We start from the raw sequence: 230,686 nt of genomic DNA, 5'->3' as shown, positions 1-230,686 counted from the left end.
CGGCGTGGCGAATTCGATGTTTCGGGCCCGCTTAACGAATCGGGCAGCGTGCGCGGGCGCGCCATCGCAGTGGGTCAGGAAGGCAACTCCTATCTGGACCGCTACTCGACGAGTAAGAACGTATTCGCCGGCGTGCTGGAGGCTGATCTGACCGACAGCAGCACCGCAACCATCGGTTATTCAGAACAGCGCAACCGCCCTGATGGCATCATGTGGAGTGCGCTGACGCTCTATAACACCGACGGTTCAAAAGTGGACTACAGCCGTTCCCATAACACCGCACCGAGCTGGAGCTACTGGGACACCAATGACAAGCAGACCTTCGCCGACCTGACCACCGATTGGGGCGGCGGCTGGCAGTCCAAAGCCACGGTCAACTACCGCGAGACTACATCTGACGCGGCAATGCTCATGGCCGGTGGCGTGCCCGACGCGCAGACCGGTTTGGGCCTGACAACCTATGCCTCGAAGTTTGACCGCAGTGAACGTCAGATACTTGGCGATGCCTACCTGAAAGGTCCGTTCGACCTGTTTGGTCGTACCCATGAAGTGGTGGTGGGTGCAAATTGGTCGAAGGACACGACCCACTGGACTTCGCGCGATGACGCAGCAGGGATCCCGTTGCCACCCGTCTGGGAGTACGACGGCGATTTCCCTAAGCCAGCATTTGCCAATGTCACCAGTTTCAGTGACTACACCACCTACCGCCGGGGCTATTATGGTGCTGCTCACCTCAACGTGACCGACAAGCTAAAACTCATCACCGGGGCCAACTTCACCAAACTCGAAAGCAGTGGCGAGCGCGTGGGTGAAGCCAATGATTACAGCGAGTCAAAAGTGACGCCTTACTACGGTGCCATTTACGACTTCACCCCGAATTATTCCGGCTACCTGAGTTACACCGAAATATTCAGTCCGCAAAATCAGATCGATGCGTCATCAGCCGTTCTCGACCCTATCGAGGGCAATAGCATTGAAGGCGGCATCAAGGGCGAATGGTTCAACAAACGCCTGAATGCAAGCGCATCGCTGTTTCGTACCAAACAGGACAACACAGCCGAATACGGCGGTTTTGATACCAGCAAAGGTGTGTCTTTCTACAATTCAGTCGACACAATTTCTGAGGGCTATGAGCTGACGGTGTCCGGTGAGGTTCTGCCCGGCTGGGAAATAAACTCGGGTCTGACGCATATCTTCTCGCTGAAGGACGACGACGGTAATGCTACACGCACCTACATTCCCAAAAACTTCGTTTACCTGAGCACGTCCTACAAAGTCCCTCAAGTTAGAGGTTTGAAAGTGGGTGGTAGCATGAATTGGCAAAGCGACATTTTCCGCGAACAGGGTACGTCAACAACCGGCGATACCATTGTCAGCCGTCAGGGGTCCTATGCCGTGTTCAATACCATGACCAGTTACGACATCGACGAAAATTGGAATGTGGCCCTCAACGTCAACAACCTGCTTGATCGCAAATACCTGACCAGCTTGTATTGGGCGCAGTCTTACTATGCGCCATCACGCAACGCCATGCTGACCCTGAGTGTTAAGTACTGATAGCAACTTCCCTGGGCAGCACAACGGCTGCCCAGGGATTTTTAATGCAAGCCTACAGACTATTTTGCTGGCAGCGTCAGCAAGGCATCGGTGAAGGCTGCAGCCAGGTTTTCTACGCAAAATATCCCGCCATGGGTCCATGTCGAGCGCATTTCAGCAACATGACCTTTACGTACAAAAGGCATGCCTTGCCACAGCTGTGTTTCGAACAACCTGTGCTTCTGGGCGAATGGCAGATACAACACCACCCCATCATCAATGGCAGCCAACTCGGTAATGCCCAGCTGAACATTGCCCCAACGGCTAGTCGGTACCTGATACGCGGGTTCTACCCCAAGCAGTTGCATCGCATGTTCTGGCATCGAGTTGGGGCCCATGATTTTGACGACAGCGGTGGACGTAAAAAGCACCATCGAAACCTTGGGTAATACCGCGCCGAAGTGCTGATGAAGTCGCTGGCGCATGTCCGCCAGATGTTCATCCATGGCATTGAGTTGAGCATTTGCCAGTGGCGCTTTACCAAGGCGCTTGGCCAGGTCAAGAAAGTTTCGGCGCTGCAAAATCTGGTTGTCCTGGGTTTGGGTAAAGTCTCCGTAGGACACCACCGGAGCGATAAGCTCCAATAGTGGACGAATGTCCTCAAGCAATGGGGTAATCAGAATCAGGTCTGGCTTCAATTGCGCCAACAACTCCAGATTAGGCTCAGTGCGCGTACCCGCGTTGGGTACGGAATCAGGTAACCGGGGATGCACCACCCAAGTCCGATAGTCCTTGGCATCGGCCACCGCAACCGGGGTGATGTTTAGCTTAAGCAAGTGCTCGACCATCTCCCAGCTCAACGCGACCACCCGTGGTGTGTCACTCGCTCTGGTCGGCAGAGAAACCAGCAACAGCGCTAAGCAGAGCGTTCGCAGCAGTAACTTGGTAACCATCATCACAACCGTTGCCTCACCAATAGTGCGACGAAGGCAACGCCACAGACCACCGATGCAACTATCCCTAATGGCAATTGCAGCGGGAAAATTAATACACGTCCCATCCAATCGGCTGCCAGCATCAGTTGTGCACCCAGTAACGCAGACAACAGCACTTGTGGCGTTACACGCCGCGCGCCGAGCATGGCGGCCATGTGGGGGGCTAGCAAACCGACAAATGCCACAGGCCCTACTAGGCTGGTGACCAAAGCGCACAGCAGCGCGGCCAGAATCAGCAATGCCTTACGCGCCATCGGCACATCCAGCCCCCGGCTCAACCCCACCTTGTCACCAATTGAGATCAATGTCAGGGCCCGGCAAAACACCAGGCTCACACAGATGAGCAGCAGAACGCCAACGCTTAGCACAACCGCTTGAACACCCGAAACTCGGTAGGTTGAGCCCGCCAACCAGCCCAAAAGCGCCAGGGAATCTGCAGAGCCTTTGGACAAGCCTAATTGCAACGCCGTAGTGAGAAGCGCGCTCAAAGAAATGCCGACCAGCACTAACACGGACGGTGAATATTGATGACGTCTACCCATCACCAATAACATCCCTAATACCGAAAGGCTGCCAACAAACGCGGCCAGCGGTGCCTTTATCCAAAAATATGAACTGCCAAAGATCATCAATGTGGCCATTACCGCCAGCGCAGCGCCTGCGCTGATCCCCAGAATATCAGGGCTTGCCAGCGGGTTGCGCAGCAGGCGTTGTAGCAGCACGCCGGCAACTGCCAACCCGCTCCCTGCGGTGATAGCGGTTAATGTGCGCGGCCAGCGTAGCGACCAAATCAATGATGAAGGCCAGTCGAATGTCCAACCACTCAGGTTGCGATTGATACCGATGCTGAGCACGACCAACGCGCAAATCGTGACCGGCAGCAACCAGCAGGTAATACGCGAGATTCGCAGCGCGCCCTCTGGCAGTACCAGTGCCTGTTGATCCTTGCCAGCCAGTTGGCGTCGGGTCAGCCATAGCAACGCGGGCGCACCGATCAGGGCGGCGGTGGCACCACTAGGAATCAAGTCAAATAGCCATTGATTAAGCAGCAGCGCCAACCCATCGCTCAGTAACAACAAGAGCATCCCCAGCAGCGTGCTGTAGATCAGTTCATCTAACGCGGTGCGAGCGCCGCAAAGTCTGGCAACGTTGGGGGCGATCAGGCCGATAAAACCGATTAAACCCACCGCCGTGATTGATACCGATGTCAGCCAGATGGACGCAGCAAACAGAGCAAGCATCATTGGCCATAAGCTCAACCCCCGGGCCTGAGCACCCTGGCTGCCCAGTTGCATAAGGGTTAAAACCCGCGGCGCTAGAGCAAGGATCAACAGGCCAACCAGCAGCCGCGGCCATAGCCAGTTGACCCAGAGCCAGTCAATTTGGCCAAGATCCCCTGCTCCCCACACAAACAGGCCGCGGGTTTGCTGAAAGTCGATCAGCAAAATCCCCGCTGCCAATGCGCCCAGTAGTATGTTCAGTGCCATACCAGCCAGAACCACCGGCAACCCGGCGATACCGTTTCGCCCTGCAATCAATACAACCAGCCCAACCGCCCCCAGCGCGCCACCTAATGCTGCCCACTCGCCATGCTCAGCCGCGAAAGCCGGGCTAAGTGACGTCGCACAAATCAAACCGAGCCAGGCACCCGAAGACGTACCCAAGGTCATTGGCGATACCAGACGGTTTTGCGTCAGTTGCTGCAATACGCTGCCGGAAAGCCCCATCGCAGCCCCCACCAGCAACGCCATGGCCATGCGCGGTAAAACCGAAAGTTGGAATTGTATCGAGTCAAAATCAACGCTGGAGTACTCCAACAGCAATTGCCCTTGCTGTTGGAACGTAAGGGGCGTGGTCAGACTTGGGTACAGAACAATAGTCGCCAGCAAGACCAACAGTGTCAGCAGATAACGCCGAGCCGTGTTGTCCGCAGGACGAGCTAAGCTGGCCAATGTGCTGCTTACGTCCATATCAACGTACAACAGCGATGGGGTGTGCCTTGCCTGGCTGGTTGATCAAGTCGATGTCGATATCGTAAAGCTCACTGAGCAGCGAACTATTCAATAACTGCGCCGCAGTGCCGTCGAAAAATACCTTGCCCTTCTTTAACGCAATAACGCGGTCGGCGTAGCGCGTGGTGAGGTTGACATCATGCAGAATGGCAACAATCCCCAGGTTTGTATCGCGCTTCAATGATCCTAGCAACGCCATCAGCTCATACTGATGCGCGAGGTCCAAAGCGGAAGTCGGCTCGTCCAGTAACACCAGTGGCGACTGTTGAGCGAGCAGCATGGCTATCCATGCCCGCTGGCGCTCCCCACCGGATAAGCTGTCGACTAAGTGATCCGCATACTGGGCGATGTCAGTCTGCTCCAGAGCACGATCAACGATACTGTGATCCTCAGCCTGTAAGCGTCCCAAAAGTCCGCGCCAAGGGAAGCGCCCGAGCCGAACCAGTTCACGTACTGTAAGCCCGGCGACTGTCGGCAGGCTCTGCGGTAAGAACGCAATTCGCTGTGCAAACTCACGTTGTCGATAACGCGCCAAAGGCTTGCCCAGCAACGCTATATGCCCAGTATCTGGTGTGATTTGACGGGCAATAAGGTTGAGCAACGTGGATTTCCCAGAGCCATTGTGCCCCAGAATAATGGTGAACTGGTCCGGGGCGATGTGAAGCTGGTCGAGCTCCAGAATCACGCGATTCTCACGCGTTACCTCAATGTTTTGCAAACTCAGCATTCAAGACTGAACGCTTCACGCAGTCGACAAAGACGCTCCTCCTTTTTCAGTTTTGGACAAGTGTTGCAATATTCGCCTTCAGTTCGACGAAAATACTGGCAGCAAACCTTGCGCTCCAAGGCCAGACGCTCACGCCCGTCATCAAGCCTGACAGGAATCAAAGAGCTGCCGGCAGAGAATTCAAGCGCTTCCATCCACTGCCCTTCGAGCTCATAAAGCTGGTCGTTTGCCAATGATTGATGACGCTGGGCCATCAACAACGCAGCACGTGTACAGTCAGCGGCCAAGAGACGGCCCTGTTTGGGATGAATGGCCGATACGCTGTTGAACTCGCCTAACTGCTGCTCGATGAGCAGCAGCAATTCATCGCTGGCATAGCGGATTAGGTCTTTGGCTGCACCTTTACGCGGGCAGTGTTCAGGCAGACAAAAACCCCCTACAACACCTTCGCTGACTGATTGCCCCATCTTTGCCAAACAAGGCGCACTGCGCGCAAGTTGCACTGCCAGAATGCTTAGGTAAATAGGCTGCCAGATCAGCAACGACCAACTGTGTGAGTTCCAGTAATGATGACCGGCCCCAGGTTGGGCCTGTTCCCAGTAAGTACACAGTGCAGCAATACGCACTGTGTTCTCGGCACTGCCACAACTGAGCTGGTCACGCTTTGCATGGCCTATGCGGCCCTGCAAGTTCGGAAGCGCCTGTGTGGCGGTATGGATAAGTGAAGCAAGATTATTGCTTTCATAGCGCATTTTGATCGAACCCGGTAACCCACGGAACACGAGAGCTTTCTTTCAAAGTGGGTTTGGATTTAATCAAACAAATGAGAATTGTTCAAATTAGCATTTGCATCTATTTCTTACTGTCTCGACTTGTTGCATTAAGGCCAGCCAGCAGTCATGCGGGATAAGTTGCCTGACTGCGGCGTTTCGACGCCCTCTTCAACTTCTCAGGTTCTCAACGCGCTATCGCGCCGAATAGCTCACCAACTCTTCACTGCAATCAAGTGATCTGTCCGCTCGCACGCAGCCACTCTTCGGAACGGCGCAACCCTTCTGTCAGTGACACCTTCGGCTGATAGCCGAGCATGCGTTGCGCCTTGGCAATGGAGATGTCGCCAGTACGTGAAAACATGTACATGGTATCTGGTGTGATTTCGCTGTTTATCTTCAAGAGTTGATTAACTCTCCAAACAAACTGGGTCAACGCGACTGCCAAAAACAATGGCAATCTGAGCGGAGCACCGCTTCGCCCTCCCCAGCGCCAGTGATTGGAGAAAAACGTCATGCAAGTCGTAGGGCTGGCGCTGCTCAGGTGGAAAATATGTCCACGTGCTTGATCCAACCCCGCCGCCAGCATGATGCCGTCAAGCAGATCATCAATGTAAACGGGGGTGAAAATGCCAGTGCCGCCCTTGGGTAACATCAAGATGCCCGCCTTGGCCATTTTCAGGGGCTCGATTAACCAGGCGCGCGAACCAGGGCCGTAGACATCACCGGGTCGTACAATGGTGCAATCAATTTCCCCCGCCGCATGGCTCGCCAGCACCACATGTTCGCTAGCCCCTTTGGCCACGCCGTAACGGTACTGCTCGCCGATAACCACATCGCATGTTTCATCGGCCAGTTCTGGATACTGCCAGCCCAAGGCAGCAATTGAGGAGATCTGCACGAAGCGCTCTGCTCCGCCTGCAATCGCAACATCCAGACAGTGGCGCACACCCTGAACTGAAACTTCGCGATAGCGCTGCCACCGCGCAGCCAGTGACACAACGGCAGCAGTATTGATAAACAACTCACAGCCTTTGGCATGCTCTGCCCAGTGTTGCGGCTGGGTCAGATCACCGGCAACGATGTCATGTTCTCGATCGGCACACAGATCCATCCCCCGGACTTGTGCGCCTAGCGCTTTGTAGCGGTTGAATAATGCCCTGCCAATAAAACCGTTAGCGCCTGTAATAAAAACCGACTTGGGTATCCGCGGGGTCTGGCCATCAGTGCCTAGGGGCATCTTTACATCTGTCATGAGAAATCCCTGCAATCTGCTCAAGGCAGTCGCTCAACGTGCATTTTTTAAATTGAGCAGCAGGCTAAATTGATTATGCGCGATGATGGGTTACGCCAAGGATCTACAAAGCCGTGCCAGCTTGGTCCAGCGTAACGGCCAGGGTGCATACCTGGCCTCATATCGAAAGTTTATTAAACCCACTTAAGTGAGAGTGGATTTTGCGTAGGCAGCCATACTGCTTAGGGCTGACTTAGACCTTCATACCAAATAACGCTGGAACCATTTCAAGGTGCGACCCCAAGCCAGTTCCGCAGCCGCTTCGTCGTACCGGGGTGTAGAGTCGTTGTGAAAGCCGTGGTTGGCACCTGGGTAGATGTAGGCTTCGTAGGTCTTGCCAGCTTTTTTCAGCGCCTGCTCGTAGGCGGGCCAACCTTCGTTGATGCGGGTATCCAGTTCACCGTAATGCAGCAACAGCGGTGCCTTGATTTTCGGCACATCGTCGATATCGGCCTGACGCCCGTAAAATGGAACCGCAGCAGCCAGTTCTGGATAAGCCACCGCAGCGGCATTGGCAACGCCTCCGCCGTAGCAGAAGCCAGTGATGCCAACCTTACCGGTAGTCAGTGGATTATCCATCAGCCATTCAATGGCAGCGAAAAAGTCATTCATCAGCTTCTTAGGGTCGACCTTTTCTTGCAGTGCCCTGCCCTTGTCGTCATTGCCGGGGTATCCACCGACTGAGGTTAAGCCGTCCGGTGCCAGCGCAATAAATCCTGCTTTGGCAACGCGCCGGGCTACGTCTTCGATATAGGGGTTGAGCCCGCGGTTTTCATGGACCACCACCACGGCCGCAAGCTTGCCAGACGCCTTAGCCGGACGCACGAGGTAGCCGCGAACACTGCCATGACCATTGGGTGATGGGTAGGTAATGTACTCCGGGATTATGTCCGGATCGGTGAACTCAACTTGCTGCGCCAAGGCATAGTTGGGGCTCAACGCGGCCAGAATTCCGCTGGCCGACAGGCCGCAAACAGCAGTGAACGCGCCTGCACGCTCCAGAAAATCCCGACGGCTTATCTTGCCGTGGGCATAGTAGTCATAGAGCTCCAGTAGTTGCGGGGAAAAGTCGTTAGCAGTGAGTCGGGTCATTGCTGCTGTCCTCTATTGGGGGCGCTGCGAGCGGTCAGTCGCTTTCTGCCTTGTTCTTTGGGTCAAGCCAGGTTGGTACAACATGAAGCACCAGAACTGCCATCAAGGTTGCCAATATGGCGGTGGCTTCAAGGCCCAGGCCGACTGTTACACCTATCGCAGCAGCACACCACAGCCCTGCTGCGGTGGTGAGGCCTTTAACGTTGGAAATACTGCTGCCCTTGAGAATAGTGCCTGCACAGAGAAATCCAATCCCCGAAGCGATGCCCTGAATGATCCGACTCAACGCATCATTATCTGCGTCGTCTTGGGCCAAGGACATAACAAATAAGGCAGAGCCTATACACACCAGCATGTGCGTGCGAACACCAGCGGCTTTGCCTGTAACCTCGCGTTCATAACCAAGGCCACCGCCTAGAATTATGGCCAGCAGCAGACGAAGAAGTGTTCTGGTCAGGTCCTCCACTTCGCCTAGATCGGAAAACTCTTCCTGGAGGGTAAGCAAAATTCGTTCAGCAACGTCCATCAACCGTCTCGCTCTTATAGGTGTTGTAAGGCTGGATTAACAGTGCAGAGCGAATGGACCCGGGCCTGCGCAGACGCTTTGATAGCAGCTATTTAGTCAGCTGTTCTGCTCAATGATGAAGCATCCGTCAGCAAGGCTATGAGGGTTCAGCCTCTGTGCTCGGCTCGGCGCTTTGAGCGCATCCACAACCCGGTTTTCTGCACGCAGCACCGTCAATATGGCCCTGAGCACAAGCAGCGCAACAGTATGCGAGGCCGTCACGTGACAAGGCGTTAGCATCAACTTCACACTCACAGTTGGGGCAAGAGCAGGTTTTAGCCGACATGCTTTATTCCTCTGGGTTGGAATCAAGAGCGCTTTTTTCAGAAGCTCCTTAATCAGTAGCAGTGCTTAAAAAGAGTATTTGGATTCAAGAATAGTTCTTCAGGTACCGCATCAAGAGTTAGTTGTTACCAAATATGAACATACGATTTCAGGATGCTGCTACGGTTTGCTCCAGCGTTCGCAGGCCCAACGCTGAAATATCCTGATGAATCCTCCCTGAATATTCGATTTTTCTGAGCCTAAGGATCATGTTTCAGCGCCCCATAGCCGAACCTTTATCTGCCTTGAACCGTCCGAGCTAGAGCATTGCGTTGATGCCTAACACTGGCCAAGAGGTTTCCGTTTGAAAGCAGCTCTGATCAAAAAGTACCGCCTGATCATCAAAACCCTCGGCTATGTAGGCTGGTCGCTATTCTGGTTGTTGATCTGGGACATCGTGGTCACTGCGGATTTCATGTTGTTTCTCGACAGCAAGGTAAAGTTGCCACTGATGCCCCTTACGCTGCTGGGTTCTGCGCTTGTGGTGCTGATCAGTTTTCGCAACAGCAGTGCCTACAATCGGTGGTGGGAGGCGCGGACTTTGTGGGGTGCGATGGTCAACAGTTCCCGCAGCTTTGCCCGGCAAGCGCTGACCTTGGTGGATGACCCCAGCGCTGATGTAAACCCCATAAAATCGACACTGCTACGCCGCCATGTGGCGTATGTAAACTGTCTGGCGGCGCAATTGCGGGGCAAACCCTGCCCTGAAGAGGTAAAAGCATTTATTCCCAGTGACGAGTTTGCCCGGTGCTCAACTACCAACAACTTTGCCAACGACATTCTTAACGGCTCGGCAGCATTGTTGGCCAAGGAATACAAGGCTGGCCGCCTGGATAGCATTCGTTTGGCACGGTTGGAATCAACCTTGGTCGACTTGTCTAACAGCCAGGGCGGCATGGAGCGCATTGCCAACACGCCACTGCCCTATCCCTACGTGTATTTCCCACGGCTATTTATTTCGCTTTTCTGCCTGATTGTGCCAGTCGGGCTTGTGGAGTCTTTGGGCTGGTTCACGCCATTAGCGTCGACAGTGGTGGGGTTTATGTTGCTGGCAATCGAACAAATCGGCACCGATTTACAAAGTCCTTTTCACAACAGTGAACACCAGATCCAGATGGAATCGATCTGCGAAACGATTGAAAAGAACCTGCACTCGATGCAACGTGATGCCTTAGGGTCTGGTCAGTGCCCTTCACTGCAGGCTTGATTAACTATAAAAGCGGTGACGTTATGGCTATTCATGGGGGTGAGCTTCGCAACGGTCATCGAACGCCTTTCAGGCATGCGTGCAGTCAGCACAACGAATAACCCCCTGTTATTAATTAACTTCGTGCACAGGAAATTCTTGCAATTGGCAACTATGCAAGCGCGTTAGATTAATAAGTGGCGATAATCGAACAGTCAGTTTGGCTAGTAGTTAAACTACAGGCGAAACGTGAAGAGCGAAACATAGGACGTTGCATCTAACATCCACAAGCAACTGATTTTGTTTAAAAAAACCGCCTAAAAAGGCGGTTAAAAAAAACACAAAGGATTGATGAAGGAGCACCGTGCAGTGCCGATGCAAGGCACTGCAGGTTCGTAAATTCATCCCCGCCAGAATACCGATAATTAGCTTCCTACTGATATTACCCGTGTTGATAGTAACTATCATGCCCATCGAATAGGCTCGCCTTTGATTAGGTGCTATTTATTTGCCGTCGCAACGAACGACGATACTTAAAAAAATGCCATTCAAGTATGACCCCTGCCTTCTACGCTTAACGATATCGACCTGACGCTGGACGATGTTGTTGGCAATACGTGTACACAACTATTAGAAAATCGCTAGGAGCAGCTATGTTCAGCAAAAAACTAATTGCAATCGCTTGTGCGTGCAGCGCGATGGGTGCTTACGCCAGTGAGCAATCCGAATCTAAAGGCTTTGTCGAAGACAGCAGCCTCAACGTTTTACTGCGTAACACCTATTTCAACCGTGATTACAAAGATGGCGTTAATGATGCCAAGACCTGGGGTCAAGGTTTCATTGGCACCTTTGAGTCGGGCTTCACTCAGGGCACCGTAGGGGTCGGCGTCGATGCCTTCGGCCTGTTGGGGATTAAACTCGACAGCGGTCGCGGCCGTAACTACAGCGCGATGTTTGACACTGACAGCGACGGTCACCCGGTGGATGATCTTTCCCAAGCGGGCGCAGCGGTTAAGGTCCGCTTCTCCAATACCGTGATCAAGTACGGCAACCAGTTCCCGTCCTTGCCTGTGCTGGCTTATGACGACAGTCGTCTGTTACCGCAGTCTTTTACAGGCACCTTGGTGACCAGTAATGAAATCGAAGGCTTGGTTCTTAATGCGGGTCGTTTTACCGCTGACAGCCCAATGGCACAACCTTCGCGCGACCCCAACCACTTGAAAAGCATAGATGTGGCAGGTGGTAGTTATGCGTTTAGTGAGAATCTGAGCGCTGCGCTTTACTACTCAGATGTTGAGGATGAGTTCGAGAAATCTTACGCTAACCTCAACTACAACATTCCGTTGTCCGCTGAGCAGGCGCTGAACTTCGACTTCAATCTTTACCACACCGATTACGATGACGGCTCGGTTGCAGCCCAAGATTTCGGCGGTGATGGTGATAACGACAGCAACAACATCTGGAGCCTGGCTGCCAAGTACAGCATCGGCGCACATGCATTTATTCTCGCTCACCAACGCAGTTCAGGCGATGCCGGTTACGCTTACGACTACGGTGATGGTGGCAGCACTATCTACCTGGCGAACTCCTACTACTCGGACTTCAACCTCAAAGACGAAAACTCATGGCAAGCCAGTTATGAGCTAGATTTCAGCGAATACGGCGTGCCCGGCCTGCGTTACAAGTTTGCTTACGTGCGGGGCGACAACATCGACAGCGGCACGGGCAGTGACGGCACCGAGCGTGAAATCTTCAACCAGGTCAGCTATGTGCTGCAGGACGGTCCGGCCAAAGATTTGTCATTCCGTCTGCGTAACTCGATCTACCGCGCCAGCAATGATGTCGGCCCTGATCTGAACGAAATCCGTGCATTTATTGAGTACCCGCTGAGCATTCTCTAAACCGCAGGTTCTGCGCCGGGCACCCTGCTCCGGCGCACTGCACTCCTCTGGCGCTGCGCGCTATGCAGCGCCTTCTCGCCATAGCAAATACGCAGTTAAACGCTACGCTTAGATTGGCTACCCCTAAGGTCAGTAGTGTCACAACCCGCGCCTGGTTTGCTATCCGACGACGAGTCGGTTTCAGGATGTGAAAAGTCGCTCCGGTGCATTCTCCTGCCACTGGCAATGGCAAGCTTGACCACAGCTACGGACCAAGTGCATTAAAGATACTTGGCCGAAAAGCAATGATGGCGAGCCTTTAGATCAAGTTTCCGTGAGCTGATCGGTTCGCTGCTGCCAATGACTCCGAACACCTGATCTTAACGGTGAGGCCGAGGTCTTTTTAATGCCTGATGAAGCGTTACATCTGCCCCTGATCCACAGCGTCCTTGAGCGTGAGAAGAACACCCCAGGCGGTCTGCTGCCGATCCTCCATGCCATTCAGCAAGACGCTGGCTACATTCCCTATGTGGCTGTGCCAGACATCGCCCATGCGCTCAATCTAAGCCTGGCTGAAGTACAGGGTGTAATCAGTTTCTATCACGACTTTCGCAGTGCACCGCCTAAGCGTCATAGCCTCAGGCTGTGCCGGGCAGAATCATGCAAGAGCATGGGGGCCGATGGGCTGGCTGCTCAACTTGCCGAGAAACTCGAACTGGATGAACACGGCATCAGTGCCGACGGCCAGGTCAGTGTGCAGCCGGTTTACTGCTTGGGGGCGTGTGCGTGCTCACCCGCACTGGAGATTGACGGACGGTTATACGCTCGGATAACGGCTGAACGCTTGGGCCAGCTCCTGACCCGCTGCCTGGAGGATGGCTCATGCTAACGCTATTTATGCCCTGCGACTCAGTCGCCTGCGCAGTGGGGGCCGATGACGTTGCGCACGCCCTGATTCAGGAGGCTGCACGGCGCGGATTAGAACTTGATTTGCAACGTACCAGCTCCCGTGGCCTGTACTGGCTGGAACCATTATTAGAGTTCGAAGGATCAGGCGGCCGTATTGGGTTTGGCCCACTGACCCCTGCAGCAGTGCCTGAACTGCTTGATGCGCTGATAGCCGGGCACTGCCAGCACCCTCAGGCTTTGGGGTTGGTTGAAGATATTGCCTACCTGAAAAGCCAACAACGTCTATTGTTCGCCCGCGCGGGTATTACCCGCCCCCTGTCACTCGACGATTACTTGGCTCACGGTGGTTTCAAGGGCCTGGCCAAAGCCATTGAACTCGGCAGCAGCGCGGTGGTGACGGCCGTACTGGATTCAGGTCTGCGCGGGCGTGGCGGTGCGGCTTTCCCAGCGGGCATCAAATGGCGAACGGTGCACGAGGCCCAAGCCGCGCAAAAATACATCGTCTGCAACGCCGACGAAGGTGACTCTGGGACCTTCGCGGACCGGATGTTGATGGAGGGCGACCCATTCTTGTTGGTTGAAGGCATGGCCATTGCCGGCTTCGCCGTTGGCGCGAGCAAAGGCTACATCTATGTGCGCTCCGAATATCCAGACGCTATCACTACGCTTAACCAGGCATTGGCAATCGCTCGCCATGCCGGCTATCTGGGCAATAATGTCTGCGCCAGCGGCCAAGCCTTCGATATAGAGGTTCGCGTCGGTGCAGGTGCCTACATTTGCGGCGAGGAAACGGCGCTGCTTGAATCACTTGAAGGCAAGCGCGGCATGGTTCGCGCCAAGCCGCCGCTGCCGGCGCTGCAAGGTCTGTTTGGCCTGCCGACCTTGGTTCACAACGTCCTGACGCTGGCATCCGTACCGGCGATCATGGCATTGGGCCCGCGGTTTTACCGCGACTTTGGCATGGGTCGATCACTGGGCACCATGCCCTTTCAACTTGCTGGCAACGTGCGTTATGGCGGCTTGGTGGAGCGAGCTTTTGGTCTGACCCTAAACGAGCTTGTTAATGGCTACGGCGGTGGTACAGCCAGTGGCCGGCCACTAAAAGCCGTGCAAATTGGCGGTCCCTTAGGGGCGTGGGTGACACCTGAACAGTTCGACACCCCATTGGACTATGAAGCATTCGCAGGTATTAGTGCCATGCTGGGCCACTGCGGCGTGGTGGTGGCTGATGACAGTCTGGATATGGCGCAGATGGCCAGGTTTGCTCTGCAATTCTGCGCCGAAGAATCCTGCGGAAAGTGTACCCCTTGCCGCATCGGCTCGACGCGAGGGGTAGAAGTTCTGGATCGGTTAATCGCCAGCACTGCACCTGCCGATCGCCAACAGCAAACCGAGTTGCTGTTGGATCTGTGCAACACCTTGCAATATGGCTCACTCTGCGCGCTCGGCGGGATGACATCTTTCCCCGTGGCCAGCGCCATCAAGCACTTCCCGGCTGACTTCGGCCTAACCACGGAGGCCGCCCAATGATCACTCAATTCGACCCTAAAAGTGATATCGATTTCGGCACTGCTGCCCGTGCAGACGGACTGCAGGTGAGCCTGACCATCGACGGCCGTGAGATCAGCGTGCCTTCCGGCACTTCGGTCATGCGGGCGGCGGTCTTGCTTGGTACTCATATTCCCAAACTCTGCGCCACCGACAGCTTGGAGGCTTTCGGTTCATGTCGCATGTGTCTGGTTGAAATCGACGGCATGCGTGGCTACCCCGCTTCCTGCACCACACCGGTTGTGGAAGGTATGGTGGTGCGTTCGCAAACGAACGCCCTGGCAACGTTGCGCCGCAATGTCATGGAATTGTATATCTCCGACCACCCGTTGGATTGCCTGACCTGCTCAGCCAATGGCAATTGCGAGCTGCAAACGGTGGCTGGCCAGGTGGGACTGCGCGAGGTGCGCTATGGCTATGAAGGGGCGAACCATTTAGCTGAAGAAACAGACGTTTCCAATCCCTATTTCGATTATGACCCGAGCAAATGCATCGTCTGTAGCCGGTGCGTGCGGGCCTGCGAGGAAACGCAAGGCACTTTTGCCTTGACGATCAGCGGGCGTGGCTTTGCATCCCGTGTGGCTGCTGCGGGTGGCGACAACTTTCTAACGTCTGAGTGTGTATCCTGCGGTGCCTGTGTGCAGGCCTGCCCTACCGCCACTCTGATGGAAAAAAGCGTGGTGCAATTGGGGCAACCCGAGCGCAGTGTGATCACTACTTGCGCTTACTGCGGTGTTGGCTGCTCTTTCCGTGCGGAGATGAAGGGTGACCAACTGGTGCGCATGGTTCCTGATAAAAACGGTCACGCCAACCATGGCCATTCCTGTGTAAAGGGGCGCTTCGCGTGGGGCTATGCAACCCACCCTGACCGCATCACCAAACCAATGATCCGTAAGCATATCGACGATCCCTGGCAAGAAGTCAGCTGGGATGAAGCCGTCAACTACGCCGCCACTGAGTTGCGCCGCATCCAGCTTAAATACGGGCGAGACTCAATTGGAGGTATCACTTCAAGCCGCTGCACCAACGAAGAAACCTATCTGGTACAAAAACTGGTTCGCACCGCCTTTGGCAATAACAACGTCGACACTTGCGCCCGCGTCTGTCATTCGCCGACAGGTTATGGCTTAAAACAGACGCTGGGTGAGTCCGCTGGTACGCAGAACTTCGACTCAGTGATGCAGGCCGATGTTGTATTGGTCATGGGGGCGAACCCGACTGACGCTCATCCGGTGTTTGGCTCGCAGCTTAAACGGCGTTTGCGTCAAGGTGCACGGTTAATTGTGATTGATCCACGACGCATCGACTTGGTTGACTCAGCGCATGCCCGTGCAGAGCTGCACCTGCAACTGCGCCCAGGCACCAATGTGGCAATGCTTAATGCGCTGGCCCATGTGATAGTCACCGAGCAGTTGCTCAACCAGCGCTTTGTTGATGAGCGCTGCGAGGGTGCCGACTTTAGCCGCTGGCGCGAATTTGTCAGCCAGCCTGAGCACGCACCGGAGATTTTGGGCCCAGTCTGTGGTGTGCCTGCCGAGCAGATCCGCGCAGCCGCTCGTCTCTATGCAACAGGCGGCAATGCAGCGATTTACTACGGCTTGGGCATTACCGAGCACAGTCAGGGCAGTACTGCAGTGATGGGCATTGCCAACCTGGCAATGGTCACTGGCAACATCGGCCGCGAAGGCGTTGGGGTCAATCCATTGCGCGGCCAAAACAATGTACAAGGGTCCTGCGACATGGGCTCCTTCCCCCACGAGCTGCCTGGCTATCGGCATATCTCCAACCAGGCAGTGCGTCAGCAGTTTGAGCAAGCGTGGAATGTTTCCCTGCAACCTGACCCTGGATTGCGCATCCCGAATATGTTCGAGGCGGCGTTAGACGGCACCTTCAAAGCGCTCTACTGCCAAGGTGAAGACATCGCCCAGAGCGACCCTAACACTCAGCATGTGACCGCCGCTTTGGCATCAATGGAATGCATTATTGTGCAGGACATCTTTCTCAATGAGACGGCAAAGTTCGCCCATGTGTTTCTGCCCGGCAGTTCTTTCCTCGAAAAAGATGGCACCTTCACCAATGCTGAGCGCCGTATAAACCGCGTGCGCAAGGTCATGGAGCCGCTGGCAGGCAAGGCTGACTGGCAAGCGACGATGGCCTTGGCGAACGCCTTGGGTTACCCCATGGATTACCAGCACCCGGCGCAAATCATGGATGAGATTGCCTGCCTTACCCCAACTTTTGCACGTGTCAGCTATGCCGAACTGGACCGTCAGGGCAGCCTGCAATGGCCCTGCAATGACGACGCGCCTAATGGCACGCCGACTATGCACATCGACCAGTTTGTCCGTGGCAAGGGGCGCTTTATGCTCACCGGTTACGTGCCGACAGAAGAAAAGGTCAACAATCGCTACCCGCTGTTACTCACCACAGGGCGAATCCTCAGCCAGTACAACGTGGGTGCGCAAACACGTCGTACAGACAACGTTGCCTGGCACGAAGAGGACCGTTTAGAAATTCACCCTTTTGATGCTGAAAGTCGCGGTATCAGCACTGATGATTGGGTCGGCATTGGCAGCCGTGCCGGGCAAACTGTATTGCGCGCCAAAGTCAGTGAGCGTGTTGCGCCTGGGGTGGTTTACACCACCTTCCACTTCCCTGAATCCGGCGCAAATGTGATCACTACCGACAACTCAGATTGGGCGACAAACTGCCCTGAGTATAAGGTCACCGCGGTTGAAATCGTACGTGTCAACCAACCCTCGGCTTGGCAACAGCGCTATCAGGCCTTCAGTAATGAGCAACAACGGCTGCTGAAACAGCGCCGCCTTGCTGAAAAAATCGAGGTGGGTAAATGAGTGCTGAAAGCCTGGTCAAAATGGCCAATCAAATCGCTCAATTCTTCGCCAATGAAACCGATACCGCTGAGGCTGTGCGCAGTGTCAGGCAGCACCTGCAAAGTTTCTGGACCCCGGCCATGCGTCAAGAACTGAGCGTTTGGCAGCATCAACATCAGGGCGATGTTTTGCATCCATTGGTCCAGGCCGCGCTGTCTGAATCTGCATCCAGCTAAATTGAGCCGTATCAAGCCAGCAGTGCTTGATACGGCGTTCCATCAGGCTTTGCTGCGACCGTACTCTTTAAATACAAATATCAACAATGCAATCAGCGGTAAGGCTGCACCCGCAATCACCACCCCCTGCCACCCAGCAGACTCATACAGTGGGCTGGCAATGGCGGAACCAATAGCGCCGCCGATAAAGATGGTGGTCATGTACAACGCATTAAGCCGAGCACGACTGTTTGCATCCAGCGCATAAACAGCCCGTTGGCCCAGCACCATGTTCATTTGGCAGGCGAAATCCAGCAATACGCCGGTCAAGGCCAAGCCAATCACGCTATAGGCCGGGCCACTCCAGCCGATCAAAAAAGCGCCGCCGGCGATAATCATCGCGGCCGTGGAGGCTCTGCGCGTGTGGCCCGCATCGGCCAGTCGCCCGGCAATTGGCGCGGCAAACGCTCCTATTGCGCCGACCAAAGCAAATATAGCGATTTGGCTTTGGGATAAACCGTAGTGGCGCATCAACTCGATTGGCGCAGCGGTCCAGAACAGGCTAAAGCTTGCAAACATCAACCCCTGGTACAGCGCTCGTTGGCGTAATACTGGTTGTTTCTGGAGCAGCGTCACCAAGGATGCCATCAAGCTCATATAAGACGCTTTATGGGTTGGCTGGCGCTTTGGGATGGTCAGCGCCATAAGCACAATAATGACCAGCATCACAATTGCTGCGCCGATAAATACCGTGCGCCAACCAAAGTAATCCGCTACCAAACTCGATACAGGCCTGGCCAGCAGGATGCCCAGTAACAAGCCGCCCATGATGTTGCCAACCACCCTGCCCCTGCTGGCTTCAGGCGCTAGATGCGCAGCCAGGGGGATAAGCATCTGCACTGAAACCGAGCTAAACCCGATAAGCAATGACAGCCCCAGAAACACACTGGGCTGAGTCGACAAACCCGCCGCCAACAATCCTGCACCGGCAATGAGTGCGGTCCCGATCATCAGTTTTCGATTTTCAAACAGGTCAGCCAACGGCACTAACAGCAGCAAACCCAGCGCGTAACCAATTTGAGTCAGCGACACTATGAAGCTCGCAGCATGGGCAGAAAGCCCAATATCCGGTGCGATCAGTTCGACAATGGGTTGTGCGTAATAAAGGTTGGCGACAATAGCGCCACAGCAGAACGCAAACAGCGTGACCAAACCACCGGTTAAGGTTTCTGACGCCGCCGAATGCCGTACAGCAGTTGTATCATTCATAGCAATATCTCGACAAAATGTACCTTGGATGAGCGTTAGGCGAGCTCTGAAATAATTAGCCTTCGGATACCCGATGCAGCCACCTTAGTGCCTTAACCTGATTCCTAGAATGGGACGGACTCGCAACTCAGCGTTGCGCAAATTGCAAAGGTGTGAGCTTTCAGTGAGAAGTCGCGACAAGCCCCTCAAGGAAGTCGGTAAATACGCGCACCCGTGTAGACATCCTGTGGTTGGGTAAAAAAAGTACATTGATGCTTGCATTCACTTGCCCAGGATTTATCTGGTACTCCTCGAACAAACGAATCAAACGGCCGTCACGGACATCTGTTTCAACCAGCCAGTCCGCCAGCAATGCAATGCCACCTCCCTCCACTGCAGCCTTGCGCAAAATGTCGGCGTTATTACTTTTGAGTCGGCCCTGTACTGGCACGCTTATAGGCTCCCCACTCCTGTGGAACAGCCAATTGGAACTACCGTTGGCAAAATCAAATGTCAGGCATTGATGGCTGGAGAGTTCGGCTGGAGTGGTCGGCTGACTGTGATTGGCTAAATAATCGGGGCTGACAACAGCCCAGCGCTCGAAATGGCCGATGGTGCGGCTTACCACATCGTCATTGACCAGAGCGGCACCCAGACGAACCGACAGGTCAACACCTTGGCTGAACAAATCGATGACCTCATCACTTAGCGTCAGGTTGATTTCCAGGCGCGGGTAACGCGAAAGCAGCTTCTGAATGTGCGGGGCGATAATGCGTCGGCCGAACTCAACTGGCACGCTCACGCGCAATACACCAACAGGTTCATCGCCTTGATCACTTGTCTGAGCATCGGCATCAGCCACAGCGTCCAGAATCAAGCGAGCCTTGTTGTAGTACACCGCACCGGCCTCAGTAAGGCTGATTTGCCGTGTCGAGCGGTTAAGCAATACGCTGCCCAGTTGCGCCTCAAGTGAATCAACCATTCGTGTAACCGTTGAGGTGGCCACGCCAACTTTACGTGCCGCCGCTGAAAAGCCCTTGGCCTCCACGGTCTCAACAAACATGCGCATGGCCATGAGCTTATCCATTACTGCACTTTCTCCCGGCAGACCGATCATTAGCCGTTTGGCGAATGCTGCATAATGATACTGTATAAACGAACAGCTCAGGTTAAGCTGTCTCAACCAAGCCCTGAGCTGTGCCCCAAAACCGTGGCAAAACGCTCTTCTTATTCACCGTGCATGCTTGATGGCAATGCAAACAACCGGCACGTCCATGCAGTCGCTACTCGATCCTCGATTCTACTACCTGTCGAATTTCCATCAGGCACTAAGGTGGCTGCAACAGCGCTATGGCGATCTGCTGGATGATACTGAGTTAGGATTTATCGAGCAGTTCCTTGCCATGGACACTCAGTCACAAGCGATACTGGTCCGCATGATTATGCGCAAAGGCACGCATTTTCGCTTGGAAAAGCTGAGCTATGCAGAAATCAGTTGCAGCCTTACAGCAACCCGGCCATTGATCGAGGCTGGCTGGGTAAAGCAAGACGCCGAGTTGACGCTGGATGAGTTGTTTAAGCTGTTGCGCAAGGATGAAATCTGCCAACACCTTGCGCAATCCGGCGCAAATCCGCTGCCACTGAAAAAATCCATGGGCAAGACCCAGCTGCTCGAATTGCTGACGGATGAACACGCGCAACCGCGAGAGTTTGCCGGGTGGTGTCCGACCAGTGACGAGCAAATACTGTCTCTGACCATTGATCCGCTGTGCCAACGCCTGCGCCTGATGTTCTTTGGCAACCTTCGCCAGGATTGGTCCGAGTTCGTCCTCGCTGAGTTGGGCATTTTTCGTTATGAACAGGTGCCCTTTACAGCTGACTCGCGGGCGTTTCGAAGCCGCGCTGATGTTGACTGCTACCTGAAATTGCAGGACTGTCGCGAGCAATTTGAAGCAGGAGAGCCTATTGACCAGGTCTTAGCGCACATTAGCGCTTTAATCTGTGACAGTACGTTCTTGACCGCGCGACGTAATAAATTGCTGTTTCGCATGGGGCAGCAGCTGGAGCGCGAAGCCCAGCTGGAACAGGCACTGGCCTTTTACGCGGACTGTCGTTATCTGGGCGCTCGCTTGCGGCAAATTCGTGTGCTGGAGCGTCTCGGACAACATGAGCACGCCTATGAACTGACGCGTCAAGCCGTTGAAGCGCCGGAGAGTGATGCGGAAGCACAAGCGGTGGAGCGGGCAATGACACGCCTTTCCCGTCAGCTCGGTCAGCCACAGCCGAGCAAGGCAAAGCCCAAGGCCCCCAGTCGAATTGATTTGATTCTGCCTAAACCAGAAGGCGAAAGTGTCGAGTTTGCAGTGGCCCAACACCTCAGTCACTCGGATGGCCCGGTTCACTACGTCGAAAACAGCTTGATCTGTAGTTTATTTGGACTGCTTTGCTGGCAAGCCATTTTCGCCCCAGTACCCGGGGCGTTTTTCCACCCCTTCCACACCGGGCCGGTTGACCTGTTCGGCAGCGACTTCTACCCCCAACGCCAAGCATTATTTGCCCATAGCCTGGACCAGCTGGAATCCTGCGCTTATAAAGATCTGATCAGGCAAAACTACACAGACAAATTCGGCATTCAGTCCCCCTTCGTATTTTGGGGCGCACTGGATCAAACACTGCTGGAACACGCCTTGGAATGCCTGCCCGCCGCCCATCTATTAGCCTGGTTCAAACGTCTATTGCTCGATATCAAAGCCAACCGTGCGGGCATGCCCGACCTCATCCAATTCTGGCCTGCGCAACGACGCTATCGAATGATTGAGGTCAAAGGGCCGGGCGACCGCTTACAGGACAACCAACGACGCTGGCTGGCTTTTTGCGCCGAGAACGGCATGCCGGTAGATGTCTGCTATGTGCAGTGGGCTGACGCTTGAGTTATCAGGTGGCGGTTCGCGCTTTATGTGAGTTCACCGCCAAGGTCGGTGATCTTGACCTGCGCTTCACGCCCTCACCCACTGCACAAGAAGGCATGACGGGCCACGCCATTGTGGTCGCCAGGCGCGGCCCCGGTTACTACCCGGAGCTGGCCGTAAGTGGTGAATTCCGGGGGCTGCTAGTGCGTGGCCGGGCTGATGGTTATGACCCGGACCAGAACCTGCTTGAAGAAATCAAAACTCACCGTGGCGATATCAGTCGAATTCCTGAGAATCACCGCTTACTGCATTGGGCTCAGGCAAAGGTCTATGGCTGGTTGCTGTGCGCCGAGCGCGGGCTCGCTGAAATCAATCTGGCGGTGGTGTATTTCAATGTGTTGACTCAGCATGAAACGGCATTTCACCAAACCCTCAGTGCTGAGGAGTTGCAGGCATTTTTTGAGCTGCAATGCAGCCGCTATATTGATTGGGCTGAGTACGAGCGGGCACACCGTCTACGCCGCGACCAGTCGTTGCTTGACCTGACATTTCCCCATGCCGAGTTCCGCAGCGGACAACGCCAGTTAGCCAACACCGTTTACCGCGCAGCGCGCGATGGTCATTGCCTGATGGCGCAGGCCACCACCGGTATTGGCAAAACCCTTGGCACTTTATTTCCACAGCTCAAGGCTTTCCCTGAGCAAAAGCTTGATCGCTTGTTCTTTCTGACAGCTAAAACACCCGGCAGGCGCCTAGCCCTGGATGCACTGCAGACCTTGCGTAAGCAGGAAGATGCAATGCCATTGCGCGTGCTCGAGCATGTAGCGCGGGACAAAGCCTGCGAGCATCCTGACAAAGCCTGTCATGGCGACTCATGCCCTTTAGCCAAAGGCTTTTATGACCGTTTGCCGCAAGCACGTAAAGCAGCACTTGAGGGGCAATGGCTCAACCATGAGAATGTGCGCAAGGTGGCGCTGGCACACCAGATTTGCCCCTATTACCTGAGTCAGGAATTGTGCCGTTGGGCGGATGTTGTGGTGTGCGACTACAACTACTATTTCGACATGGGCGGCCTGCTGTACGGCCTGACCCTGCTCAATGAATGGCGCGTTACCCTACTGGTAGATGAAGCCCATAACCTGATTGATCGCGCTCGCGGCATGTACACCGCAGAACTTAACCAGCAGCGCTTTGAAGCCGTGCGATTTATCGCACCAAAGGTGATGAAAGCCCCGCTAGAACGTATTAGCCGGCATTGGCGGCAGTTGGAACAGGAGCAGCAGGTTGCCTATCAGGTGTACCCCATGGCACCAGACCTGTTTGTAATGGCCTTGCAGAAAGCCGTGAGCACCCTCACCGATCACCTCAGTGAGCAACCCGCAGGCAATGCCGCCGAACTGCTGCATTTTTATCTGGACGCCATGCTGTTTTGCCGACTCGCCGAAGCATTCGGCCCGCATTCATTGTTTGATATCAGCCGCGACGAGAGTTCCGGCAAGTCAGTGTCGACCTTGTGTATTCGTAACATCGTCCCTGCCCCGTTCCTCGCGCCACGTTTTGATGACGCTCACAGCTGCACGCTTTTTTCAGCCACATTGAGCCCTGCTAATTATTATGCAGACTTGCTGGGGCTGCCTGAAGACACACCCTGGATTGACGTTGACTCGCCCTTTAGCGCCGAGCAATTACAGGTACAAGCCATCAGTAATGTCTCTACCCGCTTTGCCCATCGTGACGCCTCATTGGTGCCGATTGCGGATTTAATCGCTCACCAATATGCCGAGACGCCCGGCAACTATTTGGCCTTTTTCAGTAGCTACAGCTACCTGCAAGCCGCCATTGAGCAGTTGCGCCAGAGCCATCCAGACATTCCGGTCTGGCAGCAGTCGCGGCAAATGGATGAAACTGCGCGCCAAGCCTTTCTCGATCGTTTCACCTCGCGAAGCCGTGGTGTCGGCTTTGCGGTACTTGGCGGCGCATTTGGTGAAGGCATCGACTTACCCGGTGATCGACTGATTGGTGCCTTTATCGCGACCCTCGGGCTCCCGCAAATCAACCCGGTCAACGAGCAAATCAAACAGCGCATGGAGGCCATGTTTGGCAGCAATAACGGCCATGGTTACACCTATCTCTACCCTGGAATGCAGAAGGTTGTTCAGGCCGCTGGCCGGGTGATTCGTACCGTGCAGGATCAAGGCGTTGTGTACCTGATTGATGATCGCTTCAATCAACCTGCTATACGCAAGCTTCTGCCGACTTGGTGGAAAGTTGATCGCTGCCGACTGCCGCTTTACAGCGAGTAACACTGCAATCGCTTATGCATCCCTCGCTAGGCTAGCAATCCCTTCTGATTTACCCACGCGCGTTTATCACAGCATCACCCTGCGATTATTACATCCAGCTGGATAGTCCTTTCCGTTAGATGGCATTAAAGCAAAACGAACTTTTGCTCATTATGCGCTCCGACAGTTTTGCACAGGGAATAAGCCTACTCGCGGCACGGACGCGCACTGCTGTCTTAAATTCGAGTACTACGAAGCGCTTAGCCTGCGCAGACATGCTCTTTATCTGCCGAATTAGAAGTCTGGCCATTGCCATTTTATGGCCCAGATCCAACTGCATATGGAGCACGCAATAATGAACAAATTTCCACTCAGTGCCTTACTGCTGGCGATGTCCAGCGGTGTGGCGCAACTCGCCAACGCCGACGCTTTTGTCACCGACCAAGCCGATGCCAAAGGGCTTATTGAAGGCAGCGAATTTAACCTACTGCTGCGCAACTATTACTTTAACCGTGATGGTAAGAATAACGTCGAAGATCGCCGCGACTGGACCCAAGGGTTTCTTGCCAACTACAACTCTGGTTTTAGCCAAGGCACGGTCGGCGTTGCAGTTGAGGCATTTGGTTACTTGGGGCTCAAACTAGATGGTGGTGATGGCACCACGGGCACCGGTAACCTGCCAGTCGACAATAACGGCGAGCTTATGGACGACTACAGCAACACCGGTGGTGTGCTGAAAATGCGCGTGTCGAAGACCATGCTCAAATGGGGTGAAATGCAACCTCAAGCACCCGTGTTCGCCCTCACAGGCTCACGTCTTTTGCCGCAAACCGCAACTGGTTTTAATTTACTCAGCAGTGAAATTGACGGCCTCGATTTAGAAGCCGGTCACTTTACTTCAGGCACAGGTCCTACAACCCGCAACTCCAATGGCGAACTATTTGCAACATACGCCGATGTAACCACGCGCAGTGTCGACTTTGTAGGTGGCAACTACGCCATCAATGATGATTTTAGTGTTTCGCTGTACGGCTCTGAATTCGAGGACATTTGGCGTCAGTTCTACGCTAATGCCAATTACGAACTAACCTTGGCCGATAACCAATCACTGAATTTCGATGCCAATGTTTATCACACTGATGACTACGGCCAAGCCAGAGCAGGCAAGATCGACAACAGCGCATGGTCGTTGGCAGCAGCCTATAGTTTCTTGGACGCTCACACCCTGACCCTGGCCTTGCAAAAAGTTGAGGGAGACACGCCGCTCGACTACATCGGTGTTGGCGACAATCTTTCCGGCGAAGGTGGTGACTCCATTTACCTCGCCAACTCAGTGCAATTCTCTGACTTCAACGCCCCTGGTGAGAAATCCTGGCAGTTACGTTATGACGTGGCGATGGACAGCTACGGTGTGCCCGGCCTGAGTTTCATGGCTCGCTACGTCAATGGTAGCGGTATTGACGGCACCCACGTCGATGCAACCAGTGCTTACGCCGGGCTTTATGGTGATGACGGAAAACACCATGAGACTAATCTGGAAGCCCGTTACGTAGTGCAATCTGGCGCAGCCAAAGACCTGTCGTTGCGTATTCGTCAGGCGTGGCACAGCGCTAATGCTGACCAAGGTGAAGACGACGCCAGCGAGTTTCGTCTGATCGTCGATTATCCATTGACTATTCTTTAAGCCAGCGCACATGCGGCCAAGAAGTATGCCTGAATACCAAGGCGTTGATGCGTGACTGCTCCGACGTCCTGTTTGGCCACTTGATTCAAGTGGCCTTTTTTTACCTTTAATTTTACCCGTCAGCGGCTCGCACCAGCCCAGTAAGCTCGATTCTCTACCACTGCGCGGTTGTTATCGAAGGCCAGCGGTATTTCTTCCTTGAGAAACTCAACCCAAGTTCGCACTTTGGCATCAAGAAACCGCCGCGACGGATAGAGTGCATAAACACCCCGCTCATGCAGTTGATGCTCAACCAAAACCCGCACCAGCTTGCCCTGTTGAAAGGCTTTTGCGGCGATAAGATCAGGTAGCAAGCAAATACCCATGCCCGCTGATGCCGCTTGCGCCATCGCTTCAGCAACATTGATTTGAAAGGTCTCGCCAAGGCTGATTGCCCGCTCAACGCCATTATCATTAAAGGTCCAGCTATCGCCAAACACCGGATCGATTAAACGCAGGCACCGATGCTCTGCCAGGTCATCCGGCGTTTTGGGGATACCATGCTGCTCAAGATAAGACGGCGCGGCACAGACCACGCTGAAATTCGTGCCGAGCAACTGCGCCACCAACTCTGAGTCTGGTAATTCACGGGCCATGGTAAAGACCACGTCCTGCCCATCATCAATCAAATCTGGTTGGTGCTGGGAAAGGGTCATATCGATATTCACTTCGGGAAACAGCTCGCAATAGCGCGCTGCAAGCGGTGCCAATAACTGCGTACCGAGCCCAGTGATTGAATGCACTTTTAGCCGCCCGCGCGGCATCAGGTGTGCGCCGCTGGCCTCGGCGTTAGCGTCTTCCATCTCATTCAATATCTGCCGGCAGCGCTCAAGGTAGCGGCTGCCCACTTCAGTCAAACGCAAGCGTCGTGTTGTCCGTTGCAGCAAGCGTGCCTGCAGGTGGCTCTCTAGTTCAGACACCAACCGCGATACCTGTGCGGTAGACAAATCCAGCATTTGCGCTGCGGCTGTAAAGCTGCCTGAGTCCACGACTCGGGCAAACACGCGCATAGCCTGAAAAACATCCATCAACTATTACCTTTTTCGTAACTGTTCTTTGCATAAATTGCTTATTTTTACATGAAAGAGCCGGAAATATACTAGACCATTTGCTCGTATGGACGCCATTTGTCCGCGGCCAATCTGCCCCATGTTTTGTCTTCTTGAGGTTATTAATGAGTCCAGATCAACGGTTTGCCCGCTCGGTTCAAATCGCAATTGCGGCCCTGGCCTGCTGCTTTATTTATTTCCTGACTGCTGACCTGAGTATGCCGCTGACACCGCAAGCCCAACTGACCCGATCGGTGCTGAAAATCGCCCCTCGTGTGTCAGGGCAAGTGAGTGAGGTGGCGATAACCAATAACCAGCATGTGGTGCCTGGGCAACTCCTGTTTAGCCTTGACCCGCAACCATTTGAAGTTGAAGTTCAACAAGCTGAACTGGCAGTGGAGCAAGCCCAACAGGACAATATTGAGCTCGATGCCCAGCTAAAAGCTGCGCAGGCAGAAATCAGCGCGGCCAAGGCTAAATCAACAGATCTGGGGGCACAGAGCAAGCGAATGCACAGCCTTATTGGTCGCCAACTGGTTTCTCGTCAGGCCTTTGACACCTTGGAATCTCAGCGCCTCTCCGCATTAGCTTCGGTCAGTGCAGCTCATGCGAAAATGACAGAACTGCAGGCGCGTCGTGGCACGGACGGCAATGAAAACCTGCGGGTACGTCAGGCCCGCAATGCATTGCGTCGGGCGCGTTTAAAGCTGGAGTACACACAGGTACGCGCCCAGCGCAGCGGCGTGATTAGCAACTTGCAGCTAACCTCCGGAACCTACGTCGCAGCCGGTACTCCAGTGGCTGCGATGGTTGAAGACAGCGTGGACATAATCGCTGACTTCCGTGAAAAAGCATTGCGTTATGTCGACGAGCAAACGCCCGCTGTAGTGGTATTTGATGCGCGTCCTGGCGAGTTGTTTGATGCGAGGGTCAGTCATTTCGATGCGGGTGTTCGTGAAGGTCAGATTGAAGCCAACGGCCAATTGGCTGCGCCGGTGCAATCAGAGCGCTGGGTGCGTGATGCACAGCGCCAGCGATTGCATCTACAGCTCAATGAAGTGCTACCGTTCACGCTGCCCACTGGGGCAAAGGCTACAGTGCAGCTGATCCCGCTTGATAACGGTTTTGTCGCAGCAATCGCCGCATTGCAAATCCGACTGATCAGTTGGCTGCACTATGTCTACTAGCGCAGACGCTGCGCAGCCACTGCTTGGCCATCGGCCGCTGAGCAGTAATGACTTGCGCCAATGCCTGAGAATTGCCACGGGCGGCACTTTGGCCTTGCTTATCTGCAAGCTGCTCAACCTGCAGTACGGCTCGTTCTTCTGTGTCTACCCGATGCTATTGCTGGGTTTGGTCCCCAGGTTGAATGCCCATTTGATACGTCAGTTTTTCGCTCAGGGAATGGTTGTAAGTCTTGAAGTTGCCTTGCTCTATGGCCTGTTCGGTGGGCGTCCGCTGATTATCATTCCGCTGGTCTTTGTGCTGTTTTTCTATCGTTTTGCGCTGATGGCCAAAGGGCCGTTGTTTATGTTTGGTGCCCTCGGCGCTGTGTTTCTATCCATTCAATTGAATTTCGCCAGCTACCCGCAGACAGATGTCATCGACATGCTCTGGTATAACAGTTGGGCAATTTTGCTGGCAGCGTCGATTGCCGGGCTGATGTTCTACCTGTTTCCTGACACTGAACCACGTACACCTCGCGCACCTATCAGCAAAGACTTGCCAAGCCGTCGTCATGAAGCACTGCTGGGCGCGACGGTTGCGACGCTGTCATTTATCGTATTTCAAAGCCTTAACCTGCATGATTCCCTGTCTGCGCAAGTGGCCAGTATTCTGGTGTTATTTCCGATGCACTGGAAAGGCACCCACTTTGCGGGTCGGGTGCGTGCAATCGGCACTCTTCTGGGCTGCACGATCGCCCTGCTGATGATGCTGTTGCTCTACAACCATTACGACGTGTTGCCGCTGGTGGTTTTACTGGTCTGGATTGCTGCGATGTTCTGCGCGCGCTGGCATATGTTCGAGAATGGCGTGCCGGGCATTGGCTTTGGTGCATTGACCACCCTGGCCATTTTGTTTGGTCAGTCGCTCACACCTGATCACGACATTATGTACGCAACCCTTTACCGCCTGAGCTCAGTTTGCATTGCCGTGCTGCTGACACTGATTACCGTCTTTGTGGTGCACCGGCTGCTCAATCGGTTTACAGCGACCCGACACTTCAGCCACTGAGTCAACTAGGCTGGAGCCTTTGCCAGAAGCATTCAAGCAAAAAAAAAGCCGCTTTCTATAAGCGGCCAATAAGACGTCAACAAAGGAGCGGGAACATTACCCATCAACGTCGGGGGGAAACAAAAACTTAGCTATCAGTCGCTGTATTTGACTGTTCCTCGCCAACCTTAGAGTGCTTGGCCAGAGCTTCACGCTGGGCGGCGTCAGAAGCCTGTTGCTGGACTCGTTCGTTACGCGCAACAAAACTGGCGGACTCTTCGGCTTGACTCATTTGTGAGAAAAGCAAGGTAAATGCACACAACGTGCTGCCAAATAGTAGATACGGCTTCATTTGATCATCCTCATGCAATGGCCTGTGAACATGCAGTGATTTTAATAAGCCACTGTGGAATGAAAAATCCGCGATTTAGCAAATTACTATTACTAGAAACGCAACAATAAGATTTAACGCACCATTGCAATGCCCATGCATCGGCGACACCAGGCTGAATCCTGCGTGAACCGTAGCCTTACCGGTTATAGAAATATTCAGTTACACCCAGTTCTTTATTAACAAAATTATTGTAACGTTATACTGTTTCACTTCGTATAGAGGTGAAATGTAATGCCGCGCAAATTTGCTTCATTGGCCGGGTTAACTATTGGTTTGCTCAGCGATACCAGCTTTGCTGAAGAAAAAAATCACAGCCTGCAACTCGAGGCCATGACCATCACTTCAGAATTCGATTATGAATCGGCGACAGGCCCAGTCGATGGATACAAGGCAACGCGATCTGCCAGTGCCACCAAAACCGATACTGCCATTAAAGATATTCCTCAATCGATCAGTGTGGTTCCCAGCACAGTGCTGCAAGACTTGAACAGCACCGATGTAGAACGTGCGTTGGATTTCGCGGGAGGCGTTTCCAAGCAGAATGACTTTGGTGGCCTCACACTTTTTGAATACAGCATTCGCGGATTTGCGACATCAGAATTTTACAAGGACGGTTTCAGCGCTAACCGTGGCTACCCCGCCACACCTGACGCCGCCAATATTGAACGCATTGAAGTACTTAAAGGCCCAGCGGCAAGCCTGTATGGTCGTGGCGACCCAGGCGGTACAGTCAATATTGTCAGCAAGAAACCCCAGGCAGAGGCCTTCTCCAAACTACAGACCAGCGCGGGTAGCTGGGATCAGTACCGCACGACACTTGACCTCAACACTCCGCTCGACCCGCAAAGCCAGCTGTTATCGAGGGTCAATATTGCTGTTGAGGATAACGGCAGCTTTCGCGATCACGTCGACAGTAAGCGGGTATTCGTTGCACCGTCATTCAGTTGGCAGATTAACCCTGACACGCAGCTTTTAGTCGAAGCTGAACTGGTCCGGCACAGCTCGACGTTTGACCGCGGCATTGTTGTCCCCGCCGCTTCTCGCAGTGGCCTGTCGCGTAGGACATTTCTCGGTGAGCCAGATGATGGCGATATCGACAATGACAACAACATGATTCAAGCAGCGCTTGAGCATCACATCGACCAAACGTGGTCGCTGCGCTTGGCCAGTCACTACAAACAAGGTGAGTTGTCGGGCTTTGCCAGCGAGGCACGCCCATTAAATGCCGACGGTCACACGGTAAACCGTCGTTATCGTGAGCGTGACAATGCCTGGCATGACAGCATTAGCCAGTTGGAGCTGCGCGGTTTGTTTGATATCGGCAGTTGGCAACATGAACTGTTGGTCGGCACCGAGTATGAAAATTACCGCAAGAATGAGCGGGTAACCACGATATCCGGTTCCCCCTACGCCATTGATATATACCAGCCAATATACGGCCAGCCCAAACCTGACGGCGCACGCTTGGGCTCAGATTTCTATGAGCAGGTGAAAAGCCAAGCCCTGAACCTGCAAGACCAAATCGTCTTCACTGAAAAACTGCGTGGCCTTCTCGGCGCACGTTTCGAGCACATTGAACAACAGATAGACGACTACACAACTTACACCAAAGGGCAGCAGCGCCACGACGAGGTAACCTACAGAACAGGGTTGCTCTACCAACTGACACCTGATGTGGGTGTGTTTGCAAACGCCTCTACGTCATTTAAGCCCAACAACGGCTTGGATGCTGGCGGTAAAGCCTTCGACCCAGAAGAAGGTATTGGCTATGAAGTTGGATTCAAAACCGAGCTATTTGATGAACGCCTAATCGCCACTATCGCGGCCTTTCATATCGAGAAAGAAAACGTACTGGCCCTCGATCCGGCAACCGACTCAAACCGAGCGATTGGTAAAGCGCGTAGCCAAGGCATGGATGTCCAATTCGCCGGGCAGCTAAGTGATGCCGTGAGGGTCATTGGCGCATTCGCCTATATCGATGCTGAAGTCACCCAGGGTGATGCCAATATTCCAACCGGCAGCCGCTTGGTTGGCGTGGCAAAACACAGCGGCAGTGTTCTCGGTGTTTATGAGTTTCAAAGCGGTGCCTTGCGTGGCTCTGACTTGGGCGCTGCCTTCAGTTATGTCGGCGACCGCTCTGGTGAAGCCGGCAGCAGCTTTGAGCTAGGTGCCTATCAGACCGTTGATTTGTTAGCCCACTACAAGGCCAGCGACACCCTCACCCTCGGTATCAACCTCAACAATGTCTTCGACGAAAACTACTACGAGCGCTCGTATAGCAGTTACTGGGTGGCCCCGGGCGCTCCCCGCAACTTGAGCCTTAGTCTGGCACTTACCCTTTAAGAGTTTAAGGATTTCATATGTATCGCACGCTTTCAGCACTGTCATTTTCACTGCTCGGTCTACTGTTCGCCAGTGACGCCATTGCGCACGGTTTATGGACCGAGGAACGTCGTGGCAATATCGAAGTTATCTATGGCCATGGGGCTGAAGATAACGCTTTCAAAGCCAGCAAAATCAGCGGAGCTTGGGCCTATAGCGCCAGCGGCAAGATGATTCCGGTTACCGTTGAACGGCTCAGCGATCACGCTCGCCTGCAACCACTCAGTCAACCTGCAGTGATGGCAGTCGCACTGGATAATGGCATGTGGTCTCAAACCGCTGACAAACAGTGGATCAATCAAGGACGCTCGAAAGTGCCGGGGGCAATAGCCTCGCTTCAGACCTTCAAATACAGCCTGGCTATCTACCAGGAAGGCGCAACGCTGTCCAAGCTTGACCGTTTAAGAATGGTGATTGTGCCGCAAGTTGACCCGATGACTGTCGGCCCGTATAAGCCACTGCCTGTGATCGTCACACTGGATGGCAAGCCATTGGTCGGCATCAAACTGCTGGGGGATTACCGCAATGCTCCGAATGAGATCAGCGCTGAAACCGACGAAAAAGGTCGTGCTCAGGTGATCATCAGGAACCCAGGTTTGAACGTGATTGCCGCACAAACTGTGGTGCCTGTTGCCAACAATCCAGACATCACCGAACAAGGCTTCTTCACCTCGCTAACCTTTGTCGGCGAAGCCCACCACGAGTAATTGCCTCTGCTCAGGCGTTCGCTTGGCTTTAGAGTCAGAGGTAATGACTGACTTCGATTAAGTTGTCATCGGGGTCACGAAAGTACACTGACTCTATCGGCCCTGTCGCACCCGTACGTTTGACTGGGCCTTCACTGACCGTTACGCCCTGCTGCGCAAGATGTGCGAGCACCTTGTCGGTCGGCCAGGTTGTGATCAAGCATAAATCGATTGCCCCGGGCGTTGGCTTTTTGGCCTTGGGCTCAAATTCTTTACCCTGCTCATGCAGGTTAAATTTCTGTTGGCCAAACACCAGTGCGCTGCGCCCTTCGCCGAAGGTTTCGTGCTGCATGGCCAACACACGGGTGTAGAAATCCAGGGTTTTATCGATGTCGGCAACGGTCAAGACCAAGTGATCCAAGCGTTCAATCACGGTTAATCCCTATCGAGCAGGTGGAATTTAGGCAAAGAGAAATGCCAACGAATGGCGGCAAGGCGCGTGATCAATACCGTAAGCATGGCAATACCGGTGTCGAGCCAAGGCGGTGTGGCTAAAGCTCTAAGCCCGATGAACATCAGCGCACCGGCAATGCATGCAGTGGCGTAGATTTCTTTTTTGAAGATTAGCGGTATCTCATTGCAGATGATGTCGCGCATGACCCCACCTGCGACACCGGTAATAATCCCCATGATCACTGCTGTGCTGAGTTGAAGGTCATGCTGCAGCGCCACTTCTGTGCCGTAAACGGTGAACACCGCCAAGCCAAAGGCATCGGCTATCAGCAGGCCTTTTTCATGGATGGGTTGAGTCAGCCTGACCCAAACTACCGTGCCCACCGCCGCTATTGATGCGACCAGAATATAGGTGTCATCCCGAATCCAGCTGACCGGATGATTACCCAGGATGACGTCACGTAATGTGCCGCCACCCAAGGCCGTGATGATGGCAATAACCAACACCCCGAACAGGTCCATTGATTTGCGCCCGGCCATAAGCGCGCCGGTGATAGCAAATACGGCCACACCGAAAAGGTCAGCCGCATAAAACAATTGCGCCATGGTCATCGAAGTAATTACTCAGCGATAGGCGTGCGCATGGTGACAAACTCTTCAGCCGCAGTTGGGTGCACGCCGATGGTGTCGTCAAACACAGCTTTGGTCGCACCGGCTTTAAGCGCAACAGCCAGCCCTTGAATGATCTCCCCTGCATCCGGGCCAACCATGTGACATCCCAGAACGCGATCTGATTCAGCATCAACCACCAATTTCATCAGTGTGCGTTCAGTCGAATCGCCAAGGGATAGCTTCATGGGTTTGAAACGGCTTTCGTAGATGTTGACCTTGTGATTTTTTTCACGGGCCTGCTCTTCAGTCAGACCTACTGTGCCTATATTGGGCAAGCTGAACACGGCTGTCGGAATCATGTCGTAGTCAACGCTACGGTATTCCTCAGGTTTGAACAGCTGGCGGGCCACGGCCATGCCTTCGGCCAGCGCGACAGGCGTCAGTTGCACGCGGCCGATCACATCACCAATGGCAAAGACTGAATCTGCGCTGGTTTTGTAATGCTCATCAACATCAATATGCCCGCGCTTATCAAGCTTAACCGAGGTATTTTCCAGGCCGAGATTATCCAGCATCGGATGACGCCCAGTGGCGTAGAACACGCAGTCGGCTTCCAAGGTGCGACCATCTTTCAAGGTGGCCAGCAAGCTGCCATCCGCCTGTTTGTCTATTTGCTTGATATCAGCATTGAACTGAAGATCGATACCGCTTTTGCTCAGTTCTTCTTGCAGGTGTTTACGCACCGAACCATCGAAACCACGCAGGAATAAATCACCACGGTACAACTGGGTTGTTTTGGCCCCAAGGCCGTTAAAAATCGATGCGAACTCGACAGCAATATAGCCACCGCCAACCACAATGACGCGCTTAGGCAGTTGTTCAAGAAAGAAGGCTTCGTTTGAGCCAATGGCGTGTTCACGCCCTGGAATATCTGGAATGCTTGGCCAGCCACCGGTGGCAATCAGGATATTTTTTGCGCTATAGCGCTTGCCGTCTAACTCGACATGATGGTCGTCGAGCATACGCGCATGACCCTCAAGCAGCGTAACGCCACTGCTCTGCAACAGGTTGCGATAAACGCCGTTGAGGCGATTGATCTCAGTATTTTTGTTGCTGATCAGGGTTGTCCAATCAAACTTAGGCTTATCTAGGTTCCAGCCAAACCCTTTGGCTTGCTCAAACTCATCAGCCAGGTGGGCACCATAAACCAACAACTTCTTGGGTACGCAGCCGACGTTGACGCAGGTCCCGCCTAAATAGCGGCTTTCTGCAACCGCAACTTTAGCGCCGTATCCTGCCGAGAATCGAGCAGCACGAACGCCACCAGAACCTGCGCCGATTACAAAAAGGTCGAAGTCGTAAGTCATGATTATCCTCCTGATAAAGGCCCAATCATAACCTGATGTCAGCAAAGTCGCCTTAAACACCTACTCTTATCTGGGTTATAGGAGGATTTATGCAGCCGACACTCACCCATATCGCCTTGCATGTTCCTGATTTGGACACATGCATTGAGTTCTATAGCCAGTTTTGCGCCATGCGGGTTATCCATCAACGGGCTGGCAAAGGTTCGCGGATCGTATGGATGGCCGAACCCGGTAAAGAACACAGCTTTATCTTGGTAATGATGCCCGGTGGTGAACAACGTCAACTCGGGGCAAATGACTATTCACACTTTGGTTTTGCGGTGGAAAGCCGTGAGCAGGTCGATGCCTTGGCGAATAAAGCACGCGACGAAGGATGCCTGATTTGGGAGCCTCGCGACGAGCCCTATCCAGTCGGGTATTACTGCGGGGTTGTTGATCCGGGCGGCAACTACATTGAGTTCAGCTACGGCCAGCCATTAGGACCGGGCGCTGAAAAGATGCCAATACCTTGAGTCAATCATTAACTCAACAAATCGCCCAAATTTCAGCGCGTAGGCCGGACAAAACATTGTCCGGCCTACGGCAGAGCAAAAGGCAACGCGCATATCGAGATTGCATGCCAGTTTTGCTAGGCACGCTTGGCAACCACAATTACTTGGATTTACCAGCCTTGTAGAGATTTTCAAAGCAGAAGTTAGTGGCTTCGATATAACCTTCTGCACCGCCACAGTCAAAGCGCTGGCCCTTGAACTTATAGGCCAGTACACAACCGTTTTGTGCCTGTTTCATCAGCGCATCGGTGATCTGGATTTCACCCCCTTTGCCCGGCTCGGTTTGTTCGATCAGGTCGAAAATATCCGGGGTCAGAATGTAGCGACCGATAATCGCCATATTGGTCGGCGCGTCTTCTTTCTTCGGCTTTTCAACCATGCTGTTCACGCGGTAAATGTCATCGCGGATCATTTCACCAGCAATCACACCGTATTTGTGCACTTCGTCTTCAGGCACTTCCTGAATTGCAACGATAGAGCAACGGAACTGGTTGTACAGTTTGACCATCTGCGCAAGCACACCGTCGCCTTCAAGGTTGAGGCACAAGTCATCAGCCAGAACTACGGCGAACGGCTCATCACCAATCAGAGGGCGGCCGCTGAGGATCGCATGGCCCAGACCTTTCATCTCAACCTGACGGGTATACGAGAACGTGCATTCATCGATCAGGCGACGAATACCGACCAGGTATTTTTCTTTGTCGGTATCGCGAATCTGATGTTCTAGCTCGTAGCTGATATCAAAGTGGTCTTCGAGGGAACGCTTACCGCGCCCTGTGACCATGGCAATTTCTGACAAGCCAGCATCAAGCGCCTCTTCGACGCCATACTGGATCAGCGGCTTGTTCACGATCGGCAACATTTCCTTGGGCATAGCTTTAGTGGCCGGGAGAAAACGTGTGCCGTAACCGGCTGCAGGGAACAAGCATTTCTTAATCATGGGACTCCATATATGGAAGTTGAAAGCACCTTAGTCTATCAGGCCGCACTAACCATACAACTGCCTTGCTGCGGCCTGCCGATGCCTCGATATAAAAAACCCAGCTCTGCAAGTTGCTTGGCATCGTAGATATTTCGCCCATCGAACAATACCGGCATGCGCATGATGCCGCGTATTCGAAGGAAATCTGGTTGCCGGAATTGCTTCCATTCAGTCACCAGTACGAGCGCGTCTGCACCTTGAGCTGCTGTATAGGGTGAATCACTTAGACTTAGCTGCCCCCGTTGCAGTTCCATTGGATAGCGCATTGCCACTGCCGATGTTGCAACGGGGTCGCAGGCTTGGACAACAGCCCCTGCCGCCAACAATGCATCGATGAGAACCAAACTCGGTGCCTCACGCAGATCATCGGTGCCAGGCTTGAAAGCCAGCCCCCATATCGCCACAACCCTCCCCTGCATGTAGCCGTTGAAATGATCACGCAATGCTTGAAACAACAACGTTTTTTGTAGCGCATTACGGGCTTCCACAGCACGTAAAATACCGGGCTCGATGCCCTCTTGCTCAGCGGTTCGAATCAAGGCACGAACATCCTTCGGGAAGCACGAGCCGCCATACCCGCAGCCCGCATATATGAAGTGAGTACCAATGCGCTTGTCACTGCCAATACCGCGGCGCACTTCTTCAATATCGACACCTAAACGGGCGCAAAGCCCAGCCATTTCATTGATGAATGAAATTTTGGTCGCCAGAAAGGCATTTGCCGCATATTTGCTGAACTCAGCCGCACGCACGCCCATGCATAACAACCGCTCATGATTGCGAATAAACGGCGCGTACAAACGGCGCAGGATTTGGGTGTCTTGAGCATCATCACAGCCGATGATCACTCGGTCTGGCCGCATAAAATCATCCAGCGCTGAGCCCTCTTTAAGAAACTCTGGGTTACTGGCAACGTTTACCTGAAATTTTTTCTGACGCGCCAACAGTTGGCGATTGATGCGCTGTGCAACACGCTCAGCTGTCCCCACAGGTACGGTGGATTTATCAACCACCAGGCAGCGCGCTTGAATATGCCTGCCAAGCTCGTCTGCAACATTCAATACGTGGGTCAAATCAGCCGAACCGTCTTCACCGCTCGGTGTACCCACCGCTATAAATATCACGTCGGCTCCGCTGATACCTTCTGCGAAGTTTTGCGTAAATCTCAGCTGACCACTGCTCAGATGAGAGCCAATCATCTGCTCAAGGCCGGGTTCATAGATGGGCACCTGGCCGTGACTCAGTTGATCAAAGCGCCGGCTGTCCTGCTCTATGCAGACGACGTGATTGCCCATTTCAGCAAAACAGGCCGCTGAAACCAAGCCGACATACCCCGCGCCGATTACACAAATTCGCATCGTCTTTCTCCATAAAGAGTCACGACGATTTCAGCGAATTTGAATGGCAACCCCATGACCGAATGATGTCCAACTAATGACAGGGCGATACCCGACCAAATTAGAATTCAATAACGCAGGACTTATTTGCGCTTTTGCCTTGGCTTAAGAGGTCGATATGGCCAGCTATAAAGGCAAAAACGACTACTGTTTGATGGTTTTTTAGGCTAATGGCGTAGTAATGGCAAAAAGTTCAATTTTTATTACGTTTTTTGCCAAATTTTTCACGAAATCTTCACAGATAAGTCGTATGATCAAAACAGCTGAAGGATCAGCCCCATCAGCAAAAGGCCCGCTTCGGCGGGCCTTTTGCTAACTAATGAATCTGCAGACATCTATACCCTCGCCTAACCCCCTGTCGATCAATTGCTATAAAGCCAGACCAACAGACCTGCGCAAAGCGGCAAAAAAACGGCGGTCAGTGCGCCGAGCAAGCTCATCGACAAAGCGGCAAACGCGCCACACTCCTCACCCTCTTCCAGCGCTCTTGCTGTGCCGATCGCGTGTGCATTCATGCCGTAGCTCATACCCCGTGCAGCAGGATGATCAACCCCCGCCCAACGCAGCATTGTCGGGCCAATGGCAGTGCCGATCACGCCGGTGATCATGACAAACACTGCGGATAACGCAGCAATACCACCAATCTGATCAGCTGCCAGCATGGCAATCGGCATGGTCACCGATTTGGTCGCCAAGGTCAGCAATATGTGTAAATCCGCACCGAGCAGATGGGCAATGGTCAGTGTGAGCAACAAAGTAAACACGCCGCCAAAAGTGATGGTCAGGACAATTGGCCAGAACAACAGCTGAATTCGCTTGAGATTACGATACAGCGGTACTGCAAGGGCAACAGTGGCTGGCCCCAGTAACAGCGCAATGGGGGCTGCGCCTTGTCGGTATGTGTTGTAGTCAACGCCCAGGAGCAACAGGGTCGACACTATAATCAACATGGACACTAATACCGGCTGAAGCACCAGCCAGCCACTGCGTTTGTACAGCGCCAATGCCAACTGAAAAGCAATCAGCGTCAGGCCGATTGAAAACAGTGGATGTTGTTGAACCACCAACCAGGTGCTGGATACTGATGCACTCGTCATGCTTGATCATCCGCACGGCGCTCGACTCTGCGCGCCAAGGTTTGCATTAACCAGCCGCACAGTGGAACGGTGACAAGCAGTGATAGCACCAGAGCACCGGCAATTGGCATCAGGTTGTCGAGCAACTCATGGCTGCTGACGATAATACCGGTTGCGGGCACGACCAGGAGCAGGGGCAAATATTGCAGCAATGTATTGGCGGCCGTATTGAGAGGCTCATCGACTCGACCGCGGATAAGCAGAAATACCAACAACAGCAGCAAACCGATAATCGCTCCCGGCAACGCAGGCAATAACGCATAGTTGATCGCCACGCCAACTATCTGAAACAACACCAGCCAGGTAAGACCTCTCAATAACACAGCACGCTCCTTATTATTCATGGGCGTTGTACACCCTCAGCCCAGCAGCCAAACGCCCACTATGGCGCACCTTGGCGCAGCTAGCCAGACTCAGAAGCCAGCAAAAACTACAGATCAGTTTTATGCCGCTCACTGAGTTCTGTACCAATAATTGCTTTAGATCAAAGAAACCCGGCTAAAACCCTGATAAGCAATGATAATAAGCTCATCTTAGAATCATCTGATCCGTATTTTATTTAAAAAACTGAGTCTGTTCTAAGTACAGAATTATCATGATCATAGCGCTCGCCTGAACCATAGCCTGTGAGGCGCTAGCCATGACTGACCGCATCCCCGTCACAATAATCGACACAATCGACGCAACAACACCGATACGCATCACCCCTGCACAAGCCGGTGGCGTTATCCATACCCGAAGTTTCACCGGGATTTACCGCAATCTACGCCTCTATGGGGCGGGGCTGTTGTGCTTGCTTTATTTCGGCACCGCGTGGCTCAACTGGGGCGATCGCCAAGCGGTGCTGTGGGACCTAGCCGGGCGTAAGTTCTATATTTTTGGTGCCACATTTTGGCCCCAGGATTTTGTTCTTCTGTCGGCCATTCTGATCATTGCAGCGTTCGGGTTGTTCTTCATTACCGTATTGGCTGGACGCGTTTGGTGCGGTTATACCTGCCCACAAAGCGTGTTCACCTGGATCTTCATGCGCATTGAGAAACTCACTGAAGGTGAGCGCAATCAGCGGCTGAAACTGGATGCTGCGCCATGGTCCTTAGGTAAATTGCTTCGCCGTAGCGCTAAGCACGCTTTGTGGCTGGCCGTTGGACTTGCCACTGCACTGGCCTTCGTCGGCTACTTCACCCCCATCCGTCAATTGATTATCGACACCGTGCAGTTGAACGTTGATGGCTCAACCGCATTCTGGTTGCTGTTCTTTACCACGGCCACCTACATAAATGCCGGCTGGCTACGGGAAAAAGTCTGCTTGGATATGTGCCCTTATTCGCGCTTTCAAAGCGTCATGTTCGATGACAACACCCTCGTGGTTTCCTATGACAGTGGCCGTGGTGATAACCGCGGGCCACGGCGTAAAGACAGCGACTACAAGGCACAAGGCCTGGGTGATTGCATCGACTGTACAATCTGCGTGCAAGTTTGCCCTACCGGCATCGACATTCGTGATGGCCTGCAACTCAACTGCCTGAGCTGTGGCGCCTGTATCGATGCCTGTGACACGGTCATGGACAAGATGGGTTATGCCCGTGGATTGGTGCGCTACACCTCTGAGCGAGCACTGAACGGAGCAAAAACGCAACTGTTTCGCCCTCGCCTTTTAGCCTACGCTGCGGTGTTGATGGTGATGATTGCCAGCTTCATATGGGCATTGCAGATGCGCCCTCTGATCTCACTGGATGTAACCAAGGACCGGGCAATGTTTCGTGAAAACAGCGAGGGGCAGATCGAAAATATTTACAGCTTAAAAATCATCAACAAAACTCAGCACCCACAACGGTATTCCATAGGCATTACGCAAGATCCGGCGTTTGCCTTGCAGGGCACACGGCAAATCAATCTAGCCGCTGGGGAGATCGTCGACCTGCCAGTCAGCGTTGTGTTACTCAATCCTAACGCTGTTAAAAGTGCCGAACAGCTGGAGTTTGTTGTGAGCAATCTGGATGTCGACACGCAGCAGGTCAGTGCCAGCAGTACCTTTATTTCACCGGCCGCACGCTGAGTTATCGCATGCGCAATGCGCTGACCCTAAAATATGTTGCCTAAGGAACCTCTGAAAAAGGTAGCGAGCGAAGATAGGACAAGGCAAAAAACTGCGAAAAAGCGACCGGGGTCGCGCTCGACTTTAGTTGACCTAAATGAGCATTTTGAGCCGTTTTTTAACGCAGTAATATCTAGCGCAGTAGTTTTTCAGAGGTTCCCTAACGCTCTGGTAGCCAGGACACAATGAAACGCTACGAACAAGTTGCAGACGAAATTGCTGAGCTGATTCGCAGCGCAGTGCTCATGCCAGGTGAACGCGTACCCTCTGTGCGTCACGCCAGTCGGACCTTCGGCGTCAGCCCCTCAACCGTCTTTCAAGCTTATTATCTGCTTGAAGACCGCGGGCTGATCCAAGCACGTGCCCGCTCGGGTTACTTTGTCCGTGAGCATGCTCAACAACCGCTGCCTGAGCCTGAGGCCAACCGCCAACGCGCCAATACCACCGAGGTTGATGTCAGCGATCTAGTCTTTTCAGTACTTGGCTCACTTAAAGACCCAACTACTGTGCCCTTTGGTTCGGCATTTCCCTCGCCTGATCTATTCCCGCTAGAGCGACTGGCACGCTCCATGGCGCAATCTCTACGGATGATGGAACCCAGCGCTGTCATCGCTGACATGACTGAGGGCAACCCCAGCCTTCGCAGGCAAATTGCGTTGCGTTATATGAACAGCGGCGTGTTACTACCGGTTGAGGAACTGGTGATCACCAATGGTGCCATGGAAGCGCTGAATGTATGCCTGCAATGTATTACTCAGCCTGGGGATTTGGTCGCGATCGAAGCCCCGGCGTTCTATGCCACATTACAAGTACTCGAACGCCTGAAGCTTAAAGCTGTAGAGATCCCGGTTCATCCGCGTGAAGGCATTGATCTCGATTGCCTGGCAGAGAGTTTGTCGACTCTACCTATCAAGGCCTGTTGGTTTATGAGCAGCCTGCAGAACCCTGTGGGCGCAAGCATGAGCGATGCGAAGAAAGGTGCACTTTACGCGCTGCTTAAACGCTATCAATTACCCATGATTGAAGATGATGTTTATGCCGAGCTTAATTTCAGCGCTCGGCCACCGCGACCGGTAAAAAGCTTCGATGATGAAGGCTTAGTGATGCATTGCGGATCATTTTCTAAATGCCTTGCGCCTGGCTACCGAATTGGCTGGGTTGCCGCTGGACGCAATGCCCTGCAAGTCAGCAGGCAGCGTTTGATGACCACCATATCGCCGTCTGTGCCGGCTCAGGCGGCGCTTGCCGACTACCTTCAGCACGGAGGTTATGATCGACACCTGCGCAAGCTCAGGCACAGCCTGGAAACCCAACAAGATGCCATGCTCGCCTCAGCTGCCCGGCACTTTCCGGCTGAAACACGGGTAAGTCGCCCTGCTGGCGGGTATTTTCTGTGGTTTGAATTCCCCAAGCAGGTGGACGCCTTGCGCTTATTCAAGCTGGCCCTCGCCCAAGGCATTAGCCTGGCACCGGGTCCGATATTCTCTGCATCACGTCAATTCGGCAATTGCGCGCGCTTAAACTGCGGCCACCCTTGGACTGTAAAAAGCGAAGAAGCCATGGCCACGCTCGGCCGAATAATCGCCTCGTTTTAACCACAGATTTCAGCCGGTACAAAAAAGCCCCGTGAGCAGGTAGCTCTACGGGGCTTGCTTGTATCGAATATGGTGCCCCGAGCCGGAATCGAACCGGCAAGACCTTTCGGTCGGCAGATTTTAAGTCTGCTGTGTTTACCAATTTCACCATCGGGGCGGTGTTGGCTTGTTTCGTGGTTGAGGACTATATACAGCCGAGGCTGGCCTCGCAAGTCCCTAGTTCACAATAAAAAAGCCTCGTAAATCGTTGATCTACGAGGCTTTCTATTTGGAGGCTGAGGTCGGAATCGAACCGGCGTTCACGGATTTGCAATCCGGTGCATAACCACTCTGCTACTCAGCCTTGAAACTAAACGGGCCGCTATAAAAAACGGCCCGTTGAAAAACTGGAGCGGGAAACGAGACTCGAACTCGCGACCCCGACCTTGGCAAGGTCGTGCTCTACCAACTGAGCTATTCCCGCTTGTCGTGTTGACGGGCGCCATTCTATATGTTCCGTGCCCGACGTCAACCCCTTGATTCAAAAAAGTTTATTTCTTTTCAGCAGAGGGGCTGAGATGCGGCCATGCAGCCATTAAGTAGTGCACCATCGACCACAAAGTAAGAATGGCCGAGACGATTAACAAGGCATAGCCAAAGGCTACCCAAGTCGTCATCAGCGGAGGATTGGCCAGCAATATCACCAACGCAACCATTTGCGCAGCGGTTTTCCACTTGCCCAAGCTCGACACGGCCACATGAGCCCTTGCGCCGATCTCAGCCATCCACTCACGCAGAGCAGAAACCACAATTTCACGGCAAATAATCACCGCAGCAGAAAGGGTCAGCCACAGGTTATGGTGCTCAGCCACCAGCAGCACCAACGCCACCGCAACGATCAGCTTGTCGGCTACCGGATCAAGAAAAGCACCGAATGGCGTGCTCTGTGACCACAGGCGCGCCAGATAGCCATCCAGCCAATCTGTCACAGCAGCCACAGTGAAAACTAAGCTTGCAGCCCAATAACTCCATGAAAATGGAAGATAAAACATCAAAACAAAAACGGGAATCAGCAGTACGCGAAGTACCGTAAGCAGATTGGGGATATTCATCAGCACAACTGTTCAGGGTGAGCCAGCATTCTACTCGCTGTGCAATGCCGCATAAATGAGCTCTGCAAGCTTTTTGCTAATGCCGGGTGATTTAGCAATTTCTTCGATACTCGCACGTGACAACTCTTGCAGGCCACCAAAATGATTCAATAGCTCGCGCCGGCGCTTCGGCCCTACTCCGGCAACCCCCTCCAATGTTGAGGTACGCCGAGTTTTGCCGCGACGCGCACGGTGGCCGGTAATGGCAAAACGGTGAGATTCATCACGAATTTGCTGAATAAGATGCAATGCCGGGGAGTTACCCGGCAATGTGAAGTCATGTTCGGCATCATTGAGGTACAACGTCTCAAGCCCAGGTTTACGGGTTGTGCCTTTAGCCACTCCAAGCAGGATCAGCTCGGGCACTGCCAGTTCTTCAAGGACTTCACGGGCCATTGCCAACTGCCCTTTCCCGCCATCAACCAGCAAAATGTCAGGCAGCTTGCCCTCGCCGTCTTTGATTTTACTGAAGCGCCGAGTCAATGCCTGATGCATAGCAGCGTAGTCATCGCCACCGGTGATGCCTTCGATATTGTAGCGGCGATAATCGGATTTTAGCGGCCCTTCGGGGCCAAAAACCACGCACGAAGCCACGGTAGCCTCGCCGCTTGAGTGACTGATATCAAAGCATTCAAGGCGTTGCGGAATCTCATCAAGCTTGAGCGCTTCAGCCAAGGCCTCAAAGCGCGCCGCCACATGCTGGCGATTGGCTAGGCGGGCGCTGAGCGCTTGCTCGGCGTTTGTCACTGCCAACTGCTGCCAGCGCGCACGGGTTGCACGCACCCGGTAGCTGATTGCAAGCTCACGTCCCCGTGATTCATCAATCGCCGCAATTAGGGTCGGGTAATCTTCATTCTGAACGTTAACAATCAACTCAGTTGGCAGGTCGCGCTCATGACTGCTCAAGTAATACTGTGAAAGAAACGCCAGCATCACTGCACTTGCATCTTCTTCAATCGCGACTTGCGGGAAGAAGTTCTTGCTGCCAAGCACGCGGCCACCACGCACCGTAATCAGGTGCACACAGGCCCCGCCTGGCGTAACAATACTGGCGACCACATCAACATCGCCGCTGCCGCCTTCCATGCTTTGCTGGTCTTGTACGCGGCGTAGCAACGATATTTGATCGCGAATCTCAGCGGCTCGCTCAAAGTTCAGCTCGCTTGAAGCCTTTTGCATCGCCGATGACAGCTCATCGCTCAGAGCATTGCTGCGCCCCTCGAGAAACATCACCGAGTGACGAACATCCTCAGCGTACTCCTCAGGCTCAACCAAGCCGACACAAGGACCTTTGCAGCGCTTGATTTGATACTGCAAGCAAGGCCTTGTGCGGTTCTTGAAGTAGCTGTCCTCACACTGGCGAACCAGAAAGGTTTTTTGCAGCAGGCCCAGGCTTTCACGAATCGCTCCAGCGCTGGGATAAGGACCAAAGTATCGGCCCCTGGCCTTTTTCGCCCCACGATGAATGCTCAAGCGCGGAAACTGACCATCCGACAGAAACACATAGGGATAGGACTTATCGTCGCGCAGCAGAATATTGTAGGGCGGTCGCCATTCCTTGATTAGCGTTTGCTCAAGCAGCAAAGCTTCAGTTTCATTGGCGGTAATGGTGGTTTCGACTTGGGCAATTTTAGCAACCAGCGCCGCAGTCTTAGGCGCTAAGCCGGTTTTGCGAAAATAACTCGATAAGCGATTTTTCAGGTTTTTCGCTTTACCCACATAAAGCAATTTACCTTCAACATCGGACATCCGGTAAACCCCGGGACGTCCACTGCAGGTGGCGAGAAAAGCGCTGGAATCAAACGCTTTTGGATCGTTACTGGGATGCATCGACCATGCCGTGACGAACCGCCAGCAATGCCAGCTCAACGTCACTGGTTATGGCGAGCTTTTCGAATATGCGATAGCGGTAGGTATTCACCGTCTTCGGTGACAGGCAAAGCTTATCGGAGATGCTTTGCACTTTTTGGCAGCCGGCGATCATCAAGGCGATTTGAATTTCACGCTCGGAGAGCAAATCAAAAGGCGAGTTGCTGCTCTGCGGCTGAAACGATTTCAACGCAAGCTGCTGGGCAATCTGCGGGCTGATATAACGCTGCCCCGCAAACACCATGCGAATCGCCTGAACCATTTCATCTAGCGCTGCCCCTTTAGTCAGGTAGCCAGAAGCTCCTGCTTGCAGTAAACGCGTTGGAAATGGGTCTTCTTCACAGACGGTGACGGCAACCACCTTAACCTCAGGATTGCTGCGAATAAGCTTGCGGGTAGCTTCGAGACCACCAATACCGGGCATCTTGACGTCCATTAGAATGACGTCAGGCTTGAGTTCGCGGGTTTTAACCAGTGATTCTTCGCCGCTTTCGGCTTGACCAACTACAGCAAGGCCGTCGATATCAGCCAGCATTCTGGTGATTCCAGTCCGAACCAAGTCATGATCATCAACCACTAGCACTCGAATCAATGGAACACCTCGCTATACATGCCGCGTGATACAGCGGTCCTTTTGATTGTCTGCGGCAGCCTTGCCTATAAAGCGTGTGCGCTATCGCTAGCGGGGTGAATCGCTGTCAGATGGCAAACGCCGCTTTGGCGTTTGCCATCTCACAAAAAGATGGCGGAAGCGTAGAGATTCGAACTCTAGGACAGTTTCCCATCGACGGTTTTCAAGACCGTTGCCTTAAACCACTCGGCCACGCTTCCAGTATTGCATACGCAGTTCTGTTTAAGATCAACACATTAACTCAAGTTAATGCACTTCTCCCTGACTGCGGCGGCAATCTTACCCGAACGAAACACGCTGTCAAACTCTATGAAGCGTTTTTTTTCAACACAGTGCTAATATCGCTGTCAGTATCGCTTACGGAACAACCGTTTTTTACAGGAGTGACGCCATGCAACAACAAAATTACGCAATCGACCCCTCGCTGGTCGAACAGCAAGAAGTCAGCCGCGTATTGCGCAATACCTACGGGTTGCTGGCCATTACTCTGGCTTTCAGCGGCCTGGTTGCATTCCTCGCACAGCGCGCTAACGTCGCCTACCCCAACTTTATCGTTGTACTGGTCGGCTTCTATGGCTTGTTCTTCTTAACCGCAAAACTGCGTAACTCGCCTTGGGGCCTGGTATCCACCTTGGCGCTGACGGGCTTTATGGGTTACACCCTTGGCCCGATCCTCAACCGTTATATGGGCATGGCCAACGGCGCTGAAGTTGTCAGTTCTGCATTTGCCATGACTGCGCTGGTGTTTTTCGGCCTGTCAGCCTATGTATTGACTACCCGTAAAGACATGAGCTTCCTCAGCGGTTTTATCACTGCCGGCTTCTTTGTCTTGATCGGCGCGATGATCGCAGGCTTCTTCTTCCAGATTAGTGGCCTGCAACTGGCGATCAGCGCTGGTTTTGTACTGTTCTCATCGGTCTGCATTCTGTTCCAGACCAGCGCCATTATTCATGGTGGTGAGCGCAACTACATCATGGCTACCATCAGCCTGTATGTATCGATCTACAACCTGTTTATCAGCTTGTTGCAGATCTTCGGCATCATGGGCGGCGACGACTGATTCGTTTGCCTTAGCAATAAGCCCGCCTCGTGCGGGCTTTTTCATTGTTATGGCGAGCATATTGACGCGTCAGGCTTTATCATTCAGCTAGCATTAACTGACTGGCCCGCCATGAAATTCGCCATTGCCTTGTTTTCAGCACCGCATCAGCCCTCCTCGCGACGCGCCCTGCGCTTTGCCCAGGCCGTACTTGCCGATGGGCACGAGATTGTTCGGCTGTTTTTTTACCAAGACGGCGTTTATAGCGCTTCAAGCGCTGTGATCAGTGGCCAGGATGAAGTTGATGTGGCCCGCGAATGGCGCGACTTCGTTGAGCAGCAACAACTCGATGGCGTGGTGTGTATTGCTGCAGCACTGCGCCGCGGTGCCTTGAATGATGAGGAAGCTCAGCGCTACTCACGTTCAGCGGCAAGTATTCAAGCGCCTTGGCAGCTGTCCGGGCTCGGCCAGTTACATGAGGCGGCTCAAGTGGCGGACCGTTTAATTTGTTTTGGAGGCGCCTGAGTTGAAGTCGCTATTGATCATCAACCGCCAGGCACCTTGGTCCGGGCCAGGCGCACGCGAGGTTTTGGATATTGCCTTGGCTGGCGGTGCATTCGATTTACCCATTGCTATGCTGTTTCTGGATGACGGTGCACTTCAGCTAAAACCGCAACAACAATCTAAAGCGCTGCAACAGAAAGATTTAAGCGCTAACCTGCAGGCCCTGCCACTATTTGGCGTAGAGTCACTCTATGTTTCGGCGCGCAGCCTGCAGGAACGTGGACTGCCACAAGATTCAATCAGCCTGCCAGCCGAAGTCCTGAATGACACAGAGCTTCGCGCACTTATAGAGCGCTACGACAACGTGGTGACCATCTGATGCCGACCTTACACGTACTCTCAGACTCCCCGTTCACTGATGCAAGCCTCAGCAGCTGTTTGCGCCTACTCGGTGATGCCGACGGCCTGCTGCTCTGCGGTGATGCTGTGTATGCCCTACAAGCCGATACCGAGCAATTGCAAGCACTTGAGCTGATTCCTGACACGATCCAACTCTATGCCCTCGAAGAGGATGTCGAGGCGCGCTCGATCGATACCCCTGCCCGCGCAAAAGTCATTGGCTACCCCGAATTTGTTCGCCTGAGCATGCAGTTCGCCAAGGTCAACAGTTGGTTATGAGTGACCTGATTGTAGAAGGCCACCGCATTGCCTTGGATAAAGATGGCTTCCTGTGTGAGCTAAGCGATTGGTCTGACCCGGTTGCAACCGCGTTAGCGCAAAGCGAGGGGATCATCCTGAGTGACGAGCACAGGCAGATACTTCAACTGCTGCGCCAGTTCTATGAAGAGTTTCAACTGTCACCCGCCAATCGCCCGCTGATCAAATATGTAGCGCTCAAGCTCGGCCCTGAAGTCGGCAATAGCCTGCATCTCAACCGATTATTCAATGGCACCCCAGCCAAACTTGCCGCCAAGCTGGCGGGCCTGCCTAAGCCGACCAATTGTTTATGAATCTTCAAACCCCTGCAGAACACCCTTTTGCTCAATTCGTGCGCATTCTTGGCAAAGGCAAACGCGGTGCCCGCAACCTGACTCGCGGCGAAGCCTATGAAGCCATGGGCATGTTGCTTGATGGCAAAGTAGAGGACACCCAGCTCGGTGCTTTTTTGATGCTGCTCAGGCACAAAGAAGAAAGCGCCGAAGAAATGGCAGGCTTTGCCGAGGCCGTCCGTGAGCGTTTAGCTGCACCGCCAATAGCTGTAGATATCGACTGGCCCAGTTATGCGGGGAAAAAACGTCATCTTCCATGGTTCTTGCTAGCGGCTAAAGCACTGGCAGCCAACGGTGTGCGCATTGTGATGCACGGTGGCGGAGCCCATACCGCTGGCCGCCTATACAGCGAACAGTTGCTGAGCCAACTTGAGATCCCGCTATGCCACTCCTGGCAGGACGTCGACCAGGCACTTGCGCAGCATTCGTTGGGCTTTATCTCGCTGGGCGACTGGGCACCACAACTGCAGAAAATGATCGACCTGCGCAATACACTCGGGCTGCGCTCACCAATCCACTCACTGACGCGGATCATCAATCCTTTGCGTGCCCGTTGTGGTCTGCAAAGCATTTTTCACCCAGGCTACCAAGCCGTGCATCGTGAAGCGAGCCAGCTACTGGGCGACTGCGCCATTGTGATCAAGGGTGAAGGCGGTGAAATTGAAATCAACCCAGATGCGACAAGCCATCTCTACGGCACGGAAAACGCTGAAAACTGGGACGAAGACTGGCCTGCTCTCTCCGCTCAGCGCCACGTAAAGCCAGAAAGCTTAGAACCCGATCACCTGCTGAGCTTTTGGCGTGGCGAGGTCAGTGACAGCTATGCGCAAATGGCCGTTATCAGCACAATGGCACTGGCCTTGCGCGGGCTTGGTGCCACACGCGAGCAAGCCTTCGAGCGCGCAAACACTTACTGGTCAACACGAATCAAATCGAACTAACCGATAATTAACTCAGGATTTTTGCGCCTTTTAATCGATTTACTCGCGCTAGACTGTCCCTATCATTCATCAATACAGGCGAGGTGTAAAACCACCTCGCCTGTAAGGAAAGGCACAGAGTATGGGTTTGTTAGTCGATGGCAAGTGGCAAGACCAGTGGTATGACACCGAAGGCGACGGCCGCTTTAAGCGCGAAAGCGCCAAGCGCCGTAGCTGGGTTACTGCCGACGGCTCTGCTGGCCCAAGCGGCGATAGCGGATTCAAAGCTGAAGCGGGTCGCTACCATCTTTATGTGAGCCTTGCTTGCCCCTGGGCTCACAGAACCCTGATATTGCGCCAACTCAAGGGCCTCGAATCACTCATTGACGTCTCGGTGGTCAGCTGGTTGATGCGCGAAAATGGCTGGACTTTCGATACAGCCAAGGGCTCTAGCGGCGATAAACTCGACAACCTCGAACTTCTGCACCAACGTTATACCCGTGACGATTCACGCTACACAGGCCGCGTAACCGTACCGCTGCTGTGGGACAAACAACAGCAGCGGATTGTCAGCAATGAATCGGCGGAGATCATCCGCATGTTCAATAGCGCCTTTGACCATCTGACTGAGAATAAACTCGACCTCTACCCGCAAGCTTTACGCAGCGAGATCGACGCGCTCAACGAGCGGATTTATCCGGCCGTGAACAACGGCGTTTACCGTGCGGGCTTTGCCACAGCACAAGACGCCTACGAAGAAGCCTTCGATCAACTGTTTGCAGAACTCAGCACCCTTGAAGCCATACTTGAGAGCAAGCGATACCTGACCGGGGAATATTTGACCGAAGCTGATTGGCGTCTGTTTACCACGATAATTCGGTTCGATGCCGTGTATCACGGGCACTTCAAGTGCAACCTCAAGCGCATTGAGGACTTCCCGAATCTGTCTAATTGGTTGCGCGAATTGTATCAATGGCAAAGCATTGCGCAGACAGTGAACTTCGAGCACATCAAGCATCATTACTACGCCAGCCACAGCACCATTAACCCAACTGGCATAGTGCCCAAGGGCCCGGAACTGGATCTGCAACGCGGGCATGACCGTGCACGACTACCCGGCAAAGGTATCTACAGCGGTCAGTAAATCTGCAAACTGAGGAGGTGCTCAGACCTTCGCCTGAGCCCCTTCAAACCATGCCAGTTTCTCGCGCAACTGCACCACCTCGCCGACGATAACCAAGGTCGGCGCACGAACTTCGTGATCCGCAACCAGCTGTGGCAAGTCCGCTAAAGTGCCCGTATAAACGCGCTGATTTTGCGTGGTGCCCTGTTCAATTAGCGCTGCCGGTGTATTGGCAGCGCGACCATGTGCAATCAGTTGCTGACAAATAATCGGCAAGCCGACCAAGCCCATGTAAAACACCAGGGTTTGGCTTTTGGCCGTTAACTCATCCCAAGGTAAATCGCTGCTGCCATCTTTCAAGTGGCCAGTCACAAAGCGCACGGACTGAGCATGATCACGATGCGTTAGGGGAATCCCGGCATAAGCCGCGCAACCGCTGGCAGCGGTAATACCCGGCACGACCTGAAAAGGAATGCCATTTGCCGCGAGCTCTTCAATCTCCTCACCGCCGCGACCGAAGATAAACGGATCGCCGCCTTTGAGGCGCAGTACCCGCTTGCCTTGTTTGGCTAAATCGACCAAACGCTGATTGATCTGGTCTTGCGGCACGGTGTGATCGGCGCGCTGCTTACCGACATAAATGCGTTCGGCATCGCGACGACAGAGTTCGATAATAGCGGGGGCAACCAAGCGGTCGTAGAGCACCACATCAGCCTGTTGCATAAGGCGCAATGCACGGAATGTCAGAAGGTCCGGATCGCCCGGTCCAGCGCCAACCAAATAGACTTCGCCGAGCATCTGCGGTGCTGAACCGGCGACCTTCTCAGCCAGCAGTCGCTCACCTTCGTGCAGCTTGCCGGCAAACACGCTTTCGGCGATCTGACCCTGAAAGACGTCCTCCCAAAAGACCCGGCGCTGCTGAACATTAGGCAATAACGTCTTGACCTGCGCACGAAATTTCTTGGCTAAGCCAGCAAGCTGGCCGTAGGTCGAGGGAATCCAGGTTTCGATCTTGGCACGAATCAAGCGAGCCAAGACGGGTGCATCGCCGCCGCTGGTGATCGCCACAATCAAGGGCGAGCGATCAACAATGGCCGGAAATATCACACTGCACAGGGCAGGTGCGTCCACCACATTGACAGGAATCCCCAAAGCCTGAGCATCGGCGGAGATTTGCGCATTCAATGGCTCATCATCGCTGGCGGCAATAACCAGGGTGACACCTGCAAGGTCATTGACTTGGTAGCCGCGCAGTAACAACTCACCAGCACCCGCCTCGACCATCTCGCAGAGTTCTGGACGAATATCTGGTGCAACCACGCGCAAACGCGCGCCCGCATCGGCTAATAGGCGTGCCTTTCGCACGGCAACTTCACCACCCCCAACAACCAATACCACACGGTCTTTGAGTTTGTGGAACAAAGGCAGAAAATCCATAGCAGCCTCAACAGACAACAATGCTTCAACGGACACAACAGCATCCGTAACAGGCGTCGCTCGGCTAGCAGGATGAGCTGCTAGCTTATCGCGGATTAACCGATGACTTCGATGCCGCCCATATAAGGTTTGAGTACTTCTGGCACCTTGATGCTGCCGTCAGCTTGCTGGTAGTTCTCCAGCACGGCAACCAATGTACGGCCTACCGCTAAACCCGAACCATTAAGGGTGTGGACCAGTTCAGGCTTGCCGGTTTCCGGGTTACGGTAGCGGGCCTGCATGCGACGGGCCTGGAAGTCACCACAGTTGGAGCAAGACGAAATCTCGCGGTATTTATCCTGGCTCGGCACCCAGACTTCGAGGTCATAGGTTTTAACGGCGCTGAAGCCCATATCGCCTGTGCACAACGACAGAACGCGGTATGGCAGTTCGAGCAACTGCAGAACTTTTTCAGCGTTGGCGGTTAATCCTTCAAGGGCTTGCTCTGAAGCACTCGGCTCAACAACCTGAACCATCTCAACCTTGTCGAACTGGTGCTGGCGGATCATACCGCGCGTATCGCGACCCGAAGCGCCCGCTTCGCTGCGGAAACATGGTGTGTGAGCGACAAATTTGATCGGCAGCTGCTTAGCGTCGAGAATCTCACCAGCAACAATGTTGGTCAGTGACACTTCAGCGGTCGGGATCAGATAGAAGTCGGCTTCGCCTTCGCGACTGATCTTGAACAGGTCTTCTTCAAACTTAGGCAGCTGGCCAGTGCCTTGCAGCGCAGGTGCCTGAACCAAGTAAGGCGTATACGCCTCTTCGTAACCGTGTTCAGCGGTGTGCAGGTTAATCATAAACTGCGCCAGGGCGCGATGCAGGCGAGCGATTGGGCCACGCAGCAAGGCAAAGCGCGCACCGGACAATTTAGCCGCGGTTTCAAAATCCAGCCAACCATGCTGCTCACCTAACGCGACATGATCCTGAACGGTGAAATCGAAGGTTGTTGGGGTGCCCCAGCGGCGTACTTCTACGTTGTCATCTTCGTCTGCGCCTACAGGCACCGACTCATGTGGCAGGTTTGGCAGGTTGAGCAGAATGCCGTCCAGTTCAACCTGGATGCTGTCCAGATCACGCTTGCCTTGCTCCAGCTCGCTGCCCATGCGATCAACTTCAGCCAACAAAGGCGCAATATCTTCGCCGCGCTGCTTAGCCTGACCAATCGACTTTGAGCGAGCATTACGCTCGGCTTGCAATTGTTCGGTTCGGGTTTGCAGGGTTTTGCGCTGCGCTTCGAGCTCTTCGAAGCGCGCTACATCCAGCTGAAAACCACGAGTAGCAAGGCGCTGAGCGACTTCTTGAAGTTCGGTGCGCACCAGTTTGGCGTCGAGCATGCTGTTATCTCAATACAAAGGTGTGAATTACATGGCCTGAGCCATGAGACAGAATGGAGTGAAGTTTAAGGGTTCACGGCGCTGAGTGCTAAGGCTGGACTGAAAAAAGTCGCAATCAGCGTTCAATCACGGGCAAAAAAACAGAAAAGCACCTTTTACAGCCGCGCTAAAGACAATCCGCCCCACGCCGCTAATAAACCGCAGAGCACGCTAGCGGCCAGATAACCGAAGGCAACCGCGGCCTGACCGCCCTCAATCAAGCGAATGGTTTCCAGACTAAAGGAGGAAAAGGTGGTTAACCCGCCCAGTAAGCCAACGGTAAGCCCCGTGCGCAGCTCAAGCGGAATATCGGTACGGGTCAAAAACAACCCACTGAGCAAACCAATCAGAAAGCAACCGACAAGATTGACGCTGAACGTGGCCATGTAGAAGTGTTGCGGCCAATGCCGCTGGACCCAAACACTGGTCAGGAAACGCAGAGAACTGCCAATTGCGCCACCAGCAGCCACCGCTGCGAGCACCTTGATCATGAATCTCTCCGCTTACGTGTACTGGCAGCATCCTGCGCCGCCAAATGCCTTAATTTGTCGCCAATTTTCAACTCAAGGCCACGGGGCACCGGCTGGTAATACTGGCGCGGCTCCATCTGCTCAGGGAAGTAGTCCTCTCCCGCAGCAAAGGCATCGGGCTCGTCATGGGCATAGCGGTATTCATCGCCATAGCCAAGCTGCTTCATAAGTTTGGTCGGCGCGTTGCGTAGATGTAACGGCACTTCCATTGAGCCATGCTCGGCGACATCACGCATGGCTGCTTTAAAGGCGGTATAGACCGCATTGCTTTTAGGCGCACAAGCCAGATAGACGATTGCCTGAGCAACGGCCAACTCACCTTCCGGACTGCCCAGGCGCTCCTGCACATCCCAGGCAGACAAGCACAGACTCAGTGCGCGCGGGTCGGCATTGCCAATATCTTCACTGGCCATACGCACCACGCGGCGGGCGAGATACAGCGGGTCACAACCACCATCAATCATGCGCGCATACCAATACAGCGCACCATCCGGGCTGGAACCACGCACAGACTTATGCAGCGCAGAAATCTGGTCATAGAACGCCTCGCCGCCTTTATCAAAGCGCCGACGGCTGTCACCTAGCAAGTCTTGCAGTAAGGCCGGCGTGATCACTCCGCCGTCTTCAGCAAGATCAGCCGCATTTTCGAGGAAGTTGAGCAGCCGACGGCCATCACCATCGGCGGCAGCCATCAAAATGGCGAAGCTATCGTCGGGCAGGCTCAACTGGCGATCGGCCAAACCTTTGGGGTCATTCAAGGCGCGGTCAACCAGCTTGCGCAGCGCGGCTTCATCCAGGCTTTTAAGCACATAAACCCGCGCCCGTGAAAGCAAGGCGTTGTTGAGCTCAAACGACGGGTTTTCAGTGGTCGCACCGATAAAAATCAGTGTGCCATCTTCAACATAGGGCAAGAATGCATCTTGTTGTGATTTGTTGAAGCGGTGCACTTCATCAACAAACAGGATGGTTTGTCGGCCGTATTGGGCGGCGTGTTGCTGAGCCACTTCGACGGCCTGACGAATTTCCTTAACCCCGGAAAGTACCGCCGAAATAGTTTCAAAGTGAGCATCAGAGACTTGAGCCAGCAAGCGCGCCAGAGTGGTTTTACCAACACCCGGCGGGCCCCAAAAGATCATGGAGTGCAATGCGCCCTGCTCTAGCGCCTCTCGCAGCGGCTTGCCGCGGGCGAGCAAGTGCTCCTGACCGACATACTCATCCAGCGTAGTGGCACGCAGGCGAGCGGCCAGGGGTTGAGCGACAGGCGCCTTGCGAAACAGATCCATCGGGCCTCTTACTCTTGAATGACGTCCGCACCCTTAGGCACATCAAAGGTGAACTCGCTCTCTTTAATCGGCTGATTCATCTTCACATTAAGGAACAGAATATTGGTGCGCTGACCAATGCTGTCAATCAGCTGCATGTCATTGACCACACCGCTGCGAAACGACAAGCGCAGGTTATCGAACAGCGTGTCCTTGGATTTAGGCTTCAGGGTGAAATCAACTACGTTGCCAGCTTCTTTGTAGCTGATATCAAAACTTTCACTGATTTTTGACACATCACCGGACAACAAAAGCGCTGGCGTGTGGGTCAGACGTTGATCCATCTTCTGGATGGTCACCTGCTCCAGATCCGGGTCGTAGAGCCAGACCTTCTGCCCATTGGACACCAGCAACTGTTCTTGTGGCGCATCGGTGTGCCAGCGGAACAGACCCGGACGCTTAAGTGAAAGCTCGCCAGCAGTTTCCTGAAGCTGACTGCCGCTGCCATCCAGAGTCAGCTGGGAGAAACGCGCGGTGATGGTCTGCGCTTGGCTGAGCAACTCGGTAAGGCGCTTAACAGCAGCACTGTCATCAGCCATGGCATTGAGGCTGGCCAAACTCAGTACACCCACTAACAACATGCGAATAAGGCGCATGGGACTCCTTAAAATTCGGTTTAACAACAATTACGCAACCCCTGAGCGCTTTTGCTCAGAGGTGCCTTAGTCGCGAACAGGGCTTGGCGCGATAACTTCACGAGAACCATTGGTGCTCATGGAGGTTACGACACCGGCGTTTTCCATAGATTCGATCATCCGTGCGGCACGGTTGTAACCAATCTTGAGCTTGCGCTGCACAGCTGAAATTGAGGCGCGACGGCTTTCAGTGACAAAGCGTACGGCTTCGTCATAAAGCGGATCATCCTCGCTGTCATCACCGCCTTCGCTGCTACCTTCGAAGCCACTGCCAGACTCCTCACCACCGGCCAGAATTTCTTCGATGTAATCCGGCGTGCCGCGCAACTTCCACGCTTCAACCACGCGGTGAACTTCTTCATCGGAAACAAAGGCGCCGTGCACACGAATCGGCAAGCCCGTTCCGGGCGGCAGATACAGCATGTCACCATGGCCCAGCAACTGCTCAGCACCACCCTGATCAAGAATGGTTCGGGAGTCGATCTTGCTCGACACCTGAAAGGCCATGCGCGTCGGGATGTTGGCCTTGATCAAACCGGTGATTACGTCAACCGATGGGCGCTGGGTCGCAAGAATCAAATGAATGCCAGCAGCACGGGCTTTCTGGGCGATACGGGCGATCAGTTCTTCAACCTTCTTGCCGACGATCATCATCATGTCAGCAAATTCATCGACCACCACCACAATGGTAGGCAACGGCTTGAGCAGCGGCGCTTCATCTTCCATGCTTTCGCGGCGATAGAGCGGATCAGGCAGCGGTGTGCCGGCCTCAATTGCGTCCTTAACCTTACGGTTAAAACCTGCGAGGTTACGCACGCCCATCTTCGACATGAGTTTGTAGCGGCGCTCCATCTCAGCCACACTCCAGCGCAGCGAGTTGGCAGCCTCTTTCATGTCGGTCACTACCGGGCAGAGCAAGTGCGGAATGCCCTCATAGATCGATAATTCAAGCATTTTCGGGTCAATCATGATCAAGCGCGCCTCTTCAGGCGTCGCCTTAAACAGGATCGACAGAATCATGGCGTTTACACCCACCGACTTACCGGAGCCCGTGGTACCGGCAACCAGCAAATGGGGGAACTTGGCCAAGTCTGTAATCACCGGCTTGCCGCCAATGTCATGACCCAAGGCCAAGGTAACCGGGGACTTGGCATCGTCGTACTCAGGAGACGACAACACCTCGGAGAAACGCACCATTTGGCGATCTTCGTTAGGGATCTCAATACCCACGGTGGTCTTGCCAGGAATCACTTCAACCACCCGCACACTGATCACCGCCATTGAGCGTGCAAGGTCTTTGGCCAGGTTGGAGATACGGCTGACCTTGACCCCGGCTGCAGGCTGGATCTCGAAACGGGTAATAACCGGGCCGGGATGAACCGACTCGACAACAACCTCAACACCAAACTCCTTGAGCTTGATTTCGACTAGTCGCGACATGGCCTCAAGGGACTCTGGCGAGAATTGCTTTTGCACCTTTTCGGCAGCATCGAGCAAGGAGATCGGCGGCAAAGTGCCTTCGATGGCGCTATCAACAAACAGCGGCACCTGCTTTTCTTTCTGCACACGCTTGCTCTGCTCAGGCACAGCCGGTGCTGAAGGCGGCGTAATGATTGGCGCCGGGCGCCCCTCACGGGAGCTCATGTGTTTATTAAGCGATTCTTCACGCTCAATCAGGCGCTCTTTGACTTTGACTTGGTCGCGTCTGTCGCGCGCCATTGGTGCGGCTACTTCAGCCACGCGCTCGTCAACTTCACGCAATTGAATGCGCAACTGTTTGCGCTCAGCCCGCGCATTCCACCAGCGATTACCCAGACTTTGGATAAGTTCGAACAAATCCAAGGTTATTTTGCCGGTCAGGTCCATCACCTTGAACCAAGACAAGTCGGTAAAAATGGTCAACCCAAATAAGAATAAAGCGATCAGCAGCAGTGTACTGCCCTGCACATTCAAGGCGTTTTCAGCCAACTGACCAATGCTTTCACCCAACGCGCCGCCAGATGAGGCAGGCATGCTGTTACCGGCAGGGAAATGGATATAAGCCAGTGCCGCACCTGAGAGCACGAGAAACACCAAGCCAATCAAACGCCAGGAGAACAGCCAACCGCTCCATTGCCAGGGTTCGTGCCGCGCACGGAACACCTGCAGGGCTTTAACCCCAAGCAAGAGCGGGAACAGATAGGCGAAATAGCCAAGTGCCATGAATAAGATGTCCGCTGACCACGCCCCAGCGCGACCAGCAGCATTCTGGACCTGTGCGGCATTACTGGTGTGGGTCCAGCCGGGGTCGTTCGGGTCATAGGTGAGCAAGGCCATCCAGACGTACAGGCACAGTGCTCCGAGGGCAATAAGCGCCCCTTCCTTGAGTCGATACGGTAATTGCTGGCGCCACATGGGCATTTGAGCTGTAGGGCTAGTTTTCTTCAAAACGCATCTGTTCCTGTGCTACCAGCCTGCAATAAGGCTAATGGCGAATTATGGCTTATCAACCTATTGTACGGGTTTACCGGCGCGACGCCATGCTCCATGCAGGTTTGCGCGTGGTTTTGCCGCAGGCGATCGCCCCCGACTCCCGTTAACGCCTGCTTCGGTGTAGCATAGCCGCCAAGCTATTTCCGCGCAGTTCAATTTGAGCATGCATTCTCTTTGGTGACAAAGGCTTATGAGGTGTTTCTATGAGCGAAGTCAAGCATTCACGTCTGATAATTCTAGGTTCCGGCCCTGCCGGTTACAGTGCAGCTGTCTACGCAGCACGGGCAAATCTTAAGCCGGTCATCATCACCGGCATTCAGCCTGGCGGCCAATTGACCACCACCACCGAAGTCGACAACTGGCCAGGTGATGTTGAAGGCCTGACCGGCCCTGCACTGATGGAGCGCATGCAGAAACACGCCGAGCGTTTTGACACCGAGATTGTCTACGACCACATCAACACCGCCGAGTTGCAGCAACGCCCATTCATTCTCAAGGGCGACAGCGGCACTTACAGCTGCGACGCCTTGATTATTGCCACCGGTGCCAGCGCCCAGTATCTGGGGCTGCCGTCGGAAGATGCATTCGCCGGCAAAGGTGTGTCAGCCTGCGCCACCTGCGACGGCTTCTTCTACCGCAACCAAGTGGTTGCAGTTATCGGTGGCGGCAACACGGCTGTTGAAGAAGCGCTATACCTGTCGAATATCGCCAAAGAAGTTCACTTGGTACACCGCCGCGATAAGCTGCGCTCTGAGAAAATCCTCCAGGACAAGCTGTTCGATAAAGTCGCCAACGGCAACATGCGCATGCACTGGAATACTACTCTCGAAGAAGTCCTGGGCGATGCATCCGGTGTGACTGGCGCACGCTTAAAGAGCACCGAAACGGGTGAAACCCAGGACTTGCCTTTGGCAGGCGTATTTATCGCCATTGGTCACAAGCCGAACACCGACCTGTTCAAGGGTCAGCTTGAAATGCATGACGGCTACCTGAAGATCAAAGGCGGCAGCGAAGGTAATGCCACCGCGACTGCTATTGAAGGCGTATTCGCCGCTGGCGATGTGGCTGACCACGTTTACCGCCAGGCCATCACCTCAGCAGGTGCTGGCTGCATGGCCGCATTGGATGCCGAGAAGTTCCTAGACGATATCTGATCCGTACCTGCTCTACTGGGCGGCCGGTAATCACCGCCGCCCTACCCTCTTCCGGGCAAATTCCATGCTGACCTGGTTACAACGCGACTCCCTGCACTTTCCTCCACTCGATAAGGCTCTGCAAGAACCCAATGGGTTACTCGCGGCAGGCGGCGACTTGAGCGCTGAACGCCTGATCAAGGCTTATCGCCATGGCTGCTTTCCCTGGTTTAGTGATGGCCAGCCGGTTCTTTGGTGGTCACCCGACCCGCGCACCGTGCTATTTCCTGATGAACTGCATATCTCGCGCAGCCTGAGTAAAGTTCTGCGCCAGGGTCGCTACCGCGTCACCTTCGATCAAGATTTCGCGGCGGTTATCACCGCCTGCTCAGAGCCACGGGCTTACGCCGATGACACCTGGATTACCGGTGCAATGCGTAATGCCTACCTTGAGCTGCACAAGCGCGGCTTGGCGCACTCGGTGGAAGTTTGGCAGGATCAGCAATTGGTCGGCGGCCTGTACGGCCTTGCCATGGGCCAGCTGTTTTTTGGTGAATCAATGTTCAGTCGCGCCGATAACGCCTCAAAAGTCGGCTTTGTGACCCTGGTTGAGCACCTAAAGGCTGCTGGTTTTGTGATGATTGATTGCCAGATGCCCACAAACCACCTGCACAGCTTCGGCGCCAGAGCGATCAGCCGCCAACAGTTTGCCGACACCTTGAATAATCACCTTGATCAGCCCTGCACAATCAAATGGCACCCCTAGCTGCTGTATCAGCTAGTCGAGTCAGCTTGTCTGGCTTACACTGATCAAAGGCATTCCACGAGAGTCAACCATGACCGAGCTGGCCCGTCTGAAGTTTTATGCGACCCAGCCACACCCATGCAGTTACCTGCCCGACGAACAGGCAACAACGCTGTTTCTAGACCCTAGCCAACCAATGGATGGTCAGGTCTACGCAGAGTTATCGGAAATGGGTTTTCGGCGCAGCGGCGATCACCTATACCGTCCACACTGCCAAGGCTGTACGGCATGTGTGCCTGCGCGTATTCCGGCAGAGGCCTTCAGCCCTAACCGCCAGCAGCGGCGGATAATCAAGCGCAACAGCGACATCCAGGTCACGGGCGTGCGCCCAGCATTTACCGAAGAGTACTACGGGCTGTATTCGCGCTATATCGAACAACGCCATGCCGATGGCGACATGTACCCACCCAGTAGAGAGCAATTTTCCACATTTCTAGTGCGCGACCTGCCTTTTTGCCGTTTTTTCGAGTTTCGCCTTAATGGCCGGCTGGTTGCCCTCGCTGTTACCGACGTATTGCCCAATGGCCTCTCGGCGGTCTACACCTTTTATGAGCCAAGCGAGGAGCGCCGCAGCCTGGGCCGCTTCGCGATTCTCTGGCAAATAACCGAAACAGTCCGGCTGGGCCTGCATGCGGTGTATTTGGGTTACTGGATCAAAAGCTGCAGAAAGATGAACTACAAAACCCAGTATCGACCCATTGAGCTATTTATTAACCAGCGCTGGATGACACTTGCGTGAAGCGCTCTGCCTATTCTGCTAAGATACTGCGCCCCTAGCCAGACCGAGCATAGGGGCCAACAATGCGAATCTGACAGACACCACTCTGTGTTTTTTCGCATTTTTTTGCCTTAAACAACCGTACTTCGCCACCTTTTTCAGAGGATCACTTGGCGTAAGCACCTGTTTTCGGGCACAATGCACGCCGCTTTTGCCTGGCGCCAGTTGCACCGGGCCATTCATTGGATACCGAGGGCTTTACTGCATGTCGAAAGAAGACAGCTTCGAAATGGAAGGCACTGTCGTCGACACCCTGCCCAACACCATGTTTCGTGTGGAGTTGGAAAATGGGCACGTCGTAACTGCGCACATCTCCGGAAAGATGCGCAAAAACTACATCCGTATTTTAACTGGCGACAAGGTGCGCGTTGAGCTAACGCCATACGACCTTAGCAAAGGTCGCATCACCTACCGCGCCCGTTAATAGCACCGAAGCGCAGCACGCAAGTATTTAGCAGGCCTGTTATCTCGCTAGATAAATCCTTTTAGATTTTGCGGAGCAGCGCGCTTCAAGGGTATTTGCCTCAAGCAAATACAAAAAATGCCCGGTTATTAGCCGGGCATTTTTGTTGTCGCGATTTAAGCTATAGCACCCGACCAAGCGCACAATTGTGCGCTTGATCGGGCTGTCTCGGTTACGCCATCTCGGCCGTTGTTTCGAACTCAAAGGTTAATTCACCGCCTTCGAGGTCGATATGCACAACGCCGCCATGCTCTGACAACTCGCCAAACAGAATTTCTTCTGCCAGAGGACGCTTGATCTTGTCCTGAATCAAGCGCGCCATCGGACGAGCACCCATCGTTGCGTCATAACCCGATACTGCCAGCCATGTCCGCGCCGCCTCGCTAACCTCAAGCATGACGCGCTTGTCCTCAAGCTGTGCTTGCAGCTCGGTAAGGAACTTGTCGACGATGCTTTTGATTACCTCTGTATTCAGACGACCAAACTGGATAATGGTATCCAGGCGGTTGCGGAATTCCGGCGTGAAGCTCTTCTTGATGACCTCCATCGCATCACTTGAGTGATCCTGATGGGTGAAACCAATGGATGCACGGGCAGCAGTTTCTGCACCCGCATTGGTGGTCATAATCAGAATGACATTACGGAAATCGGCTTTGCGACCGTTGTTGTCAGTCAATGTGCCGTGATCCATCACCTGCAGCAGCAAGTTAAACACCTCAGGGTGCGCCTTCTCGATTTCATCGAGCAGCAACACGCAATGCGGTGTTTTGGTGATTGCCTCAGTCAGCAGGCCACCCTGATCAAATCCGACATAGCCCGGCGGCGCACCGATCAATCGCGAAACGGTATGGCGCTCCATGTACTCGGACATATCGAAGCGAATCAGCTCGATCCCCAGGGATTTTGACAACTGACGGGCTGCCTCGGTTTTACCCACACCCGTAGGGCCGGCAAACAGGAACGAGCCGACGGGTTTGTCTGGTGCCTTGAGACCGGCACGCGAGAGCTTGATAGCCGTCGACAACGAGTCGATAGCCGCCTCTTGACCGAATACGGTGAGTTTAAGGTCGCGCTCAAGATTACGCAGCAGTTCTTTATCGGAGCTGCTGACGTGCTTAGGCGGAATACGTGCGATTTTAGCGACGATATCTTCAACCTCAGGCACATCAATCCGCTTAGCTCGCTTGTCGATTGGCTGCAGACGCTGATACGCCCCAGCTTCGTCGATGACATCAATGGCTTTGTCCGGCATATGCCGGTCATTGATGTAGCGCGAAGCCAGCTCGGCTGCGGCACGCAACGCCTCGTCAGTGTATTCAATGTCGTGGTGCAGTTCGAAACGCGCACGCAGACCACGCAAGATGCTGATGGTGTCGTCCACTGACGGCTCAACCACATCTACTTTTTGGAAGCGTCTTGCAAGGGCGCGGTCTTTCTCAAAAATCCCGCGGAACTCCTGGAAGGTCGTTGAGCCGATGCAACGGATCTCACCCGAAGACAGCATGGGCTTGAGCAGGTTTGACGCGTCCATGACGCCGCCTGAGGCCGCACCAGCACCAATGATGGTGTGGATCTCATCAATGAACAGAATCGCGTGTGGGCGCTTGCGTAGCTCGTTGAGCAACGCTTTGAGGCGCTTTTCAAAGTCACCGCGGTATTTCGTGCCTGCCAGCAGCGCACCGAGGTCCAGAGAGTAGACAATGCTGTCAGCCAGCAAGTCGGGAACCTGGTTGTCGACAATGCGCTTGGCCAGCCCTTCAGCGATTGCGGTTTTACCCACGCCCGCCTCACCGACCAGCAAGGGATTGTTTTTACGCCGGCGCGCAAGGATCTGCGCAACACGCTCAACTTCAGCTTCACGACCCACCAACGGATCGATCCGCCCCTGGCGTGCTAGCTCATTGAGGTTACTGGCGAAGGAATCCAGCGGATTGCCAGAAACAGAAGACTCGCCGCCTTCTTCATCACCCATGTCCTGCTCGCCATCGGGCTGCCCGCCATGACCCGGCACTTTGGAAATGCCGTGGGCAATGAAGTTGACCACGTCAATGCGCGCGACGCTTTGTTGCTTAAGCAGGAATACAGCCTGGCTTTCTTGCTCGCTAAAAATTGCCACCAGCACGTTAGCGCCTGTTACTTCACGCTTGCCAGAGCTTTGCACATGAAAGACCGCGCGCTGCAAAACACGCTGAAACCCCAAGGTAGGCTGGGTTTCACGTTCTTCATCATGGACGGGGATCAGTGGTGTAGTGGAGTCGATAAATTCCAGCAAGTCATGCCGTAGTTTATCCAGGTTTGCACCGCAGGCACGCAGCACGCTTGCTGCAGCCTCGTTATCCAGTAGGGCCAGTAGCAAGTGCTCTACTGTCATGAACTCATGACGCTTTGTACGAGCCTCCTTGAATGCCAAGTTGAGGGTTACTTCGAGCTCTCGATTTAACATAGCTTCACCTCATGCCCAAGCGAACGGTACTAACCGTCCTTCTCAATCTCACAGAGTAGTGGATGCTGGCTCTCTTTTGCGTATTGGTTTACCAGCATTGCCTTAGTTTCGGCAACATCGCGGGTAAACACACCGCATACGGCCCGTCCTTCTGTATGGACGGTCAGCATAATTTTTGTCGCCAGCTCGCGATTCAGGCTGAAAAATGTCTCCAGCACCTCGACTACGAAATCCATTGGCGTGTAATCGTCATTAAACAAAATAACTTTGTACATTGGTGGAGCCTGCAGAGCGGGCTTCGATTCCTGTACGGCGATGCCCGAGGAATCGTCCTCATGTGGTGCAGGTTTATCCTGATTGAATGTTAGTCGAATCTGGCTACTTGCATGCATGGTTGTAAAAGTTCGTTGTGAGGAGGATGGGTAACCCAATCCTAAAGTATGGGAAAAGTCACTATTTCTGTACTGATTCACCTTGACTAACGGCAAATCGGTGTTACAAACAATAAATACCCGGACTGGGTGTAAGGGGTTTCGCGCCGTAGCCCTTATACGAAAATAAGGGGGATGGTGCGCGATCAAAGTGGATGATACCCCAGAGACGGGGTTCTTTGCAGAGGGATATCAGCATGCTAAGCGGTAAGGTCAAGTGGTTCAACAACGCTAAAGGTTATGGCTTTATTGTGGCCGATGGCGGCGATGAGGACCTGTTCGCCCATTATTCGGCGATCCAAATGGACGGCTACAAAACACTAAAAGCCGGTCAACCTGTGAGCTTTGATATTATTCAAGGCCCCAAAGGACTGCATGCCGTCAACATCAACAACGTCACGGCCAGTACCGGGACACCCGTTGCTGTCAACCAGCCCCAGGAAACGCCTGTTGAAGTCTAACTCTGGGTATTAGCCCACGAAAAAGCCGGTTATTTAACCGGCTTTTCTTTGCCTGCTGGCTACATGTGGGCAATCATCTGGTCGCCAAACTCCGAACACGACATCAGCTTGGAGCCTTCCATCAAGCGCTCGAAATCATAGGTCACGGTCTTGGCGTCAATTGCGCCTTCAGTGCCCTTGATCAACAAGTCAGCGGCTTCAACCCACCCCATATGGCGCAGCATCATCTCGGCAGAAAGAATCAACGAACCCGGATTGACCTTGTCCTGGCCTGCATACTTTGGCGCTGTACCGTGAGTCGCCTCGAACATGGCGATGGTGTCGGAAAGGTTGGCTCCCGGCGCAATCCCAATTCCGCCTACCTCGGCGGCCAGGGCATCGGATAGATAATCGCCGTTGAGGTTTAGCGTGGCGATCACGTCGTACTCAGCCGGACGCAATAAGATCTGCTGCAACATGGCATCGGCAATCACATCTTTGACCACAATGTTCTTGCCGGTTTTCGGGTTTTTAAACTGCATCCATGGGCCACCGTCGAGTAACTCAGCGCCGAACTCATCGCGCGCAACTTCGTAGCCCCATTCCTTGAAGGCACCTTCGGTGAACTTCATGATGTTGCCTTTGTGCACGATGGTCACCGAGCTACGATCGTTATCGACTGCGTACTGCATGGCCTTGCGCACCAGGCGCTTGGTGCCTTCAAGCGAAACCGGCTTGATCCCGATACCGCAGTTTTCGGTGAAACGGATTTTTTTCACACCCATTTCTTCAGTCAGGAACTTGATAACCTTTTCCGCTTCAGGCGAGCCCGCCTTCCACTCCACGCCGGCGTAGATGTCTTCCGAGTTCTCACGAAAGATCACCATGTCCACGTCACCCGGCTTCTTCACGGGGCTCGGCACGCCCGTGAACCAGCGCACGGGACGCTGACAGACATACAGGTCCAGCTCCTGACGCAGTGCCACGTTAAGCGAACGAATACCGCCACCGACTGGCGTCGTCAGCGGGCCCTTGATCGAGACGACATAGTCGCGCACCGCCTCCAGCGTTTCCTTAGGCAGCCAGGTGTCCTGATCGTAGACCTGGGTGGCCTTTTCGCCGGCAAACACTTCCATCCAGGAAATCTTGCGCTTGCCATCGTAAGCTTTGGCAACAGCAGCATCGACCACCTTGATCATAACGGGGCTGATATCAACGCCGATGCCATCCCCTTCGATATAGGGAATAACCGGATTATTCGGGACGTTAAGCGACATATCTGCATTAACGGTAATTTTGTCACCGACTGCCGGTATCTGGATCTTTTGGTAACCCATGCTGAACTCCTGTTTGAATGAACCCTTCGATTGCCTTTAAGCGTAGCGCAGTAAATCTAGACAACCCTTAAGATGCAGCACCACCTTACAGGTTTTGCACCAATCGCGGGCAGCGGGTGTGCGCCTAAAACCTGAATAATCAGCACACAGCAGGCTATGCCAGAAATATTGCAATTTATGACCTAGGCACCCGGCTTAGCGCTCGCGCAAAGCCTCTTGGGCTTTATTGAAGGGCTTAAGCAAATAGTCGAGAACGGTCTTTTTACCCGTACTAATGTCCACGGTGGCAATCATTCCGGGGAAGATCGGAAACGTCTGCTGCGCCCTGTTTTCCAACTGCGCAGAGTCGGTTTTAATGTAGACACGGTAATAGAACTCATCGCGCCTGACCTCATCTTGAATGGTGTCGGGCGAGATGATTGTGACTTGCCCCTTCAAGCCACCATAAATGGAATAGTCGTAGGCGGTCACTTTGACCAGCGCCGACTGCTGCGGATGAATAAACGCTATATCTCGCGGCGAGATTCGCGCCTCAACCAAAATGCTGTCATCCAAGGGCACAATCGTCATGAGCTTGCCATTGGGGGGAATCACACCGCCTGTGGTGGTGACTTCTACATCCTTGACGATGCCACGCACCGGCGCCGTCAGGGTCGAACGACTCAGCGAGTCTTGACGTCCGCGAATCACCGAGCGCAGCGATTGCACATCAGCGCTGGCCTTGGCCAACTCTTCACGGGCCTTAACCAGGTATTGGCTGCGGGTGTCGGCCAGTTTGTTTTGCAACTCACTGATCTGCCTGCGCAGGCGCAACACATCCACAGCACTGACCGCGCCTTTGGCAACGTAAGGCGCGGTCATGCGCAACTCCTTCCCAACCAGATCTAGCTCAGCCTTGAGCCCGGCAATTCGGGTTTCCAGACTGTTGCGTCGCGATTGGTAAAGCTGGGTTTCTGCACGTGTCAGTTGCGGCTGGGCATCGAGCTCAGCAGGAAAGGTCAACTCAGCGCCATCAACTTCTGCCCGCAGGCGGGCGGCGGTAGCCAGCGCCGCGATATATCGCGAGCGACTTTCCTGCACCGCCGATTCAGATTTGATGATATCCAGTTGCGCCAATGTTTGACCTTTCTCAACAATATCGCCGGTGCGCACATAGAGCTTTTGCAGAATCCCGCCCTCAAGCGATTGAATGGTCTGTTCGTGCGCAGAGGGCACAATTTTGCCAATACCGGTTGTGACTTCGGCCAACTCAAAATACCAAGCCCAAGCGAGAAAACTGCTTAACAGCTGCAGTATGAGCCATAGGGTCAGGCTTGCTCGGGGCAACTGTGGCTCGCGTTGGAGCATGCTTAGCGAAGGTTTTATTGCTGATTGATTGTTCACAGCTCACCTACTCAACGAATGTTAGCGTTGTGCAACCTGGTTGAGGATTTGACTCTTTTCACCATCCATGGCGATTTTTCCGTCATCCACAATAATCACCCGTTCGACCAACTCCAGCAGCGCTGGGCGGTGTGTAGCCAGAATTAGGGTGCGCGGGCCCAGCCAATCGTTGAGCTGGGCGATCACTTCACGCTCGGTTACATCATCCATCGCCGCAGTGGGCTCATCGAGCAAGACGATATTGGGTTGGCTGATCAGCACACGTGCCAACAACAGTGCTTGACGCTGGCCACCCGAGAGGCCGTAGCCGCCTTCAAGAATCATGTAGTCGAGGGCCATGGTCTGTTTCTGAACGAAACTCAGCGCCCCGCTCATCTGCAATGCGCGGTAGATTTCTTCGTCAGTGGCTAGCGGCCGCCCCATGGTCAGATTGTCGCGAATGGAGCCAAAAAATAGCCGCGAGTTCTGATGCAAAAAGCCCATGTCGCGACGCAGGTCGGCGGTATCCAGAGAGGTGATTGCAACATCGTCGAGCAATAGCTGCCCTTGGCCGGGAAAGCGCATGCCAGATAACAACTGCAATAACGTAGATTTACCGGCGCCATTGCGACCGAGCACGGCTATTTTCTCTCCCGGTTTGATGGTTAGTGCCGCGATACTGATATCTGAGCTTTTCCCTTCGGGATCGTAGCCAAACTCCACGCCTTGCAGTTGATAAGCACCCCGCAGCATCGCCTTGTGCACGGCCTTACCCCGCTCGGGCTGATCAACCGGTCGACTCATCAGCTCATCCAGGCCCTGACGCGCCACCTTGGCTTGCTGCCAGCGGGACAGCACAGCGGTAATCTGCGAGAGCGGCGCAATGGTGCGAGATGACAACAAAGTCATGGCGACCAATGCACCTGTGGTCAGATCACCTTGAATAACCTTGTAGCAACCAATCAGTAACACCGAGGCATAGACCAGCGTCGAAACCTGCTGTGTCCAGGTCATCAACAGCGCGGTCAAAAAGCGTTGGCCCATACTGATTTTCGCCGCGACCTCATTGCTGTGATTCCATTGATTCTGAAAACGCTGTTCGGCGCGTAGCAGCTTGATATCTTCAACGCACTCAACTGCCTCAACCAAGGTAGCGTTGCGAATGGCTGACTCTCGCATGCCATAACGGGACAACTTGGCGAAGGGTTTTTGCACCAGCAACCCAGGTATAACCAGCATTGGGACGGCTGCCAGCACCACATAAACCAGTGGCCCGCCGATCATCCACAGAATAAAGACAAACAGGAAAAAGAAGGGTAAATCGGCTACCGCACCGATAGTCGTGGAGGTAATCAACTCCCGGACCTGGTCAAGCTCGCGGATCTGCGAAATAAACGCACCTGTGGATTTTGACCGGGCGCTGTTCTGCACACGCAAGGCATGACCCAGAACCCGATCGGAAATTTTAAGATCGGCGCGCTTACCGATAGAGTCGGAGATGTAAGTGCGCAGCATGCGCAAGCTGAACTCAAATACGACAGCCAGAAGCAGGCCACCAAACAAGACCCACAGGGTTGGATATGACTGTGCGGGAATAACCCGATCATAGACTTGCAAAGAAAATAGAATGCTGGCTAACGCCAAGACATTAACCCCTAGCGAAGTCGCAATGATTTCGCCATAACGACGCCAGTCACGCAGCGCAATTGCCCAGAACCAGTTTTTTTTGAACGGCTTGATGTACTCATCAACACGGATATCAGCATTGGCCCTCAGTGGACGTACTATCAGCAAACATTCAACCTGCTCTGACAGCTCTGTGGCGCTCATGCACAGCGCCAGCCCACCCTCATTACTGAACTGCACACAGACCTGCCCGTCGCTATCCACATGCTCAAGCACCGCGACCTGTCCTTTGCGCAGTTGAACGATAAGCGGCATACGCCAGGGATCAAGATAGTTCTCAGAAAAAGCGGTCAGGTATGAATCAAGCCCAAGCTGGCGACCCATGTCGTCTATCAGCAAATCCAGCGGGGTGCCTTGCTCCCAGCTCAGCGCAACTCGAACATGCTCTTCGGAATAGTCCAAACGGTAATGCTTCGCCACCATCAGCATTGCTGACAGCCATGACTCATGATCGGGTATCAAATGGCTCATCAAAAATAACCTGCATAGCAATCAAAATGACGGGCCAGGACGACCCGGTACTGAAAAGTAAAAAGGAGCTGCGCAACACGCAGCCCCTCGTTACTTCTTGCTATGCAACCAACAACTGATGGTTAGCCAGCAGCGTTGCCATATCGACATGCACGCCACTTAGGGAAATAACCGTGCTCGGATCAAAGGCAGTGCCTGCGCCGTCATGGTCGAACTGAACGTTGGTGTTGGCCCCGTTTTGCACGACCTTGAGGTAGTCTTCAAGGTTGCCTGCAGCAGCATCCAGGGTTGCCACACCATCGACATAGCTTGCACTGCCCGTGCCTGCGTAAGCTGTATCCTGCAACAACTCACTGATGTCGATACGGTCGCTGTCGTCGGTGCCCTCCCACGTGCCAACAGTAAAGCCATTGACCACATCGCTACCGTTGCCCGCAGTTGCATCGGCGGCACTGAGCAGTTTGTAGATCAATGTGTCGTGGCCGCCATTAGCGATATTGAAGGTGTCATTGCCCTCGCGGCCCTCGAGCTGGTTATCCGCTGCACTGCCCGTCAGGGTGTCGGCATAACGGCTACCGGCAAGCCCTTCAATATCCACCAATCTGGCGCTATTGAAGCCAGTGTTTTGGGTTAAGTCAGTGCTCAAATCAACGGACACACCGCTGGTCGCCAGTTTGTAGTCGACCACATCCATACCGCCATCGGCGGCTGTCCAGGTGGCATGCCCTGAGTTGTAACTCCAGCCCCCAGCACCGTTGTAGGTGTCAGATCCTGCGGTTGCGACGAATGTATCGTTGTAGCCAGTGCCGATAAACACGCCATTGTTGCTGTCGCCATCAGACTCGGCTGACAGCACGTAACTGTCCTGGGCCAGCGCGGTGCTCAAGCCGCCCCAGCTCGCATTTACCGTCTCGTTAACATCTGCACGTACACCCTCAACAATACGAATCAACTGAGCGGAGTAGCTTTCATTGGCGTTTAAGCCATAGAAACTCAACAGTGCCGAGCTGTCGTTAACCCCAACGCCTGACTGTGGATTAAGACTCTGTGTCGCAACCAAGGCTCCGCTGCTGTCAAACAACTGCACAGTATTGCCATAAAATGGATTAATGCCGTTCTTATCGAAGATCCGCAGGTGCAAAGCCGTGCCGTCGGCGACAGCATTGGTATTTTCAACCACAAAAGAGTGACCCGTGCTGGTGAATCCAAGCAGGTCGACAGCACCGTCCCAGTTGTAATCTATTGCGCCAGCACCGGTAAGGCGTGAACCGTAGCTGTATCCCAGGTTGGCATTGGTCCAACTCAAACCATTACCGTTATTGAGGATCAACTGGATGGTGTCGCCGCCGTTGTAGCCGCCCATTTTGGCAATATCAAGGGTGCCGTTATGATCCCAATCGACCGCCAGCGAAATACGCGAACGAATATCCGTACCGGCGTTAATTTCGACGAAATTATCCAGCACTCCGTTGTTGTTGATGAGCAGTGCAGACTTGTCGTACCCGAGGTAATGTTGGTTGAGATACAGATCTAAGGTGCCATCACCATTGAAATCTGCCCAGGTCATGCTGGTGCCGACGTTGTCGGTGCCACCACCGTCATTGAATACATTATTCAAGACTTGGCTGATTGCCATGGTGCCATCGCCAGGGTTGGTAAAAACGCCAAGTGCGAAATAGCTACTACCGCCTCCCCCACTGATTTGAGCTGCAATATCAATCGTGCCGTCGTTATTGATATCGACCCCGGACACACTGGCTCCAAAGGTGTAGGCAGGGCTTAAGTTACGCGTGACTGTATCTTGGCTGAAGGTTGCATCCTGATTATTAATAAACCAGCCTGCCGAGTTGCCATCCAAATTGCTATCGCCCAACACCAGGTCAAGGTAGCCATTACCTGTACGGTCATAGGCAACCGTTGCGCCGTAAAAGCTATCCAAACCACCGTAGGCGATGGTTTTGCTGGTAAAGCTGCCATTATCGTTCTGCCAATACTGAAATGGCCGCACGTAGAAACTTTGCGACGCGAAGATATCCATATCTCCATCACGGTCTAGATCGAAGAAGCTGTAGTTCACTGTGTTGCCGATGCCAGCCTCTTTGCTCAGGATGTCAGTGTCATAGCTGTTGAGATCGAGACTGCTGTACACGGCGGTATTGGCAACGAAGGTCCATAACCCATTTTTGCCAATCGCGTAGCTTAGGCCTGTTTGTTGATCGGTTCTTGATGGGGCCGCAGCCATCGCCCATTGAGTATCAATAGCAACCTCAGCGACTACAGCCTGAGACCCTGTGAACGTCTGGCTGTTGACGCTGCCATTACCCGTCTCGTCAACCACTTCTGTAGTGACGTCATAGTTATTGATGGCCAGGGCGTCGCTGTCAGGAATTTGCAGATACCAGGTATTGTTCGCCGGATCGATAACCACACGACCATCACCCTGGCTACTATTCGAGGCGTATGTTTTGCCATTAACGGTGACATAGAGTACGTAATCATAACTCCAGTCATTCGCCACAGTGCCACGCAACACTGGCGTGTTATCTGCAGTCACCTGCGGCTCAAGCATGACAGTGTTTGGAGTACGCGTATCAACGCTCAACAGATAGTCAGCCGCAGCGCCAATATTTCCGGCTGCATCTATCACCAGCGCAGAGTATTGGTAGTCATTACCGCTGACGAGGCCGTTGAGGGCGTACTCCCAACTGGTGCCACTGACCGACGCATTACCCACGTAAATACCGTTCTGGAAAACTTTCAGGACGTCACCGCCTTGCAAGGGCGCATCAAGCGTACCTCGCAATATCGGAGCGGTATCATCGGTAATAGTTTGGCTGGATTGGAGCCCCTGACGTGCGCCCTGATCATCATCGTATCCGCTGATAATGACGTGTTGCGACGGTGCACTGGTGTCGACCACAACCACCTGAGCGGCAACTGGCCCCAGGTTCCCGGCCTCGTCCACCACCCGTAGCTGGTAACTGTGGCTGCCATCGGTTAACAGGCGTGAATCGTCGTAGGTCCAGTACGTGCCGTTGACAGCGGTCAGGGTGTTCCATGTCGAGCCACCGTCAATACTGATTTGCGCATATTCGTCAGTTGCCAGTGCATTACTTAAGTGGCCAGCAAGCCTGATGCTGGTGTCGCTGGTGATGAAGTCTGTGCCCGACACACCGGTATCATCACTGATGCTTTCAACCCCGATTAACGTGCCTGGCGCTGAGCTATCAACCCTGACTGCCTGTTGCGCAATTGCGCCTGAGTTACCGGCGAAGTCCAGAACACGCACTTGATAGATATAAACGCCGTCCGCCAACGCTCGACCGTCTGCATAACTCCAGGTTTGGCCAGTTGTCGCCAGATGGGTCCAGGTTGCGCCGTTATCTGTACTAATTTGCGCAACTTCTTCAGTAGTCAGCGCAGCACTCAGGGAACCATTGAGCACAAGGCTGTTATCGCGGGTGATGAAGTCCGTAGCTGAAACACCGGTGTCATCCGTGATGCTTTCGAGGTGGATGGTGGTTGCCGGTGCCGTGCTATCAATCTGTATTGTTTGGGTGTCTGTCGAGGCGATATTCCCAGCCTTATCGACCACTCGCACCGAGTAGTTGTAAGCGCCCTCGGTCAGGGTCCGAGCATCGACATAACGCCATGCAGTGCCCGCAATACCAAAGGTTGTCCATGTCGCGCCGTTATCCAAGCTGATTTGCGCCATTTGATTGGTCGTCAACGGGCTCGATAAAGTGCCGCGAATGGTCAGGCTGGTGTCATTGGTGATGTAGTCTTGGTAGGGGCCATTATCATCAGTGATCCCAGTGATCTCGATGGTCAAAACAGGGGCTTGGGTATCGACAATGACCAGTTGGCTAGCCGTTGTCCCGACATTGCCTACGGCATCGATCAGACGAACCTGATAATCATAATTGCCGTCAGTCAGCACACGACTGTCCGGGTAGGTCCATGTCACACCTGAAACAGCCAGATTTATCCAGCTTGCGCCATTATCCAGGCTAATTTGCGCCGCCTCACCCGCCGCTAAAGGAGCACTGAGCGTGCCATTGATTGCCAGAAGCGTATCACTGGTAATGAAATCACTGCTTGATGAACCGCTGTCATCACTGATGCTGTCGATAGTCAGCCCCTGCATTGGACCACTGAGGTCTATGCTAAAGCTGTGATCGGCAGAACCGCTATTACCTAAGTTGTCCGTAGCTGTTGCGCTAACACGGTAGACAGCCGAATCAGCCAAGGCTGCTAAATCAGCCGTGCCGAGCAGCACGCTCCACGACTGATCGCTTTGTACTGTGGCGCTGTAATCCTTGCCGTTGAGGTTTATTGCCACGGCATCACCCGCTCCAAGCGAGGATGTACCCGAAATAACCTGCACAGCACTTTGCTCTTGCTGGCTAAGGATATTATCCGCGGTGAAGCTGTCGATGGTCAGCATGGGACCATCCGCCTGCAGATGCACAGCGCGACTTGTTAATCCGGCGTTCCCGGCTTTATCGACCACGACAGCGGTGATGTTGTATGCACCATCAGCGGTGCCTAGGAAATCACGCGAATCAACATTCACCTGCCAAGCACCACCGGCATCCACCCCGGTTTGATAGGTGCGACCGTTAAAGGTTACGTCTACCAGCTGGTTTTGTTCAGCATCTGCAGTGCCGCTGATGACTTGCCCGGCGTGCTGTTCTGGGCCTGAAATCACATCATCGCCGGCAACATTGTCAATCGTCACGACTGGTGCGTTGATATCAACGCTAATCGCCCGGCTGGCGTATGCATTGTTGCCATCAATACTGGTTACGCTGGCATCAAGCGTATGCATGCCATCAGCAATGCCCGCCCACAGCGAACTTGGCAGACTGAGCGACCAACTCAAATCATCATTCACCACTGCGGTGTAGTCCGAGCCGTTCAGGGACAACGTCACCACCTGCCCGGCCTCGACATTGAATACGCTACCACTGACGACCACGTTAGCGACTGATTCATCCGCATTGACCCGATCATCCGCTGCAACAGTGTTGATGGTAAGTAGCGCAGTCAGTGTGCCGATAACCAACACTGTATCCGTGTGGCCCGGGTTACCAATAGCATCTACAGCAGACACCGCTAACTTGTATTGGCCATCTCGCACACCGACGAAGTCATCCGCGGGGATATCACGGTTCCAAGTGCCGTCAGCCGCGACGGTGGCCTGATAATCCTTGCCATTGAGTGTGAGCGTGACCACAGCACCTGTATCGAGCCCGGTGGACGAGCCGCTAATAGTGACAGGTGCGGTTCTTTCAACACTGTTAACCACGTTGTCACCCGCGACAACATCAACACTCAACGTCGGTAAAACGCTAATTACATCAACACCATGGGTGGCCATTGAGCGATTGCCGGCAACATCGGCGACGCTGGCAACAATGTCATGCTGACCGTCGGCAAGACTCGCCATATCAGCCGCTGCAACGTAAAGACTCCAACTGCCGTCAGTGTTAACTGCAGTGGTGTAGTCGCTGTTATTAAATGTGACCGTCAGGACTTCACCCGCCTCGACACCATCGGCATGACCGGACACCAGCACTGCACTGGCTTTCTCGCCCGCGTTGATGATGTTGTCACCCGCGACGGTGTCAATGCTGATGACTGGCGCAACAGTATCGATTGTCAGCTCACGGGTTTGAGTCACCGAGTTACCCGCTTTGTCGCGGGTACTTGCACTGATAATTAACGGCCCATCAACTGCGGAGGAAAGATCTGCGGCTGGAACGTTAAAGCTCCACCCGCCACCATCAGCAACCACCGTCTGATAGGTGTTTCCATTTAGGCTAACGCTCAAGGTTTGGCCAGCCTCAGCTGAGGTTATGCCACTGACACGCAGATCCTGCTGAAACTCCATCGCATTGAGCCGGTCATCCCCTGCAAGGCTGCTGGTATCGCCACTGTGAGTATGCTCGATAACCAGTATGGGGGCGGTCAAATCAACTTGAACTAATTGGCCGCTGTGCGCGGTGCTACCGTTGCTGTTGGTGACCCGAACCTCAAGGTTCTGATAACCGTCAGCAAGCCCCGCCAGATCAATGGCAGGCACACTGAAATCCCAGCCGCCATCGTCCGCAACCCTAGCCTGATAGAGATGACCGGCGAAATTGATAACCACAATCTGACCAGGCTCAACGTTTGCCGTCGAACCTGAAAGCAACAGGTCGGAGCCTTGCTCAAGACTGTTGATGATATTGTTGTCGGCTACCGCATCAATACTGACGGCCGTGTCGGCCAAATCAACCATGATCAGATGGTCGATCGCAACCGCATCGCCTGAAATGTCCGCGCTTGCGACATGTATATTCAGTGACCCTTGGGCAAACATTGCAACGTCTTCGGCCTGCAATCCAATCTGCCAAGTCCCGTCAGTATTGATAGCGCTGAGGTAGTCCTGTCCATTGATTGTCAGGGTTACATTCTGCCCTGCTGAAAGGCCCGAACTGGTGCCGAACAGGGTTAAATCCTGGCCATGTTCGATTGCGTTAATCACGTTATCACCGGATACAGTTGCAACCCGCAAACCCGGCAGGCCTGCAGCAATGGCTACGCCCCGGCTTGCCTCTCCAGTATTACCAGCCCTATCAGTGATGCTAGCCGTGACAGTCAGGGCGCCGTCGCCCAAAGCCGTCCACTCTGCGCTGGGAATATCGACAGACCAACTGCTATCACTGCCCAGCATGGCTTGATAGTGCATGCCCGCGAGATTGACGCTAACAGTTTCACCCGCTGCGGCCCCGGTTACTGCGCCGCTGATGGCTTGTGCAGTCGTCACCTCAGAAGCGTTCAGCACATCATCCAGCGCTATAACATCGATGCTGACAACGGGTGCCGCGGTATCGACGAAAAAATCATCAACGGCCCTGAACAGATTGCCAGCGGCATCAATCGCACTAACCTCTAGGGTGTAAGAACCATCACGCAAAGCTACAACCGCCTCACCGGGTAGCTCGAGGTTCCAGGCACCCGCGTTTGTGACCTGTGTGGTGTAGTTCATGCCAGCGATTGACACACTTACATCAGTGCCCGCTTCAAGGCCAGCAGCGCTGCCACTTATACTTAGGGCTGCTGAGGCTTCGTTATCATTGATCTGGTCATCCCCGCTCACCGGATCGATTGTCAGATTGACAGTTCCGCCGATGATATCGAGGCTAATAGTCCCTGCACTAAGGGCAGTGTCGCCGCTGAGTTGTATCACCTCATAACTGTGCCGACCTGGAGTCTGGTCAGCAAGCGTGACCGTCCATGTACCCCCCTGCCCAACTTGGGTGCTTGCGATCGCGACACCCTGTGCATCTAAAATCTGGATGTTAGCCCCCACCTGACCGTTACCAGTAAAGGTCGGACTAAGGTCGTCGGTCGTGCTGCCCATTGTTAACAGCGATTGGACCTGTCCCTGATTGTCGGTCGCAATAAATGAAGGCCGGGCAATTTCCGCGGGTAATGTATTGTCAATAACCTCAGTACGGTCGTTGCCACCGCCATCATCGTTATTTAACCCCGCCCCTAGCAAAGCACCACCCACTCCTGCCCCGATCAACCCCAACAAAGCATACTGACTGAAGTCATCGCTGCCGTAGAGTAAGGGTTCAACGCTATCGAGCGTCTCGATCTGGCTTTGTAAGGTCACGAGCTGATCTGAAGCGAGCTCTGGTGTATCAGCGAATTGAACATGGCTAACGCCAGTGCTTTGGTCTTGGAAAACCAGCTCGCTATGATGCCCATCTTCATCAGTTTGAAAATACCCGGCGCAGCGAATAACACGGCCATCATGAAGATGGATCAACAGGTCATTACCGATCCGCTCATAACGAGTCACCTCGTCAATAGAGGCCTGCATGACCACAACACTGGGTTCAGGCAATGTAATAACCAGATGATCATCAACCAACATTTTTACAGTATTACTGGTGGCGCGATTAATGATTTCGATAGAGGTTTTCATATGCACTATTCACCTTTATAGTTATTAATTCACAGTAACCAGGCATTAACATCTCAACGATCAGGCAGGGCCTCCAAGGGTTCAAATGAGTGTATATTCAGCACATTAACCAGGCGATCAACAGCAGCGGCGTAATCAACCGCTGCGTCCCACCTATCAAATTCAGCATTGCGTAATGACAACTTAGATTGATGCAAATCTTGTTCAACCGTCACAAGATCGTTAACGCTTCGACGGCTTAATTTGTATTCATCCAAATAGACGCTGCGTGCATGCTGGGCGATCCCAACTTGACGGACACTGACGCGGTAACGGCTACGCGCACCGTTATAATTAGCCTGCGCGGTAGCGGCGCGAGTCATGGCATCAAACTTCGCCGTATTAATACCTTCATCCGCTGCCCGCTTGGCATCCACGGCTTGAGCAATACGCGCAGACACGGCACCACCGGTATACAGCGGTACATCCAGATTTAAATAAATTTGATTATCCCAGTAGGGATCGTTGCTGTTTTGATAACGGGTGCGGCCTGCTTGTAATTGTATGGTTGGCAGGTAACCCGCTTTATTTTTTTCAATAGCCTTGGCAGCAGCCTCGGCTTCGACCCTGGCTTTTTTTACCGCCGCGATCGCTGAATAATCAATGGCTGCCACGTGCATTGTTTGTCCATTCAAGGCCTGTGGCGGTTCTGCAAAAGTCGCAGCGCGCACACCTGTCAGCACTTCAAGCTGAGCAATAGCCGTTTCGCGTTGGGTGGTAAATTGTTCAGCCTGTGCCTGCAGGCTGGCAATACGTGACTGCGCTTGAAGATAATCAGAACGTGAGCTGAGCCCACTGTTAGCGCGAATCTTCGCAATACGCTCGACAACCTGTAGAGACTTAACGCCTTGTTCCGCCACACGTTTAAGCGCCGCGTAACGTTTGATCAACAGATAGGTTTTTGCGGTACGACTGGCCACATCGCCCAGGGTTTGTTGCAAGCTATAGATATAGCCCTGCTTAATATCTTGCTGTTGCAAAATAGTGTTTTGGGTCTTGCCGAAGTCATAAACCAACTGCGTCAATGTAAGCCCATAACGTGTATCGTTATAGCGGTTATCTTGACGAGATGAGTTACCGCTTGATCCACCCAGCCCAGACTGCAAACTTAGTTGGGGGTGCCATGCACTTTTGGCTTCATCAATTAACGCCTGACCAATACCAATTTGCGCAACCATTTGGGCAATAACGGGGTCATGATCAAACGCACGCAATACACAGTCACGCAGCGTAACGGCATTGACATCAATGAAACGGGGTGCCTGAAAGGCTACAGGCTCAGCCATTACCGTGGAAATAAAACCACTGCCACACAAACCAACAAAGACTGTTCGTACCCAACGGCATAGACACAATTCATAGCTTGTCAATTTCAGGCACCGACTAGTGTGCTATCGGTAACATTACCCATGCACACCTTTATTAATTATTAGATTAATAATTCAACGCCTGTACCGTAAGACGACGACCAAGCAATTGAATAATTAATTAGGTGTGAATCAAGGTAGACCCGGCATGATCTAAAAAGATGTAGGAGTATTCCGACCACAGAGCATGAATACTCCTGGCAGGCCACTGAAAACTCTCAGGCATCCAATGCATACCGGTTAATTAACAGTTCCCGTTTCAGGTTACGAAGTGTTAGGCGAGCGATTCACTGGTCGAAGCAATTAGCATAAACCGGCATCTGTGAGGCATATGGGCCAGACGACAACCCTACATTAACGATGAGCGTTGAAGTTATTGAAAAAGGCTACTGAACACAGCTTAAGCGCCCTAAACTCCTGTGCCTTAGCCTCACCCGTAACAATCGAGCCAATTTGATGCTGCTCAATTGTAAGCAATAGTCACTACGGCTTGAGCCTGCACAGTACCCGCTGTAACGGCGTCTTGAGTTTGCAAATACTCGGCCGCGAACGACAAGCTTATGGTGCGCTCGCTGTCGTCTAGGTTACGCAATGGGTAATCACTGCCACCGGCATCGAATACTTGGTTGGGTGCTAAGTGCACTGGGTTACCGTCATTCAGTAGACGTACGCCGAGACCACTAGCGGTTGAGCCCGCCTGCAATCCAAGCGCATCGCTGGCATTGCTGAGGTTTGCCACATCACTGATGCTAAAGCGTGCGTCGGCAGATGCATCGCACTGGAAGTCTAAGGTAAAAGGCGTATTACCTGCAGAGCTGCCGACACCTTTGAACGCAGAGCGAGCGACCTTAGGCAACTGCACCAGAGTATCGGCGTTACTCAGACTGCAGGTTTGGGTGATCACTTTAGCGTTTACCGTCACATTAATTGTACTGCCCGCGCCGTCACGGTTGGCCCACTCGTTTCCGTTGCAACTCAGGTACATGCTGAAGGTAAAACCTCCTGTAGACATGGCATTGGAAGTCTTGACCATGCGAAAATGCAGCGGAACAGACTGATCGCCCGTTCGTATCGCAACGCCGGTGTCGTGCCGGATCTGGCTATCCAGAGGCAGCGATTGACCTGACTCATCAAGGAACTGGTAGCCAATACCGCTGGGCATACCTGCGTAGGTATAGGTATATGGAACACTGGTTTCCATGGGTGTGCCTCCAATCGGATTTAGCGCCCAGCCACCCCCGCCATTACAAGTGGTGCCGTTGTTGGACCACGCTGCAGTGCAATTGATGTTCACCACACCCATGGAGTCCGAGCCCGGGATCACAGAGCCGATTGGCAGATCCTCTGTGACGTCGGTATTCATAACAGTGGACCAGGGCAACTGACCCGAGGTGCAGTTATTGACCTGAGATCCCGCCAGTGCAGACTCAACTGGCACTAGGGTTAATGCCACTACAAGGCTTAGTACCAAGAAAAATAAATTACGGGTCATTACTTAGTCACTTCCATAGGCTTAGAAGCACTCGGCCCTGCCGAGTACCTCTCCTTTAACGATGCGCTTCATATGTTCATCACGGGCAAGCCAATCAACGCTCGTGCCCTATATTTTTTTGGGGGGGGCGAGTATTGGTATTCATTTGATGGCTCTTTTAATTTAGATGGCGGAACCCTGCTAATAGCAGATGCTTGCCGTTCACAGGGCTTAGCGAAGGCGATCATTGAAGGGATCAATCACCCGCTCGCGCAACCAATCGTACCTGCACACGTCAAGCACAACTTAAGGAAGGCTGAGAGTTACGATCGCCTTCGCAGTGTAACGCCCGCTATCTACCGCCTTGCCTGGAAGTTTAGTCGGATACGGCTTGAGGTAGAACGAAGTAGAACTCGCTGCCATGGGCACGTCGACAGAGTTCTCCATACCCAAGCCGATAGGGTTGTCGTCGCCATCGCGCAGACCAACACCAAGCCCCTTGAGGTCGGTCAACAATAGATTTCCCTCTGAGCCCGTTGCGCTTTGGAACATGTAATTGATTGCACCGGTGCTTCCCGTGTTAATGCAGTCAAGACTTAGATCAATAGATTTGGGCGCATAGTCCTTGGGTGGACTGCCTTGAACCAAGGCTGCTTTCTCTGTACTACCCAAATCAATTGTGAACGTATCTCCCGCCCTGAATGTGCACGATGCAAGTGCCTTAATCCTCACATCAGCATGGATATGCGCGAATGGGTAGGACATATCAACAACACCGCTACTATCATTGAGTTGCCAGTAGAGGTTGGCAAGTACCCCTGAAAACTCCACTTCACCAACAATACCCTTGGTAAGCCTAAAGGTTGCCATGCCCCTCCTGCCGGTCGCGACATTCGTGACTGTGCTATAACGCTCAGAACATGTGGACGCACCAGCATTTTTACGTTTTGAGAAGGGCACTTGAAGGTTGCCTGGTCCATACACATAGATGTAAATTTTGGCTTCAAGGTAGTCGTTTAGCTTAATCCAGCCATTCGTTTCCGGCAGATTCGTTGTTGCGGTGAAATAGGAAAAAAAGCTTCCGTTCTGCGGACAGCTACAACGCCCTGTCCCTTGCTGCCCAGAGTCAAAATTTGAATCTATCGTCTGCCCTGCCTGAGTTTCAGTATCTAAATCTAAATCTATCAGGTTGTGGTGCTCCACCACCGGTGCCCCCTCGCATTGCCAATTCGGCAGCTCAGCATTTGCACTGGTCGCCCACCCCATAACAATCACTATGCATAGGTAGGTCCCAATACTTTTGTGGGCCAGTAAAATTATTCGAAAAATGCTGCCATTGCTTTTCATCAGAACGCTCTTTTGTATGAGAAGGTGCAACCCAGCCCATAGAGTGATTGCCTGCCAATAAAACTGAATCGATTAACGAAATAACTACAACGCTCGCCATTAACCTTTTGCACAACTCGCCTCCACCTGTTGATAAGGGCTTGAGTCGGTTTCATCGCCAGGGACCGCATAGTTCAATGTGCAGGATTCTGTAGCGCCCTGCCCCCACACCACCTTCAGCCCTGCATGCTCACCGCGCAGAAAGATCAACCCCCCCTGTCCAACCATGGCGACATCATGGTTTTCAGCATCGACCACACTCGCACCGAACGGGACATGGGGGTTATTCACCCGCAGCAGAAGTGGCTTACCGTTGATTGTGGCGTAGTCGAGTCGCACCACTGCGCCGCGTCGCGGTACAGCGTTTTGCGAGGTGGTTTTCAGCTCCACATCCAATGGCAAACCGCGGGGGCTGATGCCCACAGCGTTACGGCGGTAGGGGGTTAAACCTGCGGTCAGCGCCTCGCCATTGCCATCTAAGTGATTACCTTGCCCATTGTTCAGCTCTGCACCGGGCGCGCCCTCAGCGACGAGCAAAGCCATGGTGTCACCACGTTCAGGACCAAATACCACGCCGCCAGCATGGGCAACTACAGTGCCGGTCGCCGAGCCGGAATACTGTTTATAGTCCTCGCCCTGGCTGTAACTGCCACTGAGTTGGGTGGCAGAGGTTCGGTAACTGAGGTTGCCGCCATAGGTGTTGGTGGAAGTACTGTCATTCTCAGAGCGGTCTGCGTACACACCATAGTTCGCCTCGCCATACTCCCCAGCCGAGCCTGTCAGATTGGCACGCACCGAGCTATTACTGTCATCGTCGTAGGTGGCTGTAGTGGTCAATAGCGGACGACGGGCTCCGGAACCAATAGGAATACTGGCGCTCAGCATGAAGGTGTTGGTGCTTTCTTCATCCTGTATCTCGCGACTCGCTGTAAAATTCATATAGCCCCAGTTGAAGCTTTTGCCGTAGCTCATCTGGAAGGTGGTGCTCGCTTCCTGATCATCCCAGTAGTTACGTGTCAGGCCGGTAAAGTTGAAATCACCGTAATCGCCCAGCGGCTGGCTGACACTCACCTGGAAACGATTACGCTCATGCAGGGATGCCGAATCGACGCTCTCACGCAGGCGGGCGAAGTCACCGAAGCTGAGGAAGTCTTCGCTGGAAAAGCGGTAAGCCGCGAGTGAAAAATTAGTGCGCGTGGCATTCAACAGTTTGCTATAGCTGATCCGGTAGCTTTGCCCGACCATGTCATCCTTGAGCACTGCACCATCAGCATCTCTGACGGGCAGACCCTCAGCCCGAGAAAAGGTCGCGTCAAATGCGACTGCGCCCACTGGCGTGGCAAACGCAGCACCGCCCAAAGCCGAAGAGTAATCGTCGGCAACAATGCCGCCTGTATAGAGGGTCAGCTTGTTGTTGATGCCATGCCGAAAGGTACCCTGAGTAAACTGGGGTTCATCGCTCAAGGTGTCGTCACGATAGTTACCCGCAGCCAGATTGAAACGCGAGGAGCCCGGGCGCAGCATCTGCACAACCGAGGAAAAGGGCACCGTAAACTGTTTTTCACGGCCATCCGCTTCGGTAACTGTAACGTCCAAATCCCCCGCATAGCCGGTGGCATACAGATCATCGATCTGGAAAGGACCCGGTGCCACGGTAGATTCGTAGAGCACATTACCGCCTTGGCGCACAGTCACCTTGGCGTTGGTTTGGGCCGTGCCACGGATTACCGGTGCAAAGCCCCGCTCGCTTTCCGGGAGCATAGAGTCGTCACTGGCGAGTTGCACACCGCTGAAGGGAATGCTTTCAAAGTCATTGCCAGGGGTGAAGTACTCACCCAGCGTCAACTGTGAGCGCAACGCATCGACGTCAGTCTGCAAATAGGTATTCTGCGAACGGTACTGGCCAGACGTATCATCGCTGTCGCGATAGTTGCCGTTGTGGCGCAGACGCCAGCCGGAAATATTGAATCCAGCATTAATATTGGTGTTGTAGTCGGTGGTGGTGTCTGCACCATCACGTTCGTTGCGAAATACGTTGGCGTTGTAACCCAGGATTGCGGCGGTGATGCCTTCATCCCACTCTGTCGGGTCGACATAACCGCGCTTAACGTGTCCTGCATATACCTGAGGAATGCTCAGTATGCCGCTCAGCTCAGCCACGTCCATTTTAAAAGTGGCACCAGGAATCAAGGCCTGTGCTTCGATACAGTCGCTATTGAGTACTCGCTCAAGCTGTTGCTGATCCGGAACTTGATTGAGTCGCGCCCCCCAGCGACGCGCATCGGCAATGGAAAAACACAGGCGCTGCTTCTCGCCCTCACCCATAACCCGAACTTGTTGGCGCAAGCGAGTACCGCCATTGACGCTGATATCCAACATATAGATGCCCGGTGCGACAGCGCCCGCTTGCGAAAACCGTTGTAAGTCTATGTTTCGGCTAATGCCGCGCAAGAACCCACTCTCAAAAACTGGACTGGTCGCCACCGCCGCCGAATCCACCTCTGGTGCAGCCTTCGCATAGGGCATTACAGCCACCGTCAGGTAAATTGACCTGGCCAGTAGACGGAGTGAGTACTTTCCGTGGGCAGCAGGCCGCTCTTCAGCCTGATTACCGAATCCATAGAACAACATGTAAAATTCCAGATCCACGCAGATTCAGCTTCCGGAAACAAACTATTTCCTAAAGCCGCTAGGTCAAACCGATTGAATCTTCCAGGTCAGAACAAGACCGAAGATGAGATCCTCACTTAGGCTGCAGCGTGTAGCGCTGCTCTCGGCTGGCACCGAAATCATCGAGCCATTTCGCCTCGACCTCGCCTGCGCTGGGAGGCGCATTTAAGCCAACAAGTAAAAAGTCCTCGCTGCTGCGCGGTGCAACCATACCGCCAGCATCGACGTTGTAAGTCTTGCTACCAGCTTTCAGGCCAATTTCATTGAAGCTGACGTGATAGGCCGAGTCATTGCGCACTCGCAGGGCAAATCCTTTGCCATTTGGCACAACTGACCAATGCAGATCCTCCACTGAAGCGGTCGGATTACCCGGCAAACCTTCAGGCCGATAGAACAACTTCAAGCGCGTACGAAAGGCCAGTTGCACAACGTTCTGGCCAGCACTGGTGTCAGCCTTTGGCGGCACATCAAGCACGTTAAGCCAAAATACTGACTCACGGTCTTGCGCCAACTCCCCCCCGACATGGGCGATGCGCAAAGCTTGACCTTTGCGTGCCTCCACTCGTACCAATGGCGGCAATACAACAAAAGGTAATTGTTCGACACCGGGCTGCACTGAAGCATCGCCGCTATCAAGCCATGCCTGCACCAGCGCGGGCCGGTCGCTGGCATTGGTTAACCGCACGACAACCTCGCGCTCGGCAGCCGGATAGATAATACGAGTGCCAGTGATCTGCACTGCCGCATTGGCTAGAATCGGCACAAGCAATACGCCGACCAGCAAACAGCGGCCCAGATTTTTCAGAACACCTTGCATAACAACTCCTCACGAATGCCCAGTCGTGGAAGCTCCGCAACTGGGCTATTCATTACTGGTAGTCCAAGCTGTAAACCAGAGCAGTTTCAACTTGACCGGCAGTAGACGCGCCAGTAGCAACATACTGAACGGCATAGTTCAGATCAGCCGTACCATCACCTGCGTCATCAGTAAACGCGACAAAGTTATTGTTGCTGTTGTTACGCAAATCGATTGCAGCACCGGAAGTGTCAGTCACCTGCACCTGAACATTGGTCGCCGGGGTATCTACAGCATTGTTCTGCAGGTAACCAGTTGCCTGATCAACGTTTTGCGCTTCGAAGTAGGCGCGCACACTGCCTGTAGCAGGGCAACCGGTCAGGGACAGGCTTACACTGGTGCTGCCTGCGACATCACCAGCATTTGCCAGGTTAGTCTTTGAAACCGAAGGCAATACCACTGTTGTGTCGCCTGACCCGCCGTTGATGCTGATATCGCATGAAGTATCAACGACCTGACCGCTAATAGTGATAGTACCGTCGGAAGCAAATGCGCCAGCAGCACCGAAGATGGCTATCCCGGCCAATCCGGAAAGCATAAAATTTTTCATGTGGACTCCAACAAGAACTTATAAATGAGAAACGCTTCACTGCAGCACAGTCATAAAGCGACCAGAATGATATCGAGGAGATATCAAACTGGGTGCAAGCTGCCTCTCAACGTCATGTAGGAAATGTCCGCGAACCCCTCGGCCTTTTCCATCTTGTTGTTTCCAAAAGATTTTTATACCAAACCCCATCATTGAGCCAGGCCCCCTCCTGCTCCTCTCCTGTTATCAGGACATTTCCCTGCCCCTTACCCTCTCACCGCTCGACCAGACGACTGAATGCCAACTGCAATACCGAAGGACTTCAGGACACGGCTCCCAGTAGCACCACTGTGCGATGACCGCCCGCGCTCTAGACCTTGGTCTACAGTTTCGAGTTCTTAGTTTGCGTTGCGCGGTGCTATAATGCTCAGCCGTGACCTCACAGTCATAGAGAGTGGCCATGTTCGTTACCGGACGCCCGCCCCTCGAAACGTCAGTCACTACCATCCTAGCGCTGGCGAATAACACTCTACTGGTACAACCAACCTTGCGTGGTAACGACTCGAATTCCGACTCAAGAGACCATTGAGTGGAAGTGCCTACAGGGTGCATCTCGAGATCATGTCCGCGCCTAGCAAAGAAGAGAGTTTTTTTGATGTCAAACCGCTCGAAGATCATCTATACCTTCACCGACGAAGCTCCAGCTCTCGCTACCTATTCGCTACTCCCCATCGTAAAAGCCTTCGCCGCTTCTGCAGACATTGACGTCGAAACCCGTGATATATCGTTGGCTGGCCGCATCCTGGCTGGCTTTGCTGACCAGCTCGGTGCCGATCAACAAATCGAAGACGATCTGGCCAAGCTGGCCGTACTGGCCACAGCGCCAGAAGCCAACATCATCAAGCTGCCAAACATCAGCGCCTCGGTTCCTCAGCTCAAAGGCGCCATCGCCGAGCTGCAAGCTCAGGGCTACAAGATCCCTGACTTCCCAGAAGACCCGCAAACCGAGCAAGAAAAAGACGCCCTGGCGCGTTACAGCAAAGTGTTGGGCAGCGCCGTGAACCCGGTTCTGCGTGAAGGCAACTCAGACCGCCGCGCACCTGCAGCCGTTAAAGCCTACGCACGCAAGCACCCACACTCGATGGGCAAGTGGAGCATGGCTTCGCAGTCACACGCCGATTACATGCGCGACGGCGATTTCTTCTCCAGCGAACAATCCTTCACCATGGACAAAGCCGGTGATGTACGTATCGAGTTCGTTGGCAAAGACGGCAAAGTCCAACTGAAAAAAGTCGTCAGCCTGCAAGAAGGTGAGATCCTCGACGGCATGCGCATGAGCGCAAGCAAACTGCGCGACTTCTTCGAGCAAACCCTGCAAGACTGTAAAGAAACCGGCGTTATGTGGTCCCTGCACGTCAAGGCGACCATGATGAAGATCTCTCACCCGATCGTCTTCGGTCACGCCGTTAGCGTGTACTACAAGCAAGCGTTCGAGAAGCACGCCAAGTTATTTGACGAGCTGGGTGTGAACCCAAACAACGGCTTGAACAGCGTTTACGAGAAAATCAAATCGTTGCCAGCCTCGCTGCAGGAAGAAATCCTGCACGACCTGCATGAGTGCTACAGCGACCGCCCAGAAATGGCCATGGTTGACTCGGTTAAGGGCATCACCAACCTGCACATCCCGAGCGACGTAATCGTCGACGCCTCGATGCCAGCCATGATCCGTAGCTCGGGTCAGATGTGGGGCAAAGACGGCAAGCTCAAAGACACCAAAGCGGTCATGCCTGAGAGCACTTACGCTCGTATCTATCAGGAAATGATCAATTTCTGCAAAACCAACGGCGCATTCGACCCAACCACCATGGGCTCGGTACCAAACGTTGGCTTGATGGCGCAGAAAGCTGAGGAATACGGCTCCCACGACAAGACTTTCGAAATGGAAGCCAACGGCACCATGCGTGTTGTGCTTGCCGATGGCACCGTTAAAATCGAACACGAAGTTGAAGCCGGTGACATCTGGCGCGCCTGCCAGACCAAAGATGCCCCGATCCGCGATTGGGTCAAGCTGGCCGTTACCCGTGCCCGCGCATCGAACACCCCGGCCATTTTCTGGCTCGACCCAGAGCGCGCGCACGATGAGCAACTGAAGCTCAAAGTGAATGCCTACCTGAAAGATCACGACACCGACGGCCTTGAACTGCTGATCCTGGATTACAACCAAGCCATCCGTGTCAGCATGGAACGCATGATTCGTGGCCTGGACACCATTTCGGTGACCGGTAACGTCCTGCGCGACTACCTGACTGACCTGTTCCCGATTATGGAGCTGGGCACTTCCGCGAAAATGCTCTCCATCGTCCCACTGATGGCAGGCGGCGGCATGTACGAAACAGGTGCCGGCGGCTCAGCACCTAAGCACGTACAGCAACTGGTTGAAGAAAACCACCTGCGCTGGGATTCACTTGGTGAGTTCTTGGCCCTGGCTGTTTCCCTTGAAGAAACCGGGATTAAAAGCGACAACCAGAAAGCCAAGATCCTTGGCACGACACTGGATATCGCCACCGGCAAATTACTCGATAACGGCAAATCCCCTTCGCGCCGCACTGGCGAACTGGATAACCGTGGCAGCCACTTCTATCTGGCACTGTACTGGGCGCAAGCACTGGCAGCACAGACTGAAAACGCTGAACTGGCCGCTCATTTCGCGCCATTGGCCAAAACCCTGACTGAGCAAGAAGCAACCATCGTTGCTGAGCTCAATGAGGCGCAAGGCAAGCCGGTTGATATCGCCGGTTACTACCGCTCCAACCCGGAACTGACCAGCAAGGTCATGCGTCCGAGCGCAACACTCAATGCGGCAATTGATCCTCTGATCTAAACCTGCCGTTGCAACCCACACTCCCCGGCCATGTGCCGGGGTTTGTGTTTTTATTGTCTGCCGAACGAGGCATCGAGCATGAGTTGGCAACCCCATATCACCGTCGCGACCGTTGTCGAACAAGACGGCCGTTTTTTACTGGTCGAAGAACACGCCGAAGGACGCCAGGTGTTCAATCAGCCTGCGGGTCACCTAGAGGCCAATGAGACCCTCAGCCAAGCTGCACTGCGCGAAACCCTTGAAGAAACTGGCTGGGAAGTCGAGTTAACGGCCGTTACCGGCATCTATCTATACACAGCACCGACCAATGGCGTGACCTATCAGCGGGTATGTTTTGCTGCAAAAGCCATCGCTCACCATTCGGAACTGCCTCTTGATGACGGTATCATTGGCCCGCAGTGGCTCACCCGCGACGAACTGGCTGCACAGCCTGAGCGCTGGCGCAGTGAGCTGGTGTTGCGCTGCATTGATGACTACCTCGCTGGAGAGCATTTTGCTCTGAGCCTGCTGCGCGACTGATCATAGGTTCTGTTGCCATACGCTCAACCGAGACGCAAACAGACCCAGCCATCGCCGCCGACGGCGCATCCTGCTAGAATCGCGTCCTTTTGAGCTTCAGCGCCCAACTCAATGTCAGATACCAACATGCAAACGACCCCGCTTTACGACCCAGCCACAACCCGCGTAATTGTCGGTATGTCCGGTGGCGTCGACTCGTCTGTATCCGCCCTGCTCCTGCTTGAACAGGGGTATCAGGTCGAAGGTCTGTTCATGAAGAACTGGGACGAAGACGACGGCACCGAGTACTGCACAGCCATGGACGACCTGGCTGATGCTCAGGCTGTATGCGATAAAATCGGCATCAAACTGCACACCGCCAACTTTGCTGCCGAGTATTGGGACAATGTATTCGAGCACTTTTTGGCTGAATACAAGGCCGGTCGCACCCCCAACCCGGACATCCTGTGTAATCGCGAAATCAAATTTAAAGCCTTTCTCGATTACGCCCTGATCTTGGGTGCTGATCTTATTGCCACTGGCCACTATGTACGCCGCCGCGACATTGATGGCCGTACCGAACTGCTCAAAGGCCTTGATCCGAACAAGGATCAAAGCTACTTCTTGCACGCAGTGGGTGGCGAGCAAATTGCCAAGACGCTGTTTCCTGTGGGTGAGCTTGAAAAACCACAGGTGCGCGAAATCGCTGAAAAGTACCAGCTTGCAACGGCTAAGAAGAAAGATTCGACCGGCATCTGCTTTATTGGCGAGCGACGCTTTAGCGATTTCCTCAAGCAGTACCTGCCGGCACAGCCTGGCGACATTGAAACCACTGAAGGCGAAGTCATTGGCCGCCATCACGGCCTGATGTACCACACCATTGGCCAGCGCCAGGGTTTGGGCATAGGTGGCCTTAAAGATGCCAGTGACGAGCCTTGGTACGTGCTGCAAAAAGACTTGGAGCGCAATGTATTGATGGTCGGCCAAGGCAATGATCATCCCTGGTTATTTTCCAGCGCCCTGCTCGCCTCGGATATTTATTGGGTCAACCCCGTGGACCTCAGCCAGCCACGCAACTTGACCGCCAAGGTTCGCTATCGCCAAGGCGATCAAAACTGCACGCTGGAAAAGACCGCCAGCGGCTACCGGGCTACTTTCGCCATGCCTCAGCGTGCGGTAACACCCGGCCAGTCGGTGGTGTTCTATGACGGTGAAATCTGCCTTGGGGGCGGTGTAATTGAAGTCGCAGAACCTTGGAGTAGTAAGGACATGCGTCGATGAATCAAACTCAAGAGCAACTTGTCGCCCTTGGCGCTGTGTTTGAAGCTGCGGTACAGGTAGACAAACTCGCCCGTACCGGCCAATCCAGCGAAGCGGTTGCCGCCTGCCTGATTGGCAGCTTACTGGTACGCAATCCAGACTCGACCCTGGATGTTTATGGCGGTGACGATCTTAATCTGCGTGATGGTTACCGCGCGCTGATCAGCTCACTGGAGCGTGACCCTGCCAGCTTGCAACGCGAACCCCTGCGCTATGCGTTGGCACTGCTCAACCTTGAGCGGCAGTTTTCCAAACGCGACGACCTGCTGCAGATCATGGGCAGCCGCCTCGACCAGATCCAGCAGCAGGTTGAGCACTTTGGCGTGACACACGAAAACGTCATGGCCAACTGTGGCTCGCTCTACCAGGACACCATCAGCACCTTCCGCCAGCGCATTCAGGTGCAAGGTGATATGCGCCATTTGCAGCAAAGTGACAACGCCGCAAAAATCCGTGCCTTGTTGCTCACCGGGATTCGCGCTGCACGCCTCTGGCGTCAGCTAGGTGGCCACCGCTGGCAGTTGGTGTTTGGTCGCAAAAAATTGCTCGCTGAGTTATATCCCATGCTTCGCGGTTGAGATAACCGCCGCAGCTTGTTGATTTAAAAACGATTGAATAACTTCGCAGCACATCGCTGCATTCATGTGCATGAATTAAGAAAACACTCACCGCTGAACGGCCTTCGCCGAATGCGGAAATCAGCTTGTTTTCATGTATGATATGCGCCCTTTTCAATGCCCGACTGTCCGAGAACGCCTTCTTATGCAGCTTTCCTCGCTCACCGCGGTTTCCCCCGTTGATGGCCGCTATGCCGGCAAAACCAGCGCTCTGCGCCCTATTTTCAGTGAATATGGCCTGATCCGCTTCCGCGTCATGGTTGAAGTGCGCTGGCTCCAGCGCCTCGCCGCGCACCCAGGCGTGCCTGAAGTTGCGCCGTTTTCAGATGAAGCTCAAGCCGTGCTTAATGCGTTGGCTGAGAACTTTGCTGAAGAACACGCACAACGGGTCAAAGAGATCGAACGCACCACCAACCACGACGTTAAAGCCGTCGAATATCTGCTCAAAGAGCAAGCTGCGAAGCTGCCTGAGCTGGATAAGGTCAGTGAGTTCATTCACTTTGCCTGCACCTCTGAAGACATCAACAACCTTTCGCACGCATTGATGCTGCGCGAAGGTCGCGACACTGTACTGCTGCCCCTGATGCGCCAAGTAGCCGGGGCGATCCGCGAGCTGGCCGTCAGCTTTGCCGATGTGCCGATGCTGTCCCGCACCCATGGCCAGCCCGCGTCGCCGACCACCCTTGGCAAAGAACTGGCCAACGTGGTGTATCGCCTTGAGCGCCAGATCACCCAGATTGCCGCAGTACCGCTACTGGGCAAAATCAACGGCGCAGTAGGCAACTACAACGCCCACCTTTCGGCCTACGCGGATATCGATTGGGAAGCCAACGCCCGCGAGTTTATCGAAGGTGATCTGGGCCTGCAGTGGAACCCCTACACCACACAGATCGAACCACACGATTACATCGCAGAGTTGTTTGATGCCACTGCGCGCTTCAACACCATTCTGATCGACTTCGACCGTGACATCTGGGGCTATATCTCGCTCGGCTACTTCAAACAGAAGACCATCGCTGGCGAAATTGGCTCCTCGACCATGCCGCACAAGGTCAACCCGATCGATTTCGAAAACTCCGAAGGCAACCTTGGCATTGCCAACGCCCTGCTTCAGCACTTGGCGAGCAAGCTGCCTGTCTCGCGCTGGCAGCGTGACCTGACCGACTCCACCGTGCTGCGCAACCTGGGTGTTGGCTTTGCCCACAGCGTGATTGCATACGAAGCTAGCCTCAAAGGAATCAGCAAGTTAGAGCTCAATGCTCAACGAATTGCTGCAGATCTGGATGCTTGCTGGGAAGTCCTGGCTGAGCCGATTCAAACCGTTATGCGTCGCTATGCCATCGAGAACCCGTACGAGAAACTCAAAGAGCTGACACGCGGCAAGGGCATCACCCCTGCAGCGTTGATGGACTTTATTGACGGCCTCGACATGCCAACTGAAGCCAAGGCAGAGCTCAAGCAGCTCACCCCGGCCAACTACATTGGCAATGCGGTCGCGCAGGCTAAGCGCATCTAAGCAATTCAGCCGTTTAAACGCCCGGCAGTGCCGGGCGTTTTTATTTAAGGCTATACATTAATTTCAAAGGCTTAGCGATGAATCCTGATAATCCACTGCAGCTGTTGGGCGGCCTGACGCCTCGTGAGTTTCTACGCGATTACTGGCAGAAGAAACCCTTGCTGGTGCGCCAAGCATTTGCTGACTTTGAAAGCCCAATCTCACCGGACGAGCTAGCGGGCCTGGCCCTCGAAGAAGAAGTCGAGTCGCGCCTGGTCATCGAACATGGCGAGCGCCCATGGGAGTTGCGCCGCGGCCCATTTGCCGAAGATGCCTTCAGCCAATTGCCGGAAAAAGACTGGACGCTGCTCGTCCAAGCGGTTGATCAGTTCGTCCCGGATGTCGCTGAATTGATGGAAGCCTTCAAATTCCTACCGAAATGGCGCATTGACGATGTCATGGTCAGCTTTGCCGCACCAGGCGGCGGCGTTGGCCCGCACTTCGACAATTATGACGTTTTTTTGCTCCAGGGTTATGGCAAGCGTCGCTGGCAAGTTGGCCAGATGTGCGATTCCAACAGCCCGCTACTCGAACACTCGGATCTAAAGATCCTTGCTGAATTTACACCGACTGAAGAATGGGTTCTCGAGCCTGGCGACATGCTTTACCTGCCGCCACTTCTGGCCCACTGTGGTACCGCTGAGGATGATTGTATGACGTATTCCGTAGGCTTCCGCGCGCCCAGCGCCGCTGAAGTACTCACCCACTTTACTGACTTTTTGAGCCAGTTCCTGCCGGACGAAGAGCGCTACAGCGATGCTGACGCGCAACCAGCCAGCGACCCACATCAAATTCAGCATGACTCCCTGGACCGCCTGAAAGCGCTGCTCAACCAACACATGGGTGATGAACGCTTGCTGATGACCTGGTTCGGCCAGTTTATGACCGAGCCGCGCTATCCGGAATTGGTCAATGGCATCGACATTGACGAAGAACAATTCCTCGACCAGATCGAAGCCGGCGCCATAGTTGTACGCAACCCAAGCGCACGCATGGCCTGGTCCGAAGTGGGCGATGGCCTGGTGCTGTTTGCCAGCGGTCACAGCCGCATGCTGCCTGCCAGCCTGCGCGAGATGCTCAAGCTGATTTGCTCAGCCGACGCACTGCATATCGACAACCTTGGGCAATGGCTGGCAGACGACGAAGGTCGCCTGCTGGTTCTTGAACTGATCAAGCAAGGAAGCTTGGAGTTTGCAGATGAATAAGATCAGTGTTCGGCTTGCAGACTGGCACAAAGACAACGCCGATATTCGGCGTATCCGTGAAGCCGTGTTTGTTGCCGAGCAATCTGTCGCACCCGAGCTTGAGTGGGACTCTGAAGACGCCGAAGCCGCACACTTCCTAGCCTGCGAGGATGGCTACCCAGTCGGGACTGCGCGCCTGCTGGATGACGGTCATATTGGTCGTGTTTCAGTGCTCAAGGACTGGCGCGGACTCAATGTAGGCGTCGCACTGATGGAAGCAGCAGTTGCCGAGGCCGAAAAACGTGGACTGCGCCGACAAATGCTCAGCGCCCAGGTGCATGCCAGCGCATTTTATGAAAGGCTAGGCTTTACTATTATCAGTGAAGAATACCTCGAAGCCGGTATTCCACACGTAGACATGGTGCACGACAGCGACTAGACGGCCCGGCAAAACCTGCTCTTGATGCGGCTGCCGATTGGCAGTCGCCGTCAACGCAGTTTTTTGAGGTCATGATGGTCGACGACGAAGAGCAAGCTGTTGAGTTGCCCGCTATTGAATTTGAATCTCCAGGGTCATTTTCGGTACACAACCCTGAACCCGTAGCGGTGCTCGGCGAGCCCCATGAACCTGCGCCTTTCATACTGGGCCAGCACCTCTCGCTTGAACGCTTCAGCAAACCCGACCAAGCCCGCGCCCACGCGTTGGCCCTGATGCAGCAAGCCCGACGCAGCTTGTGCATCTACAGCCAGGACCTCGAGCCTTGGCTCTATCATCACAACAGCGTTCAGCAAGCCTGTAGCGTTTTTTTGCTGGCCAACCCCAAAAACCGTTTGCGGATTCTGGTCAAGGACCTCGGCCATGCCATCAAAGACGGCAGTCGGCTCATCAGTCTTTCTCGACGTTTATCCAGCAACTTGCTGATTCGAAAACTAAACCCCGATTACCCAATCGAAGATACGGCCTACCTGCTCGCCGATGACCGCGGCATACTTCTGCGTCCAGAAGCCGGTCAGTTTGCCGGGTATGCCAGCTATCAAGATGCTGGCCGGGTGCGTCTGCGTCAGGCGCAATTCAATCAAGCCTGGGAAACTAGCATTACCGACCCTGATCTTCGGAGCTTTTTGCTATGACTGCACGTCCCTTGCTGTTGTCCGCTGCGTTGCTGGCTGCCTCGCTCTGTATTAGCCAGCCCGCCCTTGCAGACACAGAGGTGATTGACCTGAACTTCCGTACTGCCGATGAAATACTACCGGTCGTTCAGTCAACCCTTGGCAACGAAGGCAAAGTTACCCCCTACGGCAATAAGCTGATCGTTAACGCCTCCAGTGAAAAAATCTCAGAAGTTCGCAGCCTGCTTGAACAACTCGACACCAAGCCTCGGCGCCTGTTGATCAGCGTCGACACCAGCGACTCAAACATCCAGACCGATCAGGGCTACAACATCAATGGCACCCTCAGCGCAGGCAATGGCGAAGTACAAGTTGGTCGCGGTGAAATCAATGGCCGCGACCAAGTGCGAATCATCAACCGCAGCACCAACAGTCGCGGCGGTGGCGTCCAGCAAGTGCAAACCAATGAGGGCTACCCTGCATTGATTCAAGTCGGTCAAAGCGTGCCACTGACCTCAACCGGCACTGGCGCTTACGGCCAGGTTTACAGCAACACAGAATACCGTGATGTCACCCGGGGCTTTTACGTGACTGCCAGCGTTACCGGCGACCAAGCGCATATTTCCCTGAGCAGCAACCGTGACCGGGTCAGCCAAAACCGCCCTGACGTGATTGAGGTGCAGAGCACCGACACCCGTGTCAGCGGGCCTATTGGCCAATGGATCACGGTCGGTGGGGTCAATGAACAGAACCAAAGCCAGGACAGCAACTTCTTGCAGCGGCGTTCGACCCAGGGCCGAGAAGATATGACCCTGCGCGTTAAGGTCGATGTAATCGATTAACAGCCGGATCTGCTCCAGCCCGGCACAAGCCTGGCCATGGCACTTATCCAGACGCGTATAGGACGATGCCTCACGGCAAAACCAGCGCCGGCAAATCAGTGACCGAAAGGTCAATAAATACCAGGCCAGTACTGACTTGCCGGTCATCAAAATAATTATGTAGTAGTGATAAAAAAGCACTACAAAACGTTTGACGAACGCTTGGCAGCGATGCATTATGGCCTCGCTCCCGCTAATCAGGGGCTCTGGAAAGAGCCTCCGGGTTGACTTCAGACTTACCGTCCGAATCGCCCGTGTTGTAAACGCCCACAAGGCAGATCGACGAGATTGCGACTGGAACGAAGTTGTCCTGAGGGACGGGGAAGCTAAAGCATCAACCAGCATGACTGTAACAGACACTGCATCGCCCAAGACATCCACGAGTCAAACGGCGAAAAATGACCCGCTCATGAGCAGATACTGCTGTCATACCACTGGTCGACATCCCCGCCTGATCCAACTCCGTATTAGTCACTTTCTCTTTATCTGTTGTGAGCCCCACAACCCGTAGCTGTTTACTACAGTTGCTGAGTGGGAAGCGGTGCTCAACCAAACACATACTTTGAAGGATTGACCATGTCAGCTTATCAAAACGACATCAAAGCCGTTGCGGCCCTTAAAGAAGCCGCCGGCAACAGCTGGAGCGCTATCAACCCTGAGTCCGTCGCTCGTATGCGCGCTCAGAACCGCTTCAAAACCGGTCTTGATATCGCCAAGTACACTGCCGCCATCATGCGTAAAGACATGGCTGAGTACGATGCTGACAGCTCGGTCTACACCCAATCGCTGGGTTGCTGGCACGGCTTTATCGGTCAGCAGAAGCTGATTTCGATCAAAAAGCACCTGAAAACCACCAACAAACGCTACCTCTACCTGTCGGGTTGGATGGTTGCTGCACTGCGTTCCGACTTCGGCCCACTGCCTGACCAGTCGATGCACGAAAAAACTGCAGTTTCTGGCCTGATCGAAGAGCTGTACACCTTCTTGCGCCAAGCTGACGCCCGCGAACTGGATCTGCTGTTTGTTGATCTGGACAATGCCCGCGAAGCTGGCGACAAGGCCAAGGCTGCTGAGATTCAGGACAAGATCGACAACTACGAAACCCACGTAGTGCCAATCATTGCTGACATCGACGCTGGTTTTGGTAACCCTGAAGCGACCTACCTGCTGGCCAAGCGCATGATTGAAGCAGGCGCTTGCTGCATCCAGATCGAAAACCAGGTGTCTGATGAGAAGCAGTGCGGTCACCAAGACGGCAAAGTAACCGTTCCCCACGAAGACTTCCTGGCCAAGATCAACGCTGTTCGCTACGCGTTCCTTGAATTGGGTGTTGACGATGGCGTAATCGTTGCCCGCACCGACTCCTTGGGCGCTGGCCTGACCAAGCAAATCGCCGTGACTAAAACCCCGGGCGACCTGGGCGACCAGTACAACTCCTTCCTTGATTGTGAAGAAGTGTCGGCAGCTGAGCTGGGCAACGGTGACGTTGTGATCAACCGCGGCGGCAAGCTGCTGCGTCCTAAGCGTCTGCCAAGCAACCTCTTCCAGTTCCGTAAAGGCACTGGCGAAGACCGCTGCGTACTGGATTGCATCACATCCTTGCAGAACGGCGCTGACATGCTGTGGATCGAAACCGAGAAGCCACACGTTGGCCAGATCGCAGCCATGGTTAACCGCATCCGCGACGTGATCCCGAACGCCAAGCTGGTCTACAACAACAGCCCATCGTTCAACTGGACCCTGAACTTCCGTCAGCAAGTGTTCGATGCATTCGTTGAGCAAGGCAAAGACGTATCTGCATACGACCGCGCCAAACTGATGAGCATCGACTACGACAACACTGAGCTGGCTCAGGTTGCCGACGAGAAGATCCGTACCTTCCAGCGCGACGGCTCTGCTCAGGCAGGTATCTTCCACCACCTGATCACACTGCCGACGTACCACACTGCTGCACTGTCTACCGACAACCTGGCAAAAGGTTACTTCGCAGACCAAGGCATGCTGGCTTACGTCAAAGGTGTTCAGCGTGAAGAACTGCGCCAAGGCATCGCCTGCGTCAAACACCAGAACATGGCTGGCTCCGATATCGGTGACAACCATAAAGAGTACTTCGCAGGTGAAGCAGCTCTGAAAGCTGGCGGTAAAGACAACACCATGAACCAGTTCGGCTAAGTCGATTCGGTTCACCTCCCCTGCACCTAGTGCATAGGGAGCCCAAAAGCCCGGCAGCGATGCCGGGCTTTTTCATATTTGTGGCGTTATAAAACCCGAAAAAAGCTGATCGATTGGTCAGGTTATTTGAATCTGTGCCGAGTTCGACTTAATATGGCGCGTATAAACAAAACTAAGCCGTGCATTTTGGATACAATTTCGCGCAAATAGTCATAGTCGCCTAGTATTGAATTGGCCGATGTGGCAACATTCATTCCGAAGAAAAGTGTAACCAAAGTCTTCGTTTGCGAGGTACGAGTAGCATGTCAGACCCAGTCGTTAATTTTTCCCAAAACTGGGCGTTTGCGGTTTTCATCCTCGGTGCCTTTGCTCTTATCGCCTTTATGCTCGGCCTCTCCAGCTTGCTCGGCAGCAAAGCCTGGGGACGCAGCAAGAACGAACCTTTCGAATCAGGCATGCTGCCAACCGGCAATGCTCGCCTGCGCCTATCGGCAAAGTTTTATTTGGTCGCGATGCTCTTCGTGATCTTCGACGTTGAAGCCCTCTATCTTTTTGCTTGGTCAGTCTCCGTCCGCGAAAGCGGCTGGGCGGGACTCATCGAAGCGACAGTCTTTATAGCAATTCTGTTGGCAGGTCTTGTCTACCTATGGCGAATCGGTGCGCTCGATTGGGCACCGCAGAGCCGTCGCGATCGACAGGCGAAGCTAAAACAATGAGGCTTTGGCGATGCAATACAACCTTACACGGATCGATCCGGATGCTCCTAACGAGCAATATCCGGTCGGCGAACGGGAGACCGTAGCCGATCCACTGCTGGACGATCAGGTCCACAAAAACATCTACATGGGCAAACTCGAAGACGTCCTCAGTGGCGCTGTCAACTGGGGGCGTAAGAACTCCCTTTGGCCGTATAACTTCGGGTTATCGTGCTGCTACGTAGAAATGACCACCGCCTTCACTGCGCCCCACGACGTAGCGCGTTTTGGCGCGGAAGTTATTCGTGCGTCACCTCGCCAAGCTGACTTCATGGTCATCGCCGGTACATGCTTTATCAAGATGGCACCGGTCATCCAGCGCCTGTATGAGCAAATGCTTGAGCCTAAGTGGGTTATCTCCATGGGGTCATGCGCTAATTCGGGCGGCATGTACGATATCTACTCGGTCGTTCAGGGCGTCGACAAATTCCTGCCTGTCGATGTGTATATCCCTGGCTGCCCACCTCGTCCAGAGGCATTCCTTCAAGGCCTGATGCTCCTCCAGGAGTCGATTGGCCAAGAGCGTCGCCCGTTATCTTGGGTCGTCGGTGATCAGGGCGTGTATCGCGCTGATATGCCTTCGCAAAAAGAACAGCGCCGTGCTGAGCGAATTGCCGTGACCAATCTGCGCAGCCCCGACGACGTATAAGCCAGGCTCACTAAGAAGCCTGCTGACTGCCGTACCCTGATTAGTGACTGAGACCATGACTGCTAATAGCTTTCTGTCCATCGCGCCGTATACGCCAGATGACCACAGTGTCATTGGCGAACTAAGCGCAAAATTTGGCGCTGAAGCCTTTACTGTGCAAACCACGCGTACCGGTATGCCGGTGCTTTGGGTTGCCCGTGAACAGCTGACCAATATCCTTACGTTCCTGCGTAACCTGCCGCGCCCCTATGTGATGCTCTATGACCTGCATGGCATAGATGAACGTCTGCGTACCCAGCGCCGCGGCCTGCCTGAGGCCGACTTCACAGTGTTCTACCACTTGATGTCGATCGAGCGGAACAACGATGTGATGATCAAGGTGGCCCTGTCTGAAGGCGACCTCAACCTGCCTAGCATCACCAGCATTTGGCCTAACGCCAACTGGTATGAGCGAGAAGTTTGGGACCTCTATGGTATCCACTTCACTGGCCACCCACACTTGACGCGGATCATGATGCCGCCAACATGGGAAGGTCATCCGCTGCGCAAGGATTATCCGGCGCGGGCCACTGAATTCGATCCGTTTAGCCTGACGCTGGCTAAACAGCAACATGAAGAAGAAGCTGCACGCTTCCGCCCAGAAGATTGGGGCATGAAGCGTGGCGGTGAGCACGAAGACTTTATGTTCCTCAACCTGGGACCTAACCACCCTTCTGCTCACGGTGCATTTCGTATCATCTTGCAGCTCGATGGCGAAGAAATTGTCGATTGCGTGCCTGAAATTGGCTACCACCACCGTGGTGCCGAGAAGATGGCTGAGCGCCAAAGCTGGCACAGTTTCATTCCGTACACCGACCGGATTGATTACCTCGGCGGGGTGATGAACAACCTGCCCTACGTGCTCTCGGTAGAAAAGCTGGCGGGGATCAAGGTTCCAGATCGGGTCGACTTCATTCGTGTGATGATGGCTGAGTTCTTCCGCATCACCAGCCACCTGCTGTTTTTGGGTACTTATATCCAGGACGTGGGCGCAATGACTCCGGTGTTCTTTACCTTCACCGACCGTCAGCGCGCCTATAAAGTGATTGAAGCCATCACCGGTTTCCGTCTGCACCCGGCCTGGTACCGCATCGGCGGCGTCGCCCATGACTTGCCGCGTGGCTGGGACAAACTGGTTAAAGAGTTCGTTGACTGGCTGCCCAAACGCCTCGACGAATACGAAAAAGCCGCACTGAAGAACAGCATTCTGCGCGGCCGGACCATTGGCGTAGCCCAGTACAACACCAAAGAGGCCTTGGAATGGGGCGTCACCGGTGCTGGCTTGCGCTCAACCGGCCTGGATTTCGATCTGCGCAAAGCGCGTCCCTACTCAGGTTATGAGCACTTCGAGTTTGAAGTGCCGCTGGCCCATAACGGCGATGCCTACGACCGCTGCATGGTCCGGGTAGAAGAAATGCGCCAGAGCATACGCATTATCGATCAGTGCCTGCGCAATATGCCGGAAGGCCCGTACAAGGCGGATCACCCGCTGACCACGCCGCCGCCGAAAGAACGCACGCTGCGCGATATCGAAACCCTGATCACCCACTTCCTGCAAGTGTCGTGGGGCCCGGTTATGCCGGCCAATGAGTCGTTCCAGATGATTGAGGCGACCAAGGGCATCAACAGCTATTACCTGACCAGTGATGGCGGCACCATGAGTTATCGCACCCGTATCCGTACGCCAAGCTTCCCGCACCTGCAGCAGATCCCTCCGGTGATTCGCGGCAGCATGGTTGCAGACTTGATTGCCTATTTGGGCAGTATCGATTTCGTTATGGCTGACGTGGACCGCTGATTATGAATACGCTCATTCAGACTGACCGTTTTGCCCTTAGTGACATCGAACGCTCAGCTATCGAACATGAAATGCATCACTACGAAGATTCTCGCGCAGCCTCTATTGAAGCGCTGAAAATCGTGCAGAAACACCGCGGCTGGGTGCCTGATGGCGCCAGCGAAGCAATTGGCCAAGTGCTGGGAATTCCCGCCAGCGACGTGGAAGGTGTTGCAACCTTCTATAGCCAAATCTTTCGTCAGCCAGTGGGTCGCCACATTATTCGCGTGTGCGACAGCATGACCTGCTTTGTCGGCGGTCATGAAAATGTATTAGGCAGTATCAAAGATCAGCTCGGGATAGAACCGGGCCAGACCACGGCTGACGGCCGCTTTACCCTGCTTCCAGTGTGCTGCTTGGGCAACTGTGACAAAGCGCCAGCGGTGATGGTTGATGACGATACCTTCGGCAATGTTCAGCCCGACAGCGTTGCCCAAATGCTGGAGGCCTACTCATGAGCCACGTACTAAGCCGCAGCACTGATGTGCTGACATCGATTGGCCCTGCCAACCTGATCAAGCGCAGCGAAGAAACCCATCCGCTGACCTGGCGTCTGCGCGATGACGGCCAGCCAGTCTGGCTTGAAGAGTATCAAGGCAAAAACGGCTATAGCGCTGCACGTAAAGCCCTGAATGAAATGGCCCAGGCCGATATCGTCCAGACCGTCAAAGATGCAGGCCTTAAAGGCCGTGGCGGTGCAGGCTTCCCTACTGGGGTGAAGTGGGGGCTGATGCCAGCGGATGAATCGCTGAACATTCGCTACCTGCTGTGCAACGCCGATGAGATGGAACCCAACACCTGGAAAGACCGGATGTTGATGGAGCAACTGCCTCACTTGCTGGTTGAGGGCATGCTGATCAGTGCCCGCGCGCTAAAAGCCTACCGCGGATACATCTTTCTGCGCGGTGAATACGTCGACGCGGCGACCAACCTCAATCGGGCGATTGAAGAAGCCAAAGCCGCTGGCCTGCTGGGTAAAAACATCCTCGGCAGTGGTTTTGATTTCGAGCTAATCGTGCACACTGGGGCGGGTCGCTACATCTGCGGTGAAGAGACCGCACTGATCAACTCGCTGGAAGGCCGCCGCGCCAATCCACGGGCCAAGCCACCCTTCCCGGCCGCTGTCGGGGTTTGGGGCAAGCCGACTTGCGTCAATAACGTAGAAACCCTGTGCAACGTGCCGTCAATTATCGACCACGGCGTTGATTGGTACAAAACCCTGGCGCGCCCAGGCTCTGAAGACATGGGCACCAAGCTCATGGGCTTCTCCGGCAAGGTCAAGAACCCGGGGCTGTGGGAGCTGCCGTTCGGCGTACCCGCCCGCGAGCTGTTTGAAGACTACGCTGGCGGCATGCGTGATGGCTTCACTTTAAAAGCCTGGCAGCCAGGCGGTGCCGGTACTGGTTTCTTGTTGCCCGAGCATCTCGACGCGCCCATGTATGCAGCCGGGATCGCCAAAGTTGGCACCCGCATGGGTACAGGTTTGGCGCTGGCGGTTGATCACAGCGTCAACATGGTCTCCTTGTTGCGCAACATGGAAGAATTCTTCTCCCGCGAATCCTGTGGCTGGTGTACGCCATGCCGCGATGGCTTGCCCTGGAGCGTGAAAATTCTGCGCGCATTGGAGCGCGGCCAAGGCACCCGTGAAGACATCGAAACCTTGCTCGGGCTGGTCAATTTCCTTGGCCCCGGCAAGACCTTTTGTGCGCATGCACCGGGCGCTGTTGAGCCGTTAGGCAGCGCAATCAAGTATTTTCGGGACGAGTTCGAGGCCGGTGTTTCAAGCCAGCCAGTTCCTCCCGCGACGGGGCAATTCGCTCCCGCGTAACGATTTTAGGCTCTGGTGGCCAGGTCAAACTGGCCCGGAGCAAACCGTTTTTCCATTAGCCAAACCCGCTCAGGCGGGGAAGAAGAAACCTCAACCATGGCCACTATCCACGTAGACGGCAACGATTTTGAAGTCGATGGTGCGGACAACCTGCTACAGGCTTGTCTGTCCCTGGGACTCGACATTCCCTATTTTTGCTGGCATCCAGCGCTCGGTAGCGTCGGTGCCTGCCGCCAGTGTGCGGTTAAGCAATACAGCGATGAAAACGACAAGCGCGGCCGCTTAGTTATGTCCTGCATGACGCCGGCGACCGACAATAGTTGGATTTCCATCGACGATGAAGAAGCCAAGCAATTTCGCGCCAGCGTTGTTGAGTGGTTGATGACCAACCACCCGCATGACTGCCCGGTATGCGAAGAAGGCGGTCATTGCCACCTGCAAGACATGACCGTAATGACCGGTCACAACGCCCGGCGCTACCGCTTTACTAAACGCACTCACCAGAATCAGGAACTCGGCCCTTTCATCGCTCACGAGATGAACCGCTGCATCGCCTGCTATCGCTGTGTGCGCTACTACAAAGACTACGCTGGCGGTACCGATCTGGGCGTCTACGGTGCCCATGACAACGTCTACTTCGGTCGCGTTGAAGACGGCACACTTGAGAGTGAGTTCTCTGGCAACCTGACCGAAGTCTGCCCGACCGGTGTATTCACCGATAAAACCCACTCCGAGCGCTACAGCCGCAAGTGGGACATGCAGTTCTCGCCAAGCATTTGTCATGGCTGCGCCAGTGGCTGCAACACCAGCCCAGGTGAGCGTTATGGTGAGATCCGTCGCATCGAGAACCGCTTTAACGGCTCAGTGAACCAGTATTTCCTCTGCGACCGTGGCCGCTTCGGCTATGGCTATGTCAACCGTAAAGACCGCCCACGCCAGCCAATGATGATGCTGAGCAAGATGAAGATGGGCATCGATTCAGCCCTTGATCAAGCCGATGCATTACTCAAGGGCAAGCGGGTAATTGGCATTGGCTCGCCACGCGCCAGCCTGGAGAGCAACTACGCGCTGCGCGAACTGGTCGGCACGGAAAACTTCTATTCCGGCATTGCCGCTGACGAGCAGGCAAACATTGCCATGGTGCTCGACATCATGCAAAACGGCCCACTCCCAGTGGCCAACATGCGCGATGTTGAAAGCCACGATGCAGTGTTCGTGTTGGGTGAAGACCTTACCCAAACCGCTGCACGTCTGGCCCTTGCCCTGCGTCAGTCGGTTAAAGGTAAAGCCACTGAAATTGCCGCCTCGATGAAGATTCAGGACTGGCACATGGCAGCGGTGCAAAACGTCGCTCAAGACGCCATCAACCCACTCTTCATTGCCAGCGTCACCGCGACTCGTCTCGACGATATCGCTGAACAATGCGTGCATGCAGCGCCCGATGACTTGGCGCGTATCGGTTTTGCCGTTGCCCATGCCATCGACCCAAGCGCACCTGCAGTAACGGGCCTTGAAACAGACGCTGCGACCTTGGTGCAGCAGATTGCTGACGCCCTGCTCAAGGCCAAGCGGCCGCTGTTGGTTGCAGGCACTTCTCTGGGCAATAAAGCCTTGCTTGAAGCCGCAGCGAACATTGCCAGCGCCCTGAAAAACCGCGAGAAAAACGCGTCAATCAGCCTGGTTGTAGCTGAAGCCAACAGCCTGGGCATGGCACTGTTGATGGCTGACAACTTCGCCGATAAATCAGTCGATAGCGCATTGAGCGCCCTGACATCTGGCCAAGCTGATGCCGTTGTGGTGCTGGAGAATGACCTCTACCGCCGCGCTGACGCCGCGACTGTTGAAGCTGCGCTGGCTGCGGCTAAAACCATTATTGTTGCCGATCACCAGCACACGCCCACCGTGGCCAAGGCTCACTTGGTGCTCTCTGCCGCCAGTTTTGCCGAAGCAGACGGTACATTGGTCAGCAGTGAAGGCCGTGCTCAGCGTTTCTTCCAGGTATTTGAGCCCAGCTATTACGACGACAAGATTCTGGTTCGTGAGGGCTGGCGTTGGTTGCACGCCCTGCTTGCTACGCGTCAAGGCAAGCCCGTTGACTGGACTCAGCTCGACCAAGTGACAGCAGCATGCGCCGCAAGCAGCCCATTATTGGGTGCAATTATTGATGCTGCGCCTAATGCCTCGTTCCGCATCAAAGGTCTAAAGCTGGCCCGTGAACCGCTGCGCTATAGCGGCCGCACCGCCATGCGCGCCAACATCAGCGTGCATGAGCCCCGCCAGCCGCAGGATAAAGACACCGCCTTTGCGTATTCGATGGAAGGCTATTCGGGCAGCAAAGAAGACCGTCAGCAGGTTCCGTTTGCTTGGTCGCCGGGCTGGAACTCGCCACAGGCCTGGAACAAGTTTCAGGACGAAGTTGGCGGCCACCTACGCGCAGGCGATCCGGGTGTACGCTTGATCGAGTCCAAGGGCCTGGTTCTGCCATGGAATGCGCCAAGTGCAGCATTCAACCCCGCTCAAGGCACCTTGCAAGCGGTTCCGCTGCATCACCTGTTTGGCAGCGACGAAACCTCGGCAAAGGCAGAGCCGATTCAGCAACGCATACCGGCGGCCTACATTGCCTTGGCTAAAGAGCATGCTGATCAGTTAGCCATCAACGACGGCACCCTGGTCAGCTTTAGTCTCAATGGCCAATCCCTGTGCTTACCTGTGCGCGTCACTGAAGAGCTTGCGATTGGGATTGCTGGCCTGCCTGTCGGTTTGAGTGGCATTCCGGCCAATATCGCCGGGGCAAGCATCAGCAACCTGCAGGAGGCCGCGCAATGAGTTGGCTCACGCCTGAACTGATGGATGTGCTGATTTCGGTGCTCAAAGCCGTCGTGATCTTGCTTGCGGTGGTTATTGCCGGTGCGCTACTGAGCTTTGTCGAACGACGTCTGCTTGGTTGGTGGCAGGACCGTTACGGCCCGAACCGGGTGGGACCATTCGGCATGTTCCAGATCGTCGCGGACATGCTGAAAATGTTCTTCAAAGAAGACTGGACGCCGCCCTTCGCCGATAAATTTATTTTCACCCTTGCCCCAATGATTGCCTTTGCCGCGATGCTGCTGGCCTTTGCAATCATCCCGATCAGCCCGAACTGGGGCGTTGCCGACCTCAACATTGGCATCTTGTTTTTCTTCGCCATGGCCGGGTTATCGGTCTACGCCGTGCTCTTTGCCGGCTGGTCGAGTAACAACAAGTTTGCCTTGCTCGGTGCGCTGCGGGCTTCGGCGCAAACGGTTTCATACGAGGTGTTTTTAGCCTTGGCGTTGATGGGGGTTGTCGCTCAGGTTGGCTCGTTCAACATGCGTGACATCGTTGAGTATCAAGCCCAGCACCTGTGGTTCATCATTCCGCAGTTCTTCGGTTTTTGTACCTTCTTTATTGCTGCGATCGCGGTGACTCACCGTCACCCATTCGACCAGCCAGAAGCAGAGCAGGAACTTGCAGACGGTTACCACATTGAATACGCAGGCATGAAATGGGGCATGTTCTTCGTCGGTGAGTACATCGCTATCGTCACCGTCTCGGCGCTGCTGGTAACCCTGTTCTTCGGCGGCTGGCACGGTCCATTCGATCTGTTGCCACAAATTCCGTTTATCTGGTTTGCCCTCAAGACCTGCTTCTTCATCATGATTTTCATCTTGCTGCGCGCCTCCATTCCGCGCCCGCGATATGACCAAGTCATGGCTTTCAGCTGGAAGTTCTGCTTGCCGCTGACCCTGATCAACCTGCTGGTGACCGGCGCATTAGTGCTGGCCTCGGCCCAGTAAGGAGTTTTTACATGTTCACCTATATTAAGGACGTCGTTTACGGCACCTACACCCAGCTGCGAAGCATGGTGATGGTCTTCAGCCATGGCTTCCGCAAGCGCGACACCCTGCAATACCCGGAAGAAGCTGTTTACCTGCCGCCACGTTACCGCGGCCGTATTGTGCTGACCCGCGACCCGGACGGCGAAGAACGCTGCGTGGCCTGCAACCTCTGTGCAGTGGCCTGCCCTGTTGGCTGCATCTCGCTGCAGAAAGCCGAAACTGAGGATGGCCGTTGGTACCCGGACTTTTTCCGGATCAACTTCTCGCGCTGCATCTTTTGCGGTTTATGCGAAGAAGCCTGCCCAACCACCGCCATTCAGTTAACCCCGGATTTCGAGATGGGTGAGTTCAAGCGTCAGGATCTGGTCTACGAGAAAGAAGACCTGTTGATTTCCGGCCCTGGTAAAAACCCTGACTATAACTTCTATCGCGTTGCCGGTATGGCCATCGCCGGTAAGCCTAAAGGCGCCGCGCAGAATGAAGCCGAGCCGATCAACGTGAAAAGCTTGCTCCCTTAAGGACGCATATGGAATTCGCCTTCTATTTCGCTGCAGGCATTGCCGTAGCAGCCACGTTCAGGGTTATCACCAGTACCAATCCGGTGCATGCCCTGTTGTACCTGATCGTCTCGTTACTGGCGGTCTCAATGACCTTTTTTGCCCTCGGCGCACCCTTTGCCGGTGCCCTTGAAATCATCGTCTACGCCGGTGCCATCATGGTGCTGTTCGTTTTCGTGGTGATGATGCTCAACCTAGGCCCTGCCGCTGTTGAGCAAGAGCGCAAATGGCTGAGTCCAGGTATTTGGGTTGGCCCTTCAATCTTGTCTGCGCTGCTCCTGGCTCAGGTGCTATACGCCTTGTTCAGCACGCCAAGTGGTGCCGTTATCGGCACCCAGGTAATCGACGCCAAAGCGGTTGGCATCACCCTGTTCGGCCCCTATTTGCTGGTAGTTGAACTGGCTTCCATGCTGCTGCTGGGTGCATTGGTAGCGGCTTATCACCTGGGCCGCCATGAAGCTAAGGATCTGACGCCATGAGTGCAATTCCAATGGAGCATGGCCTGGCACTGGCTGGCCTGCTATTCAGCCTCGGGCTGATTGGTCTGATGGTTCGGCGCAACATCCTGTTCGTGCTGATGAGCCTTGAAGTCATGATGAACGCCACTGCCCTCGCCTTCGTGGTTGCAGGTAGCCGTTGGGTTCAAGCTGATGGTCAGGTGATGTTTATTCTGGTGATTACCCTTGCCGCAGCCGAGGCCAGCATTGGCCTGGCTATCTTGCTGCAACTTTATCGCCGCTTTAACACGCTTGATATCGACGCAGCCAGTGAGATGCGCGGATGAATCTATTATTTTTAACTTGCCTGTTTCCGCTGCTCGGCTGGCTTGCGCTGTCGTTCTCACGCGGACGTATTTCGGAAAACCTCGCAGCACTGATTGGCGTTGGTTCGGTTGGCCTTAGCGCGTTGACGGCGGCTTGGATCATCCTCCAGTTCAACCTCAACCCACCGGCTGACGGCGTCTACACCCAGGTGCTGTGGCAGTGGATGAGCGTTGAAAGCTTTACTCCAAGCTTCACCCTGTATCTGGACGGCTTGTCTGTGACCATGCTCGGGGTGGTCACTGGCGTAGGTTTTCTGATTCACCTGTTTGCCAGTTGGTACATGCGCGGTGAGGAAGGCTACTCACGCTTTTTCTCCTACACCAACTTGTTCATCACCAGCATGCTGTTTCTGGTGCTGGGCGATAACCTGATGTTCCTCTACTTCGGTTGGGAAGGTGTAGGCCTGTGCTCGTATTTGCTGATCGGTTTCTACTTCAAGCACCGTGCTAACGGCAATGCCGCACTCAAAGCCTTTATCGTCACCCGTATTGGTGATGTGTTTATGGCGATCGGCCTGTTTATTCTGTTCCAGCATCTGGGCACCTTGAATATTCAGGAACTAATGGTGCTCGCACCGCAGAAGTATGCAGCCGGTGATAGCTGGTTGTGGATTGCCACCTTGATGCTGCTCGGCGGCGCCGTGGGTAAGTCAGCGCAACTGCCGCTGCAAACCTGGCTGGCCGATGCAATGGCCGGTCCTACGCCGGTCTCGGCACTGATTCACGCGGCGACCATGGTCACCGCAGGTGTCTACCTGATCGCCAGAACCCACGGTTTGTTTACCCTGACGCCGGAAATTCTTGAGCTGGTGGGGATTGTCGGCGGTGTGACCCTGGTTCTCGCAGGCTTTGCTGCATTGGTGCAAACCGATATCAAACGGATTCTCGCCTATTCGACCATGAGCCAAATTGGCTATATGTTCCTCGCCTTGGGCGTGGGTGCATGGGATGCGGCGATTTTCCACTTGATGACCCATGCCTTCTTTAAAGCCTTGCTGTTCCTGGCGTCTGGCGCAGTGATCAATGCCTGCCACCATGAACAGAACATCTTCAAGATGGGTGGCCTATGGAAGAAGCTGCCACTGGCTTACGCCAGCTTTATCGTCGGTGGCTCAGCACTCGCGGCATTGCCGCTGATCACTGCAGGCTTCTACTCCAAAGATGAAATCCTTTGGGAAGCCTTCGCCAGCGGTCATAGCTACCTGCTTTATGCGGGTTTGCTGGGCGCATTTTTGACCTCGATCTACACCTTCCGCCTGATCTTTATCACCTTCCACGGTGAAGTTAAGACCCAAGCCCATGCCGGTCACGGTGTTGCCCACTGGCTGCCATTGTCGGTACTGATCGTGCTCTCTACCTTTATCGGCGCACTGATCACGCCGCCATTGGCCGGTGTATTGCCAGAAAGTGTTGGCCACGCCGGTGGTGATGCTCAGCATCGACTGGAACTGGCTTCAGGCCTGATTGCCATCGCGGGGATATTGCTTGCCGCCATGCTGTTCCTGGGTCAACGCCGGGTTGCCAAGGCCATTGCCAACAGTGCGCCTGGGCGCTTCCTGTCGGCCTGGTGGTTTGCTGCCTGGGGCTTTGATTGGCTGTATGACTGGCTGTTCGTCAAACCCTACCTGCTGATTACGCGCCTGCTGGCACGCGATCCGTTTGATCGCAGCATCAGCATTATTCCGCGCTCCACACGCATGGCTCACCTGGCGCTTAGTCGCTCGGTTACCGGTAGCCTGCGTTGGTATGCCATGTCCATTGCCGGGGGCGCCGTGCTTGTGCTCGCCCTGCTGCTTCTGAATTAAGGAAAACCGACAGTCATGATTCTGCCCTGGCTAATCCTTATCCCCTTTATTGGCGGCCTTTTGTGCTGGCAGTGCGAGCGGTTCAGCAACACGCTACCGCGCTGGATCGCCCTGTTTACCATGGCCTCGCTGTTTGTTTTAGCACTCTGGCTGTGGATCACCGGCGACTTCAGCCTCGCCCCCGCACCTGGCGGCGACCCGGTGTGGGCGCACGAGTTCAAGATGCAGTGGATCCCACGCATGGGCATCACTATCCACTTAGCAATGGATGGTCTGTCGGTGCTGATGGTCGTCCTCACCGGCCTGCTCGGCGTGCTCTCGGTTCTCTGCTCGTGGAATGAAATCCAGAACCGTGTCGGCTTCTTTCACCTCAACCTGATGTGGATTCTCGGCGGCGTGGTCGGTGTCTTCCTTGCCGTTGACCTGTTCCTGTTTTTCTTCTTCTGGGAAATGATGCTGGTGCCGATGTATTTCCTGATTGCCCTGTGGGGACACAGTGGCAGCGAAGGTAAAACACGGATCAACGCGGCGACCAAGTTCTTCATCTACACCCAGGCCAGCGGCTTGATCATGCTGATTGCGATTCTCAGCCTGGTGTTCATTCACTTCCAGCAAACTGGCCAGTGGACCTTCAATTACGCTGACCTGCTGCACACCGAGTTCTCAGCGCATACCGAATACCTGTTGATGCTGGGCTTCTTTGTGGCATTTGCAGTGAAGTTCCCGGTGGTGCCGTTCCACTCTTGGTTGCCTGATGCCCACGCACAAGCGCCAACGGCGGGCTCGGTCGACCTGGCCGGTATTCTGTTGAAAACAGCGGCCTACGGCTTGATTCGCTTTGCCTTGCCGCTGTTTCCAAACGCTTCGGCGGAGTTCGCGCCTATCGCCATGTACCTGGGTGCATTCGCAATTATCTACGGCGCACTGTTGTCATTTGCGCAAACCGACATCAAGCGTTTGATCGCCTACTCCAGCGTTTCGCACATGGGCTTCGTGTTGATTGCGATCTACTCCGGCAGCGAGATCGCCATGCAAGGCGCTGTGATCCAGATGATGGCCCACGGCCTTTCAGCGGCGGCGCTGTTTATCCTCTGCGGCCAGTTGTACGAGCGGTTAGGCACTCGCGACATGCGCCAAATGGGCGGCATTTGGGGGCGCATGCCTTGGCTCCCGGCGATCAGCCTGTTCTTTGCAGCCGCCGCACTGGGCATGCCAGGCACAGGTAACTTTGTGGGCGAATTCCTGATTCTGATCGGCAGCTTCCCGGGCGCACCTTGGATCACTTCTGTTGCGGCGACCGGCTTGGTATTTGGCTCGGTTTACTCGCTGATCATGATTCACCGCGCCTACTTTGGCCCAAGCAAATCCGACGAGCCAATACTCGGCTTGAAAGCGCGGGAGCTGACCATGGTACTGGGCCTTGCAGCCCTGCTGGTACTGCTCGGCGTTTACCCGCAGCCGGTGCTCGACACTTCTGCCGCCAGCACCCATGGTGTGGTGCAGTGGATGAGCAGCGCGTTTAATCAACTTGATCAGGCTCGGTAAGTAGTTTTATGGATCTTACGACTCAACATTTACTCGCCCTGCTACCGCTGCTGATCACCAGCCTGACGATTGTCGCGGTCATGCTGGGCATCGCGTGGAAGCGCAATCACGCCATGACCTTCGGCATTTCGGTCATTGGTCTAAATCTGGCGCTGCTTTCAGTAATTGCCGCCATCAGCGTGGCACCTCTGCAGGTTACGCCCCTGTTGATGGTGGATAAGTTCGCCTGTTTCTACATGGTGCTGGTACTGGCATCGACACTTGCCTGTGTGACCTTGATTCATGCCTATCTCGGCGGTGAATCTGGTAAGGGCTACCCTGGCAACCGTGAAGAGTTGTATCTGCTGATCCTGCTCAGCGCAGCAGGTGGCCTGGTATTGGTCAGTGCGCAGCATCTGGCGGGCCTGTTCATCGGCCTTGAGCTGTTGTCCGTGCCCAGCTACGGGATGATCGCTTACGCCTTCTTCAACAAACGCTCTCTGGAAGCGGGCATCAAATACATGGTGCTCTCTGCGGCAGGGTCGGCGTTCCTGTTGTTCGGTATGGCATTGCTCTATGCAGAGTCTGGCAGCATGAGCTTTGCCGGTATCGGTCACGCACTGGCGACTACTGGCGCACCGAGCCTGCTGGTGGAGATTGGCTTCGGCATGATGTTGGTCGGCCTGGCCTTCAAGTTGTCGTTGGTGCCGTTCCACTTGTGGACGGCGGATGTCTATGAAGGTGCCCCTGCTCCTGTTGCTGCGTTCCTGGCGACCGCAAGCAAGGTAGCGGTGTTTGCTGTGCTTCTGCGCCTCTACGAAGTCTCACCGGCTGCGAGCGGCGGCTGGCTGACGGAATTGCTGAGCGTTATTGCCATCGCCTCGATCCTGTTCGGCAATTTACTGGCGCTACTGCAAAACAACATCAAACGCTTGCTCGGTTATTCCTCTATTGCCCACTTCGGCTATCTGCTGATCGCGCTGATTGCCAGCAACGGCTTGGCGATAGAAGCCGTAGCCGTCTACTTGGCGATGTATGTGCTGACCACCCTCGGCGCGTTTGGCGTGATTACCTTGATGTCTACGCCATACAAGGGCCGTGATGCCGATGCATTGTATGAATACCGCGGGCTGTTCTGGCGACGTCCGTACCTGACGGCAGTTTTGACGGTGATGATGCTGTCACTGGCCGGTATTCCACTTACTGCAGGCTTTATCGGTAAGTTCTATATCATCGGCGTCGGCGTTGAATCTCAGCAATGGTGGCTGCTCGGGGCACTGGTGCTGGGGAGCGCGATTGGCGTGTTCTACTACCTACGGGTGATGGTGACCTTGTTCTTGGTTGAGCCTAATCTACACCGCCATGACGCACCCTTTGATTGGGGTCAACGGGCTGGCGGGATGATGTTGATGGTCGTGGCCTTCCTGGCATTCTTCCTCGGCGTTTATCCGCAACCGCTACTCGCGCTCTTAGCCCAGTTCGGCATAGGCTAAATCAGCTTTGCGGTATAAAAATGGAGGCCAGTGGCCTCCATTTTTATGGGTGCACTTTTACACTGTCAGATGCTCATAAAGGATCGCCGCGCCGACCAGCATCAATACCACACCGCCGATGATCTCGGCACGCTTGCCAACGACATTGCCGAGCACACGCCCCAGCATCACGCCAATGGTGACCATCACTGTTGTAGCAAGGCCAATGGACGCTGCAGCAACCCAGATGTTTACATCTATAAAAGCCAGGCCCACGCCCACAGCCAAGGCGTCAATGCTGGTTGCGAAGGCGGTAATCGCCAAGATCAAAAATGAATGTTGATTGGGTTTTTCGACCTCGTCCTCTTCGTGCTTGAGGCCGTTGTAGATCATGTGAATACCCAGCACGATCAACAAGGTGAAGGCAATCCAGTGATCCCAGCGCTCAACGTATTGGCTGGCCGCCTGACCAATGCTCCAGCCTATCAAGGGCGTAATGGCTTCAATGACACCAAAGATAAGGCCCGTGCGCAGGGCTTCGCTAAAGCGAGGGTTATGCAGACTTGCGCCCTTACCAATGGCCGCAGCAAAAGCGTCCGTTGACATGGCCATGGCAAGAAAGAATAAGGAAATGGGATTCACGGTTACTGTCCAGTCGGGCTATGAGTCAACGACGCAACCACACGCCCGACTTTAGGCATGGATGCATCGTTGGTCTCGCCAACCAGAAGGTGTTCGTGCCACGGCATGAGGCCGAGAATGTTGACACGAACGCTCTGTGACCAAGGTCAAGAGCAGGCTACTCCCCAACAAGGGCCGATACTATAGCCTCTTGGACACGAAAAGACCACAGGCTTACTCAGCGCATCAGCCAAGAAAAACGCGGCGGCCAGTTACCTGGCAGCCGCGTTAATTAAGCTCAACTCAAGGTGTTACAAGATCATTGCGGCAATCCAGCCAAAGACCAGCAACGGAATGTTGTAGTGCAAGAATGTCGGCACCACACTGTCCCATATGTGGTTGTGCTGGCCGTCTACGTTCAAACCGGAGGTTGGACCCAAGGTTGAATCAGATGCAGGTGAACCCGCATCACCGAGTGCACCAGCAGTCCCCACAATGCTGACAATCGCCAGTGGGCTAAACCCAAGCTGTATGCCCAGCGGCACAAAGATCGCCGCGATGATAGGCACCGTAGAAAACGATGAGCCAATACCCAGCGTCACCAGCAAACCGACCAGAAGCATCAGCACAGCACCAATACCTTTGTTATTACCGATCAGTGCGGCAGCATCATCAACCAAGTGTTTAACATCACCGGTGGCTTTCATCACTTCAGCAAAACCGGCCGCGGCAATCATGATAAAACCAATCATGGCCATCATTTTCATGCCTTCAGTGAACAAACCGTCGGCTTCTTTCCAGCGCACCACACCCGACACGGAAAACACCACAAACCCTGCCAGGGCGCCAATGATCATCGAGTCCAGCCACAGCTGTATGACAAAGGCTATGGCAACCGCAACGCCTGCAACCAACAAACTGCGTGGATTGTACTTAACCTCAACACGCTCAACTTGTTCGATTTTCTCCAGGTCGTAGACCCGTTTTTTGCGGTAGCTGAACAGCACCGCAACCAGCAGGCCACAGAACATGCCCAATGCAGGCAGCGCCATTGCGTGAGTCACACTAATACCGCTGATATCGACGCCGGCTTTAGCCACGTTGGCCAAAAGAATTTCGTTGAGAAAGATACCGCCAAAACCGACGGGCAAAAACATATAAGGCGTGACCAGGCCGAAGGTCAGCACACAGGCAATCAACCGGCGATCCAGCTGCATTTTGCTCAAGATGTAGAGCAATGGCGGTACTAAAAGCGGGATAAACGCGATATGAATCGGCAGCACATTTTGCGACATGATGGCCACACACAGCAGCAATGCAATCAGCAGCCACTTCAATGCGCCAGTTCCTCCATCGCCCTGCTCTTTATCACCCACAAGAGCCACTGCTTTATCGGCCAGTGCATGGGCCATGCCTGATTTGGCAATCGCGACAGCAAATGCACCGAGCAGCGCATAGGACAAGGCAACGGTGGCACCACCACCCAAGCCATTATTGAAGGCCTCAAGTGAACCCTGAAGGCCCAGGCCGCCAATCATGCCACCGACCAATGCGCCGACAATCAACGCCACCACTACGTGCACCCGGCACAAACTGAGGACCAGCATGATACCGACCGCTGCTATGACTGCGTTCATCAATTGCTCCCTAGAGCTTAATTAAAATCTGGAATAACAGCCCACAAAAGGCGATGGGCAAAAAAAGCCGGGTACTCTGCCGTATGTACCTTGGGCTGTCAAAAATTCTCGCCCGCTGGCATTTTTGAGCGCATACCCTTAGCCGAATAACGACTCACTGGCCCAATCAGCCCGTTAGATTGGCGCTCAAATACTTGCTGTTGAGCCTAATATCTCGCTAGCCTGCACCTTTCTACACAGGGAGTGCTGCATGCTTAATATCGCAATAGTCGCCGGTTCTAGTCGCAATAATAGCCAATCGGGCAAAGTCGCACGTTTTTTGCGAAAACGCCTGGTGCAACTGGCATTCACCAGCGAGTCGCAAAGTCATGTAATTGACCTCGGGCTTGCACCTCTACCGCTCTGGCCTGCTGAGGATGCAGGCCCTTGGGGGCTTTACAGCCAACAACTGCAAGATGCGGATGCTGTGATCATCGTGGCACCTGAATGGAATGGCATGGCCTGCCCGGCGATCAAGAACTTCTTTATTTACGCCAGCAAAACCGAACTGGCGCATAAGCCCGGGCTTTTGGTCGCGGTTTCATCAGGGATTGGCGGCAGCTCGCCGATCAGTGAACTGCGCGCCTCAAGCTACAAGAACTGCCGCCTGTGCTACCTGCCTGAGCATTTAATCGTGCGCCATGTTGAGCAAATGCTGAATATGCCCGAGGCCCAATCTGAGGATGATCAACGACTGCGCTCGCGGATTGATTACGCCTTAGATGTTCTAGGCAAATATGCCCACGCGCTCAAGCCAGTACGTGAATCAATTGATATGAGCCAGCCAGCTTTTACTAACGGGATGTAATCAATCGATTGAGTGATATCAAGCCCGGTTAACGCTGGGCTTTTTGTTGCCTATCGTTCGTCAATAGCGCCCCAAAACCGGGCATGCCAGCGTATTCAATCATCGAAGTAAATACCCCATATTAAAAAACGACATTGCGCGGAATTTCTTATCAAGAAATAAATAGCCTAGCCGATAGTTCGGTATCGAAGGTCTTTACAAAGGAACACCGCATGATGCTTAACCGGCTCTCAATCCAACTTAAAATCACCCTGCTCGCGGGCCTGTGCCTGATAGCAATTGTGACCCTGTTGGTCGGCGCATCGCTTTATCAAGCGAAACAAAGTGCCAATCTAGTCAGCGCATCAAGCAGCGAAATGCTTAAAGAGAGCGCGGAGTTGCGCCTGAAATCACGCGGGGAACTGCAAGCGATACGTATCCAGCGTTATTTCATGGATTCATATCAGTACGGCAAAGGCTTTTCGCGGCAGATTTTGTTCTTGCGTGAACAAGCCGAAAAACGTTTTCTTGATGCCTTTGATTTACGTGAAGACCTGACCCGCCAAGTGCGCACCAGCCTGGAGGCCAACCCTTCCATTCTAGGGTTGTACTTGGTGTTCGAGCCCAACGCCCTTGATGGTAAAGACGAGCTGTTTGCAGAGCAGGCCGAACTGGGCAGCAATGATAAAGGTCGTTTTTCGCTGTACTGGTCACAATCAACGCCAGGCAAACTTGAGTCTGAAGCGATTCCAGAGGAAGACCTCAGCAAAACCGAAACAGGCCCCAGTGGTGACCCGTACAACGCGTGGTACACCTGCCCACGCGACACAGCTAAAGCCTGTGTACTCGAACCTTACTTCGATGATGTCGAGGGTAAGCAGGTACTGATGACGAGTATTGCCTTCCCCCTGCAGGTCAATGGCAAAGTCATTGGAGTCGTTGGTCTCGACATAAGCCTCGATAGCCTCCAGCAGCTCAGCGTGCAAGCCAGTAGCGAGCTGTACAACGGCCAAGCTCACGTCAGCATCTTCAGCCCCGCTGGCTTAATCGCCGGACACAGTGCAGACGCCAAGTTGCTGAGCCAAGCACTCGACAAAGCATTTCCAGAGCAAAGCACTGAAATACATGGGCTGGTCACGGCAGGCAAATCAGCAGCACTGCATCAAGCTGAAATGCTCCGTGTTATCGAGCCATTTAACCCTATTCCTGAGGCCAAACCCTGGAGCGTCATGATTCAAGTGCCGGAAAAGGTGTTGCTCGCTCCTGCTCTGAAATTACAAGCGCAGCTCGATGATCGCAGTACTCAGGACAGCACGGTTTCACTGCTCATAGGTTTGGTTGCGGTTGTGCTGGGTTTAGCGCTGATGTGGCTGACTGCACGTGGCGTGACGCGGCCTATCATCGGCGTCTCGACCATGCTTAAAGACATTGCCAGTGGCGAAGGCGACCTCACCAAGCGCCTGCATTACAACAAGCAGGATGAACTGGGTGAGCTGGCAAGTTGGTTCAACCGCTTCCTTGATAAACTCCAGCCGATTATTGCCGAGGTTAAACGCAGTGTTGTCGATGCGCGGGCAACTGCAGACCAATCAGCCTCGATTGCCAGCCAGACCAGTTCAGGCATGCAGCAGCAATTCCGCGAAGTTGACCAGGTCGCCACTGCATTCCAGGAAATGAGTGCCACTGCCCATGATGTTGCGCAAAACGCGGCGCAAGCTGCTGAAGCAGCACGCAGTGCCGATCACGCAACCCGTGACGGCCTCGGGGTGATCGACAAAACCACCGCATCGATCGAATTGCTCGCCAACGAGATGAATGTGGCCATGCAAGAAGTCGAAGGCTTGGCAGCCAGCAGTGACCAGATCGGTTCTGTGCTGGAAGTCATTCGCTCCATCGCCGAGCAAACCAACCTACTGGCACTCAATGCTGCGATTGAAGCTGCACGCGCAGGTGAAGCAGGCCGTGGCTTTGCAGTGGTCGCCGATGAAGTACGTAACCTTGCAAAACGCACGCAGGACTCAGTAGAAGAAATTCGCCAGGTTATTGAAGGCTTGCAAAGCGGTACCCGTGAAGTGGTGAGCACCATGAACAGCAGCCACCGTCAGGCCCAGGGCAGCGTTGAGCAGGTTGAGCATGCAGTCGCCGCCCTGCAGCGCATCAGCGAAGCGGTGGGGATTATTACCGATATGAACTTGCAGATCGCCAGCGCTGCTGAAGAGCAAAGCTCAGTGGCAGAGGAAATTAACCGTAACGTCGCATCTATCCGCGATGTGACCGAGTCGATCACCAGTCAGGCCGATGAGTCCGCGCAAGTTAGCCAGGACCTGAACCGCCTGGCCAATCAGCAACAAAGCCTGATGGATCAATTCCGCGTTTAATCACAGTCCGCGGCACACTCGAGCCATTATTCGTGGCTCGAGTGTGCCACAGGCTTCACGCCTAAACGTCGTAGCGGCAGCAAGACCTGCACATTCAAGCCACCTAGCGAGCTTTGCCCTAAGACAATTTCACCGCCCCAGGCATCGACAATGTCACGGACAATACCCAAGCCAAGGCCATGACCGTTGACTTGCTCATCCAGGCGAATACCCCGGGTTAATACGTCTTCACGACGCCCGGCGGCAATACCCGGCCCATCATCAGCTATATCAAGTTGATACCCATTAGCGGTCGCCGCAATCACCAACTGAACCTTGGAATCCGCCCATTTACAGGCGTTATCCAACAGGTTACCCAGCAGTTCGAGTAAGTCCTCACGGTCCCAAGGTAGACGCAGTCCCGGTGATGCCTGCCAGTCGAGTTGCAAGCCGCGGTTATGAATCATCTCCAGGGTACTGAACAGAGCCGGTAACTCTGTAGCGCAATCAAAATGGGCCCCGGGCAATGCTTCGCCAGCAAGGCGGGCCTTGTTAAGTTCTCGACTCAGCCGCTGCTCAACTTGCTCTAGGCATTGTTCAAGCTTTTGGCGCAGCTCTGGATGGGCTTGTATCTCGCTGCGTGATGACAGATTGACCAGCACTGCAAGTGGCGTCTTCAACGCATGGCCCAAGTTGCCTAACGCATTGCGTGAGCGACCTAAGGTTTCCTCCGTGTGGGCCAGAAGGTGGTTGATTTGCTCCACCAGGGGTTCAAGTTCAACAGGCACCTGAGTGTCCAATGAACTGAGTTGCCCTTGCTGTAATTGGGCTATCTGTTTGCGAGTGTTTTCCAGTGGGCGCAGAGCACGCCGGACGATACTTCGCTGCAAGATCAGGATCAGGATCAAAGCACCCAGGCCCAGGCCCAAACCTAGCATTTGAACGTCACGCACGCCTTTTAGGATTGGCGAGTAATCCTCAGCCACCGAGATCACCAGCTTTTGACCAAAGCGCTGATAGTCGCCCCGGTAAGTCAGTAGCTGCTGCTCTTGTGGGCCTTCACTGAGATTATCTTGCAAGCCCGGCTTTTCTCCCGGTTGCAATTCACTGTCCCACAGCGAGCGGGAGCGCCAAGTCGTGCCAGCGAAATCAATCCTGAAGTACAGACCTGAATACGGCCTCTGATAGGCAGCGCTGAGCCGTTGTTCACTCAGTTGTAAACCCTGAGGCCCACGCACAAGTGCCACGATCAGAGCTTCAGCCTCATCTTTGAGGCTAAGTTCGATATGCTCGCGCAAGCTGCGCTCGAACACCCATAAGCAGGCCTGAGCCAGCAGCAATCCAACAATTAGCAGGACCGCAACCAGGCCCAGACTTAAACGCCGTTGAATCGACCTCAAGTGTTTGTACTGCTAAATCGGTAACCTTGGCCACGCCGGGTTTCGATGATCTCACGGCCTAATTTACGACGAAGATGGTTGACGTGAACCTCAATCACATTGGAGTCACGTTCAGTTTCACCGTCGTACAGGTGCTCGGCCAAATGGCTCTTCGACAAGAGTTTGCCTGGGTGCATCATAAAGTAGCGCAACAAGCGAAACTCAGCAGCGGTCAGGTCGACTTCAGCGCCTTGACTCATCACGCTCTGCCGGCCTTCATCAAGCTGTAGACCAGCAACCTCAAGCTGCGGTTGATTGGCCAGGCCACGGGCACGACGTAACAATGCCTGAATGCGCAACTGCAGCTCTTCCGGGTGAAATGGCTTGCTCAGGTAATCGTCCGCACCGGCCTTCAAGCCTGCAATGCGATCCGACCAGGAATCGCGCGCGGTGAGGACCAATACCGGCGTTGCAAGGGAACCACTGCGCCATTGCTGCAAGACGTCCAAACCGGGAAGCCCCGGTAAACCAAGGTCCAGAATAATCAAATCGTAAGGCTCACTTGCCCCTTGATAAACCGCATCGCGACCATCCGCCAACCAATCCACGGCATACCCTTGCGCAGTTAAGCTGGCAAGTAGCTCATCGGCCAAGGGTACATGGTCTTCCACCAGCAACAGGCGCATTCAGTCGTCTTCCTCATCCTTCAGGATTCGCCCGTCCTGGGCATCCAGTTCCAATTCACGTACCTGACCTTGCTGGGTCAGAAGTTCAATTTCATAGACCAGCACGTCATCCTCTTCCTCAAGCTCAGCTTCTAGCAGCGTAGCATTCGGATAGCGCTGCATCGCATGGCGCATAAGCTGTTCTAGCGGCTGTATCACGCCCTCGCGACGCAAGCGTAAGGCCTCATCCTGATCAAGGTCTCGTGCATGCGCCGACAGTGTCAGCCCTAGCAGACCTACCAGCAGAACGGTTTTAACCAGGGTGTTCATTAGTCGTCCTGATGGTTTTTGAGCACGTTTGCGCTCGTGGCGTCGAGCTCAACATCCCATTTGATGCCGTCTTTGTCTTTAACTTCAAGCTGATACACATACTTGCCGTACTCTTGCTCCAGCTCTGTTTCGCTGATGCGGCCACCTGGGTGCAACTTCAAGGCTGTGTCATTGAGTAACTGAAAATCTTTAATGGTTCCGGCATCACGTAACTTCAGCGCTTCATCCGGCCCCAGATCACGGGCACTGGCAACACCTGTACAGAGGCCGAGTACGGTGATCATGCTAACAGTAATAAGGCGTTTCATAGTCGCGCTCCAATAGAATTGCGGTTGATGGTGAGCAGCTTACTCACGCTGACTTAAGCCAAGCTGAATAACCAGGCAGCCTGTCGAAACGCGTATTAGAGGCTGCTGAAAAAGCGCAATCTACTGGGGTACATAAGGCTGTTGAACGGGGTCATCAATGCAGCGACTCCTGCACAGTGGTTTTTCAGGGCTACCTTAGCGCCTGTTATTCATCTCATGAAGTGTGTTGGCCTGCGCACCTCGCGCTCTATAATCGCTGCCTTGCGTGACGGAGACCTGCATGAGCGCCATTATCATCAAAACCCCTGCCCTTACCCTTAAAGCTGGCCCGCGAGCGATGTCGCGTATTCGTGAGCGTGGCTTACAACCTGCAGATGTAGGCATTTTGCCGGGTGCAGCAGGTGGTCCAAAAGCACTGGGGATTCAGGGGTTAGACTTGGCCTTGTTTGGTCAATGGTTGCCACAGGAACCACGCGAACGCTCACTTATCGGCGCCTCGATTGGCTCTTGGCGCTTTGCCAGTGCCTGCCTGCCAGATGCGGCACAAGGCATACGTCGCTTGGGTGAACTCTACACCGCACAGCGCTTTGCCAAGGGCGTGACCATGGCCGAGATCTCGCAAAGTTGCCGGGTCATGCTCGACGAGTTGCTCGAAGGGCAAGATGCGGCCGTATTGAATAACCCGAATTACCGTTTGAATATTGTCGTGGTCAAGAGCAACGGCCTGCTTGCCCATGACCATCGTGGGGTGCTGGGTTTGGGCCTGTCCTCGGTGATCGGCAACAACTTGCTGGCTCGCTCTCGTCTGGCCCGCCATTTTGAGCGCATTATCCTGCATGACACGCGTTTAGCGCCGCCACTTCACCCGTTAACGGACTTCCCTTCGCGCTTTCTGCCCCTTGATAGCGAAAACCTGCGTCACGCGCTGTTGGCGTCAGGCTCAATCCCTATGGTCATGGAAGGCGTGCGCAACATTCCTGGCGCAGGTGACGGTACATATCGTGATGGCGGCTTACTCGACTACCACCTTGACTTGCCATACAGCGGCGACGATATCGTCTTGTACCCACACTTCACCGACAGAGTGATTCCTGGCTGGTTCGACAAAACCATGCCCTGGCGTCGAGGCGATAATGGTCGTTTGCAAGATGTGCTGTTGCTTGCTCCATCGGCTGAGTACCTGGCACGACTGCCCTACGGCAAATTACCTGATCGTAAAGACTTCACCCGGTTCCTCGGCGACGATGCGGGTCGTGAGCGCTACTGGCGCACAGCAATGCAAGAAAGCCAGCGCTTGGGTGACGAGTTTTTAGAACTCACTGAAACGGCGCAAGTGAGCACCCGGCTAACCCCACTTTGAACCTTAAGAGAGACCGGTAACGCGTTGATTTACCCTGAATCGGTAATTTTGAGCCGGGCTAAATCTGCCCCAAAAAAACGAAAAATCTCGCGTTTTATTGCCGCTGATCAGTGCAAACACAGTTTTAATAGAAAAATCCATCTTTTTTAGAACCGATATGTGACTTATAGGTCAACACCAGTCATCAACACTGTGAAGAGTCACTAAAGACATGCTCTTGCTGACTTTCACATTTTTGGGACTAACTAGGAGTCACTGACCCAATGGACGCACAATTGCGTTGCAATGAAGCATTACTAATTGTCGACCGCGCTTTCCAACCCTTTCAATGTGTCGCATGGTCGCCACAAAATGGTACTGACGAGCTGACGCTTACGGTCATTGACCGTACCAGCACTCGCCTACTGGGCCGTACAAAAATTTCCAGCAGTACTTACAGCAACCCTGAACTACTGGCCAAGGTGATTACCGAATCCCGTGAGGAATTGAGCCGTCAAGGCTTCGACCTCGCACCTTGGAGCATGCCGGCTTAAAAAGCCGCTGCTTGTAGGTTACCGCTGCGCTGCTCTCTATCTCTTAGGGCGTAGCGGTGACCAACTATTCAGTTTGTTGGATGAACTGGATCATATTGGCAATATCTGTGGGCTAGATGTCCTTGTTGCCATATTGTCGTTGAGCGCACACTGTATCCATCGCTCACCGAGACCTTCCCCATGGATGCGCTTAAAACCATCGCCTGCCTGATTTATCCTGACTTTATGAGCCTTGATGCGATTGGCCCATTGCAGGTCTTTGCTTCAGCCAATATCGAGCGCCAGCGTCAGGGTTTACCCGCCTACTACCAAACCTTATTGCTGGCAGAACAGGCCGGTCCTGTAAGCAGCTCTGCTGGGATTCAGGTCATTGCCGATCAGGCGTTCAGTGAAATCCAAGCCAAACAAATCGACACCTTGTTGATTCCCGGAGGCATTGGCGAGCGTGTACAAATCAACAATCAGCCACTGCTGGCGTGGTTGCGCGCTGGCGAGCCGCATATCCGCAGACTTGGCTCAGTCTGCTCTGGCGCGTTGATTCTTGCTGCCAGCGGGCTCCTGGATGGTCGCTGTGCCACCACGCACTGGGCCGATGTTGACACCCTTCGCGACAACCACCCAGGCATCGAAGTCCTTGGCGACCAACTGCACACCTACAACGCCCGGGACCCTATGGGTAATGGCCACTTATTTACCTCGGCAGGCGTGACTGCAGGTATAGATCTGGCGCTGGCCTTGGTCGAGGCGGATTTGGGCCGGGCAATGGCGCTGGCCGTGGCCCGCAGGCTGGTCATGTTTCTGCGTCGCCCTGGGGGGCAGGCACAGTTCAGCGCCCTGCTCAGCCCGGAGCCGAGCCGCACGCCACGCTTAGCTGCCTTACTGGACTGGATACCCTCCCGCATTGGTGATGATCTAAGTCTCGAAGTCTTGGCCACTCAAGCCTGTATGACGCCGAGAACCCTCTCACGGGTTTTTATTCAGGAACTAGGAGTGGGCCCCGGCAAGTATGTCGAGAAGATCCGCCTTGAAGCTGCGCGCAACTTACTCCAAGACGCACAAGCGTCAATCAGTACCGTGGCCAGGCTAACTGGCTTTGGGCATCCGGAGAATCTGCGACGTACCTTCCATAAACACTTATCCGTAAGCCCGCAGGAGTACGCGGAGCGCTTCGCCTAGCTCTAGGTTCAACACACAACAATGCCTCAATAGCTTGAGGTAAGGACTTTCTATGCTCGAATTACGCCCAAACTGTGAACGTTGCGCTCGCGACCTGCCTGGTGATTGTGACATCGCGCTCATCTGCTCATTTGAATGCACATTCTGCATCGACTGCGCCGCCGAGCACCTGCAGTACAGATGCCCCAACTGCTCAGGGGAGCTCGTTGCGCGCCCACGTCGTGCAAACCCGAAGCGGCTGCAGCCTGAGGTTTCCACTCAGGAACCTGGGACAGGATCTAAACAAGCACAAGGAGATCAGTGACATGGCGTTGATCACCCAGCCAACGATTGGCCGCCTGTTTATCTGCCAGGCCTTGTACTGGTGCTGCTCAATGATCGGCATCACATTGACTGCCTTGATTGGCCTGCAACTGGCGCCTCTTAATATTCTGGCGACTTTGCCGTTGGCCATTTTAGTGCTGGGCAATTTGCTGGCCGTGCAGCCGTTGTCTGTGTACATGCAAAACAAAGGACGGCGTGCAGGCCTGTTGCTCGGGGCGGGCTGCGGGGTAATTGGCGGACTGATCAGCGCTTTCGGTGTGTGGCTGGGTGAGTTCAACATTCTGTGCCTCGGCGCACTGCCAATTGGTGCTTACCAGGCCTCAGCCATGTATTACCGCTTTGCTGCATTGGAGGCTGTCGATGAGTCATCCAAAGGCCGTGCTAGCGCCTGTGTGATTGGCGGGGGTGTGGTGGCGGCACTGGTTGCACCAAGCATGGCATTGTGGTCAAAAAACGCCTTGGAGACGCCTTTTACTGGCGCTTACTTGATGATGGCCGTCTTGGCCCTTGTTGCAATGGGGGTACTGAGTCAGCTGCCCCAAGGCGCAGCTCCAATCGCCAGTACCGGTGGATGGACTCGCATCCGTGAACTCTTAACCCGGCCCATCGTACGTGCAGCAGTCGCCACCACCGCCATTGGTCATGGCTTGATGATTCTGGTGATGAACGCCACACCACTCGCCATGCGTTTCTGTGGTTTATCCCTGGAAACCAGCGCACAGGTGATGCAGTGGCACATGCTCGGTATGTTTCTGCCCGCCTTTGTCGCCGGGCGACTGGTCGATACCCTGGGCAGCCGTCGCGTCGCAGTCATAGGCAGTGGCGTTCTGTTAGTCAGCGCGGGGATTGCTATCAGTGGGGTGACTGCGGAGCTGTTCTTGATCAGCTCATTTCTATTGGGGCTAGGTTGGAATCTGATGCTGATTGCCGGCACCACCCTGCTCGCCCAAGGCCACACGCCTGCCGAACGCGGCCATGCCCAGGGGCTGATGGAGCTGAGCAATGGCTCCGTGGCCGCCAGCGCCTCATTTGCCTCTGGCGCGCTCATCAGTGGCATTGGCTGGAGTGCAGTCAACATCAGCATTGTGCCGCTGGTCGCCATCGCGCTATTGATGGTTATACCGAGCCGACGACCGCAATCAGCATGCGCGGGCAAGGGTTAAATTCCGGGCAGTAAAAAGGCGCCTTAAAGGCGCCTTTTCTAACCACGACCGCAACTCAGTAATAAGCGTTTTCTTTGTTGCTATGGTCAGTTACATCACGTACACCCTTAAGCTCAGGAATACGCTCCAGCAGGGTTTTCTCAATACCTTCTTTCAGCGTCAGGTCTGCCTGACCGCAACCTTGGCAGCCGCCACCAAATTGCAGAACGGCAATGCCTTCTTCAACCACATCGATCAAGCTGACTTGACCACCATGGCTGGCCAAACCGGGGTTGATTTCGGTTTGCAGGTAGTAATTGATACGTTCGTTGATCGGGCTGTCGTCATTGACCATCGGCACCTTGGCGTTTGGTGCTTTGATTGTCAGCTGGCCGCCCATACGATCAGTCGCGTAGTCCACCACTGCATCTTCAAGAAACGGCTCACTGACGGCGTCAATCCATGCCGTGAAGCTGGCCAGGCCAATGGCCGTGTCTTCTGGCTTTTGCTCACCTGGCTTGCAATACGCAATGCAGGTTTCAGCATACTGGGTGCCAGGTTGGGTGATAAAAACGCGAATGCCGATGCCCGCAGTGTCCTGCTTACTCAGCAAGTCAGCCAGATAATCGTGGGCAGCGTCGGTAATAGTGATAGTGCTCATGGCAACTCCTCGCAAACATATGTGCAGTGTACGACAACAGGGGTCACTTGATAAAGCCCGAGTATTTTTGTCGGATTAATTTACCTGTAACAACTCGGCGTCCGGATCGTCAACTGAGGACCACCACGCAGGCATTGCGGAGATCTTGGTTTATGAAAAAAACATGGCAACTATTGCCCGCTGCGTTGCTCTTAGCCAGTGCTGTGGCTCAGGGTTCAGCCCAGACATTTACCAGTGCTGAGCAGCCCACCAATGTATTGGAACTATACACCTCACAAGGCTGTAGCTCTTGCCCGCCAGCAGAAAAATGGCTGTCATCGCTGACTCAATCGCCGGATTTATGGAAACAGGTGATTCCTTTGGCCTTTCATGTCGACTATTGGGATTACCTTGGCTGGAAAGACCCCTTTGCCAATAAAAGCTACAGCCTTCGTCAGCGCGACTACGCCCGAAGCGGTGGGACCAGCTCGGTCTATACACCAGGCTTTGTGGTTGCAGGTCATGAGTGGCGTGGCTGGTTTCAAAATCAGCCCTTACGCCTGCCTGATAAGCAACAGACTGTTGGCAAATTGCAGCTGACCCTCAATGGTCGCGAGCTTAATGCAGCTTTTGCACCTGAACAAACGCCGCCTCAAGGGTTGACGCTCTATGTTGCCCGCCTTGGTTTTGGTATTGATACCAAGATAGCCAAAGGCGAAAACGCCGGAAAAACAATCAAGCACGACTTTGTAGTGCTGAGCCTGCAACAGGTCGCCGGGGATGGAAACCATTGGCAAAGCCGGCTGCCTGACGACGCTCGCGGAACTCGTCAGGCTGTGGTGGCCTGGCTGGGCGTCCCGGGCCAGCCGGCCCCCTACCAGGCAGTTGGCGGCTGGATTAAGCCATAATCGTTCACCCGTCGCGTAACGACGGGTGAGGTTTCAAAGGTTCTCGTATCGATTCATATCCAACACACCGGCCTGCACAGGGTCGGTCTCCTGGATATAACGGGTGAGATCATGGAAGTAGCGCCAAAAATCCGGATGAGTGCGGCGAATCCCCCAATGATCGACAACCTTTTCGAATGCGCCAGCATCTTTAGCCTGCTCAAGTGCCCTTACAAATGCAGGCACCTCTTGCGCTGGAACATTAAAGATAAAATTCGGGTAACTGCTCATAACCCCTGGATAAACGGTCAAAGTGTCGAACCCAGGCTCGTAACGTAAACCCTCACCAATCATGAAGGCGACGTTGCTGTGCATACGGTTACGCAGCAAGCTGTAGATGTTACGTTTACCGCCTGCCTCCTCAACCCGAATCATGGTCGCCTCAGGCAACTGATTAATCACTTTAAGACCCGCTGCGGGCTTATTGGCCAAGCGGCTGAGGGCTTGCTCCGCATCCTGCATTTGCGGGTCGGCATCGGCTTGATAGCAATGACCGTTGGTGCAGCGATTGATTGGATCAGGTGCGACGTTCAAGTCCCCTGCACGAATCAGCAACTGCCTGGCAAAATCGTCTTTGGGATGCCTTGCATCCAGTGACAGCGCAGTTTTGGTGTCCGTGTCCATGCCTTCGTAATAATCCAGCCACAGCTTCAATCGGCCACTTTTACGGTACCAGTCCTTTAAAATATCTTGCCGTGAATCTGCGGGCATCAAACGCAGGAAGTTCTGCTCAGCGCCGTTGCGGATCAAGTCGAAGTACAAGCGCGTTTGCGCCTGATGCGAGACATTGCCGAACACATCAAAATTCACAACCAACTGATAATAGGTGCGCTCCAGCAATGGATAATCAAGCCACCAAATCGTCTGTGGAATGCCACCAATCAGGCCCCGGCGAACGGAGGCACTGTCAAACTGACGGAAGATGGACAGCAATGCCTGATCGTTGCCCGCCCAGATATTGGACCAGCTCGGTAAAGCAGCCTCTTCGTAATGATCCCGGCGCAGCTCTTCGTACTCATTTCGCTTGTCGTGGTAGCTGTTCCAGATGCCGAGTACATCGCCAATATCATCGAACTGCCCAGGCATGGCCAGCAACGGGGTGACCTCAGCGCGGTACTCTGGGTCTGTGATGTACAGGTCATGCTTGGGATCTTGGAACAGAGTCCAGAAATTATCGCGAATCACGTCAGTCGCAATTTGACCACGACAGACTGGACCACGAATAAAGGTCCGAACAAAGTACTCCGAGTCATCAAGCATGAATTGATAGCGTGCTTGCGCCGGAATGGCTTTGTAGGTTTCAAATGGGTTGGCACGACGCGAAGCGCCATAACCGGGAACTGCGTCAACTGTCCAAGAGCCGTCAAAAAACATCGACTTGACGTGCGCCATCTTCTTTCGGCTTAGCTCATAGGTGATGTGTGTCTTGTGCACAATGACATCAGGCACCATTGCAATACGGTAGTAAAAATCAGCGCCCGGATCTTCATTGGGGCGGCGCGTGGCGATCGGGTCTATTGGCTGGCCGCTGGGTGTACGTGAACGCACCAGCTGGAAAAAATGACGACTTTTACCGTCATCGAAATATAAGTGGGCCAGGAATAAGTGTTCATAGAGCCAGCGGGAAACCAACTCCTCACGTGCACCATGCTGGTTAAAGAAGCTCTCCCACTCTTGTACTTGGGACATTTCATCTGGCGTAGCAACCGGTACCAACTTATCAACAGGCGCACCATCGGCCAGCCAACTTTGCAAGGTTTGGTAGTCTTCAGCGCTCAGACCGGTTACGGCAAATGGCATACCCACAGCCGGATTCTCGGCGGCGAACTTGTCAAAATCAGCGGGCAAGGTGCACTGATTAACGCGGTTAATCCCTAGATCAAGTTTCTCGGGCAATTTGCTATTGGGGGTGAATCTGTTGTTCTCATGCCCCAGTTTTAGCATACGGGCCATCAATGCAGCCTGGCTTCCTTGCTGATCGAGCACCGAGTTGAAGCCCTTGTTGCGCCACTCAGTTACAGTGTGAGCGTCATAGAACAAGCGCGTGGGGTCTTGTGCTTTCTTGCGCCCACCATCATAAATCGGTGATTGACTGGCACCGCGCTCAGCCCCTTCACCGCTCTCGAGTTTGAGCTGGCAAGGCGCGTCGTAACAGGCGTGGCAAGCAACGCAGTTTTTGGTAAAAATCGGCTGAATGTCTTTACTGTAGGAGATTTGTTCTGCCGCCAGCAAAGGGCTGAGCAATGCAAAACATGCCGAGATAAATAAACGATACTGCATTGCCACATCCTTAAAGAGCTAAGCGGCGATTCTAGCCGTCCAGGTTTGACGTGGCTATCGCCTTTATCATGAATCAAATTCATGTTTATCCGCACACGCTGCAAAAGCGTGCAGGTTTGCTATCATCGCGCCCTTCTGTATCCAGTAATTTTCAGGTATTTGCGTCCATGTCTTTGTCCGATCGTAGCGCCCGCACTCTCGCTCTCCAGCAAGCCCTCAAGGATCGTATTCTGATTCTCGACGGCGGCATGGGCACGATGATCCAAAGCTATAAACTGGAAGAAGAGGATTACCGGGGCGAACGCTTCGCCGACTGGCCAAGCGATGTTAAGGGCAACAACGACTTGCTGATTCTTAGTCGTCCGGATGTGATTGGCGCCATTGAGAAGGCTTACCTCGACGCCGGTGCCGACATTCTTGAAACCAATACCTTTAACGCTACCCGTGTTTCCCAAGCCGATTACGGCATGGAAGAGCTGGCTTATGAACTCAACGTTGAAGGCGCTCGCCTCGCACGTCAGGTTGCCGACGCCAAAACCGCTGAAACGCCTGACCGCCCACGATTTGTTGCGGGTGTCCTCGGCCCTACCAGCCGGACTTGCTCGATATCGCCAGACGTTAACAACCCGGGCTATCGCAACGTCACCTTTGATATTTTGGTGGAAAACTACACCGAAGCCACCCGCGGTCTGATTGAAGGCGGCTCCGACCTTATTTTGATCGAAACCATTTTTGATACGCTCAACGCCAAAGCCGCGATTTTCGCTGTGCAGCAGGTCTTTGAAGACCTTGGTGTGGAACTGCCAATCATGATTTCCGGCACCATCACTGATGCTTCGGGCCGAACCCTGTCAGGGCAAACCACCGAGGCCTTCTGGAACTCAGTACGCCACGCGGAGCCTATTTCGGTAGGGCTAAACTGCGCGCTTGGCGCCAAAGACCTGCGCCCGTATCTCGAAGAACTTTCCAACAAAGCTGAAACCCACGTTTCTGCTCACCCTAACGCTGGCCTGCCGAACGCATTCGGCGAATACGATGAAACACCCGCTGAAATGGCTGCGGTGGTTGAAGAGTTCGCAGCAGCAGGCTTTCTGAATATTGTGGGCGGTTGCTGCGGCACTACACCCGGGCACATTCAGGCGATTGCCGAAGCCGTTGCCAAGTATGCGCCCCGGCCATTGCCTGAGATTGCCAAAGCCTGTCGCCTCTCGGGTCTTGAGCCGTTCACCATTGACCGTAACTCGTTGTTCGTTAACGTGGGTGAGCGGACCAATATCACTGGGTCGGCCAAGTTTGCCCGGCTGATCAGGGAAGACAACTACACCGAAGCCCTTGAAGTCGCCCTGCAGCAGGTTGAGGCAGGCGCTCAGGTGATTGATATCAACATGGACGAAGGCATGCTTGATTCCAAGCATGCGATGGTCACTTTCCTCAATCTGATTGCTGGTGAGCCGGATATCTCGCGCGTGCCAATCATGATCGACTCCTCCAAGTGGGAAGTCATCGAGGCGGGCCTGAAATGCATTCAGGGCAAGGGCATCGTCAACTCGATTTCGATGAAAGAAGGTGTTGAACAGTTCAAACACCACGCCAAGCTGTGCAAGCGCTATGGCGCCGCTGTCGTGGTAATGGCCTTTGACGAAGACGGTCAGGCAGACACCCAAGCGCGTAAAGAAGAAATCTGTAAGCGCTCCTACGACATTCTGGTCAATGAAGTTGGCTTCCCGCCGGAAGACATTATTTTCGACCCGAACATTTTCGCCATTGCCACCGGCATTGAAGAGCACAACAACTACGCAGTCGACTTTATCAATGCCTGCGCCTATATCCGTGACAACCTGCCCTACGCACTGACGTCGGGCGGTGTGTCTAATGTGTCCTTCTCCTTCCGAGGTAATAACCCGGTACGTGAAGCGATTCACTCGGTGTTCCTCTACTACGCCATTCAAAATGGCCTGACCATGGGCATCGTCAACGCCGGTCAGTTGGAGATTTACGACCAAATCCCAACTGAGCTGCGTGACGCAGTGGAAGATGTGGTGCTCAACCGCACAGCCAACGGCACTGATGCCTTGCTGGCACTGGCGGACAAATACAAAGGCGATGGCAGCGTCAAAGAGGCCGAAACCGAAGAATGGCGCAGTTTTGCCGTGCAACAGCGTCTAGAACATGCGCTGGTAAAAGGCATTACCGCCTTCATCGTTGAAGACACTGAAGAGTTCCGCCAGCAGTGTGCCCGCCCGATCGAGGTGATCGAAGGCCCATTGATGAGCGGGATGAACATTGTTGGCGACTTGTTTGGCTCCGGCAAAATGTTCCTGCCACAAGTGGTTAAGTCGGCACGGGTGATGAAACAGGCTGTAGCCCACCTGATTCCGTTTATCGAAGCGGAAAAAGGCGACAAGCCCGAAGCCAAAGGCAAGATCCTGATGGCCACGGTTAAAGGCGATGTGCATGACATCGGCAAGAATATTGTCGGTGTAGTGCTGGGCTGTAACGGCTACGACATTGTCGATCTTGGTGTAATGGTGCCGGCAGAAAAAATTCTGCAAACTGCCATCGCCGAGAAATGCGACATCATTGGCCTCTCGGGCCTGATCACCCCATCGCTCGATGAAATGGTCCACGTAGCCCGCGAAATGCAGCGCCAGGGCTTCAGCTTGCCGCTCATGATTGGCGGGGCAACGACTTCCAAAGCGCACACGGCCGTCAAGATCGAACCCAAGTATCAAAACGATGCCGTGGTGTATGTGACTGACGCCTCGCGCGCAGTGGGTGTGGCCACCCAGTTGCTGTCTAAAGAACTCAAGTCCGCATTCGTGCAGAAGACCCGCGAAGATTACGCTGTGGTCCGTGAACGCACTGCTAACCGCAGCGCCCGCACGGAGCGCTTGAGCTACAGTCAGGCAATTGCCCAGAAACCTCAGTTTGATTGGGCCAGCTACCAACCAACAGTGCCCACCTTTACCGGGGTCAAGGTCTTGGAAGATATCGACTTGGCGGTCCTTGCTGAGTTTATCGACTGGACGCCATTCTTTATCTCATGGGACCTGGCGGGCAAATACCCTCGCATCCTCACTGATGAAGTCGTCGGTGAGGCCGCGACAGCACTGTTTGCCGATGCCCAGGAAATGCTCAAGAAGCTGATTGATGAAAAGCTGATCAGCGCACGGGCAGTATTGGGTTTCTGGCCGACCAACCAGGTCGACCATGATGATCTCGAAGTCTATGGCTCTGACGGCAAGCCGTTGGCCAAGCTGCACCATCTGCGTCAGCAAACCATCAAACCAGACGGAAAACCAAACTTCTCTCTGGCCGACTTTGTAGCGCCGAAAGACTCTGGGGTGCAGGACTATATCGGCGGTTTTATCACCACCGCTGGCATTGGTGCAGAGGAAGTCGCCAAGGCTTATCAGGACAAAGGCGATGACTATAACTCTATTATGGTCAAAGCCCTTGCCGACCGGTTGGCCGAAGCCTGCGCAGAATGGCTGCACCAGCAAGTGCGGAAAAACTACTGGGGCTATGACCCAGAAGAACAACTGAGCAACGATGAGTTGATCAAAGAAGCCTATAAAGGCATCCGCCCTGCCCCAGGTTATCCTGCATGCCCAGACCACACCGAGAAAGGCACGCTGTTCGACCTGCTCAATGACAATGAACAGAGTGGTGTTTTTCTCACCGAGCACTACGCAATGTTCCCGGCTGCATCGGTCAGCGGCTGGTATTTTGCACACCCGCAAGCGCAGTACTTTGCCGTCGGCAAGATCGACAAAGACCAAGTCGAAAGCTACACCGCTCGCAAGCAGCAAGAGCTACGCACCACTGAGCGTTGGCTTGCACCCAACCTCGGATATGACGACTAACGCCTCAGTTAAACTAAACAGCCCGCAATTGCGGGCTGTTAAGTTTCTGTCAGACGAACAGGCTAGCGCAGTCCTTCATCAGCAGCGGTGTAGCCCATACGCCAACTGATGGTTTTGGCTGTTTGCTTTAAACGCCCAGCGGCTATACCCGCCTCATCAGCATCAAACACTGTGGCCGAACCCACCACGGTCAGCACTGCTGCGACACGCCCATAGGCATCGAAAACCGGGGCTGACAAAGCATCCACCCCCGGCATAAGCAAACCATGTATCGCATGCAATCCCTGCTCACGAACCAGTTGCACATGCTGCTGATAGCGAGTGGCATCCGCCAGTGGATGATTGCGGTTGGCCTTGAGTTCCTGCTGACGCAGTTCAAGGGTCTCGGCCTCAGGTAAGTAGGCCGCAAACACCAAACCAGTGGCCGAACTCAGCAAGGGTAAGACCGAGCCAACCTGAGTCACCAGTGTCACCGCGCGACTGGCCGGTTGCAGTTGCACGACAGTTGCGCCTTTATTTGCCCAGACGGCCAGAAAGCAGCTTTCATTGAGCTCATCACGCAGTTCAGCCAATGGCGCGGCAGCGACTTTAAGCACATCCATACTCGCCAAGGCAGCCAAGCCCACCATTAACGCTTCACGGCCCAGGGAGTAATGGTTCGTCGCTTGATCTTGCTGAGCAAAGCCACTGGCTATCAGTGCTTGCAGGTAACGATGAACCTTGCTTGCGGGCATCTGCACATGCTCTGCCAAGTTCGACAACGAAGTCGCAGGGCTCAACTCAGCCAAGGCTTTGAGAATGTCAGTGCCCACCTCGGCAGAACGAACTTTCTGTTTACTGGATACTTCGCGATTTTGCGGCTTTTCCATTCAGTACTCGATCAGCAAGACGATGGCGTTTTATAGCTTGACGCAAAATTATACACAAATTACGTTATCCGAAATTCGATTACGATCGACTGGCAAAGTGACAAACTACAGTTGATCGCCTGGCAAACCTAACAATCTCTAAGAAGCCCGACTTAGACCTTGTGCGTATAGCGCCTCCGTGCTAATTCAGTGACACTTCTGTACCAGCGGTTAAACCCACTGCAGCTAAGAACGCTATCTTGGTTGCAGTCATAACAACAAAATAGGATCGACCATGCTTTCATCAATAACGGCCTTGAGCGTAAAGCTTGTCCAACGCTACCTACCTTCGCCATTTGTTTTCGCGATTTTGCTGAGCTTGATCGTACTGGTCGCCAGTATGCTCAGCACCGGTCAGGGGCTGCCGCAAATGGCCCAGCACTGGGGAAGCGGTTTTTGGAACCTATTGACCTTTGCCATGCAAATGGCCCTGATTTTGGTCACCGGTCATGCGCTGGCCAGTGCGCCGCTTGTTCACCGCTTACTTGGGGGACTGGCGCGCGTGGCCAAGTCGCCTGGCCAGGCAATTGTTTTGGTCACCTTGGTCGCCTTAGCGGGCTCATGGATCAACTGGGGATTTGGCTTGGTGATTGGTGCGGTGTTTGCTCGCGCACTGGCACGCGAGGTCAAAGGTGTTGATTACCCCTTGCTGGTGGCTTCCGCTTATTCTGGCTTCTTGATCTGGCACGGCGGCCTGTCTGGTTCAATCCCACTCTCGCTCGCCACAGGCGGCGCGGATCTGGAGCGTATGACTGGTGGCGTGGTGACAGCCGCCATTGGCGTTGGTGACACCCTGTTCACGCCGATGAACCTAACCATTATTGCGCTGTTAGTCATCGGCTTACCTTTGCTCAATCGCGCCATGCACCCAAGTCAGCCGAAAGTAGCTGATCCGAGCCTGCTGCTTGACAGTGAAGCCCCAGCGCTGCCCCGTGAAACACCCGCACAACGCTTAGATGACAGCCGTATTCTTAACCTGATTATCGTCGCTTTGGCCGCGGTCTATTTTGCGTATTACTTCGCCAGCAATGGTTTTGCCCTGACGCTCAATATCGTTATTGGCCTTTTCTTGTTTGTTGGTTTGTTTCTGCATGGCTCACCCGAGCGCTATATGCGAGCCGTCCAGGATGGTATTGGCGGTATCAGCGGCATCGTTATTCAGTTTCCCTTCTATGCCGGCATCATGGGCATGATGGTCGGTGCCAACGCTGATGGCATCTCGCTCGGTAAGCAAGTAACCGATGCCTTCGTCGTCTGGTCGAACGCCGATACCTTCCCGGTACTGGCCTTCCTGAGCGCTGGCTTTGTCAACGTATTCGTACCCTCTGGTGGCGGCCAATGGGCTGTACAAGGCCCCATCATGCTGCCCGCAGGCCAAGCCTTGGGCGTCGCACCTGCGGTAACCGCGATGGCCATTGCCTGGGGCGATGCCTGGACCAACATGATTCAACCCTTCTGGGCCTTACCTTTGCTCGGCATCGCCGGACTGGGTGCGCGTGACATCATGGGCTATTGCCTGTTGATGCTGGTTTACTCCGGCATCGTTATCTCAGGTTGCTTGTACTTTTTCGGCTAAAGGCATCAGCTTGTTTATGGGCGGGCAACATTAAGCTCGCCCCCTGTTCAAACAATAAAAAGCTTGAAGATAAACAGGACCCACGTCGTTATGTGTGGATGAAAAGCATCGTTGCTCTAGCGTTCGGCCTGGCTGGCTATGCAGTGTTCGGGCGCTCATTCAAGGAGTTAAACAATGAATAAGATTTACCCCAATGCTCAACAAGCCCTAGCCGACCTGGTTGAGGACGGCATGACCCTGGCGGTAGGCGGCTTTGGCTTGTGTGGCATTCCCGAGGCGCTGATTGCTGCCCTGCGTGAAACCGGCAAAACTAAACTGACCGTTATCAGCAACAACGCAGGCGTTGACGGTTTTGGCTTGGGCCTGCTGCTTGAATCCCGCCAGATCAGCAAGATGATCTCGTCCTATGTTGGCGAGAACAAAGAGTTCGAGCGCCAGTATCTCGCCGGTGAACTGGAGTTGGAGTTCACCCCTCAAGGTACATTGGCGGAGAAACTACGTGCGGGCGGTGCAGGAATTCCTGCTTTCTTCACCAAAACGGGCTACGGCACGCTGGTTGCCGAAGGTAAAGAAACCCGCGAGTTTGATGGTGAGTGGTACGTGATGGAACGTTCACTGACAGCCGATATCGCCCTGGTTAAAGCCTGGAAAGCCGATAAATCCGGCAATCTGGTGTTCAACAAAACAGCGCGGAACTTCAATCCGCTGGCAGCAGCGGCTGCCAAGATTTGCATTGTCGAAGTTGAAGAGATCGTCGAAACCGGCGAGCTTGATGCAGACCATATCCACCTGCCGGGTATCTACGTACAGCGGCTGGTGCTTAACAGTTCACCGCAAAAACGCATCGAACAACGCACACTGCGGAGCGCTTAATCATGGCTTGGACACGCGAACAAATGGCGCAGCGCGCCGCACAGGAACTCCACGACGGCTTTTACGTTAACCTCGGTATCGGCTTGCCAACCCTGGTCGCCAACTACATCCCCCAAGGCATGGATGTATGGCTACAAAGCGAAAACGGTTTGATGGGCATTGGCCCGTTTCCAACTGAAGATGAAGTTGACCCGGACCTTATCAATGCGGGTAAACAGACCATTACCACCCTGCCCGGCAGCGCTTTTTTTGACAGCGCAGCAAGTTTTGCGATGATCCGCGGCGGCCACATTAATCTGTCTATTCTCGGCGCGATGCAGGTCTCAGAAAAAGGTGATCTGGCCAACTGGATGATCCCAGGCAAGATGGTCAAAGGCATGGGTGGTGCAATGGATCTGGTCGCCGGGGTCAAACGGGTTGTGGTGTTAATGGAGCACACCGCTAAAGGGAATACCCACAAAATCCTGCCTAGCTGTGACCTGCCGTTGACTGGCGTTGCAGTGGTTGACCGCATCATCACTGACCTTGCGGTACTTGATGTGACTGAGCAAGGCATGCGCGTTGTTGAGTTGGCCGATGGTGTGAGCTTCGCCGAAGTGCAGGCAGCTACAGGCTGCAAACTGTTAGAGGGCTAGCCCACAACCTGCATATGGCTCAGGTGGCTGAGCCATATGCAGGCATTTGCCCTCGCCTCTATTGCCCCTAAATGCCTTTTCTGCCCGGGTCTTCCGGCGGTGTTTCAACCTCAATATCTTCAAGCTTTAACTCCAACCCCCAATCCGCTGCATCGGCTACCGCTGCTGGTTTTACCTGAGCGACGGGTGCTGCTGCCGGGCTAGGTGCAGGCGCTGCTGGAGCTTCGCGGTAGAGCTTGAGTTTAAGCCTTACGTTGTTAGCTGAGTCGGCATTTTTAACCGCTTCTTCCTCATCAATCGCACCCTGGTTAACTAAATCGATCAAGGCCTGATCAAAGGTCTGCATGCCTAGGTTTTTTGATTTTTCCATGATTTCTTTAATCTCAGAAAACTCATTGCGTTTGATCAGGTCACGTATCGTTGGCGTACCCAACAGCACTTCAACCGCAGCGCGACGTTTGCCGTGGATGGTTTTAACCAAACGCTGCGACACAAAGGCTTTGAGGTTGTTACCCAGGTCATTCAACAGCTGTGGCCGACGATCTTCTGGAAAGAAGTTGATAATCCGGTCGAGCGCCTGATTGGCGTTGTTGGCATGCAAGGTTGAAATCGCCAAGTGGCCGGTATCGGCAAAAGCCAGCGCATGCTCCATGGTTTCACGGTCACGGATCTCACCAATCAGAATCACATCAGGTGCCTGACGTAGCGTGTTTTTCAGCGCCGCATGAAAACTGCGGGTATCAACACCCACTTCACGCTGGTTAATGATCGACTTCTTGTGCCGGTGTACGTATTCAACCGGGTCTTCAATAGTGATGATATGCCCACCGCTGTTGCGGTTACGGTAATCAATCAAGGCCGCAAGAGAAGTCGACTTGCCAGAGCCGGTACCGCCAACAAAGAGCACTAAGCCGCGTTTTTCCATGACAGTGCCGAGCAACACTTCGGGCAGTTTCAGGTCTTCAAACTTGGGAATATCCAGTTTGATGTTACGCGCCACGATCGACACTTCATTGCGTTGCTTAAAGATATTGATCCGAAAGCGGCCTACGCCAGGCACCGACATCGCCAGATTCATTTCCAGCTCACGCTCAAACTCTTCGCGCTGAGCCACATCCATGATTGCATCGGCCACGCCAGCAACGTCACCGGGTTTTAAAGGCTCGGCGCTCAAGGCTTTGAGCATGCCGTTAAATTTCGCACAAGGCGGTGCACCAGTAGAAAGGTACAAATCCGAGCCATCTTGGCTGGCAAGAATTTTGAGAAGAGATTGAATGTCCATGTGTACGTCCGTAAGACAAGTTCTACAACAGTAGGCGAGTTTTTGAGCCTGCACAGACCCAGCTAATGAGCGCCGGGTTGAGCGGCCTTGGGTGTCCTTTCAGCGATGTGTTAAATACTGGCACAATACGTCGCAAGAACTTGTGAGGAAGCGCCCATGGCTAAAGCAATGGCGAAACATATTTTAGTGAAAACCGAGGCTGAGGCAGCTCAACTGAAGAAACGCCTGGCCGCAGGCGAAGCCTTTGATGTACTGGCGCGCAAGTACTCAACCTGCCCATCCGGCAAACGTGGCGGTGACTTGGGGGAAGTGCGCCCCGGGCAAATGGTCAGAGTCATTGATCAGGTCATTTTCAAAAAGCCCCTGCGCGAAGTGCATGGCCCGATCAAAAGCCAGTTTGGCTACCATTTGGTTCAGGTATTTTATCGCGACTAGCCTGCTCTAACTGACAAAGCGCCTGCTGATTAGCAGGCGTTTTCGTTTGGCTTACATAGCCGGGCGATACCCTTTCAGCCAACACATCCGCCCAGACAACATGGTGGAAGCAGTCACCTGCTTCCTGTGAACACTGACGCCCTTCCACGACTCCGCTGCCGTGGAACGGCAAAACACCCTCCTCGCCCTAGTCCTTTCATTTCAAACCGCATAATTTGGGTATACACCTTACGCATTAATCCTTAATAAACGCTGTGATGAATGCGCTAAACATCTGCTTTATATCAGGGTATTCATTCTTGTGTTTATGGTCTGAAAGCCCCTGTTTAGAGCTATGTTAATCCTTAGGGATGAAACAGCATAATTCATACTTTGCGCGCTTAAAGGGTAGGTTTTGCGTGCTAATGTCATTACCGCTGCACCTACATCCATTGGAGAGCCGTATGAAAACAACAACATGGCCCGCGGTATTTCGTCCACGCACCCTGGCAATCGCTGTCGCTCTAGGCAGTGTTGCGCCTGCCTACGCGGTCAATTTCAATATCGGGGAGATTGAGGGCCAATTTGATTCCTCACTGTCGGTCGGGGCCAGTTGGTCCACAGAAGACCCAGATAAGGATTATATCGGCCAGGCTAACGGCGGGAATGCCTTCACTCAGACTAACGACGACGGTCATCTGAACTTCAAAAAGAACAAGACCTTCTCAAAAATCTTCAAAGGTATTCACGACCTTGAATTGAAATATGGCGATACCGGCGTATTTGTTCGTGGCAAATATTGGTACGACTTTGAGTTGAAGGATGAGGGCCGCGAGTTCAAAGACATCGACGACCACAATCGCAAAGTCAGCGCGCAATCTTCCGGCGCGGAAATTCTCGATGCATTCATCTACCACAACTATGCCATTGGTGATGTACCAGGCAGCGTGCGCCTTGGTAAGCAAGTGGTTAGCTGGGGCGAAAGTACCTTTATTGGTAACAGCATCAACTCGATCAACCCGATTGACGTTTCTGCGTTCCGCCGTCCAGGCGCGGAGATCAAGGAAGGCTTGATCCCGGTCAATATGTTCTACCTGTCGCAGAGCATTAACGAGAACCTCTCGGCTGAAGCCTTCTACCAGTTGGAGTGGGACCAGACGGTTATCGACAACTGCGGTACTTTCTTCTCAGGTGCGGACGTCGCCGCGGATGGCTGTGATACCAACTACAACATTCTCCAGCCTGCTGCTATTGGCGCGCTGCAAGGTGCAGCCGCTGCAGGTCTACTGCCGGGTGTAACGGTTGAAGATGAGGGCTTGCTGCTGCCACGTGGCGGCGATCGCGATGCGCGTGACTCGGGCCAATATGGCTTGGCGTTGCGCTGGCTCGGAGATGAAACCGAGTACGGTGCTTACTTCATGAACTACCACAGCCGTACCCCAATCGTCAGTATGCAGAACACTGACCAGGCGGGTATCGCTGCCGCTCTGCAATCACTCTCTGGCCCAGCCGGTGCCCTTGGTGCGCAAGCCTTGCTGATCGGTCGGGGGACTTACTTCCTTGAGTACCCTGAAGATATTCGCCTTTACGGTTTGAGCTTCTCTACCACTCTGCCTACCGGGACCTCTTGGTCGGGCGAAGTGAGCTACCGGCCAAACATGCCGCTGCAAACCAACACCACTGACCTGACGCCAAACCTTGCAACAACTGTCGTTGATGGTTTGACCACTGGTGGTGTGCCGGGTGCCTTGGCCACAGCGGGCCTGGAGACCCATGGTTATCAGCGTAAAGAAGTGACTCAAGCACAAACAACCTTTGTGCACTTCTTTGATCAGGTCATGGGCGCCAGCCGCTTAACCCTGATTGGTGAAGTGGGCTATACCCGGGTTGGCGGTATGACCGATGATGTCGGTAATCGCTTTGGCCGCGACGCAACCTTCGGGGTGCCTGAAAATACTGAAGCTGCAGACCGCTATGGTTCGCACGGCTTTTTCACCAGCTCATCATGGGGCTACCGTGCCCGTGGCGTACTTGACTACAACGATGCATTCGCAGGCATCAACCTTAAACCAAACTTGGCATTCTCACACGACGTACAAGGTTACGGCCCGACCTTTAACGAAGGCTCAAAAGCTGTCAGTGTTGGTGTCGACGCCGAATACCTCAATACTTACACCGCCAGCCTGAACCTCACCGAGTTTTTCGGCGGCGACTACAACGTGACGACTGATCGTGACTTTGTCGCCCTCAGCTTCGGCGTAAACTTCTAATTCTGTCAGCACAGAGAATCAGTCTTATGAAAACAACAAGCAAACTGATTACTGCAATCACTATGTCGCTGCTAGCAAGCAGTGTCATAGCGGCAGTTCCGCCCGCAGAAATCGCTAAACTGGGAACCAGCTTGACCCCCTTAGGTGCTGAAATGGCAGGCAATGCCGACGGCACCATCCCAGCGTGGACTGGTGGTATGGCAGTTGATGCAGCTCCAGTTACCGCAAATGGCTTTTTGGGCGACCCTTACGCCAGTGAGAAGCCAGAGTTCACCATTACTGCCCAGAACATGGACCAGTACAAAGACAAGCTTTCACCGGGCATGATCGCCATGCTCAAGCGCTATCCTGAAACCTTCAAGCTGCCCGTGTATGTCACTCACCGTTCGGCAACCGTACCCAAGGATATTCAGGAAAAAGCCAAGATCAGTGCGGCCAAAACCACACTGGTTGAAGGCGGGAACGGCCTGAAAAATTTTACTGATAGCCGTTACTACCCTTTCCCGATTCCACAAAGCGGTATTGAGGCCGTATGGAACCACATCACCCGTTATCGCGGTGGCAACCTCAAGCGTATGTACATCCAGGCGACGCCTCAGACCAATGGGTCGTTCACGGCTGTGAACTTCGAGGACGAAGTGGCGTTCCCGGACTTCATGCCAGATCTGTCTGCAGATAAAGCGGCGAACGCTCTGCTGTTCTTCAAGCAGCGCATCACTGCACCATCGCGCCTGGCAGGTAACGTACTGTTGGTGCATGACTCGCTTGATCAGATCAAAGAACCACGTATGGCCTGGCTCTACAACGCCGGTCAGCGTCGCGTGCGCCGTGCGCCTCAGGTCGCGTATGACGGCCCAGGCACCGCAGCAGATGGCTTGCGTACCTCGGACAACTTCGACATGTACAACGGTGCGCCAGACCGCTACGACTGGAAACTCATCGGCAAGCGCGAAATGTACATCCCGTACAACAACTTCCGCATTGCCAGCCCTTCCCTGAAGTACAAGGACCTGCTGCTGGCAGGCCACTCCAACCAGGACTTGGCGCGTTACGAGTTGCACCGCGTTTGGGAAGTACAAGCCACATTGAAATCGGGCGAGCGTAATATTTACGCCAAACGTACCTTCTTTTTGGATGAAGACTCCTGGACCATCGTTCTCTCGGATCTGTACGACGGTCGCGGTCAACTGTGGCGTGTAGGTCAGGCCATGACAATGCAGTACTACCAGCGTCAGGTGCCTGCGTTTGCATTTGAAGGTCTCTATGACCTGATCGCCGGTCGCTACATTGTCACGGGCATGAGCAACGAAGAGAAAGAGTTTGTGCAGTTCGACGTCAAAGCCACTGCTGCAGACTTTACCCCAGCCGCACTGCGTAACGCTGGCGTGCGTTAAAGCCAGCTAGCTGAACCTTGGATGAGGCGACCCTTGGGTCGCCTTTTTGCCCTATCTGGCTCGTACCCAAGCGGTGAGCTCAGTAGATACAAGGCACTGACACAGTGAGGACTCATTATGCACGACAATGTTCGTGCTCTACCTGGGGCTCGTCTTCGAGTTGCCAATGCTGCATTGCCACGCATGCCCACTCAGCACCTCGCCAGGCCACGATTGACCAGCAAGCTGTTAGCTGAGGAAAATCGAGTCAGACTTATTTGTGCGCCAGCCGGTTTTGGCAAGAGTGTCCTGCTCAATGAATGCGCTCGCCGAGCAGGCCCGACAACCCGAATAGTCTGGTTGGACCTTCTGGGCCACCCTCTGAGCCCTGCCGATTTTCTTGAGCGTTTTGCTGCGGCGCTGCAATTACCCTACGGTCAAGACACGCCGCAAAACGAACTTAGCTTTTTACTGGCCCGGCTATCCCAGCAATCGGTTTGGATTATTCTGGACGACTATCCCAGACAACCGAATTTCGCCCTAGATGCCTGTATTGATTTTTTACTCGAACGCTCTCCTGACTCCTTGCATTGGTGGATCGCCGGCCGCCGCCTCCCCGCCTGGAACTTGCCCCGCCTACTGCTCCAAGGTGGGCGTGTTGAGCTGGACGCTAAAGCACTAGCGCTCAACGAACTCGAACTGGCTGATTTTCTGCAACAACGCCACATGCAATTATCAAACGAGCAAATGGCAAGGTTGCACTATCAAAGCGAAGGTTGGCTGGCTGATATTTGCTTCAAGCTGATGAATCAAAACACCACGAACCTCGCTCCCCTATTGGACCGTGATTCACCATTGATGCAGGAATACGTCGAGCGTGAAGTTTTAAGTGAGCTTGCGCCAGACATGTATGAAGCCCTGCTGTTGCTCGCCCACCTGCCGCGGTTTTCTTCAGCATTGTGCAAACACCTGCTTGAAGATAAATATGGGCCTCAAGTGCTGGAGCAGCTCTGCCAACGCCAGATGTTTATATGCGCCGTGGAAGATGAAGGCACTTGGTATCGCTTATCACGACCTCTGAGCCACGTGCTCAAACAGTTTGCGTCTGAGCAAACACTTAATCACACCCATATTCTCGCCTGTCAGTGGTTCGCCCAACAGGGTGCAATACGCGAAGCTGTAGAGCATGCGCTATGGGCAGATCAACCTGAGACTGCCGCCAACTACTTGCAGCGCTACGGTGAAGACCAACTGCTGATCGGGCAAAGCGTGACGCAGTTTTTGCATTGGCGCGATGAATTACCCGCCAGCCTGTTTGCCAGCACACCGCGCTTGGTCATTCTGCAGGCATGGGCACTGATCATCTGTACACGCTTGGATGAAGTAGAAGACTGTATTGCCGGCCTTGGTCGTTTTCTGCCGCAACCCACTGCTGTGCGCCAACAGCAACTACTGGCGCAATATCAGGTACTCATAGGCGTTATGCAGCGTCAGTACGGGCTAGCAACTGCCCGGCTAAACTGCCTTGAAGCCTTGGACGTGCTTAATGAGGCAGCATGGTCACAGCAGATTTTATGCTATCAGGCGCTTAGCCAGCAGGCGGCGGCAGAGATGAACCTGACGCTAGCGCAAGAGTATTGCCAAGAGGGGTTACGCCTCTCGCAACAGCACGGAAATATTCTATTCGAGACATTACTGAGCATTGATCATATTCATCAACTTGCGATGCTCGGCGAATGCCAAATCGCGTTAGCAAAGGCTGAGCAAGCCCTCGCACTCATGCACGGTGCCAATTTGCAGGGGCCCGTCTATGCGAGGTTACAGCTTTTACGTGGCAGTATCCTAGCAAGTAGTGGCGAGCCTGAGGCCGCAAAATCCGCACTCAATGAAGGCATTAACGAAGCGCAAAGCTGCGAAGACGCCTACCAGCTATTTGGCTTCTTGGTTCTCGCTGAACTGGAAGCTGAAAACGGTCACTTAAAACTTGCCGAGCAGTTGCTGGAACAGGCCGAGCGCTACATGCAACAGCACCGCATCCCCGAGGTTCGTTACTCTTGGGCACTGCGCTTAGCGCAAGCAGAACTTTGCCGGCTCAAGGGTGACACCCACAACGCCCGCAAAAGCGTTTTGGTGATTCGTCAGCAACTTGAAGACAATCATTTATTACTCCCATCCGGGTTTTATGACCTGCTTCTACGAACACGCTTATGCTCAGCGAAAATAGACATTGATCTGGATAGCCCTGAGCTCGCCCAGGCAGAACTGGAGCAGCTATTACATGACTGCCAACGCACTGGGCATCTGAACTTGGTCACGCAAATACAGTTGTGCCTAGCCGAGTTGCTAGATAGCAGCGGCGCACAAGAAAGTGCCGAAACACACCTCTGCGCAGCGTTGTTAAACGCTCAGCGTCAGCAACAGATCAGTCCTGTCCAAGCGCTGCAAAAGCGTCAGCCCGAATGGCTTGACCAGTTGTTATTGCGGCATGAGGGGTTGGTTTTTTTGCGACAAAAACTACTCGCTACCCGTGCCAAGCCAGCAAATGATCTGGCTTCGACTAAACACACTCTTAGCAAGCGTGAAGTGGCTGTCTTGAGTTTAATATCCAAAGGCTACTCAAATCAGCAGGTCGCCGAAGCCTTGTTTATCTCCCTGCACACAGTGAAATCCCATGCACGGCGAATCAATACCAAACTTGGCGTACAACGACGAACCCACGCTGTTGCCCTGGCCAAAGAACAGGGGCTTATCACCTAAGCACGCGGAAACGCAGGGTGATAATGCCCTGCGTTTTCAGTGCAACCAAGCCGCAAGCGCGATTAGAGCAGGTCGACTATTTATCTAGTTCCTGCAAGGCCTCCTGCAACTCCTTGCGCGACTCGGCGAGCTTTTCTTTGCGCTTATTGATCTTGTCGATATCGCCCTTCTTCATGGCTTTATCCAGATCTGCTTCGCGTTCACTCACTTCGTGCTTGGCATCAAGGACGTCTTTTTCCCGATCCTTCTTCAATGAATCATCGGTGCAATGCTCATTGACTTCACTGAGCGCCTTTTCAAGCCCCGCTTGCTGATCGCTATTGCCGTGAGCTTTGGCAAATTCAATCTGCTTCTGGATGTCTTGCTTCTTGGCCGCGCAGCCAGTCAAAGTCTTAGGTGGCTCAGCGGCCCACAATGGAGCCGAGAGTACGCTGCAAAGCGTAAACACGACCAAGGGTGTAAAGGTTTTCATAAAAATTCCTAATTCAAAAACTGCAGCCATCGGCTCAAGTGCCGTGTCCTTAGTATTAATCCTAGCAAGCAATAGTCAGTAATGGGCAACGAAAGCTAAGACTCATTATGGCAGCCTGTTTCAACAGGTGTTTGAGTTGAAAAATCAGGCCCTCAATAGAGCTCCTCCCTTACTGGTGAAGTTTCAGATGGACTAGCGCTAACTGCCAGCTAGGGATCAAGCATGCGTAACTGCCCTCCTGATACCCACAAATAGCTGTTGAAAATATCAGTAGCACACTTTCAATAAGCCAAATTATCATAAGCATGCTTATGTATTTTTGGTGATAACAATGACAATTAAACCCACCCTAGGTTTTATCCTGCATGACGTTGCACGCCTTATGCGCAAGCGCTTTGAACAGCGCGCCCGAAAAGTCGGCCTGACCCGTTCGCAGTGGCAAGTGTTGTCCAAGCTGGCAATGAATGAGGGCATCCACCAGAAAGGCTTGGCTGACCTGTTGGAAATCGAATCGATCACCCTGGTACGTCTGCTCGATAAGATGCAGGAGCGTGGCCTGCTTGAGCGCCGTCCTCACCCAACTGACCGGCGCATGACCTTGCTCTACCTCACACCACAATCCCACCCGCTGCTGCAAGTGATGCGAACGCTGGGTGAGCAGACTCGCGCCGAAACCATGAGTGATTTCTCTGCAGAAGAAAGCGTGCAACTTGAGCAAGTTCTAACGCGTATGCGCGACAACTTGCTGCATGCCTGCTCTCAACCCGTTGAGACGGAGGGTGCAGATGATGCCTGAGGCGAGCGCGCAAACTCACCAAACACAAGCAAAGCACCTTGAAAATGCTCCACTCTCCGAGCCGCAGGTCTGCGCAGCAACAGCCCAGCAACCGATCAGCTCAGGACCTGCCAATACACTGCCCGAGCCCTCAGCGTCACGGCTAAACATGCGGCGCGGTCTGTTTCTCTTACTGCCCATTACCCTGCTGGCTTTGGGTGCCTTGTATGTTCTGGGTGGCCAGGTCATTAGCACTGACAATGCTTATATTCAGGCAGACCATGTGGGGGTTTCCACTGATGTAGCCGGGATTGTTGAAGCTGTGGAAGTCACGGATAACCAGCTGGTCAGCAAGGGACAGGTGTTGTTTCGCTTGCGCCCCGAACCCTTTGAAATCGCCTTGAAAAACGCAGAGGCCCAGTTGGGAGAGGTGCGTAACCAGCTAATGAACTACAAAGCCAGCTATGCGCAGGCTCAGGCTGAAATAACCCAAGCGCAATCAGAAATCCCCTATTACGAAAAGAATCTGGCGCGCCTGAATACCTTGGTAAGCATATCGGCGGTTTCCAAAACCCAGTACGACGATGCCAAGCACAACCTACAAACCACCCAGCAAAAGGTCGCAGTGGCTAAGGCCCAAGCACAGGCCACACTGGCGCAATTGAGCGGTAATGTCGACCTGCCGCTGGAGCAACAACCTCGCTATATGCAGGCCCAAGCGAAAGTCGATGAAGCTCAGCGCAACCTGAAAAACTCAGTCGTGGTAGCGCCCTTTGCAGGCATAGTCACCCATGTTGACTCATTGGCCGCAGGTGCCTATCTGCAACCGCCGCAGTCGGGCTTTAGCCTGATATCTACCGAGCATGTATGGGTAGCCGCGTCGCCGAAAGAAACCGAGCTTACCCATATGCAGCCCGGACAACCGGTGGTCATTAACGTTGACGCGTATCCCGGCGTCACCTGGCATGGCACAGTGGACAGTATCAGCCCGGCGTCCAGTTCTAGCTTTTCGCTGCTGCCTGCGCAAAACACCACCGGCAACTGGGTGAAAGTGGTGCAGCGCATTCCGGTACGCATCCGCATTGACGATGCCTCAGGCAAACCACCCTTGCGCCACGGCATGAGCGTGGAAGCAGGTATCGACACCGGCCACGCCCGAGGCGTGCCGGAGTTGCTAAGCAGCCTGTGGATCGGCAAAGCGCAAGCAAATGAGTGACACCGACAGGGTAATGCCACCTTCCACCGAGCGGTTGATGATCACTGCCTGTGTGGTCCTTTCAGTCATCATGCAGGCACTGGACACCACCATCGCTAACGTTGCCTTGCCGTATATGCAGGGTAGCGTGTCAGCCAGTGCAGATCAGATCAACTGGGTACTTACCTCATACATTGTCGCCGCCGCCATCATGACACCGCCCTCGGCATTTCTTGCCCGACGCTTTGGTCGCAAGACTGTGCTGCTCTGGTCGATTGTCGGCTTCGTTTTATCATCGGTGCTATGTGGCATTGCCCAGTCACTTGGGGAAATCATCGCCTTCCGGCTCATGCAGGGCTTGGCTGGTGCAGCGCTCGTGCCTCTGTCTCAAGGCATTTTGCTAGACATCTACTCACTCAAAGAGCGCGGTTCAGCCATGGCGCTCTATGGCGTTTCGGTGATGGTCGGCCCCGTTCTCGGGCCGATGCTCGGCGGCTGGCTGACCGAGAATTTCAGCTGGCGTTGGGTGTTCTTCATTAATCTGCCGATCGGCATGCTGGCGTTTCTCGGCATCATCCGCTATGTCCAGGAAACGCCTGTCGATAAAAACTCACGCCTCGATTGGCTGGGCTTTGGCTCCCTCAGCGTGGCCATTATGGCGATGCAGTTATTCTTGGATCGGGGTGAACAGCTGGGTTGGTTTGATTCACTCGAAATTACCCTCGAAGCCGTGGTCGCTGTGTCAGCCGCTTATGTATTTCTCGTCCACACCTTCACCGACAAAGATCCATTTATCAGCCTCCAGCTGTTTAAAGATCGCAATTTCAGCCTTAGCATTGTGTTTATCTTTATTATCGGCATCACCTATTTAGCCTCTTTGGCGCTGATGACACCTTACCTTCAGAGCCTGATGGGCTACCCCGTGCTCAAAGCGGGGTTGGCTATGGGGCCGCGGGGCATGGGCACCATGTTAACCATGTACCTAGCCGGGCACCTGGTTGGTAAAGTCGACACCCGTTGGCTGCTGTTTTGGGGCTTGGCGCTGTCTGCAGGCTCCATGTGGCTGATGACCGGCTGGACGCCCGACGTGTCCATGCAAACCATCATCTGTGTCGGTTTTATTCAGGGGGCCAGTCTGGGCTTGCTGTTTGTGCCGTTGTCGACTATTGCGTTTGCCACCCTGCCAAGCGCGCTGCGGGCCGACGGTACGGGCCTATACAGCTTGTCGCGCAATGTGGGTTCCAGCGTCGGCATTTCAATTGTCACAGTGCTACTGGTGCAGAACACTCAGGTCAACCATGCCGAGATTGGTGCTCATGTTACTGCGTTCAACCGGTTGTTCGATGCATGGCCAATCAGCGATATGCTCAATCCAATGACTGCCAGTGGCCGGGCAATGCTCGATGGCATGATCAACACGCAATCGAGTTGGATCGCCTATATCGACGATTTCAAGCTGTTGATGATCTTGTCTCTGGCCGTGATGCCCTTGCTGGTGCTGATTAAAACACCACAGGCATCACCCCCAATCAGTAACCATGGACCTGTGCTTGAATAAACAGGCAAATATAGTGCAGGGTTTGATAGTGATCTTGCAGTCTGCAATCAACCGAAATCAATCTGCCGTGGTTTTAAGCACACGACTCAACCTTTCGGCGAAGAACCACTGGACGCCACAAACTCAGCAAGCCCAACAGCGCCATGGCCGCCCCTACCCACAGCGGTCCGCGCAATCCATAACCCTGATCTATGGCAGCGCCTCCAGCCCAACTACCAACGGCTAGACCAGCAGTTATCACTGAGGTGTGCAAGGCATTGACCAGTGCAGTGGGCTCGGCGGCTTTCATTACTCGCGCCGCCATCGCTGGATTCAGCGCCACGCCGGTAAAGCCGATCGCAAGAAAACAGCCAATATTCAGCCAGCGCAGATCTCCTGCCATGGCGAAGCCACCCAACGCCATGACCAATAATGCCAACCCCCAGCCGAGAGCTGCGATGGTATGGCGATCGGCAATCCGCCCGACAAACATATTGCCCAGCAAATTGGCGATCCCGTACAGGGCGAGCAATGGCGCGACATGGTTCGGTTTTACCCCCACTTCCTCAATCAATATCGGTGCACAATAGCTAAAGGCAGCGAATGCAGAACCGATGATCAAACCGCTCGTCAGATAGGCCGCCCATAGACGACTATTGCTCATGATGTGCCACTGTTGCGCAAGGGCAGGCTCAGCACCGGGTTCGCTCTCAGGCAGACGCCTAGCCGCCAAAGCAGTGCACAGCATTGCCAGCGCTACAACCAACCATGCGCTAGCACGCCAACCAAAGTGCTGCTCGACCCAAGCCGTTACGGGCACGCCCGCCACTGGCGAAAGCATCAGACCGGCCAGCACCACCGAAACGGCCCGGGCGCGCACTGTTGGCGCAACCAACCCGGCGCAGATGGTCATACATAAACCGATACACCCAGCGCTCGCCACGCCCATCACCACCCGTGCAATTGCCAATACCAGATAACTCGGCGCAGAGGCAGCCGCAACCCCAGCTGCAACATAAAGTGCCAGCAACCAAACAAGCGCGCGTTTGTTACTGACACGTCGAGCCAGCAGCAACACCGTAACAGGCGGTCCCCCCAGGGCCATGCCCACTGCATAGAGCGCGATTAGATTGCCCACCTGGGCAAGGCTTACCGAAAACGCATCGGCCAAGGCTGGCATCATTCCAGCAACCATAAACTCAGCAGTGACCAACGAAAAGATGGTCAAACCTAGGAGATAGACAGTCGCGGGCAGTTTAGTACGGTTACTCATGGAAGACTCTGGCAGCAATTAGGCCGCCACCCTAACATCGTCAAACCGATATTAATCAAAACTGGCCAGTGGTTTGTTGTGAGCATCTAACTGGCACTAGCAAAGACTGGGATACAAGTCGGTAATCACCCGCAACCTTGTTGCCTAACCTGCGATCTAAACTTTTCAGATCATCGTACGTCCAGTTCAATAGAGACGGCATAAGTTTGAAGCGCACCCTGAGCTAAGGACAACTGATGAATTCCAAAGAACGTCAAAAAGCGATTTGGCCTGCCAGTGAACATGACTTGCAACAAGCCCGGGACTTCAACAAGAAGCTCGCTTGGTTGCCACGCTTTCGAATTCGCAATCGCCTTATGCCCCGTGTAATTCAGACGCTGTTGCGCGCCAGTCAAATCGGCGGCGAAGTTAAGTTGCGCAAACATGGTCTCAAGGCTGAAACACAAGTGATTCGGGTGGGCGATGTGTCTGTGCCGTTAAGAATCATCAGGCCAGTAGGTGTGACGAAAGGGGTTGTGCTGGACTTCCATGGCGGCGGATGGGTAATAGGCAATGCGCAGATGAACGATAACTTCAACATTGCCATGGTCAATGAGTGTCAGGTAACCGTAATATCTGTCGATTATCGCCTTGCCGTTTCAACGCCACTAGAAGGCCTGCTGCAAGACTGTTTGACTGCCGCTCGCTGGCTGCTGGATAGCAACACAAATGAGTTCGCTAATTTACCCGTCATCATGGTTGGTGAATCAGCCGGGGCTCACTTGGGTGCAGCAACGTTGCTGATGCTCAAGCAATGGCCGCAACTGCTTAAACGGGTCAGTGGCGCGCTGTTGTATTACGGTGTCTACGACCTGGCCGGAACCCCCAGTGTCCGCTCAGCCCCCCATGAAACATTAGTGCTGGATGGCCCGGGCATGGTTGAGGCCCTGCGTATGCTGACACCTGGCCTAAGTGACCAACAACGCGCGCAGCCACCTTTGTCGCCACTTTATGGCGACTTTAGCGATTTTCCACCGGCACTGATGTTTGTCGGCGAATTGGATCCGCTCAAGGATGACACCCTTGATATTGCCGAGCGCTGGATGAAGTCTGCGCCAGTTCAAGTGTACTTGGTGCCCGCTACGCCCCACGGCTTCATCCACTTCCCCATCGCCTTTGCAAACCGGGTGCTTGCCTACAGCCGAGGGTGGATTAACGCTCAGATTAAGGCATCGCAGAAAGCGCCCACTGAGTGACAAATAATGTCCCACCAGTCTGTCACGCGATTACAGATTCCCACCCAAATGGGCTTATAAATGCACTGGACTGGCTTTAAGCCAGTAAAACACGCGTCATCAGTTATCGGCCACCGTACAACTGTAGTCTCAGCTATGCGACAATAGACGAAATGTCTGGCATCAACCCCCGCATTCATATCCCAGCAGCTCGGCCATCCGTGCCGAAGCTGCGCTTTAGGTATGCACGCTAGATCGACTCAAGCTCCGATTGGAGCTGACTGGATAGGCTACAGTTTGATATCAAATGGATATCAGGCCAATCCAGACACTCTTAAGTTATTGATAGGTAAGTCCTTTGATCTCCACCGCTAACATCACCATGCAGTTCGGCGCAAAGCCACTGTTCGAAAACGTTTCCGTAAAATTCGGGAACGGCAACCGCTATGGCCTGATCGGCGCCAATGGTTGCGGCAAGTCGACCTTCATGAAGATTCTCGGTGACGATCTCGAGCCGTCGGGTGGCCAGGTGATGCTTGAGCCCAATGTGCGCCTGGGTAAGCTACGTCAGGATCAATTCGCCTACGAAGACTTCAATGTGATCGATACCGTGATCATGGGTCACGGCGAATTGTGGAAGGTCAAGGCTGAGCGCGACCGTATTTACTCGCTGGCAGAAATGACTGAAGAAGACGGCATGGCTGTAGCCGAGCTGGAAACCGAATTCGCAGAGATGGACGGCTATACCGCTGAATCCCGCGCCGGTGAGCTGCTGCTGGGCTTGGGCATTCCGTTAGCCCAACATTTTGGCCCGATGAGTGAAGTCGCTCCAGGCTGGAAGCTGCGCGTATTGCTGGCTCAGGCGCTGTTCTCTGATCCAGACGTGTTGCTGCTCGACGAACCGACCAACCACCTGGATATCAACACCATCCGCTGGCTGGAAAACATTCTCACGGCACGTAACAGCACCATGATCATCATTTCCCACGACCGTCACTTCCTCAACAGCGTATGCACGCACATGGCCGACTTGGATTACGGCGAGTTGCGCCTGTTCCCGGGTAACTATGATGAGTACATGACCGCGGCCACTCAGTCCCGCGAGCAGTTACTGTCGGACAACGCCAAGAAGAAAGCACAAATCAGTGAGCTGCAGAGCTTCGTCAGCCGCTTCTCGGCCAACGCCTCGAAAGCCAAGCAAGCCACGTCACGGGCTAAGCAAATCGACAAGATTCAGCTGGCAGAGGTTAAGCCATCGAGCCGTATCAGCCCGTTTATTCGCTTTGAGCAGACCAAAAAGCTGCATCGCCAAGCAGTGACTGTTGAACACATGGCCAAGGGCTTTGACGGCAAAGCGCTGTTCAAGAACTTCAGCTTTACCGTTGAGGCTGGCGAGCGCGTAGCAATTATCGGCCCCAACGGCATCGGTAAAACCACCCTGCTTCGTACCCTTATGGGCGAACTGACCCCGGATGCGGGCTCGGTGAAATGGACTGAAAGTGCTGAACTGGGTTACTACGCCCAGGACCACGCCCACGACTTTGAAGACGATCAAACCCTGTTCGAGTGGATGGGTCAGTGGACTCAGGGCGGCGAGCAGTTGGTACGCGGCACACTGGGCCGTATGCTGTTCTCCAACGATGACATCCTCAAGTCAGTCAAGGTCATCTCCGGTGGAGAGCAAGGCCGTATGCTGTTCGGCAAGCTGATCCTGAACAAGCCTAACGTGCTGATCATGGACGAACCGACCAACCACTTGGACATGGAATCCATCGAAGCCCTGAACCTGGCGCTGGAAAACTACCCGGGCACGCTGATCTTTGTCAGCCACGACCGTGAGTTTGTGGGCTCGCTGGCCACCCGCATCATCGAACTGACCGACAGCGGCGTGACCGACTTTAGCGGCACCTACGATGACTACCTGCGCAGCCAAGGCGTTATCGTTTAAGCGCCCTGCTCCACGGCCAAAAGCCCGCACTCAGCTGCGGGCTTTTTATTTGGCGTAGGGTAAGCATTCAAGCTCGGTAAGACTCGAAGACAAACCAGAATCCCAGTTGTATGCAGCCTGCAATGGTGGAAGGAAAAGCGTCTACCAGGGTTCATGCAATCACCTTGCAGCGTTTAATAGCGGCATAAACAGCGTCAGCCTCCCTACTAAATTTTGAAGAAAAAAAAGCCACCCGAAGGTGGCCTCTTTTCAAGCAAAAAAGCGATTAAGCCTTTTTAACTTCCCAGCCGGTCAGCTCAGCCAAGGCTTTGCCGATGTCAGCCAGGGAACGCACGGTTTTAACGCCTGCGTCTTGCAGAGCAGCAAACTTCTCGTCTGCAGTGCCCTTGCCGCCAGAGATGATTGCACCGGCGTGACCCATACGCTTGCCCGCAGGAGCGGTAACACCAGCGATGTAGGAAACAACAGGCTTAGTCACGTTGGCTTTGATGTAAGCAGCAGCTTCTTCTTCAGCCGAACCGCCGATCTCACCGATCATAACGATCGCTTCGGTCTTAGGATCTTCCTGGAACAATTTCAGGATGTCGATGAAGTTAGAACCTGGGATCGGGTCACCACCGATACCTACGCAAGTCGACTGACCGAAACCGGCGTCAGTGGTCTGCTTAACAGCTTCGTAAGTCAGGGTGCCGGAACGCGACACGATGCCTACTTTGCCTGGCAAGTGGATGTGACCTGGCATGATGCCGATCTTGCACTCGCCCGGCGTGATAACGCCTGGGCAGTTAGGGCCGATCAGGACCACACCCAGTTCATCACACTTAACTTTGGCTTCAAGCATGTCGATAGTTGCAATACCTTCGGTAATGCAAACGATCAGCTTGATACCGCCCATTGCTGCTTCCAGGATCGAGTCCTTGCAGAATGGAGCCGGTACGTAGATAACGCTGGCAGTAGCGCCAGTGGTGTCTACAGCTTCTTGAACAGTGTTGAACACTGGCAGACCCAGGTGAGTAGTACCACCTTTGCCTGGTGTTACACCGCCGACCATTTGAGTGCCGTAGGCAATCGCTTGTTCGGAGTGGAAGGTACCCTGCGAGCCAGTGAAGCCCTGGCAGATTACTTTGGTGTCTTTATTGATCAGGACGCTCATTACTTGCCCTCCGCAGCTTTGACGACTTGCTGAGCAGCGTCGGTCAAGCTAGTTGCCGCGATGATGTTCAGGCCACTTTCTGCCAGGACTTTAGCGCCCAGCTCAGCGTTGTTACCTTCAAGGCGAACAACAACCGGAATTTTAACGCCGACTTCTTTCACTGCGCCGATGATGCCTTCAGCAATCATGTCGCAACGAACGATACCGCCGAAAATGTTAACCAGAACGGCTTTAACATTGTCATCCGAGAGGATGATTTTGAACGCTTCGGTAACGCGTTCTTTGGTTGCGCCGCCGCCAACGTCCAGGAAGTTAGCTGGCTGACCGCCGTGCAGGTTGACGATGTCCATGGTACCCATGGCCAGGCCAGCACCGTTGACCATGCAGCCGATGTTACCTTCAAGGGCGACGTAGTTCAGTTCGAACTTGGCAGCGTGGGCTTCGCGCGGATCGTCCTGCGACGGGTCATGCATAGCGCGCAGCTTAGGCTGGCGGTACATGGCGTTGCTGTCGATGTTGATCTTGGCGTCCAGGCAGTGCAGGTTGCCGTCAGCTTTGATGACCAGCGGGTTCACTTCCAGCAGAGCCAAGTCATAGTCTTGGAACAGCTTGGCCAGACCGACGAAGATCTGAGTGAATTGCTTGATCTGATTACCTTCAAGACCCAACTGGAAAGCCAACTCGCGACCTTGGAATGGCTGAGCGCCAACCAGTGGATCGATTGTTGCCTTGAGGATTTTCTCAGGGGTGTCGTGTGCAACTTTCTCGATGTCTACGCCACCTTCGGTGGACGCCATGAACACGATACGACGAGTCGAACGATCAACTACAGCGCCCAGGTACAGTTCCTTGGCGATGTCAGTGCAGGATTCAACCAAGATCTTGCTTACCGGCTGACCGTTAGCGTCAGTTTGATAAGTTACCAGACGCTTGCCCAGCCAGTTGGCTGCGAATGCCTTAGCATCTTCTTTGCTCTTGACCAGCTTTACGCCGCCCGCTTTACCACGGCCGCCAGCGTGAACTTGGGCTTTAACAACCCACTCGCTGCCACCAATTTTGTCGCAAGCTTCTGCGGCTTCTTCTGGGGTGTCTACTGCGTAGCCTTGGGATACGGGCAGGCCGTACTCAGCGAAAAGCTGCTTACCCTGATACTCGTGGAGATTCATGCTTGTCTACCGTCTTCGTTTGGGTATTGCGCATTCGGTGCTGCAATTTAATGCCGCACCACCTGTGACCGCCATCTTGAGCAGTCCGACTTACATTCCGCGCTTAAGCAAAGCTAAACACGGGCCGTAGTCGTGGTTCTTTTTGTCCAGTAACCGCTGTGCCTGCTGTTTAGGCAAGCGCAGCGGTTAATAGTCAGTTTCTCAGCGTTTTTTGCGATTAGCGATGTGAATAGCGCCGCCATTCACTGCCAACGCCGCTTCGTGCAACGCTTCGGAAAGGGTTGGGTGCGAGAACACCATCATCCCTAGATCTTCGGCACTGGTGCCGAATTCCATGCCGATTGCGCCCTGCTGAACCAACTCAGCAGCGCTCGGGCCAATAACATGAACGCCCAACACGCGATCAGTCTTGGCATCAGCAATAACTTTAACCATACCGCCAGTATCGTTGGCAGCCATTGCACGACCGCTGGCCGCGAATGGGAACGTACCCACGTTAACAGCAACGCCGTCAGCCTTAAGCTGCTGCTCGGTTTTACCAACCCATGCGATTTCCGGGTGAGTGTAAATAACCGAAGGGATCAAGTCATAATTCATTTGCGCTTTGTGACCGGCGATACGCTCGGCAACCATCACGCCCTCTTCCGAGGCTTTGTGCGCGAGCATTGCACCGCGAACCACGTCACCAATGGCGTAAACGCCTGGAACGCTGGTTTCGCACTGGTCGTTGACGAAGATGAAACCGCGCTCATCCATGTCAACGCCGCTGTCAGCAGCCAGCAACTCAGTGGTCACCGGACGACGGCCGACCGCTACGATCAGCTTGTCAAACGTCATTTTCTGCTCGCCGTCGGCGTCAGTGAAGCTCACGGTGACTTGCTTCTTCTTAACTTCAGAAGCTGTCAGGCGTGCGCCCAGCAGAATTTTCAGACCTTGTTTGGTCAGGGTCTTCATGGCTTCTTTAGAGATCTGATCATCAGCCGCTGGCAGGAACTTGTCCTGAGCTTCGATAACAGTCACTTGCGAACCCAGGCGCGACCATACCGAACCCAGTTCCAGACCAATAACGCCTGCGCCAATCACGCCCAGCGTCTTAGGTACGGCTTGGAAATCCAGAGCACCAGTGGAATCGACGATAACGTCCTGGTCAACCGGAGCTGGTGGAATGTCGATTGGCTTGGAGCCCGAAGCGATGATCACGCTACCGGCTTCAAAAACCTGAGTGGTGCCGTCTTGGGCAGTCACTTCAACTTGCTTGCCAGACAGCAGTTTGCCGTGGCCTTCCAGCAGCGTAACGCCGTTGGCTTTGAACAGCGTCGCAACGCCGCCAGTCAGGTTCTTAACGATGGTGTCCTTGCGGCCAACCATGGCTGGCACATCCATGGTCACGCCTTTGGCAGTGATACCGTGGACAGCAAAGCCTTCCTGAGCCTCGTGATATTTCCACGAGCTGTCAAGCAGTGCTTTTGAAGGAATGCAACCAACGTTCAAGCAGGTGCCGCCAAGTGCGATCTTGCCAGCTTTATCCTGGTACTTCTCGATACAGGCAGTCTTCAAGCCCAGCTGTGCTGCCTTGATTGCAGCTACATAACCGCCAGGGCCGGCACCGATGACTACCACGTCGAATTTCTGAGACATTACTAATTCCTTCTCAAATAGACCGGACGGCTCCTTGTGGGAGCCGCCGAGGGAGAAACTGGGTTTAGATATCCAGCAGCAGGCGCGCAGGATCTTCCAGCAGGTTCTTGATGGTCACCAGGAAGGTCACGGCTTCCTTTCCATCGATCAGGCGGTGATCGTAAGACAGCGCCAAGTACATCATAGGACGAATAACAACCTGACCATTAATTGCCATTGGGCGCTGCAGAATGTTGTGCATACCCAAGATAGCAGCTTGCGGCGGGTTGACAATCGGCGTCGACATCATCGAACCGAAAGTACCACCGTTAGTGATGGTGAAGGTACCGCCAGTCATTTCGTCGATCGACAGCTTGCCGTCGCGCGCTTTCTTACCGAAGGTCGCGATGCCATTTTCGATTTCAGCCAGGCTCATCGATTCAGCGTTACGCAGTACCGGTACAACCAGACCACGGTCGCTCGATACAGCAACGCCAACGTCAGCGTAGCCGTGGTAAACGATGTCAGAACCATCGATCGAGGCGTTCACCGCCGGGTAGCGCTTGAGTGCTTCAGTCGCAGCCTTAACGAAGAACGACATAAAGCCCAGACGTACGCCGTTGTGCGACTTCTCGAACAGGTCTTTGTACTTCGAACGCAGCGCCATGACTTCAGTCATGTCGACTTCGTTGAAGGTAGTCAGCATGGCCATGTTCGACTGAGCTTCAACCAGACGCTCAGCAACTTTGGCACGCAGACGGGTCATCGGCACGCGCTTCTCAACACGATCGCCAACAGCCATTACTGGAGCGCTAGCAGCGGCAGCAGCTGGCTTAGCGGCAGGTGCGTTTTTCTTGGCTTCAACAGCTGCAACAACGTCTTCTTTAGTGACGCGACCGCCTTTGCCCGAGCCCTTGATGCTGTTCGGGTTGATGCCGTTTTCTTCAGCCAGCTTGCGAGCAGCAGGCGAAAGGATTTGATCGTCATCACCGCCAGCAGGTGCAGCAGCAGGTGCCTCTTCTTTTGCAGCAGGTGCAGAAGCAGCGGCTGGAGTAGCGCCAGCAGCGCCTTCAGTCAGGCGGCCCAGCAGTTCGTTGCTCAGTACGGTGTCGCCTTCGTTTTTAACGATTTCAGCGATCACGCCGTCGGCTTCAGCCAACACTTCGATAACAACTTTGTCAGTCTCGATGTCAACAATCAGCTCATCGCGCTTGACTGCGTCGCCCGGCTTTTTGTGCCAAGTAGCAACGGTACCGTCAGCAACCGATTCCGGGAAAGTTGGGGCATTAATATCGATAGCCATTGTGTGTGTCCTTAAATTCGGTTTTCAACGAGGCGGCCCACTCAGGCCGCCTCTTGCGCTCAGGCGTTAAACAGTGAAAGCGTCTTGCAGCAGTTTTTCCTGCTGCTCGGCGTGCAACGATGCATAACCGCATGCTGGAGATGCTGAGCCTTCACGGCCGGCATACTCAAGAACCAGGGTTTTCTTATGCGCAGTGACAACACGGCGCATGTGATGCTGGCTGCAATACCAGGCACCTTGGTTCATCGGCTCTTCCTGACACCAGACGATGTGCTTGAGATTCTTATAAACAGCAAGAGTCTCAGTCAGATCTTCTTCTGGGAACGGATAAAGCTGTTCGAGGCGTACGATAGCAATGTTGTTCAAGCCTTCAGCGCGACGCTTTTCGAGCAAGTCGTAGTAGACCTTGCCGCTGCACATCACCACACGGTCGACTTTCTTCGGATCGATTGCATCGACCTCAGGAATAACCGTTTGGAACGAGCCTTCAGCCAAATCTTCAAGCGTCGAGATTGCCAATTTGTGGCGCAACAGCGACTTCGGCGTCAATACGACCAATGGCTTGCGCAGAGGGCGGATCACCTGACGACGCAGCAAGTGGTAGATCTGAGCCGGTGTGGTCGGTACGCAGACCTGCATGTTGTGCTCAGCACAAAGTTGCAGATAACGCTCCAAACGCGCCGAGGAGTGCTCTGGCCCCTGCCCTTCATAACCATGCGGCAATAGCATAGTCAGACCGCAGAGACGGCCCCACTTGGTTTCGCCACTGGAGATGAACTGGTCAAATACAACCTGAGCACCGTTAGCGAAGTCACCGAATTGTGCTTCCCAGATCACCAAGCCATTTGGCGTGGTGGTCGAGTAGCCGTATTCGAAGGCAAGCACCGCTTCTTCAGACAGGAACGAGTCATACAGATCGAAATCTGGCTGATCGTCATACAGCTTCTGCAGCGGTACATAGGTGGCGCCGTCTTTCTGGTTGTGCAGAACGGCATGGCGGTGCGAGAACGTACCGCGACCTACGTCTTGACCCGTGATGCGAATTGGATGGCCTTCAAACAACAGGGTTGCGTATGCCATGGTTTCGGCATAACCCCAGTTGATCGGCAACGCACCGGCGGTCATCTTCTGACGGTCTTCGTAAATCTTCGACACCTGACGCTGAACCACAAAGCCATCTGGCGTTTCCAGTACTTTGCTCGACAGTTCTTGCAGGGTCTTCAGGTCAAAGCGAGTGTCATGACGCGCAGTCCAGGCGTGGCCCAGATACGGACGCCAGTCAACAAACAGCTCTTTGTTAGGCTCTTTAACCAAGCTCTTAACAACGTGCTGGCCATTGTCCAATGCGGTGCGGTACTCATCGCTCTTGGCCTGAACATCTTCGGCGGTCTGACTCGACGCACCGATCAGCTTCTCAGCGTACAGCTCACGCGTGGTGCGCTGCTTGGCGATCTGCTGGTACATCAGCGGCTGGGTGCCATTCGGCTCATCGGCTTCGTTGTGACCGCGACGACGGTAGCAAACCAGGTCGATCACCACATCGCGCTTGTACTGCATGCGGTAATCAACAGCCATCTGAGTGACAAACAACACAGCTTCCGGATCATCACCATTAACGTGGAAGATCGGCGCCTGGATCATTTTCGCCACATCAGTGCAGTACTCAGTGGAACGAGCATCGTCTGCACGGCTGATGGTGAAACCAACTTGGTTGTTGATGACGATATGGATGGTGCCGCCCGTCTTGAAGCCGCGCGTTTGCGACATCTGGAAGGTTTCCATGACCACACCCTGACCTGCAAATGCAGCATCACCGTGGATGGAAATTGGCAGGACCTTATCGCCTACGTTGTCATTACGGCGATCTTGACGGGCACGAACAGAGCCCTCAACCACCGGAGAAACGATTTCAAGGTGCGACGGGTTGAACGCCAGCGCCAAGTGGACTTCGCCACCGGCAGTCATCACGTTCGAGGAGAAACCCTGGTGGTATTTAACGTCACCCGAGCTCAAGCCTTCGGTTTTCTTGCCTTCGAACTCATCGAACAGGTCACGCGGGTTCTTGCCGAACGTGTTGACCAGTACGTTGAGGCGACCACGGTGGGCCATGCCGATGACAATTTCTTTGGTGCCGTAAGAGCCGCTGCGCTGGATGATTTCATCGAGCAACGGGATCAAGCTCTCGCCACCTTCCAAACCAAAGCGCTTGGTGCCTGGGTATTTGGTGCCCAGGTACTTTTCAAGACCTTCAGCGGCAGTCAGGCGCTCAAGCACATGCCCCTGCACTTCTGCGGAGTATTGTGGACGACCACGAACGCTTTCCAGACGCTGCTGGAACCAGCTGCGCTGTTCGGAATCGACGATGTGAGTGAATTCTGCGCCAATGGTGCGGCAATATGTCTGCTGCAACGCTTCGAGAATTTCACGCAGACTCGCCTCTTCCTTGCCGATGACCAGACCACCCGTGCGGAACGTGGTGTCCATGTCAGCGTCAGTCAGGCTGTAGTGATTGATCGACAGATCAGCCGGCAGCGGACGCTGCCAGAGACCTAGCGGATCAAGCTGCGCAGCCTGATGACCACGCATGCGGTAGGCCTGAATCAGACGCAGTACTTCGACTTGCTTCTTTTCGTGCTCGCTGCTGACGCTACCGGCAGAAACCGGTTGCGCACGTGCTTTGTTTTTAGCGAGCAGCACGAAATGGTCGCGAATCGTGGAATGCGATACGTCTGTTGTGGCGCCACCATCGGCCGGTAACTTCTGGAAGTAAGTGCGCCATTCTTCTGGCACAGCGTTGGGATCGTGCAGGTAAAGCTCATAGAGCTCTTCCACATAGGCAGCATTTCCACCGGATAGGTGGGCGCTGTCCCACATGCGCTGCATCACGCTTTCTTGCATGCTTGGTCACCCTCGGTTAGGGGACACCATCGGCGAAGAAACCGCGTGGGCTTTCGAAGTCATGATCCAGCGACCTCGGTAAAGCCACCACAGATCCCGCAGATAGTCCGGGCTCCGGCCCAGATGCCCCTGCTTGGTCGTCATAATATTTCAAAGTAGAACCACGGCTTTGTGGGCTGCGATTCTGGCTAAAACTGCGATATCGCATCACACACGATACCGCAGGCGTTACAGGTCTAGCAGAAAACGGTGTATCAAGTACCGCTTTGCAACAGCATGCCGCGAATGTGGCCGATTGCCTTGGTCGGGTTCAAACCCTTAGGGCAAACGCTTACGCAGTTCATGATGCTACGGCAGCGGAACACACTGAATGGATCATCCAATGCAGACAAACGTTCAACTGTTTTCGTGTCACGGCTATCAGCCAGGAAACGATAAGCTTGCAGCAGTGCAGCAGGACCGAGGAACTTATCAGGGTTCCACCAGAACGATGGGCAGCTGGTCGAGCAGCAAGCGCACAGAATGCACTCGTACAGACCATCAAGCTTCTCACGCTCTTCCGGTGACTGCAGACGCTCGATAGCCGGCGTTGGCGTATCGTTCTGCAAAAACGGCTGAATCTTCTCGTACTGCTTATAGAAGATGCTCATATCGACTACCAGGTCACGAATGACTGGTAAACCAGGCAAAGGACGGATCACCAGCTTGTTGTTTTTCACCACAGCCGACAACGGTGTGATGCAAGCCAGGCCATTCTTGCCATTGATGTTCATGCCGTCAGAGCCACACACGCCCTCACGGCAAGAACGACGGTAGGAGAAACCTTCGTCTTGCTCTTTTACCAGCGCCAGGACGTCAAGAACCATGATGTCCTTGCCGCCGGTATCGATCTGGAATTCCTGCATGAACGGCGCAGAGTCGCTCTCAGGGTTATAGCGATAAACACTTACTTGCAACATATCAGCCACCCTTAGTAAGTCCGGATCTTAGGTTCAAAGGTCGGAACTGTCTTCGGAGAGAAGTTAACGGCACGCTTGGTCACGCGCTTATCGCCTGGGAAGTACAGGGAATGGCACAGCCAGTTTTCGTCGTCACGATCTTCGAAGTCTTCACGGGCGTGAGCACCACGAGATTCTTTACGAGTCTCAGCAGCAATCGCGGTCGCTTCAGCAACTTCGAGAAGGTTTTGCAGTTCCAAAGCTTCGATACGCGCAGTGTTGAACGCCTGGCTCTTGTCCGCGATCTTAACAGTAGCGATCCGCTCACGCAGGTCAGCCAGCTGGGTAATACCCTTCTGCATGTATTCACCAGTACGGAATACACCGAAGTAGTTCTGCATGCAGCTTTGCAGTTCTTTACGCAGTGGAGCAACGTCTTCACCGGTGGTGCGTTCGTTAACACCCGCCAGACGGCTAAGCGACTGATCGATATCAGTGGCGCTCGCATTGCGGTGTTCAACGCCTTCTTTAAGCGATTTCTCGAGGTGCAGGCCAGCCGCACGACCGAATACCACCAAGTCGAGCAGCGAGTTGCCGCCCAGACGGTTTGCACCGTGAACCGATACGCAGGCTACTTCACCTACAGCGAACAGACCTTCGATGATCTTGTCGTTGCCGTTTTCGTCCTGAGTAATTGCCTGACCATGGATGTTGGTGGCAACGCCGCCCATCATATAGTGGCAAGTCGGAACAACTGGAATAGGCGTTACAGCTGGGTCAACGTGGGCGAAGGTTTTCGACAGCTCAACGATGCCAGGCAGACGGCTCAACAGGACGTCTTCGCCCAGGTGATCCATCTTCAGCATTACGTGATCGCCATCAGGACCACAGCCGTTACCGGCAATAATCTCTTTAACCATCGAACGCGCAACCACGTCACGACCAGCAAGGTCTTTAGCGTTCGGCGCATAACGCTCCATGAAACGCTCGCCGTGCTTGTTGATCAGGTAACCACCTTCACCACGGCAACCTTCGGTTACCAGTACACCGGCGCCGGCAATACCGGTCGGGTGGAACTGCCACATTTCGATGTCCTGAACCGGAACACCTGCACGCAGCGCCATACCAATACCGTCACCGGTGTTGATCAAGGCGTTAGTGGTAGACGAGTAGATGCGACCCGCGCCGCCAGTTGCCAGAACAACGGCCTTAGCACGGATATAAACCGTCTCACCGTCTTCAAGGCAGATAGCGATTACACCGACGATTACGCCGTCTTGGTTCTTAACCAGGTCAACTGCATACCATTCGTTAAGGAACGAAGTACCGGCTTTCAGGTTGCCCTGATAAAGGGTGTGCAGCAGAGCGTGACCCGTACGGTCAGCCGCGGCGCACGTACGGGCAGCCTGACCGCCCTTACCGAAGTCCTTGGACTGGCCACCGAATGGACGCTGGTAGATGCGGCCTTGCTCGGTACGCGAGAACGGCAAACCCATGTGCTCAAGCTCGAAAACCGCTTCCGGGCCTACGGAACACATGTACTCGATAGCGTCTTGGTCACCGATGTAGTCGGAACCTTTAACGGTATCGTACATGTGCCAGCGCCAATCATCGTTCGGATCGGCAGAGGCGATTGCACAAGTAATTCCGCCTTGGGCAGATACTGTGTGCGAACGCGTTGGGAATACCTTGGTGACGACTGCGGTTTTGTGACCGCCTTGAGCCAGCTGCAGCGCGGCACGCATGCCTGCACCGCCGCCACCAATGATGATGGCGTCATAAGAAAGTGTACGAATAGTCATGGATCAGATACCCCAAAGAATCTGCACGCCCCAGACGAAAAACGCGAACATGGCGATGCCACACGCTGCCTGGAACAGAAAACGCACGGCTGTAGCCCACTTACCGATCGCCATATTGGTCAGGTAGTCAGTGGAGATTGTCCACATACCAACCCAGGCGTGAACGCTGAGTGAAACTAAAGTCAGCAAGCTGAAGATGCGCATTGCTTGATTGGAGAACAAACCATGCCAGTCGGCATAACCCATACCAGGATGGGCGATCACATAACCCAGCAAAAACAGCACATAGGCCGCGAGAACGACAGCTGAAACACGCTGTGCCATCCAGTCATAGAGACCAGAACGCGACAAGTTAGTGACGTTGGTTACCATATCCATACCCCCAGCAGCAGAATCACGACCGCTGCAACAGCGAGTACGATTTTCGAGCCCAATGCACCGCCCTCAAGCGATTCACCGATACCCATGTCCATGATGATGTGGCGTACGCCAGCCACCAGGTGGTACAGCAAGGCGGACAACAATGCCCAAATCACAAACTTAGCCACAGGGCTAGTCAAACATTCTTTCACCTCGGCAAAGCCTTCCTCTGAAGCAAGCGACTTGTCGAGCGCATAAAGCAGCACGGCAATGCCGACAAAGAGGATGACACCGGAAATACGGTGAAGAATGGACGTGTAAGCGGTGATTGGGAGCTTGATAGTCCTAAGGTCTAGGTTTACAGGTCGTTGGCTATTCACGGCTTTTTTTATCACACTGAGAGCCCCGAAGTTGCAGGGCAAAGTTGTCGGGAGGTGCACTGGTCAGGTACCCATCACCCAAGGAGTGAAAACCACCAGATACAGGGCCAAAAGCCCTTAGTGGTTGGCCGCAGAGTATAGACAGTTAGGTTACTAATGACAACGGACCTGCCTATACCTTAGTGCAGATTGCGCGGATTATTTAAATCACGTAAAAGCGCAACTTATCCTTAATAATCAGCTGCCCACAGGCTCTACCCCATAGTGTTTTCGCAAATTGACTTTAGAATTTATCCCACTATAGTGGTGCGGGCCCTGCGTGGGGGGCTGTCTGATGATATCAAGCATAACTAGGAGGCCACACATGGCTGACAAAAAAGCGCAGTTGGTCATCGAGGGTGATGCCCCCGTCGAACTGCCTATTTTAACCGGCACCGTTGGTCCCGATGTAATCGATGTAAGAGGCTTAACAGCCACGGGCCGCTTCACTTTTGATCCAGGCTTCATGTCCACCGCGTCTTGCGAGTCGCAAATCACCTACATTGATGGTGACCAAGGCATTCTGCTGCATCGCGGCTACCCGATTGAACAGCTCGCTGAGAAAGCTGACTATCTGGAAACTTGCTACCTGCTGCTGAACGGCGAAATGCCGGATGAAGCACAAAAAGCTCAATTTGTAAGCACCATCAAGAACCACACCATGGTTCACGAACAGCTGAAGACCTTCTTCAACGGTTTCCGTCGTGACGCACACCCAATGGCCATCATGTGTGGCGTGGTCGGTGCCCTCTCCGCCTTCTATCACGACTCACTGGACATCAAGAACCCGCATCACCGCGAAGTATCGGCCATGCGCCTGATCTCCAAGATGCCAACCCTTGCAGCGATGACCTACAAGTACTCCATGGGCCAGCCTATGATGTACCCGCGTAATGACCTGAATTACGCTGAAAACTTCCTGCATATGATGTTTAACACGCCTTGCGAAATTAAGCCGATCAGCCCGGTTCTGGCCAAAGCGATGGATAAAATCTTTATCCTTCACGCTGACCATGAGCAGAACGCTTCGACTTCGACCGTGCGCCTGGCTGGCTCCTCTGGCGCCAACCCATTTGCCTGTATCGCAGCTGGTATCGCCGCACTTTGGGGCCCTGCTCACGGTGGCGCTAACGAAGCTGTACTGAGCATGCTTGATGAAATTGGCGATGTTTCCAACATCGATACCTTTATCGCTAAAGCCAAGGACAAAGAAGACCCATTCAAGCTGATGGGCTTTGGTCACCGCGTATACAAAAACCGCGACCCACGCGCTACTGTGATGAAGCAGACGTGCGATGAAGTGCTTAAAGAGCTGGGTATCACCAATGATCCACAGCTGGAACTGGCCATGCGTCTCGAAGAGATCGCACTGACCGATCCATACTTTATCGAACGCTCGCTGTACCCGAACGTAGACTTTTATTCGGGCATCATCTTGAAAGCGATCGGTATTCCAACCAGCATGTTCACAGTGATTTTCGCACTGGCACGCACTGTTGGCTGGATCTCGCACTGGAAAGAAATGCTTGAAAGCCCGTACAAAATTGGCCGTCCACGCCAGCTGTACACCGGCGAAAAGCAGCGTGACATCAAGAAATAAGCCACCAAGGCTAATTTGATAACGCAAAAAAGGCTGCCAATTGGCAGCCTTTTTTATACAAGGTTGATCGCGCTAGACACGCCTTCCTGTGCGTACGGCGAACAACTTCGGCACTCGAACTATTTTTTCTCGGCCAGTTCGCGGTAGTTTTTCAGGGTGTTAAATGGCGCATCAACAACAAATTTGTTGGCTAACCACGACGGCACACTACCGCCCGGCTCGGTGTGCACTTCATAGACGACTTCAACTTCGCCTGCTGCCTTCGGGGTAAACACCCAACTTCCCTCTAACTCGCTAACTCTGACAAAACCTTTTTCTTCGGGTACATAGCTCGGCACCCCGTGCATTAAGCGAGTTGCTCCGCCATCAGCGCCTTGTTTAGTCATCACTTCCATTACCGAGTCGCGCGGCGTGACAGGCCAAGGCGTGTTGAACTGAGCATAAGTCCAAGCCTTATCTCCCTCTTGCTTAAGGACTTTTTGCGTTTTGCACTCATGAATCCATGCGCAAGAACCTGCCGCATCGTTCTGCAACTTAAGCAGTGTCGACACATCAGACTTGATGGTGGTTACACCACGGTAGGCCTTGTATTCAGAGCCTGCTACATCACTCAGGTAAATCTTGATGCCATCCTCATCCTTCACCAGATTCCAGTCTTGCGCATGCGCAGCATTAACCGCCAATACAGCAACGCCACCCAACAGTAACCGTGTCAATAGAGCCATCATCTCTCCCAGGCTTGTGCCTGCTGGTAAATTAATTACTTAACCCGCCGCGGCAGTCGTACCTTCCAGCCAGGCAATTAAGCGGATTGCATCTTCCTGAGTGTCACCGCACACCTCAACATCTGCAGCGAATGCAGAACAGACCAATGGCCGCTCGGGCTGACCGAAGATCATGCAAAAATTAGTCTCATCCAACTGAATGCAGCGCACTCCAGCCGGCTTGCCGTTGGGCATACCCGGAATCGGAGAACTGATTGAAGGTGAGATGCAGCAAGCGCCACAGCCAGCTCGGCATTTCATGATCCGTACACGCCCCCAATAAGCACAATCACAGCATATCGCCGATTTTACCTGCAAACAGCTAAGATTAGCAGCACCTAAACAACCAACTCGTCGCTACCTGTCATTGCACAATCAGAGGTCGCAGGAAATTCGCGACACCTGATTGTTAAGGCAACAAAAGAACTCAGGAGTTCTTTGTCGGCTTCAGCCGCGAGATCAAACTGGAGGTATCCCAGCGACCACCGCCTGCCGCCTGAACATCAGCATAGAACTGATCGACCAGCGCAGTAACGGGTAGCTGCGCGCCATTGCTACGCGCCTCGGTGAGCAGGATGGATAAATCTTTGCGCATCCAATCGACTGCAAAACCAAAGTCAAATTCACCCTCGAGCATGGCTTTATGGCGGTTCTCAAGCTGCCATGACTGGGCAGCACCCTTGCTGATAACCTCCATAGCAGCAATGCCGTCGAGCCCGGCACACTGAGCAAAATGCAGCGCCTCAGACAAACCTTGAACCAGGCCACCAATACAAATTTGATTGACCATCTTGGTCAGTTGGCCGCTGCCAGCCGGCCCCATCAGGCGGACCATTTTTGCGTACGCATCGATCACAGGCTGCGCTTTATCGAAATCGCCCTGCTCACCACCGACCATCACTGTCAGCACGCCATTCTGTGCGCCCGCCTGACCACCCGAAACCGGCGCATCAAGAAAACCAACCGAGCGCTCCAGCGCAGCTGCTGCAAGCTCGCGAGCAACAGTTGCCGAGGCCGTGGTGTGATCAACCAGTATGCTCCCTGCCTGCATGCCTGCTAACGCGCCATCGTCACCCAGCACAACGCTGCGCAAGTCATCGTCATTGCCGACGCACACCATTACCAAGTCCGCCCCTTGCGCGGCCTCACGGGGTGTCGCTGCACACTCACCTGCGTACTCATCAACCCACTGCTTGGCTTTTGCCGCAGAGCGGTTATAGACACAGACTTGATGCCCGTCTCGTGCTAAATGTCCTGCCATGGGATAACCCATAACACCCAATCCAATAAAGGCTACATTGGCCATTTGATACCTCCAGATTGATTTACCAGCAGCCTAACATGCGCTTTGTCGTAATAGTTGGGCACTTGCATACTGGCGCTATTGTCCTAAAACCTAATATACGTCGCCTACAGTGCGAGCATCGATTCGCAAGCTCATGGAGAGCCTATGGGACATTGGTTAGTGATTGACCTGGAAGCCACAACAGAAGAAGGCGGTTGGCCGATTGAGGAGATGGAAATTATCGAAATCGGCGCCAGCATGGTAAACACCCAAGGTCATGAGGTTGACCATTTCCAACGCTTTGTAAAACCGATAAGACGCCCCCACCTGACAAAATTTTGCCGCGATTTGACTCGTATCAACCAAAGCGACGTAGACAGCGCGATGGCATTCACTGAGGTTTGGCCACATTTTGAACGCTGGCTGAGCCAACATCATTCCCGCCTAGTGGGCTGGGCCAGTTGGGGCGAATATGACCGCCGCCAGCTTGAGCAGGATTGGCAACAGCAAAAAATCACTAGCCATTTAAGGACTGTAGAGCATCTGAACCTTAAAAAAACGTTCGCCCAAGCTCGAAAACTGCAACACCCCGTGGGGCTGCACACCGCATTACAACTGTCCGGAATCAGTTTTAGCGGACAACAACACCGGGCGCTAAGCGATGCGCGTAACACCGCTCGATTACTGCCATTGGTATTACCTATTCAAAGCTGATGACGCCTCGATCAGGCTTCGGCATACTGGCGGGCCATTTTTCAGCCCTTACGAGGATTTGCATATGTTCAAAGTAAATGAGTACTTCGACGGCACCGTCAAATCTATTGCTTTCGATATGGCTGCAGGCCCGGCCACAATTGGTGTAATGGCTGCAGGTGACTATGAGTTCGGCACCAGCCAACTCGAAGTGATGCACGTAGTAGCAGGTGCACTGACTGTTCAGCAAGCAGGCTCTGAAAGCTGGGAAACATACGAAGCAGGCAGCAATTTCACCGTACCGGCCAATAGCAAGTTCAAGCTTAAAGTTGCAGTGGATACCGCTTACCTCTGCGAATACCGCTAAACGCTTGAAGGCTGAATGACCGGCCAGTAGGCCGGTTTTTTTTGCACTTAAATTTTAATTGGAATCAATAATGCCTCGCGCCATCTCCGCTACCGCCATTGTTTTACCTATCGCCCTGCTCGTGGTGGCAATGGTGTCAATTCAGAGCGGTGCATCCTTGGCGAAGAGTCTGTTTCCGGTGATCGGTGCAGAAGGCACCACGGCGCTGCGCCTGGGCTTCGGGGCAATTATCTTGGCGGTTATTATGCGCCCGTGGCAGGCGCGCTTAACCCTTTCATCCTGCAAAGCATTACTGGCGTATGGGCTTGCATTGGGCGGCATGAACCTGATGTTTTACATGTCCCTGAAAACCATTCCACTGGGCATTGCCGTCTCCCTTGAGTTCACCGGCCCACTCGCCTTGGCACTGCTGTCTTCACGACGCCTGCTCGATTTTGTCTGGGTGGCGATGGCAGTAACCGGCTTGTGGCTACTGCTGCCCAGTACGCACTCTGAACAAGCACTGGATCCAGTCGGCATGGCGTTTGCCCTTGGTGCCGGTCTGTGCTGGGCGATGTACATCATTTTCGGCCAAAAAGCCGGCGCACAACACGGCAAGCATACTGCCTGCCTGGGCACTCTGGTTGCTGCAGCTCTGGTTATCCCAATTGGCATGTGGCAGGCCGGCTCTGCGTTGTACAACGTAGATCTGCTCCCCATCGCACTGGCAGTTGCCGTACTCTCATCTGCACTGCCTTACAGCCTTGAAATGATTGCCCTGACGCGCCTGCCTTCGCGCATTTTCAGCATTTTGATGAGTTTAGAGCCAGCAGTTGCAGCCCTCACCGGCCTGCTGTTTCTTAGCGAGCAATTGCATGTCACTCAGTGGCTGGCCATCAGCTTCATCATTCTTGCCTCGGCGGGTGCCGCGGCGACGATCAGACCGCAAACCAAACCTATCGCCCTGAAAGACTAACTATCACGCACCTCTGGGTTTGAAAACTGCAACTCCGCCAAGCGCGCATAGAGTGGACTGCTGGCAATAAGCTGCTGATGCGAGCCGATGGCGACGAGCTTACCCGACTCAATCACAGCGATGCGCTCAGCGCTTTTAACAGTCGCCAGACGGTGCGCAATCACCAAGGTGGTGCGGCCCTGCATCAGACGCGGCAACGCCTGCTGGATCAAATGTTCGCTCTCAGCATCAAGGGCGCTGGTGGCCTCATCCAGCAACAAAATCGGCGCATCCAATAACAAGGCCCTGGCAATGGCCAAACGTTGCCGCTGACCACCTGATAAGCCCATCCCGGCATCACCCAAATGGGTTTGATAGCCTTCAGGCAGCTTCATAATGAACGCGTGGGCATGGGCGGCCCGGGCAGCCGCTTCAACATCGGCGTAGCTCGCCTGTGTTTTGCCGTAACGAATATTGTCTTCAACCGTGCCAAAAAACAGCGCCGGGTTTTGCGACACCAGCGCGAAGCACTGTCTTAAATCACTCGGATCAAGCTGATCAATAGGTAAACCATCAACCAGTATTCGCCCATGTTGTGGATCGAAAAACCGCAGCAACAAATCAAACAGCGTCGACTTACCCGCACCTGACGGCCCCACCAAGGCGACTGTTTGCCCCGGCTCGACCTGTAAATCGATTCCATCGATGGCAAAACTGCTAAGCCGCGATGGGTAGGCAAAACGCACATCTTGCAGCTCTATGCGACCTTGGACCGGCTGCGCCAAAGTCAATTTATTTGCCGTCGGCGCGCTGATTTCATTGCGTGCCTGCAGCAACTCAGTGATCCGTTCGGCAGCACCCGCAGCACGCTGCAACTCACCGATCACTTCACTTAAGGTGCCAAACGATGACCCCACAATCAGGCTGTAGAACACAAAAGCAGCCAACTCGCCACCACTGATGCGCCCGGCAATAACATCCATGCCACCCACCCAAAGCATGACTCCGACAGCCCCTAAAACCAGCACAATGACAATGGTAATCAGCCAAGCACGCTGGGCAATGCGTTTGCGCGCCGTATCAAACGCCGCCTCAGCAGAAATGCCAAAACGACGTATATCTTCGCTTTGGTGGTTGTAAGCCTGAACCGTTTTAATTTGCCCAAGCACCTCGGCCACATAGCTGCCGACATCAGCCACACGATCTTGGCTCTGGCGTGATAGCGAGCGCACACGGCGTCCGAAAATCAGGATAGGCGCAACCACCAGTGGCAGCGCGACCAAGACAATCCCGCTGAGTTTAGGATTTGTAATAATCAACAAAACCACACCCCCGATCATGATGATCAGGTTGCGCAATGCCATCGACAGTGACGAGCCAATCACCGATTGTAAAAGCGTGGTATCGGCTGTCAGTCGCGACTGAATTTCTGAGCTGCGGTTGCTCTCGTAAAACCCCGGATGCAGCGTAATAAGATGGTTGAACACCCGCTTACGAATATCGGCGACTACTCGCTCACCCAGCCACGAAACCAGGTAAAACCGCGTGTAGGTGCCAAACGCCAATGCCAGCACCAAGACAAAAAACAACGCAATGGAGTGCTCCAGCGCCTCGCGCGACTGGGTGGCCAAGCCTTGGTCGACCAGCAGCTTGATGCCCTGCCCCATAGACAGGGTAATTGCAGCGGTGAACATCAAGGCCAGTAGCGCACCCACAACGCGCAAGCGATAAGGCGCAATAAAAGCCCAGGCAACTTGCATGGCGTGGATTTGACGCGACGATAAAAATGATTTCATGCGCTCTCGATAGGCTTGGTTTGTAGGGTGTACGACGCTTTTTCACACACCATTTAGTCACCTGCCTGGTGGACACAGAGTCGTCGGCTTAGGCAGATCCCGCGCAAGGTGCGGCCACGCGAAGCTTGTCCACCCTGGCTCACAACTGCGCGACCGGCACAACAATTGGGCTGCGAAGGTACTCCGATTATTCAGCGTGGGCGCTAAGCGGATAGAGCAACTCTTCCTTGTACCCTGCCCACACCTTGATTACATCAGGAAAGCTGTCGTCAAGATTGATATCACCGGTATCCACCAGCAAGGGCCGACCCTCCAACGTTGACAACTTGCGCTTGGTCGCCACCACACGAATGTGCTCAAGACCGACAGCGCGCACTACACGCGCGCTGACCTGCTGATTGCCGCGCCCAAGAATATGACCCTGCCCGCCAATGGCTGTGACCAGCAAGCGTGCAGGATGGCCCTCGACCCACTCAAACAACTGCGCTTCTGTCACATCGCGCGCGATTACCTGGCCGTTCTCAATCACATCAACCCCAAGCAGAGTCGTCTCCAGGCCAAGATTTTGCGCCAATCCATGCAGGGTCGAACCGGGCCCAAAGATGTAACGAACGTCTTGCTCCCAGCTTTCTTCGAGCCAGGCGGCTAAGTCATTGAGCACCAACTCTTCGGACTCCACGCCCGCTTGCTTAACCTGCTGGACAAAACCGCCTTCTTCCGGGACGCTCAATTCACCGTACCAACGCGCTGTCACCCGCCCTTCACGAAGCGCGGTCTCATCAATATCGCGTACCTCACCACTGGCCAGGCGCACCAAACCTCCAGCGATAAGTCGCCCAGTTAATTCGCCCGCCGCTCGCGGGCTAATGGCATAGACCCCAGAATGGATTTTTACCCCGGCCGGAATACCCAAGACCGGCTGCCCAGGACGCACAGCAGCGCAGATATCGCGGGCGGTGCCATCTCCCCCAGCAAATAAAATCAGCGCCACACCTGCATCCTGCAAAAGCTCCACGGCCTTGCGAGTGTCATCAGCTGTGGTTTGCCCATCATTAACAGAGCCGAGCACGCGATGCGAAAACCCCATATCGGCCAACAAATCAGCCCCCATACTGCCGGGAAAGCTCACAAACTCAACGCGCTCATTTAGCTCAACCAAGACATTCAAGGCTGTACGGGTGCGAAATGCTGCTTTTGGCTCGACGCCCAGCGCTATCGCTTGCTCAGCAACGCCATCACTGCCCTTAAGGCCAGCAGGACCACCAAGACCGGCGAGCGGGTTGATAATTAACCCGATGCGAAAGCGCGACATACATCCACTCCAAAATAATGCTGTAATTTATCCGAATTCATTGTTTCCCTGCTTTTCAAGCACGGGACTTTTTTGGCAGAGTAATCCTACGTGAAAGCCGGGTTGCATGCAGCCAGGCGGCCAAATGGCCACGATCCAAATTGGCCCGCGAGCCACGCAGAGGTTACAGTTTTAGCCAAGCACCAGGCTGAGGAGACCGGTTATGAGCAACTCAAACCCGCAAAACCCAGGCAATACCCCCTCGGTTGAACAAGACAAGCCCGTAGGCGGCGCGATCATCGACGAGCAAGGGCATGAAGTCGAGATTACCGAGCACATGATTCAGGATGCCTGCGACGAGCTGGAAAAAAGCCGCGTCGCCCAGCAAGAAAAAGGCTGATTCTGCCGCGCTTAGGGCGCAAAGCGCTGGCTTGCCTAGCGCTTTGCCACGCCCAGCGCCTGCAATACTTGCACATGCTCAGGTAAGGGCTGCCCGACAAAACTGACGCCGAGCAATTCGACTTCTCTGCGCATCGGATAGTGCTTGCGCAGTGCATCGAAGGCCGCGCGTTGCCGGGCTTTATCACTGAACAAACTGCGGCGAAAATCCGCATCATCGCGGCGAGGGTCATAAACCGCCCGGCAGATGCTGGCGATCAACCAGTCGCACTGCACAGTTGCATCAAAATGCATGTGCGTTAACCAAGGTGCAGGCATCAAGTCTTCAAGGTTATGCCTCGGCACCTGCCCCAGAAAGGCACAAAAAGCAGTGTAGATTTGCGCCGTACCGCGCAGCTTGCCATCAAGGCTGTAGCCTGCAATATGCGGCGTAGCGATCCGACACAAGGCGGCCAACGCAACATCCACCGTGGGCTCCGCCTCCCAGACATCCAACACTGCACGCAGATCGTCACGCTGTTCTAGCATACGGCGCAGGGCCAGGTTGTCGATGACCGGGCCACGGCTGGCATTGATAAGCCAGGTATCCGGTTTTAACTGGGCCAGGTTATCCGTATTAAGCAAGTGCTGAGTAATATGCTCGCCGGTTTTGTTTAACGGGGTGTGCAAACTGATGACATCGCACTGGCTGATAACCTGCTGCAGGCTGACAAAGTCCCCGCCCTCGAGCAGTTGACGCGGCGGATCACACACTAAGACCCTCCAGCCAAGCCCTTGCAAAACCGCCTGCAAACGGCTTCCAACTTGACCGGCACCCACAATGCCGTATGTGCGCGTGGATAAATCAACCCCTTGATCCTCGGCCAGCACCAGCAAACTCGACAAGACGTAATCGACAACCCCGCGTGCATTGCAACCCGGAGCGCTGGACCAAGCGATATTGGCTTGCTCAAAGTAGTCAAGATCAAGATGGTCGGTGCCAATGGTGCAAGTACCAACAAACTTTACCGGGCTGCCTTGCAGCATTTGCTGACTGACCTGAGTTACCGACCGCACCAAGAGCACATCGGCATCAGCCACTGCAGCGGCATCAATTGAACGACCGGGCAGGCGCGTTATGGAGCCGAAGTCGGCAAAAAACTCATCAAGCAATGGGATGTTTTCGTCTGCAACAATTCGCATGGCGTGGCTCCGCGGGGCTGATCTGTATTCTAACAGCAAGGTGCACGGAGTCATCTGTCACGCCCACGCAAATCAATTATTGCAAAACCGCCATCAGGCCAACTAAAACAATCAATTGCGGCCTATCCTGACCAAATGGTCAGAGCGTATACTGCGCTGTTTTACGAGAGCATCAACCATGTCTGCGACACCAGTAGCTGAAACACGGGCTCAACGCGCCAGCCGTGAACTTCGCAGCCTGCTGGTGCTTGCCACGCCGATTATCATCGCCCAACTGGCGCATACCGCCATGGGTTTCGTCGACACCTTGATGGCCGGACGCGTTGGCCCGCGAGATTTGGCCGCCGTAGCGCTCGGCAATTCGATCTGGGTACCGGTTTTCTTGCTGATGACCGGCATTCTATTGGCCACCACCCCAAAAGTTGCACAGCGCTACGGTGCCGGAGAAGAATCCAGCATCGGGCCCTTGGTGCGCCAGGCATTATGGTTGGCAATTGTGGTCGGCGGCGGCGCGGCAACCATTCTGTGGAATGCCGAAATCGTCTTGCACAGCATGAATGTCGAGCCTGACCTGATAGCCCCTTCGATGGGCTACCTACGTGCGGTTGCCTGTGGTTTCCCAGCCGTTGCGCTCTACCATGTGCTGCGCTGCTTCAGTGATGGCCTTGGCCATACCCGCCCAAGCATGGTGATCGGCATTTTCGGGCTCATGCTGAACATTCCACTCAACTACATATTCATCTACGGCAAGCTTGGCTTACCTGCCATGGGCGGCGTCGGCTGTGGCTGGGCAACTGGCCTGGTCATGACCTTTATGTTTGTGTGCATGCTGATTTGGGTCAAGTGGGCATCCTTTTACAAAGCCAGCGAACTGTTCAAACACTTCGAATGGCCTCAGTGGTCCGTCATCAAGCGCCTGCTATCAATTGGCTTGCCCATCGGCATCGCCGTGTTTGCAGAGTCGAGTATTTTCGCAGTGATCGCCCTGTTGATTGGTGGCCTGGGTGCGACAGTTGTTGCGGGTCACCAGATTGCCCTCAACTTCAGCTCGCTGGTGTTTATGATTCCCTATTCATTGGGCATGGCCGCAACGGTACGGGTTGGCCAGGCATTGGGCCGCCACGACGCCCGTGGCGCTCGCTTCGCGGCGGGCGTCAGCATGGCGACCGCATTGGCTTACGCCTGTTGCTCGGCCACGCTGATATTGCTGCTGCGCGAGCAAATCGTCAGCATCTACACCCCAGACCCAACCGTGATTGCACTGGCCTCCACACTGATTATCTATGCCGCACTGTTTCAACTCTCGGATGCGATTCAGGTCACGGCTGCCGGTGCCTTGCGCGGCTATCAGGACACACGGGTCACCATGCTGCTGACGCTATTCGCTTATTGGGGGATTGGCTTGCCGGTTGGTTACGCGCTGGGCTTGTCCAACTGGCTCGGCGAGCCTTCCGGGCCACAAGGACTGTGGCAAGGCTTAGTGGTCGGATTAACCTGCGCAGCCGTGATGCTGGCCATACGCTTGAGCAGAAGCGCACGCAAACGCATTCGCTTATCTAAACTGGCGGGATGATCTTAAGATTTCTAACCTTGGCAATGTTAGCGGCGCTCGCAGGGTGCAAGCCTGCCAATGATGCGCAAGCCTTGCAGGCCGACTACCTGTATCGCGTGGCAAATGCTACAGATGTCGAAATAAGCACAGCCGCAGAACAAGGCAGGCTTTATCGAATGCCGCCACGCCGCGACCGGGTCATGGAGATTCCTGAACTGCGTATCAGCCTGCTCGACCTGATCATCGATGTACACCGCTGCCCCGCCTTGCAGATTCTAATTAGCCAGCGCAACAGCATACTCGGCAAACAGATGCAGCCAAGCAACCGACTGGCCTATGAAGGTGATTTACTGCGTGAGATTGCAGCTTGCCAGCAACGCTTGAATGCTGTCGAAGACAACGACTTTAACCAGCAGCTAAGCCAGGTGGCATTAGAAAAACGAGCGCAACTTCCACGGGTGTACTGGAATGCACTCAATGCCAGCCCAGAATTTGAGCAATTTTTACGCTTTGCACCTATGCCACTTCCTGCTGATGTCAGCGATAGCGACCCGGCCCAAGACGCACTGGCTAACCTGGTCAGCATTGGCCAACAATTACCTGACCATTTACCCCCCGCCAGCGATGAGCTGGATCCGCTATTCTTCGCCCTGCTCGCCACTGACCAAGGCGGCCAATTGATCAGCAGCCTGAGCACCCTTACCAAAACCCTCAATCAAGGCAGCGAGGCCTTGGAAATACGACAAACCCAACGCCCCATATGCCCACAACGGCGAGCAACTGAGCAAGCACGAGTCTTGCAAAACGTCTTTGTTAAATTCTATGCAGGCAGGCTGCAACCTTATTTAGCCAAGGTTGATCAGCGCGGCAAACGCTGGAGCGAAAGCCTGATGCAGATGAGTGAGATCAAGCAGGTTCCACCGGCGTTGAAACAGTACCTGCTGGCACTTGCCGGGCCGAATGGTTCACTGTGGAGCCAATTCCAGCATGCCACTAAACGGCATATTAAAGCCTGGCAAACAACCCTAAAGAGCTGTGGCCTGGCGCCGGGTCAATCTGGATGGGTGGGTGACGCAGACAACGCCGCCCAGTAAGCCTCGGAGAGAAACTCACGGCCTTGCAGTAAATGCCCTAAATACTCACGCGAAGGCAGCAGACCCTCTTCACGAAATGCCGGATTGGCAATGTAAACCCAAGCGGCAATATCGTCCTGCGCTGTAGTGATGTGCATCCGTTCGCGACTGTAGAGCACTGGAGTGCCTTCGAAAGGATCTAGCTTATCAATTTCCCCAGCATCAGCTAATCGATACAGTATGCCCTCAACCACGCTTCCCGGCTGGTAAACGATATTCGCGAACGCCTGCCCCATAACCGTTGCAGCGCGCTTGTTAAAACGCAAGGCAAAACCGCTTAACTGCCCTGCCCGCGCCTCAAGCACATGAAGGCCCCGCGCTTGCATGCGTGCGGGATTCATATTGGAACCGTAGGCAAAATACCAATCCATTGCAGCCTCGTGATTAATCGAGCTTCGTGCGGATCCAGTACAAATAAGTCCCTGACTCTTCAGCTTGATCCAGCAAGTCGTGGCCAAGAAACACGCAGAATTTAGGCACATCGCGGCGCGTGGAAGGGTCAGTCGCGATCACCTTGAGCAAGCTGCCAGCTTGCATGTCGCGCACTTTGTTATGCAGCATCATTACTGGTTCAGGGCAGTTAAGGCCGCTGGCATCAAGCACCGAGTCAGGGGTGAGTTTTTTCGGGTCAGACATCTAAACACTCCAAATAGATAGCGCTATTGTCGCGCAAAGCTGACCCCAAGGTCACCTATTGGTGTTATTTCCCTAAACGACGGAGGTGACAGGTGACCTCTTCACGGTCGTGATAGAGCTGCTTGCAGGCAATCGACACCTTGATACGCCGCTCAGCAAAACCCGCTTCCATCCGGTCGAGCAGCTTGCGGACTTCGGCGTAACGCTGCTTCATCGGCAACTTGAGATTGACCACCGCCTCGCGGCATAACCCTTCGCCGATCCAGGTCTCCAGTAGGGCCGCATTGCGCGCTGGCTTTTCAACAATATCGCAGACCATCCAATCAACCGGCTGGCGTGGCTTGTAGGTAAAGCCGTCAGCCATTAAGTGCTGGACCAAACCGGTATCCATCAAGCTTTGCGCCATGGGCCCATTATCAATGGCGGTCACCAGCATGCCACGCCTGACCAGTTGATAGGTCCAGCCCCCTGGCGCTGCACCTAAATCAACCCCTGTCATATCACCATTCAGGCGCTCGTCCCATTCCTCACGCGGAATAAATGTATGCCAGGCCTCCTCAAGTTTTAAGGTCGAGCGACTCGGTGCCTCACGCGGGAATTTCAAGCGTGGAATGCCCATTGGCCAAATTGCACTGTTGTTCGACTCAGCCAGACCTGCAAAGACTTCACGGCCACTTTTGAATGTCAGCAGTAGGCGCGGCTTGCCCGGCTGCTCAACCAGCTTGCCGGCTTTACTTAACGCCTTGCGCAGCGGCACTTCGAATTTCTTACAGAAATTCGAAAGCTCCTTGCCATCATTGGTATCGAGCACTTCAAGCCAGACACTGCCGCACACGGGAAAGTCGCGTAGATGCTCAAGTAACACGCTGATGCGATCTGTTTCAGGGAGATCAATGAATACACCGCGCGCCCACTGACGAGGGAAAATCAGTTGTTTGAAGTTAACACCCCGCATCAAACGCTCGGCACCGCCCTCTTCAGTGCAGATAAATTCAGCGCAGGCTGTGCTGGCCTTAGCCTTGGCGTAGCCAGCAACATGCAGATTGGCAGCATGCTCGCTGATTTCAGAGCAGACCTCGCTTTCAAATCCGGGCCGGCAATGCAGTAACAAAGTATTCATCGGGGATCTCCTCAAGACGCGCATGATAGCGAAGTTGGGAACCCAGAGCTGTAAATCCTGTCCAGCTTAATAACCCGTACAAAAAATTACGGCCTGTTATCAGGGCGTGAAAGGAGCTTGCTTGAAGCCCTCGGAACGCGTTTTTATGGAGCAAACAGTGGTTTTCAACAGCACTCGAGGTCAATTGATAGCAGCTTGATGTTATCGGCCATGAGTGTCAGGGTAAAAATAGACCCCCATAAATGGCAAGACAGCCCCACCAGGGCTAACTTTTAAGCCTGCCATGAGAAAACACGATGTTCAGCCCGGCCAGCCGTGTGGCCAAAGAAGGAGCTTTAAATGCCATCCCTAAATAGCCTGAACAGTCGCCAAAGCCTGAAAGTCGGCGACAAAACCTACCAGTACTTCAGCTTGCCCGAAGCCGCCAAAGCGCTCGGCAACATCGACAAATTACCCATGTCACTGAAGGTACTGCTCGAGAATTTATTACGCTGGGAAGACGATAAAACTGTCACTGGCGACGATCTCAAAGCCATCGCTGCCTGGCTGAAAAAGCGCAGTTCAGACCGAGAAATCCAATACCGCCCTGCTCGCGTGCTGATGCAGGACTTTACCGGTGTACCTGCAGTCGTCGACCTTGCGGCAATGCGTGACGCCATGAGCAAAGCCGGCGGTGATCCGCAAAAGATCAACCCGCTGTCCCCAGTTGACCTGGTGATTGACCACTCAGTAATGGTCGATAAATTCGGCACAGACGATGCATTCAACCAAAACGTTGAGATTGAGATGCAGCGCAATGGCGAGCGCTATGAGTTTCTGCGCTGGGGTCAGCATGCCTTCGATAATTTCAGTGTAGTGCCGCCCGGCACTGGCATTTGTCATCAGGTAAACCTTGAATACCTTGGGCGTACGGTTTGGACCAAAGAAGAAGACGGGCAAACGTTCGCCTTCCCAGACACCTTAGTCGGCACCGACTCTCACACCACCATGATCAATGGTCTCGGCGTGCTGGGCTGGGGCGTTGGCGGCATTGAGGCTGAAGCCGCCATGCTTGGCCAGCCCGTTTCAATGCTGATTCCTGAAGTCATTGGCTTTAAGCTGACCGGCAAGTTGCCAGAAGGCATTACAGCAACCGACTTGGTACTCACCGTCACCCAAATGCTGCGCAGCAAAGGCGTGGTTGGCAAGTTCGTGGAGTTTTACGGCGATGGCCTGGCTGAGCTGCCGCTGGCTGACCGCGCAACAATCGCCAACATGGCACCCGAGTACGGCGCGACCTGTGGCTTCTTTCCGGTGGATGAGATCACCCTGGGTTATTTGCGCCTGTCAGGCCGCCCGGACGACGCAGTGGCACTGGTTGAAGCGTATTCGAAAGCCCAAGGTTTATGGCGCGAGCAAGGCCAGGAGCCGACGTTCACCGACAGTTTATCGCTCGATATGGGCAGCGTTGAAGCCAGTCTGGCAGGCCCTAAACGGCCTCAAGACCGGGTACCTCTGACTCAAGTACATAATGCCTTCGATGACTTTGTTGGCCTCCAACTCAAACCAAGTGGCAAAGAAGAAGGCCGCTTACTCAGCGAGGGCGGAGGCGGAGCAGCCGTTGGCAGTGAAGCGTCTACACGCGAGGTCGATTACGAATTTGAAGGCCAATCCCACCGCCTAAAAAATGGCGCAGTGGTGATTGCGGCTATCACCTCGTGCACAAATACCTCAAACCCAAGCGTGATGATGGCGGCTGGCTTGGTAGCAAAAAAAGCAGTCGAGAAAGGCCTGCAGCGTAAGCCTTGGGTGAAAAGCTCGCTGGCACCTGGCTCTAAAGTAGTCACTGAGTACTTTAATGCCGCTGGGCTCACCCAATACCTGGATAAGCTTGGCTTCGATTTGGTGGGCTATGGCTGCACAACCTGCATCGGTAACTCGGGCCCACTGCCCGCCCCCATCGAGAAAGCTATCCAGAGCGCTGACCTGACTGTCGCATCGGTGCTTTCCGGCAATCGAAACTTTGAAGGCCGGGTGCACCCACTGGTGAAAACCAACTGGCTGGCATCGCCCCCCCTAGTCGTCGCCTATGCCTTAGCAGGCAATGTGCGCATCAATATTGCCGAGCAGCCCCTTGGCGATGATAAAGACGGCAATCCGGTGTACCTGAAGGATATCTGGCCGACGCAGAAAGAAATCAGCGATGCGATCATGAAAGTCAACACGGCCATGTTCCGCAAAGAATACGCCGAAGTCTTCAGCGGCGATGAGCAGTGGCAAGCGATCAAAGTATCCGAGGATGACACCTACAGCTGGCAAGACGATTCAACCTATATCCAGCACCCGCCGTTCTTTGAAGGCATCGCCGACGCGCCGCCGCACATCGGCGACATCCGGGATGCGCGGGTGCTGGCGTTGTTAGGCGACTCGGTGACCACCGACCATATCTCGCCAGCAGGTAATATTAAAAGCGACAGCCCAGCGGGTCGTTACCTTCGCGAAAAAGGGGTTGAGCCTGCTGACTTCAACTCCTATGGCTCGCGTCGAGGCAATCATGAAGTAATGATGCGCGGCACCTTTGCCAACATCCGCATCCGCAATGAAATGCTTGATGGCAGCGAAGGCGGTAACACCATCCATATTCCAAGTGGCGAACAGCTGTCTATATATGACGCTGCCATGCGCTACCAGGAAGAAGGCACGCCATTGGTGGTCATTGCCGGCAAAGAATATGGCACAGGCTCATCCCGTGACTGGGCAGCAAAAGGCACCAACCTGCTCGGGGTCAAGGCGGTTCTGGCTGAGAGCTTCGAACGTATTCACCGCTCTAATTTGGTGGGCATGGGCGTACTGCCGCTACAATTCAAGGACGGTCAAGACCGCAAGAGCCTGGGACTAACCGGCAAGGAGACCTTGAAAATCACTGGATTGGACGGCGTTGAAATTCGTCCGATGATGAACCTTATTGTCGAAATCAGCCGCGAAGATGGTAGTAGCGAGCGCGTTGAAGTGCTTTGCCGAATCGACACCCTTAACGAAGTTGAATACTTCAAAGCGGGCGGTATTTTGCATTATGTACTGCGCCAATTGATTGCCGCAAAATAGCCTGACTAGAGCGCTCGGACATCATCTCCAGTCCGAGCGCCTCGGCCCGACTACGATTAACTGACACAGATCAATAAAACCACCTCTTACTTACATTTTTATCGCAAAAAAGCCTCAACTTGCGACGTTTCAGGCCGATGACATGCAGTATCAATTCAATGGATCTGCGACGTCATGCGAAACAATCAGCCTATCACCCAACGTGAACGCACCTTCCCTGCCGAACAACGGCTGATCTCCACGACTGACCTCAAGGGCCAGATCACCTATTGCAACGACGCATTTACAGCGATCAGCGGCTTTAGCAGCGAAGAACTGATCCGTGCGCCGCACAACCTTGTGCGCCACCCGGATGTTCCAGCAGCAGTGTTCGAGCACATGTGGACCACCTTGAAAAAAGGTCGCCCATGGATGGGTATCGTCAAAAACCGCTGCAAAAATGGCGACCACTATTGGGTCAACGCTTATGTCACCCCGGTGCTTGAAAGCAACAAGGTTGTTGGTTATGAGTCGGTGCGGATCAAACCCACCAGCGAACAGATCAAGCGCGCTGAAAACCTGTACACACGCCTCAACGCTGGCAAGCCCGCCATGTCATCTGCTGCAAAAGTGCAGCCCATTTTAGCCGACTGGGCTCCCTTCTTGCTCATTGCCATGATCAGTTGGCTGATAGGCTCCTGGCTCCCGACTGGCTACGGCTTATTAGCCGCGGCATTGGTAGCTGTGCCGGTCGGCGCACTGGGCTTGCACTGGCAGCAGCGTGGTTTCAGGCGTTTGTTGAGCTTGGCTGAAAAAACCACTTCAGATCCACTGATCGCCCAGATGTACACCGACACGCAAGGCCCTCTAGGTCAGCTTGAAATGTCAGCACTGAGCCAAGAGGCGCGTCTGAAAACCTGCTTAACTCGCTTGCAAGACAGCGCTGAAAACCTCACCAAACAAGCACGCCAAGCAGACTCTCTGGCGCAAAACAGCTCTTCTGGCCTTGAGCGTCAACGTCAAGAAACTGAACTGGTCGCCACTGCAGTTAATGAAATGGCCGCCACCACACTGGAAGTCGCGAGCAATGTAGCTCGCACAGCTATTGCGACCCAAGAAGCCAACCGACTATCCAGTCAAGGGCGCGCCATCGCCGCCGAAACCCGTGAAGCCATTCAGCGCTTGTCGGTATCGGTCAGCGAAACTGGCGAAACCGTCACCCGCCTGGCCAACGACAGTAACGAAATCGGCGGTGTGGTTGACGTGATTAAAGGCATTGCTGATCAAACCAACCTGCTCGCGCTTAACGCCGCCATCGAAGCTGCACGTGCTGGCGAGATGGGCCGTGGCTTTGCCGTGGTGGCTGACGAAGTTCGCTCTCTGGCCCAGCGCACCGCTGAATCAACCGAGCAAATCCATGGCTTGATCGCCAAGCTTCAGCGCACCGCCGAGGAAGCTGTAATGACCATGGAAATCGGCCGCAAACAGGCTGACGAAGGTGTGGACCGCGTATTGAAAGCTGACGAGGCGCTGTCCGGTATTAGCGACTCGGTGGCCAATATCGCCGACATGGCTGATCAAATCGCCGCTGCTGCGGAGGAGCAAAGTGCAGTAGCAGATGAAATTAACCGCAACATCACCACCATTGCGCAACTCTCCGACCAAACGGCAGGTGATGCTCAAAGCACCGCAACACTGAGCCAAGAATTGACCCAAACAGCGCTGGGTCAGTACTCGCTGGTCGAGCGCTTCAACCGCTAAACCGGTGAGCGCGATGCGCCTAAACCAAGCCTAGAGAAAACCGCTCAAAGGCATTATCACGGTCTTCGATAATGCCTTTGAGCCTCCCCGATGAATATCAGCAATATCCCGTTTGTGACCACTGACTGGTCGAAGGTAGAGCCGACTGAACATGCAGGCGAAACAGGCCAGGCGACATGGCGCACCTGTATGTTTGGCGATATTCGTGTGCGAATCGTCGAATACTCAGCCGGCTACCTGGCCGACCACTGGTGCACTAAAGGCCATGTGCTGTTCTGCCTGGAAGGCGAGCTGCATACAGAACTGGAAGATGGCCGCACATTCACGCTGAAACCGGGCATGAGCTATCAAGTTGCGGACAAAGCGGAGCCCCATCGCTCCTCGACACAAACAGGTGCCAAGCTATTCGTAGTTGATTGAATGCCATACCTACCCTACATTTAGTTCAGCAAGGATCTGCATTTGAAAAGCAGTTGCATCTCAATGAACTCGACAGCGTAGCCCTATACGCTAAAACATACATCAGGATCAGGTGTCTGCATGAAGCTTACGTCTACAAGTCTGCTCGCTGTCTGCTTATGCTCAGCAATCGCGGGGTGCACCTCGCTGCCTTCGCCCGAGTACACAGTTACCAATGATGAAAAATTCAACCTGCAAAATGCGGGCATCATCGTTGGATCAATTGATGACGCTGCCTATGCCGGTGCAGATATTCAATTTCGTGACACCTTGAGTGGCAGTACTTACACCATTACGGACGCCAACGCCTCTGAGTTCTCAATGTGGTTACCAGCAGGCACCTATTCGGTCTCGGCAATTGGCCCAAGCAAAGCCTGGCTGGGTACTTACAGCCGGCCACTGACCTTCAGCGTCACGAACGGCGCAATTAACTACATAGGCGATGTGTCCTACGGGTGCGTACAACAAAGCCCAAGCCTGGCTTGGTACGGTCAACGCTATTGCGGCATTGGCTCTGTGCCTGAGCAGTGCACCACGGCACACCCACTGACCTCAATGTGCGTGATCAACAATCAGCAGCAATCGGTTAACGCATTCAAAGACCGGTTCTCGCAGTTTTCTGACACACCCGAAATGTCAGCACTCATGAGCGCTCAGCCCCAAAATTGAACCTGGCTGGCAGCAGGTTGCCCAACAGGCTTAACATTTGTTGCACACCTTGCCTGTTGAGCCTTGCCCTTCATGTTAAAACGCATCCACCACGCGGCCATCATTTGTTCAGACTACCCACGTTCTAAGCAGTTTTATGTCGAAATCCTTGGCTTGCAGGTAATCGCTGAGCACTACCGGCAAGCACGTAGGTCCTACAAGCTCGACCTAGCCTTAGCCGACGGAACACAGATCGAGCTGTTCTCCTTCACCGATGCCCCTGCTCGCCCCTCATATCCAGAGGCGCAAGGACTGCGCCACTTGGCATTCGAAGTCGATAATGTCGCGCAGATGAAAGCTTACCTGGAGCACCGAGGTGTTAGCGTCGAGCCCATTCGTGTCGATGAATATACAGGGCGTAACTTCACCTTCTTTAGTGATCCGGATGGTTTGCCCCTTGAGCTGTACCAAGCCACCCTCTAATTGTTGCGTGCCGCTGTAATTTTTAACCGCTCAAGGCCTCACTAGAGTGTCGTACATGCGACAGCCAATCTAGCCAAGGACTTAAGATGCTCAACACTCACGCAATCACAGCCCATCCCCGCCGTAGCCTTTCGACTGTAAAAGGTGCGGCCATTGCAGCGTTGGTCATTTTGGCATTTGTTTTCTTTGGCGGCCCCGTAACACTCGGCGCGCATCCATTTTGGGGAATGAAAATCGCCTACTTTGCGATTGCTGCAGGCGTGCTGATGAGTACCTTGGCTACGCTGGCAGGTCAGCGCAGCCAGTTGCAACTTGTTACCTTCGCAACATTATTGGTGATAAGCATCGCCGTCACCCTCTATGGCAAGACCCAATTTGCCGCCTCTTATGCCGAAGATGACGTTGCAGGAAAGCTGTGGTTTTTCGGCTGGATTGCGGGTTTAGCGGCAAGTTTCAGCATTATCACCGCACTTATTGCAATTCGCCTTAACCGAAATAAGACCGCATGAGCCGTTATTTGCCTAGCAATGCCATGAAAGCAGCGATTTCGTTCGCCGCTGACTCAAGGTGCCCTGCATGTGTAAAGCCTGAGCTTTTCAGCGGCTTGAGGTCGTGATCCGCAGCAGTAAGCCAATACAGCCTGATCGCCGAAGACAGGCTGTATCCTGCAACAGTTTGCATGTTACCCAGCGCATCACGTTCACCCTGGACAATCAAAGTACGCGACTTGAGCGACTCAAGGTGTGCGGTTCTTGGTTTCTCAGGTTTGCCTGAGGCATAAAACGGGTAGCCCAAACACACCAACCCATCGACACCTAGCTCATCAGCGACAATGCTTGCCATGCGCCCGCCCATGGACTTGCCACCAATCGCAACAATCCCCTCTACGTTCTGGCGTACCTCGGCATAAACCCTGCGCCACTGTTCAAGCAGTTGTTTCTGCGGGTTCGGTGGCCGGCGCTTGCCATCAACCCGTCTAGTCGCCATGTAAGCAAACTCAAAGCGCACTACAGCAATACCTCGCGCCACGAGCAATCGGCTTACGCTGTGCATAAATTCGCTGTCCATGGGCGCGCCTGCGCCGTGGGCCAGAATCAGAGTGGCATGACACGCGCCCTGAGGCCTGTTCCAAAGCAGTTCCGGGCAGGGCACTGCGGGGCTGCATTGATCTTGATCAACATTTTTAACTGATGTTTTATCCATACTTGTATGCACTATGGGCCTTTAATCATTCGCGTTACCCATGGTTAGACCACCAAGGAGGAGCAAAATTGAGTCATGGAGCCTGTTACACAAAACACATTTGACCCGACAGCAGAGTATCTAGCTGTCAGCTAAAGATAAGTAGTTGCGGTAACTGGTTTGGTGTGATTCGCTGGCGGCTTGGCGATATTGGGCCGCATGATACAAAATCAAAGTGCGACCTGGCGTCGCACCCAGCGACCAGCGGCAACCAATTGTGCCCACATGAGCTAATCTTGTTGGCACTCGCCGCGTTGCACAAGCCATAGGGCGACTCTTAACTTTGCGTTGTACTAAAGGGGCCTAGAGCACTGTTAATAAAGCGTTTTTGAATTGGACAAAATGCTTTTTAAATGCCTCTAAACCCCGATCTCGTCGGCATGTGGCGTTGCAATGCCTTAGCGCTTTATACATACTTGCCGCCGATTTTTATCCCTAAAAAATCCATTAACCGTGGAACCCCAGCAATGAGCACAGCAATCAGTCCGACTGCTTATAACTACAAGGTGGTCCGCCAATTCGCCGTCATGACGGTAATTTGGGGGGTCATTGGCATGGGCCTAGGCGTTTTCATCGCTTCACAACTCGTGTGGCCTGAACTCAACCTTGGCTTGGAATGGACGACGTTCGGTCGTTTACGTCCTCTGCACACTAACGCGGTGATTTTCGCTTTTGGCGGATGCGCGCTAATGGCAACTTCACTCTATGTGGTGCAGCGCACCAGTCAGGTACGTCTGATTTCTGATTCCTTGGCGGCTTTCGTCTTCTGGGGTTGGCAAGCAGTCATCGTTGCCGCAGTGATTACACTGCCAATGGGCCTGACCAGCTCGAAAGAGTACGCAGAGCTTGAATGGCCGATCGACATCCTCCTCGGGGTTGTCTGGGTCGCTTACGCCATTTTGTTCTTCGGCACTATCGTTAAGCGCAAGCCTAAGCACATTTACGTCGGCAACTGGTTCTACGGTGCATTCATTCTGGTGACTGCGATGCTGCACATTGTTAACAGCGCAGAAATGCCTGTCAGCATGTTCAAGTCGTACTCGATGTACTCAGGTGCAACCGATGCCATGATCCAATGGTGGTACGGTCACAACGCTGTAGGTTTCTTCCTGACGACCGGCTTCCTCGGCATGATGTACTACTTCGTACCGAAGCAGGCTGAGCGTCCGATCTACTCGTACCGTCTTTCCATCGTGCACTTCTGGGCACTGATTACCCTGTACATCTGGGCCGGTCCTCACCACTTGCACTACACCGCTCTGCCTGACTGGGCTCAGTCCCTCGGCATGGCGATGTCGATCATTTTGCTGGCTCCAAGCTGGGGCGGCATGATCAACGGCATGATGAGCCTGTCTGGCGCATGGCATAAGCTGCGTACCGACCCGATCCTGCGCTTCTTGGTGGTATCGCTGGCGTTCTACGGCATGTCGACCTTCGAAGGCCCAATGATGGCCATCAAGACTGTCAACGCCCTGTCCCACTACACTGACTGGACCATCGGTCACGTACACGCAGGTGCCCTCGGCTGGGTTGCGATGATTTCCATCGGCTCGCTGTATCACCTTCTGCCAAAAGTATTTGGTCGCGCGCAAATGCACAGCATTGGCCTGATCAACGCCCACTTCTGGCTGGCAACGATCGGTACCGTTCTGTACATCGCCTCGATGTGGGTGAACGGCATCACTCAGGGCCTGATGTGGCGCGCAGTGAACGAGGACGGCACCTTGACCTACTCGTTCGTTGAAGCACTGCAAGCAAGCCACCCTGGCTATGTAGTTCGCGCAATTGGTGGTGGGTTCTTCGTCTTCGGCATGCTGCTGATGGCTTACAACACATACCGCACTGTGCGTGCCTCCAAGCCGGAAGAGTACGATGCCGCGGCAATGATTCCTGCCGGAGTAGCTCACTGATGAAACACGAAATCATCGAGAAAAATATTGGTCTAATGGCCCTGCTGATGGTGCTTTGCGTCAGCATCGGCGGTCTTACCCAAATCGTCCCGTTGTTTTTCCAGGACGTGACTAACGACCCGGTAGAAGGCCTGAAGCCTTACACCGCACTGCAACTTGAAGGTCGTGATGTTTATATCGCTAACGGTTGTGTCGGCTGCCACTCGCAGATGATCCGCCCGTTCCGTGCTGAGACTGAGCGTTACGGTCACTACTCGGTTGCCGGTGAAAGCGTGTGGGATCACCCATTCCTGTGGGGCTCCAAGCGTACCGGCCCTGACCTGGCTCGCGTTGGTGGCCGTTACTCGGATGAGTGGCAACGTGCTCACCTGTACAACCCTCGCAACGTAGTGCCTGAGTCGATCATGCCTGCATTCCCGTTCTTGGTTGAGAAGAAGCTCGACGGTAAGGACACTGCGAAGAAGATGGAAGTTATGCGTGGTTTCGGCGTGCCTTACACCGATGAAGACATCGCTGGGGCCAAAGAAGCTGTAAAAGGCAAAACCGAAATGGACGCCATCGTCGCGTACCTGCAGGTTCTTGGCACCTCTATCACGAGCAAACGGTAACGCACGATGGATATCGGGACTATTCGCGGTATAGGTACAGCAGTGGTGTTCGTCGCCTTCATAGGTTTGTTGCTTTGGGCATTTAGCAAAAGACGCAAATCAGAGTTCGAGGACGCTGCCAATCTGCCTTTTGCCGACGATCCGAAACCAAGCGAGCGTGACGAGCAATCTTCCAGGAGCAATAACCAATGACCACTTTCTGGAGTTGGTACGTAACAATACTTTCACTCGGGACTATTTTTGCCCTGACGTGGCTGATTTTCGGCACACGTAAAGGCCAGACCAACGATGAAGTAACCAATGAAACAGTAGGCCACGCCTTCGACGGTATCGAGGAATACGACAACCCACTGCCGAAGTGGTGGTTTATGTTGTTCGTCGGCACCATCATCTTTGCCCTCGGCTACCTCGTCCTTTACCCTGGTTTGGGTAACTGGAAAGGCCTGCTGCCTGGCTTTGAATACCTCGACAACGAAGCTAAAACGCCTTTCGTCACCAACGTAGAAATTGCGGGTGGTCAAGAGCGTAATGCGGGTTGGACTGGCGTTCACCAGTGGGAAAAAGAGATGGCCAAGGCTGATGCCAAGTACGGCCCGATCTACGCCAAGTACGCTGCAATGCCAATCGAAGAAGTGGCTAAAGACGACAAAGCATTGAAGATGGGCGGTCGCCTGTTTGCTTCGCACTGCTCGGTTTGCCACGGTTCGGATGCCAAGGGTGCCTATGGCTTCCCTAACCTGACTGACAATGAATGGCGCTGGGGCGGCGAGCCTGAAACCATCAAGACCACCATCATGGGCGGTCGTGAAGGTGCAATGCCAGCTCACTTGCCAATCATTGGCGAAGAAGGCGTGCATAACGTAGCGGCTTACGTTCTGACTGAACTGGCTGGCCGTAAACTGCCAGAAGGCACTGAAGCTGATATCGCCGCAGGGCAAAAAGTGTTCAGCACCACGTGCTTCGCTTGCCATGGCGCAGACGGCAAAGGTACGCCGGCAATGGGCGCACCTAACCTGACTAACCCGTCAGCGTTTATCTACGGCACCAGCTATGCTCAATTGCAGCAAACCATTCGTTACGGTCGTCACGGCAGAATGCCTACGCAAAAGGACTTCCTCGGTAACGACAAGGTTCACCTGCTAGCAGCCTATGTGTACAGCCTGTCGCACAAGCCGGCAGCTCAGTAACACCCTCTTCCACCGGGCGCGACGGTCAGTCGCACCCGGTGGCTTGAGTCTCAGGCGTACCATAGCGTTATTAGAATGACCACGGCCGGCACGTATCGACCGAGGCACCCCATTTAACCGCTTGGGACGATCTGATGAGCCAGCAAATACCCGTTAAAAACGTCACCCCACCCGCCGCGAAAGTGCAGTCATCGACTGACCTCTATGCCAGCGCTGAAAAGATCTATACCCGTGCCTTCTCTGGCGTTTTTCGCAACCTACGTCGGGTCGGCGGCGCGTTTTTATTTCTGGTTTATTTTGGCACCGTCTGGCTCAACTGGGATGGCCGTCAAGCCGTCTGGTGGAACCTGCCAGAACGCAAATTTTATATTTTCGGCTCTACCTTCTGGCCACAGGATTTCGTGCTGCTTTCAGCACTGTTGATCATCTGTGCCTTTGGTTTATTTTTTATTACCGTTTTTGCTGGACGCGTCTGGTGTGGCTATACCTGCCCGCAGAGCGTATTTACCTGGATATTCATGTGGGGCGAGAAAGTCACCGAAGGTGACCGCAACAAGCGCATGAAGCTCGACAAAGCGCCCATGAGTGCCGAAAAATTTCTGCGCAAACTGGCCAAACACAGCATCTGGATTGGCGTCTCAGTCGCGACAGCCATTACCTTTGTCGGCTACTTCAGCCCGATCCGCGAGCTGATCCCCGACCTCTTTACATTCAACGCCAGCGGCTGGGCCTTGTTCTGGGTTGGCTTCTTCACTGTTGCCACCTACGGCAACGCTGGCTGGTTACGCGAGCAAGTGTGCATCTACATGTGCCCCTATGCGCGCTTCCAAAGCGTGATGTTCGATGCCGATACCCTGATCGTTTCCTACGACCCGCGTCGCGGTGAAAGCCGTGGCCCGCGTAAAAAAGGTGCCGACTATAAAGCTCAAGGGCTCGGCGACTGCATTGACTGCCACATGTGTGTACAGGTTTGCCCCACCGGTATTGATATCCGCGACGGCTTACAGCTTGAGTGCATCGGTTGCGCCGCCTGTATCGACGCCTGCGACAGCATCATGGAGAAGATGGATTACCCCAAAGGGCTGATCAGCTACACAACTGAACACAATCTATCTGGCCAGAAAACTCACTTGATGCGCCCCCGCCTGATAGGCTACGCCGTCGCTCTGGTTGCCATGATGGGTGTGTTTGCCTGGGCCGTAGCCAGCCGTCCACTGGTAGGGCTTGATGTGATCAAGGACCGTGTGATGTTTCGTGAGAATCAAGATGGCCATATCGAAAACGTCTACACCTTGAAAATCATGAACAAAGCGCAACACGACATGACGTACATCATCAGCGCCGATGGCATTGAAGGCATTGAGTTCGAGGGCACCACCCAGGTCAAAGCCGCTGCGGGTGAAGTTCTTTCAGTACCGGTTGGGCTTTCAATTGAACCCGAGAAACTGCCGTCAAGCGCCAACGAGATCAGCTTCCATGTGCGGGCACTTGAAGACGACAGTATCAACTCCAACGCTGACAGCCGCTTTAACGGCCCAAGTATCCGCTAATATTTAGGCAAGATAATGACCGAACAAACAGCAGTCGCCCCTTGGTATAAACAGTTCTGGCCGTGGTTCATCATCGGTCTTCTCAGTTTGTCCGTCGTCCAGGGCGGCTCTATGTTGATTTTCTCAATCAATAACCCACCGGGCCTGATTTCCGATAATTACTATGAAGTCGGCAAAGGTATTAATCAGTCGCTTGACCGCGAGAATCTGGCCAAACAGCTAAAAGTCGGTGCCAAAATCACGTTCAACAACGAAACCGGCGTGGTTGATATGCAACTCGAAGGCTTCTCCGGTCCCGGCGTATTGAAGTTGAATGTAATCTCGCCAACTCAACCTGAGCGTGACCGTCATATCACCATGCAAGCTAAGGGTGACGGCCATTACACCGGCAACCTGGAAGATGCTCTGCAAGGCCGCCGCTTTGTTGAACTCATTGGCCAGGAAGGCGGTAAGGACTGGCGCGTATTTGAGGAAGAAGTCCTCGAGTCCGGCAAGCCTATCCGCCTAGGTGACGATAAGTAATTCGACCTTGTGCAGCGCAAACATTGCGCTGCCCTACCCGGCTGGCTTAGTCATAAGCCAGCCGCATCTGCGACAAGACCCTTGATTAATGGCCAGTCCGACCCCTTGCTACCACTGCGGTTTGCCCGTTCCTGCTGGCGGCCAGTTCTTTGCTGAAGTACTCGGTGAACGCCGCGAGATGTGCTGCCCTGGCTGCCAGGCCGTAGCCGAAGCTATTGTTGCGGGTGGGCTGGAGCACTACTACAAACATCGCAGCGAGTCAGCCAGCAACCCGCAGGACCTGCCGCAAGCATTGCCTGATGAACTGCTGCTGTTTGATCGCCCTGAGGTACAACAACCTTTCGTCCAGCACCAGGGTGACCTCAGCGAAACCTGCCTGCTGATTGAAGGCATCAGCTGTGCAGCGTGCGGCTGGTTGATTGAAAAACATCTGCGCGCCATGCCCGGCGTCACGGATGCACGGCTCAACCTGTCTAACCACCGCCTTGTCGTCAACTGGCAGGACAGCCAAATCGCGCTGAGCCAGTTGCTCAATGAACTGCGAAGAATTGGTTATGCCGGTCACCCTTGGCAGGCCGACGAGGCAGCACAAAAACTTGCCAGTGAAAACCGCAAAGCGATGCGCCAGCTTGGCCTCGCGGGCCTGCTGTGGTTTCAAGTGATGATGGCGACTATGGCCACTTGGCCAGAATTCAATATCGACCTGAGCCCTGAACTGCATATGATTTTGCGCTGGGTCAGCCTGTTTTTGACCACGCCGATTATTTTCTATTGCTGCGGCCAGTTTTTTCGCGGCGCGTTGCGCGACCTGCGCACGCGTCACTTAACCATGGATCTATCGGTCTCCCTGGCGATTGGGGGGGCCTATGTGGCCGGCATCTGGTCAGCGATCACCGGCACCGGTGAGCTTTACTTCGATGCAGTCGGCATGTTTGCGTTCTTTTTGCTTGCAGGGCGATACCTTGAACGGCGCGCCCGTGAGCGCACTGCAGCGGCCACTGCACAGCTGGTCAACCTTCTACCAGCGTCTTGCTTGCGCCTCGATGACCAAGGCCAAAGCCAACGTATTTTGCTCAGCGAACTGCAACTTGGTGAGCACGTACTCGTACAGCCTGGCGCTTTGATGCCAGCCGATGGCTGCATCATCAGTGGTCAGTCGAGCGTCGATGAGTCGGTACTCACGGGCGAATACCTACCGCAACCCCGTTTTGAGGGTGACAACGTCACGGCTGGCACGCTTAACGTCGAAGGCCCGTTGACCGTTGAAGTACGCGCCCTCGGTGATGCAACGCGGTTATCGGCAATTGTGCGCCTGCTCGAACGTGCGCAAACCGACAAACCACGTCTTGCCGAGCTGGCGGACCAGGTCTCGCAATGGTTTTTGCTGTTTTTGCTACTGGCTGCTGCAGTCATTGGGGTTATTTGGTGGCAAATCGATCCATCTCGGGCCTTCTGGGTGGTACTTGCCCTGCTCGTCGCCACCTGTCCCTGCGCACTGGCCTTAGCCACACCGACTGCGCTCACTGCCGCCACCGGCACCTTGCATTCACTCGGGGTGCTATTGACTCGCGGCCATGTGCTTGAAGGCCTCAAGCAGATTGATACGGTTATTTTCGATAAAACCGGAACCCTGACTGAGGGCAAGCTCACGCTTAATGCCATTCACCCGCTGGGGACCCTCGATAGCGACAGCTGCCTGGCGCTGGCTGCGGCGCTGGAGAACCGCTCAGAGCACCCCATAGCCCGGGCGTTTGGCCGGGCGGCACAAGCCGCCGAACAGGTCGACAGCATGCCCGGACTGGGCTTGCAGGGCGTTATCAACGGTCGCCAATTACGCATTGGCCAAGCAGCTTTTGTCTGCGACCTCAGCCGCTCGCCAGTACCCGCCATACCTGGCGAAAACGGCCAATGGCTGCTGCTTGGTGACGAACAGGGCCCGCTCGCCTGGTTTGTCCTTGATGATCGCCTGCGGACCGATGCCCCCGAACTGATAGCAAGCTGTAAAGCTCGTGGCTGGGACGTACTGCTCTTGTCAGGCGACAGCTCACCTGTGGTTGACCAAATTGCCGAACAACTGGGCATTGCAGATGCCCGTGGCGGCATGACCCCGGATGACAAGCTCGCCGCACTTAACCTCCTGCACCAGCAAGGCCGGCACGTACTGATGCTGGGCGATGGTGTCAATGATGTCCCGGTGCTGGCTGGTGCAGACATCAGCGTAGCTATGGGTAGCGCGACTGACCTGGCGAAAACCAGCGCAGATGCCGTGCTTTTGTCCAATCGACTGGGCAGCCTGGTTGATGCCTTCAAGCTGGCTCAACGCACCCGGCGTATTATTATTGAAAACTTGGTCTGGGCCGCCCTGTACAATGGCTTGATCCTGCCTTTTGCTGCATTAGGCCTGATAACCCCTTTATGGGCAGCGGTTGGCATGTCCATCAGTTCACTATTAGTTGTGTTGAACGCTTTACGCCTTACCCGGCATTAACCCGCAAGCCAGCCTCACGGAGTCACCATGCCAGCGCTATACATACTGATCCCTATTGCCTTGATACTCGTCGCGTTAGCGATTTGGGTATTTTTCTGGGCGGTAGACAGTGGCCAGTACGATGACCTGGACGGCCCGGCGCATAGCATTTTGTTTGATGATGAAGACCCCATGCACAAAGCCGGTGTAGACGAAGCGCAAAAGCACGCTCAAAAGGACAACCCGGATGCTTGAGCTCACGCCGCTGTTGGTTTCGGCGGTGATCCTGGGCTTACTTGGTGGAGGCCATTGTCTGGGCATGTGTGGTGGATTGATGAGCGCCCTGTCACTGGCAATTCCGCCTGAGCAACGCAGCAAACGTTTTAGGCTGATGCTGGCATACAACCTAGGTCGCATCAGTAGCTACACCCTGGCAGGGCTGCTGATCGGCCTGGCAGGTGTTGCCGTCGCTTCGAGTCCTGCAGCGATGTTGCTGCGCTTCGCTGCAGGGATTTTGCTGATTTGCATGGGCCTGTACCTCGCGGGCTGGTGGAGCGGCTTGACCCGCATTGAAGCACTTGGGCGCGGCCTGTGGCGCTATATCCAGCCATTAACGCGACGTTTTATGCCCGTCAGCAGCATCCCCCGCGCCTTGATGCTGGGTGGCCTGTGGGGCTGGCTCCCGTGCGGTTTGGTTTACAGCACGCTACTCTGGGCATCCAGCCAAGGTAATGCACTGCACAGTGCGGCCCTGATGTTGGCATTTGGCGTCGGCACACTGCCGGTCCTCATCGCAACGGGCATGGCGGCTGAACGCATTAGCCGTTTTCTGCGAGTTAAAGGCGTACGCATGGCCGGAGGCTTGCTGGTCATACTCTTCGGTATCTGGACATTGCCTGGACCCCATCAGCACTGGCTGATGGGGCATTAATCGACGAGACACCTCCGTTGGCGCGACCGATTGCGCCTGCCTATGATCCAGATCAAGATCACCGCCACCCCGGACTTTTAAAATCTAGAGCATTTCCGTCTACCGAGAGCGGCCTTATGCTCGATGCCATCCAATGGAGCCCCGAACTGATCCGTCGCTATGATCATTCAGGGCCGCGCTACACCTCCTATCCCACTGCAATGCAATTTCATGGTGACATCGGCTCTGTCGATTTGCTGCGTGCGCTCCACGAAAGCAAGAACGCCCAGCGCCCCCTGTCACTGTATGTGCATGTGCCCTTCTGCGCGAACATCTGCTACTACTGCGCCTGTAACAAGGTCATCACTAAGAATCGCGATCGCGCCCAGCCTTATCTCGAAGCGGTCAGCCACGAGATCAGCGTTATCAGCAGCCAGCTCAGCCCCGGCCAAGTGGTTGAGCAACTGCACTTGGGTGGTGGAACGCCAACCTTTCTCAGCCATGATCAGCTACGCGGTTTGATGAGCGAGTTACGCAAGCACTTCACCCTGCTTGATGATGACTCAGGCGACTACGGTATTGAAATTGACCCACGTGAGGCGGACTGGGCAACCATGGGCCTGCTTCGTGAGCTTGGTTTCAACCGCATTAGCCTAGGCGTGCAGGATCTCGACCCGCTAGTCCAGCAGGCCGTAAACCGGATGCAGTCAGTTGAGCAAACCCGCGCCATTCTCGACGCTGCACATACCCTGCAATTCCGCTCAGTCAATATTGATTTGATCTATGGCTTACCGCTGCAAACACCTGAGCGGTTTGCCAAAACCGTGGCTGAGATTATTACCCTCCAGCCCGATCGTATCTCGTTGTTCAACTACGCTCACTTGCCCGAGCGTTTCAAGCCCCAACGCCGTATTTCCGAGAGTGACCTGCCCAGCAGTGCCGACAAGCTAAGCATGCTGCAAGACTCGATTGAGCAGCTCAGCGCAGCAGGCTATCGCTACATCGGCATGGACCACTTTGCCCTGCCGGATGACGAGCTCGCTATTGCTCAAGAAGAAGGTACGTTGCAACGCAACTTTCAGGGCTACACCACCCATGGACACTGCGACTTGATTGGTTTGGGCGTTTCCGCAATCAGTCAGATAGGCGATCTTTACTGCCAGAACAGCAGCGACCTCAACCTCTATCAAAACATCCTCGACAGCGACCAGTTAGCCACGCAACGCGGCGTGCTTTGCAATCCTGACGACAGAGTTCGCCGTGCAGTGATCCAGCAACTGATCTGCCATTTTGAACTGAACTTCGCTGATATCGAACAGGCGCACAACATCGAGTTTCAATCGTATTTCAGCGGTATCTTGCCTCAATTGCAGCAAATGGCTGAAGACGGTTTGATCGAGTTGACCGAGCAACAGATCAACGTACTACCCAGCGGCCGCTTGCTGGTCAGGGCGCTGTGCATGCTTTTTGATGAGTACCTGTGTGAAAAAAATCTGCAACGCTTTTCCCGGGTGATCTAGCGTCGCATAGCCCCCAAAACAATGGCCTCTACGCGACCATAAGTGCGGCCACACTCATCAACTGCTCATTGCTGAGGCTCTGCTGGCGCATCTGCGACACCAGAGATGCATTAGCGCTGCTGATAGCGCCATGCAGCCCCGCAATCTCAGAAGAAACAGCGTCGGCCTGGCGCTGAGATTCGGCTGTAGGTGCCTTGGCGAGTAGCGCATTGAGCTCCGCCCGTTTAGCCGCCAGTTCTGCGCGCAGTTGGCGAATCATTTTCAAGGTATTTTTAATGCTCTCAGGCAGATCGCTGTCATCAATATCCTGGTTTTTTGCCGCCTGTTTCGACTGTGTACTGCCCGCCTCCGATAAACTCACGCGTATACCACCACTGCCACCGGGCGCTTCACTTGGCCCAATCTTAGCTTGCCCGTCACCTGCCTTGATGTTCGCAAGACGCAGCGGTTTTCCAGGCAAACGGACGGCATCACCTATTCCAACCTCCATGCTGAAGCCTTCTATACTCAGCTGTTATTAGTGACTGTGTCGGCGGTTTCTTGTAAGACTTGAACCCTTAGTCAACTTGGCAATTGCTGGCTGGATAGGCCCCGCTCCTGTAATCTAAGGCTTTAGCACCGACCTCTAGGACTTTTTTCGATGACCGGAATCATCAAGATGCATACGCCCCATCAGGCTCACTGCAAAGATTGCAGTTTGGCCAGCCTATGCCTGCCACTATCATTGAATCTAGAGGACATGGATGCGCTTGATGGCATCGTCAAACGTGGCCGACCGTTGAAAAAAGGTGAGTTTCTGTTTCGCCAAGGTGACAACTTCGGTTCAGTGTTCGCCGTGCGCTCTGGCGCGCTGAAAACCTTTACCCTGAGTGACGCTGGCGAAGAACAAATCACTGGCTTTCATCTGCCCAGCGAACTGATCGGCCTCTCCGGAATGGACAGCGAAACCTATCCAGTTTCAGCCCTCGCCCTGGAAACCACTTCTGTCTGTGAAATCCCCTTCGAACGACTGGACGAACTCACCGCCAAACTGCCGCAGTTGCGTCGTCAACTGATGCGCATCATGAGCCGTGAGATTCGTGACGACCAACAGATGATGTTGCTGCTCTCGAAGAAAAACGCTGACGAGCGCATCGCCACATTCCTGGTTAACCTGTCGGCTCGTTTCCGCGCCCGGGGCTTCTCATCTCAGCAATTTCGCTTGGCCATGTCGCGTAATGAAATTGGCAACTACCTTGGTCTTGCTGTTGAAACCGTGTCCCGTGTGTTCACCCGATTCCAACAGAACAAATTGCTCGAAGCTGAAGGCAAAGAAGTCCACATCATTGACCCCATTGAGTTGTGCGCCCTTGCAGGCGGTAATCTCGACAGCTGAACGGCTGGTCTCAACCTCTCACTCGCTCCAGGATTACCATGATTTTCGATGAATTCAGCCTTAAAACCCTGATTCGCCCCGTGCAAGACTTTCCCAAGCCGGGCGTGGTTTTCCGCGATATAACCCCGCTGTTCCAATCGCCAAAGGCTTTACGCATGGTGATCGACAGTTTCATCCAGCGTTATATCGAGGCGGACTTCAGCCATATCGGGGTCATGGATGCACGAGGCTTTCTGATCGGTTCAATCGTTGCCTATGAGCTCAACAAGCCACTGGTGTTATTTCGCAAGCAAGGCAAGTTACCGGCAGATGTCATCAGCGAAGGCTATCAGACCGAATATGGCGAAGCCTTCCTCGAAATCCATGCCGACAGCCTGAGCAAAGGCGACAAGGTGTTGATGTTTGATGACCTTATTGCCACTGGCGGCACCTTGCTCGCTGCCGTGCAACTGGTTCGTCGCCTGGGCGCTAGCATCTATGAAGCAGCGGCAATTATTGATTTGCCAGAGCTAGGTGGCTCGCAAAAACTGGTCGATGCAGGCATACCGACCTTTGCTTTGACTGCGTTTGCCTTAGACGAACAGTAAACCTGGGAAATTGCACTGCACTTGACCACCGCTTGCATTCCCACTGACCCGATAATTGCACGGGTGCTGACTAAGCGTTTGCATTCGACTTGACCAGCACCAGGCGCATTGACGACAAGAAATACATCCGCCAATAGCTGCCTCCCGCGACCAACTTCTATCGAACCTCAGCGGCCCTTGACGACTGGCAAAAATCGGCCATAAGCGGTCACTCACCAAGGGCTGCCTCCGCTCAGAAGCAGTTATGGCCTAACGTTTGGTTAAGGAGCGGGCTTTAGCCCGTCCCAGTGAGCGCAGCGAGCGATTTGAACCATTTGTTAGCACTACAATAATGCGGATATGCCAGCAATAAATGCACTAAATACTGTGATGTGTGCAGAGATATTTTGCATAAAGTCTTTGTATGCCTCTTTAAAGCCCCCGGCCTGATGGCTGGCATGGATGCTGCGCAAAAAAATGGGGACAGATTTATTTTCCGTATTCTAAGCGTTCTTCTCTGGGCCGTTTTTTAGCCACGGCTAACCAGCTGCTTCTGGTCGAAAAGCGGCCTGACGTGACTGGCCGCTTTTGGCCGTTCTCTGCCTGTCGTCAACAGGGCCAAGTCCATGCAATTGCGCAGTAAAACCTCCCTGCACCACAAAACGCCCGTATTTTTAACCAAAAAACGGGCGCACCAGTTCTTCGGCTGAACAACATTTCCGTACTTAAGTTGGTCTGGCAAAACACACTTGGCCATAGTAGACCTCCCCTTGCGGCGCCTTCCTTGTCTTTATTGTGCCCTTTGGCATTCACCATGCATTGCAGGCCGGCCATTACTCGCTGACGCAGCACTGTCACCAGCCACAGGGCCGCACGTGAGGTCGATGCTATTCTCTTTGGCACCGAGTGCAGCCCAACAGCACGGTGCAATGGATTCTTCGGCCGTGCTTGCGTTAACTTGCCCGACACGTGGCCCAAAAAACCACAGGTCATAGTGCCTTCACGACTGCCGACACCCGTATCCATTGTTGTTGATGGGCCTATGGGCAACAACTCGATGGTTTATGTGATTGAGTCGCAAATCCAGTGCATACCAGGTGCATTTGCTGCGCTGAAAGACATAACCTTCAAGACTTGGAAGTTAAAAGGATGCCTTCAATTATAAGTTGCAGCGCAGACCCGGCCGTACGCGATTGAATAGCCGAGGCTGCACAAATTGCCAGTCAGTTCCGCTGGTGGCGGTTCCCCAGTGGTCACACGCTGTTTTGACCCAATGGCTTATCACTTGGGCCGCAAGCTTCCCGCGCATCCAGCGCAAAGTAGTGCTGCATTAAAGCCCCAGGAGGCGCATGCATGAAATCGTTTGAGAACAAAGTCGCCGCAATAACCGGGGCTGGCTCTGGTATAGGTCGAGCACTGGCTTTCGAACTCGCCCGCCAAGGCTGTGCATTGGCCTTGTCTGACGTTAATCCAAAAGCCCTGGCTGAGACGGCCGAACAAGCCCGCCAACTCGGGGTAAGGGTTGAACACAGGGAACTGGACGTAACGAACCGCGAAGCCATGCACGCTTGGGCGAATGAGGTGGTGACGATTTTTGGTCAGGTCAATGCCATTTTTAACAATGCAGGTGTTGCCCAAAGCGGGACAGTTGAGAGCAATGACTACAGCGATTACGAATGGATCATGGGCATTAATTTCTGGGGTGTAGTCAACGGCACAAAAGCCTTTCTACCTCACATAAAGGCCTCAGGCGTTGGTCACGTCGTCAACCTGTCGAGTATTTTCGGTATTTTTTCTCAGCCCGGCATGAGCAGTTATAACGCCAGCAAATTTGCGGTGCGCGGCTTTACCGAATCACTGCGTCAGGAGTTGGATATGGCCAACTGCGGCGTCTCCGCCAGTTGCGTTCATCCGGGTGGGATCAAAACCAACATCGCCAATACCGCACGCACAAATGCCAGCATGCAAGCCTTAACAGGACAGAGCAACGAACAAGCAAAGCAACAGTTCAATGACAAGTTGGCGCGCACGACTGCACAGCAGGCTGCGCAGGTCATCATCAAAGGCGTATTAGCCAACAAACGCCGAATCCTGATTGGCGGTGACGCCTACGCACTGGATCTGTTGCAACGCCTTATGCCTTCGCTGTATCAGCGACTGCTCACAGGGCTGATGAAAATGGGCTTGAAACGCAGCGCCAAGCAGATGATCAACGCGCACGACAACACATGAATAGATTGCCCTGACTTGGCTAGCGAAGTGGCTGGCGTGGCTGCTTGCGTAACGGCTCGAGCAACTCACTCAAGCCGTTATGGTCAATCTCTTGCATCAGTTGCAGCAACTGACCAATTTGCCCCTTTGGAAAGCCTTCACGCGCAAACCAGTTAAGGTAGTGGCCAGGTAAGTCAGCAATCAGCCGACCTTTATATTTGCCGAATGGCATTTGCTGGGTCACCAATAACTGCAAGTCTTCAGGTTTCATCACAGCCCAATCTTATGCATTTGAACCACCGATTATGCCAAAGCATTGGCTTTCGTGCAGTGCCATTAAGCTGTTCGGCAAGTCAGCCAAGGCAAACTCAGGTAAGATTCGGGTCCGCAAATTTCCACCCTGGATACTTACCCATGTTCATCTCAGCCTTACGCAATGGCTTAGGCCAGATTATTATTTTTATCGACTTCATCACCCGCCCGCGCAAAATGCAGCGTTCGCCTGAGGCTCAAGCAGCGGTAGTTAAAGCGGCGTCGAACTTGTCTCTCTATCAGTTCAGGGCTTGTCCGTTCTGCGTAAAAACCCGCCGCACCCTGCATAAATTGAATGTACCCATGCAGCTACGTGACGCTAAGAATGATGCCCAGGCCCGCGGAGAATTGCTTGAGCAAGGCGGCAAGGTTCAGGTGCCTTGCTTACGCATTGAGGAAAACGGCCAAAGTACCTGGCTGTATGAGTCGAAAGCTATTGCTGCTTACTTGCAGGATCGCTTCGTCGCGGCATAAGCAAAACGGTGCGGCCAGTTAAGACCGCGCCGCATCCGCCCTGCTCGTTCTGTGCCGGTTAAGGGCTGACCTCGATACTACCCACCATACCGGCCTGATAATGCCCTGCAATCAAGCAGGCAAAATCAAAACGCCCAGCCTGATTGAACGTCCAGATAATTTCTCCTGCCTGCCCCGGCTTAACATGCGTCATATACGCTTCGTGATGTGCCATTTGCGGGTGCTTGAGCATCATTTGCGCATGTGCCTCAAGGCTAGGCTTGGTGCCGAGTACATACTCGTGGAGCAACTTTCCATCGTTGTGCAGCACCAGCCTCACCGTCTCGCCCTCCTTGAAACCCAAACTGCTTGGGCGAAAGCGCATGTCATCGCCCATACGTATCTCCAGAGTACGGCTGACCTCACCAGCCTCACCGGCAATCCCCCATGGCATTTGCTCTGCATGGGCGCCAGCCACTGAATCGTTTTCATGCGCCGACAGCGCAGTACTGGCTCCCACCATGCAAAGCAGTGCAACGGTGCTGAAAAGCATCTTGATAAAACGCATACAAACCTCGAATAGATCCCACCTTGAGCGGTAGAAGGCCCAAGGCAACACATGGCTCTGTTGAGCCAGAAAAAACAGTAGATGTGCGGGTTATGCGAGATTGTTACGTGGGGGGCGCTCGGGTATATCGCTGATATAACCAATAAACCAAGAACTGACCTGAGTTGGTTGTGCCGGAGCTTTGAAACGCCCCGCCTTGAGCAAGGGTGCAACTTGAAGTACGACGCTCATGCACATCGAACAGTGCACACAAGGCGTGTAGTTCTGCTGCTGCAAAGTCGCTGCGCTTGATTGCAGGTTGTCGCAATGAGCGGGAGTCGATGCATGTTCTTTTGGCTGAATAACAGACGATACACAGCTTTGCATACTGATCACCGCCATACCTTGTGCAGGCAGTGTGATCATCAACAAGCAAATCATCAGCAATTGCAGCGTTTTACTCATGGAAAAACAGAACCGGGCTGGAGAAATGAATCAACTGGAATTATGCCCGCAAACCCTCCCGGGCTGAACTCCAGTTGATTTCAGCGTGCTTCAATCAAGCATACCGATATGCCCAGGTTGAGTTGCAACACGATCAAGCCACATACGTATCGCGGGGTATGCGCTGAGGTCAAAACCGCCTTCATCGGCCACATGGGTGTAAGCATAGAGCGCAATATCAGCAATTGAATATTGCTCACCAACCAGATAAGGCGTGCTCTGCAGCTGCTTTTCCATGACTTTCAGCGCTTTGTAGCCCAGCACATGGCAACGTTGGTACTCAGCCAGGCGCTCCTCAGGCATGTTTTGATACAGCTGGATAAAGCGCGCCACAGCGATGCTTGGTTCATGGCTGTATTGCTCAAAAAATTGCCACTGCAGGACTTGGGTGCGAAGCCTCGGCTCAGTTGGCAAATACTCACTGCCATCTGCCAGATAGTTAAGAATCGCATTGGACTCCCAAAGACAGGTGCCATCTTCAAGTTCCAATACCGGAATTTTGCCATTCGGGTTTTTGGCTAAAAATGCCTCGGTTTGTGTCTCACCTTTGAGGATATCAATGGCGATCCACTCATAAGGCATAGCCAGCAGATTAAGGAGTAACTTAACTTTGTAGCAGTTTCCTGAACGGTAATCGCCGTAAACCTTCAACATCGCTGTGCTCCTGATACCAAGAGGCCTTGGCCTCACTATGCTCAATCACTGACCCACATTTTGAGCCGCTACCTGCTCGTTTAGGCGGCAGCCGCGGTTTGCGCGACGCGAATCACCTCTGCCAAACGCTGCAAACCTTCACTTAGACGCTCAGGTCCTACGTGACTGAAATTCAAGCGTAGGTGACCCGGATGTTGGTCTGGGTCGATAAAGAACGGTTCGCCCGGCATAAACGCGATATTCTGCGCCAGCGCTGGAGCAAGCAATGTACGCGTATCCAGTGGCTGCTTAAGCGTCAACCAGAAGAACAGACCGCCCTGTGGTATTTCCCAGTCTGCCAGCTCAGAAAAATGTTCAAGCAAAGCCACCTGCATTGCATCACGGCGAACACGGTAGAATTCACGTAGCTGCACCAGATGGTCACGGTAATGCTGGCTCCCCAGCCACTGCAGTGCTTGCCACTGGCCAATACGATTGGTGTGCAGATCGGCCGACTGCTTGAGTCGCAGCAGATGCGGGAACAGGTCGGGCGTGGCAATCAAGTAGCCTACACGCAACCCCGGCAACAAGGTTTTCGACACGGTGCCAGTGTAAACCCAGCTGGCTTTTTGCAGACGGCTGACAATCGGTGTTGCACTGCCCTCGTCAAATACCAGCTCGCGATAGGGTTCGTCCTCGATCAGGGTCACATCAAACTCATCGAGCAGCGCAGCTACCCCATCACGTTTAGCTTCGCTGTAGCGCACGGCTGATGGGTTTTGGAAGGTTGGAATCAGGTATGCAAAGGCTGGTTTATGGGTTTCCAGACGTTGGCGCAGAGCGGCAAGCTCTGGGCCATCAGCCTCTTGCGGCACAGCAATGCAATCTGCACCGAACAGCTGGAAGGCTTGAAGGGCTGCCAAATAAGTTGGCGCCTCAACCAACACCTCGGTGCCCGGATCGATAAACAGTTTGCTGACAAGGTCCAGGGTTTGCTGCGAACCACTGACAATCAACACCTGGCTGGCATCGCACGGCACGCCCAGAGCGCGAGCCTCGGCGGCAATCACTTCACGCAATGCAGGCTCGCCTTCGCTCATGCCGTACTGGCCTATATTGGTCGGCATTTGTGCCCACTCAACTTTAGGTAGCATGGGTTCTGCGGGTAAACCACCGGCGAAAGACATCACCTCAGGGCGCTGCGCCGCAGATAGAATTTCACGAATCAAAGAGCTTTTCAGGCGGGCAATACGTTCAGAGAAGGCCATCGTTTACACCAGGTGATAATTTTTCGGAAGTGAGTCAAACTTGTTGACCGAAATTACGCCCACCTATGCAGATACGTCAATATGTTTGACCTTAAAAATTTAACCGCTCAGCAGTCCGCCATGAAGGCTTTCTTCTTTGGCTATCAGGCGTTTACCTCCAAGGCAGATGAAATGTTAGCGCGGCGTGGGTTGTCTCGTGTGCACCACCGCATTCTATTTTTCATTGCCATGTACCCGGGCCTGAGCATGAAAGAACTGCTCAACTACCTGGGTGTAAGCAAGCAAGCACTGAATATTCCACTACGCCAATTGATCGAAATGCACCTGGTTGAAAGCCAGGCGTCAGTAGACGATAAACGCAAGCGCCTACTGGCCTTCACTGCGGAAGGGGCCAAGCTTGAATTGGCCCTGCGCCGTGAGCAGGCGAAAATGCTGCAACGTGCCCTCGGTGATACAGGTGATGACGCCATGCATGCCTGGATGCAAGTTAACCAAGCTTTAGCCAAACACCGCTGAATCGGGTTCATGCCGACTGTATCGGCGATTTTGCTGCCTTGCTGTACCGCGACGCCGATACGCTAACGATTTAGGCTTTGTTGGGCCTTATAACGTTAATAATCGAGTTCCCCAATGAACGCTGAGTTGCTTGTCGCCTTCATCGCCTTCGCCTTCGTGACCTCAGTCACCCCCGGGCCCAACAACATGATGATGCTCGCCTCCGGCGTTAACTTTGGTATACGTCGCAGCCTGCCGCACATGCTCGGCATTAGCATTGGTTTCATGCTCCTGGTCATTGCGGTTGGCTTGGGTTTGGGGCAGTTGTTTGAACAAATACCCGTGCTCTATAACGTTCTGCGTTATGCCGGGGCAGCTTATTTGTTGTATCTGGCGTGGAAGATTGCCAATTCGGGCAGCCCTGAGGGCCAGAAGTCGGGCGCAAAACCATTTTCGTTCATCCAAGCTGCAGCGTTTCAGTGGATCAATCCGAAAGCCTGGGTAATGGCTATCGGCGCTATTACCACCTATACACCCCATGAAAACTTCACAGTTAACGTGTTGATCATTGCGGCGTTGTTTGCGGTCGTTAATTGCCCCAGCGTCGGGCTTTGGACTGCAGCTGGCAGCTTTTTGCGCAATTGGCTGAGCAATCCACGTGTACTGCGGGGATTCAATATCAGTATGGCGCTGTTGCTAGCCGCATCGCTTTATCCAATAGTTGTCGATGTTAAAGGAGTCTTTTGATGGCACACACGAGCCAAGCCCGGCTACGCCCGCTGGCGGACAGTTCGCCTGCCGCTGTGGTTGCGGGCTTTATTGCCATGCTCACCGGTTACACCTCGTCTCTGGTGTTGATGTTCCAGGCGGGTCAGGCCGCAGGCTTGAGCAACGGCCAAATCTCGTCATGGATATGGTCATTGTCGATTGGTATGGCAGTGTGCTGCATCGGTTTGTCGTTGCGCTACCGCGCTCCAGTCATGATCGCGTGGTCCACACCAGGCGCAGCGCTACTGATCAGCAGCCTACCAGGGGTGCCTTACAGTGAAGCAATCGGCGCTTATATCATTTGCTCAGGCTTAATTGTTATCTGCGGTTTAACCGGTAGTTTTGACCGCATCATGCGTCGCATCCCCGGCTCAATCGCTGCGGCGCTGTTGGCGGGCGTACTGTTTAAAATTGGCTTGGAAATCTGTGTCGCCGCCGAGCAGCAACCGGTCTTGGTAGTAGCCATGCTACTGGCTTATCTACTGGGTAAACGCATGCTGCCGCGCTATGCAGTGCTGGCCGCGCTTGTTGTCGGCTGCCTGTTGGCCGGCGTCTTTGGCCTGCTTAACTTTGACCACTTTGAACTCAAGCTGGCCACCCCGGTTTGGACATCGCCGAGCTTCTCAATTGCTGCGGCAATCAGTATTGGCATCCCGCTATTTATCGTCGCGATGACCTCGCAGAACCTGCCAGGCATGGCAGTTTTACGCGCCAATGGTTATGATGTGCCCGCCTCTCCGCTACTCAATGTCACCGGCATCTGCTCCATTTTGCTGGCACCGTTTGGCTCCCACGGTATTCACATGGCCGCGATCAGCGCCGCTATTTGCGCCGGCCCTGAAGCCCACGAAGACCCGAAAAAACGCTATACCGCTGCAGTCTGGTGCGGGGTTTTCTATGGCGTCGCCGGTATTTTTGGCGCGACCTTGGCGGCGCTATTTGCAGCGCTGCCCAAAGCTCTGATCCTCTCCATTGCAGCGCTGGCGCTATTTGCGTCAATCATTGGCGGACTGACCCAAGCCATGAGCGAGCCGAAAGAGCGTGAAGCCGCGCTGATAACCTTTTTAGTGACGGCCTCGGGCATGACTCTATTCACCATAGGTTCGGCATTCTGGGGGATTGTCGCCGGTCTGCTGACCCTGGTTATTCTGAATTGGCGCAAAGCCGAGTAGATAACGGCGTGCAGATAATTGAGGATGTTTCACAGGTAAAAAATGGCGCATAAAAGCGCCATTTTTTTGAGCAGCTACAGCCTTAATCGGGCGCTAGATTGCTGTCGCCCCACCATCGATGGCCAATGCCTGGCCGGTGGTAAAGCCCGCATCATCACAACACAGATAAAGCACTGCGGCGGCAATCTCTTCAACCTTACCGATACGCCCTACCGGGTGCATCGCAGCGGCAAACTCGGCCTTGCGCGGGTCAGCCTCGTAGGCACGGCGGAACATATCGGTGTCGATAACGGCTGGGCACACGGCGTTAACCCGAATCTTTTTCTTCGCATACTCCACAGCAGCCGACTTGGTAAGACCGATGACGGCATGTTTAGACGCACTGTAAATACTCATCTTCGGTGCGGCACCAAGCCCTGCCACCGATGCGGTGTTGACGATTGCACCCCCGCCTTGTGCCAGTAGCAAGGGAATCTGGTGCTTCATGCACAACCAGACACCTTTGACGTTGACGCCCATAATCGCATCAAATTCCTGCTCGCTGCCGTCGGCTAGCTTGCCTTGCTCAATCTCAATACCGGCATTATTGAATGCGTAATCAAGGCGGCCATAGCACTTAACAATCTGCGCCATCAATGCGCCCACTTCAGCGTCCTGGGTTACGTTGCAAGCAATGAAGACCGCTTCACCGCCAACCCCACAAATCAACTCAACCGTAGCTTCGCCACCTGCGGTATCGACATCAGAAACCACGACCTTCAGCCCTTGCTCAGCAAACGCCAGCGCCGTTGCACGGCCAATACCAGCAGCCCCACCCGTAACCAACGCAACCTCACCCCTAAAGCCCAAGCCCATGTATGTACTCCTCTGAATTCAAGATGTGTCGATGGGCGAGTCTAGTCAGGGAAGCCAGAGTGCGGGCAGCACTATTCAATCCAGCATGGTCGCTCAATCGAGAGCAGTGATTAAACTGCAACGCCCACTATCACTTAGATAAATCAGCCCACATTCTATTTTCACGCTTCGGTTGCTCATTGGCAGTTGACGCGCTATCACCTTAGGTTTCGATCAACGAGTACTTGTCATGACCGTACAAATCAATCGCCAGTTTCTACTTGCCCAACGCCCAGTAGGCGTACCTACACGCGATACCTTCAGTTTTGTTGAAAGCCCACTTGCTGAACCCGGCGAAGGTCAGATCGTAGTCAAGAATGCTTTCCTCTCGCTCGACCCAGCCATGCGCGGCTGGATGAACGATGCCAAGTCCTACATTCCACCGGTGGGGTTAGGTGAAGTGATGCGCGCCTTGGGTGTGGGAGAGGTCATTGCCTCGAACAACCCGAACTTTGCAGTCGGCAATCACGTCAATGGCGCCATCGGCGTGCAGGACTACTTTGTCGGCGAACCACGTGGCTTTTACAAAGTGGACCCAAGCCGCGCACCATTGCCGTTGTATCTATCGGCACTTGGGATGACGGGCATGACCGCCTACTTTGCTTTGCTTGATGTAGGCGCACCCAAGGCGGGCGAGACAGTGGTGATCTCTGGCGCGGCAGGTGCAGTAGGCAGCATTGTCGGGCAAATTGCCAAGATCAAGGGCTGCCGGGTTGTCGGCATCGCCGGTGGCGAGAAAAAATGCAAATTACTGGTCGACGAACTCGGTTTTGACGCCGCAATTGACTACAAGAACGAAGACCTGTTGGCGGGCCTCAAGCGAGAATGTCCGAAAGGCATCGACGTGTTCTTTGACAATGTCGGTGGCGACATCCTCGATGCAGCCCTCACCCGTATCGCGCCAAAGGCGCGCATCGTCATTTGTGGTGCTATCAGTCAGTACAACAACAAAGAAGCGGTCAAAGGGCCAGCTAACTATCTGTCGTTGCTGGTCAATCGCGCCCGCATGGAGGGCTTTGTAGTCATGGACTACGCCAGCCAGTTTGCCGACGCAGCCAAAGAAATGGGTGGCTGGATGGCCAATGGCAAACTGAAGTCAAAAGAAGACATTGTCGACGGTCTGGAAACCTTTCCGGAAACGCTGCTCAAGTTATTCAGCGGTGAAAACTTTGGCAAACTGGTACTTAAAGTCTAAGCACTGTTGATGCCCGTGCAGGCAGGCCAACGCGAAGTGTTTTAGCCGTCATGCAAGCAGAAATAACTGCCAAAAAAAGCGGCGCTTGATGAACTCACCAAGCGCCGCTTTTTTTTCAGCGCGACTTATACCCTTGAAGGCTTACTGGCGCATGCCACGACCACTGACCAGCAGGCGTACGCAAACCAGATAGAGCACAGCTGTTGCTATCAACATAAAGGTTACAGCCACGCTGATTCGAATATCTGAAACGCCGAGAATGCCGTAACGGAAAGCATTAACCATATGCAGCACTGGGTTAGCCATTGACACGCTTTGCCAGAACGGTGGCAATAGGTTGATCGAGTAGAACACCCCTCCCAGATACGTCAGTGGCGTTAGCACGAAAGTTGGGATGATCGAGATATCATCAAAGTTGCGGGCAAACACCGCATTGACGAAGCCACCCAACGAAAAAATCGTCGCAGTGAGCAGCACCACAAGCACCGTCAGGCCTAAGTGATGAACCTGCAAATCGGTGAAAAACAGCGACAACAGCGTCACAATAAAGCCCACGGCCAAACCGCGCAGCACACCACCAGTGACATAGCCGATGAGAATAATGTGCGGTGAAACCGGAGACACCATCAATTCTTCGATTGAGCGCTGGAACTTACTGCCAAAGAAACTCGACACCACGTTGCCATAGGAGTTGGTAATCACCGACATCATGATCAAACCGGGCACGATGTACTGCATGTAAGTAAAGCCGCCCATGTCGCCAATCTGCCGGCCAATCAAATTGCCAAAGATTACAAAGTACAGAACCATAGTGATCGCAGGGGGCAGCAAGGTTTGAGGCCAGATGCGCGTGAAACGGCGCACTTCACGGTAAACGATGGTACGCAAGGCAACCATGTTGGCGGCAAATTCCGAGTTGAGATGTTCCTTACTCATACAGCCCCCTTGGTCAGGTTTTTCTCGACCAGGTTGACGAACAACTCCTCAAGTCGATTGCTCTTATTGCGCATACTGCTGACTTCGATATTCTGCTCAGCCAGTTGACGAAACAGTTCGGTCACACCTTGTTCTTTGTCGACCTGCACCTCCAGGGTGTGGTGATCAACCAGCTTGACCGGATAGCCATCAAGCTCTGGCTCAACCAGCAGCGATGCGCTCAGATCAAGCAGGAATGTTTCAACATGCAGGGTTTGCAGCAGCTCTCGCATGCTGGTGTTTTCGACGATACGACCGTGATCGATAATGCCGATATTGCGACACAACTGCTCAGCCTCTTCGAGGTAGTGCGTAGTCAGAATGATCGTAATGCCCTGCTCGTTCAGCTTGGTTAAAAAGCTCCACATTGAGCGGCGCAATTCAATATCAACACCCGCGGTTGGTTCATCGAGTATTAACAAACGTGGCTCATGAACCAAGGCTCGGGCAATCATCAAGCGGCGCTTCATCCCTCCCGACAGCTCGCGCGAGGCGACATCACGCTTCTCCCACAAACCAAGCTGCTTGAGGTAGTGCTCGGCTCGCTCCTTGGCGATACGCGCAGGAATACCGTAGTAACCCGCCTGGGTAACAACGATGTCGAAGACTTTCTCGAACTGGTTGAAGTTGAATTCCTGCGGTACCACGCCAATGCAACGCTTGAGCGCAGCCGGGTTTTCATCGAGGTCAAAGCCAAACACATTGACCTTGCCGCTGGATTTATTCACCAGCGTCGAAAGAATGCCGATCGTTGTGGACTTGCCAGCCCCATTTGGGCCGAGCAAGGCATAGAAATCACCTTCAGCAACATCAAGATCAATGCCGTAAAGTGCTTGAAAGCCATTGCTATAGGTTTTAGTAAGCTGCCGAATGGACAGAGCGGTAGTCATAAAGAATGCACGCACCTAAAAATAAAAAGTGAATAAAAAGATATAAACAGCGCTGTGATGCGACTGTTAATCAGTTTAACGCGCTAAAGCTTGCGCTCACACAACAGTCGAAATTTAATGAAATAAATTTGCGAGCTCACAGACTAGCATTGCCAACCAAAGAAGGAAGACCCTTGGCCTGATGGTGACTATCACTGTGCTTCATATTGGCTAGGTCTGCTTAGCCTCTGCATGCATGTCGCCGCGCATTTGCATGGCGTCCTGCGCAAAAAGATGCGGATACATGCTTGCCAGATGCGTAAAAAACAACGCTTCGGGCACATCCGCAAACTGACCGTGGTCGGCCAAATACTCCATGTAGCGCTCACCCTGCTGGTTATAGGGGTGAAAGACACTGTCACTGACGCCATCGAACTCAAGCGGCGCAACAGCAAATACCTCACACAACTCGATATTAAAAGCCGGTGTGGCTTTTACCCAGCGCCCTTCTAGGTACAACTCGGTATAGCCGTGCATGGCAAAAACATCGCTGCGCAAAAGCTCAAGCAAGCGTGGGGTCGACAGATGATTGCGAACATCAGCCAAGCCAATGCGCGCCGGAATATTACAGTGCCTGGCGCAGGCTGCGAGCAAGGCAGCTTTTGGCACGCAGTAGCTTTCCCGAGTTTCTAGCGCATAGCTTGCCTTCAAGGTTTCGGGGTCGCGGCTAAAGGTATAAGGGTTGTAACGAATGCCATCACGCACCGCGTAATACAAATTGACGGCTTGCTGGCGCAAATCAGATGTTGCACCTCGGGCATGATCTGCGAACTCAATTAGCGTAGGGTGGTCACTATCGATGAAGCGATTGGCTTTTAAGTATTGGTTCATCGGCGTCTTCCCATGGCTTAGTTAGCTCAGTTTAACTGCGCTGTATGCGCCGATGTAACGACATAACCGCCAAGCTCACCGCCCTTGTCGCCATCTATTGACGGATGACGACTAAGCTCAAGACGCTCAATTTTAAATTGCCGTCATCATGGAGGACGTTAAATGCTAGCAGTCTGGTTAATTGTTTTAGTGGTGGGTGTCGCGTATTTAGCGCATCGCCGCATCTCACCGATCCCCGCTCTGGCGTGCGTGGCCGTTTACCTGTTGGCCATGGGCGCTTTCAGCCATGCCCACGGCGTGCTTATGACGGTGCTTTGGCTAATCCTCCTTGCTATCGCAGTGCCACTTGCTCTGCCCGACTTACGCCGCAAAGTATTTAGCGCACCGCTGTTTGCTTGGTTCCAGAAAGTATTGCCGCCCATGTCGGAAACCGAGCGCGACGCGATCGAAGCTGGCACCGTTTGGTGGGATGGCGAATTATTCAGTGGCCGTCCGGACTGGGACAAACTGCTGGCTTACCCCAAAGCAGTCTTGAGCGAAGAAGAACAAGCCTTCCTTGATGGGCCGACGGAAGAACTCTGCGCCATGGTCACTGACTGGGAAATTGGCCAGCAGATGGACTTGCCAGAAAAGGCCTGGAAGCACATCAAAGATCATGGCTTTTTTGCCCTGATCATCCCGAAAGAATACGGCGGCAAGGGCTTTTCAGCCTATGCCCACTCCCAAGTTGCGATGAAGCTCGCAACCCGTAGCGGTGACCTCGCATCGACTGTAATGGTGCCCAACTCACTCGGCCCTGCCGAGTTGCTACTGCACTATGGCACTGACGAACAACGTAATCATTACTTGCCGCGCTTAGCCAGCGGCGAAGATATCCCTTGCTTCGCCCTGACCGGCCCACTGGCTGGTTCCGATGCGGGTGCAATGCCCGACACGGGCATTATTTGTAAAGGCGAATGGCAAGGTCAGGAAGTGATTGGCCTGCGCCTGACCTGGGAAAAGCGCTATATCACCCTGGGCCCTGTGGCCACTTTGCTCGGCCTGGCGTTTAAAGCCTACGATCCAGACCATTTGCTGGGCGAAGAAGAAGACCTCGGCATCAGCCTGGCATTGGTGCCAACTGATACCGCTGGCGTAGAGATTGGCCGCCGTCACTACCCTCTTGGCGCGGCATTTATGAATGGGCCGAACTCGGGTAAAGATGTGTTCATCCCGCTGGAGTTCCTGATTGGCGGGCAAGAAATGCTCGGCAAAGGCTGGATGATGCTGATGAACTGCCTCTCGGTGGGCCGTTCTATCTCGCTACCCGCGGTGGGCACCGGCGCCGCCAAATTCACCAGCCTGGTGACCGGGCAATACAGCCAGGTGCGTGAGCAATTCAATGTGCCGCTTTCGGCCTTTGAAGGCATTCAAGAGGCAATGGCGCGCATTGGCGGCAACGCCTGGATGATGGACAGCGCACGTATTCTCACCGCCAACGCCGTTGATCTAGGTGAAAAACCTTCAGTACTGTCGGCCATTCTCAAGTATCACCTTACCGAACGTGGCCGTGAATGCATCAGCGATGCCATGGACGTACATGGCGGTAAAGGCATCATCATGGGCCCCAACAACTACCTGGGGCGCTCGTGGCAAGGTGCACCGATCTTCATTACGGTTGAAGGCGCGAATATTCTTTCGCGGAACCTGATGATCTTCGGTCAGGGAGCCATCCGCTGCCATCCATATGTACTCAAAGAGATGGCGTTGGCCAATCGCGAGGATAAAGATCAGGCGCTAATCGAGTTTGACGAGTTGCTGATGCAGCACATCGGCTTTGCCATTAGCAATGCCGCCAGCACCTTGGTGCTGAGCCTAACCCTCAACCGCCTTGGCTCCGTGCCAGGCGACAATCTCAGCCAGCCCTACTACCGCGCACTCAATCGCTTGTCGGCTGCCTTTGCCATGCTCGCAGATATGAGCATGATGTTGCTTGGTGGTGAGTTGAAACGCCGCGAGCGCCTTTCAGCACGCCTTGGCGATGTTCTGAGCAACCTGTATCTCGGATCGGCCGCGCTCAAGCGCTATCATGACCTTGATTACTCGGCCCACTCCAAACCCATGCTGCGCTGGGCAATGGAAGAAAGCCTGAGCAAGGCTGAAGAAGCCATGGATGACCTGCTCTGCAACTTCCCGAACAAATTCCTCGGCTGCGCGCTGCGGGTGCTGGTTTTCCCACTGGGGCGTCGTCATCGTGGCCCAAGCGATGAGCTGGACGCAGAAATTGCCGAGATCATAGGCCGCAACAAAGGCGATGCAGGACTCGAAGAAATCCTGACCGGTTGCTACCGTCCAGCAGGTGATAAGGACCCGGTAGCGGCGCTGCAACGAGCCATGGACCTGCTAGAGCAAGCCAAACCCTTGCAGAAGAAACTGCATAAAGCAGAAAAATCTGGAGAGGTTCATGAAGTGCCAGGCCAAACCCTCATCGAGACGGCACTGGCTGCTGGGGTACTTTCAGCCGAAGAGGCAGCAAGCCTGCAACAAGCTGAAGCTGCTCGCCGTGTGGTAATTGATGTCGACGACTTCAGCAAAGACGAACTCAAGCTAAGTCGCGGCAAAACCAGATAAGACAACACCCATCAACAGGACAGCGGGCGCGCGGAGCTTTATACTCCGGCGCCCGTTTTACTTTCAGGATTATCGTTATGTCCAGCAGCCACCTTGATCACCACCTCGCCCTGCTCACCCAACTGCGCGGTATTTTGGTCGCCTTGGGTGAAGCCGAGCAGATTCTCGACGATAGCCACGCGCTGTTTATCGAGCGCTACGACGAGCTGATAGCCCTGCTCCCGGTCGATACCGAGAGCAGCCTTTACCTGGGTCAGGATTTGATCAGTCAGATCTTCCATCGCTACCCACAAATTGCCCATTTAGTCCCTCGTGACCTGCTGTGGTTCTTTGGTGGGGACTGTTTGCATTTTATGCCCGATGAAGAAATTGACATGTTCCAGACGCTCGATGAGCGCCGCTTCGAAGCCATGGAAAACGACGAGCCGTTCGACTGGAATCAAGAAAAGCGCTTGCTCGCACTGTCACCCGAAACCAACAGCAAGCACTAAAGCCAAGGCGCGGGCAGGCAACCCCCCTGTTTTGGGAGCACGACGCCCCGTGTAGCGATCATGGTTCAACCAATAAACAGAATGTTCATGGGTGCAAATGGTGGATGAAAAAGCGTCATCCCCTACGCAGCGTATGCTGTCTTAGGGTGTGACAACGCGAAGCTTGTCCACCATCGAGCTATGATCAAGCTCAAATTTCAGGCACAAAAAAGCCGCTCATAGAGCGGCTTTTTTGTTTATTTGGAGCGGGAAACGAGACTCGAACTCGCGACCCCGACCTTGGCAAGGTCGTGCTCTACCAACTGAGCTATTCCCGCATTTACAACACGCTCCTTACGAAGCGCTTACAACAAAATGGCGTCCCCTAGGGGACTCGAACCCCTGTTACCGCCGTGAAAGGGCGGTGTCCTAGGCCACTAGACGAAGGGGACCTGGAACTTTTCACGCCAACCTGAGTTAACTCTGGCTAGCCATTGCGCTGCCTGCCGGGCAACACATTTGAAACTGGAGCGGGAAACGAGACTCGAACTCGCGACCCCGACCTTGGCAAGGTCGTGCTCTACCAACTGAGCTATTCCCGCATTTTACATCTGCAACGCCACTTTTTAAAAGTGGCGTCCCCTAGGGGACTCGAACCCCTGTTACCGCCGTGAAAGGGCGGTGTCCTAGGCCACTAGACGAAGGGGACGCAGCCCGGAACATACAACTTTTCTCCGGCTTCTTGTGCTTTGCTATCTAACATTGCGCTAAGAAGTGGCGCGCATTCTATGGAGCCTTTGGCTGGCCGTCAACCTCTGTGTAAAAATATTTTAAAATCAACGACTTCAAACCAAAAGATACGACTGTGCTATCAGCCAATCGCTTAACGCACTACACTCGCAGAAAACCAAGAGCTCGAGAGGTTGTATAGATGTCCCCGCTCGTGATTACCCTGTTAATAGTTGGTGGCATCGGCCTTTTACTGGTGATTGCCTATATCAACCATGCCGTTGAAAACAGCAAACTTGAGAAAGCCCGACTCAAGGCCGAGCTCAATGACCGTGTACGGCGCTGTGCTGAAGTGTCTGAGTCCATGCCTGGCCAGCTGATGTCACCCAACCTCAAGCTAATACTGGCACAAATTCAAGTACGCTACAGTGAGCGGCTACTCGCAACAGACAAAGCCAATAGTACCCTCAAAGAATCCATTGCCACGCTCAAGCAGTTAATTGCTCAGGGCGAGTCGATTCCAGTTAAAAATGCGCCAGTAAAGATTCTTACCGAGCAGCAAGCCAAGCAAACACGCTTTATTTTAGAAAACCTTCACAGCCAAATAACCCGCGCTGGGCAGGATGGAACATTAGCTGCCGCTGAGGCCAAACAATGGCTACAGCACATCCCGACTCTGCTTACCCAATTGCATATCGAGTACTTTAGCAATATGGGGCAACGCGCCATGCAGCAGAATCAGCCTGGACAGGCCCGCCTAGCCTTTGAGCGCGGGGTACAGTACCTGCGCAAGCAAAACGACTCTGCGCGCTATAGCGCCACACTCAAGACGTTCCAAGAGCAACTTGAGATCGCTAACAACCTCGTACTTAACCAAGCGCCAGCAGCTGCTGAAACTGACAGCGAGCTAACCCAAGGCCTGGAAAGCGTGGGCAGCGACGAAGACTGGAAGAAAAAGAATATTTACGACTAAGCCGACATAAAAGACGGCGGCTAAAATCTAAGGAGATCCAATGAGCATGATCGTATATGGTGCCCCACTCTCACCTTACGTACGCAAAGTTCGCGTATTGCTGGCGGAAAAAGGCCTCGATTATGACCTTGAGATGATTCTGCCATTCGGCAAACAACCCGACTGGTACAAAGAACTCAACCCGCTGGGCCGCATCCCTGCCTTTAAAGACGGCGACCTCAACCTCGCTGACTCCAGCGTGATCTGTCAGTACATTGAGGAACAATATCCAGACCTCACACCCCTGCTCGGCAACACGCCTGAGCAACGGGCACGTGTACGCTGGCTTGAAAAATACGCCGACTACGAGATTGCGCCACTGAGCACCTTTTGCATATTCCGCAATCGCGTATTGAAAACCTCAATGGGCAAGGCCAGCGATGAGGTTGAAGTAGCCGCAACCCTAACCGAAAAGCTGCCACCGCATTTCGATTACCTGGAAAGCCAACTTGCTGACAATGACTACTTTGTTGGCGACTCACTGACGCTCGCGGATCTGGCAATCGCCAGCCAATGGGTCAATATGCAACACGGCGATGAGTGCATCGACGCTGGCCGCTGGCCTAAACTGGCAGCTCACTGCAAGCGCATTCACTCGCGAGACTCGCTCCAGGCAGTGTTGGTTGGTGAGCACGCTATGCTGTCCAAAATGGCCAGCAAAGCCGCGCAGCAGTAAGGCACCGCAATGCGCACGCAATTGGTGGACAATACGCGTGTGTCCACCAGTGCGCTCGCTCTACTCAGCAATCAGTAAGCCGTAAAAACACCTCGACCATTTGTTCGACGCCCGCCTGATCGGCAGCGCTAAAGCGTCCGACTTGCGGGCTATCCAAGTCCAGTACACCGATTAACTGGCCAGCCTTCAGCAATGGCACCACCAACTCGCTGTTTGACGCACTGTCGCACGCAATATGCCCGGCAAAGGCATGAACATCCTCGATACGTTGAGTTTGCAGGCTTTGTGCCGCGGCACCACAGACACCACGCCCAAATGGAATACGCACACAGGCTACCTTGCCTTGAAACGGCCCAAGTACCAACTCACCGCCTCTGGCCAGATAGAACCCCGCCCAGTTCAGCGCAGGCAGCTGCTGAAACAAAAATGCCGAAAACTGCGCAGCATTGGCGATGAAATCACGCTCATCAGCCAACAAGGACTCAAGCTGCGCAACCAGCATTGGATACTCTTCAGCGCCTGCAACGGCGCTCTCTAACTCAATCATTTGCACGCTCTAAAAGCTGAAGCCCAACCCAATAACGAGCAAACTGATAAGCACAGCGCCCATTACGATTACCACGCCCCGTAGCCCAGCGAATGGCGGCTTTTTCCAAGGATTCATCCCAGACCCATTGCAATCCTGCAGCAGTGGCCTGAGTGGTCACCCAGTGGCGAACCACATTCAGATAATGCTCCTGAGTGAACGGGTAGAAGGAAAGCCACAGCCCAAAACGGTCAGATAAGGCGATCTTGTCTTCCACCGCCTCACTGGGGTGCAGCTCACCGTCGACCATCTTGAAGTTTTGATTATCGCTTTCTTTTTCCGGCACCAAGTGACGACGATTAGATGTCGCGTAAAGCAAGACATTATCCGGCGCACGCTCCAACGAACCATCGAGCACGCTTTTGAGGATGCGGTAATCACCTTCACCGGCGTCAAACGACAGGTCATCACAGAACAAAATGAACCGCTGCGGCAGGCCCGACAACAACTCAACGACCCGAGGCAAATCCGCTAGATAGTCACGCTCAATTTCAATCAAGCGCAAACCGCTATCCGCATGAGCAGCCAATAGCGCGCGAACCAAAGATGATTTACCGGTTCCCCTCGCCCCCCACAGCAACGCATGGTTTGCCGGTAAACCGCGAACAAACTGAGTGGTGTTACGCGACAATTGTTCACGCTGGGCGTCAACACCAATCAAATCCGTGAGGTTAAGGTCCAGACTGACCTTAAGTGGCTGTAAAAAGCCACTACGGCCCTCTCGCTGCCAGCGTGCCGCCAAGCTCTCTTGCCAGTTAATAACCACAGGCTCCGCTGGCAACAGTGGCTCCAACCGCGCCAGAACAACCTCAGCACGCTGTATAAAATCAATTATCCGCGAATCCACAACTCACACTCCTGGGTTTGGCAGTTAACATTTTTGCCTTCGTGTAGAGGGCTATTGGCTTCGCAATCATCCAGAGGCATTTTGCATATGAAAGTGCGATGCCCTCAACCAAGTCGCCCTTGCGAAGCCCTACTGTCCACACGACTGAATGAGCCAGTTTACCCGCCAGACTGGCTATTTCGAAAGCTAAAAGCTGCGATACACGCCACTGTAGGGCTGGCGCAATAGCCGATAAACTCAACCTGCCAACCCCACCCCAAGATCAGCTATGCTTCCCCGCTGAAACCAACAGGCCTCCAGCACTTATGGAAATATCGTTAACCCACCGCCTCTCTTATAAACAAGCCAGCCTGACAGTACTGGTTGCGTTTATTCTTGGCACGGTACTGAGCATTATTCAGGTGGGAATCGATTATGTCAGTGAAGACGCCTCCATTGACCGAGAAATTCAGGCGTTACTCGACACCAGCTACAACCCGGCCTCACGCATTGCCTACAACCTCGATGCTGAATTGGCGCAAGAACTGGTCGTTGGTTTATTGCGCTCACCCGCTGTCATAGACGCGAGCATCATTGCGGCTGACCGCAGCACCATGGCCCAGGCCTCACGCCCCGCCAGTGCTAGCCGATATCGCTTTATCAGCGACTCATTATTTGGCGAGCGCCGACAATTTGAACGCGTGCTGATGATCGATCGAGCGCCAGAGGAAAACCTCGGAGCACTGCGCATTGAAGTCGACACTTACGCATTTGGCAGTAACTTTCTACGCCGTTCAATGCTGACCATTGTGACTGGCTTCGCCCGCACGCTGCTGCTCTCGCTGATTCTGTTGGTGTTGTTTTATTTCATGCTAACCAAGCCTCTTATCGAGGTTGTCAGAGCCCTCAGTGCGCGCAACCTGAACAAACCTGACGAAGCTTTACTGCTCTGCCCAGCAGGCCATGAACACGATGAGATTGGCACCCTGGTCACGGTCGCCAATCAGCAACTCATCAGCATCGATGATGAGATCAAGCAGCGTCAAAATGCGGAGCAGCGTCTCAACCTGTCACTGCAGGCGCTCGAAACCGCTGTGGCGCAGCGCACCACAGAACTCAAAGCCACCAACGAACGCTTGCTCAAGTCTAATCACGAGCTCGAACATGCCCAGCAACAAGCCCTGCAATCCGCCCACAGCCGTGCAACCTTTCTAGCCAATATGAGCCATGAAATACGCACACCGCTCAATGGTTTGCTGGGCATGCTTTCGCTGGCACTTGATGCCCCGTCCAACAGCGAACAGCAGCAACAACTGAGCATTGCTCATCACTCTGGAAAAGTGCTGGTCGATTTACTCAATGACATTCTCGACTTGTCTAAATTTGAGTCTGGCCAGCTACAACTTGAACATATTGAATTTGACCTGAGAGCGCTGGCTGAAGACACCGCCAGCCTACTCTCACAAAATGCCAGCCCCGGGGTCGAGTTGACCTGCCTGATTGACCCACAGCTTCCGGATAAAGTGCTTGGCGACCCCACACGTATCGGCCAGGTGATTAGCAACCTGATCTCAAACGCACTGAAATTCACCCGCTTTGGCCGGGTTGATGTACGTGTCAGATCCGCAGGTGACAGCCTTGAGATTACCGTTCGCGATACCGGGATTGGTATCACTGAAGACGCCTATGAGTTGATCTTCGAGCCGTTCACCCAAGCTGACGCGGGCATTACCCGTCAGTATGGTGGCACGGGTCTGGGTTTGGCCTTGAGCCGCCATCTGTGCGAAATCATGCAGGGCCAACTCAGCGTGCGCTCAAAATTAGGCTTCGGCTCAGAGTTCACGGCCACTTTGCCCCTCAAAAGCGCCTCCCCAGCAGTTGTTTTGCAACCCCTTAGCGGCAAAGTGATTGGACTGACCTCTATCAGCTCTGGCCTCAATGAAATACTCAAGGATCTACTGCCGCATTGGGGGTTTGAATATCAACGACTGGACACAGACGCCAGTCTACTGGGGCAGACACCCGATATCATCATCAGTGACTGCCCTGAATGCCTGTACAGCACGCGTTTAAACTGTCAGGCACCCATCCTGCTGGTCACGGCCTACGGCAGCTTCCTTGCACCCGAACAAGCGAAATCGCTGGCACCCCTTGAGCAACTGGCTCGCCCGCTGTCGCAAAAAGTTTTGCGTCACGCTCTGGAACGGCACTTCAGCGCTCAGCCAAAAACATTGAAAAACCACCTCAAACAGCCCGACGAAACGGACTACAAGGCCTGCGTACTGCTGGTTGAAGACAATCCGGTTAATCAACTCGTTGCCAAAGGCATGCTGATAAAACTCGGCTATAAGGTAATCATCACCAACGATGGCGAACAGGCCCTTAAGGCGCTGAGCGAACACCCCATCGACATTGTCCTCATGGACTGCAATATGCCGATCATGGATGGCTATGAGGCCAGCCGACGCATCCGTCAAAGTGGTGAATACGTCAACCTGCCGATCATCGCCCTTACTGCCAATGCGCTGACCGATGAACGCCAGCGCTGTCAAGCCGCAGGCATGAGTGACTATCTAGCCAAACCCTTCACCCGCGAAGAACTGGTCACTGTTCTTGAGAACGGACTCAATAATCGAGCATAGGTTTGATGCGTTCAAGCAGCCCACCGACTTGGGCGCGCAACTCATCCAACTCGTTTAAATCTGCCCCCGACTCACAGATCAACTGGGCCTTGAGTGGCACGGCTCGCCCACGCAGTTGCACGCCTGGTTCTGTGAGCTGCAGATTCACGGCCCGCTCATCGCGAATCGAGCGCTGACGAATCAACAAACCTTGTTGCTCAAGGCGCTTAAGCAGCGGCGTCAAAGTGCCTGAATCAAGAAGTAAGCGCGCGCCCAATGCCTTCACCGTGGCTTGTGCGGGCGCCACCTGATGCCACTCCCACAGCACCAACATCACCAGGTATTGCGGGTATGTCAGCCCCAACTGGTCCAGCATCGGCTTATAGGCCCGAACCACGGCCCGCGAAGCAGCATACAGCTTGAAACACAACTGATCGTCTAGCTGCAGGGAAACTTCAGGTTTCATTTCAACAGTGCTTCAATCTCGTTAGTCAGGTCTTGCGGCTTAGTGGTTGGCGCAAAGCGTTTAACCTGCTTGCCGTCGGCACTGAGCAAGAACTTGGTGAAGTTCCACTTGATGCCTTTGCTGCCGAGCAAACCCGGTGCGCGCGCCTTAAGTGAGACAAACAATGGATGCGCGTCACTGCCGTTGACATCTACTTTCTTAAACAACGGGAAACTCACCCCGAAATTAAGCTCGCAGAACTGCGAGATATCTTGCTCATTGCCCGGCTCTTGCTTACCGAACTGGTTGCAGGGAAAGCCCAAGATAACCAAGCCTTGGTCTTTGTAGGCCTGCCAAAGCGCTTCAAGCCCCTTGTATTGCGGGGTGAATCCACACTTGCTGGCAGTATTGACCACTAAAACCGCCTTACCTGAAAAATCTGCAAGGGTCTTTTGCTCACCACTGATGGTGGTACAGGGGATATCAAATAATGCGTCAGCCACGGTATTCGCTCTGTATTCACGGAAAGATGGAATAAAGATAGCTCGCAATTTAATTGCACACAATTTAAATACACCGCAGTGATACCTCAAACACAACACGAACCCATACAGTCACACGCCACAAAGCCGGCTCAAAGGGCTCATTTGCGTATTATTTTTTACCTTCAAGCAGCGAAAAAAGCCGGTCAGGTCACTTTGCGTGAATCGACCTGCAACGTATCATTCCGCCCTGCTGCACAATGTCATGGTGCAGCCGCCTACTTGCCCGCGGGATTAGTTTTTTTACTTCAGGATCACTTCACATGCAGGTCAGCAAATCGAACAAGCTCGCCAACGTCTGCTACGACATTCGAGGCCCAGTGCTCAAGCATGCCAAGCGCCTTGAGGAAGAAGGCCATCGCATCCTCAAGCTGAACATCGGCAACCCTGCGCCTTTCGGTTTTGAAGCCCCTGAAGAAATTCTCCAAGACGTAATCCGCAATTTGCCGACAGCACAAGGTTACAGCGACTCAAAAGGCTTGTTCAGCGCCCGTAAAGCGGTGATGCAGTACTACCAGCAGATGAATGTTGAAGGTATTGGCATCGAGGATATCTACCTCGGCAATGGCGTTTCCGAGCTGATTGTAATGGCCATGCAGGCGCTGCTGAACAACGGCGATGAAGTGCTGATCCCTGCACCTGACTATCCCCTCTGGACGGCCTCTGTAGCGCTATCAGGCGGCAAGCCGGTGCATTACTTGTGTGACGAGCAAGCCGGCTGGTTTCCTGATGTAGCCGATATCCGCGCCAAAATCACGCCGAATACCAAAGCCCTGGTGTTAATCAACCCGAATAACCCAACGGGTGCGGTCTACTCCAAAGAAGTGTTGATGGACATTGTAGAGTTGGCCCGTCAGCACAACCTGGTGCTGTTCTCGGATGAAATCTACGACAAAATTCTTTACGACGATGCCAAACACATCTGCACCGCCTCGTTAGCACCAGACGTGCTATGCCTGACCTTTAACGGCCTGTCGAAATCCTACCGTGTTGCCGGATTCCGCTCCGGCTGGGTGGCAATCTCTGGGCCTAAACACCGCGCCCGCAGCTACATCGAAGGGATCGACATTCTGGCCAATATGCGCTTGTGCGCCAATGTACCAAGCCAACATGCCATTCAAACTGCGCTCGGTGGTTATCAGAGCATTAACGATCTGGTGCTACCTAACGGCCGCTTGCTGGAACAACGCAACCGCACCTGGGAGCTGCTCAACGATATTCCAGGGGTTAGCTGCGTAAAACCCATGGGCGCGCTTTACGCATTCCCCAAAATCGACCCCAAAATCTGTCCGATCCATAACGATGAGAAATTCGTCCTGGATTTACTGCTCTCGGAAAAGCTCTTGATCGTCCAGGGCACGGCGTTCAACTGGCCGTGGCCTGATCACTTTCGCGTAGTAACGCTGCCACGGGTAGACGAACTTGAACAAGCCATTGGCCGCATTGGCAGCTTCCTCAAGGGTTACAACCAATAGCAAACACTGTAGCGCCGGCTTGGCCGGCGCAATCAGCCTGCTGACCTTTTGACAATCATCGGCGCCAACACTTATGGACCTGCAAATCGACGATTTTTATAAAGATGCAGCAGCCGGACTGCTTATGCTTTACCAAGCATTCCCGCGCAAAATCGGTCTGTATGTTGAAGACTTGATTGGACGCGAAGAGCCCGATGAATTTGGCTTGCCCAGTACCCGCCATCAGAGCTGCCTTGGCACACAACTTTGGTTGGCCGAAGAAGGCTATATCCGTTTTGAATCAACCATTGCTTATGACGCACTTGATCAGGCAGTACTCACTGAGAAAGGTTTTTTACGTCTATCGCGCAGTATTTCTTACCCACTGAGCAATGATCCAGCCTTGCCACCCAGCGTGCGCCGCGTCCATTCAACTCTGGCTTTTCAACTACGCCAAGCAATCTCCCAACAAAACAGCGAGCAACTCGCTCACTTAGCCCGTCTACTCTTTACCAGTAGCCAGGGCAACGATAACGAAACAGCTTGAAATAGTCGCCCGGTTGAAGCCAGACGCCAGCGGCCTTATATAGCCTGCATACCGTGTACACCTTTCCCTTGAGGAGTAGTTTCAAAAAATGAAACGCATTTTCTTATTTCTAGCCACCAACATGGCTGTGCTGCTGATAGCAAGCATCACCTTGAAGCTGCTTGGAGTAGACCGCTACACCGGTCAAAACTATGGCAGTTTGTTGGCTTTCTGTGCGGTATTTGGTTTTGCTGGCTCGATCATTTCGCTGTTCCTCTCCAAGTGGATGGCGAAGATGAGCACCGGCACGCAAATCATCAGCCAACCGCGTACACGTCACGAGCAGTGGTTGCTGCAGACGGTTGAAGAACTGTCACGCGAAGCAGGGATTAAAATGCCCGAGGTGGGTATTTTCCCAGCCTATGAGTCCAATGCATTCGCCACGGGCTGGAATAAGAACGACGCCTTAGTCGCCGTCAGCCAAGGCCTGCTTGAGCGCTTCTCGCCTGATGAAGTAAAAGCCGTACTGGCCCATGAAATCGGTCACGTTGCCAATGGCGACATGGTGACCCTGGCCTTGATTCAGGGCGTGGTGAACACCTTCGTGATGTTCTTTGCGCGAATCTTCGGCAACTTCGTCGACAAGGCCATCCTCAAGAATGAAAATGGTCCAGGTATCGGTTATTTCGTGGCGACCATATTTGCAGAGTTGGTTCTGGGTATTCTCGCCAGCATCATCGTCATGTGGTTCTCGCGTAAGCGTGAGTTCAGGGCAGATGAAGCGGGTGCCAAGCTGGCCGGTACAAACTCGATGATTGCAGCCCTGCAGCGCCTGCGCTCAGAGCAAGGCGTACCGGTGGAGATGCCGAGCACCCTCGCCGCTTTCGGCATCAATGGCGGCTTGAAAAACGGTCTGGCGGGCTTGCTGATGAGCCACCCACCACTTGAAGTACGCATTGAAGCACTGCGCCAACGCAGCTAAACGCCACAACGCTTATCAAGGCGACCTCAGGGTCGCCTTTTTAATGCCTGCCGCCCTCTTAAAGCATCCAAGCTGCCATGCAACTGAACATCCGCCAGACGCGGGGGTCGATAATAATACAGGCCGTATTTTACGCAGCCTGTTGCACCCACACGTTAAAGCAGGAGTACGACCATGAAGTACAACTGGGATCTAATTGAACGCTTGCTGCAACATGCGCAGGATTCAGCCAACGAACGCTTCAACCCACGCAAGTACGCGGTGCAACTTGCTGAAGAGGAGCAAAGCGCAGGCGCTAGCCATATCAATGAAGACGACCTTAAAGCACAGGCCTGCGATTACGAAGCCCTGCTGCTTAAAGCCGACTTCATCGCCCCGCGCCCCGAGGCAGAAGGGGGAAATGGCGAGAATTTTGTACTCACTGATCGCGGCTTGCAGCTACTGAACATGATCGACAGCAGCTTCCCCGGCGAGCAACACCCTCGCGAAATACTTGATCGCGAAGGACTGAGTGCACTGGTGCCCGAAGTCTTTGACAAACTCGCAGTTAAGGCAACCTAAGCTGCCTTGCTTGACCACTGTCAATCAGCATCGGCGCAACCGATACACTGACTCTTCAAGCGTTTTAAGGCCACGGTCGGCGAAGCGCTTGTTGAAGGCATCCTCGGTTCGTAGATGCTGGCAGTTCCAGCCCGCCCCGAACAACTGGGCCACTTCATCATCAGTCACACAGAATGGTGGGCCGTCCATCTTCGCTTGGTCGTAAATCAACGTGACTAAAATGCCCTGGCAACCCATCGGCAAGATAGCCTGCAACTGCTGCACATAGCGCGCACGCATTTCGGCGGGCAAGGCGATGAGTGCGGCTCGATCATAAAAGCCCTTGCAGCCTTCAAGCAGGGCCCCGTCAAACTGAAAGAAATCACCACAGTAAATCTCAACAGAGCCAGCGCGATAGACCTTGAAAGCGCCTTCCTGATTCACTTTAGGTTCCAGTTGCTGCTCAGCAAAAAAAGCCTCGACAGCGATTTGTGACAGCTCGACGCCCGTCACTCGCAGCCCTTGTGCTGCCAGCCAGGTCAAATCTAAGGACTTACCACACAAAGGCACGAAAACTTGATCGCCCGCCTGCAAACCGAGTGCAGCCCAATTGTCCTGCAAGTAGCTGTTGACCTGTTTCGCGTGGAAACCAATTTCATTGTTTTCCCAGCGGCTTTGCCAAAAATCTGCCTGCATTGCCTTCCCTCATCGCATCATTATTTATGTAGTAGAACATCTTCGCTCAAAGCCAGAGCAAAAACCATGGCAGCATGCGCAGCAGACACGCTGGCAATATCGATTAAATTGATATGTTGATACGATTATTAGCGTTTGATGCAGGGCTAGATTGATCAAATAATGGAAGCATCCCTCAACCGCGTACGCATTTAATCAGGACTCGTCATGCTCCCCAGCCTCTATATTTCCCATGGCTCACCTATGCTCGCACTTGAGCCAGGCTCTAGCGGCCCTGCCCTGCGCAAGTTAGCGGCAGAAATGGAAACGCCTAAGGGCATTATCCTGATGTCTGCACACTGGGAGTCAGATGAGTTACGGGTCAGCAGCGCTGAGCAGCCAAGCACATGGCACGACTTTGGTGGATTTCCTGCGGCGTTGTACCAAGTAAACTACCCGGCGCCTGGTGACCCAGCGCTGGCGAGTCAAGTTATTGCGCTACTCAATGAACAGGGCCTAGCCGCCAAAGCTGACGCCAACAGGCCTTTCGATCACGGCACTTGGGTGCCGCTGTCACTCATGTATCCCCAAGCGACTATTGCGGTGGTCCAGGTATCCCTGCCCAGCCAACAGGGTCCAGCCATGCAACATCGCATCGGTAAAGCACTGAGCCAATTGCGGGCCCAAGGCTACTTACTGATAGGCTCAGGCAGCATCACCCATAACCTGCGCGAACTCGACTGGCAGGCAACTCATGGCAATGCACAGCCATGGGCACAAGCCTTTCGCGACTGGATTGTTAATGCACTGCGCAACGACGATACAAGCGCTCTGTTCAACTACCGTGAACTAGCGCCCTTTGCAGCGCGCAATCATCCAAGTGATGAACACCTGCTACCTTTGTTCTTTGCCTATGGCGCAGGCTCAGACTTTAGTGTTGCGCATAGCGGTTTTACATTAGGCGCATTGGGTATGGATATTTACCGCTTCGATTAACACGCTTACACAGCAACACAGCCCAAAAACCCAAGTAAAGAACCTTAACCAACCGATTCGCAACCCATAAAAAAGGCCGCTAAGCGGCCTAATGAGATGGTCACCCCGACACCTTGCGAGGGCTACGCTTTCGCAGGGTGTTTTATTTTCGGAGACCATCACCATGAGCGGTTTAGCATTGGTC

General features: G+C 54.0%; 199 protein-coding genes, 8 tRNA genes, 3 pseudogenes and 1 riboswitch (1 of these 211 cut by a window edge). Of the genes and pseudogenes, 116 read left to right on the top strand and 94 right to left on the bottom strand.

Annotated elements, in window-relative coordinates; all coding sequences use genetic code 11:
* Positions 1-1,557, top strand: the 3' portion of a protein-coding gene (locus ACIGCM_RS19875) for a TonB-dependent siderophore receptor (protein WP_397503773.1). 633 nt of this gene lie to the left of the window's left edge; the window shows 1,557 of its 2,190 coding nt (coding positions 634-2,190); its start codon lies off the left edge, out of view; its stop codon occupies positions 1,555-1,557.
* 59 nt (positions 1,558-1,616) lie between these two features.
* Here the strand turns inward: ACIGCM_RS19875 and ACIGCM_RS19870 are convergent, their stop codons facing one another.
* The 8 genes from ACIGCM_RS19870 to ACIGCM_RS19835 form a co-directional block, all read right to left on the bottom strand.
* Positions 1,617-2,492: an iron-siderophore ABC transporter substrate-binding protein gene (locus ACIGCM_RS19870; protein ID WP_397503772.1), complete on the bottom strand. Its 876-nt coding sequence runs from the start codon at positions 2,490-2,492 to the stop codon at positions 1,617-1,619.
* Positions 2,492-4,501, bottom strand: coding sequence for a Fe(3+)-hydroxamate ABC transporter permease FhuB (fhuB, locus tag ACIGCM_RS19865; protein ID WP_397503771.1), 2,010 nt, complete (start codon positions 4,499-4,501; stop codon positions 2,492-2,494). The genes ACIGCM_RS19870 and fhuB overlap by 1 nt, the downstream gene beginning before the upstream one ends.
* Before the next feature lies 1 nt (position 4,502).
* Entirely contained in the window at positions 4,503-5,270 is a 768-nt protein-coding gene (locus ACIGCM_RS19860; RefSeq protein ID WP_397503770.1) for an ABC transporter ATP-binding protein, read from the bottom strand.
* On the bottom strand, positions 5,264-6,052 hold the full coding sequence (locus tag ACIGCM_RS19855) for a siderophore ferric iron reductase (protein ID WP_397503769.1): 789 nt from the start codon (positions 6,050-6,052) through the stop codon (positions 5,264-5,266). Before ACIGCM_RS19855 ends, ACIGCM_RS19860 begins: the two co-directional genes overlap by 7 nt.
* A gap of 220 nt (positions 6,053-6,272) precedes the next feature.
* Entirely contained in the window at positions 6,273-7,295 is a 1,023-nt protein-coding gene (locus ACIGCM_RS19850) for an NAD-dependent epimerase/dehydratase family protein (RefSeq protein WP_397503767.1), read from the bottom strand.
* Between the two features lie 240 nt (positions 7,296-7,535).
* Positions 7,536-8,426 (bottom strand): YghX family hydrolase, encoded by an 891-nt coding sequence (gene yghX / locus ACIGCM_RS19845; RefSeq protein ID WP_397503766.1) that lies wholly within the window; start codon positions 8,424-8,426, stop codon positions 7,536-7,538.
* A gap of 34 nt (positions 8,427-8,460) precedes the next feature.
* Positions 8,461-8,952, bottom strand: coding sequence for an MgtC/SapB family protein (locus tag ACIGCM_RS19840; RefSeq protein ID WP_397503764.1), 492 nt, complete (start codon positions 8,950-8,952; stop codon positions 8,461-8,463).
* Between the two features lie 136 nt (positions 8,953-9,088).
* On the bottom strand, positions 9,089-9,277 hold the full coding sequence (locus ACIGCM_RS19835) for a metallothionein (protein WP_397503763.1): 189 nt from the start codon (positions 9,275-9,277) through the stop codon (positions 9,089-9,091).
* Between the two features lie 342 nt (positions 9,278-9,619).
* Here ACIGCM_RS19835 and ACIGCM_RS19830 point away from each other — a divergent pair, with 342 nt between their 5' ends.
* The 6 genes from ACIGCM_RS19830 (at position 9,620) to ACIGCM_RS19805 (ending at position 17,908) form a co-directional block, all read left to right on the top strand.
* Complete coding sequence (locus ACIGCM_RS19830; RefSeq protein ID WP_397503762.1) at positions 9,620-10,522, top strand: bestrophin family protein; 903 nt, start codon at positions 9,620-9,622, stop codon at positions 10,520-10,522.
* 632 nt (positions 10,523-11,154) lie between these two features.
* Positions 11,155-12,402 (top strand): OprD family porin, encoded by a 1,248-nt coding sequence (locus ACIGCM_RS19825; protein WP_397503761.1) that lies wholly within the window; start codon positions 11,155-11,157, stop codon positions 12,400-12,402.
* Between the two features lie 385 nt (positions 12,403-12,787).
* On the top strand, positions 12,788-13,270 hold the full coding sequence (locus ACIGCM_RS19820; RefSeq protein ID WP_397503760.1) for a formate dehydrogenase subunit gamma: 483 nt from the start codon (positions 12,788-12,790) through the stop codon (positions 13,268-13,270).
* Complete coding sequence (locus ACIGCM_RS19815; RefSeq protein ID WP_397503758.1) at positions 13,264-14,820, top strand: formate dehydrogenase beta subunit; 1,557 nt, start codon at positions 13,264-13,266, stop codon at positions 14,818-14,820. The genes ACIGCM_RS19820 and ACIGCM_RS19815 overlap by 7 nt, the downstream gene beginning before the upstream one ends.
* Complete coding sequence (gene fdhF, locus ACIGCM_RS19810; protein WP_397503757.1) at positions 14,817-17,693, top strand: formate dehydrogenase subunit alpha; 2,877 nt, start codon at positions 14,817-14,819, stop codon at positions 17,691-17,693. Before ACIGCM_RS19815 ends, fdhF begins: the two co-directional genes overlap by 4 nt.
* Positions 17,690-17,908 (top strand): formate dehydrogenase subunit delta, encoded by a 219-nt coding sequence (locus ACIGCM_RS19805; protein WP_397503756.1) that lies wholly within the window; start codon positions 17,690-17,692, stop codon positions 17,906-17,908. The genes fdhF and ACIGCM_RS19805 overlap by 4 nt, the downstream gene beginning before the upstream one ends.
* A gap of 42 nt (positions 17,909-17,950) precedes the next feature.
* On the opposite strand, the gene ACIGCM_RS19800 is transcribed toward ACIGCM_RS19805, so the two are convergent.
* A complete protein-coding gene (locus tag ACIGCM_RS19800; protein WP_397503755.1) occupies positions 17,951-19,156 on the bottom strand; it encodes an MFS transporter in 1,206 nt (401 codons plus the stop codon).
* 160 nt (positions 19,157-19,316) lie between these two features.
* Entirely contained in the window at positions 19,317-20,222 is a 906-nt protein-coding gene (locus ACIGCM_RS19795; protein ID WP_397503754.1) for a LysR family transcriptional regulator, read from the bottom strand.
* 187 nt (positions 20,223-20,409) lie between these two features.
* Between ACIGCM_RS19795 and ACIGCM_RS19790 the strand changes: the two genes are divergently transcribed.
* From ACIGCM_RS19790 to ACIGCM_RS19780, 3 genes are all read left to right on the top strand, one after another.
* Positions 20,410-22,065, top strand: a complete 1,656-nt coding sequence (locus ACIGCM_RS19790) for a VRR-NUC domain-containing protein (RefSeq protein WP_397503823.1) — start codon at positions 20,410-20,412, stop codon at positions 22,063-22,065.
* Positions 22,062-24,347: an ATP-dependent DNA helicase gene (locus ACIGCM_RS19785; protein WP_397503753.1), complete on the top strand. Its 2,286-nt coding sequence runs from the start codon at positions 22,062-22,064 to the stop codon at positions 24,345-24,347. The genes ACIGCM_RS19790 and ACIGCM_RS19785 overlap by 4 nt, the downstream gene beginning before the upstream one ends.
* A gap of 334 nt (positions 24,348-24,681) precedes the next feature.
* Positions 24,682-26,010, top strand: a complete 1,329-nt coding sequence (locus ACIGCM_RS19780; RefSeq protein ID WP_397503752.1) for an OprD family porin — start codon at positions 24,682-24,684, stop codon at positions 26,008-26,010.
* Between the two features lie 119 nt (positions 26,011-26,129).
* Here the strand turns inward: ACIGCM_RS19780 and ACIGCM_RS19775 are convergent, their stop codons facing one another.
* Positions 26,130-27,077 (bottom strand): LysR family transcriptional regulator, encoded by a 948-nt coding sequence (locus ACIGCM_RS19775; RefSeq protein WP_397503751.1) that lies wholly within the window; start codon positions 27,075-27,077, stop codon positions 26,130-26,132.
* Between the two features lie 146 nt (positions 27,078-27,223).
* Here ACIGCM_RS19775 and ACIGCM_RS19770 point away from each other — a divergent pair, with 146 nt between their 5' ends.
* Complete coding sequence (locus ACIGCM_RS19770) at positions 27,224-28,285, top strand: HlyD family secretion protein (RefSeq protein WP_397503749.1); 1,062 nt, start codon at positions 27,224-27,226, stop codon at positions 28,283-28,285.
* Positions 28,275-29,333 (top strand): DUF2955 domain-containing protein, encoded by a 1,059-nt coding sequence (locus ACIGCM_RS19765; protein ID WP_397503748.1) that lies wholly within the window; start codon positions 28,275-28,277, stop codon positions 29,331-29,333. The genes ACIGCM_RS19770 and ACIGCM_RS19765 overlap by 11 nt, the downstream gene beginning before the upstream one ends.
* A gap of 127 nt (positions 29,334-29,460) precedes the next feature.
* Here ACIGCM_RS19765 and ACIGCM_RS19760 read toward each other — a convergent pair whose 3' ends face one another.
* Positions 29,461-29,664 carry a hypothetical protein gene (locus ACIGCM_RS19760; protein ID WP_397503747.1) on the bottom strand — a complete coding sequence of 68 codons (204 nt, stop codon included), beginning with the start codon at positions 29,662-29,664 and terminating at the stop codon, positions 29,461-29,463.
* 273 nt (positions 29,665-29,937) lie between these two features.
* On the opposite strand from ACIGCM_RS19760, the gene ACIGCM_RS19755 reads away from it, so the two are divergent.
* Together ACIGCM_RS19755 and ACIGCM_RS19750 are read left to right on the top strand one after the other, a co-directional pair.
* Positions 29,938-32,049, top strand: coding sequence for a TonB-dependent siderophore receptor (locus tag ACIGCM_RS19755; RefSeq protein ID WP_397503746.1), 2,112 nt, complete (start codon positions 29,938-29,940; stop codon positions 32,047-32,049).
* A 17-nt stretch (positions 32,050-32,066) separates the two neighbouring features.
* Positions 32,067-32,795, top strand: a complete 729-nt coding sequence (locus ACIGCM_RS19750; protein WP_397503745.1) for a DUF4198 domain-containing protein — start codon at positions 32,067-32,069, stop codon at positions 32,793-32,795.
* A gap of 34 nt (positions 32,796-32,829) precedes the next feature.
* Here the strand turns inward: ACIGCM_RS19750 and ACIGCM_RS19745 are convergent, their stop codons facing one another.
* The 3 genes from ACIGCM_RS19745 to gorA are packed head-to-tail and all read right to left on the bottom strand — an operon-like array spanning position 32,830 to position 35,206.
* The gene (locus ACIGCM_RS19745) at positions 32,830-33,207 is read right to left on the bottom strand and encodes a VOC family protein (RefSeq protein ID WP_397503744.1); all 378 of its coding nucleotides are present in this window, start codon (positions 33,205-33,207) and stop codon (positions 32,830-32,832) included.
* Between the two features lie 2 nt (positions 33,208-33,209).
* Positions 33,210-33,833: a trimeric intracellular cation channel family protein gene (locus ACIGCM_RS19740; RefSeq protein ID WP_397503821.1), complete on the bottom strand. Its 624-nt coding sequence runs from the start codon at positions 33,831-33,833 to the stop codon at positions 33,210-33,212.
* A 14-nt stretch (positions 33,834-33,847) separates the two neighbouring features.
* Positions 33,848-35,206 (bottom strand): glutathione-disulfide reductase, encoded by a 1,359-nt coding sequence (gene gorA / locus ACIGCM_RS19735; RefSeq protein ID WP_397503743.1) that lies wholly within the window; start codon positions 35,204-35,206, stop codon positions 33,848-33,850.
* An 89-nt stretch (positions 35,207-35,295) separates the two neighbouring features.
* Between gorA and ACIGCM_RS19730 the strand changes: the two genes are divergently transcribed.
* Positions 35,296-35,718, top strand: a complete 423-nt coding sequence (locus ACIGCM_RS19730; RefSeq protein ID WP_397503742.1) for a VOC family protein — start codon at positions 35,296-35,298, stop codon at positions 35,716-35,718.
* A 139-nt stretch (positions 35,719-35,857) separates the two neighbouring features.
* Here ACIGCM_RS19730 and galU read toward each other — a convergent pair whose 3' ends face one another.
* The 4 genes from galU to ACIGCM_RS19710 form a co-directional block, all read right to left on the bottom strand.
* Entirely contained in the window at positions 35,858-36,697 is an 840-nt protein-coding gene (galU, locus tag ACIGCM_RS19725; protein ID WP_397503741.1) for a UTP--glucose-1-phosphate uridylyltransferase GalU, read from the bottom strand.
* A gap of 38 nt (positions 36,698-36,735) precedes the next feature.
* Complete coding sequence (locus ACIGCM_RS19720) at positions 36,736-38,097, bottom strand: UDP-glucose dehydrogenase family protein (protein WP_397503740.1); 1,362 nt, start codon at positions 38,095-38,097, stop codon at positions 36,736-36,738.
* Positions 38,098-38,498: 401 nt separating this feature from the next.
* Complete coding sequence (locus tag ACIGCM_RS19715) at positions 38,499-39,233, bottom strand: LrgB family protein (RefSeq protein WP_397503739.1); 735 nt, start codon at positions 39,231-39,233, stop codon at positions 38,499-38,501.
* Entirely contained in the window at positions 39,230-39,595 is a 366-nt protein-coding gene (locus ACIGCM_RS19710) for a CidA/LrgA family protein (protein WP_397503738.1), read from the bottom strand. Before ACIGCM_RS19710 ends, ACIGCM_RS19715 begins: the two co-directional genes overlap by 4 nt.
* Before the next feature lie 317 nt (positions 39,596-39,912).
* On the opposite strand from ACIGCM_RS19710, the gene ccoG (ACIGCM_RS19705) reads away from it, so the two are divergent.
* Complete coding sequence (ccoG, locus tag ACIGCM_RS19705) at positions 39,913-41,328, top strand: cytochrome c oxidase accessory protein CcoG (protein ID WP_397503737.1); 1,416 nt, start codon at positions 39,913-39,915, stop codon at positions 41,326-41,328.
* Positions 41,329-41,552: 224 nt separating this feature from the next.
* On the top strand, positions 41,553-42,962 hold the full coding sequence (mapR, locus tag ACIGCM_RS19700) for a GntR family transcriptional regulator MpaR (protein ID WP_397503736.1): 1,410 nt from the start codon (positions 41,553-41,555) through the stop codon (positions 42,960-42,962).
* Positions 42,963-43,032: 70 nt separating this feature from the next.
* On the opposite strand, the gene ACIGCM_RS19695 is transcribed toward mapR, so the two are convergent.
* The 7 genes from ACIGCM_RS19695 to ACIGCM_RS19665 all read right to left on the bottom strand — a co-directional run bounded on the left by ACIGCM_RS19695 (position 43,033) and on the right by ACIGCM_RS19665 (position 46,792).
* Positions 43,033-43,119, bottom strand: a tRNA-Leu gene (locus tag ACIGCM_RS19695).
* Between the two features lie 112 nt (positions 43,120-43,231).
* Positions 43,232-43,305: transfer RNA gene (locus ACIGCM_RS19690), tRNA-Cys, on the bottom strand.
* A 44-nt stretch (positions 43,306-43,349) separates the two neighbouring features.
* A tRNA-Gly gene (locus tag ACIGCM_RS19685) sits at positions 43,350-43,425 on the bottom strand.
* Positions 43,426-43,492: 67 nt separating this feature from the next.
* Entirely contained in the window at positions 43,493-44,053 is a 561-nt protein-coding gene (gene pgsA / locus ACIGCM_RS19680) for a CDP-diacylglycerol--glycerol-3-phosphate 3-phosphatidyltransferase (protein ID WP_397503735.1), read from the bottom strand.
* Between the two features lie 30 nt (positions 44,054-44,083).
* Complete coding sequence (gene uvrC, locus ACIGCM_RS19675) at positions 44,084-45,922, bottom strand: excinuclease ABC subunit UvrC (protein WP_397503734.1); 1,839 nt, start codon at positions 45,920-45,922, stop codon at positions 44,084-44,086.
* Complete coding sequence (gene uvrY, locus ACIGCM_RS19670; RefSeq protein ID WP_397503733.1) at positions 45,909-46,553, bottom strand: UvrY/SirA/GacA family response regulator transcription factor; 645 nt, start codon at positions 46,551-46,553, stop codon at positions 45,909-45,911. The genes uvrC and uvrY overlap by 14 nt, the downstream gene beginning before the upstream one ends.
* Positions 46,554-46,704: 151 nt before the next feature.
* A tRNA-Ser gene (locus ACIGCM_RS19665) sits at positions 46,705-46,792 on the bottom strand.
* Positions 46,793-46,983: 191 nt separating this feature from the next.
* Here ACIGCM_RS19665 and ACIGCM_RS19660 point away from each other — a divergent pair.
* The 7 genes from ACIGCM_RS19660 (at position 46,984) to ACIGCM_RS19630 (ending at position 51,248) form a co-directional block, all read left to right on the top strand.
* Positions 46,984-47,652 carry a Bax inhibitor-1/YccA family protein gene (locus ACIGCM_RS19660; protein WP_397503732.1) on the top strand — a complete coding sequence of 223 codons (669 nt, stop codon included), beginning with the start codon at positions 46,984-46,986 and terminating at the stop codon, positions 47,650-47,652.
* A 111-nt stretch (positions 47,653-47,763) separates the two neighbouring features.
* Positions 47,764-48,156, top strand: coding sequence for a sulfurtransferase complex subunit TusD (gene tusD, locus ACIGCM_RS19655; protein ID WP_397503731.1), 393 nt, complete (start codon positions 47,764-47,766; stop codon positions 48,154-48,156).
* Between the two features lies 1 nt (position 48,157).
* A complete protein-coding gene (tusC, locus tag ACIGCM_RS19650) occupies positions 48,158-48,514 on the top strand; it encodes a sulfurtransferase complex subunit TusC (protein ID WP_397503730.1) in 357 nt (118 codons plus the stop codon).
* Positions 48,514-48,813, top strand: a complete 300-nt coding sequence (gene tusB / locus ACIGCM_RS19645; protein WP_397503729.1) for a sulfurtransferase complex subunit TusB — start codon at positions 48,514-48,516, stop codon at positions 48,811-48,813. Before tusC ends, tusB begins: the two co-directional genes overlap by 1 nt.
* A complete protein-coding gene (locus tag ACIGCM_RS19640) occupies positions 48,810-49,145 on the top strand; it encodes a TusE/DsrC/DsvC family sulfur relay protein (protein ID WP_397503728.1) in 336 nt (111 codons plus the stop codon). Before tusB ends, ACIGCM_RS19640 begins: the two co-directional genes overlap by 4 nt.
* Positions 49,142-50,125, top strand: coding sequence for a glycosyl transferase family protein (locus tag ACIGCM_RS19635; protein ID WP_397503727.1), 984 nt, complete (start codon positions 49,142-49,144; stop codon positions 50,123-50,125). The genes ACIGCM_RS19640 and ACIGCM_RS19635 overlap by 4 nt, the downstream gene beginning before the upstream one ends.
* A 121-nt stretch (positions 50,126-50,246) precedes the next feature.
* Positions 50,247-51,248, top strand: a complete 1,002-nt coding sequence (locus tag ACIGCM_RS19630) for a glutathione S-transferase family protein (RefSeq protein WP_397503726.1) — start codon at positions 50,247-50,249, stop codon at positions 51,246-51,248.
* 21 nt (positions 51,249-51,269) lie between these two features.
* On the opposite strand, the gene cysG is transcribed toward ACIGCM_RS19630, so the two are convergent.
* From cysG to ftsK, 6 genes are all read right to left on the bottom strand, one after another.
* A complete protein-coding gene (gene cysG / locus ACIGCM_RS19625) occupies positions 51,270-52,664 on the bottom strand; it encodes a siroheme synthase CysG (RefSeq protein ID WP_397503820.1) in 1,395 nt (464 codons plus the stop codon).
* Between the two features lie 95 nt (positions 52,665-52,759).
* Positions 52,760-54,040 carry a serine--tRNA ligase gene (gene serS / locus ACIGCM_RS19620; RefSeq protein ID WP_397503725.1) on the bottom strand — a complete coding sequence of 427 codons (1,281 nt, stop codon included), beginning with the start codon at positions 54,038-54,040 and terminating at the stop codon, positions 52,760-52,762.
* A gap of 155 nt (positions 54,041-54,195) precedes the next feature.
* On the bottom strand, positions 54,196-54,570 hold the full coding sequence (gene crcB / locus ACIGCM_RS19615; RefSeq protein ID WP_397503724.1) for a fluoride efflux transporter CrcB: 375 nt from the start codon (positions 54,568-54,570) through the stop codon (positions 54,196-54,198).
* Positions 54,567-55,892, bottom strand: coding sequence for a replication-associated recombination protein A (locus ACIGCM_RS19610; protein WP_397503723.1), 1,326 nt, complete (start codon positions 55,890-55,892; stop codon positions 54,567-54,569). The genes crcB and ACIGCM_RS19610 overlap by 4 nt, the downstream gene beginning before the upstream one ends.
* Before the next feature lie 8 nt (positions 55,893-55,900).
* Positions 55,901-56,527, bottom strand: a complete 627-nt coding sequence (lolA, locus tag ACIGCM_RS19605) for an outer membrane lipoprotein chaperone LolA (RefSeq protein ID WP_397503722.1) — start codon at positions 56,525-56,527, stop codon at positions 55,901-55,903.
* Between the two features lie 66 nt (positions 56,528-56,593).
* Entirely contained in the window at positions 56,594-58,966 is a 2,373-nt protein-coding gene (gene ftsK / locus ACIGCM_RS19600) for a DNA translocase FtsK (RefSeq protein WP_397503819.1), read from the bottom strand.
* A 275-nt stretch (positions 58,967-59,241) separates the two neighbouring features.
* Between ftsK and trxB the strand changes: the two genes are divergently transcribed.
* From trxB to infA, 4 genes are all read left to right on the top strand, one after another.
* On the top strand, positions 59,242-60,192 hold the full coding sequence (trxB, locus tag ACIGCM_RS19595) for a thioredoxin-disulfide reductase (RefSeq protein WP_397503721.1): 951 nt from the start codon (positions 59,242-59,244) through the stop codon (positions 60,190-60,192).
* A 64-nt stretch (positions 60,193-60,256) separates the two neighbouring features.
* Positions 60,257-60,937, top strand: coding sequence for a leucyl/phenylalanyl-tRNA--protein transferase (gene aat / locus ACIGCM_RS19590; RefSeq protein ID WP_397503720.1), 681 nt, complete (start codon positions 60,257-60,259; stop codon positions 60,935-60,937).
* A 70-nt stretch (positions 60,938-61,007) separates the two neighbouring features.
* Positions 61,008-61,715 carry an arginyltransferase gene (locus ACIGCM_RS19585; RefSeq protein WP_397503719.1) on the top strand — a complete coding sequence of 236 codons (708 nt, stop codon included), beginning with the start codon at positions 61,008-61,010 and terminating at the stop codon, positions 61,713-61,715.
* A 244-nt stretch (positions 61,716-61,959) separates the two neighbouring features.
* Entirely contained in the window at positions 61,960-62,178 is a 219-nt protein-coding gene (infA, locus tag ACIGCM_RS19580) for a translation initiation factor IF-1 (protein ID WP_002553999.1), read from the top strand.
* Between the two features lie 211 nt (positions 62,179-62,389).
* On the opposite strand, the gene clpA is transcribed toward infA, so the two are convergent.
* Positions 62,390-64,660 (bottom strand): ATP-dependent Clp protease ATP-binding subunit ClpA, encoded by a 2,271-nt coding sequence (gene clpA, locus ACIGCM_RS19575; RefSeq protein WP_397503718.1) that lies wholly within the window; start codon positions 64,658-64,660, stop codon positions 62,390-62,392.
* 29 nt (positions 64,661-64,689) lie between these two features.
* Positions 64,690-65,052 carry an ATP-dependent Clp protease adapter ClpS gene (clpS, locus tag ACIGCM_RS19570; protein ID WP_397503717.1) on the bottom strand — a complete coding sequence of 121 codons (363 nt, stop codon included), beginning with the start codon at positions 65,050-65,052 and terminating at the stop codon, positions 64,690-64,692.
* Between the two features lie 236 nt (positions 65,053-65,288).
* Between clpS and cspD the strand changes: the two genes are divergently transcribed.
* A complete protein-coding gene (gene cspD / locus ACIGCM_RS19565; protein WP_397503716.1) occupies positions 65,289-65,552 on the top strand; it encodes a cold shock domain-containing protein CspD in 264 nt (87 codons plus the stop codon).
* Between the two features lie 59 nt (positions 65,553-65,611).
* Here the strand turns inward: cspD and icd are convergent, their stop codons facing one another.
* From icd to ACIGCM_RS19515, 10 genes are all read right to left on the bottom strand, one after another.
* Positions 65,612-66,868: an NADP-dependent isocitrate dehydrogenase gene (gene icd / locus ACIGCM_RS19560; protein WP_397503715.1), complete on the bottom strand. Its 1,257-nt coding sequence runs from the start codon at positions 66,866-66,868 to the stop codon at positions 65,612-65,614.
* Between the two features lie 195 nt (positions 66,869-67,063).
* Entirely contained in the window at positions 67,064-68,215 is a 1,152-nt protein-coding gene (locus ACIGCM_RS19555; protein ID WP_397503818.1) for an HlyD family type I secretion periplasmic adaptor subunit, read from the bottom strand.
* 57 nt (positions 68,216-68,272) lie between these two features.
* The gene (locus tag ACIGCM_RS19550; protein ID WP_397503714.1) at positions 68,273-70,387 is read right to left on the bottom strand and encodes a type I secretion system permease/ATPase; all 2,115 of its coding nucleotides are present in this window, start codon (positions 70,385-70,387) and stop codon (positions 68,273-68,275) included.
* 100 nt (positions 70,388-70,487) lie between these two features.
* Positions 70,488-78,371, bottom strand: a complete 7,884-nt coding sequence (locus tag ACIGCM_RS19545) for an Ig-like domain-containing protein (RefSeq protein ID WP_397503713.1) — start codon at positions 78,369-78,371, stop codon at positions 70,488-70,490.
* A gap of 53 nt (positions 78,372-78,424) precedes the next feature.
* Positions 78,425-79,780: a TolC family outer membrane protein gene (locus ACIGCM_RS19540; protein ID WP_397503712.1), complete on the bottom strand. Its 1,356-nt coding sequence runs from the start codon at positions 79,778-79,780 to the stop codon at positions 78,425-78,427.
* Positions 79,781-80,240: 460 nt separating this feature from the next.
* Positions 80,241-81,269, bottom strand: coding sequence for a fimbrial protein (locus tag ACIGCM_RS19535; RefSeq protein WP_397503711.1), 1,029 nt, complete (start codon positions 81,267-81,269; stop codon positions 80,241-80,243).
* Between the two features lie 285 nt (positions 81,270-81,554).
* A complete protein-coding gene (locus ACIGCM_RS19530) occupies positions 81,555-82,595 on the bottom strand; it encodes a fimbrial protein (RefSeq protein ID WP_397503710.1) in 1,041 nt (346 codons plus the stop codon).
* Between the two features lie 99 nt (positions 82,596-82,694).
* Positions 82,695-85,265: a fimbria/pilus outer membrane usher protein gene (locus ACIGCM_RS19525; RefSeq protein ID WP_397503709.1), complete on the bottom strand. Its 2,571-nt coding sequence runs from the start codon at positions 85,263-85,265 to the stop codon at positions 82,695-82,697.
* A gap of 112 nt (positions 85,266-85,377) precedes the next feature.
* Positions 85,378-86,121 carry a fimbria/pilus periplasmic chaperone gene (locus ACIGCM_RS19520; RefSeq protein WP_397503708.1) on the bottom strand — a complete coding sequence of 248 codons (744 nt, stop codon included), beginning with the start codon at positions 86,119-86,121 and terminating at the stop codon, positions 85,378-85,380.
* Between the two features lie 52 nt (positions 86,122-86,173).
* Complete coding sequence (locus tag ACIGCM_RS19515; protein WP_397503707.1) at positions 86,174-86,710, bottom strand: fimbrial protein; 537 nt, start codon at positions 86,708-86,710, stop codon at positions 86,174-86,176.
* A 634-nt stretch (positions 86,711-87,344) separates the two neighbouring features.
* On the opposite strand from ACIGCM_RS19515, the gene ACIGCM_RS19510 reads away from it, so the two are divergent.
* The 23 genes from ACIGCM_RS19510 to nuoN all read left to right on the top strand — a co-directional run bounded on the left by ACIGCM_RS19510 (position 87,345) and on the right by nuoN (position 114,074).
* The gene (locus ACIGCM_RS19510) at positions 87,345-89,570 is read left to right on the top strand and encodes an NADP-dependent isocitrate dehydrogenase (RefSeq protein ID WP_397503706.1); all 2,226 of its coding nucleotides are present in this window, start codon (positions 87,345-87,347) and stop codon (positions 89,568-89,570) included.
* Between the two features lie 78 nt (positions 89,571-89,648).
* Entirely contained in the window at positions 89,649-90,089 is a 441-nt protein-coding gene (locus tag ACIGCM_RS19505; RefSeq protein ID WP_397503705.1) for an NUDIX hydrolase, read from the top strand.
* Positions 90,090-90,215: 126 nt separating this feature from the next.
* A complete protein-coding gene (gene mnmA / locus ACIGCM_RS19500; RefSeq protein ID WP_397503704.1) occupies positions 90,216-91,349 on the top strand; it encodes a tRNA 2-thiouridine(34) synthase MnmA in 1,134 nt (377 codons plus the stop codon).
* Positions 91,346-91,966 (top strand): high frequency lysogenization protein HflD, encoded by a 621-nt coding sequence (gene hflD / locus ACIGCM_RS19495; RefSeq protein ID WP_397503703.1) that lies wholly within the window; start codon positions 91,346-91,348, stop codon positions 91,964-91,966. Before mnmA ends, hflD begins: the two co-directional genes overlap by 4 nt.
* A gap of 184 nt (positions 91,967-92,150) precedes the next feature.
* Positions 92,151-93,521 carry an adenylosuccinate lyase gene (gene purB / locus ACIGCM_RS19490; protein ID WP_397503702.1) on the top strand — a complete coding sequence of 457 codons (1,371 nt, stop codon included), beginning with the start codon at positions 92,151-92,153 and terminating at the stop codon, positions 93,519-93,521.
* Between the two features lie 77 nt (positions 93,522-93,598).
* On the top strand, positions 93,599-94,765 hold the full coding sequence (locus tag ACIGCM_RS19485) for a JmjC domain-containing protein (RefSeq protein ID WP_397503701.1): 1,167 nt from the start codon (positions 93,599-93,601) through the stop codon (positions 94,763-94,765).
* Entirely contained in the window at positions 94,758-95,183 is a 426-nt protein-coding gene (locus ACIGCM_RS19480) for a GNAT family N-acetyltransferase (RefSeq protein ID WP_397503700.1), read from the top strand. Before ACIGCM_RS19485 ends, ACIGCM_RS19480 begins: the two co-directional genes overlap by 8 nt.
* 74 nt (positions 95,184-95,257) lie before the next feature.
* Complete coding sequence (locus ACIGCM_RS19475) at positions 95,258-95,875, top strand: histone acetyltransferase HPA2 (RefSeq protein ID WP_397503699.1); 618 nt, start codon at positions 95,258-95,260, stop codon at positions 95,873-95,875.
* Entirely contained in the window at positions 95,872-96,696 is an 825-nt protein-coding gene (locus ACIGCM_RS19470) for a secretin N-terminal domain-containing protein (RefSeq protein WP_397503698.1), read from the top strand. Before ACIGCM_RS19475 ends, ACIGCM_RS19470 begins: the two co-directional genes overlap by 4 nt.
* Before the next feature lie 615 nt (positions 96,697-97,311).
* On the top strand, positions 97,312-98,907 hold the full coding sequence (locus ACIGCM_RS19465; protein ID WP_397503697.1) for an isocitrate lyase: 1,596 nt from the start codon (positions 97,312-97,314) through the stop codon (positions 98,905-98,907).
* Positions 98,908-99,209: 302 nt separating this feature from the next.
* A complete protein-coding gene (locus tag ACIGCM_RS19460; protein ID WP_397503696.1) occupies positions 99,210-99,623 on the top strand; it encodes an NADH-quinone oxidoreductase subunit A in 414 nt (137 codons plus the stop codon).
* Positions 99,624-99,633: 10 nt separating this feature from the next.
* Complete coding sequence (locus ACIGCM_RS19455) at positions 99,634-100,311, top strand: NADH-quinone oxidoreductase subunit B family protein (protein ID WP_010483912.1); 678 nt, start codon at positions 99,634-99,636, stop codon at positions 100,309-100,311.
* Positions 100,312-100,366: 55 nt separating this feature from the next.
* A complete protein-coding gene (nuoC, locus tag ACIGCM_RS19450) occupies positions 100,367-102,148 on the top strand; it encodes an NADH-quinone oxidoreductase subunit C/D (protein ID WP_397503695.1) in 1,782 nt (593 codons plus the stop codon).
* A 2-nt stretch (positions 102,149-102,150) separates the two neighbouring features.
* Positions 102,151-102,645 carry an NADH-quinone oxidoreductase subunit NuoE gene (gene nuoE / locus ACIGCM_RS19445; RefSeq protein ID WP_397503694.1) on the top strand — a complete coding sequence of 165 codons (495 nt, stop codon included), beginning with the start codon at positions 102,151-102,153 and terminating at the stop codon, positions 102,643-102,645.
* Entirely contained in the window at positions 102,642-104,015 is a 1,374-nt protein-coding gene (gene nuoF / locus ACIGCM_RS19440; RefSeq protein ID WP_397503693.1) for an NADH-quinone oxidoreductase subunit NuoF, read from the top strand. Before nuoE ends, nuoF begins: the two co-directional genes overlap by 4 nt.
* 96 nt (positions 104,016-104,111) lie before the next feature.
* A complete protein-coding gene (nuoG, locus tag ACIGCM_RS19435) occupies positions 104,112-106,841 on the top strand; it encodes an NADH-quinone oxidoreductase subunit NuoG (RefSeq protein WP_397503692.1) in 2,730 nt (909 codons plus the stop codon).
* Positions 106,838-107,830 carry an NADH-quinone oxidoreductase subunit NuoH gene (nuoH, locus tag ACIGCM_RS19430; protein WP_397503691.1) on the top strand — a complete coding sequence of 331 codons (993 nt, stop codon included), beginning with the start codon at positions 106,838-106,840 and terminating at the stop codon, positions 107,828-107,830. Before nuoG ends, nuoH begins: the two co-directional genes overlap by 4 nt.
* A gap of 11 nt (positions 107,831-107,841) precedes the next feature.
* Positions 107,842-108,390, top strand: a complete 549-nt coding sequence (gene nuoI / locus ACIGCM_RS19425; RefSeq protein WP_087516784.1) for an NADH-quinone oxidoreductase subunit NuoI — start codon at positions 107,842-107,844, stop codon at positions 108,388-108,390.
* A gap of 8 nt (positions 108,391-108,398) precedes the next feature.
* The gene (gene nuoJ, locus ACIGCM_RS19420) at positions 108,399-108,908 is read left to right on the top strand and encodes an NADH-quinone oxidoreductase subunit J (protein WP_397503690.1); all 510 of its coding nucleotides are present in this window, start codon (positions 108,399-108,401) and stop codon (positions 108,906-108,908) included.
* Positions 108,905-109,213: an NADH-quinone oxidoreductase subunit NuoK gene (nuoK, locus tag ACIGCM_RS19415; RefSeq protein WP_087516782.1), complete on the top strand. Its 309-nt coding sequence runs from the start codon at positions 108,905-108,907 to the stop codon at positions 109,211-109,213. The genes nuoJ and nuoK overlap by 4 nt, the downstream gene beginning before the upstream one ends.
* Complete coding sequence (nuoL, locus tag ACIGCM_RS19410; protein ID WP_397503689.1) at positions 109,210-111,057, top strand: NADH-quinone oxidoreductase subunit L; 1,848 nt, start codon at positions 109,210-109,212, stop codon at positions 111,055-111,057. Before nuoK ends, nuoL begins: the two co-directional genes overlap by 4 nt.
* A 15-nt stretch (positions 111,058-111,072) precedes the next feature.
* Positions 111,073-112,602: an NADH-quinone oxidoreductase subunit M gene (nuoM, locus tag ACIGCM_RS19405; RefSeq protein WP_397503688.1), complete on the top strand. Its 1,530-nt coding sequence runs from the start codon at positions 111,073-111,075 to the stop codon at positions 112,600-112,602.
* A gap of 8 nt (positions 112,603-112,610) precedes the next feature.
* Positions 112,611-114,074, top strand: a complete 1,464-nt coding sequence (nuoN, locus tag ACIGCM_RS19400; RefSeq protein ID WP_397503687.1) for an NADH-quinone oxidoreductase subunit NuoN — start codon at positions 112,611-112,613, stop codon at positions 114,072-114,074.
* Positions 114,075-114,131: 57 nt separating this feature from the next.
* On the opposite strand, the gene mntP is transcribed toward nuoN, so the two are convergent.
* Positions 114,132-114,695: a manganese efflux pump MntP gene (gene mntP, locus ACIGCM_RS19395; protein ID WP_397503686.1), complete on the bottom strand. Its 564-nt coding sequence runs from the start codon at positions 114,693-114,695 to the stop codon at positions 114,132-114,134.
* Positions 114,696-114,699: 4 nt separating this feature from the next.
* A riboswitch (yybP-ykoY riboswitch) is annotated at positions 114,700-114,873 on the bottom strand.
* A 112-nt stretch (positions 114,874-114,985) separates the two neighbouring features.
* Positions 114,986-116,311: a Na+/H+ antiporter family protein gene (locus ACIGCM_RS19390; RefSeq protein WP_397503685.1), complete on the bottom strand. Its 1,326-nt coding sequence runs from the start codon at positions 116,309-116,311 to the stop codon at positions 114,986-114,988.
* A 250-nt stretch (positions 116,312-116,561) separates the two neighbouring features.
* Here ACIGCM_RS19390 and ACIGCM_RS19385 point away from each other — a divergent pair, with 250 nt between their 5' ends.
* From ACIGCM_RS19385 to ACIGCM_RS19375, 3 genes and pseudogenes are all read left to right on the top strand, one after another.
* The gene (locus tag ACIGCM_RS19385; protein ID WP_397503684.1) at positions 116,562-117,158 is read left to right on the top strand and encodes an NADPH-dependent FMN reductase; all 597 of its coding nucleotides are present in this window, start codon (positions 116,562-116,564) and stop codon (positions 117,156-117,158) included.
* A 212-nt stretch (positions 117,159-117,370) separates the two neighbouring features.
* Positions 117,371-118,657: pseudogene (locus tag ACIGCM_RS19380) on the top strand (HAMP domain-containing protein); the annotation flags it as partial.
* A 102-nt stretch (positions 118,658-118,759) separates the two neighbouring features.
* Positions 118,760-119,515 carry a methyl-accepting chemotaxis protein gene (locus ACIGCM_RS19375; RefSeq protein ID WP_397503817.1) on the top strand — a complete coding sequence of 252 codons (756 nt, stop codon included), beginning with the start codon at positions 118,760-118,762 and terminating at the stop codon, positions 119,513-119,515.
* 26 nt (positions 119,516-119,541) lie between these two features.
* Here the strand turns inward: ACIGCM_RS19375 and ACIGCM_RS19370 are convergent, their stop codons facing one another.
* The 4 genes from ACIGCM_RS19370 to ACIGCM_RS19355 are packed head-to-tail and all read right to left on the bottom strand — an operon-like array spanning position 119,542 to position 122,176.
* Positions 119,542-120,894 carry a sensor histidine kinase gene (locus ACIGCM_RS19370; RefSeq protein WP_397503683.1) on the bottom strand — a complete coding sequence of 451 codons (1,353 nt, stop codon included), beginning with the start codon at positions 120,892-120,894 and terminating at the stop codon, positions 119,542-119,544.
* Positions 120,891-121,559: a response regulator transcription factor gene (locus tag ACIGCM_RS19365; RefSeq protein WP_397503682.1), complete on the bottom strand. Its 669-nt coding sequence runs from the start codon at positions 121,557-121,559 to the stop codon at positions 120,891-120,893. The genes ACIGCM_RS19370 and ACIGCM_RS19365 overlap by 4 nt, the downstream gene beginning before the upstream one ends.
* Positions 121,560-121,868 (bottom strand): PepSY domain-containing protein, encoded by a 309-nt coding sequence (locus ACIGCM_RS19360; RefSeq protein ID WP_397503681.1) that lies wholly within the window; start codon positions 121,866-121,868, stop codon positions 121,560-121,562.
* Entirely contained in the window at positions 121,868-122,176 is a 309-nt protein-coding gene (locus ACIGCM_RS19355; protein ID WP_397503680.1) for a PepSY domain-containing protein, read from the bottom strand. The genes ACIGCM_RS19360 and ACIGCM_RS19355 overlap by 1 nt, the downstream gene beginning before the upstream one ends.
* Positions 122,177-122,456: 280 nt before the next feature.
* Here ACIGCM_RS19355 and ACIGCM_RS19350 point away from each other — a divergent pair, with 280 nt between their 5' ends.
* From ACIGCM_RS19350 to ACIGCM_RS19330, 5 genes are all read left to right on the top strand, one after another.
* Positions 122,457-123,536: a patatin-like phospholipase family protein gene (locus tag ACIGCM_RS19350; protein WP_397503679.1), complete on the top strand. Its 1,080-nt coding sequence runs from the start codon at positions 122,457-122,459 to the stop codon at positions 123,534-123,536.
* A gap of 263 nt (positions 123,537-123,799) precedes the next feature.
* Entirely contained in the window at positions 123,800-124,069 is a 270-nt protein-coding gene (locus ACIGCM_RS19345) for a hypothetical protein (RefSeq protein ID WP_397503678.1), read from the top strand.
* A 180-nt stretch (positions 124,070-124,249) separates the two neighbouring features.
* Positions 124,250-125,245 carry a GlxA family transcriptional regulator gene (locus ACIGCM_RS19340; protein ID WP_397503677.1) on the top strand — a complete coding sequence of 332 codons (996 nt, stop codon included), beginning with the start codon at positions 124,250-124,252 and terminating at the stop codon, positions 125,243-125,245.
* A 52-nt stretch (positions 125,246-125,297) separates the two neighbouring features.
* Entirely contained in the window at positions 125,298-125,549 is a 252-nt protein-coding gene (locus ACIGCM_RS19335; protein WP_397503676.1) for a DUF1272 domain-containing protein, read from the top strand.
* A gap of 1 nt (position 125,550) precedes the next feature.
* The gene (locus tag ACIGCM_RS19330; RefSeq protein WP_397503675.1) at positions 125,551-126,732 is read left to right on the top strand and encodes an MFS transporter; all 1,182 of its coding nucleotides are present in this window, start codon (positions 125,551-125,553) and stop codon (positions 126,730-126,732) included.
* Positions 126,733-126,787: 55 nt separating this feature from the next.
* On the opposite strand, the gene nfuA is transcribed toward ACIGCM_RS19330, so the two are convergent.
* On the bottom strand, positions 126,788-127,372 hold the full coding sequence (gene nfuA, locus ACIGCM_RS19325; protein WP_397503674.1) for a Fe-S biogenesis protein NfuA: 585 nt from the start codon (positions 127,370-127,372) through the stop codon (positions 126,788-126,790).
* Between the two features lie 152 nt (positions 127,373-127,524).
* Here nfuA and ACIGCM_RS19320 point away from each other — a divergent pair, with 152 nt between their 5' ends.
* Positions 127,525-128,259, top strand: a complete 735-nt coding sequence (locus ACIGCM_RS19320) for a DUF1223 domain-containing protein (protein WP_397503673.1) — start codon at positions 127,525-127,527, stop codon at positions 128,257-128,259.
* A 33-nt stretch (positions 128,260-128,292) separates the two neighbouring features.
* Here ACIGCM_RS19320 and ACIGCM_RS19315 read toward each other — a convergent pair whose 3' ends face one another.
* Positions 128,293-130,578 (bottom strand): fatty acid cis/trans isomerase, encoded by a 2,286-nt coding sequence (locus ACIGCM_RS19315; protein WP_397503672.1) that lies wholly within the window; start codon positions 130,576-130,578, stop codon positions 128,293-128,295.
* A 167-nt stretch (positions 130,579-130,745) separates the two neighbouring features.
* On the opposite strand from ACIGCM_RS19315, the gene metH reads away from it, so the two are divergent.
* Positions 130,746-134,444 carry a methionine synthase gene (metH, locus tag ACIGCM_RS19310; protein ID WP_397503671.1) on the top strand — a complete coding sequence of 1,233 codons (3,699 nt, stop codon included), beginning with the start codon at positions 130,746-130,748 and terminating at the stop codon, positions 134,442-134,444.
* A 62-nt stretch (positions 134,445-134,506) separates the two neighbouring features.
* On the opposite strand, the gene ACIGCM_RS19305 is transcribed toward metH, so the two are convergent.
* The gene (locus ACIGCM_RS19305) at positions 134,507-135,313 is read right to left on the bottom strand and encodes an IclR family transcriptional regulator (protein WP_397503670.1); all 807 of its coding nucleotides are present in this window, start codon (positions 135,311-135,313) and stop codon (positions 134,507-134,509) included.
* Positions 135,314-135,587: 274 nt separating this feature from the next.
* Here ACIGCM_RS19305 and ACIGCM_RS19300 point away from each other — a divergent pair, with 274 nt between their 5' ends.
* The 3 genes from ACIGCM_RS19300 to ACIGCM_RS19290 all read left to right on the top strand — a co-directional run bounded on the left by ACIGCM_RS19300 (position 135,588) and on the right by ACIGCM_RS19290 (position 138,436).
* Positions 135,588-136,928, top strand: coding sequence for a short-chain fatty acid transporter (locus ACIGCM_RS19300; protein WP_397503669.1), 1,341 nt, complete (start codon positions 135,588-135,590; stop codon positions 136,926-136,928).
* Between the two features lie 174 nt (positions 136,929-137,102).
* Complete coding sequence (locus ACIGCM_RS19295) at positions 137,103-137,801, top strand: CoA transferase subunit A (protein WP_397503668.1); 699 nt, start codon at positions 137,103-137,105, stop codon at positions 137,799-137,801.
* Positions 137,802-137,803: 2 nt separating this feature from the next.
* Positions 137,804-138,436 (top strand): CoA transferase subunit B, encoded by a 633-nt coding sequence (locus ACIGCM_RS19290; protein ID WP_397503667.1) that lies wholly within the window; start codon positions 137,804-137,806, stop codon positions 138,434-138,436.
* Between the two features lie 67 nt (positions 138,437-138,503).
* Here the strand turns inward: ACIGCM_RS19290 and ACIGCM_RS19285 are convergent, their stop codons facing one another.
* Positions 138,504-139,718 (bottom strand): PilT/PilU family type 4a pilus ATPase, encoded by a 1,215-nt coding sequence (locus tag ACIGCM_RS19285; protein WP_397503666.1) that lies wholly within the window; start codon positions 139,716-139,718, stop codon positions 138,504-138,506.
* A gap of 156 nt (positions 139,719-139,874) precedes the next feature.
* Between ACIGCM_RS19285 and ACIGCM_RS19280 the strand changes: the two genes are divergently transcribed.
* The 4 genes from ACIGCM_RS19280 (at position 139,875) to ACIGCM_RS19265 (ending at position 146,532) form a co-directional block, all read left to right on the top strand.
* Positions 139,875-140,153 carry a peptidylprolyl isomerase gene (locus ACIGCM_RS19280; RefSeq protein ID WP_397503665.1) on the top strand — a complete coding sequence of 93 codons (279 nt, stop codon included), beginning with the start codon at positions 139,875-139,877 and terminating at the stop codon, positions 140,151-140,153.
* 443 nt (positions 140,154-140,596) lie between these two features.
* The gene (locus ACIGCM_RS19275) at positions 140,597-142,402 is read left to right on the top strand and encodes a DUF1302 domain-containing protein (protein WP_397503664.1); all 1,806 of its coding nucleotides are present in this window, start codon (positions 140,597-140,599) and stop codon (positions 142,400-142,402) included.
* A gap of 26 nt (positions 142,403-142,428) precedes the next feature.
* The gene (locus tag ACIGCM_RS19270) at positions 142,429-143,796 is read left to right on the top strand and encodes a DUF1329 domain-containing protein (protein ID WP_397503663.1); all 1,368 of its coding nucleotides are present in this window, start codon (positions 142,429-142,431) and stop codon (positions 143,794-143,796) included.
* A gap of 117 nt (positions 143,797-143,913) precedes the next feature.
* The gene (locus ACIGCM_RS19265) at positions 143,914-146,532 is read left to right on the top strand and encodes a LuxR C-terminal-related transcriptional regulator (protein WP_397503662.1); all 2,619 of its coding nucleotides are present in this window, start codon (positions 143,914-143,916) and stop codon (positions 146,530-146,532) included.
* Between the two features lie 76 nt (positions 146,533-146,608).
* Here the strand turns inward: ACIGCM_RS19265 and ACIGCM_RS19260 are convergent, their stop codons facing one another.
* Positions 146,609-147,004 (bottom strand): DUF1090 domain-containing protein, encoded by a 396-nt coding sequence (locus ACIGCM_RS19260; RefSeq protein ID WP_397503661.1) that lies wholly within the window; start codon positions 147,002-147,004, stop codon positions 146,609-146,611.
* Between the two features lie 331 nt (positions 147,005-147,335).
* Here ACIGCM_RS19260 and ACIGCM_RS19255 point away from each other — a divergent pair, with 331 nt between their 5' ends.
* From ACIGCM_RS19255 to ACIGCM_RS19245, 3 genes are read left to right on the top strand one after another with little or no spacing between them, the layout of a single operon-like run.
* A complete protein-coding gene (locus tag ACIGCM_RS19255; protein WP_397503660.1) occupies positions 147,336-147,800 on the top strand; it encodes a MarR family winged helix-turn-helix transcriptional regulator in 465 nt (154 codons plus the stop codon).
* Positions 147,790-148,995, top strand: coding sequence for an HlyD family secretion protein (locus ACIGCM_RS19250; protein WP_397503659.1), 1,206 nt, complete (start codon positions 147,790-147,792; stop codon positions 148,993-148,995). Before ACIGCM_RS19255 ends, ACIGCM_RS19250 begins: the two co-directional genes overlap by 11 nt.
* Positions 148,988-150,532, top strand: coding sequence for an MDR family MFS transporter (locus ACIGCM_RS19245; RefSeq protein ID WP_397503658.1), 1,545 nt, complete (start codon positions 148,988-148,990; stop codon positions 150,530-150,532). Before ACIGCM_RS19250 ends, ACIGCM_RS19245 begins: the two co-directional genes overlap by 8 nt.
* A gap of 73 nt (positions 150,533-150,605) precedes the next feature.
* Here ACIGCM_RS19245 and ACIGCM_RS19240 read toward each other — a convergent pair whose 3' ends face one another.
* A complete protein-coding gene (locus ACIGCM_RS19240) occupies positions 150,606-151,784 on the bottom strand; it encodes an MFS transporter (protein ID WP_397503657.1) in 1,179 nt (392 codons plus the stop codon).
* A gap of 236 nt (positions 151,785-152,020) precedes the next feature.
* Between ACIGCM_RS19240 and ACIGCM_RS19235 the strand changes: the two genes are divergently transcribed.
* Both ACIGCM_RS19235 and ACIGCM_RS19230 read left to right on the top strand, forming a co-directional pair.
* Positions 152,021-153,019: an alpha/beta hydrolase gene (locus ACIGCM_RS19235; protein WP_397503656.1), complete on the top strand. Its 999-nt coding sequence runs from the start codon at positions 152,021-152,023 to the stop codon at positions 153,017-153,019.
* Between the two features lie 337 nt (positions 153,020-153,356).
* Positions 153,357-154,946 (top strand): ABC-F family ATPase, encoded by a 1,590-nt coding sequence (locus tag ACIGCM_RS19230; protein ID WP_397503655.1) that lies wholly within the window; start codon positions 153,357-153,359, stop codon positions 154,944-154,946.
* Positions 154,947-155,211: 265 nt separating this feature from the next.
* Here the strand turns inward: ACIGCM_RS19230 and sucD are convergent, their stop codons facing one another.
* From sucD to sdhC, 9 genes are all read right to left on the bottom strand, one after another.
* Entirely contained in the window at positions 155,212-156,099 is an 888-nt protein-coding gene (gene sucD / locus ACIGCM_RS19225; protein WP_397503654.1) for a succinate--CoA ligase subunit alpha, read from the bottom strand.
* Positions 156,099-157,265, bottom strand: coding sequence for an ADP-forming succinate--CoA ligase subunit beta (gene sucC, locus ACIGCM_RS19220; RefSeq protein ID WP_397503653.1), 1,167 nt, complete (start codon positions 157,263-157,265; stop codon positions 156,099-156,101). The genes sucD and sucC overlap by 1 nt, the downstream gene beginning before the upstream one ends.
* Before the next feature lie 201 nt (positions 157,266-157,466).
* Positions 157,467-158,903 (bottom strand): dihydrolipoyl dehydrogenase, encoded by a 1,437-nt coding sequence (gene lpdA, locus ACIGCM_RS19215; protein WP_397503652.1) that lies wholly within the window; start codon positions 158,901-158,903, stop codon positions 157,467-157,469.
* A 64-nt stretch (positions 158,904-158,967) separates the two neighbouring features.
* Positions 158,968-160,185: a 2-oxoglutarate dehydrogenase complex dihydrolipoyllysine-residue succinyltransferase gene (gene odhB / locus ACIGCM_RS19210; RefSeq protein ID WP_397503651.1), complete on the bottom strand. Its 1,218-nt coding sequence runs from the start codon at positions 160,183-160,185 to the stop codon at positions 158,968-158,970.
* Between the two features lie 66 nt (positions 160,186-160,251).
* Entirely contained in the window at positions 160,252-163,083 is a 2,832-nt protein-coding gene (locus ACIGCM_RS19205) for a 2-oxoglutarate dehydrogenase E1 component (protein ID WP_397503650.1), read from the bottom strand.
* 254 nt (positions 163,084-163,337) lie between these two features.
* Positions 163,338-164,042 (bottom strand): succinate dehydrogenase iron-sulfur subunit, encoded by a 705-nt coding sequence (locus tag ACIGCM_RS19200; protein ID WP_397503649.1) that lies wholly within the window; start codon positions 164,040-164,042, stop codon positions 163,338-163,340.
* An 11-nt stretch (positions 164,043-164,053) separates the two neighbouring features.
* Entirely contained in the window at positions 164,054-165,823 is a 1,770-nt protein-coding gene (sdhA, locus tag ACIGCM_RS19195) for a succinate dehydrogenase flavoprotein subunit (RefSeq protein WP_397503648.1), read from the bottom strand.
* A 3-nt stretch (positions 165,824-165,826) separates the two neighbouring features.
* Complete coding sequence (sdhD, locus tag ACIGCM_RS19190) at positions 165,827-166,195, bottom strand: succinate dehydrogenase, hydrophobic membrane anchor protein (RefSeq protein WP_339516961.1); 369 nt, start codon at positions 166,193-166,195, stop codon at positions 165,827-165,829.
* Positions 166,189-166,575 carry a succinate dehydrogenase, cytochrome b556 subunit gene (gene sdhC / locus ACIGCM_RS19185; protein WP_397503816.1) on the bottom strand — a complete coding sequence of 129 codons (387 nt, stop codon included), beginning with the start codon at positions 166,573-166,575 and terminating at the stop codon, positions 166,189-166,191. Before sdhC ends, sdhD begins: the two co-directional genes overlap by 7 nt.
* Positions 166,576-166,927: 352 nt before the next feature.
* Here sdhC and gltA point away from each other — a divergent pair, with 352 nt between their 5' ends.
* Positions 166,928-168,202, top strand: a complete 1,275-nt coding sequence (gene gltA / locus ACIGCM_RS19180) for a citrate synthase (RefSeq protein WP_397503647.1) — start codon at positions 166,928-166,930, stop codon at positions 168,200-168,202.
* Between the two features lie 119 nt (positions 168,203-168,321).
* Here the strand turns inward: gltA and ACIGCM_RS19175 are convergent, their stop codons facing one another.
* The 3 genes from ACIGCM_RS19175 to ACIGCM_RS19165 form a co-directional block, all read right to left on the bottom strand.
* Positions 168,322-168,930, bottom strand: a complete 609-nt coding sequence (locus tag ACIGCM_RS19175; RefSeq protein WP_397503646.1) for an START domain-containing protein — start codon at positions 168,928-168,930, stop codon at positions 168,322-168,324.
* 36 nt (positions 168,931-168,966) lie between these two features.
* Positions 168,967-169,227 carry a YkgJ family cysteine cluster protein gene (locus tag ACIGCM_RS19170; protein WP_397503645.1) on the bottom strand — a complete coding sequence of 87 codons (261 nt, stop codon included), beginning with the start codon at positions 169,225-169,227 and terminating at the stop codon, positions 168,967-168,969.
* 166 nt (positions 169,228-169,393) lie between these two features.
* Positions 169,394-170,272: an NAD(P)-dependent oxidoreductase gene (locus ACIGCM_RS19165; RefSeq protein WP_397503644.1), complete on the bottom strand. Its 879-nt coding sequence runs from the start codon at positions 170,270-170,272 to the stop codon at positions 169,394-169,396.
* 144 nt (positions 170,273-170,416) lie between these two features.
* Between ACIGCM_RS19165 and ACIGCM_RS19160 the strand changes: the two genes are divergently transcribed.
* The 3 genes from ACIGCM_RS19160 (at position 170,417) to rhtA (ending at position 172,266) form a co-directional block, all read left to right on the top strand.
* The gene (locus ACIGCM_RS19160; protein ID WP_397503643.1) at positions 170,417-170,965 is read left to right on the top strand and encodes an exonuclease domain-containing protein; all 549 of its coding nucleotides are present in this window, start codon (positions 170,417-170,419) and stop codon (positions 170,963-170,965) included.
* 64 nt (positions 170,966-171,029) lie between these two features.
* Positions 171,030-171,311, top strand: a complete 282-nt coding sequence (locus ACIGCM_RS19155; RefSeq protein WP_397503642.1) for a pyrimidine/purine nucleoside phosphorylase — start codon at positions 171,030-171,032, stop codon at positions 171,309-171,311.
* Positions 171,312-171,381: 70 nt separating this feature from the next.
* Positions 171,382-172,266 (top strand): threonine/homoserine exporter RhtA, encoded by an 885-nt coding sequence (rhtA, locus tag ACIGCM_RS19150; protein WP_397503641.1) that lies wholly within the window; start codon positions 171,382-171,384, stop codon positions 172,264-172,266.
* Here the strand turns inward: rhtA and ACIGCM_RS19145 are convergent.
* Positions 172,263-174,041, bottom strand: coding sequence for an ABC transporter transmembrane domain-containing protein (locus ACIGCM_RS19145; RefSeq protein ID WP_397503640.1), 1,779 nt, complete (start codon positions 174,039-174,041; stop codon positions 172,263-172,265). The genes rhtA and ACIGCM_RS19145 overlap by 4 nt on opposite strands.
* 187 nt (positions 174,042-174,228) lie before the next feature.
* Entirely contained in the window at positions 174,229-175,353 is a 1,125-nt protein-coding gene (locus ACIGCM_RS19140) for an ATP-NAD kinase family protein (RefSeq protein WP_397503639.1), read from the bottom strand.
* A gap of 202 nt (positions 175,354-175,555) precedes the next feature.
* Between ACIGCM_RS19140 and ACIGCM_RS19135 the strand changes: the two genes are divergently transcribed.
* Positions 175,556-175,732, top strand: coding sequence for a PA1571 family protein (locus ACIGCM_RS19135; protein WP_397503638.1), 177 nt, complete (start codon positions 175,556-175,558; stop codon positions 175,730-175,732).
* A gap of 35 nt (positions 175,733-175,767) precedes the next feature.
* On the opposite strand, the gene pdxB is transcribed toward ACIGCM_RS19135, so the two are convergent.
* Positions 175,768-176,913: a 4-phosphoerythronate dehydrogenase PdxB gene (pdxB, locus tag ACIGCM_RS19130; RefSeq protein WP_397503637.1), complete on the bottom strand. Its 1,146-nt coding sequence runs from the start codon at positions 176,911-176,913 to the stop codon at positions 175,768-175,770.
* A gap of 178 nt (positions 176,914-177,091) precedes the next feature.
* Here pdxB and ACIGCM_RS19125 point away from each other — a divergent pair, with 178 nt between their 5' ends.
* Together ACIGCM_RS19125 and ACIGCM_RS19120 are read left to right on the top strand one after the other, a co-directional pair.
* Positions 177,092-178,486 carry an MATE family efflux transporter gene (locus ACIGCM_RS19125; RefSeq protein ID WP_397503636.1) on the top strand — a complete coding sequence of 465 codons (1,395 nt, stop codon included), beginning with the start codon at positions 177,092-177,094 and terminating at the stop codon, positions 178,484-178,486.
* Between the two features lie 23 nt (positions 178,487-178,509).
* A complete protein-coding gene (locus tag ACIGCM_RS19120; protein WP_397503815.1) occupies positions 178,510-179,559 on the top strand; it encodes a DUF3080 family protein in 1,050 nt (349 codons plus the stop codon).
* On the opposite strand, the gene ACIGCM_RS19115 is transcribed toward ACIGCM_RS19120, so the two are convergent.
* The 3 genes from ACIGCM_RS19115 to rlmM all read right to left on the bottom strand — a co-directional run bounded on the left by ACIGCM_RS19115 (position 179,517) and on the right by rlmM (position 181,354).
* Positions 179,517-179,969: a gamma-glutamylcyclotransferase family protein gene (locus tag ACIGCM_RS19115; protein WP_397503635.1), complete on the bottom strand. Its 453-nt coding sequence runs from the start codon at positions 179,967-179,969 to the stop codon at positions 179,517-179,519. The genes ACIGCM_RS19120 and ACIGCM_RS19115 overlap by 43 nt on opposite strands.
* Positions 179,970-179,982: 13 nt before the next feature.
* Positions 179,983-180,234, bottom strand: coding sequence for a sulfurtransferase TusA (gene tusA / locus ACIGCM_RS19110; protein WP_397503634.1), 252 nt, complete (start codon positions 180,232-180,234; stop codon positions 179,983-179,985).
* Between the two features lie 64 nt (positions 180,235-180,298).
* Complete coding sequence (gene rlmM, locus ACIGCM_RS19105) at positions 180,299-181,354, bottom strand: 23S rRNA (cytidine(2498)-2'-O)-methyltransferase RlmM (protein WP_397503633.1); 1,056 nt, start codon at positions 181,352-181,354, stop codon at positions 180,299-180,301.
* A 339-nt stretch (positions 181,355-181,693) separates the two neighbouring features.
* Between rlmM and acnA the strand changes: the two genes are divergently transcribed.
* The 7 genes and pseudogenes from acnA to ACIGCM_RS19070 all read left to right on the top strand — a co-directional run bounded on the left by acnA (position 181,694) and on the right by ACIGCM_RS19070 (position 188,277).
* Complete coding sequence (gene acnA, locus ACIGCM_RS19100; protein ID WP_397503632.1) at positions 181,694-184,438, top strand: aconitate hydratase AcnA; 2,745 nt, start codon at positions 181,694-181,696, stop codon at positions 184,436-184,438.
* Between the two features lie 174 nt (positions 184,439-184,612).
* Positions 184,613-184,891, top strand: a pseudogene (locus ACIGCM_RS19095) (PAS domain-containing protein); the annotation flags it as partial.
* Positions 184,892-185,095: 204 nt separating this feature from the next.
* Positions 185,096-186,178: pseudogene (locus tag ACIGCM_RS19090) on the top strand (methyl-accepting chemotaxis protein); the annotation flags it as partial.
* Positions 186,179-186,268: 90 nt separating this feature from the next.
* The gene (locus ACIGCM_RS19085; RefSeq protein ID WP_397503631.1) at positions 186,269-186,598 is read left to right on the top strand and encodes a DHCW motif cupin fold protein; all 330 of its coding nucleotides are present in this window, start codon (positions 186,269-186,271) and stop codon (positions 186,596-186,598) included.
* Between the two features lie 120 nt (positions 186,599-186,718).
* Positions 186,719-187,306, top strand: coding sequence for a hypothetical protein (locus tag ACIGCM_RS19080; protein WP_397503630.1), 588 nt, complete (start codon positions 186,719-186,721; stop codon positions 187,304-187,306).
* Positions 187,307-187,378: 72 nt separating this feature from the next.
* Positions 187,379-187,768, top strand: a complete 390-nt coding sequence (locus ACIGCM_RS19075; protein ID WP_397503629.1) for a VOC family protein — start codon at positions 187,379-187,381, stop codon at positions 187,766-187,768.
* An 86-nt stretch (positions 187,769-187,854) separates the two neighbouring features.
* Positions 187,855-188,277: a hypothetical protein gene (locus ACIGCM_RS19070; protein ID WP_397503628.1), complete on the top strand. Its 423-nt coding sequence runs from the start codon at positions 187,855-187,857 to the stop codon at positions 188,275-188,277.
* Positions 188,278-188,281: 4 nt separating this feature from the next.
* On the opposite strand, the gene ACIGCM_RS19065 is transcribed toward ACIGCM_RS19070, so the two are convergent.
* Positions 188,282-188,971: an alpha/beta family hydrolase gene (locus ACIGCM_RS19065; protein WP_397503627.1), complete on the bottom strand. Its 690-nt coding sequence runs from the start codon at positions 188,969-188,971 to the stop codon at positions 188,282-188,284.
* Positions 188,972-189,477: 506 nt separating this feature from the next.
* Here ACIGCM_RS19065 and ccoN point away from each other — a divergent pair.
* The 10 genes from ccoN (at position 189,478) to hemN (ending at position 199,684) form a co-directional block, all read left to right on the top strand.
* Positions 189,478-190,920, top strand: a complete 1,443-nt coding sequence (gene ccoN / locus ACIGCM_RS19060) for a cytochrome-c oxidase, cbb3-type subunit I (RefSeq protein ID WP_397503626.1) — start codon at positions 189,478-189,480, stop codon at positions 190,918-190,920.
* On the top strand, positions 190,920-191,528 hold the full coding sequence (ccoO, locus tag ACIGCM_RS19055; RefSeq protein ID WP_339488356.1) for a cytochrome-c oxidase, cbb3-type subunit II: 609 nt from the start codon (positions 190,920-190,922) through the stop codon (positions 191,526-191,528). The genes ccoN and ccoO overlap by 1 nt, the downstream gene beginning before the upstream one ends.
* Positions 191,529-191,534: 6 nt before the next feature.
* Positions 191,535-191,720: a cbb3-type cytochrome oxidase subunit 3 gene (locus tag ACIGCM_RS19050; RefSeq protein ID WP_397503625.1), complete on the top strand. Its 186-nt coding sequence runs from the start codon at positions 191,535-191,537 to the stop codon at positions 191,718-191,720.
* On the top strand, positions 191,717-192,715 hold the full coding sequence (gene ccoP, locus ACIGCM_RS19045; RefSeq protein WP_397503624.1) for a cytochrome-c oxidase, cbb3-type subunit III: 999 nt from the start codon (positions 191,717-191,719) through the stop codon (positions 192,713-192,715). Before ACIGCM_RS19050 ends, ccoP begins: the two co-directional genes overlap by 4 nt.
* Before the next feature lie 134 nt (positions 192,716-192,849).
* A complete protein-coding gene (ccoG, locus tag ACIGCM_RS19040) occupies positions 192,850-194,265 on the top strand; it encodes a cytochrome c oxidase accessory protein CcoG (RefSeq protein WP_397503623.1) in 1,416 nt (471 codons plus the stop codon).
* A 15-nt stretch (positions 194,266-194,280) separates the two neighbouring features.
* Positions 194,281-194,787: a FixH family protein gene (locus ACIGCM_RS19035; protein ID WP_397503622.1), complete on the top strand. Its 507-nt coding sequence runs from the start codon at positions 194,281-194,283 to the stop codon at positions 194,785-194,787.
* An 88-nt stretch (positions 194,788-194,875) separates the two neighbouring features.
* Positions 194,876-197,275 (top strand): heavy metal translocating P-type ATPase, encoded by a 2,400-nt coding sequence (locus ACIGCM_RS19030; RefSeq protein WP_397503621.1) that lies wholly within the window; start codon positions 194,876-194,878, stop codon positions 197,273-197,275.
* 27 nt (positions 197,276-197,302) lie between these two features.
* Complete coding sequence (gene ccoS, locus ACIGCM_RS19025; protein ID WP_397503620.1) at positions 197,303-197,509, top strand: cbb3-type cytochrome oxidase assembly protein CcoS; 207 nt, start codon at positions 197,303-197,305, stop codon at positions 197,507-197,509.
* Complete coding sequence (locus ACIGCM_RS19020; protein ID WP_397503619.1) at positions 197,502-198,185, top strand: sulfite exporter TauE/SafE family protein; 684 nt, start codon at positions 197,502-197,504, stop codon at positions 198,183-198,185. The genes ccoS and ACIGCM_RS19020 overlap by 8 nt, the downstream gene beginning before the upstream one ends.
* Before the next feature lie 116 nt (positions 198,186-198,301).
* Positions 198,302-199,684: an oxygen-independent coproporphyrinogen III oxidase gene (gene hemN, locus ACIGCM_RS19015; protein ID WP_397503618.1), complete on the top strand. Its 1,383-nt coding sequence runs from the start codon at positions 198,302-198,304 to the stop codon at positions 199,682-199,684.
* 28 nt (positions 199,685-199,712) lie between these two features.
* On the opposite strand, the gene ACIGCM_RS19010 is transcribed toward hemN, so the two are convergent.
* Positions 199,713-200,174, bottom strand: coding sequence for a hypothetical protein (locus ACIGCM_RS19010; protein ID WP_397503617.1), 462 nt, complete (start codon positions 200,172-200,174; stop codon positions 199,713-199,715).
* A 150-nt stretch (positions 200,175-200,324) separates the two neighbouring features.
* On the opposite strand from ACIGCM_RS19010, the gene fnr reads away from it, so the two are divergent.
* From fnr to ACIGCM_RS18995, 3 genes are all read left to right on the top strand, one after another.
* Positions 200,325-201,059, top strand: a complete 735-nt coding sequence (fnr, locus tag ACIGCM_RS19005; protein ID WP_397503616.1) for a fumarate/nitrate reduction transcriptional regulator Fnr — start codon at positions 200,325-200,327, stop codon at positions 201,057-201,059.
* A 38-nt stretch (positions 201,060-201,097) separates the two neighbouring features.
* Positions 201,098-201,646 (top strand): adenine phosphoribosyltransferase, encoded by a 549-nt coding sequence (locus tag ACIGCM_RS19000; RefSeq protein WP_397503615.1) that lies wholly within the window; start codon positions 201,098-201,100, stop codon positions 201,644-201,646.
* Between the two features lie 1,332 nt (positions 201,647-202,978).
* Positions 202,979-203,857, top strand: coding sequence for an SDR family NAD(P)-dependent oxidoreductase (locus ACIGCM_RS18995; protein ID WP_397503614.1), 879 nt, complete (start codon positions 202,979-202,981; stop codon positions 203,855-203,857).
* A gap of 19 nt (positions 203,858-203,876) precedes the next feature.
* Here the strand turns inward: ACIGCM_RS18995 and ACIGCM_RS18990 are convergent, their stop codons facing one another.
* Complete coding sequence (locus tag ACIGCM_RS18990; RefSeq protein ID WP_397503613.1) at positions 203,877-204,107, bottom strand: DUF3820 family protein; 231 nt, start codon at positions 204,105-204,107, stop codon at positions 203,877-203,879.
* 143 nt (positions 204,108-204,250) lie between these two features.
* On the opposite strand from ACIGCM_RS18990, the gene ACIGCM_RS18985 reads away from it, so the two are divergent.
* Complete coding sequence (locus tag ACIGCM_RS18985) at positions 204,251-204,622, top strand: glutaredoxin family protein (protein ID WP_397503612.1); 372 nt, start codon at positions 204,251-204,253, stop codon at positions 204,620-204,622.
* Positions 204,623-204,680: 58 nt separating this feature from the next.
* Here the strand turns inward: ACIGCM_RS18985 and ACIGCM_RS18980 are convergent, their stop codons facing one another.
* The 4 genes from ACIGCM_RS18980 to ACIGCM_RS18965 all read right to left on the bottom strand — a co-directional run bounded on the left by ACIGCM_RS18980 (position 204,681) and on the right by ACIGCM_RS18965 (position 207,553).
* Positions 204,681-205,169: a plastocyanin/azurin family copper-binding protein gene (locus ACIGCM_RS18980; protein ID WP_397503611.1), complete on the bottom strand. Its 489-nt coding sequence runs from the start codon at positions 205,167-205,169 to the stop codon at positions 204,681-204,683.
* 90 nt (positions 205,170-205,259) lie between these two features.
* Positions 205,260-205,613, bottom strand: coding sequence for a hypothetical protein (locus ACIGCM_RS18975; RefSeq protein ID WP_397503610.1), 354 nt, complete (start codon positions 205,611-205,613; stop codon positions 205,260-205,262).
* A gap of 90 nt (positions 205,614-205,703) precedes the next feature.
* The gene (locus ACIGCM_RS18970) at positions 205,704-206,306 is read right to left on the bottom strand and encodes a glutathione S-transferase family protein (RefSeq protein ID WP_397503609.1); all 603 of its coding nucleotides are present in this window, start codon (positions 206,304-206,306) and stop codon (positions 205,704-205,706) included.
* A gap of 80 nt (positions 206,307-206,386) precedes the next feature.
* The gene (locus ACIGCM_RS18965; RefSeq protein ID WP_397503608.1) at positions 206,387-207,553 is read right to left on the bottom strand and encodes a PLP-dependent aminotransferase family protein; all 1,167 of its coding nucleotides are present in this window, start codon (positions 207,551-207,553) and stop codon (positions 206,387-206,389) included.
* 81 nt (positions 207,554-207,634) lie between these two features.
* On the opposite strand from ACIGCM_RS18965, the gene ACIGCM_RS18960 reads away from it, so the two are divergent.
* The 3 genes from ACIGCM_RS18960 (at position 207,635) to ACIGCM_RS18950 (ending at position 209,988) form a co-directional block, all read left to right on the top strand.
* Positions 207,635-208,069, top strand: a complete 435-nt coding sequence (locus ACIGCM_RS18960) for a MarR family winged helix-turn-helix transcriptional regulator (protein ID WP_397503607.1) — start codon at positions 207,635-207,637, stop codon at positions 208,067-208,069.
* 114 nt (positions 208,070-208,183) lie between these two features.
* Complete coding sequence (locus tag ACIGCM_RS18955; RefSeq protein ID WP_397503606.1) at positions 208,184-208,795, top strand: LysE family translocator; 612 nt, start codon at positions 208,184-208,186, stop codon at positions 208,793-208,795.
* Positions 208,795-209,988, top strand: coding sequence for a benzoate/H(+) symporter BenE family transporter (locus tag ACIGCM_RS18950; protein WP_397503605.1), 1,194 nt, complete (start codon positions 208,795-208,797; stop codon positions 209,986-209,988). The genes ACIGCM_RS18955 and ACIGCM_RS18950 overlap by 1 nt, the downstream gene beginning before the upstream one ends.
* Positions 209,989-210,081: 93 nt before the next feature.
* Here the strand turns inward: ACIGCM_RS18950 and ACIGCM_RS18945 are convergent, their stop codons facing one another.
* The gene (locus ACIGCM_RS18945) at positions 210,082-210,843 is read right to left on the bottom strand and encodes an SDR family oxidoreductase (protein ID WP_397503604.1); all 762 of its coding nucleotides are present in this window, start codon (positions 210,841-210,843) and stop codon (positions 210,082-210,084) included.
* A gap of 229 nt (positions 210,844-211,072) precedes the next feature.
* On the opposite strand from ACIGCM_RS18945, the gene ACIGCM_RS18940 reads away from it, so the two are divergent.
* Positions 211,073-212,077: an NADP-dependent oxidoreductase gene (locus ACIGCM_RS18940; RefSeq protein WP_397503603.1), complete on the top strand. Its 1,005-nt coding sequence runs from the start codon at positions 211,073-211,075 to the stop codon at positions 212,075-212,077.
* A 141-nt stretch (positions 212,078-212,218) separates the two neighbouring features.
* Here the strand turns inward: ACIGCM_RS18940 and ACIGCM_RS18935 are convergent, their stop codons facing one another.
* The 3 genes from ACIGCM_RS18935 to ACIGCM_RS18925 form a co-directional block, all read right to left on the bottom strand.
* Entirely contained in the window at positions 212,219-213,013 is a 795-nt protein-coding gene (locus tag ACIGCM_RS18935) for an ABC transporter permease (RefSeq protein WP_397503602.1), read from the bottom strand.
* Positions 213,010-213,942 carry an ABC transporter ATP-binding protein gene (locus tag ACIGCM_RS18930; protein ID WP_397503601.1) on the bottom strand — a complete coding sequence of 311 codons (933 nt, stop codon included), beginning with the start codon at positions 213,940-213,942 and terminating at the stop codon, positions 213,010-213,012. Before ACIGCM_RS18930 ends, ACIGCM_RS18935 begins: the two co-directional genes overlap by 4 nt.
* A gap of 210 nt (positions 213,943-214,152) precedes the next feature.
* On the bottom strand, positions 214,153-214,812 hold the full coding sequence (locus tag ACIGCM_RS18925) for a transglutaminase family protein (RefSeq protein WP_397503600.1): 660 nt from the start codon (positions 214,810-214,812) through the stop codon (positions 214,153-214,155).
* A 162-nt stretch (positions 214,813-214,974) separates the two neighbouring features.
* Here ACIGCM_RS18925 and ACIGCM_RS18920 point away from each other — a divergent pair, with 162 nt between their 5' ends.
* Together ACIGCM_RS18920 and ACIGCM_RS18915 are read left to right on the top strand one after the other, a co-directional pair.
* On the top strand, positions 214,975-217,422 hold the full coding sequence (locus ACIGCM_RS18920; RefSeq protein ID WP_397503599.1) for an acyl-CoA dehydrogenase: 2,448 nt from the start codon (positions 214,975-214,977) through the stop codon (positions 217,420-217,422).
* A 77-nt stretch (positions 217,423-217,499) separates the two neighbouring features.
* On the top strand, positions 217,500-217,913 hold the full coding sequence (locus ACIGCM_RS18915; protein WP_397503598.1) for a PA2817 family protein: 414 nt from the start codon (positions 217,500-217,502) through the stop codon (positions 217,911-217,913).
* A 241-nt stretch (positions 217,914-218,154) separates the two neighbouring features.
* Here the strand turns inward: ACIGCM_RS18915 and ACIGCM_RS18910 are convergent.
* From ACIGCM_RS18910 to ACIGCM_RS18895, 4 genes are all read right to left on the bottom strand, one after another.
* Positions 218,155-218,230 (bottom strand) — tRNA-Gly (locus ACIGCM_RS18910).
* Positions 218,231-218,268: 38 nt separating this feature from the next.
* A tRNA-Glu gene (locus ACIGCM_RS18905) sits at positions 218,269-218,344 on the bottom strand.
* Between the two features lie 74 nt (positions 218,345-218,418).
* A tRNA-Gly gene (locus ACIGCM_RS18900) sits at positions 218,419-218,494 on the bottom strand.
* A gap of 31 nt (positions 218,495-218,525) precedes the next feature.
* Positions 218,526-218,601 (bottom strand) — tRNA-Glu (locus ACIGCM_RS18895).
* Between the two features lie 222 nt (positions 218,602-218,823).
* On the opposite strand from ACIGCM_RS18895, the gene ACIGCM_RS18890 reads away from it, so the two are divergent.
* Together ACIGCM_RS18890 and ACIGCM_RS18885 are read left to right on the top strand one after the other, a co-directional pair.
* Positions 218,824-219,594 carry a hypothetical protein gene (locus ACIGCM_RS18890; RefSeq protein ID WP_397503597.1) on the top strand — a complete coding sequence of 257 codons (771 nt, stop codon included), beginning with the start codon at positions 218,824-218,826 and terminating at the stop codon, positions 219,592-219,594.
* Between the two features lie 40 nt (positions 219,595-219,634).
* Entirely contained in the window at positions 219,635-220,309 is a 675-nt protein-coding gene (locus tag ACIGCM_RS18885) for a glutathione S-transferase family protein (protein WP_397503596.1), read from the top strand.
* Between the two features lie 64 nt (positions 220,310-220,373).
* Here the strand turns inward: ACIGCM_RS18885 and ACIGCM_RS18880 are convergent, their stop codons facing one another.
* Positions 220,374-220,856 (bottom strand): GAF domain-containing protein, encoded by a 483-nt coding sequence (locus ACIGCM_RS18880; RefSeq protein WP_397503595.1) that lies wholly within the window; start codon positions 220,854-220,856, stop codon positions 220,374-220,376.
* Positions 220,849-221,742: an ATP-binding protein gene (locus tag ACIGCM_RS18875; RefSeq protein ID WP_397503594.1), complete on the bottom strand. Its 894-nt coding sequence runs from the start codon at positions 221,740-221,742 to the stop codon at positions 220,849-220,851. Before ACIGCM_RS18875 ends, ACIGCM_RS18880 begins: the two co-directional genes overlap by 8 nt.
* A 305-nt stretch (positions 221,743-222,047) precedes the next feature.
* Between ACIGCM_RS18875 and ACIGCM_RS18870 the strand changes: the two genes are divergently transcribed.
* The gene (locus ACIGCM_RS18870; RefSeq protein ID WP_397503593.1) at positions 222,048-224,363 is read left to right on the top strand and encodes an ATP-binding protein; all 2,316 of its coding nucleotides are present in this window, start codon (positions 222,048-222,050) and stop codon (positions 224,361-224,363) included.
* Here the strand turns inward: ACIGCM_RS18870 and ACIGCM_RS18865 are convergent.
* Entirely contained in the window at positions 224,347-224,808 is a 462-nt protein-coding gene (locus ACIGCM_RS18865; protein WP_397503592.1) for a MarR family winged helix-turn-helix transcriptional regulator, read from the bottom strand. The two genes, ACIGCM_RS18870 and ACIGCM_RS18865, sit on opposite strands and share 17 nt — an antisense overlap.
* The gene (locus ACIGCM_RS18860) at positions 224,805-225,290 is read right to left on the bottom strand and encodes a glutathione peroxidase (RefSeq protein ID WP_397503591.1); all 486 of its coding nucleotides are present in this window, start codon (positions 225,288-225,290) and stop codon (positions 224,805-224,807) included. The genes ACIGCM_RS18865 and ACIGCM_RS18860 overlap by 4 nt, the downstream gene beginning before the upstream one ends.
* Before the next feature lie 302 nt (positions 225,291-225,592).
* On the opposite strand from ACIGCM_RS18860, the gene ACIGCM_RS18855 reads away from it, so the two are divergent.
* From ACIGCM_RS18855 to ACIGCM_RS18840, 4 genes are all read left to right on the top strand, one after another.
* Positions 225,593-226,804, top strand: a complete 1,212-nt coding sequence (locus ACIGCM_RS18855) for a pyridoxal phosphate-dependent aminotransferase (protein WP_397503590.1) — start codon at positions 225,593-225,595, stop codon at positions 226,802-226,804.
* A 73-nt stretch (positions 226,805-226,877) separates the two neighbouring features.
* Positions 226,878-227,330 carry a hypothetical protein gene (locus ACIGCM_RS18850; protein WP_397503589.1) on the top strand — a complete coding sequence of 151 codons (453 nt, stop codon included), beginning with the start codon at positions 226,878-226,880 and terminating at the stop codon, positions 227,328-227,330.
* 88 nt (positions 227,331-227,418) lie between these two features.
* The gene (gene htpX / locus ACIGCM_RS18845; protein ID WP_397503588.1) at positions 227,419-228,291 is read left to right on the top strand and encodes a protease HtpX; all 873 of its coding nucleotides are present in this window, start codon (positions 227,419-227,421) and stop codon (positions 228,289-228,291) included.
* Between the two features lie 174 nt (positions 228,292-228,465).
* On the top strand, positions 228,466-228,852 hold the full coding sequence (locus ACIGCM_RS18840) for a transcriptional regulator (protein WP_397503587.1): 387 nt from the start codon (positions 228,466-228,468) through the stop codon (positions 228,850-228,852).
* 24 nt (positions 228,853-228,876) lie between these two features.
* Here ACIGCM_RS18840 and ACIGCM_RS18835 read toward each other — a convergent pair whose 3' ends face one another.
* Positions 228,877-229,527, bottom strand: coding sequence for a thiopurine S-methyltransferase (locus ACIGCM_RS18835; RefSeq protein WP_397503586.1), 651 nt, complete (start codon positions 229,525-229,527; stop codon positions 228,877-228,879).
* A 207-nt stretch (positions 229,528-229,734) separates the two neighbouring features.
* Between ACIGCM_RS18835 and ACIGCM_RS18830 the strand changes: the two genes are divergently transcribed.
* Positions 229,735-230,502 (top strand): DODA-type extradiol aromatic ring-opening family dioxygenase, encoded by a 768-nt coding sequence (locus ACIGCM_RS18830; protein ID WP_397503585.1) that lies wholly within the window; start codon positions 229,735-229,737, stop codon positions 230,500-230,502.
* The last annotated feature ends 184 nt before the right edge of the window (positions 230,503-230,686 follow it).

This window comes from Pseudomonas sp. NPDC078700, assembly GCF_044542375.1.
In the GTDB taxonomy this organism is placed as follows: domain Bacteria; phylum Pseudomonadota; class Gammaproteobacteria; order Pseudomonadales; family Pseudomonadaceae; genus Aquipseudomonas.
Note: the sequence above shows the minus strand (reverse complement) of the source record. Positions and strands in the feature narration are given on the sequence as shown.

Excerpts from the sequence above, each read along its gene's own strand:
- cspD (WP_397503716.1), top strand. The coding sequence starts at position 65,289 with ATGCTAAGCGGTAAGGTCAAGTGGTTCAACAACGCTAAAGGTTATGGC.
- ACIGCM_RS19200 (WP_397503649.1), bottom strand. The coding sequence starts at position 164,042 with ATGTTGCAAGTAAGTGTTTATCGCTATAACCCTGAGAGCGACTCTGCG.
- nuoL (WP_397503689.1), top strand. The coding sequence starts at position 109,210 with ATGAATCTATTATTTTTAACTTGCCTGTTTCCGCTGCTCGGCTGGCTT.
- lolA (WP_397503722.1), bottom strand. The coding sequence starts at position 56,527 with ATGCGCCTTATTCGCATGTTGTTAGTGGGTGTACTGAGTTTGGCCAGC.
- ccoN (WP_397503626.1), top strand. The coding sequence starts at position 189,478 with ATGAGCACAGCAATCAGTCCGACTGCTTATAACTACAAGGTGGTCCGC.
- ACIGCM_RS19780 (WP_397503752.1), top strand. The coding sequence starts at position 24,682 with ATGAACAAATTTCCACTCAGTGCCTTACTGCTGGCGATGTCCAGCGGT.
- ACIGCM_RS19305 (WP_397503670.1), bottom strand. The coding sequence starts at position 135,313 with ATGGAAAAGCCGCAAAATCGCGAAGTATCCAGTAAACAGAAAGTTCGT.
- ACIGCM_RS19255 (WP_397503660.1), top strand. The coding sequence starts at position 147,336 with ATGACAATTAAACCCACCCTAGGTTTTATCCTGCATGACGTTGCACGC.
- ACIGCM_RS19075 (WP_397503629.1), top strand. The coding sequence starts at position 187,379 with ATGTTAAAACGCATCCACCACGCGGCCATCATTTGTTCAGACTACCCA.
- nuoN (WP_397503687.1), top strand. The coding sequence starts at position 112,611 with ATGGATCTTACGACTCAACATTTACTCGCCCTGCTACCGCTGCTGATC.
- ACIGCM_RS19035 (WP_397503622.1), top strand. The coding sequence starts at position 194,281 with ATGACCGAACAAACAGCAGTCGCCCCTTGGTATAAACAGTTCTGGCCG.
- ACIGCM_RS19285 (WP_397503666.1), bottom strand. The coding sequence starts at position 139,718 with ATGGACATTCAATCTCTTCTCAAAATTCTTGCCAGCCAAGATGGCTCG.
- ACIGCM_RS18970 (WP_397503609.1), bottom strand. The coding sequence starts at position 206,306 with ATGTTGAAGGTTTACGGCGATTACCGTTCAGGAAACTGCTACAAAGTT.
- ACIGCM_RS19250 (WP_397503659.1), top strand. The coding sequence starts at position 147,790 with ATGATGCCTGAGGCGAGCGCGCAAACTCACCAAACACAAGCAAAGCAC.
- ACIGCM_RS19340 (WP_397503677.1), top strand. The coding sequence starts at position 124,250 with ATGGATGCGCTTAAAACCATCGCCTGCCTGATTTATCCTGACTTTATG.
- acnA (WP_397503632.1), top strand. The coding sequence starts at position 181,694 with ATGCCATCCCTAAATAGCCTGAACAGTCGCCAAAGCCTGAAAGTCGGC.
- ACIGCM_RS19470 (WP_397503698.1), top strand. The coding sequence starts at position 95,872 with ATGACTGCACGTCCCTTGCTGTTGTCCGCTGCGTTGCTGGCTGCCTCG.
- ACIGCM_RS19235 (WP_397503656.1), top strand. The coding sequence starts at position 152,021 with ATGAATTCCAAAGAACGTCAAAAAGCGATTTGGCCTGCCAGTGAACAT.
- ccoS (WP_397503620.1), top strand. The coding sequence starts at position 197,303 with ATGCCAGCGCTATACATACTGATCCCTATTGCCTTGATACTCGTCGCG.
- lpdA (WP_397503652.1), bottom strand. The coding sequence starts at position 158,903 with ATGTCTCAGAAATTCGACGTGGTAGTCATCGGTGCCGGCCCTGGCGGT.
- ACIGCM_RS19755 (WP_397503746.1), top strand. The coding sequence starts at position 29,938 with ATGCCGCGCAAATTTGCTTCATTGGCCGGGTTAACTATTGGTTTGCTC.
- pgsA (WP_397503735.1), bottom strand. The coding sequence starts at position 44,053 with ATGAATATCCCCAATCTGCTTACGGTACTTCGCGTACTGCTGATTCCC.
- ACIGCM_RS19000 (WP_397503615.1), top strand. The coding sequence starts at position 201,098 with ATGATTTTCGATGAATTCAGCCTTAAAACCCTGATTCGCCCCGTGCAA.
- ACIGCM_RS18920 (WP_397503599.1), top strand. The coding sequence starts at position 214,975 with ATGCTAGCAGTCTGGTTAATTGTTTTAGTGGTGGGTGTCGCGTATTTA.
- ACIGCM_RS19355 (WP_397503680.1), bottom strand. The coding sequence starts at position 122,176 with ATGAAACGCCTTATTACTGTTAGCATGATCACCGTACTCGGCCTCTGT.
- ACIGCM_RS19205 (WP_397503650.1), bottom strand. The coding sequence starts at position 163,083 with ATGCAAGAAAGCGTGATGCAGCGCATGTGGGACAGCGCCCACCTATCC.
- ftsK (WP_397503819.1), bottom strand. The coding sequence starts at position 58,966 with ATGCCCATGTGGCGCCAGCAATTACCGTATCGACTCAAGGAAGGGGCG.
- nuoH (WP_397503691.1), top strand. The coding sequence starts at position 106,838 with ATGAGTTGGCTCACGCCTGAACTGATGGATGTGCTGATTTCGGTGCTC.
- ACIGCM_RS19365 (WP_397503682.1), bottom strand. The coding sequence starts at position 121,559 with ATGCGCCTGTTGCTGGTGGAAGACCATGTACCCTTGGCCGATGAGCTA.
- ACIGCM_RS19525 (WP_397503709.1), bottom strand. The coding sequence starts at position 85,265 with ATGTTGTTCTATGGATTCGGTAATCAGGCTGAAGAGCGGCCTGCTGCC.
- ACIGCM_RS19465 (WP_397503697.1), top strand. The coding sequence starts at position 97,312 with ATGTCAGCTTATCAAAACGACATCAAAGCCGTTGCGGCCCTTAAAGAA.
- ACIGCM_RS19515 (WP_397503707.1), bottom strand. The coding sequence starts at position 86,710 with ATGAAAAATTTTATGCTTTCCGGATTGGCCGGGATAGCCATCTTCGGT.
- ACIGCM_RS18880 (WP_397503595.1), bottom strand. The coding sequence starts at position 220,856 with ATGATTGAGTTAGAGAGCGCCGTTGCAGGCGCTGAAGAGTATCCAATG.
- ACIGCM_RS18915 (WP_397503598.1), top strand. The coding sequence starts at position 217,500 with ATGTCCAGCAGCCACCTTGATCACCACCTCGCCCTGCTCACCCAACTG.
- fhuB (WP_397503771.1), bottom strand. The coding sequence starts at position 4,501 with ATGGACGTAAGCAGCACATTGGCCAGCTTAGCTCGTCCTGCGGACAAC.
- ACIGCM_RS18980 (WP_397503611.1), bottom strand. The coding sequence starts at position 205,169 with ATGCGTTTTATCAAGATGCTTTTCAGCACCGTTGCACTGCTTTGCATG.
- ACIGCM_RS19530 (WP_397503710.1), bottom strand. The coding sequence starts at position 82,595 with ATGAAAAGCAATGGCAGCATTTTTCGAATAATTTTACTGGCCCACAAA.
- ACIGCM_RS19140 (WP_397503639.1), bottom strand. The coding sequence starts at position 175,353 with ATGTCGCGCTTTCGCATCGGGTTAATTATCAACCCGCTCGCCGGTCTT.
- ACIGCM_RS19080 (WP_397503630.1), top strand. The coding sequence starts at position 186,719 with ATGAAGCTTACGTCTACAAGTCTGCTCGCTGTCTGCTTATGCTCAGCA.
- pdxB (WP_397503637.1), bottom strand. The coding sequence starts at position 176,913 with ATGCGAATTGTTGCAGACGAAAACATCCCATTGCTTGATGAGTTTTTT.
- ACIGCM_RS18965 (WP_397503608.1), bottom strand. The coding sequence starts at position 207,553 with ATGGCCTTCTCTGAACGTATTGCCCGCCTGAAAAGCTCTTTGATTCGT.
- ACIGCM_RS19270 (WP_397503663.1), top strand. The coding sequence starts at position 142,429 with ATGAAAACAACAAGCAAACTGATTACTGCAATCACTATGTCGCTGCTA.
- mapR (WP_397503736.1), top strand. The coding sequence starts at position 41,553 with ATGAAACGCTACGAACAAGTTGCAGACGAAATTGCTGAGCTGATTCGC.
- ACIGCM_RS19030 (WP_397503621.1), top strand. The coding sequence starts at position 194,876 with ATGGCCAGTCCGACCCCTTGCTACCACTGCGGTTTGCCCGTTCCTGCT.
- ACIGCM_RS19800 (WP_397503755.1), bottom strand. The coding sequence starts at position 19,156 with ATGAATGATACAACTGCTGTACGGCATTCGGCGGCGTCAGAAACCTTA.
- ACIGCM_RS18945 (WP_397503604.1), bottom strand. The coding sequence starts at position 210,843 with ATGGGCTTGGGCTTTAGGGGTGAGGTTGCGTTGGTTACGGGTGGGGCT.
- ACIGCM_RS19485 (WP_397503701.1), top strand. The coding sequence starts at position 93,599 with ATGAATCCTGATAATCCACTGCAGCTGTTGGGCGGCCTGACGCCTCGT.
- tusD (WP_397503731.1), top strand. The coding sequence starts at position 47,764 with ATGAAATTCGCCATTGCCTTGTTTTCAGCACCGCATCAGCCCTCCTCG.
- ACIGCM_RS19850 (WP_397503767.1), bottom strand. The coding sequence starts at position 7,295 with ATGACAGATGTAAAGATGCCCCTAGGCACTGATGGCCAGACCCCGCGG.
- ACIGCM_RS19715 (WP_397503739.1), bottom strand. The coding sequence starts at position 39,233 with ATGACGAGTGCATCAGTATCCAGCACCTGGTTGGTGGTTCAACAACAT.
- ACIGCM_RS19860 (WP_397503770.1), bottom strand. The coding sequence starts at position 5,270 with ATGCTGAGTTTGCAAAACATTGAGGTAACGCGTGAGAATCGCGTGATT.
- sucD (WP_397503654.1), bottom strand. The coding sequence starts at position 156,099 with ATGAGCGTCCTGATCAATAAAGACACCAAAGTAATCTGCCAGGGCTTC.
- rlmM (WP_397503633.1), bottom strand. The coding sequence starts at position 181,354 with ATGAATACTTTGTTACTGCATTGCCGGCCCGGATTTGAAAGCGAGGTC.
- ACIGCM_RS19480 (WP_397503700.1), top strand. The coding sequence starts at position 94,758 with ATGAATAAGATCAGTGTTCGGCTTGCAGACTGGCACAAAGACAACGCC.
- hemN (WP_397503618.1), top strand. The coding sequence starts at position 198,302 with ATGCTCGATGCCATCCAATGGAGCCCCGAACTGATCCGTCGCTATGAT.
- ACIGCM_RS19730 (WP_397503742.1), top strand. The coding sequence starts at position 35,296 with ATGCAGCCGACACTCACCCATATCGCCTTGCATGTTCCTGATTTGGAC.
- galU (WP_397503741.1), bottom strand. The coding sequence starts at position 36,697 with ATGATTAAGAAATGCTTGTTCCCTGCAGCCGGTTACGGCACACGTTTT.
- ACIGCM_RS18830 (WP_397503585.1), top strand. The coding sequence starts at position 229,735 with ATGCTCCCCAGCCTCTATATTTCCCATGGCTCACCTATGCTCGCACTT.
- ACIGCM_RS19320 (WP_397503673.1), top strand. The coding sequence starts at position 127,525 with ATGAAAAAAACATGGCAACTATTGCCCGCTGCGTTGCTCTTAGCCAGT.
- ACIGCM_RS19300 (WP_397503669.1), top strand. The coding sequence starts at position 135,588 with ATGCTTTCATCAATAACGGCCTTGAGCGTAAAGCTTGTCCAACGCTAC.
- ACIGCM_RS19070 (WP_397503628.1), top strand. The coding sequence starts at position 187,855 with ATGCTCAACACTCACGCAATCACAGCCCATCCCCGCCGTAGCCTTTCG.
- clpS (WP_397503717.1), bottom strand. The coding sequence starts at position 65,052 with ATGCATGCAAGTAGCCAGATTCGACTAACATTCAATCAGGATAAACCT.
- ACIGCM_RS19290 (WP_397503667.1), top strand. The coding sequence starts at position 137,804 with ATGGCTTGGACACGCGAACAAATGGCGCAGCGCGCCGCACAGGAACTC.
- icd (WP_397503715.1), bottom strand. The coding sequence starts at position 66,868 with ATGGGTTACCAAAAGATCCAGATACCGGCAGTCGGTGACAAAATTACC.
- ACIGCM_RS19165 (WP_397503644.1), bottom strand. The coding sequence starts at position 170,272 with ATGGCCAATGTAGCCTTTATTGGATTGGGTGTTATGGGTTATCCCATG.
- ACIGCM_RS19375 (WP_397503817.1), top strand. The coding sequence starts at position 118,760 with ATGCAGCAGCAATTCCGCGAAGTTGACCAGGTCGCCACTGCATTCCAG.
- ACIGCM_RS19175 (WP_397503646.1), bottom strand. The coding sequence starts at position 168,930 with ATGATGGCTCTATTGACACGGTTACTGTTGGGTGGCGTTGCTGTATTG.
- ACIGCM_RS19770 (WP_397503749.1), top strand. The coding sequence starts at position 27,224 with ATGAGTCCAGATCAACGGTTTGCCCGCTCGGTTCAAATCGCAATTGCG.
- ACIGCM_RS19050 (WP_397503625.1), top strand. The coding sequence starts at position 191,535 with ATGGATATCGGGACTATTCGCGGTATAGGTACAGCAGTGGTGTTCGTC.
- tusA (WP_397503634.1), bottom strand. The coding sequence starts at position 180,234 with ATGTCTGACCCGAAAAAACTCACCCCTGACTCGGTGCTTGATGCCAGC.
- htpX (WP_397503588.1), top strand. The coding sequence starts at position 227,419 with ATGAAACGCATTTTCTTATTTCTAGCCACCAACATGGCTGTGCTGCTG.
- ccoG (WP_397503737.1), top strand. The coding sequence starts at position 39,913 with ATGACTGACCGCATCCCCGTCACAATAATCGACACAATCGACGCAACA.
- rhtA (WP_397503641.1), top strand. The coding sequence starts at position 171,382 with ATGCCTCGCGCCATCTCCGCTACCGCCATTGTTTTACCTATCGCCCTG.
- nuoF (WP_397503693.1), top strand. The coding sequence starts at position 102,642 with ATGAGCCACGTACTAAGCCGCAGCACTGATGTGCTGACATCGATTGGC.
- ACIGCM_RS19795 (WP_397503754.1), bottom strand. The coding sequence starts at position 20,222 with ATGGATAAGCTCATGGCCATGCGCATGTTTGTTGAGACCGTGGAGGCC.
- ACIGCM_RS19120 (WP_397503815.1), top strand. The coding sequence starts at position 178,510 with ATGTTAGCGGCGCTCGCAGGGTGCAAGCCTGCCAATGATGCGCAAGCC.
- ACIGCM_RS18930 (WP_397503601.1), bottom strand. The coding sequence starts at position 213,942 with ATGACTACCGCTCTGTCCATTCGGCAGCTTACTAAAACCTATAGCAAT.
- ACIGCM_RS19840 (WP_397503764.1), bottom strand. The coding sequence starts at position 8,952 with ATGGACGTTGCTGAACGAATTTTGCTTACCCTCCAGGAAGAGTTTTCC.
- ACIGCM_RS18885 (WP_397503596.1), top strand. The coding sequence starts at position 219,635 with ATGAGCATGATCGTATATGGTGCCCCACTCTCACCTTACGTACGCAAA.
- infA (WP_002553999.1), top strand. The coding sequence starts at position 61,960 with ATGTCGAAAGAAGACAGCTTCGAAATGGAAGGCACTGTCGTCGACACC.
- ACIGCM_RS19125 (WP_397503636.1), top strand. The coding sequence starts at position 177,092 with ATGTCTGCGACACCAGTAGCTGAAACACGGGCTCAACGCGCCAGCCGT.
- ACIGCM_RS19660 (WP_397503732.1), top strand. The coding sequence starts at position 46,984 with ATGCAACAACAAAATTACGCAATCGACCCCTCGCTGGTCGAACAGCAA.
- ACIGCM_RS18960 (WP_397503607.1), top strand. The coding sequence starts at position 207,635 with ATGTTTGACCTTAAAAATTTAACCGCTCAGCAGTCCGCCATGAAGGCT.
- ACIGCM_RS19280 (WP_397503665.1), top strand. The coding sequence starts at position 139,875 with ATGGCTAAAGCAATGGCGAAACATATTTTAGTGAAAACCGAGGCTGAG.
- hflD (WP_397503703.1), top strand. The coding sequence starts at position 91,346 with ATGAATCAAACTCAAGAGCAACTTGTCGCCCTTGGCGCTGTGTTTGAA.
- ACIGCM_RS18840 (WP_397503587.1), top strand. The coding sequence starts at position 228,466 with ATGAAGTACAACTGGGATCTAATTGAACGCTTGCTGCAACATGCGCAG.
- ACIGCM_RS19550 (WP_397503714.1), bottom strand. The coding sequence starts at position 70,387 with ATGAGCCATTTGATACCCGATCATGAGTCATGGCTGTCAGCAATGCTG.
- ACIGCM_RS18835 (WP_397503586.1), bottom strand. The coding sequence starts at position 229,527 with ATGCAGGCAGATTTTTGGCAAAGCCGCTGGGAAAACAATGAAATTGGT.
- ACIGCM_RS18925 (WP_397503600.1), bottom strand. The coding sequence starts at position 214,812 with ATGAACCAATACTTAAAAGCCAATCGCTTCATCGATAGTGACCACCCT.
- ACIGCM_RS19010 (WP_397503617.1), bottom strand. The coding sequence starts at position 200,174 with ATGGAGGTTGGAATAGGTGATGCCGTCCGTTTGCCTGGAAAACCGCTG.
- ACIGCM_RS19240 (WP_397503657.1), bottom strand. The coding sequence starts at position 151,784 with ATGAGTAACCGTACTAAACTGCCCGCGACTGTCTATCTCCTAGGTTTG.
- ACIGCM_RS19115 (WP_397503635.1), bottom strand. The coding sequence starts at position 179,969 with ATGGATTGGTATTTTGCCTACGGTTCCAATATGAATCCCGCACGCATG.
- ACIGCM_RS19765 (WP_397503748.1), top strand. The coding sequence starts at position 28,275 with ATGTCTACTAGCGCAGACGCTGCGCAGCCACTGCTTGGCCATCGGCCG.
- ACIGCM_RS19295 (WP_397503668.1), top strand. The coding sequence starts at position 137,103 with ATGAATAAGATTTACCCCAATGCTCAACAAGCCCTAGCCGACCTGGTT.
- ACIGCM_RS19085 (WP_397503631.1), top strand. The coding sequence starts at position 186,269 with ATGAATATCAGCAATATCCCGTTTGTGACCACTGACTGGTCGAAGGTA.
- nuoG (WP_397503692.1), top strand. The coding sequence starts at position 104,112 with ATGGCCACTATCCACGTAGACGGCAACGATTTTGAAGTCGATGGTGCG.
- ACIGCM_RS19805 (WP_397503756.1), top strand. The coding sequence starts at position 17,690 with ATGAGTGCTGAAAGCCTGGTCAAAATGGCCAATCAAATCGCTCAATTC.
- odhB (WP_397503651.1), bottom strand. The coding sequence starts at position 160,185 with ATGGCTATCGATATTAATGCCCCAACTTTCCCGGAATCGGTTGCTGAC.
- nfuA (WP_397503674.1), bottom strand. The coding sequence starts at position 127,372 with ATGAGCACTATCACTATTACCGACGCTGCCCACGATTATCTGGCTGAC.
- ACIGCM_RS19610 (WP_397503723.1), bottom strand. The coding sequence starts at position 55,892 with ATGGATCTGTTTCGCAAGGCGCCTGTCGCTCAACCCCTGGCCGCTCGC.
- ACIGCM_RS19740 (WP_397503821.1), bottom strand. The coding sequence starts at position 33,833 with ATGGCGCAATTGTTTTATGCGGCTGACCTTTTCGGTGTGGCCGTATTT.
- fdhF (WP_397503757.1), top strand. The coding sequence starts at position 14,817 with ATGATCACTCAATTCGACCCTAAAAGTGATATCGATTTCGGCACTGCT.
- ACIGCM_RS19265 (WP_397503662.1), top strand. The coding sequence starts at position 143,914 with ATGCACGACAATGTTCGTGCTCTACCTGGGGCTCGTCTTCGAGTTGCC.
- ACIGCM_RS19520 (WP_397503708.1), bottom strand. The coding sequence starts at position 86,121 with ATGCAAGGTGTTCTGAAAAATCTGGGCCGCTGTTTGCTGGTCGGCGTA.
- ACIGCM_RS19020 (WP_397503619.1), top strand. The coding sequence starts at position 197,502 with ATGCTTGAGCTCACGCCGCTGTTGGTTTCGGCGGTGATCCTGGGCTTA.
- ACIGCM_RS19510 (WP_397503706.1), top strand. The coding sequence starts at position 87,345 with ATGTCAAACCGCTCGAAGATCATCTATACCTTCACCGACGAAGCTCCA.
- fnr (WP_397503616.1), top strand. The coding sequence starts at position 200,325 with ATGACCGGAATCATCAAGATGCATACGCCCCATCAGGCTCACTGCAAA.
- yghX (WP_397503766.1), bottom strand. The coding sequence starts at position 8,426 with ATGACCCGACTCACTGCTAACGACTTTTCCCCGCAACTACTGGAGCTC.
- ccoO (WP_339488356.1), top strand. The coding sequence starts at position 190,920 with ATGAAACACGAAATCATCGAGAAAAATATTGGTCTAATGGCCCTGCTG.
- ACIGCM_RS19275 (WP_397503664.1), top strand. The coding sequence starts at position 140,597 with ATGAAAACAACAACATGGCCCGCGGTATTTCGTCCACGCACCCTGGCA.
- ACIGCM_RS18935 (WP_397503602.1), bottom strand. The coding sequence starts at position 213,013 with ATGAGTAAGGAACATCTCAACTCGGAATTTGCCGCCAACATGGTTGCC.
- ACIGCM_RS19775 (WP_397503751.1), bottom strand. The coding sequence starts at position 27,077 with ATGGATGTTTTTCAGGCTATGCGCGTGTTTGCCCGAGTCGTGGACTCA.
- ACIGCM_RS18950 (WP_397503605.1), top strand. The coding sequence starts at position 208,795 with ATGGCACACACGAGCCAAGCCCGGCTACGCCCGCTGGCGGACAGTTCG.
- nuoM (WP_397503688.1), top strand. The coding sequence starts at position 111,073 with ATGATTCTGCCCTGGCTAATCCTTATCCCCTTTATTGGCGGCCTTTTG.
- ACIGCM_RS19330 (WP_397503675.1), top strand. The coding sequence starts at position 125,551 with ATGGCGTTGATCACCCAGCCAACGATTGGCCGCCTGTTTATCTGCCAG.
- ACIGCM_RS19545 (WP_397503713.1), bottom strand. The coding sequence starts at position 78,371 with ATGAAAACCTCTATCGAAATCATTAATCGCGCCACCAGTAATACTGTA.
- ACIGCM_RS19065 (WP_397503627.1), bottom strand. The coding sequence starts at position 188,971 with ATGGATAAAACATCAGTTAAAAATGTTGATCAAGATCAATGCAGCCCC.
- clpA (WP_397503718.1), bottom strand. The coding sequence starts at position 64,660 with ATGTTAAATCGAGAGCTCGAAGTAACCCTCAACTTGGCATTCAAGGAG.
- ACIGCM_RS19815 (WP_397503758.1), top strand. The coding sequence starts at position 13,264 with ATGCTAACGCTATTTATGCCCTGCGACTCAGTCGCCTGCGCAGTGGGG.
- gorA (WP_397503743.1), bottom strand. The coding sequence starts at position 35,206 with ATGACTTACGACTTCGACCTTTTTGTAATCGGCGCAGGTTCTGGTGGC.
- serS (WP_397503725.1), bottom strand. The coding sequence starts at position 54,040 with ATGCTCGACGCCAAACTGGTGCGCACCGAACTTCAAGAAGTCGCTCAG.
- ACIGCM_RS19790 (WP_397503823.1), top strand. The coding sequence starts at position 20,410 with ATGCAGTCGCTACTCGATCCTCGATTCTACTACCTGTCGAATTTCCAT.
- ACIGCM_RS19505 (WP_397503705.1), top strand. The coding sequence starts at position 89,649 with ATGAGTTGGCAACCCCATATCACCGTCGCGACCGTTGTCGAACAAGAC.
- ACIGCM_RS19640 (WP_397503728.1), top strand. The coding sequence starts at position 48,810 with ATGAGTGACCTGATTGTAGAAGGCCACCGCATTGCCTTGGATAAAGAT.
- ACIGCM_RS19160 (WP_397503643.1), top strand. The coding sequence starts at position 170,417 with ATGGGACATTGGTTAGTGATTGACCTGGAAGCCACAACAGAAGAAGGC.
- ACIGCM_RS19170 (WP_397503645.1), bottom strand. The coding sequence starts at position 169,227 with ATGAAATGCCGAGCTGGCTGTGGCGCTTGCTGCATCTCACCTTCAATC.
- ACIGCM_RS19760 (WP_397503747.1), bottom strand. The coding sequence starts at position 29,664 with ATGAAGCCGTATCTACTATTTGGCAGCACGTTGTGTGCATTTACCTTG.
- ACIGCM_RS18870 (WP_397503593.1), top strand. The coding sequence starts at position 222,048 with ATGGAAATATCGTTAACCCACCGCCTCTCTTATAAACAAGCCAGCCTG.
- ACIGCM_RS19145 (WP_397503640.1), bottom strand. The coding sequence starts at position 174,041 with ATGAAATCATTTTTATCGTCGCGTCAAATCCACGCCATGCAAGTTGCC.
- ACIGCM_RS19385 (WP_397503684.1), top strand. The coding sequence starts at position 116,562 with ATGCTTAATATCGCAATAGTCGCCGGTTCTAGTCGCAATAATAGCCAA.
- ACIGCM_RS18865 (WP_397503592.1), bottom strand. The coding sequence starts at position 224,808 with ATGAAACCTGAAGTTTCCCTGCAGCTAGACGATCAGTTGTGTTTCAAG.
- ACIGCM_RS19635 (WP_397503727.1), top strand. The coding sequence starts at position 49,142 with ATGAATCTTCAAACCCCTGCAGAACACCCTTTTGCTCAATTCGTGCGC.
- ACIGCM_RS19720 (WP_397503740.1), bottom strand. The coding sequence starts at position 38,097 with ATGCGAATTTGTGTAATCGGCGCGGGGTATGTCGGCTTGGTTTCAGCG.
- ACIGCM_RS19390 (WP_397503685.1), bottom strand. The coding sequence starts at position 116,311 with ATGAACGCAGTCATAGCAGCGGTCGGTATCATGCTGGTCCTCAGTTTG.
- ACIGCM_RS19360 (WP_397503681.1), bottom strand. The coding sequence starts at position 121,868 with ATGAACACCCTGGTTAAAACCGTTCTGCTGGTAGGTCTGCTAGGGCTG.
- ACIGCM_RS19335 (WP_397503676.1), top strand. The coding sequence starts at position 125,298 with ATGCTCGAATTACGCCCAAACTGTGAACGTTGCGCTCGCGACCTGCCT.
- trxB (WP_397503721.1), top strand. The coding sequence starts at position 59,242 with ATGAGCGAAGTCAAGCATTCACGTCTGATAATTCTAGGTTCCGGCCCT.
- ACIGCM_RS18850 (WP_397503589.1), top strand. The coding sequence starts at position 226,878 with ATGGACCTGCAAATCGACGATTTTTATAAAGATGCAGCAGCCGGACTG.
- aat (WP_397503720.1), top strand. The coding sequence starts at position 60,257 with ATGCTGACCTGGTTACAACGCGACTCCCTGCACTTTCCTCCACTCGAT.
- ACIGCM_RS18855 (WP_397503590.1), top strand. The coding sequence starts at position 225,593 with ATGCAGGTCAGCAAATCGAACAAGCTCGCCAACGTCTGCTACGACATT.
- ACIGCM_RS19630 (WP_397503726.1), top strand. The coding sequence starts at position 50,247 with ATGGGTTTGTTAGTCGATGGCAAGTGGCAAGACCAGTGGTATGACACC.
- nuoE (WP_397503694.1), top strand. The coding sequence starts at position 102,151 with ATGAATACGCTCATTCAGACTGACCGTTTTGCCCTTAGTGACATCGAA.
- metH (WP_397503671.1), top strand. The coding sequence starts at position 130,746 with ATGTCTTTGTCCGATCGTAGCGCCCGCACTCTCGCTCTCCAGCAAGCC.
- ACIGCM_RS19155 (WP_397503642.1), top strand. The coding sequence starts at position 171,030 with ATGTTCAAAGTAAATGAGTACTTCGACGGCACCGTCAAATCTATTGCT.
- ACIGCM_RS19315 (WP_397503672.1), bottom strand. The coding sequence starts at position 130,578 with ATGCAGTATCGTTTATTTATCTCGGCATGTTTTGCATTGCTCAGCCCT.
- gltA (WP_397503647.1), top strand. The coding sequence starts at position 166,928 with ATGGCTGACAAAAAAGCGCAGTTGGTCATCGAGGGTGATGCCCCCGTC.
- ACIGCM_RS19820 (WP_397503760.1), top strand. The coding sequence starts at position 12,788 with ATGCCTGATGAAGCGTTACATCTGCCCCTGATCCACAGCGTCCTTGAG.
- ACIGCM_RS18995 (WP_397503614.1), top strand. The coding sequence starts at position 202,979 with ATGAAATCGTTTGAGAACAAAGTCGCCGCAATAACCGGGGCTGGCTCT.
- nuoJ (WP_397503690.1), top strand. The coding sequence starts at position 108,399 with ATGGAATTCGCCTTCTATTTCGCTGCAGGCATTGCCGTAGCAGCCACG.
- ccoP (WP_397503624.1), top strand. The coding sequence starts at position 191,717 with ATGACCACTTTCTGGAGTTGGTACGTAACAATACTTTCACTCGGGACT.
- ACIGCM_RS18940 (WP_397503603.1), top strand. The coding sequence starts at position 211,073 with ATGACCGTACAAATCAATCGCCAGTTTCTACTTGCCCAACGCCCAGTA.
- sucC (WP_397503653.1), bottom strand. The coding sequence starts at position 157,265 with ATGAATCTCCACGAGTATCAGGGTAAGCAGCTTTTCGCTGAGTACGGC.
- crcB (WP_397503724.1), bottom strand. The coding sequence starts at position 54,570 with ATGATCAAGGTGCTCGCAGCGGTGGCTGCTGGTGGCGCAATTGGCAGT.
- ACIGCM_RS19455 (WP_010483912.1), top strand. The coding sequence starts at position 99,634 with ATGCAATACAACCTTACACGGATCGATCCGGATGCTCCTAACGAGCAA.
- ACIGCM_RS19535 (WP_397503711.1), bottom strand. The coding sequence starts at position 81,269 with ATGACCCGTAATTTATTTTTCTTGGTACTAAGCCTTGTAGTGGCATTA.
- cysG (WP_397503820.1), bottom strand. The coding sequence starts at position 52,664 with ATGGATTTTCTGCCTTTGTTCCACAAACTCAAAGACCGTGTGGTATTG.
- mnmA (WP_397503704.1), top strand. The coding sequence starts at position 90,216 with ATGCAAACGACCCCGCTTTACGACCCAGCCACAACCCGCGTAATTGTC.
- ACIGCM_RS19345 (WP_397503678.1), top strand. The coding sequence starts at position 123,800 with ATGGACGCACAATTGCGTTGCAATGAAGCATTACTAATTGTCGACCGC.
- ccoG (WP_397503623.1), top strand. The coding sequence starts at position 192,850 with ATGAGCCAGCAAATACCCGTTAAAAACGTCACCCCACCCGCCGCGAAA.
- ACIGCM_RS18955 (WP_397503606.1), top strand. The coding sequence starts at position 208,184 with ATGAACGCTGAGTTGCTTGTCGCCTTCATCGCCTTCGCCTTCGTGACC.
- uvrC (WP_397503734.1), bottom strand. The coding sequence starts at position 45,922 with ATGCATCCCAGTAACGATCCAAAAGCGTTTGATTCCAGCGCTTTTCTC.
- nuoK (WP_087516782.1), top strand. The coding sequence starts at position 108,905 with ATGAGTGCAATTCCAATGGAGCATGGCCTGGCACTGGCTGGCCTGCTA.
- ACIGCM_RS18990 (WP_397503613.1), bottom strand. The coding sequence starts at position 204,107 with ATGAAACCTGAAGACTTGCAGTTATTGGTGACCCAGCAAATGCCATTC.
- ACIGCM_RS18985 (WP_397503612.1), top strand. The coding sequence starts at position 204,251 with ATGTTCATCTCAGCCTTACGCAATGGCTTAGGCCAGATTATTATTTTT.
- ACIGCM_RS18890 (WP_397503597.1), top strand. The coding sequence starts at position 218,824 with ATGTCCCCGCTCGTGATTACCCTGTTAATAGTTGGTGGCATCGGCCTT.
- ACIGCM_RS19870 (WP_397503772.1), bottom strand. The coding sequence starts at position 2,492 with ATGATGGTTACCAAGTTACTGCTGCGAACGCTCTGCTTAGCGCTGTTG.
- tusB (WP_397503729.1), top strand. The coding sequence starts at position 48,514 with ATGCCGACCTTACACGTACTCTCAGACTCCCCGTTCACTGATGCAAGC.
- ACIGCM_RS19585 (WP_397503719.1), top strand. The coding sequence starts at position 61,008 with ATGACCGAGCTGGCCCGTCTGAAGTTTTATGCGACCCAGCCACACCCA.
- ACIGCM_RS19260 (WP_397503661.1), bottom strand. The coding sequence starts at position 147,004 with ATGAAAACCTTTACACCCTTGGTCGTGTTTACGCTTTGCAGCGTACTC.
- ACIGCM_RS19135 (WP_397503638.1), top strand. The coding sequence starts at position 175,556 with ATGAGCAACTCAAACCCGCAAAACCCAGGCAATACCCCCTCGGTTGAA.
- ACIGCM_RS19555 (WP_397503818.1), bottom strand. The coding sequence starts at position 68,215 with ATGCTCCAACGCGAGCCACAGTTGCCCCGAGCAAGCCTGACCCTATGG.
- ACIGCM_RS18975 (WP_397503610.1), bottom strand. The coding sequence starts at position 205,613 with ATGAGTAAAACGCTGCAATTGCTGATGATTTGCTTGTTGATGATCACA.
- nuoC (WP_397503695.1), top strand. The coding sequence starts at position 100,367 with ATGACTGCTAATAGCTTTCTGTCCATCGCGCCGTATACGCCAGATGAC.
- ACIGCM_RS19350 (WP_397503679.1), top strand. The coding sequence starts at position 122,457 with ATGAGCGCCATTATCATCAAAACCCCTGCCCTTACCCTTAAAGCTGGC.
- sdhD (WP_339516961.1), bottom strand. The coding sequence starts at position 166,195 with ATGGTAACCAACGTCACTAACTTGTCGCGTTCTGGTCTCTATGACTGG.
- nuoI (WP_087516784.1), top strand. The coding sequence starts at position 107,842 with ATGTTCACCTATATTAAGGACGTCGTTTACGGCACCTACACCCAGCTG.
- ACIGCM_RS19750 (WP_397503745.1), top strand. The coding sequence starts at position 32,067 with ATGTATCGCACGCTTTCAGCACTGTCATTTTCACTGCTCGGTCTACTG.
- ACIGCM_RS19835 (WP_397503763.1), bottom strand. The coding sequence starts at position 9,277 with ATGTCGGCTAAAACCTGCTCTTGCCCCAACTGTGAGTGTGAAGTTGAT.
- ACIGCM_RS19460 (WP_397503696.1), top strand. The coding sequence starts at position 99,210 with ATGTCAGACCCAGTCGTTAATTTTTCCCAAAACTGGGCGTTTGCGGTT.
- sdhA (WP_397503648.1), bottom strand. The coding sequence starts at position 165,823 with ATGACTATTCGTACACTTTCTTATGACGCCATCATCATTGGTGGCGGC.
- ACIGCM_RS19825 (WP_397503761.1), top strand. The coding sequence starts at position 11,155 with ATGTTCAGCAAAAAACTAATTGCAATCGCTTGTGCGTGCAGCGCGATG.
- purB (WP_397503702.1), top strand. The coding sequence starts at position 92,151 with ATGCAGCTTTCCTCGCTCACCGCGGTTTCCCCCGTTGATGGCCGCTAT.
- ACIGCM_RS19245 (WP_397503658.1), top strand. The coding sequence starts at position 148,988 with ATGAGTGACACCGACAGGGTAATGCCACCTTCCACCGAGCGGTTGATG.
- ACIGCM_RS19475 (WP_397503699.1), top strand. The coding sequence starts at position 95,258 with ATGGTCGACGACGAAGAGCAAGCTGTTGAGTTGCCCGCTATTGAATTT.